Here is a 230686-nt window from a genome sequence, read left to right on the forward strand (position 1 = left end):
GCAAATGTCCAGTGTTCGTTTGGTTCGATTACAGTATTTAGGTCTTTGTCTACATAACCGAAATAACCTCCGAAATTAAATGGGATAATGATATCATCACGGAGTTTGAAGTTTTTCACAATAGGTGATTCTGAGACAAAAGTAGAGTCGTTCATTGTATCGGTATTAACAGAGTCTTGTTTAGATTGGCAGGATGCCTGCATGAAAATTAATATGCCGAATAAAAAAATAAATCTGACAGTCATAGTTGTTTTTGGTCAAAGCTCAAAAATATCAAAAGGAAGGTTGAATTCAAAAAGGAAAATGTTATGTTCTTTAATTGAATTTTATGTTAAGGGATTTTGATTATATAATATCAACAATTTATTAAGATAAAACCCTAAAGTGTGCTGTTCAGATATCAATTTTAGGTGTCATTTTTTATGGTCTATATATTAAATGACAAAAGAGTGTTTTTAAAATCTTTCAATCTAATTAGTTTTTTATATTATATTTTTCAATGTTTTTGAGTTGACGATTAATTAACTTATTTTAAAATCAATTTTTTCAACCAATACTCAAAATTACCTGGATAATATATCTTGTTAAGGAAGATTGTTGAGGGTAATTCTTGATTTTCAGATTTAGGATAATTATATGTTTATGCACCAGTTTGAGGAAAGTCTGGATACTCATTCTCAAAAGAGAAATAATGATACTAAAAGTAAACTTCCGGCTAATATAAGTCAAGCCTTAAAGAACAATGCTCCGGCACCTGGGACAACCATGATTCAACGATTTGTCAAGAAGGGTGATGAGGGTAAAGGAAAAGGTGAAAAATCGAACAATTCTCCGATACAGACCAAGTTGCCAGCTGAAATTAAGTCGAATATGGAGGCTAATTTTGGTGTTGATTTTTCAAATGTTAAGATTTTTATTAATGATAAATCAGCAATTGAAATAGGAGCATTAGCATATACTCAGGGAGATGAAATACATTTTGCCCCTGGTCATTATAACCCTTACAGTCCTGAAGGAAAGAAATTACTAAGTCACGAGCTGACACATGTTGTTCAGCAAAGACAGGGGAGAGTTCAACCTGGTAAAAAACAAAATAAAGGCGGCTACTCAATTAACTCAGATCAGTTGCTTGAAAGAGAAGCGGATTTGATGAGTGAAAAAGTAGCTACAGGAAAAGGGGCTCCTCCGGCTATGTTTAAAGGTGCATCAGCTAATAGTATTCAGGCAAAATCCATCAATGAAGAATTAAAGGAATTCAGGAGTAAAGTTTACTCCAAGACAAATTTTTCACCTGCTACAGGAAAAGGGCTTTTTGATGTTAGTTTGAATCCTTCAAATGGCAGGTTAGAGATAAAAATAATAGTGAACTTTAATTTCGTGAATGGTACTTCAGCTGATTTTGCAGGATTATCAGGTCAATCAAAAAACTGGACTGAAACGGAAAAGAAATCGTGGAAGAATAAATTTATAACATTGATTGAAGGAAGGTGGGGAGGGAAATATCATTTTATTAACCCGAAACTTCCGGGAGTTACAGTATATACTGATGTAGAGATTGAAGAATCTACATCAAACTGGCATTATCAATTGAATGTAACTAAGATTCCTAAAAATGGATTCAAAGGGAGTAGTATATCACATTATACTGATTCATCCGGCAATGCTTTAAAGCAAAAGAATAAACATTATGGTACTTTGGATTCAGAAGATTTAAGCTTTATTAATAAAGGAGCATCTCAAATGCAGTCAGGGGCAATACATGAATTTGGACACATGATAGGGCTGGGAGATGAATATAATGATGGGAAAAGCGGAATTACCCATGCTGCAATGGTTCAAACAGCTTTAGGTCAGACTTTGACAGAAGGAACGACAAATGATATTATGTCTTCCGGAAACACAATTGAGAAGCAGCATTATGTGACATTTTTAGATGCTCTGCAAAAGGTTACTTCAGATAGTTCCTGGAAATTCAAGCCGTAATTAAATGGTGATTAAACTCTGGTCAGATTTTATAAGCTAAAATGTAAAAAAGATAAGTATGAAAATATTCTTAATGTTATTAATCGTAATTGCCAGCTTATCTTGTGTTCAGAATTCTGAGAATTCAAATAGTAAGGATTTAACAATTAATGAAATGAAAGAAAATGTTAATTCATGCTTTCCGGATGAGTTAGAGAGCTACATTGGAGGTAATACCATTTTTTTGTTTTCTATTATAGCAAAAGATACCGTGGACTATTTGGGTAACAAGGTCTACAAGGTTGATTCTGATTTTAATTTTACAAGAATTGAAAATAAAGAAACTCCGTCAAATGGATTGATTTTTAGCTCGGAGCAGGAAGAAACAATCGTGAAATTAGACTCTGGAAAATATAAAGAGTTTGAAGCGTACTTATCTGAATTGACAAATAAGTTGAAAGATGGAGTTTATAAAACTCCAGGAAATCTTGACATCAGTGGAGGTATTAATAAATATGTTTATCTGAATGCAGAAGGCAAGCAGATTCATGCTTGTTTTGAGCCAGAGTCAGATTCACTAGTTCATGAAATTGAATTCCAATTTGATAAGTTGTTTTAAATTAATGTTACTGCTTAAGTAGCTATTTTTCCATTTTTCTGGTACTCTCGGATTATCGCTTGTTCAAGATCTTCGAGCCATATTTCATTCTTACCTCTCGAATAAGCTTTTAATGTACAGTAGCGTATAACATTAGTTATAGCCCCACCTGCAAGTTCATATTTTCTTGCTATATCCCTGAAATTGATTGCCTCTTCCATGATAAAGTCTTCCGGGAAAGCTTTTTTCCATAGTTGAAATCTCATTTCTGAATCAGGCATTGGGAATAAAATTGTACTTTGGAACCTTCTTGAAAAAGCAGGGTCCATGTTGTTTTTTAAGTTAGATGCCAGAATTACCAGTCCGGGGAAATCTTCTATTCTTTGCAGCAAGTATGATACTTCTTGATTGGCATATCTGTCATTTGCACTGGAAGTTTGAGTACGTTTTCCAAATAATGAATCAGCTTCATCAAAAAACAATGCCCAGTGTTTGTTTTCAGCCATGTCAAACAGTTGCTTCAGGTTTTTTTCTGTTTCACCAACCCATTTTGAAACAATTAAGCTCAAGTCTACACGGTATACAGGAATGTTAAATTCATTTCCAATTAATGAAGCTGTCAATGTTTTTCCAGTTCCCGGAGGGCCATAAAATAAAGTTCGGTATCCTGGTTTAATTCTTTTTTTAAGGTCAGAGTGTTGCAATAGTTTGGTTCCGTGTTTCATCCACATCCTGAGTTCCTCAAGCGCTTCAAACGTTTCATGAGGAAGAACCAGGTCATCCCATTGCATTTGAGTGGTTATTCTTTTAGCAGGAAAGGATGAGCTATATTCCGGCACATAAGTTTCGCCCTTAATAATAGCAATTAATTCATCACTAGGGTAAAATTGCCCGGCAAGTCTGGGAGTTCCATTTTCTCCTGGTAGTAATTGAATTAAACCATATCGAAATAATGGACTATCAGGAGATAGAAAAGAGTGAACGTATTCTCTACCCAATGGATCTCTTCCACCTAAAAGGTAAAGTATAGTTTCGCCAGTAGGATAACAGATCTTGTTATCTCCCTTATTTACACCTCCTAAAACAGAAAAAACATATTCATCATTATTTTGAAGTATTCTTATCCCTTTGTATGCATCAGGATAATAATATGGAAGGATAGTTAGCGCAATGATAAATTGTTCATAATTATTCAATCCAAATTGAGTTGTGAACTTAGAATTTGAATCAGTGATAATGTTTTTAATAGATTCTTCGGGGATTCCATTGAAATTCCAGAATACATCTAAATTAACGGTTTTTTCTTGCGGGGAATAAAAAGAACTAAATACGTTGCCTATTGTCTTATATACCTCAAAAATTTGATTTATATCCATTTTAATCAACTCTATTCAAAAAAGTGTTTCAAATTAAATAAAATGTCGTGGAATTTTTTGGATAAAAATGAAAACTCTATATTAAAATTCATTTTTTTTCATCCAAAACAGGGGCTGTTGAAGAGTTGAATTTTTATTATGTCATTTTTGAATCAATCTAATAATAATGTCAATCATGCAACAAAAAGGCAAAGATCAGGATTTCATCAAAGCCAGTATCATATCCAAATAATACCTTATATGAAGTTCACAATAGAAAAATTACATTTAATATTTAACCTGATAATTGTTTGTTCGATTTTTCTTTCATGCATTGACAAAAAGAAGGAAATAATTGAACAAGAATTTAAAGGAAGTAATATAGAGTTTAGAGAATTAACATTGCCGGAAGTATTTCAACTTTCTCAAATTGAAAACAAGCTTAATTCAGCAGCAGCTATTTGCAATTGTGAGCCTATCAAACTAATCGAAAATGCCCAAAGTTGTCAAAACTCAATTAATATCCGTCAAAGTATATATATTGACAGTCTAATATATTTTGGAAGTCTTGAAAACTCAAATGAAGAGGAAAGAATTAATAATGAAATTAATTTATTGAAAGAAAAGTATTCTTTAGTAGGGGAAGCTCAAAAGCTTCTGTGGGAAATCGGTTTGAATCATTATAGTCAAAATACCCATGGTTTATTTGTGGTTGATATTAAAGAAAAAAATGAGACTTATATATGTAATTTAAATTTAGAGCTAGAGGAAGTAGAATATAAGTTATTATTAGATGAATGATTAAAATATAAAGATAGGTTGTGTATAGTATACCTTTTTTGCTAAAGTTATGAAAGTGAAGTGTTTTGGATGATTTCAATATTGATATTCTAAAAATTAATTCGATTGAAATCCAGCTTTTTCATTGTTGCCAGTGCTTTATTGATTTGATAGATAGTAACCCTGGACGTTTCCTTCTATGCTATTAGATCAATAATGTGCATTAAATCCATTTTGGTAGCTTGTGGTTGAAAAAATGAATCCAAATTAAATAAATAGTTTTTTCTGTTGAAGGAAATCTTTAAAAGTGATTTTGTAGCGTATATTATCACTAATAGAGGGGTTTGTAGTTTTTGAGGTTACTTCTTTTTGATTTTTTGGTTTGTGTTAAGCATATTAATTTCATAAAAAAGGCTGCGTTTTTAAGGCAGCCTTTTTAATTAATATTTTAAGTAATCATCTAAATGATAAATGTTATAAGTCTTCTGGTTTTGATTTTATTAATTCAATCTCTTTGTTAAGTTGAACTGAAGCTATCATGAAATACCTTCTTAATCTTAAATATACTCCGTCACTATATAATCCTTGTTTTAGAGTAAACTGCCCTATTACTTCTATTGAATTATCATTTTTCTTGTAATTCACCCTTATGAAAGCTTCATCAGTTTCAAGATTAAAGTCATCAGGGATATTTCCTACTTCATGTCCTTCAGGGATATTAATAATCGTTGAATATTCATAAGAAATAGGGTAAATAAAATCAACAGGGTAGTTTCTGTCTTTAGCTTCAAAAGGATTTTTCTGGATAGGGAAATTTAAAAATGGCTTTAGTTTTATTATATCTTTTTCTTTGGTTAAATGACCCTCTGCGGTTGAAGTGATAATATATGACATTCCTCTTTTGTCATAATTTATAGTTTCAACATTTGATATATTAGTCAAGCCTTTAGTTGCTAAACTCTCCTTTATTTTATCATTGTTGTTTTCAAATTCATGTTTTACTTCAAGAGCTTTATATAATGTATACTCTTTTGTTATAGATGTATTAATATTATTGTTTTCAACTTCTGGAGTTAGTTCAAGTTTTGTTTTATCCGTAGAAAGACCATTATGTTTGACAGATATCCAAAGAGGAGTATCCTCAGAAATAACCATTCCGTCTTCATTTATAGATTCTGGTGAGATTAAGTCATAAGGAAGATTTTTATCTGTTGCATCACAAAGAATTTTTAATTCATTGACATATATGATGACGTTGTTGAAGTTTTTTTCAAAAGGAAAATCTTTATTAATCTTACCATGATCACGCGTAGATATAATTACCGGATAAGATATAATGTCAGCTTCTCGAAATAGAGCTAGTAATAGCAAGTTTATATCAGCAGAGTTTCCTGATTTAGAATCTATTGTTTCTTTTGGTTTTTTACTTGCATAAAGAGAATTGTATGTCGTAGTGTAATTATCCTTAACATAATTAACTATTTGCTGAACCTTCTTTTTTGTATTTGACCCCTGCTCGATATTCAGGTTTTCAATTATTTCTCCAGCCTCTTTTTCAGCTTTCTTAATGTATTTTCCGAAGAAATCATCTTTCAATAACTTTTCATTCAGGTTTGGCCAAGTTGTCATAACATCCCACCAACCACCTTGAGGATTTTGTCTTTTAGATAACTGGAATGTTATTTTTTTAATATAATCTCCTGGAGAAGATAAATACTTATCCGGATTAAATGCAGGGACATTTTTAAGGCCGAATGTGTGGATCATATCTTTGAATAATAGGCCTTCACCAACATCCATTCCATAGATTAAACCATCTACAGCAACACCATGTTGTCTTTCTGAATGTGTTTGTTCCTGATTGTGAATATCAAAACTATTAATGGCTTGTGCATAATATACATATGAATAAAAAGGGACCAGAGCTGCAGTATATTGGCTGTATCTTGTAGGGTATTTGCTTTGAAACTCCCAAGATGGAAGGTTTTCCGGAAATGGAATTTCCTTTGTGTACTTTATTTCGTAAACAGATCCATTTTTTATTGAAGGTATTTCAAAAGACGTCTCTGTCCAATTATTATTGAGTTCTGTAACATTTAAACCATCTTTAGTAATACTTACTTTTGAAATTTCATTACCATCTAGATTGTAAGTGTTGACTTCAATATCTCTAACAATTTCTTTATTGCCTAATCCATCTTTATAACATATTATTCTAACTATGTTATCTACATTATCGTCATTTGTATAAACTTTTACACGTTTTTGTCTGGTGAATTCAATTTGATATCCATCTACCAAATCCACAAAATTTGTCATTCCGATATCATATAGAATTACTCTTTTTGCTTCTTTGAATTCCGGATCTTCTTGTGATTTAAGAATTGCTTTGTCTTCAATTTCGCCAAATTCAAATTTTCTATCCTGCGCAGACACGGATAATGTGAAAATGGAAATTAAACAAAGTAATGAAAAGAATGCTCTCATAATAAGTTTAGGTTTTGGTAAAAAATATTGGGTTTATTATGTCAATAAACAATAATAATATTAGTTTAAAGCGCAATAATCACGCCAAACTCCCAATAAGGTCTAGAGTTAAATTCGAGTATTAAATTATGAGATAAATATGGTTAAAAGAAATTTAGGTTGACTAATTATATTTTTATTATTTAAAATATGAATTACATATTAGTATTGAACGAATATGATTATCTAAATTATTATTTATATACTACCTCAAATAGCCAAAAGTTTAATTCAAGGAAGATACGAGGCTGGTTGATTTGTATACTAACGACATTTGCTGTTTTGTATATTTATTATAGCAATGACGGCTCTGATGTTATACTATTTTTTGTAGGAGGAATGGTGGTTGTCACAATTAGTTACCCATTTTATTTGAAGTGGCGTTACAGGTCTCATTTTAAAAGTCAAATAAGGGAAAAGTTAAGTGAAAGGCTAGGAGTAGATACAATATTGACTCTAGATGATGGACATATCAAGGTTACCAGTGAGCTTAATGATGTTAAAATTAGAGTTGCTAACATTATGGGAATATGTGAAATCAAACAAAATTTATTCATTAAATTAAAGGGTGGGGATGCATTAATTATACCAAAAGAGGACGTTTTGTTTGATGTCAATCATTTTAAAGATGCTTTAAAAAAAGAAATGAATAATGAAAAAATTGATGTTGACTGGGTAGTTGATGAAAAATGGAAATGGTGATTTCTATTAAAAAAAAAGAATATTTTAACCTTATGTCAACCTGATAATGTTTTAATTTGCTTCAAAATAAATATAATATAAATGGCTAAAGTAATCATTGAAAGTTTTAAGGAGTTTGAAGAGTATGTAGGGAAGGAAATTGGTGTTTCGGAATATATTCAGGTAACACAGGAACAGATTAACCAGTTTGCAGACGCAACACTTGATCATCAATGGATTCACTTGGATCAAGAAAGGGCAAAAACGGAAAGCCCGTTTAAAACTACAGTTGCTCATGGCTTTTTAACATTGTCTTTGGTGCCTCACCTTTGGCATCAAATAGCCGAAATTAGAAATATCAAAATGCTTGTAAATTATGGGATTGAAAAATTCCGATTCGGTGCTCCGGTATTGTCAGGAGATGAAGTTCGTCTTAGAGTAAACCTTAAGAATATTTCTGATTTAAGAGGGATTTCTAAAACGGAGATGGATATAAAGATGGAAATAAAAGATAACCCTAAGGCTGCATTTACCGGGACTTTGGTTTTCTTATATCACTTCAAATAATCGTTTACTTCATGAATTGTAGATGAAGGTTATTATATTTAATGCTTATAAAACCAAAACATCTAATATTCATGAAGTATTTATCTTCTTTCATTGCTGTAATTCTATTATGGTCATGTGTAAATGATGGACCAAAAGACCCGGTTATACTTACCTTTAATACCTCAAATGAAATTCCTGTTTCAGGAAACGAAATCCTGATTGAAGGAACCAATTTTCAACTTATTGATAAGGCCGAGCTAAATGGTAACCAGTTATCAGTTGTTTCAAGGAATAATGAGCAAATAATATTTAAAATTGATAACGGAGTTGGCTCTGGTAACCTTGTAGTTTACTATACCCAGGAAGATCAACAGTTAGATAAAACATTTTTTATAAAAGTTTTAGACAATCAATTTTCTACAATTGACTTTAATATTTCAAATCCTAATATAGTAGAGTTTTATTCTGAGAATTTTGGGCTGGCCAATGCTAATGGAAAAATATATAAAACTACAGATGGTGGAGTAACCTGGGATATAATTCTTGATAGAATGGGTATAGATCCGGCAGTGCCTTTCAGGGCCGTTAATGAAAACTTTATTGTAGTAAGATTATATAATTCTCCAGATTTTATTGTGAGTAAAGATGGTGGTCAAACCTGGAATGAATTTGATTCGTTTTCAAGCGAATATCGAGTTGAAAACTATTTAGCTTTAGGTACTGATTCAGTTATTGCAATTACTTCAAATTCAGAGTTAGCAATAGGGAATGTATTCGTCTCTTCTAATTCTGGAAAGGATTTTACAAAGGTTAGCGAAATTGATATCGAATTGGCTAAAAGATTAAAGCCATTAGAAGTAATCGGTGATTTTGTATCTTTTTATAGGCCTGGATATTCAGTTATGCTTTATTCAGATGATTTTGGTCAGACGTGGAAAGAGGAAAACTTACTTGTGCCACTTGATTCATATAAGCCTGCTATTGATTTTTTTAATAGAGATTTATTTTATGCTTATAAGCTGCCATTAATTGGTGTTTCTGATCCAGGGTTTGTAAAAACAGAAGATGGAGGCAGTAACTGGTCTGTATTGTTCAATTTTGAAGACATGGAAGAATACGATGTTGTAGGGGTAAAGGCCTATGATAAGGATAATGTCGTTTTTGTAACCAAGGAAGGGGCTTATTATATAACCAATGATGGAGGGGTAACTTGGCGATTGTATTATTTGGATGCGTCCATTAGTACTCTTATATCCTTTAAAGGTCAATCGGCCTACTTCTGGCTTGGAGGGAAGATACTGAAAAAGACATTTGATATAAACTAATCTAAGAGCCGGATTTTATCCGGCTTTTTTGTTTTTATGTATTAATGTGTCGTTTTGAGCCAGAGTGTAATATAGATACATAAAACCTTATAAAGTAATGTGGTTTTTAGAGTTTTATTTTGCCCTAGTATTTTAAATTTAGTGTGATTATTGTTTTTAGTGGTTTTTATTATAATCAATAAAGCATGAATTTATGCATTTCATTATTTTTTAGGTTGTTTTTATACCGTGTAATCTTATTTTTTTAATTTTTGTATACCAATCTTTTATGTTTTATTCAAATATTTATATTTAATAATGTTAAATTAATATTTTAAGTGTTATTAAAATATGAAAACCTCTTATGGTTTGTTGATAAATATATAATTTCACCCCTTTTTTATTTAAATTCTATCATAATAGACTAATCAATTTTAGCTTATTTGAACTTTTTGTAAAAATTTATTGATAATTTTTTAATTCAGAATCATTCTCTACATTTGTTATAGATCAGAATTGATTATTTGGCTTAAGCTAAAAAATAGCAAATATTCTTTCATAAATCTGAAATCCGCGGTAGGGTTTGTGAAGGGTCTAACAAGAGATCAATTACCACTAATTAATTAAACAATGGAGAATTTAAGCTCAAATGATTCATTACTTCATAGTGATGTATTGCAAGATACTATTGGGGTAATGGCAGATAGTGTGATGGCTGCGTCCGGAGATGCGGCTACTACCGTGGAACCAGCAGTTGAAACTGTTATGGCATCAGCTCAGGAATTAGGTGATGTACTTTTAACTACCAACAACCTTTGGATGATTGTGGCTACAGCACTGGTGTTTTTAATGCACCTTGGTTTTGCTGGTGTTGAAGCAGGTTTTACACAGTCAAAAAACACTGTTAATATCTTATTTAAAAATACTTTGACTCCTGTTATAGGTATTTTAACGTTTGCACTGATGGGTTTTAACCTGATGTATCCGGGTTTTGAAACTCCGGGTTGGTTTGGCTTCTCAGGTTTCTGGATTGATAGTCCTGCGAATGGAATTACAGCTGAATATGCATCTGGTGGTTATACCTACTGGACAGACTTTTTGTTTCAGGCAATGTTTGCCGCTACTGCTGCAACAATAGTTTCGGGAGCTGTTGCTGAAAGAATTAAGCTTAGTGCTTATCTTATTTTTACAATTTTGTTTGTTGGCCTCGTGTACCCAATTATTGGTTCATGGAAATGGGGTGGAGGAGCTTTGGATGCTCTAGGTTTTTATGATTTTGCCGGTTCAACTTTAGTTCACTCTGTAGGTGGATGGGGCGCCTTAGCCGGTATTTTAGTGCTAGGCCCAAGAATAGGTAAATACATGAATGGAAAAGTAAATGATTTTCCTGGCTCAAGTGTTCCTTTGGCAACTATGGGTGTATTCTTGTTATGGTTCGGATGGTTCGGATTTAATGGTGGATCAGTACTTTCTGCAGACCCTGGGTTGGTGTCATATGTTTTAGTGACAACAAGTCTTGGTGCTTGTGCAGGTGCTATCGGCTCTTTTATCATGGCTCATATCGTATTTAAGCGAATGGATCTTGGAATGGTTTTAAATGGAGTACTTGCAGGTTTGGTGGCTGTTACAGCCGGAGCTGATGTGTTTAGTACTGCAGACGCAGTTATAGCTGGTTTTATTGGTGGCTTCCTTGTGGTGCTTTCAGCTGTTACTCTTGATAAGTTTAAGTTGGATGATGCTGTAGGTGCAGTATCTGTTCACTTAACAGTAGGTATCTGGGGTACTCTTGCTGTAGGAATCTTTGGTTCAAATGCTGACGGGGCAATGCCTTTCCTTCCTCAGCTTATTGGTGTAGGTGTTTGTGGAGCAGCAGCATTCAGTTGTGCTTCTATTATTTTCCTTGTGCTAAAATATACTATTGGTATCAGGGTTTCTGAAGAACATGAACGTGAGGGTCTTGACTCACATGAGCATGGAATCAGAGGCTATACGATTATCCTCGAATAATATCCTTTTAATTAATAAAAAGACCCAGCAGAGCTGCCACTCTGCCGGGCATTAAAACAAGTTGTTCTGCTGCAACAACAGAAAACTAATGTTCAATTCAAAGTACGTCTAAGTCGATGAAAAATGCAACTTTACTATTATTAACAATGTTCCTGGTTAATACTGCCATATTTGCCCAGGACACAGAGATTGTTGAAGAAATGAAATCTGCAGGATTGCAGATATCCGGTTCTGCCGATATTTATTATAAATATGACTTCTCAGGGGAATCAAATGTCCCAACAAGTTTCGCAGATGTTCAAAATTCAATAGCAATTGGTATGCTTGATATAGGGCTTTCTCATTCCACCGGAAAAGTCTCATTTGTAGGAGAATTTTCCTTTGGTCCAAGAAGCTTTAAGTCAATTCCTACTCTAGAAGATGGATCAGGAACAGACAGATATATAAATATTCAAAATCTGTATATGAGCTATGCACTTACAGATAAATTAACACTTACCGGTGGGTATATGGGTACTTTTGTAGGGTACGAGGTAATTTCACCAGCTGGCAATTTTAACTACAGCACATCATATTTATTTACTAACGGACCATTCCAGAATGCTGGTTTTAAAGCTGAATATGCTTTTTCAGATAAATTTAGTTTGATGGCGGGTATTTTTAATGACTGGAATGTTTATGAAGATAATAATGGTGTGACGGATTTTGGGGCTCAGCTTTATGTCTCTCCTGTTGAAGGGTGGGATGTTTATATTAACTATTTAAATGGCTCTCCATCGGGTTCGGTTCTTGATTTAACTACTGGTTTTCAGATTACCGATGCCTTTTATCTTGGAGCTAATGCTGCAACTTATTCAGCTGACGGAATTGATGCAGGTGGATATTCAGGTGTAGCACTTTATCCTCAATATTCATTTTCTGATAAGGTGTCTGTAGGGTACCGAGGTGAGTTTTTCTCTTTTAAAGAGTATGTCTCTGAAGGTGTTACAATCCCATCAGAAAGTGTATTCTCCAGCACCCTTACATTAAATTATTACAGTGGACCAATGACTTTCTTAACTGAAGTAAGGTTTGATAATGCTGAAAACGAGTGGTTTGTTGATGGTGATGTGGATCCATCCAAATCTGCCTCTCAATTATTATTTGCGGCCATTTATTCTTTTTAATACCAATTTTTGGATGTCGGAGATTTCTTTCTCCGACATCTTTATTTACTTATCTTAAACTTTCAAGCCATGTTGTCATTACTGTTAACTTCAATATTAATTCTTGGGTCCTGGACTAATGCCGACCGGTCTGGTGAAAATATGCTTTCTGATACTGTTTATATTCAGTCTGGCGATTCTATTTCTTTAGAAAGTAAATTCAAATCATTTCGAAAGAACAGGAATAAGGAATCTGACAACTTTAAAGTATTAGTTGCCGATTACGATTCTTCATATTTCAGTTTTATAGATGGTTATTTTCTTAAATCTCAAATCCTTGTAGGTAAAAGGGTTGTAGGGGCAATAAGATATCATGTGACCTTAACAAACAATAATGGAAAAGTGATTTTGTTGCTGGATAATCCGACTTTTCTACCTTATTCTAAAAACAGATTTGGTAAAATGGAGCCGGATTATGGTCGTGAAATGTCTTTGTCAATGCTAGAGTCTAGCAGAATGAATACTGATTTAATCGATGAAATAAAAGATTCTTACAATATAACCTCAGTCGAGTACCTTGAAAAAGTAAAGGCTATGATCTTAGGGGGTTAAGCCATATAATTATTCGTTTTCTAATTGGTTTTTATAATCATCCAGATTGCGTTTTATTTCCTCAGGTAGTTCAGGTTCTTGTATGTCTTTATATTCTTTGAGTTCATCATACATGATATCTGCAACAATTAGCCTGGCGGCATCTTTACTGTCAGAAGGAATTATATACCAGGGAGCGTGCTCTGTTGAAGTGTTGTTAATAGCCTCTTCAAAGCATTGCTGATAATTGTCCCAAAGCTTCCTTTCTTTTAAATCGTCAGGAGAGAATTTCCAGTTTTTCTCGCGTTTTTCAAGCCTTCGCAATAACCTGTCCTTTTGTTCTCGTTTTGACAGATGAAGGAAGAATTTGAAAATGATAGTGCCGTTTTGTGCAATATGCTTTTCGAAATTGTTAATCTGCTCAAATCTTTGATTCCAGAATTCATCGGTTATATCGTCAACTGAATTAATATGAGGGAGGTTTTCACCAAGAATATATTCAGGATGCACTCTTGTCACAATCACATTTTCGTAATGTGTTCTATTGAAAACAGAGAATTTTCCTCTTGCTGGTAATGCAATATAATGCCTCCATAGGTAATCGTGCTTTTTCTCCAGATCGGTAGGTGATTTAAAGCTATGAACAACCACGCCTCTGGAATTAAAGTCTTTAAACACTTCGCGGATAAGACTGTCTTTACCTGCTGTATCTATGCCTTGAAGACAAACTAATACTGAGTACTTTCCATGCGCATACAGGGTGTCTTGAAATTCCCCTAGTTTTTCTCTTGTGTCTTCAAGTTCTTTTTTCAGAGTCTCTTCATCTGTATCGAGAGTCTCTAGTGTTGCTATATCTTTTAAATTGATTTTTTCGCTTACTCTGAAGTCTTTACTTTTAATTTTTTTCATATTTAATGTCTTGATAGCTATTGAATATAAAAATAAATATCCGTATCCGTTATGCTTGTTGTAGAATAAAATAAAAAAATACCCTGACGAAACCGCCAGGGTAAAACCAAATTGAATCCTCTTATTTATTATACCGAATCAGTCTTTTTTCCAGTCAAGATTGATTTTAAGTTCAGCGTTGAATAGCCTGCCTATCATTGGCGAACCAACAAATTCTCTTTGTTCGGTGTTAAATAAATTAGTAACTGATGCTCCAAACTGAAATGTGTTGCTGATTTTATAACCTGCTGATACATCAACAGTAGTAAATCCGCCAAGTGGGCCATAGTTATATAGGAAACCAGGCTCTCTTGTGCCAGCACCATCAGCGGTAGCTTTTTGCTGACCAGAGATGAAGTCGTATTCTGGAACTATACGAATGTTTAGAGACGCAGAAAGTTTGTTGTTAAGTAAGTTAACTGCTGAGAAATTAAAGCTAGCTCTGTGGTTTGGAGCATTTAATGTTCTTAAAGATGCTCTTGTTTCAGGAGTCAGGCTTTCCAATGCAGGGTCATCTTCAAACTTTTCTTCATCAGTAATGTCAGAGTTAAAGTACATGTATTTAGCTGCTACGCTGAAGTTATTATTGATGAAATATGTTAATCCGATATCAGATCCATAAGATGAAACTTCACCATAGTTCAAGTAAGTGATATGCAGATTTCCGTATTCTGCAGGAATTTCAGTATCACCTTTTTTAATGATTTGCTCACCTGTAATATTTAAATCAGCAACGTTTACTGAGAATAACCTTACTGCCGGGCTTAGGAAGTCTCTACTTTTTGAGTACCAAGAAGTGAAATCAACTGCAAGTTTATCACCAAGTAGTCCTTTATATCCAAATTCAAAAGTATTTACTTTTTCAGGTTTTAATGGATCGATTGTTCTTTCTTCGCCATAAACAACTGATCCGTCAATTAGGCTTTGGGTAAATTCAACTGTAGTTAAACCTTCGCCGCTCCCGATGATTGCACCACCTGCAAAAGGGAATAAAAATTGCATGTACTGAATTGATGGAGCAGCGTATGCACGACTGTAGGTCAATCTGAAGTTTCCTCTTCCTGCTTTTGCAGTCATGGCTAGTCTAGGGCTAAATTGAAGGTCATAATATTCATGCTTGTCAACTCTGGCCGCTCCGACAAACTTGAAAATATCTCCTATAGGTTTTTCTAATTGAACAACCGCGCCATATTGACTGATTTTTATTGGACCATCGGTGTCATAAAGGTAAGTGCCTTCACTATCTGCAACATCTCTCTGGTAGTTTGCTCCTACTACGAAGTAAAAATCATCACCAAAAGTATTGTTGTACTGTACTTCAGCATTGAATCTCTGGCTTTTGTCAACGAAGCCCGGGAATCCTAACCCTCCTTCTTCAACAGGTAACAGTGATTTTCTTTTTGCTTCGGCTTCAGTTTCGCCACCTGCTAATAATGCATGGTAGTTATTAGTTCTTCCATTTATTTGGTAGGTGTAACCTGCATCATTCCAAGTGTTATATACAGTTGCATACCAGTGGTCTGATACAAGTCTTGCATTTAGGTATTTAAAGTTCCAACCATCGATTTGGTTTCTTCCAAGGTTGGTTACTCCAATATTTGAGCCTTCGCCATATCCATAGTCTAATATGATATCAGTTGAATTATTTAGCTCGTAATAAAGGGCAGCATTATATCTAAGGATTTCAAAGTCAAAGTCCGGATCCAGTTCAGGTTGAGCACCGGCAGTTGGAGTATAAACTGTGTCGATAAACTCGAAATCTTTTCCTTTTGTGTATTCAAAGTTTACTTTAAACGAAAGTGGACTTTCTCCAATTACCTGTGCGTGCCTTCCTCTTACTGAAAACTGGCTTTGATTACCGCCTCCTAGAACTAATGTAGTTCCTTCAGATGATCGAGGATCTTTAGTAATTGTATTTACAACACCAGCATGAGCATTAGGTCCGTAAAGTGCTGATGCCGGACCAACAATAACTTCCATTCGCTCGATATCTTCTTTTATTATTGTATTGTAAACACCTGCAGGAAGTCCAGTTCCTCCAGGTAGCATGCCGTTTCGGCCATCATTTAACTGTAGCATTCTAACGTTAAATGCAGAGTTGAATCCTCTGGCATTGATTCCAACGCCAAGTACACCTGATCGAACTACTTCAATTCCTTGAACTTTGTTAAGAAATTCACCAACATTGTATGTAGGCATTAAATCAAGATCATCTGAGTCAATTACTGAAATTGAAGCAGGTGCTTCAGTGATCTTTTCAGGTTTACGTGTTACAGAAACAACAACTTCATTCATTTGCTGAATAGATTGAGTCATGCTAATGGTTCCGATATTTGTGTCACTACCTCCATTTACATTTTTTGTAAAAGTTTCATAACCAATAAATGTGAACATTAACGAGACGTCGTTGTCGTCTGAGACTTTTATGGCAAATGTTCCATCCGGTTCTGTTACTACACCAGTTGTTGTGTTTTGGATGATAACATTTACGCCGACCATTCCCTGGCCATCTTCTTTATCGACAACCTTTCCGCTGACCGTATACTGGGCCAGAAGAGGCTGAAGGCCTGTTGCAATAAACAGGCATAATATGAGTAATTTGTTTTTCATGGTTTAATCGGGTTGAGTTTTCTGGATGTTATTTTAGTTTTTCAGTTTATAAAATTTATTATAAGGTTGTTAGTTAATTCTGGTTGTTCGAAATGCACAAAGTGTCCGGCCTGATCAATTAATTGAATGTTAACATCTTTGATTTGTTTCTGGGCATTAGATGCCAATGACTCAATAGTTTGATCTGGGTGCAGGTATTTGTTCGGGATTAGTTTGTCTTGTTTTCCATAGATTAAAAGAACAGGCTGACTCAATTCACTCAGTTTGTCAAAAACAGGTTCATTTACCATTCCTTTTATTCCCTGAGTAACTGTATGGCAGTAATTCATGAAATCAGGTGAATTTTTAATAGTCATCCGATCTTCATACATGAATTCTGCCTCTTCAGGCATTTCATAAAAATTTAGAGAAAGGTTTACTTTGTATTGCTCATCGCTTACTGCAGCTGTTTGCTCTGGAGTAATTGCTCTGAACATGTTTTTTTCAACCTCAGAAAATGTTTCAATACCAGCAGGTGCTGTGAGGATTAATGATTTAACTCTTTCTTTATTTTCTAGAGCCATATGCATTGCAATCTGGGCTCCCATGGAGTGTCCGGCGATGCTAAACTCATTAATGTTTAATGAGTCCATAAGAGCGAAAAGGTGCTCTTTATGAAACGTCATGTCAGCATTAAACTGTCCCTTAGAGGATTTTCCATATCCTGGAAGGTCAATGACAATGCAGCGGAAATGGTTTTGTAATTCTTTGATGTTTTTTTGCCAGGCTTTTGCATAACTGCCCATTCCATGAATAAATAATACTGGATGACCTTTGCCTAAGTCAGCATATGCTATTTCAATGCCGCTACCAACACTTTGTCTTTTCATCTCATAGGGGTATTCCAATTCCATAAAGGCATTTTGGGCATTAGTATTCATAATGCAAAAAATTAAAATTAATACTGTAGATATATTCTTTAGCTTTGTCAACTTCTTGGGTATTATTTTGCTGTGTATCGTTTTACTAATCTAATAGTGTGTTGTCGATACTAAATACCTATAAAAATTCTGTCGGGGTTGACTTTTGTGCTTTGCTTAATTAAAAAGTGCTAAATGTAAAAATTAAGCTAATTAATATATCTAAATTGTGGTGTTGACTATTGTAGTTTGGCTTCTGGTATTTTTTTTCTTAATTCTATTTTTAGTTCATCATAAAGGGATTGTTGTTTTTCAGGATAAAGACTTCTACTTAAAAAGCTACCAATAAAATTATTTAACTCATCAATTTCAATAATTTCGGTTTTATATTTTGATGCAGTAGAATACCATTGTATTACTGCCGAAGAATTAGTTTTTTTAAGATACTTTCTTTCCTTTTCAATCAAGTTGAGTTTTTGAGAGTACTGAAGGATTTTTTTATAGTCACCTTTTAGAAAAAGTGATCTGAAAAATACACTAAAGAACAAATGCCATCTATGTCTTAATATTTCATTTTTATGTGCCATCAAAAATATTTCAGCATGTTGTGCTGCTTCTTTATACTGACCATTTTTTAACAAGGCAGTAATGTATTGTGCTGTAAAACTAGTCTTGTGATGGAAGTTTGATGTTTTCTTTACATCAGGAAAAACATTCTGCATAAGAGTTAATGCTTCGTTAAGCTTCTCCATTTTTAATAGAACAGCAGTCAGATTATTTACATAATGTAAATGATCACTGTTTTTTTCACTGATGGACAGCCAGCCATATTTTTCAGCAAGATCTAACCTATTTGCTTTGGTATGGTATAGCAGTCGATTGCCATAATAATTGATTAATATTCTTCGACTGTAAAATTTCCCTGATGCAAGTACTGGATCGATCTCTTCAAATAATGCCTCCATTTTGTCTTGAAGGTTATAGTTGAAATAGAGAAAGATCAATCTTACCAATGCATAATAACGGTTCATGCCATCCATTAGTGGATCCCTGAAAATGGTTAGTAACCAGCTTTCCCACTGTTTAGACTCAATGTCATTGTATGTGTATTGTTGAATTATGTCATTTGTAGCTTTCTGAATCCTCATATAAACCATTCTACAATGATCATATTGAGATTTATATTTATTAATAAAATCTTCAATAATATGATATTCTTTATGCCTCATTCTAACCAGGAGGAAGTTCAAGAAATGTAGCCCGAGTTCGTACCGTTTCATGAAATAGTATTCATCCTGCTCTGTATTATTAATAATCTTGAGGAGCTGTTTTTCCTGATCGGGTGAAAGGTTGTCTTTCATCAGATTGTTTTCCAGATCAATTAAAAGGTTGAATTCGGCATCCACATCTGCCGAATTTAACCTTTCTTGCATCCATCGCATTATTCTGGAATACTTTCGTTTGTCGATATGAGTGCTGAATATATTGTTGTCAGCATTTTTGTTAACGTACTCATTGATTTGCCTGAGAATGGTCAGGTTTTCAAGGTCATCAAACTGCTGAACGTCCAATAGATACTGGATTTCATGAGGTAGCAGCCTGGATACGTATTCAATAAATTTTTTTAATTTCTGTTTTTTCATTTCGATCAACTTCCAAGATAATACAATCTCGATATTTTTCTGAAACGAAAAACCTGATTATTCCTGATAGGCTAATTGTTTTCTGTCAATTTTTCCTGTGTCATTTTTTGGGAGACAGTTTAGGAAGTTAAAATATCTGGGAACTTTGAATTTTGCCAGTCCTTCAAAACAAAAGGCCTTAATTTCCTCTTCAGTTAATATTTCATTGTCCTTTACCACGATATATGCCTTGCCAACTTCGCCCCATTTTGTATCTGAAACACCTATTACCGCTACTTCATTGACCTTTGGGTGTTCAAGAATTCTTTTTTCGACTTCTGCAGGATAGACATTTTCACCTCCGGAAATAAACATGTTTTTAATTCTGTCGACTACATATAAATATCCTTCCTCATCTTTTTTCAAGATATCTCCGGTTTTAAACCAGTTCTCAGAAAAAGCCTTTCTGGTAGCCTCCTTGTTTTTCCAATACCCTGGTGTGACTATCGGGCCGCTAATCCAGAGCTCTCCACTTTCAACTGGCCTTGCATCAGTTCCATCTTCTTTAACTAGCCTTGTGTTTACATAAAAGTTGGGGAATCCGATGCTTCCTCTTTTTCTAAGAGCATCTTCAGCTTCAAGTGAAGTAATATTTGGGCCGGCTTCGGTTAGGCCATATCCCTGTCGGATAGGAACTCCTCTGGATGCCCATTTTTCAATGGATTTGACAGGAAGGGCTTCACCTCCGACAATCATATATCTTAAATTGGAAAAATTTGTGGCTTGAAAGGAGTTTTCTTCCATCATCATTTTCACCATTGTCGGTACCGCCATGAATATTGATATCTTTTCTTCCTCCATTAATTCTAAAACTTTATTAGAATCAAATTTGGACATCAGAACGATTGTTCCTCCATAGTGCAGGATTGGTGTAGTTAAAACGTTCCACCCACCTGTGTGGAAAGGAGGCATGACCATTAAAGTAATGTCATCTGATGTGATTTTTAGTCTGATTGAAGTGTTGAGGCTATTCCAAAGCATCATTCCATGCGTATATATTGCTCCTTTTGGAAATCCTGTCGTTCCTGAGGTGTATAAAATGAAACAAGGATGTTCTAATTCAATAGGGATATTTTTGAATTCCCAGGCATCATTTAAACTGGAAGATACTAGTGATTTTAATTCATGCCATTTATAAAGGTGATTGGTATAACCTTCCGGGATTTGATCAAGAAGAGAAGAAAACTGCTCTTCAAAAATAATTAGTGCAGGGTCGCTATCTTTTATCAAAAATGAAATCTCTTTTGCTGAAAGGCGATAGTTTACAGGAACCAATATGATCCCGGTTTTTTGCGCTACACTAAAAAGAGGTATGTATTCGGAATAAAAACTTGAAAGAATTAAAATTCTATCTCCTTTTTGGATCCTTAGTTCTTCAACAAAATATCGAGCAAGAGCATTTGCCGCATTATTGATATCATTGTAGCTGTATGAGGTACCAGAGAAGGCTTCTTTTACAGCTACTTTATCAGGCTGATATCTGCTCCATTTTTGAAACCAATCTGTTATCATAAGTTTTTTTTCGATAGATGATAAAAAATAAACTTCCTGTTATCACTGACGAAACAATTGCTATTGCAGAAGGAATAGCCGGGTTTTTGACCGGAGCATCCATATACGGTGTCAGTTCAAGATAATAAATTGCAAAATGTACCAATATTGCTGTTACAGATGCTATTATCGGTGCAATCTTTGGAACATTCTTTAAGAACATACCGAAAATCACAGGAACGAACGCAGCAGAAAAATAAGCGTAAACTCCATTTTGAGCAAAAATTGCAACACTTAAATTTGGATTAATAAGTTGCTGATAGCTAAAAATGAAAGATATTATAGCTAATGCAATTATTACCCCTTTGTTTATAACCAGGTTTTGTTTGTCAGAAAATTGCTTGCCATTTCCGATTGTCGTCTTTATTCCTCCGATTAAATCAGCTGTGATTGTTGTAGAAAGAGCCTGAATTAGTCCTTCGAGGGTTGACATTCCTGCAGAGATTAATCCGAAGATTAATAATAAAACAATATAAGTAGGAAATTGACTGATAACATAGGTAGAAACCAGTGAGTCCGGAGCAATCGCTTCACCATTATATTCAAGGTCAGGAAATGTGATACGGGCATAAAGTCCAACGATAATTACCAGGAAGAAAATGGCTTGAACAATAGTGCCTGCAGTCAGGTATTTATTTACATCCTTGTCACTTTTTAATAACAGAGATTTTGTGAGAATGTGTGGTTGACAAATTACGGCTACACCCACAATGATCTGACAAAAAATTATTTCGAAGTAATCTCTGAATAGATAGCTTTCAGGGTTTAAAGGTTTGGCCAGAATTGGGTTTATAGCTTCCAGCCTCATGATAAATCCGCTGAACCCGTCATTAAAGAATTCATATCCTGAACCAATCAGTATCACAGCTACTATAAGCATAGAAAATGCCTGAAGGGTATTTGTGTATACCATTGCATTAGCACCACCAATCATCATATAGCTGAAAACTACAATTATAACCCCTAAAAGAACCCAGACTGGATCAGTATTTAGTGCTGCAGCGAGTACTTGAGTTATCCCCACACATATTAGTACAATAAAAGTTATTAAGAGTAGTGACAGAAATGCAAAAAACAGGTTGTATCCTTTGCTGTTGTACCTTTTTCCAATCCATTGAGCCAGGCTTATTGCTGAAACTTTAGATCCGAATTTTCTGAATTTTTTGGATAAGATGATTAATGAAATAATAGCGGCTATTGGAAGCACAAGCCCGTATGAAATGAACCCGCTGATTCCATATTTGCCAATTAATCCGGGATTAATGATAAACGTTGCCGCACTCGTTGTTGAAGCAGCAAGTGATAAACCAACAAATGCAGGTGAAAACTGAAAGTTTCCCAATGCATAATCGTTGATACTTTTTGTTTTACCAGATCCTTTGAAGATTAGAAAGCCGACAAATAGCCCGTAGCATAGAAGTAAGATTATAGTTAATACAGATAATTCCATAGGCCTATAATTTAAATGCTGCAGCAGCAAAAGCTAAACCACCACCAGATCCGATAAAAAATACAATGTCACCTTTTTTTACATTACCATTTCTTACAGCTTCATCCAAAGCCATAGGAATCGCCGCAGACCCAGTGTAGCCATACTTATCCATAATGTAATATGCTCTATCATGTGGAAGATTCAAATTGTCAAGCATTTGATGGATACTGCTAATGTTTATCTGGGTCATGAAAAACATCTTCACATCCTCTGGTGACAGATTGTTTTCATCCATTAACCGTTGAGCCATTTCCGTCCAGTTTGTAGGATTTAATTCTTTAGGGAATTTTTTTACAAACTGAAGCTGGTGTGTTTTTTGAGTAATTACATCTGATGTTACTGGTTGTCTGGCTCCTCCAGAATAGATTCCCATCCAGTCATGATACTCGCCACAGGTAAATTGATGAGCACTTAAAAACCCTTTGTTTTCTGTAGTTGACTGAAGAACAACTGCTCCGGCGCCATCTGCAAAAAGGGTTACTGTTTTTTTGTCCTCTTTATTAAGGTGCTTACTCATTGCATAGGCTCCAATGACGAGGATGTTGTTATATTGTTTATCAGCTTTAATGTATTTCGAAGCGGTGTCAAGAGCAGTAACAAAACCTGCGCAAGCAGTATTTAAGTCAAAAGTCCCAGCTCTGGTTGCCCCTATACGATGCTGCACAACTGATGCAGTTGAAGGGGAAATATACTCAGGAGTATCAGTAGACACAATAATCATGTCTAGTTCTGGTGCTGATATACCAGCAGCCGCTAGAGCCGCTAGAGCCGCGTTTTCACATAGGTCAGCTGTAGATTCATTTTCTTTACACCAATGTCTTTCTCTGATAGTCAGGTTTTCAACCAGCCAGGTATCTACATCTTCACCCAGCTTTTCATTAAAATATTGATTAGTTATAGTCAGCTCAGGTACATAAGACCCCGTGCCGACAATAAATGCGTTTCTCATGGTTGTTGGGTTTACAGGGTTAATGCGCCATCTACACTTATTGTAGTTCCGCTAATAAAAGAAGCTTCATCTGAAGAAAGAAAAGCATAAGTGCTGGCAATTTCTTCAGGTTTCCCAAATCGTCCCAGAGGAGTTTTTTCATTGATCATATCAATGACTTTTTGTGGGATTGTATCGATCATTTCAGTAGCAATAAAGCCCGGGGCCACGGCATTGACAGTTATACCTTTTCTACCAAGCTCTCTTGCCCATGTTTTGGTCATTCCAATAACACCTGATTTAGTAGCAACATAATTTGTTTGTCCGAAATTACCATAAAGACCTACAATTGATGAAGCATTTATAATTCTTCCAGATCTTTGTTCGATCATATATTTACTAACAGCCTTTGTGCAGTAGAATACCCCATTTAGGTTTACGTTAATGACATTATTCCACTGTTCTTCTGTGATTTTGGATAGGGTAGCATCTTGAGTAATTCCAGCATTATTAATTAGGATGTCTATTTTCCCAAAATCTTCAAAAACCTGCTGGGCGGCATTTTCAACGGCATTTAAATCAGTAATATTTACTTTGTAGAACTTTACTTTGGCTCCTGATTCTGACAATTCATTTACTGCTGAATTTCCTTTTTCTTCCTGGATATCCCATATAGCAATTTGAGCCCCTTCAGAAATAAATTTTTTTGCAGTAGCAAAGCCTATTCCAGCGGCTCCTCCTGTTATAATAGCAACTTTATTTTTGAGTTTCATGTTATAATTTTGGTTAGACCTCTAATATCAAGATTGAAATATCAGATGTCTAACCAGGAAACATAAAAATGGAGTTGACTTTTATGTTTTTATGATCTTAAAAATGCGTATTAAGTACTATATGAATGTTTTTGGTGGGTTGACTTTTATTTAGTAGGGTACCATTTTTTTACAAAATTCGCTGCATTATGATAACATATATTGTCAACTACCTTTATTGCCATTTCTCTGGAATTAAGTCCGTAGATTGACCCGCCGTTACTTATTCGTTCATTATCAATTGCATCGATCAAATCAGCCTTAAAATTTTTGTATTCAATGGCAGTTGGGTATTCATTTACAGGGTCAATAAATCCTTCATAATCAGACCCCAGGCTGATTCTGTCCCAAATCAATGATTTGTCTTTTGTAAAAGTTTTGCTCGAGTTAAATATAACGTCAACTACTGCCTTAATATTGAGCCAGAGACTCGTGATTGTGTTCCTTCCTCCAGTCTCTTTTTGTTTTTTAGGTACACCGACAATTCGCTGATCAAATGATAACCCAAACAAACCCTCAGTTTCAAAAATCATTTCGATATCCTCATCACATACATTGATATTCCATGCGTAATATTTATCATCTACAAAATAATCGTCAGTTTCTTTCTTTTGATTTTCAATCAGTTCTTTTAAAGTCTTTCGGCCACTATATCCACAGTGACTGGCTATTACCGGAATCTGGTCGTTTTTATTTAAACATTCCTTTACAATTTCGTAGTAATACTCCCTGCTTTTGGCAGCCATATGCTTTACATCAATCAAAATTCTGTATCCTTCTGAAGGGGCTGGATTACAGCTCTCATCGATTGATAATAACTTTCTTAACAGTACCTTTCCATCTTCGTTAAACTTCTCATTTAGATTTTTGGATTGGTCTATAAGTTTTTCAGAAATCTTAGGAAAGCTATGCGCATGTCCACAAAGCTTATTGTCAAAATGGTGTGCGAATGTTATGAAGAATATAGGGTGAATCCATTCTTTCTTGACATGATCAACATTTTTCTTCCACTGTTCGAGATCACCCTCATCAGTCCCTAAAGAATGCATTCCTTCAATAGTAAGGACCATTGTGATTTTATCTTCAGTAATAAACTGATTCAGCTCATTTTTATTTTTTGGGATAGCATATGTGGCTTCCGCATCGAGCAGCTCCGAATATTTATTTCTTCTTTTTCTTCTGCTTTCAAAAACAGATCGAATGATTCCGGGAAAATGGATGTGATTTCTGGTCTTTATGTTGTCCTTTGAAATTACAAACTTATATTCTTCATTAAGACTCTTCCAATATTTATAGTCGTTCGACTGAATATAATTAATTACCGGGAAGGGTAGCCTCATTACAAATGCCTGAAGAATATCTCTTAAAGGCAAGTGATGGTGAGAAGCAAATGAAATTAAAGCAGATTTGATGTCTGTATGTTTCTTATGAAAGAATGTAGATTTGAAAAAACCTTTCTCTATTGGATATAAACTATTAAAGGTTAGTCTAACATTTCCATTCCATAATTTGACTGGATCTGCCTGCCCATATGCTGAAGCCATCCGGGCCTTATTTCTGGCTTTCATATTTGAAGCAACAACAGTCCATGGGTTGTAATGACCTTTGCGTTTATGTTTTTCTTGCCAAAACCAAAGCCAGAGATAGGTTCTTGAGTGATTGTGATTATGTAGGTCTGAGAACATAATAATTAAAATTCATCGGCAAACGCAGATATGTTGCCATTTAAAACTTCTATTATATCAGCGACTACAGTATCACTTTTTACATAATACCAGTGATGAATTAATTTTTCATCAGTACCATTGAAAATATCAAGGAACCATTTTTTTTCATCTTCGATGTAGGTAACATTTGATTGATAAACATCATCAGGAATTTCTATAGTGTCTTTAATTCCCCAGATCCCTAATCTGTTAAATGCATTTTTGGTCGTTTCTGAAACCATTAGTGCTTTATCTTCACGATGATAATAAATATGTATTCTGGAACATAAATCTATCAGCTTATACATTGGTTTGGGCTTTGTAAATGAATCATAATCAATATCTGCTCCAGCGAGAATTCCCTCTTCAAACAGGTTAGTAAAGGCTTTGTTCTCTCTTTCCAGATGGTCGATCATTGATTCAAGTACTTTGTTGCCCATGCTATGAGCGAGGAGGTTGATTTTTGCTTTGCACAACTCTTTGCGTTCGTCTCTAATGATTATTTTGAAATAATCTCTAAGTTTCATGTATGATCTTGCCAATGCATAACCGGATAGTTGAGCATCCCGGGCATCATCTCTGTATGTCAGGAGGTTTCGGCGGGATGGCCAGGTAAACATTACAATATGTTTTATCGGGCTGTTTTCCGGTTTTACATATTTATTATGAAGTTCAGACATCGTTCCGAGTGCAGCTTCGAGGTCATTTTTATAGCCATGAATAAAGAATAGAATTTGATTTTTTTCGTCTTTTTCAGACCGTTGTTTAACTCTCAGGCTTTCGAAAAGCTTATAAGAGGACAACTTTTTGGCAGATTTTAAACTTTCCTCAAGAGTGTTTTCTCTTTGCTCATCGTATGGCAGATCAGGATAAATGTTGATCTTAAATTCTTTAAGCTTATTGTTTTTTTTGGTGTCATCAAATGATACCTCTCCAAATCTTAAATCATCTCCTGCTGTTTCTCTTCCGGTACAATTTATATACTCACCATTACCTACAGGAACAAATTCTTTACCCTCAATATTGGTGATTTGTCTATTGGTTATTATGAAATGTGTAGCTTGGGGCATAATGGAATGTTTTTTTTAGTGGTAATTATAAGTAATGTTTATTATAATATAATAATTATTCGAATGTTTTCCAACCACCGCCCAATGCTCTGTATAATCTGGAATAGGCCGAAAGAAGTTGCCTTAAAGTTCCGGCCAGGTTTTGTTGAGATTCAAAATACTGACGTTGAGACTCGAGGTATTCCAGATAACTTGTTTGCCCTTGATCATATCGGTTTTGTGATAGCATTTGCGCACTTTTAGCGGCTGTAACATGATCTTGTCTTGCTACTAGTTCTCTCTTAAGAGTAATTATTTCAATGTAAGCATCTTCAACATCTCTGAATGCATTAAGCATGGTCAGTTCATAATTGTAGACTGATTGTTCCCTTTTACTTTTTTCTGAGTCTGCAATTCTTTTTAGCCTGTTCCAGTTAAATAATGGGCCTAGAATTGAGCCTCCGATACTCCAAACCATTGTACCATTACTGAAACTGAGTGGGTCTGCCATTGCGTAACCTATAGCTCCGTTTAAGCTTAATGTTGGTAAGCGATTTCCTTGAGCATAGCCAACGAGTGCATTCTGGATGACGACCTCAAGTTCTGCTACCATTACATCAGGCCTTCTGGTAAGCAGGTCAATAGGAAGTACCTCCGGAAAATTCATTGTCGTATCCATGGAGTACAGGTCTGAATCAGTGCTTATTTTTCTGGGGTTGCTACCCGTTAATGTACTCAGGAAGTTTTCAGTTTTGATTATTTCTCGTTCTAAAAGAGGGATAGAGCTTGCTGCAATTGCACGTTGAATCTGTGCCTGGTTAAGATCAATAGCTGGAATTATTCCTTTATCAAACCTGGCCTGAATAATGTAAAGCATGCTATCTCTAAGAACCAATGTTTGATTGGATATTTCCAGTCTCTTTTTTAGCTCAAGCAATTGGAAATACGAGTCTGCAACAGTAGTCATTAAACTTAGCTGAACTGACCGGTATCCGTATTCAGTTGCAAGTATTTGTGCTTTGGCTGCTTCAGTTAATCTTCTGTATTTTCCCCAGAAATCAAGTTCCCAATTCATAAAGCCCGTACCGTAGGCAAAATTTTGTGTTGTACCGACATTACCATTAATAAAATTGCCTCTAGATATATTGGCTTCATATCCGAAGTAAGGCAATAAATTTGATCTTTGTATTACCAGGTTAAATTGTGCTTGAGTAATATTTTCTGCTGCTATTTTCAGGTTTTGATTGTTGTTTATCGCTTCCAATACCAGGGTGTCGAGTACTGGGTCTTTAAACATTGAAAACCAGTTCAAGTCAAGAAGTGAGTCTGCAATTAATGAATCAGTGTTTACTTCAAATTCATTTGAGCTTAGAGTAGGCGATTTAGCTCTGAAATCTTCAGGAACCTTTACATCAATACCCTTGTAGTTTTGTCCAACTTTACAAGAAGTTAGGATAAGGAAAAGGATCGCTATGAAAACTAAAACTTTTCTCATTGATTGATTGAGTTTTCAGCTTTAGAGTTCTTTTCCCGGTTCTTTTCATAACCAGCCATTTTTCCTACCAACACAAAAAGAAGAGGATAGAGGAAGACTCCCAGCAAAGTTGCAATAGTCATTCCACCGAGTAGTGCCATTCCCATTACCTTTCTCGCTTCAGAGCCTGATCCACTAGCCATAAGTAATGGGAAGATTCCTAGTATAAATGAGAATGCAGTCATTAAAATAGGTCTGAAACGTAGTTTTGCAGCTTCTACAGCAGAATCAAATAGGGTTAACCCTTCATCAAACTTGATTTTAGCAAATTCGACAATCAAGATAGCGTTCTTGGCCGCCATTGCAATTAGCATGACTAGTGAAATCTGGGCGAATATGTTGAGTAGAAAAGATTCACTAAATAGCCTGGCAATGAACAAAAAGAGCATCGCACCAAATACCGCAAAAGGTGTTCCCAGTAAGATTGCAAAAGGCATGGACCAGCTTTCATATTGAGCAGCAAGAATAAGAAATACGAAAAACAGCGAAAATGCGAATATTATACCCAGCTGCCCTGAAGATTTTTTTTCCTGATAGCTCATAGCATTAAATGAATAGGTCATGTTTTCAGGTAAAACTTCGTTCGCTACTTCTTCAAGTGCGTTTAAGGCATCCAAAGAGCTAAATCCGGGTGCTGGCGCTCCGGTTACTTCTACTGCCCTATATAAGTTGAAACGATTGGTGTAATCCGGTCCCGATGATTGTTTTATATTAATAAATGTAGAAATAGGGACATTTTCACCACGATGATTTTTTACATAAAACAAATCCAGTCCTTTTTCATTCTGACGATATTCAGGTTCTGCTTGAACATAAGCTTTATATAGTCTTCCAAATCGATTAAAGTCATTTACATAAGCACCTCCCAGAAATGCACCTACTGTACTATAAATATCATTAAGATTAACACCTGCTTTTAAGATTTTTGGAGTGTTCAGCTCCATTGACCTTTGAGGAACTCCTGCCTGAAATGTAGTAAATGCTGATCCTATCTCTGGCCTTTGCTGGGCAGCCTGAATAAATGCATACGTATTTTTTGCCAGGTAAACAGGGTCTTTACCTTCCTTATCTTGTATCATAATGCTAAATCCTGATCCATTACCTAGTCCGGGTATTGCCGGAGGACCAAATGCAAATACCTGAGCTTCAGGAATAGTGGTTGCAAAAACCATATTAAGTTTTCTGACCATGGTATTTGCAACAATTTCCCTGTCATCCCAATTTTTTAGTTTGACAAATAGAAAGCCTGTATTTGGGATGAAAGATCCCGCAAGCATACTGAAACCTGTTGCAGTAGTAACATATTCCACATTTTCATTTTGCATTAGAATGCCCTCGACTTTTTTTGCCACATCATCTGAGCGCTGGAGTGAAGCTGCATTAGGCAATTGTATATTTACGAAGAAATACCCCTGGTCTTCTTCAGGAAGAAACCCTGAAGGAACCCTTGCCCCAACTAACCATGCCGCAAGACCTGTAATAAGAACATAGATGATTCCTCTTCTGAATTTCCCTGTAATAACTTTTGTGACACCTGTATATGAATCTGTTCCTTTATCAAACCATTTGTTGAACTTGTCGAAGAATTTGCTTAGTAGTCCTTTGCTTTCAGTTTTTGGCTTTAACAGTAAAGAACATAGAGCTGGGCTTAGTGATAGCGCATTGATAGAAGAAAATACTACAGATACAGCGATTGTGATAGCAAACTGTTGATATAAGCTGCCCGTAATTCCGGCCATTGCTGCTACAGGAATAAATACGGCAACCATAACCAGAGTTGTTGCAATAACCGGAGCGGTTACTTCTCTCATGGCTGCACTTGTGGCTTCTTTTGGAGCCATGCCATTGTCCATATTTACCTGAACAGCTTCAACAACGACTATTGCATCGTCTACAACTATCCCAATTGCTAAAACCAATCCTAGGAGGGAAAGGGTGTTTATTGTAAAACCTAGTAAAGGAAAAAGCATGAATGCAGCTACCAGAGATACGGGTATGGCCAATGTAGGAATTAAAGTAGCTCGCCAGTCTTGAATAAATATGAACACTACCAAAATCACAAGTGCAAGTGCAATTATCAATGTTTCGATTATTTCATTTATTCCGGCAACAATTGGTTCGGTAGCATCAAGCGAAACCGCATATTCAATACCTTCAGGGAAGTTTTTAGAAAGTGCTTCCATTGTCTGGTTTACATTTTCGACTAATTCTACAGCATTAGAACCAGGTGCTTGGTAGAGGGAGATTATTGAACATTCCTTTCCATTTAATCTGGTAAAAGCATTATATGATTCAGTTCCCAGTTCTACTCTTGCAATATCTTTGATTTTCACCTGGCTACCGTCCGCATGAGATCTTACAACAACTTCCTCAAATTCTCTTTCTGTTATTAGCCGGTCGGGTAATCTAACCGTATAGGTGAATTCTGTTCCTTTTGGAGCAGGTTCGGCACCAAATTTACCGCCTGGAACAATAACATTTTGTTGTCTGATAGCATTGGTGATTTCGGGTATTGTAATTCCAAGTTTTGCCAGAATGTCTGGTTTGACCCAGATTCGCATCGAATAATCACTCGCACCCATTACCTGAACCCGACCAATACCTTTTATTCTGGCTAGTTGATCCTGGACATTGATAATGCCATAGTTTCCAAGAAAATCCTGGTCATATCTACCATCAGGAGAGAAAAGTGTGATCAGCATTAATATGTTGGGCATGGATTTTTCAGTTTTTACACCAAGGCGCTTTACTTCTTCAGGAAGTTTTGGTGTTGCCGCAGAAGTTCGGGTCTGAGTAAAAACTGTGTTCATATCGGGGTCAGTACCAAGGTCAAAAGTTATTTCGAGGCTCATAGTCCCATCATTGGCATTGGTTGACTTCATGTATAGCATGTTTTCAACGCCATTGACTTGCTGTTCAAGTGGTGCTGCTACTGATTGTTCTACGCTAATTGAGTTTGCCCCTGTGAATGCTGTACTTACTCGTACAACAGGCGGAGTGATGTTTGGGTACTGTTCAATGGGTAAACCTAAAAGTGAAACACCCCCGATTATAACCATGAAGATTGCAATAACAATTGCAACAATAGGTCTTCTGACAAAAAAGATATTGTTATCGAGGTTGTCCATAAATAGTTAATTTGATTTTACCTTAGACTCAAATGTCATTATCTTGGGGCTTATAGTCATTCCATCAGATACCTTTTGAATACCATCCAAAACAATCTTGTCACCTTTTTTTAAGCCTGACTTAACAACAAAATAATCTCTGTATGGTGCAAGGATTTCGATTTGCTGCTGTGTAACAGTGTTGTCGGGGTTCAATTTCCATACAGAAAAACGACCTTGAAGTTCTGAAACTGTACGCTGAGGTATTAATAAAGCATTACTTTGTGACGTAACTGTAGCTCTGATTTTTGCAAATTGACCGGGTCTTATAACTCGATTTGGATTGGGGAATGCAGCCTGAATTAATATTGCTCCGGTCGATGCATCAACCTCTCTGTTAATGAAATTAACTTCCCCTTTATAAGGGAAGATGGAACCATCAGCCAAAACCAATTGTAATGGAACTTTTGCTTTTGACCTTTTCTGGTTATTTTTTTCTAGTTCATAAATAATCTTAAGGTAGTCACTTTCGGTAAGGAAAAATTCAACGTGAATTGTATCAATTTTTGATACAGTATTCAAGTTTGTGGACCCAGGTGAATTACCAATAAATTCTCCCTCTTTAGCATTTGTTTTTCCAATGATACCGTCAATTGGTGATGTTATTTTTGTGTAGCCAAGGTTTATTTCTTCCATGTTTACCTTTGCTTTTACTGCATTAAGATTTGATTGTGCAGCATCTTTAGAAGCAATAGCAGCATCTAGTTCTTTCTTACTTACTGCATCCATATCAGCAAGTGGTTGAATACGTTCAAGGTCATTTTCTGCTTTTACGAGCATTGTACGAGCAGCAGCAAGTTCACTTTGAGCTCCAATAAGTGATTCTTTGAATGGTTGAGCGTCTATTGTATAAAGTAATTGTCCTTTTTTAACTGGAAAACCTTCCTTGAAATGTATGCCATCAAGGAATCCTGATACTCGCGATCGAATAGGGATATCTTTTTTACCATATACCTGACCAACAAATTCCTGTTCAAGATTAACTGAATCAGAAGAAACTTCTATCACAGGGATTTCCAAAATCATTTGTTGTGGAGGAGGTTTCTTAGTACAGGAAGTCAGAAATATTATCGCTATATAAAATAGATATTTCATTAATAATGCATTTAAGAGAATGAATTGGAAGAGGGGTTTTTATGGCTTTTCCTTTATTAAATTAGAGTATTCTTAGGTTAAAACAAAGCTATTTTGCTTATAATTATTAGATTTGAATACAATAATTTTCAAGGCTATGAATAAAAATATCTGCTTACTGAGAGGGGTAAATGTTAGTGGGAAAAACTTGATAAAGATGAAGGATTTCAAAGTCCTGTTGGAGTCATCGGGCTTTCACTCGGTTAAAACTTATATACAAAGCGGGAATATAGTTTTTGAAACACCGGAAAATGATAAGAATAAGGTTTCAAGTGATTTTTCAGAGATAATAAAAAGTAATTACGGGTATTCTGTTTCCTGTTTGGTACTTTCTCCAGGCGAGATTTTACAATCTTTAAATGATTTTCCGGAAGAGCTAAAAACGAATAGATCACCGAAGAAATCTTATGTTATGTTTCTGAATAATCCGGTAGCCGATGAATTCATCGGAGAAATACCATTGGAAAAATATGAACCTGAGCGTTTTGGAGTGAAAAAGAATGTGATATACTATTCAATACCAGATAATATTTCACCAGGCAAGCTAGGCACAAACCTGTTTGAATCGAAGTTTAAAGTAACCGGAACAAGCAGGAATATTAATACATTAGAAAAGATAATTGATCTTGCGAAGTAAGAATTATAGAATGTTAAATTACCTTCATTAATTTGTATTTATAGGATCGAATGAAACTTGTAATAACTATTTTTTTGATATAAAGGGTTTATTAGACTATTTTTAAATTTGCTTTTGAGAGAAATCTACTCAAAAATGCAAGATAATGTTACTGATATGGAAGAGATTAACTTAGATAGACATAAGAAGAGATATAACAAAACTCTGGAATTTATGAAAAAGCATATTCAAGATGGGGTACAAGTCCTTGATCTTGGGATAAAAAATCCTTTTTCAGAAATGATGGAATCTTCCGGATATCAAGTAATAAATACTCAAGGAGAAAATCTTGATGATGAATATATGAAGTATGCAGAGAAGGAAGTGGAGGTTGTTACTGCATTTGAAATTTTTGAACATCTTTTTGCTCCTTATAATTTTCTTAAGAACACAAAGGCAAAAAAACTATTTGCATCTGTTCCGCTTAAGCTCTGGTTTGCCGATGCTTATTGGAACGAAAAAGATGACTGGGATAAACATTATCATGAATTTGAACCTAAGCAATTTGATTTTCTGCTTCAAAAAACTGGTTGGAAGATAATAGATTCCGAAAAATGGGTTAGTTCAGATTCTCAAATAGGATTTCGACCTATACTAAGAAGGTTTACTCCAAGACATTATATCGTCTATTGCGAAAGAGTTTAGTTATAAATTCTGATCATAAATAAATTTAACATAATATAGACCGCCGATTTGTGAGCTTCCGAAGCTTGTTACATAATAGTCATTAAGTACATTTGATCCACCAATTTTGATTGCTGAACGAATCTTCGGTAGTCGATAGGTGATTTGAAGATCAAGACTGCCGTATGCTGGTACTTCACCGATTCCAAATGATGATTCCCATTGGAAAGCCTCTTGCCAGTGCCAGTTAACACCAAAGCCAAATTTCTTCCAAACTCGGTATTTATTTAGATAAACATTATATCGGTATTCCGGAGTGTTAAATCTGGTTTGGAATCCCTGTTGAAACTCTTGATTTTTTCCCAGGGTACTGTAAGATAAATTACCTCCGAAAATAAAGCTGTGAGGAAGCATCCAATCAACACCTACAGCCCATCCCCAGTTTACAACTTTTTGATCCTGGCTAATAACAGTTTGATACCTTTGTTCTTCAGATGTATATGGGTTTTGAACTACTAGTAAATTACCTTGGAATCCATCATATTCGTTTATAAATATTTCAGCATCAACCATTAGGCTTTTTTGAAGGAAAAGACCTTTGTATCCAATTTCATATGCTAGAACAGTTTCGGCTCTAAATGGAGGTTTACCATCATAGACAGTGGTAGTGTCAGGTTGTGAAGTAACCGGATCTGATCCATTTAAAGGATATGTAGGGTTTGTAAAAACCCCGTATTTGTCAAGAATTTCATCCTGGCCACCAATAGATAAAATAGGTCCTACCCTTATGTCTACCCATTGGTCAGAAATTGCAGGAAATCTGAATGCAGACTGCGCCGAAGCTCTGATATTATGATTTTTATCCTCTCCTAGTGATAATACTGCTGAAACCCTAGGTGTAAAACGACCTTTAAAGTTTTCGTCCTTATCATATCTTGAAGATATGTTTAAACGTAGTCGGTCATTGAAATAAGTGTCAATAAATTGAATAAAACCACCGTACTGATAAGATCTGATAGGATTTCCAGGCGTATCGTAAAAGACAGTACCATCACTATCGATATTAAATAGTCTATATTGAACGCCAACAAGTAACTCGAATTTTTTCACAAGTCTGCTGAAGTTATAAATTCCTTCAAATTGGCTCAAAGAACTAAAATCTAATACCCTGGATCCACCCTGACCTATTGGTATGTCTGTGATTTGATTTTTATATGTATTGAATTCTGGTGTTCCCGCCAAAGGTTTTGCCGGCTCCTCTGATCTAAGAATAGTTCCGTTAATATCTCTGTTGTCAGCTATTGAAAGGGCATACTGATTAGCCTGACTTCTATCATAACCAAAGCCTAGTTTACCAATTAAATATGCTTGTATATAATCCTGGTACCATATTTCACTAGGCTTCCATGCTTCATTTATAAATGCGGCAGTTGCTCCTGCATCATACGTATAACCTGCATCTTCTTTTACCCACCAGTATCTTACTTCATAATCTCTGTTTTTAATCTCTGCTTTGATATTATATAACCTGAAGTCGTTAATAGAAAACCTGTTTTGAGCAGAATATACAGCTTGACCTTCAGCAATACCTCCTTGGAGAATTGCACGAGTATTTTTGTTGAATTTGTAGTGCGCAGAAAGGCTTGCCTTAGCATTATATGCATCATAATTAACAAGGTCTTGTTCAGCCCACCCACTTCTCGTAACTTTTAAAGGACCATCTTCAGTAAATGCATTTAGAATTGTATTGTATATCTGGTCATATTCAGGAGTTCCTGGAGTTGTTCCTTGTTCTTGTGCGGCTCTGTCAGCAATGTCAGGTGCCAGTATGCCAATGTCAATAGCTGTTTCGTCACCATAAACGTTCACACCATCATAATTGGTAGTGTTGTATCTGTTTTTAGTCGGATCATTCAAATTATTTTTGTCACGGTAATCATTAGCTATCCAATCCTTTGCTTTGAGATAATTTCCAGCGAATTTAAAAGCTAATTTTTCACTCAATACTTTACTATATCTAATATTGACATCATAATACGGAGAAGGGTTAATACCATCCTCTTGTCCTAACCTCATTACTCCGGTTTGTACACTTCCTGAAAGACCCATATATTCAAAAGGATCCTTACTTGTCATTACTAATGTTCCATTAAGACCTCCCGGGCCATATACTACTGAAGATGCACCTGTTATTAATTCGACACTTTCAACGTCTATTGGTGAGAGCCCTAATAGGTTGCCTGCACTAAAGCTTAAACCAGGAGCCTGATTGTTCACTCCATCAATTACCTGATTAAATCTGAAATTAGTATTTCCATTAAAACCGCGTGTATTAATATTTCGCAGAGTTATACTCTGAACATTCATATCGACACCTTTTAGCTTATACAGTCCATCATAGAAATTGGCCTGTGGCATCAGCCTGAGATCTCTTATTTCAAGTTTTTCAATAGTTACCGGAGATAAAAGAATACTTTCCTCGACTCTTGAGGCAGATATTACTATCTCATTACCGAATTTATTGTCTTCAGCTAATATGATGTTTTTTGAATATGTTCCGGGCATATCAATGGTGTCAGAAACAGTTTGATAACCAATCATGCTAAAGATTATTACTTGAGGCGTAGGAAGATCAGCTTCAAGCTCAAAAGAACCATTTGAAATTGAGCTTGTTCCTTTAAATGTCCCTTGAAAGTAAATATTTACTCCCTGGAGAGGTTCTCCTGAAGGATCTGATACTTTTCCGGATATTTTTATTGACTGACCAGAGAGTGTATAAGAATAAAAAAACAATGACAGGAAGGTCAGAAAAAGTGCTGTGTTATTACAATATTTACTTTTAATTATCATTATCTATTTGTATTATCGTAGTCAATATAATTAAAACAATAACGACAATCATGAAAAAGAACCGAATTTTACTTGCATTGCCGCTTTTATTTCTAGCGCTATTTATTAATGTGTCATGTGATGATGACGATGAAACAACTGATCCGTTGGTGGGTCTTTATGTGTTATCAAATGCAACTACAAATGAAGCGATTATCTATCAGGATAATGAGATCGTAGCTGCAAATTCTAACATCACAGCACAAATTGGCGCGGCTTTGTTAAGCGATGTAACTTGTACAACTGCCTCTAATGCTAGAGTTGAATTAGCTGCCAACAAAGAAGTTAATTACACTTGTAAAGGCGAAGGCGTTTCTGAAAAACAAGGAACATGGTTTTACAGTAGCCAGAGTCAAAGCTTGAACCTTAGTCTTGATCTTTTTGGTCAGGTTACTCCTGTGATTCTTCAAAATTTTGAAGATGACGGAACTAAAATCGAAGGTGATGTTGAGCTTCCTACATTCCCAGCGAATGTTATTAATCCTGATTTAACAGGTTTTGTTTCTCTAGATATGCATATTGTATTTACAAGAGACTCAAACTAATAATATTGCGATTTAAATTGTATGACCGGCAGGATATTCCTGCCGGTTTTTTTAATTTATAGGGTTTTAAATAGGAGATGATGGAAGATCTTGAGAGGAATAAACAGAACGCTGTTGCCTTTTATGATATGATGTTTAATGAGTGTAAACCTCGTGAGGCTGTAAATAAATATGTAGGCAGTGAGTATATTCAGCATAACCCGGAAGTGGGGGATGGTAAAGAGGCGTTTATTGAATATTTTGAAAGAATGGCAAAGGCGTATCCTGGTAAAAAAGTTTTCTTTAAGAGAGCAATTGCAGAAGGAAATCTGGTTGTTTTACATTGTCATCAGATTTGGCCAGGAGATAAAGATTATGCGGGGATAGATATTTTTAGGTTTGATGAGAATGGTAAGGTAGTTGAACATTGGGATGTGCTTCAAGTAATTCCTGAAAAATCGAAAAATGATAACAAAATGTTTTAATTAAGAAATTATAATGATCACTCTAATAAAGCTTGAATATAAAACATTAATCAAAGGATTTTTTATTGTTTTTATAGTTGTATTTCCATTTACTTTTTTGCCTGTCCTTTTTAAAGATGGAGATTTAATTGGAAGATTGTTCTCAAGAATTCCTTTATCATTATTATATACAGCTGTTTTTTCAATTATGTTGGTTATGGCAGCAGTTGCTCATAATTGGTCTAATGTAAAAGATCGAATGAGGTATTTTAATAAGCCAGCCTTTATAAGTCTTAACTTTGAATATATTTTGGAGGGACAAGGTAGTCTTGTCGAAGATTTATCTCCAAAGCTGTATGGGTATTATAATGATGTTGCCTTTCAAATTGATGTTTATATCGATCTAGATAATAATAAAAGAAAGGAAATTGAAATTATCCCTTTAAATTATTTGGACCCAAAAAGTGTTAAAGCATTAGTACAGCGACTGAACAAAGAATTTAAAGTTCGGAGTGATAGATCTTCAGTGTTGATTTCCATTCCTCTGGAAGAAAATAAGTTGAATGACCCTTCCTATTTATTAAAAAACTTAACTTTAATAACTCACCATATTAATAAATATAGCTATTCCTGAGTGGTAGAATTAAATATTGAGTTTGATGGAGCCAGTAAAAATATATAAACACAAGGATGTAGAAGCGATTATTGAGCTTTATGGTGAGCTATTGTTTGATAGAGATTGCTTTGCTACCATTAAAGAGCATTTGGAGGAAATTAAAAATTTTCTTTGGAATTCATTGAAAAACAAAAGTGAAGCTGCTTTAAAAGAAGTTTCAAATTATCACCCATATTATATGGGTAAAACGATTGATGAATTAGTGCATCTTCCACTCAATCAACAGGATGCCGAACTAACCATATCAAATGAATATGGATTTAAAAATTGGGATAATTTAATTGAGAAATCAAAGGTTGCATATAATTATGATTTTGAAGATGCTGTAGATTTCGCAATTTCAGGTCAGGCTAATGAATTAAATATGATATTGCAGAGATCTCCAATAATTATTGATCAATGTTCTCAATTTGGTCATAAAGCTACAATTCTTCATTATTTAATAGCGAATGGAACAGAGATGTGGCGTCAAATAGTGCCTGACAATTTGATAGATATCGTAAAATTATTATTAGACTATGGATGTACCTCCAATAAAGCAATGATTGTATATGGGGGAGAATATTACCCTTATGAGTTAATAGATTCATCCGCACATCTTCATAGTTGTAATCTGGATGATCAACTTAAAATGTTATTGAAATAATTAAAAGGTATATTTGAGTTGCATTCCTGGTGCAAAGTTTACTGTTGGACCATTAACAGCTGAAATGATTTGCTGTTGTCCTTTAAAGTATATCTCAAGTTTTTGATTTGCCTTTTCTGCTGAATGGATTGCATCAAATATAATAAATGTCTTTACCGGAATTAGAATTAGCAATGCTGTTTTCAGGTCTTTATTTTCATTTACTTTACAATTTCCAGATATACATTCTTCTCTATTAGAATACCTAAGCATAAAGTAATATGCAGAACTTTCGAGTATAAGTATTGCTATTCCCTTTACAGGCTGTTTGTTATAAAACTGCCCTCCTCCAGGTATAACTGCTGATAAAGCTCCCGCTAAACCAGGATTATGTTTTTTTCTTATTTCTTTATAAACACTAAAATCATGTATTGGACGAGCGTTGTATTGGGCGGTAATATTTAAGGAAAAGAAGGTAAATAGTGCGGTAATGGCAAAGAGTTTCATGGCCTTTTATTTTGTATGACCATTTCGTTTCTTAATAGGTTTAGTAGTAATTAAGATAGAAACGCTCAGTAGTTAATAAATAGGTCTTCTCTCCATTTGTAATTACGTCAAACCGAAATTTAAGATGTAGTTTATCGATAAATGAATAAAATGTTATCTTGAAGCACAAAAATGAAGCTATAAATGGATGCGACTTTTAAAAAGATGAATCTAAAAGATCAGAAAAGTGTTCTGATTTTAAACTCACCTGAGAGCTTTGAAGAAAATATAAATAATTTATCTAGAGATATTAGAGTATTTAGGTCAATATCAGAATTAGATCATGTAGAATTCTTTATTTCATTTGTTACAAAGAAGCAACAGATTGAAGAGCAGACTAAGGTATTAATTGAGAAAATATATGGGGATGCTTTGGTTTGGTTTTGTTATCCAAAAGGAAGCTCAAAAAAATACAAGTGTGATTTTAATAGAGATACAGGTTGGGAATCATTAGGCAAAGCAGGCATGGAGCCAGTAAGGATGGTCGCAGTTGATGAAGACTGGAGCGCGCTGAGATTCAGGAAGGTAGAGTTTATCAAGAAGATGACAAGAAGAGAATCCATGGCCATTTCAAAGGATGGGAAGGGGAAAACCTCTGGAAATAATAGATAAAAAGGGTAAAAAAATATTTGAATTCACGTGTTAGATAAATTAAACGTTATATATTTGCAGCCCGTTAAAGATGCCAAATCGGTGTTTTTAATGTTTCGGGTTGTAGCGTAGCCCGGTCATCTGGCACTGACGCTTGCGGTCAGCAAGGTCGCAGGATAAGAGTAGCTTGCAAATACAATTGAGTATTGAAGAAAATAATAACGGGTTGTAGCGTAGCCCGGTCATTGTGTCCCGACTTTAGTGTCGGGAAGGTCGCAGGATAAGAGTAGCTTGCAAATACAATTGAGTATTGAAGAAAATAATAACGGGGTGTAGCGTAGCCCGGTCATCGCGCCTGCTTTGGGAGCAGGAGGTCGCAGGTTCGAATCCTGCCACCCCGACTAAAGGTCTTACATTAATTTGTGAGGCCTTTTTTTATTTGTGAGGATTTAGATTTGATCGAAAATTAATTTCATTAAATACTTAAAATTACTGATGTCGGTCATCGTGTACTGACAGCTTGGAAAGCTCGTTAGTATCCTGCCACCCCACTAGGATGTAATACAGATTTAATAAGAACGCTCATCTCAATAGTTTCTTCACATTTAGATAAGTTCTTAAATGTTTCTTTCTTGTGTTTATTATTAAGATCCAAACAACTGTTTGTTTAATTTTTAAGGTGTTTTTTAATCAAAAAGATAGTTTTTGTTAGTGTAAATTAAATTTTTGATAAAAAACCGAAAAAATATTTGACAACTTAAAATAAAATGTTTTACATTAGCAACATATGATTTCGAACACAGCTACATATTTTGGTTACTTCTTTTTCTTTTATTATAAAATAAAAGGGAGGCCTTAGTATGTTTTAATGTATAAATGTATTTATGAAGCCTCCCAATCGGGAGGCTTTTTTTATGTCTTAATTTTTAAAAAAGTATTCCAATGAAAACGAACGTAATTGAATTATTTAATCAAAAAAGACCTGTAATTGTATCAGGCCCTTGTAGCGCTGAAAGTGAGGAACAATTATTGACTACAGCCAGACTGCTTGCTGATACTGGTAAAGTGGATATTCTTCGCGCAGGTATCTGGAAACCACGTACCAGGCCAGGAAGTTTTGAAGGTGTTGGCGTTGAAGCTCTTGGTTGGATGAAAAAAGCAAAAGAAGAAACCGGGCTGCCTATTTCTGCAGAGGTAGCTAAATTCAGTCATGTGTTTGATTCTTTAAAGCATGATGTTGATGTGATGTGGATTGGTGCCCGTACAACAGTAAATCCTTTTTCTGTTCAAGAAATTGCAGATGCACTTCAAGGTACTGATGCTACAGTTTTTATTAAAAACCCGATTAACCCTGATATTCAACTTTGGGCAGGAGCCGTAGAAAGATTGAGCAGAGCTGGAATTACAAAAATAGGTTTAATTCATAGAGGTTTTTCACAACATCAAAAGGTGAAATACAGAAATGATCCAAAATGGCAGCTTGCTTTGGAAATGAAACGTCAATTCCCTGAGCTTCCGATGATCTGTGACCCAAGTCATATATGTGGTAATCGTGAATTACTTCAGTCGGTATCACAAAAAGCACTTGATTTGAATATGGATGGTCTAATGATCGAATCACATATTAATCCGGAAGTGGCTCTTAGTGATAAGGACCAGCAAATAACTCCTGAAGTATTAAATAAAATGTTATCTGAGCTTGTGGTAAGAAGTAAGTCGATCGAGGACGCAAATTTCAGAGAAAAGATAGACGTACTTCGTAGCCGAATCGACATTGTTGATGAAGATATCTTGAAGTTACTTGGAGATAGAATGCAGATTGCTGAAGAGATTGGTAGAGTTAAAAATGATGAGGGAATTACTATTCTTCAGCCAAACAGATGGGATGATATTATTGAAAAGTCTTTAGTAAAAGGAGGATTACATGGATTGTCTGAGAAATTTATGAGAGCTTACTTAAAAGTGATTCACCAGGAGTCTATTGATCATCAGAATAATGTCATGAATAAGGCAAATAAAGAATTAGCAGATTAGCATTATGGCTTTATTTAAATTTTAATATGTTATATCCGTTTTCATTGGAATTTCAAAATAAAGCCTATATTTGCACTGTTTAGAATAGTAATACGTTCATTTACATAACTTATCAAGAAAGGTGGAGGGAACGGCCCTGCGAAACCTTAGCAACCCTTGCGAAAGTAAGAAGGTGCTAAATCCATCCTGAAATATTCAGGAGAGATAAGTCAAAAGAAGATCTTGAAACCTCTTTTGACATTAGTTGAAAGAGGTTTTCTTTTTTTTAACTCCCCACATCTTGATACAAATTAATAAGCAGTAGGTAGGGTATTGTAATCCTATCCTTCTGGTTTTATTTTATTCTGAGTCATGTATTTGAATAACATTGTTTGGATGTTATAATAAGATAATTAATGAGCGATCTTAAAAAATTTGTTTTAGCCGACCCATTTGAATTTGAAAATGGTGAAAGTATTGAAGGATTAACAGTGGCTTACCAAACTTTTGGTAAGTTGAATGAGAATAAAACTAATGTAATCTGGGTTTGTCATGCCATTTCCGGGAGTTCAAATGTAATTGAATGGTGGCCGGGATTATTTGGTGATGGGACTTTTTATGATCCTGAAAATTATTTTATTATCTGTGCTAATTCCATCGGGTCTCCATATGGTTCAACTAAACCTGAAAGCCTTGATTTTCCTCAATTTAGTATTCGAGATGTAGTTAATGCTTATTTCTATTTAGCTGACCATCTTGGGATTTCGCATATACATACACTGATTGGAGGTTCTTTCGGTGGAAATCAGGCATTAGAATTTGCCTATGGATTTAATGGTAAGATTGATCATTTGGTTCTCATTGCTTCGTGTAGTAAGGAGTCAGCATGGGGAATTGCTGTTCATGAATCACAACGGATGGCAATGCTTTCAGATCCGACATTTGGAACCAAAGACGGTGGCAAAGCTGGTATGAAAGCTGCAAGGTCCATGGCTTTATTGACATATAGAACTTCTGATGCTTTTATTGAAAAACAAACCGACACTGATGAGAAGGTGGATAATTTTAAATCCTCCAGCTATCTTCAATATCAGGGAGATAAGTTTATTAACAGGTTTAATGCTCTGAGCTATTATTATTTAACAAAGTGTCTGGATAGCCATAATATTGGTAGAAATCGCGGAGGAGAGGTTAAGGCACTTTCAGAGATTGATATACCTACTTTGGTAATTGGTATCGATACTGACTCGTTGATTCCAACCCGTTTTCAGCAGTTTATTGCAGAACATATACCAAATGCTACCTATAGGGAGATTAAGTCAGACTATGGCCATGATGGTTTTTTAATAGAAATTGATCAAATAGTTGAAAGGATTGAGTCTTTTTATATCAGGAATCAGCCAGTAAGGAACGATCAGAGAAAGGTGTTGAAATTTGGAGGTAAATCATTGAAAGATTCCGCAATCCTGGAAAATGTACTTTCCATTATTCAAACAGAACTGGAAAATAACCCGATTGCAGTGGTTGTTTCAGCTCGTGGTGATAGTACTGACAGATTATTAGAACTATATGAATGTGCTGGTAGAGGTGAATCATATGAGGAAAAACTTGAAATGTTTTTTAATGATCAAATACTTGATGATGTAAAGGTGGATCTTGAAGATGAAAGAATGCACCTTAACCTGGTTTTGCAAGCAATTCAAACCTTAGGGTATAAAGCCAGGCAAGTTGAAGATAAAGTTGTCGCAATTGGCGAATTGATTAGTGCGAAGGTTATTTCCGCTTTTTTACAAAAGCATGGAGTCCAGGCTATTTCAGTTGATGCCAGGGATTTAATTGTTGCCGAGCACGATCAAGGAGATGTCGAAGTTGATTTTCATACATCAAGGGAAAAAGTCCAGCAATTTTTTAGTCAGCTTGACCTTGATCAAGTGCCTATTATAACTGGGTTTTTAGCAGGTACCAGCAATGGAGAAACGATTACTCTTGGAAGAAATGGGAGTAATTACACTGCAACATTAATTGCGAGTTTCATTAATGCCAGTGAGGTTCAAAACTGGACCGACATTGATGGTGTTTATAGTGCCAGTCCAAAATATGTTTCTCATGCTATGAGGTTAGATCACATCAGTTACCGGGAGGCTAATGAGCTGGCTAATTTTGGGGCCAATGTTCTTCATCCTAAAACTATCCAGCCTTTACTATTTAATAATATTCCTCTACGAATTAAAAGCACGTGGAAGCCTGAAGATGAGGGTACATTAATTGATAAAACCGGGTCTGAGAAAGGTGTAAAGGCAGTTAGCTCGATAGAAGGAGTTTCTTTGGTGAGTATTGATGGTAAAGGTATGCTTGGGAAGGTTGGTATTGATGCCAGAATTTTTAATGCTCTAAGTAAACAAGATATAAGTGTCAGATTGATATCTCAGGCTTCTTCAGAAAGAGGGATTGGTTTTGTTGTAGATAGTGAGCTGGCAAACGAAGCTGAGTTGGCTTTAACACGTGAATTTAATAGAGAGCTGGAATCTGGTGATATTTCTTCAATCAGGGTAAATAATGACATGGCAATTATTGCTATAGTTGGTCGACATAATTTTGCGCTGGAAAGGGCAATTCAGGGATTAAGGAAAAATAAGATTTGGATGTATCTTATTAGTAATAGTATCAGTGGAGAACATATCTCACTGGTGATCAGTAATAAGAACATCAGGAAGGCAATGAATGTTGTCCATAATCAGGTGTTTGGGGCGATAAAAACAATTAATCTGTTTGCTATTGGCAAAGGTGTGGTCGGAGGAGCATTGATTGACCAGATTGTAAATACAGCGCCAGAGTTGATCGAAGAGAGAGGTATGAAGGTAAATGTAATTGGAGTAGCTGATTCTCGAAAGTATGTGTTTAATGAAAATGGATTGAATAAAGAATGGAGATCTTCTTTGGCTGCTTCTGATAAGGTAAGCTATTTGCCGGCAATCTTAAAGGAGTTGTTTGAGTCTGGTCTGGAAAATGTTGTCATAGCTGATAATACCTCGTCTGCTGAAATTACGGAAGCCTACCCGACAATCGTTAAGCATGGTTTTGATATTGTAGCATCCAATAAGAAGGCGAATTCTTCAGACTATTTGTTTTACTCTGAGTTGAGGAAGTTATTGAAAAGGAGGTCAAAGAAATTTTATTATGAGGCAAATGTTGGTGCAGGACTTCCTCTTATTGATACATTAAGAAGTTTAAAACATTCTTCAGATCAAATAACAAAGATTAAAGGGATATTTAGTGGTTCACTCAGTTATTTGTTTAATAAGTTTTCTATTGAAGATGTGTCATTTTCTGATGTTTTGCTTGAGGCAAAAGAAGCAGGATTTACAGAGCCAGATCCAAGAGAGGATCTTGATGGAATGGATGTAGCAAGAAAGCTACTGATCCTTGCCAGGGAAATAGGGTTGTCAAAAGAACTTGAAGATGTGGAGGTACAGAGTTTGATACCGGAAGAGTTACGTGATTTACCCGATTTTGACTCCTTTATTTCGAAAAAGGAGGATTTAGATCTTTATTATGGTAAAATTAAAAATGATCTGCCTGAAAATGAAGTGCTGCGATATGTAGGTGAGTTGGATGTAGTTGAAGGAAAGTTGATAGTAAGTTTGGTTAATGTTGATAAAAATTCCCCGCTAGGTGCTTTGAAAAATGCCGATTCAATTTTTGAAGTATATACCTCAGGTTATGGAGATCATCCTTTTATTATCCAGGGAGCAGGAGCAGGAGCTGAAGTAACTGCCAGAGGAGTTTATTCTGATATTTTGAAAATTGGTATTCAACTATAAAAGTTAAAATGAGTGGAGCTGCATTTATATTGACTCCGCTCATTTAGTTTAGATATCATATGGAAGGTATCCTTCCCATTCCCAGGGTGTGTAAGTATCTTTGATCGTCAGTTCAAGCAAGTGTTTGAATATGCTTTCTCCGTTATCACTATTACTCATTAATAATACTCCAATGCCTGATTCAGGGAATATGATTGAGTAATGCTGAAATCCATCACCATGACCTTCTTTGAAAAAGCCTTTGCCATAAGGAGTTTCCAAATATCCCCAGCCTAATGCATATCCTAAATTGATGTTATCATATTTATTTGTTATAACCAGGCTACCGGGGCCGAATTGACTCTTTGTTTTGATTCGTATTTGTTGAGAAAATAATTCATCATACGATTCCTCAGATAGTATTTTTTTATTCAGTACGGCTTTAAGGAACTTGTTGTAGTCTTCAAAAGTTGTTTCAAGGGTGCTGCCGCTTCTGGGTTCATTGTCTTTGTCTTTTTGATATTTTTCTCCTGATGAATTATGTCCATAAGCAAAGTCTTCTTCATATCGAGGCTGCCATTTGTAACTGGAATTGGACATGTTTAGAGGTTTGAAAACATATTTTTGAGCCAATTCTTCAAGACTTTTATTGGTTATCCTTTCGATTACAACCTGGAGGTAAACAAATCCTTCACCGGAATACAGATATTTTTCCCCTGGGATAAAATGCACACGTAACTTATGGTCAGGTTCAAACCACCTCCAGTTAGCGAATCCTGTAGTATGACTTAGACACATTCTTGCAGTAATGGAAGAGTATAGGCTGTCTTCTTTCAATGCAGAGTAGTCATCATGCCATTTGGTTTTTGGGGTATATTCAAATACTTTTTTAGGAAGATAAGACTCAAGTGGAGTGTCCAGGTCTATGATGTCTTCTTCTACAAGTTTCATTACTAAAATGCTAAATACAGCCTTACTTAATGATGCGCCATAAATATTTGTTGTGTCACTCAAGGTTAACTTTGCCGGGAAGTCCTTATAGCCGAAAGTTTCTGAATAGACAGGTTTATTATTTTGAAATATGGATACCGCTAAACCATGAACATTGGCTTCGGTTATTAACTGCTGAACATTTCTGGAAATTGAATCACTAGTTATTTGAGAGCCGTCTAGTCTTGAAATTGAATTGACATTGGTATTTCTACATGATGAAATCGCACTAACTAGAAATATTGTTATTAGAATTCCTAGGGCTCCACTTTTTCTAATTCTTAAGAATGGTATGCTTAAGGGGTAATAACACTTATGTTTACTGACTGCATAAAATGTGTTGATTATTACAATTAATGAACAAATTGGGAGTATTGAAATAAAAAAGATAAAGCCCCATTTTTCAATTGTTACTAACGATATAAACGATGAGATGTAAAGTATGAGAGCTGTTATTTGAAAGTTGACTACTTTAATTCCATGTTCATTATAAAGTTTATTGTCTTCGCGTTTATGAATCCAAAGGAATAATGGGAATAATACGTTTGCAAAAGGTATAAATGTTCCGAGTATGGGTGATCCATGAATTAATAGTAGCCATTTAGATTTAATGGTCTCTTCTTTAGGATTATCTAATGGCATCAGATTATCTACTTCAATTTCTAATGCAGTTGCCAATAGCTTTAATGTTTTTAGGTGAGGAGTGACTTCTCCTTTTTCGATACGTTGAATTGTACGGACAGTCACCTGGGTCATATCAGCCAGACTTTCTTGTGTGAGTCCTTTTTTTTGTCTTTCGTATTTTAAGTTTTTGGCAATTGATTCGTGGTTCATAATATTGATTTCTTTTGCTGGCAATACTAAGGTTTATAGTATTCCTTTTTTACGACATCTATCTGTCATGTTAGTGTCATATTGGTTTTTGAGCATTTGAAGAGGTGTTTTTCTATTGAGTAAAAAGGAAATTACGTTAGATAGAATATATTAAAAGTAACTAATGTTGTCCTTTGAATAGTAAAAAAGGTTGAAAATGATAGCTAATGAAATTATTTAATTGGTTTTTAATTCTAATCAGGGTTCTGGTTTTTCAGTAAGTTAATCGCGGCAACTGTATTGTTTACACCCATTTTTTTTATGATGTTTTTTCTGTGTTTATCAACCGTCTCTTTACTTATGTGAAGGTTGTCAGCAACTTCTCTACTTGTTAAACCCTTATTGATGACTTCAAGAATTTGTAATTCTCTTTTAGTTAGATTGAAGTTGTTTTTGGCTTTAGGATTTGGTAGAATTTCAAAGAATTTTTCATACTCTCCTTCATTATTGAGCAACATCAATACACCTTTTGGTGAAGTTTCAATTTCATTTCCCAAAACAGTAACCTGGCTCAAAAATAAATAAGGTATTTCATCTTTGTTGAATGCGATTGGGATTTGACCTTCAAGAATGTTGATATAGTCTCCGTATCCATTTTTGATTCGATAGTTGAACTGAAAGTTGCATTTTTGTTTCTTATCCAGAGGGAGTTTAATGATTTCTTCAATAATAGCTCCTGTAACTTCATGCCAATCATCCAGGTCGTGCGGGTGAATTCTGCTAAATATAAAATCAAATCCGCCACTATATATCTCATCTCTTTTTATATGAGTACAGTACTCAACGTTTTTGGTTATGTATTCATATTTCTTATTTGATGAATTAGTGATAAATAGGAAGGTCATACCCATTGGAAGGTATTTTTCAGATTCTTTTAATTGTTTTATATGATTATTAATTAATGAATCATCTATTTCCGGAGTCGAGGCAATTAGCTCCAGATACTGTTCAAAAATGTCAGTTCCGGGATTCATGTGGTGCTGGTTTTGTGGTAATATTTGTTTAATCTGTCAATATACCCATTTATGGTAATTGACTCATAAGCATCTTGTATATAATTTTGCTTTAACATAAAGAATTGCTTAATTAAATCCTATTTCGAGTATATGAAATTCTATGAGTTTCAAGAGCTAAATTGGCGTGAGTAATCACGCCTTTTTACATTTCTGGGTTCTTTTTTGCTAATTTTGCAATCATTTGCTCCAATAACTCTACTCTTTCTTCCAATCTGCTAGGTGCTCTCAGTATATTACTAAAGATCGATTCGGGCTTCCATATTTCTATTATATCTGTTTTTTTAATTGAAATAGTATCATATGCTGGGTTGTAGGGTTTGAGCACCAGACTTGTTCTAGTTGAATTTTTTAATGTCCTGACAAAAATGTCTTCATTAGATACGATAGCATAAAGTTTATCTTGATCTAGTTTTTCTTCCTTATTTATAGGGGTACATAAAACTATGTCCTTGTGATTTATTCCACACCCTTCATATTCCATTTCGCTTCCTGAGACCTGAAAGGCTCGGGTCTTTTTTGCTTTATTGAAAGGAAATTGAATTTCAGGGAGTCCATTAATGAAATCAGAATGGTCATAGTTTACAATGTAATTCAAGTGATCTGAAATGGTTACCAGAGGTGTTGATTTTAGTATAGAGTCTTTGTGAGGTTCTTTGATATTTTTTACCTGCTCTTTGTTGAATTCCTTTTTAAACAGATCGAATTTATATAATTCATTAATTGTGAGTTCTTTAGTGAGAAGGGTGTCAATTGACAGTTTGAAGTATTTTGCTATCTGTATAATTGTTTCTATTTTGGGCTCCGATCTGCCCTCTTCGTAGGCACCTACACTTGGGCGGGCAATGTCAAAGATTTGAGCAAAGTCAGCTTGGCTCATTTTTTTGACAGTACGTATTTTTTTGATGTTTTTACCGATATAGGACATTTTATCTGTCTATTGTGTAATAATTTATATGTAAATGTAAAACTTTTTTTTAAAACCTTACGTATAATTTAATATAATTTGCTACTTTTATGAGCATGGCTAATTAAAGTAGATTTTATCAACAGGAATTTTAAAGTATATGTAGAAAAAAATCATGCAGCCTCCTTTAATTAAAGGATTAGGAATATCAACTATAACTCTATCAACTTTTAACAACTAAATGAATTTCTTTATGACCGAATACTATCAAAAAGTCCGAGACTATGTAATTGATCTAAATTATGATATCAGCCACGAGGATGAAGCTGATGGAGTACTTGTGGTCAATGATCCATCATCAGGTATTTCAAACCTGGTTTTGGGGTGTGCGGATCCGATTTTGATCATGGAGCAGTTTATTCTTGAATTGCCTGATGAATCGAATGGAACCCTTAAAAAATTATTGCAGAAGAACAGAGATATAATTCATGGTGCTTTTGTTCTGGATGAAACCGGAAGACGAGTAATATTCAGAAACACCCTGGAGTTAGAAAATCTTGATTTGAATGAGCTTGAAGCATCATTTAATTCTCTGGGATTACTGTTAAGTGAATACAGTACAGATTTAATTTCATTTTCAAAATAGAAACACTTAAAACCATGAACATATTTAAAAGATTATTCAAAATCGGTCAGTCAGAAGCTCATGCTGCTGTAGATAAATTGGAAGACCCAATCAAATTAACAGAACAAGGAATTCGCGATATGAAGGAAGACCTTGATAGAAGCTTAAAATCATTGGCAGAGGTAAAAGCGATGGCTATCAAGGCTAGAAGAGAATATGAGAATTATTCTTCAAAAGCTGATGAGTATGAGCAGAAGGCAATAAAGCTTTTAAAGGGAGCTCAGAGTGGCTCTGTTTCAAGTGAAGAGGCTGATCGTCTGGCTACCGAAGCTTTGACTCAAAAGGATGAAAACTTAAAGCATGCAGCAAGGTCTCAGGGGCAGAAAGCACAGTTTGAAACTTCTGTCGAGCAGCTTGAAGGTAATATCAAAAGGTTGAAATCTAAGATTGTTAAGTGGGAAAACGAATTGAAAACCCTAAAGGCAAGAGTTAAAGTTAGCAATGCTACAAAGAATATCAATAAGCAAATGGCTCAGATAGATTCATCGGATACAATTAGCATGTTAGAGCGCATGAGGGAGAAAGTTGATCAGGAAGAAGCGCTTGCTGAATCTTATGGTGAAATGGCTGAAGAGACAAGAAGTATTGACGAGGAGATCGACAAAACTTTGGCTCAGGCTGAGTCTAGTGATAAAGCAGAAGAGCTTGCTAAGCTAAAAGAGAAATTAGGTATTAATAACGATAAATAAGAACTAACATGAGTGAAGTGCTTGCGGCTTCAGTATCGCCGGCAAACATTATTATAACCGCACTGGCAATTTTTGTGGTGATCTACTGGATAACTGTGATTATTGGAGTGCTTGATATTGAACTCTTCGATTTTGATCTGGATACAGATGGAGATTTTGACGGAGCTTCGGTATTGTGGTTGAATAATGTCCTTGCATTTTTTAATTTGGGTCAGGTCCCGGTGATGATCTTTTTAACATTTTTGATAATTCCTTCATGGACCATGACCATGATCGTAAATGATCTGATAGGTAATTCATCATTTATTATTGGTATTCCAATAGTATTCGGGTCATTGTTTGTGGGATTATTCATAGCAAAGTTCATGACCACTCCCTTTGTGAAAATTTTTGGAAAATTGAATTCAAGTGGTGATTCTGGAGACGTATTGATTGGTAAAGTATGTACTATTACAATACCAGCCAGCAGTAATAAAACCGGGCAGGCAAAAGTATCAACAAAAGGAGCTCCTCACTTATTGAATGTCAGAACTACCACAGACATGCTACTAAAAACTGGAGAAACAGGCCTGGTACTGGAATTTATAAAAGAAACGAATACTTATTTAATAGAACCTTATAACTAAATCGAAACATGGCAGATAAAATTTTATTGATCTCTATAATCGCTATTGTGATTCTGATAATCGGGATCTTATCAATGTTTATAAAAATGTACCGGAAGGCAGTGCAAGGAGAAGCATTGATCAGAACCGGTCTTGGAGATGCAAAAGTGTCTTTTTCAGGAATGCTGGTTTGGCCGGTACTTCACAAGCTTGAGGTAATGGATATAACCCTGAAAACCTTAAATATATCTAGAATGGGTAAAGACGGATTGATCTGCAGAGATAATATGCGTGCAGATATCAAGGTTAGTTTCTTTATCAGGGTGAACAAAACGACTGAGGATGTAATTCACGTAGCACAGTCTATCGGATGTAATCGTGCCTCAGAAATTGCTGATCTTGAAATGCTTTTTGATGCCAAGTTTTCTGAGGCATTGAAAACTGTAGGTAAGCACTTTGACTTTGTTGAATTATATAATTCCAGAGCAAGCTTTAAAGAAAAAATCCTCCAGGAAATTGGTACAGACCTGAATGGTTATGTACTTGATGACTGTGCTATTGATTATGTTGAGCAGACTTCAATCCATGACCTTAATCAAGACAATATTCTAGATGCTCAGGGTATCAAAAAGATTATTGAGCTTACTGCTGAAGAAAAGATCAAAGCAAACCTGATCGAAAGAGAAAGAGAGAAGACGATCAAAAAGCAGGATGTTGAAGCCAGGGAGACAATCCTGCAGCTTGAAAGACAGCAGATCGAAAAAGAAGAGCAACAGCGTAGAGAGGTAGAATCAATCAGAGCAAGAGAATCTGCGGAGATTGAAAAAGTACGTGCTGAAAATGAGAAAAAAGCTCAGCAAGCGAGAATAGCTACTGAAGAGGAAATCGGAGTAGCTGAAGAGAATAAAATGCGTCAAATCATAGTTGCGCAGAAGAATAAAGAGAAGGCTGAAGCGATTGAAACTGAAAGAGTAGAGCAGGCAAGAGCTTTGGAAGCAACTGAAAGAGAAAGAGTAGTTGAGCTGGCTCAGATAGATAAAGAGAAATCTCTTGAAGTTGAGCGTAGAAATATCCAGGAGGTTATCCGTGAAAGAGTTACTGTTGAGAAAGCAACTGTAGAGGAGGAAGAGAAGATTAAAGATACTCGAGCGAATGCAGAGGCATTAAGAAATAAGCAGGTAGCAATAACCGTTGCTGAACAAAAAGCTCAGGAAGCATTAGTTCAGGAAATCAAAGCTGCTGAAGCTGCTAAGCAAGCTTCTGAATCTTTAGCTAAGAAGGCATTGATTGATGCAGAGGCTGAACAAGCGGCAGCTATTCATAGAGCAGAGGCAATGAAAACTCTTGCTGACGCAGAGGCAGCTCAGAAAGCAGCAATTGGTATGTCAGAGGCTCAAGTGATGACAGCTAAAGCACAAGCAATGGAGAAAGAAGGAGAGTCTGAAGCGTCTGTAATCGAAATGAAGGCTGATGCTGAAGCTAAAGGTATCAGACTTAAGGCAAATGCACAGGCTGAAGCTGATGAAAGATTAGGATTCGTTGCTGCGAAAGTTACCCGTGAGAAAGGTAAGGCTGATTCTGAGGTGACTGAAGTAATGGCTGTTGCTAAAGAAAAAGATGGTCTTGCTGAAGCAAGTGTGATTGCTGCGAAGGCTAAAGCAGATGCTGAAGGAATCAAAGAGAAGGCTGAAGCAATGAAGATTCTTGATGGTGCCGGAATGGAGCATGAAGAGTTCAAGATGAGACTTGATAAAGACAGGACTGTACAACTTGCTCAGCTTGATATGAACAGACAGATTGCTCAAGCTCAGGCGGAAGTTATGGCTGAAGCAATGAAAACTGCGAAAATTGATATCATTGGCGGAGAATCTACTTTCTTCAATCAGATTGTTGGTTCAATGGCAAAAGGTAAAGCAATTGACGGTTTTATGAAGAGTAGTGAGGTAATCACTGATGTGAAGGATGCGTTTTTGAAGTCTGATGGTGGTTCTTCATTCAGAACTAATATCGGAGAGATGATGAAGGCGCTAAATATATCTTCAGAAGATCTTAAAAACCTGTCAATCTCTGCTTTATTATTTAAAATGATGCAAAATGCCCAGGATGACGATATGAAAGATAACATTCGTCAGCTAATGGGGATTGCTAAATCAGCAGGGCTTGATAACGAGTCACCAAGAAAGCTTGGTTTAGCATAAATAATTTAAACAACTATGTAATTGCGGTCCGGTAAACGCCGGACTGCTTTCTTCTCAACTATAAACTTAACTGACTACCTGTATGTCTGAAGAAAAAGCAGCTTCAAATATTGATCAATCAGGAACATTAGATAACGGTACATATGAAGTTTTAAAGAATAGGCTTCAATCGAGTACCAAAGATTTGATTGGTGCATTAAAATCACTTGATGGTAAGAGGAAAAGTGTATTCGGTTCAATCGAAACTTCACTAATTGGAACTGATCGAATTACTACCGAGCATAATTGTATTCCATGGGATATGGTGCCAATTGGAAATAAGTTTATTTTCGGCTTTAATGTTCATCTGGGGTTAAAGAAGCATGTTGAATTATCAGACGTATTTAGTGTTCATCAATATATCGATCATACTTTTCCGGTAGCAGATCTTTCTATTCTTGACGATGAACAGTTCAAAGATGACTTTCATAAGTTATATAAGTATTATAAAGAAACACGCTTTATAAAATTTGCGGTTATCGGTCCTCATTTATTTATGGTTTTCAGGATCGGTAAGTTAGAATCTGACATTAAAACCTTTAAATGGTTGATTAATGGAGGAGCGTTACAATATATTGATAATAGAAGTGATCATGAGTTTGAATTTCCAGCTCAACATGATTTTGAATGGAAAAGAACCAGTCGTGATGACCATCGAAAGGGAGAATACCCTCATATTTCGATAGAAGAAAAAATATTTATTGAAACAACCGGAGGTGATCTTACCATAAAGGTTGAAGATAATACTGATACAGGTAAAGGGATTTATACTGAGGATGTGGATAATCCTGACCAAACTCTTGATGATGCAGAAGTGTCTTATGCTGTTCTTGGTAATTTGATTTTGCTGAAAGTCAGACCTTATCAGGAAAATAATTATCGATATATAGTTTTCAATAGTAAGCTTCAGGAAGCCAGACGCATTAATGCGATTTCCGAATCATGTATTATGCTGCCTGATGATCAGGGAATAATCTTTTCAAACGGTTATTACCTTCAGAATGGTGATTTTAAGCTGTTTGATAATAATCTGGAGCACATGGTTTTTGAGAAGGTAATCTCATCACCAAATGGAGAGGATTATTTGTATGTTTATTATAACCGTGAAAGTGGGTTATACTTATTGCTGCCATATAATATTATTAAGCAGAGGGTTGAAAATCCAATAGTTTGCCATGGATATGCTTTATTCGAAAATGGAGAGCTTTGTTACTTTAATTCTGACAACGAACCTAAAAAACATCATTCGACAAAAATCTGGCAAACTCCATTTACCGGTCCTGACTTTCAGGTAGAAACAGCCCAAAGCGATTCGTTTTTATTTAAAGTTGGAAATAAAGAGATCGTTAAGGCAATGGCCGAGTGTAATGAGATAATCACCCTGGTACAAAAGGGTGAAAACTATAAAAATCTCTACGATGATCTGAATAAAATGGCAACCGATGTCATTGATAGTTATCATTGGTTAGGTCATCAGGAAGCTGATAATACTTCTAAATTTCTTGTTGATATAAAGGAAATAGCTTCTTCGGCAATTGATGAGTTTGATAAGGTTGTTCAGATAAAAAGTAATACCAAAAAACAAGTTGAAGATGTTTTAGGACGAGTAGATGGACTTATAAAAAAGATCAGTCTGACAACGCACAAATCTCTGGATCAGTATGTGGAAAATCTGACTTCACTTAGAGAATTAAGAGGTGAAACAGAATCATTAAAAGCATTAAGATATGTAGACGAGGCTCAGGTTGAAAAATATGAGCAATTACTTAAAGATGAAAATCTAAGGTATTCTGATAGCTGTATCAGGTTTTTACTGAGAGAAGATGCCCTTGACGATTATAAGTCAAAAGTTGATTCATTAAGTAGTGATCTTGATAAGGTGGAAAAGGTCGTTGATATAGAAAAGCTGGATAAGGAAAGTGAAAAGATTGCAGGTGGGCTTGAAATGTTGATTGATATTGTTAGTAACCTGAAGATTTCTGATCCTACCAAAACAACCCAGATTATTGAAAATATTTCTGCTTTATTTTCCACCCTTAACAAAATCAGGTCTGATTTCAAGAATAAGAAAAGGGCCATGATGTTGGTAGAAGGTAAAGCTGAGTTTGTTGCTCAGATAAAGTTGGTTGAGCAGGGGGTGACTAACTATATTGACCTTGCCGATACAGCTAAAAAATGCGATGAGTACCTTGCCAAATTAATGGTTCAATTAGAAGAGCTTGAAGGAAAGTTTGTTGAGTTTAATGACTTCGTTGACAAGATTTCTGAAAAGCGCGAAGAAATTTACAATGCATTTGAATCAAGAAAAGTTCAGTTAGTTGAAGCTAAAAATAAACGTGCAACGTCCCTGATACAGTCAGCAGACAGGATATTAGGTGCAGCAAAAAGTCGTGCAGAAAGAATGGAGTCTGTATCTGAGATCAATGGATACTTTTCTTCAGACTTGATGATTGAAAAATTGCGCAATATTATTGCTGAACTTGCTGATATCGGCGATTCGGTAAAGTCTGACGATGTTCAAAGCAGGCTGAAGTCTCTAAAAGAAGATGCAATCAGGCAGCTTCGTGATAAAACCGAATTGTTTGAAGGTGGTAAAGACATCATCAAATTTGGTAACTATAAATTTTCTGTTAATACCCAGAAGCCTGAAATCACCATAATTCCTAAAGATGATAATTTGTATTTCCACCTTACGGGAACCAACTTATATGAGGAAATAGAAGATGCAACAATTGTTGAGAGTAAGCCTGTTTGGAATCAATCATTGATTTCAGAAAATAAGCATATCTACAGGGCGGAGTATCTGGCATATAAATTATTTAATGTCGCAAGAAAAGGGCAACTGATAATATCTGATGAGAAGGTTTCAATTGATGATCTTACTACTTCTACCGTTGATCAGTTGAAATCAGTGGTTAGTAAGTTTATGGCTACACGCTATGAAGAAGGATATGTTAAAGGTGTTCATGAGGTAGATGCAGCTTTGTTGTTGAATTCAATCTTGAAGTTTAATCATTCAGGTGGACTTCTTAGGTATTCTTCAAATGCAAGGTCTTTAGCTAGATTTTTCTGGAATTATTCTTTGGATCAAAATAAACGATTATCACTTGATAAACGAATTAAGGGTCTTGGAATAATCATTGATGTGTTTCCTGCTTTGAAGGAATATAATGAGATGATTGAAGAACTTAAGGCTTTGATGAATGATCATGGAGCACAATTAATTTCAGATACCTCAGTAGGCTCAGCTGCAGAGTACTTATTTTATGAAATTAAGGATCATGATGAGTTTATCAATTCTTACGATGCTGTAAAATTAAGTGATGATTTTATAGCATATCTTAAAAAGAGAAATGCTGAAGACAGATTTAGAAACTCAATTAAAGAAATTGAGAATGTATCTGATCGGTTTGCATTGATTGCCAAGTGGATCGGTGCTTTTGTAGATAATACTGGAGACCAAAATTTATCTGACTTTGTATATGAAGCATCATTGATTGTGTTATCAGGTAAAAAGCCAGAGAGAATGGTTAATGTTCCATTGATAGAAAATATCGAAGGGTTACAAGGGTCGCATGGTGTTATTAATGAAGGTGTTTATCAGTTGAATTTTAACCGATTCATGGAGAGGCTGACTAAATACGATAATGAGGTCGTGCCAATGTTTAGAAGGTACCATGAATTGAAACGAGAGCTAATTGAAAAGTTCAATGATGACCTTCGATTTGAAGAGTTCAAGCCAAAAGTAATGTCTTCATTTGTACGAAATAAGCTGATTAATGAAGTTTATCTTCCAATGATTGGAGCCAACCTTGCCAAGCAAATCGGAGAAACGGGTGCAGCGAAAAGAACAGACCTTATGGGTATGCTCCTTTTGATATCGCCTCCGGGTTATGGTAAAACAACCTTGATGGAATATATCGCGAATAGGCTGGGCGTGATTTTCATGAAAATAAACGGACCTGCGATTGGCCATTCGGTAACGTCTGTTGACCCGGCTGAAGCTCCTAACGCTGCTGCAAGAGAAGAATTGAAAAAACTCAATCTGGCATTTGAAATGGGAGACAATGTGATGATCTACATTGACGATATTCAGCATTGTAATCCGGAGTTTCTTCAAAAGTTTATATCGCTTTGCGATGCTCAAAGAAAGATAGAAGGTGTATATAAAGGTCGTAGTAAGACATATGATTTCAGGGGTAAAAAGGTGTCTGTGGTCATGGCTGGAAACCCATATACTGAAAGTGGAGAGAAGTTTCAAATTCCGGACATGCTATCAAACAGAGCTGATGTTTACAATTTAGGAGATATTATTGGTGACTCTGCAGATGTTTTCAAGTTAAGTTATATCGAAAACTGTATTACTTCAAATCCAGTGCTTAACAAGCTTGCTGGGAAAAGCCTTAATGATGTTTACACATTAGTGTCAGCTGCTGAAAGAGACTCGATTGAGGGTGCTACATTTGAAACAAATCACTCTCAGGCTGAGATAAAAGAGTATATTTCTGTTTTTCAGAAGCTCTTTGAGGTAAGAGATGTCATCTTGAAAGTAAATATGGAATATATCCGTTCGGCAGGACAGGCAGATGAGTATCGTACTGAACCTCCATTCAAACTTCAAGGTTCATATCGTGATATGAATAAAATAGCTGAAAAGGTGTTTTCGGTGATGAATGATTCAGAATTAAAGGTGTTGGTGGATAGTCACTATGAAAATGAAGCACAGACATTAACTACTGGAGCCGAAGCTAATTTGTTGAAGCTTAAAGAACTTAATAATGAACTTGAAGGAGTAAGCATTGAAAGATGGCAGACCATTAAAGAACTTTTTGTTAAGCAGCAACGAATTAAAGGTTATGGTTCAGGAAACCAAATGGGGCAGATGCTTGGGCAAATCGAAGAAGTTACTAAAGGAATTCTCGGAATTAGGGATGCCATAAGCACTAATGGTAAAAATGATTAAGTTCAGTTTTTTATAAATAATTAAAGGCAATCATTAATGGTTGCCTTTTTGTTTTTGAGGGATAGTAGATTCTTTAAACTGATTAAAGTCTTGAGGCTCATAATATAAAAACGTTTGAATTCGCTAAAGACTTAACGATTGATTTCATTATTTTTATGGGATTATTTTTTGAGCTAAATGAAGAGAAGTAAGCAATTTTATACGAGAAAACTCCACAGGTATCTGGGGATCTTTATTGGGATCCAGTTTATCGGATGGACTGTTAGTGGTTTATATTTCAGTTGGAATAACATTGATAATGTACATGGAGACCACCTGAGGAAGGAGATACCGGAGCTAACATTTCAACCAGGAATGATATCACCGGATAGTGCGTTTAATATTCTGAATATAAGTGAATCATCAGAAATGGTTCATTTGTTCAAACTAGTAAGAATTCTAGATAAACAATATTATCAGATTGGTTATAATACTCATGATCATACTGATCATTCTGACCATATGAAAATCGCATTAGTCAACTGTCATACAGGCGAAGTGAGAGAGCAATTGAATGAAGATGATGCCATTAGTGTTGCAAAAGAACAATTGGTAGATGGATCTACAATTTTAAATGCACAGTTAGTCAAAGAAGTTGGTGATCATCATGAATATCGTGGTCGTCGATTACCTGTATGGGCTATTGATTTTGAAAACCCTGATTGTACTGTTTATGTTAGTCCTGAACTAGGAACTTTTCAGAGTATTCGCCATGATCAATGGAGGATATTTGATTTCCTATGGATGTTTCATACTATGGATTATGCCGGAAGAGATGATTTTAATAATTGGCTGTTGAAAATCTTTTCTGTTTTTGGGTTGTTCACAGTTGCCAGTGGATTTTTGCTATATGTGCAATCCTCCAGAACAATTAAGAAGTTAAAATCTAAAAAATAAATTAAAGCCAACTCCTTTTACAGAGTTGGCTTTTTTAGTGTTAAATCTGGATTGAGTTTCCAGACGTTGTTGAAGTGTCTTCAGTAGCCAGCGTTCTGATAAATCTCCAGTCTGCAGAAGCTGAGCCAGCATCAAAAGTAATAAGCATGTAACCTCTTCTTGATGCATCTGCATAAATTAAGTCATCTATCAATATAGTATTGGCAAGTTCAAATCCGGCAATTACTTGAGGGTCGTTTCCAAATATTCCTTCAAATCCTGGCGAAGAAACTGAGGCGGTAGCCATTTCCTTGCCTACTTCATTTCCATTAAAGTCAGATAGTTTAGAGTACCAGGCATTATGAGTATCTCCGGCTATAGATATAAGATTTTTAGCTGATGCCGCAGCAAACACTTTTTCTCTTTCAACCGGGTAACCATCCCACGCATCCAGATTATATGGAAGTACAGTTTCAACCCTTGCTTTTTCTTCCGGAGTAACTGTTGGGTCGCCCATAGCCATCCTTGATTTTATAGTGACAAGTTCTGTAACAGTCTGTGTATATTTTTGCAGTATTTCCTGAGAGCCACTTCCACCGGCAATTTGGGCAGTGATAACTAGTAGTTCAGCCGGAATATAATATTTGCCCATCAAAACCTGACTACCAAGTACCTGCCATTTGGCTGTGCTTCCGGATAATTTAGTGGTTACCCAATTTAATTGTTCGTTGCCGAGTATGGTTCTATTTTGATCCTGCCAGTCCTGTCCAAATGAAACCTGGTCAAATCCAGTAGCGGAAAAGTAATCCGTATAATCAAGCTGTTTATCCCTTCCGGCAATTCTGGTGTCAAGCATGATCAGGTCAATAATTCCAGCGATATTGAAGTTTCGGTAAATCTTCGCATTATCAGATACTCTTGCTGGTAAATATTCATGCCAGACCTGAATAGCATTTAGTTTTCTGGTGTTATAGTCACCTTCATTAGGTTGGTGATTTTGCGCTCCGTCTTTATAAGCATCATTGGCGATTTCATGATCATCCCAGACACAAATAAATGGTTTTGTACGGTGTAATTCCTGTAATTGCTTATCCTGACGGTATTGTCGATATCTTTGTCTGTAGTCATCAACTGAAATGATCTCTCCTTGTGGAGAGTGGTATCTTCCCAATAAAGCGGTTAGTTCATTTGATCCATAACCACCCTTGCCATATTCATAAATATAATCACCAAGGTGTACAACAATATCTGCATCCGAATTAGAAACAGCACCGTAGGTATTGAATAACCCAGCCTGGTAATTTGCACAAGATACCACCGCAATTTTTACTTGATTTACTTCTCCAGGTTCAGGAAGAGTCTTTGTTATACCAGTTTTAGAAACAGCTTTTGTACTGACACTGGAGAATCGATAAAAATAAGTAGTATTAGAATCCAGGTTTGTTAAATCAACATATAATGTATTGTCACTGGCGGAATCTATCTGTACAGGTTGGGAAACAACAAGGTTATTAAAGTTTTCATTTTTTGATACTTCAAGTACGATCTGCGGGTTTGACTCATTTGAAGCGGGAGTATATCTTGACCACAATATAACTCTGTCAATCTCGGGGTCGAAACTAGCAACTCCTTCAAAGAAACCATATTCTCCATCCGGATCAAAAGGATCTTCTTCATCTTTACATCCAATCAAAACAGAAGGAGCAATAGCTAATCCAGCCGTAGCCATAACAGTGTTTCTCAGGAATTTTCTACGACTTAAGCTACTTAGAATATCTTTATTAGAATTTTTCATTTTGGTTGATGATTTTCTCGCGAAGGTAATTTTTTACTTTATTCTATTATTAAAGGAATTGTTATGAATTAGTTAATTGCAAAATGTAGATGTTTTTACTGACTTATTTAAAGAAAATTTTTAATTATTCCTTTTTTTTATATATTCATTAAAAATTAGAGCCTTGAAATACCGTCATTTAATTATTGCCACGCTAATCGGTTTTTTGCTATTGTCAGGATATGAGTTATACTTCAGAAGCCAGGGAGAATATCCGCATGTTGATGATACTGAAGATTTATGGGCAGAACAACGAGCAAAATTAGATGACCTCGATGAAAGGGATGTTGTTATTATTGGTTCATCAAGAGCACATCAGGATATTAATCTTCAGCTATGGGATTCACTCACAGGCAGGAAACCTTTACAACTTGCACTTCCTGGATCCTGTCCATATCCCATTTTGGAAGATATAGTTGATAATTCTGGTTTTAATGGATTATTAATAATTGGTGTAGCACCGGGATTATTTTTTTTACCTAAAGAACATCCGTGGGCTAAAGGAGTAATAGGGAAGTCAGTTGGATACTATGAAAAACAAACCTACGCCCAAAAGCTGAATCATATAATATACAAGCCATTTGATAAGAGTTTGGCCTATATCAATGTTGAAGATTATTCTTTCGAATCGTTAATTGACGGAGTTCAATTTGCTAACCGTGATTCAGTAGAAGGACCAATAGAGTGGCCAAGAATGATCGATATTGATGAGTTCCGAGATTCTAGAATGACTGATCAATTTGAGATTGATACCGTATTACAAAATCAGCAGAAAGCAATATGGAGTAAATTTGATAGAGAGGAACATTATAACTATGATTCTACCAGAGAACAGGTTATCAAACAATATGTAGATAAGATTGAGATATTTAAAAAAAGAGGAGGTAGAGTAGCATTTATCAGACCAACCGTATCCGGAGTTTATCTCGAAGAAATGAAAAGAATGCCAAGGGAAAAATATTGGAATGAACTATTGAAGGAAACAGGTTGTGTAGGTTATCATTTCGAAGATTATGAAGAAATAAAAGATTTTGAGCCTCCCGAATGGTCACATTTTAGCAAGAAACAACAAAGAATTTTCACTAATATGCTAGTGCGAGAATTAAAAAAGGATAGTTTAATTAAAGATTAACGTATGTTATTTAACACTCTCGGTTTTATATTTTTCTTTATCCTTGTTTTAATCCTTTATTACTCGCCAATATTTAATTGGAAGGGCAAAAAGGTCATGCTCCTGGTAGCCAGTTATATTTTCTATGGTTTATGGAATCCGCCTTTGATTCTTTTGTTGTGGATATCAACTTTAGTTGACTGGACTGCAGGGAATAAAATATTTAGGCTTACTGAAAAGAATAAAAGAAAACTTTGGCTTGTATTAAGTATATGTGTCAATCTGGGGTTTTTGGGCTTTTTCAAGTATGGGAATTTTATGATAGAAAATTTCCAGAGTTTTCTTGGTGTTTTTGGAATTGAATATACTCCTCCTGAAATGGATATTATTCTACCTATGGGGATATCATTTTATACGTTTCAGACTATGTCTTATACTATTGACATGTATAGAAACCGGATTCAACCAGCAAAGACATTCCTGGATTTTGCTTTATATGTAACTTTCTTCCCTCAACTTGTTGCCGGTCCGATTGTCAGGTCTGATGAATTGATACCTCAGTTTTATGAACCTAAAAAAGCAACTCAAAACCAGTTTGTCCTAGGCATGCTTTTATTAACAATTGGACTTTTTGAGAAAACTGTATTCGCTGATTCATTATTTTCTGATGTCTCAGATTCCGTCTTCGGATCAAAAGATATTTTACCGGCGATCGATGCCTGGACTGGTGTTTTGGCATTTTCAGGTCAAATCTTTTTTGATTTTGCGGGGTATTCTCTTTGTGCAATTGGTATTGCACTTACTCTGGGAATTGGTCTGCCTGATAATTTCAGGTATCCTTATGGAGCTATTGGTTTTTCTGATCTTTGGGGAAGATGGCATATTTCATTGAGTAGCTGGTTAAGAGATTATTTATACATTCCGTTAGGTGGAAACAGAGGAGGGGTCAGTAGAACCTATGTGAATTTGATGATGACAATGTTACTTGGAGGACTATGGCATGGGGCTGGCTGGACATTTATTTTCTGGGGTTTCCTTCATGGGTTTTATTTGATAATTGAAAGATTGTTGAAAAACAAAGTACATATAAAAACAGAAAATGTCTTTGTAAACTTGTTGCTGGCATTTTTAACTTTTCAATGTGTGAATATTACCTGGGTTTTCTTCAGGGCACAAGATTTTAAGACTGCAATGAATATTCTGGGTTCAATGTTTTTTATTCATACCGGAAAACCAAGTTTGTGGACATCAAGCATAGTTTTTGTTTTAGGGCTAATGGTATTGGTATTTATTGGGCATTTTATGATGAGAAAGCGATCACTTGTTGGAGTCATAGAGTCTAGTCCACGTTGGCTTGTTACATTTATCTGGGGGTTGATGATTTTTGGACTGTTAATCGTACAAACGACCGGACAGCAATTTATTTACTTCCAGTTCTAATATCCTGTTTTACTTATTTTTTGGCAGATATTTATCCGGTAAAGGATGTTTACTACTCTCACTTTGCCAATAAATATTAATTATCCACCAACGGGTACCATCATATAATAATTGAATACTGTTTATTCCTCTGGCAAATGGAGTATTATCTGTCTTGCTTTGATAAGATTCGTAAGTACTAAAGAGGTGTACAATATTGCCAAATCGTTCAGTAACACGATGAATTTCCTTTTCATAAAAACCATTTTCTTCAAGCTTCTGTCCAAACCTGTTTATATAGTCCTGAGGTGTTAGATAATTTACACCCAAGCCTTTATCGTTTTTAATAGTTGGGATCAACCTGGCTTCAGGGTGGAAAAGGTATTTGAATTTCTCCCAGTTTCTCTTCTCTCCTTTTTCTCCGGAAATCACTGAATATAAAGTTTCTATGATTGAATCGACACTTGATACATTTTGATTGAAATCTGTGTTTTGTCCTGTAGCCGATGAACAATATAAAATCAATAGTATTATAAAATAGGGCACTGTCTTCATGATTGATAAGATTATTTTATTCTTAAAATAGCTATTTTTTCTAGAAATACCTTTTGATAATAAGGTAAGTATTTGATGAACAGTGGCGTTTCAGAATTCAATCAGAATTGTATTGTATATTTTAAAGAGGAGCTTTAATTATGTTTGATCTTAAATAAGAGGAGATTAAACATATGAATCTAAATAAATGTTTGTTTTTGTATGAGGTGTAAGTTAAGAGGAATACTGATATTATTAATGTTGATTTGGCCAATGGTTGGTTTTAGCCAAATGGTTTCTATTTCAGGAAAGGTAATTGACGAAAATACAAATGAACCACAACCGTTTGCACAGATTGCAATTTACAAAAGCTTAAATGAAGCCCCAATAACAGGGAGCACATCTAATGACAAAGGGATATTTAGTGTCAAGGTAAATAAAGGGGAATATCAAGTATTGATTTCATTTGTTGGTTATGAAGACAAAGTCATTGAGAATGTTACTGTAACAACTAAAAATATTGATTTGGGGAAAATTGGTATCAGTCAAAAATCAGAGCTAATGGAGGCGGTGGTAGTTGAAGGATCGAAAATTAATCAACCTGTTAAATCTACAATTGAAGGATTAGAAATTAAGCCAGACCAGACATTAACTAATTTGGGAGGATCTTTATTAGATGTTTTAAGAAATACTCCATCGGTAAGAGTGTCGTCAGACGGTAGTGTTTCATTACGAGGTAGTAGTAGTACAAACATTCTGCTTGATGGAAGAAATTCTACTTTAACTTCAGATTTAGAACAAATACCAGCCAGTGCAATTGAGAGTATTCAAATTATTACAAACCCAAATGCCAAATATGATGCTTCAGCTGCAGGAGGAGTAATTAATATCAAATTGAAACAAGGTGAAGAGCTAGGAACCAAAGGGAAAATTGAGGGGACAATTGGGACTCGATTTCGTGCAAATGCTAATATCAATGTAAGTCATAAGACAAAAAAATCATCGATTTATGGTGGTTATAGTTATCGTAACTGGCCCAGGGTGGGTAGTTCAACAACTGAAAGGATAACCTATTCTGATAATCGTTATTTATTTCAGAATAACAGTGATGAAAGAAAGGATAAGGAACATACGATTACCTTAGGTGGAGATCATACATTTTCAGGCAAACATAAAATTGGTTATGAAGGAGCCTTTAATAAGGAGTATGAAAATGATAATGAGCGTCGTCGTACCAGACTCGAAACTATTGATGACGGAACTTTGATTAATGCTTATACACGTGATAATAATGAAATAGAAGATAATTATTCAATGGATAATGCCTTGTTGTATGACTATCTTTTTGAAGATACATTAAAATCTTTCAGAGCATTTATAAGTCATAGTTTCAGAGATCAGCTCGAAATACAGAATATTGATGTGTACAATGGGACAACAACTCCGGAAACTGATCCTAATAATTTTGAAAGGTCAAAAAGCGATGAATATAGAAAAACTTCAGTAATACAGGCAGATTATGCTCAGGGACTATTTAAAGGAAAATTAGAGATGGGGTATAAATCTACTTTCAGAAGCTTTGATAATGATTACCGCTATGAAATTTATGATTTGAATAGTGAAGATTGGATCAATCAAGAGCAGATTACTAATAGATTTTTATATGAAGATAAAGTTCATGCCGGATACTTTATTTATAGTAGAAAGTCTGGTGAATTTGACTATTCATTTGGTGTAAGGGGAGAGAAGACAATTGTAGATACTAAATTAGATAATACTGGTGAAGAAAATGATCAGCGTTATTTTGATTTGTTTCCAAGTGCAAGGGCTGCCTGGAATCCAACAGATAAAAGTACTTTTAAAGTAACATATAGCAGGAGAATTGACAGGCCGGGGGGATGGAGGCTAAATCCTTTTCCTGATGTTTCGGATTCGTTAAATGTAAGAGTTGGTGATCCTAACCTTCAACCTGAATATATCAGTTCATTTGAGTTAGGGTATATGTTTGATAATGGAAAAGTGAACGTTACTGCTAATGCATTTTATCGATACGTGGATGGTCAGGTAGATTGGATTGTTGAAGTGATTGATGGGATTTCTTACCGTGGCCCAAGAAATTTAGAGTCAAGCCAGACCTATGGTTTCGAAATTATTAATACTACAAATATTGTAGAGTGGTGGTCTATGAACTTTAGCTATTCATTATTCAGAACAGAAGTTGATGGGACAAATATTGATGAAGGGTTCACAAATAGCGGGCTTGCCTGGTATGCTAAATTCACAACCGATTTTAAGTTGCCATTAGATATTAATTTGCAATTAACAGGCAATTATGAGTCACCGGAGATAGAGGCTCAGGGAAGAGATTTGGCTCGTTACTATATGGATGCTACTATTCAGCGTGAATTTGGAGATTTTAATGTTAGTCTAACGATGCGTGATGTCTTTGATACTCGTCGATTTGCCGGTGAGAATTTTGGTAGTGACTTTGAACAGCGATTTGAACGCAAAAGAGAAACACAAATATTTCTGTTAACGGTGGGGTATAATTTCGACTTTAATTGAGTTGATTTACCATGAAGAAGTGTCATTTATCAGGATACTTTTTAGGCTGATGCCCATTATAAGGAGCAGGAATATGATGGAATTTCAACGGAAAAGGTTATATTAGATAAAAGCTACCTTGTCCTGAATGGCCACACCTAAAGTAAAATATTGCAGTATCAACAGGGAGGTTGAAGTTTCAAACCCTCATATGAGTATTCTTGATGTCTCAATTGAGAATAAAATACCTCATTTACATGAATGTGGAGGAAATGGAAGGTGTACAACCTGCCGAGTAAGAGTAATTAATGGTTCAGAAAACCTGTCAAAGACCACAGTCTTCGAACGTGACTTAATAAGAAAGCGAAATTGGGATCCTAGTATCCGGTTGGCATGTCAAGCAAAGGTATATGGCGATGTATCTATCCAACGTTTAGTCTGGACAAATGCAGAAATCAGTAAACTTCAATTAGAAATGCTTCCTGAGGATATTGGGCAGGAGAGAGCATTAGCAATATTGTTTTGTGATATGCGAAATTTTACAGTCCTCGCATCAAAGCATCCTAACTATGACCTTGCCCACATGTTGAATTTACTTTTTACTAGTTTGGGAGACCCTATTTTGATGAATAATGGAATTATTTATCAATATGTTGGTGATGAAATAATAGGACTGTTTGGAACTACGGGAATTGATGGTGAAAGAGCATGCATGGATGCCATAAGGGCAGCATTAGGAATGAAATATGCTTTGGATAGGTTAAATAGGCTGGAGTTTAAAGATTTTAATGAGCAAGTAGAAGTAGGGATTGGTATCCACTATGGGCGTGCCTTTGTAGGTAATTTAGGGCATCCTAAACACAAACAGTTTTCAGTATTAGGTGATCCTGTTAATGTTGCTAGTAGAATTCAGGATATGAATAAGGAGTTAAATACTAATCTACTTGTTTCTGAAGAGTTTTTAAAAAATTTACCAGATGATACACTTAAAACCGGTATCAATAAGGAAGTAAACCTTAAAGGTAAGAAGGAAACTTATAATCTTATCGAAATACTTGGGTTTAAGCAGTTTGATACAAACCTTGAATTACAAGCTTCAATGGAACTTTTGCTCAAGGATACAGATGATTTCGCAAAGCATTTTTACGATAAATTATTCGATCGGGCTCCCGCAGTAAGAGATTTGTTTAAAAAAAATATGCTTGATCAGGGTAGAATGCTTACTCATATGCTCGGGGGTATCATTTATGGGCTTAGTAGACCTGAACATCTTGAAATGGGATTATCTGCTCTAGGAAAACAGCACATGAGATATGGTGTAGAGAAAGAGCATTATCCGGTATTAAAGGAGGTTTTGCTAGAGACAATAGAGGAAAGGTTAGGAGAGTTTTATAAGCCAGAAATACTTAAAGCCTGGAATAACGCTATTGATCTGATAGCTGGAATTATGACCAGAAGCTATAGTAATGAAGAGGTGACAAAAAATTAAAAGTGCTTCCCAAAAGGTCTAGATTAGACTTTCAGGAAGCATAATTATTTTTTATTTGAAATACACTTCATGCATCCAGACATATCCGTCCGGAGCGAATGCTGCTTTTACAGCACTCTTATGATATTTTACCACTTTACCTGCTGTTGAAGTTTTATAGTATCCGGAACTGTAAGCTCTTTGATCCCATCTTCCATATGGATCATGAGCATAGTAATATTCACCATCATAACCAATAAAGACTATCAGGTGTCCGTATGAAGTAGTATAACCATGTGCCATAACCGGTTTGCCTTGAGCTAAAAACTGGTTCATACGGCTAAGAGAACCATAGGCATTACCATATATTCTTGCGCTAATACCTGCATAAGCTGCTTCATTGTTGAATACATATTGAAAACCAGGAACTGTTTGGGCTTGTTTTGTACCATAATATCTTGAAATCTGGTCAGGTGTAACATTAGCTCCATAGTAATTCAATACCATTGCAATTGCAGTGTTCTGACAAGAAGTGTATGGGTTTATCGCATTGTTTAACTGCCAGAAGTATGGAATTCCTTTTATATAATCTGATGCGGTAGGATCTTCAATGGTATCCGGGTAACTACCTCTTCTACTAACTAAAAGCTGTGTTTTGTTAGAGTTATAAACTTTTACAGTTGTATAAATCTGACCTGCCTGATTAAATTTCAGTGTGAATTGTCCGGTAGCAGAAGACCTTCCTGCAGGAATAGTCAAGTTGCCATAAGCTACAGTATAAGTTCCGGAGCTTCTTGAAACAGATACCTCAACATAATAGGTCCTGTTAATAGTAGTGTTTGTTGATTCACTTAAAGTGACTGATAAATTCTCATTTGTGTTAATTGTAATTGGAGAAGTAGAATAATAAAAGCTTCCAATATTTGGTTTTGGTGCACTCTGGCCGGTGTTTAAGAGAACACCTTTGCAGTAGATTTTTTCAATTGAATTATTGCGAATAGTAATTCTTCCACCAGGCAGATTTAAAATTAAATCTGATCCATTGGTAGTTGTCGATACCTGGTTTGATGCAATATCAGGTAGTTGTAAAACGTCAGTTCCACCTCCATCTTCAATGATATCGTAACCATCATACAAATAATAGTAATAGGTGTCATTACCACCACCACCATTAACCTTGTCATTTCCATTGTTTCCGAAAAGGAAGTCATTTCCACTTTGACCATAAAGCTCATCGTTTTCCTTACCACCATAGATATAATCGTTGTCAGCTCCACCATAGAGTTTGTCATAACCTTGATCACCTCTAATGATGTCATTTCCGGAGTTTCCTTGAATAAAATCATCTCCTTTTCCTCCGTAAATCAAATCATCACCGCCATTTGCATATACCTGGTCATGGTGTGCATAAGCTATGATCATATCATTACTCGAGTAGCCTTGTAGAAAATCCTGATTGGCAGTTCCATAAATCGTTCTGGAATAAGATCTGGCCCTAATCGAATCCGGCATGTCAGCAAACTCAATAATTTCAGGAGTTGATGATGGCGTTGAAGGATTGATGTTTTCCTCCTGGCAGGCATATAGTATCATGCCCACCATGCATAATAATGCTAGTGTTTTTTTCATGTTTGGGTTGCGTTTTGGTTTTAAAGGGCGCCAAAATCGAAATAAACATCAAAAAAGTCAAATAATTAATTGTAAAATTACAAAATAAATGTTTGGTGAGTTTTGATTGTCAGATGGTTAAAATAGATGGATTCTTATTGGTTTAATCGTAACTCAACTTTGATGAGTAAACAGGTTGTTTTTTTAAGTGCTTGTTATTGAGTAGGTTGTAGTGTTTTTTTTGGAGCGTATTTTGGTTATTTTTCAATAACGTCGATCAGGTTGCCATATAAATCTTCTATAATCATAACCTTGCCATGTGGCAATGAAGTTGGAGGTTGAGTGACTGAAATTCCCTTACTTTTGTAAATTTCATAGTCGGAATCTACATCGTTTGTGTTAAGGATAAACAATACTTTTCCGGCACTTTGATTACCCACCTGAGATAATTCTCTTTCATTATTGACCTTATTAAGAATCAACATAACACCTGATGACGTCGAAGGAGAAACCGTTACCCATCTTTTAGTATTACTAATGGGTGTATCTTCAATTAAAGTGAAATCTAATTTATTCGTGTAGAAGTCGATCGCTTCATCATAGTCTTTAACTAGTAGGCAAAAACCTGAAAATGTTTGTTTCATTTAATAAAGATACTAATTAATCGGTATATGCTTTAGTGTAAATCAACATAGGACCATCGCATGGAGCAGAGCCTCCTATTAATTCTTTTTCTTCGATTCTCAGGTATTCAGTCTGATCGCCAGTACAGTTGTCAATCAATTCAGAGTCATTATCATATTCAAGTTTAATGTACTTTCCATCTGAAAGATCTTCTAAACTATAATTTCCTGAAGCTGATTTACTAGAATTACTTTCCTTAACAGTTTTTGTAAAAGTTTTATCTCCCCGAAAGGTGTATGATTCATATCTACCTAGCTCACTTCCGGTAAACTCTGTTTGAGATCTCCCGGCAATCATCTTATGAAGAGTCCAATTTCCAGTGATGCTTTGGTCTTGAATGGTTTTGTTGTCAATGTTTGCACAAGAAACTAACGCAAAAATTAGCATTGGTATGTAGATAAATTTATTCATGGTTAGGGTTTTAATTTATAATACTACAAAAATCTTTCCAGTATTATTGAATCTATATTAACATTAGAAGATATCCTAAAATTGATGATCCTAAAACGATCCACATTGCACTTAATTTTTTTGGACCAAAGGTAAATACTAATCCTAATATAGCTAAAACTATACTTTGCCAATTAGTTAAAGTGTCTTGTGCCATAGAAATTAATACTGAACACATTACCGCAACTGCAGCGATGTTTACAGAGTCAAGAAACCCTCTCAAAAAAAGAGATTTACGCATTTTTGGAATTAATGGATTTAGTATCCATACAAATAAAAATGAAGGTAAGAAAATTCCGGCTGTGGCAGCCATTGCGCCTTTAACTCCTCCCATTTGATACCCAATAAAAGTGGCTGTAGATAATACCGGACCGGGAGTAAACTGACCAACTGCTACAGCATCTATAAGTTCTTGCCTTGAAAGGAGACCATTCATTACAAGTTCGGCATCCAGATATGCAAAAAGCACATAACCACTACCATAAAGTATCGAACCTACCTTAAGGAAAGACCAGAATATTTTTGATGTATTAATAAGTTTATCATCTGCCAGAGGATCACTTCCTAATATAAAGGTTAAGGGTAATAAAGAATTAGTAGTATTACCCTGACGGACATAAAAATAGATAGCTCCAATTAAACCTGCTCCAAGTAGTGCAAGAATCTCATTTACTCCGAGAACACTTGCTATTAAAACAAGAGCACCCAAGATTCCAAGCTCCGTATTTTTGAGTGCTTTTTTACCAAGTTTAAAAATAGCGCCTGCTATAATTGCTAAAACGGCAGGTTTAATACCGTAAATAAAGGGTTGTACTTCGGGTAATTGGCCATACTCTGTGTATGCCCAGGCTAAAACACCGGTTATAACTACTGCCGGAAATATAAAACTTATACCTGCTGCAAATAAACCGGGGATTCCGGCTCTTTCATGTCCGCAGTGCATAGTCATTTCTGTCGAGTTAGGGCCTGGGATAAGGTTTGTTGCTCCCATTAAATCAAGAAAATGTTGTCTTGACATCCACTTTCTTTTATTAACAACTTCTTCTTCCATCATGGCAACATGAGCTGCCGGACCCCCAAAGGCAATGCATCCAAGTTTAAAAAATAAAAATATTACTTCCTTTAAGTTATTCTTGTTGGTATCCATAACTAAAATTTCCTCAAAAATATCTTAGGCAGAGGAACTCTCAAAGTTTAATTTTTTAATTAATAGTTATAGAAAAGCTGAATTGCTTGTCAGGCGTTTCGGTATTTACAATAAAATTATATACGCCTTTACTTTTAGGTGAGAATTGATATGTTGCTTCAACAGGAATTAAAATCTGAGCGCAACCAATACAAGCATCATATTCTCCTTTTGCATCTATATAGGTTGTGTTTCCATCTTCTATAGATTTTAGCTCGGTAAAAGATTGACATGCTTGCGATAAAGTCATATTGAAAATAATATTTACCTGATCGCCAATACGTGCTGTAGCTGGGGCGCCTGCATTTTCAATGACGATAAATTGCTTTTCAATACAGCCGATTTCTTCGTCATCCTTTTTGCACGCTATTACACATAGAAGTACTACAAAAATTGAAAAATATCTCAAGGTATTAAAAGTTAGCTTTAGTGCTTATAACATTAAGATAAGGATAATGTTCTAAAAATCAATTTATTATAATGATAAAACTGGGTTTATTGCCTATCTGAAGAAATAAAAGTTCTTCATTTCAATTAATTCCATGTTCATAAATAATTGTTTAAGCTTTTCTTTTTGAGCCTTTTCTTCAATTGTGATGATGAATTTTGATTTTTTTCTTTCTAATTCCGGCTTGAAAGAAGGGGAGTTTTTTTTAGGCTTATCTTTTAACCAGGTATATGATAACTTCTTTTTTGTAAGAAGATCTGACAATATTTTACCTTTCTTACCAGCTCCAATAATGGTGATGTGTTCGCCTTGAAATTCTATAGAAAGCCAGTATTGAAGTTTGATCTTAAAAAAGGCTTTCTGGGAATAATTTTCACTTCTTCTGCTGGTTCGGTTTTGATGCTCTCTCCATAAGTGCAGGGTTTTATCTACACTTTTCACTTTTATGCCGGATGCGTACATTCTGAAAACCAGATCATAATCTTCAGGATATATTGTGGAATTAAATGCTCCAATTTTATCAAGATCTTCACGGTGTATGAGCCAGTTCGGAGAAGCTATTACGCATTCTTCATAAATATGATCCCAATGATTATTTTTTTGACACAAATTATTTAGCCAGGCGGCATATTTTTTATAACCGGGAGACACTTCTTTCTTCGAAAAGTAAACAACCGGAGAAGTTACAACAGTGCCTTTACCCTCTTCAACCAGCATTTGTTTAAGTAAGAGTAATTTATCCTGTGCCATAATGTCATCTGCATCCATTCGATGAATGTATTTACCTTGGGAATATGAATATGCCTGTTTTAATGCTGAGATTATTCCCGTTTCATTGTTTTGATAATATTGAATTCTTTGATCTTTTACTGAATACTGTTTTATAATTTCAATTGTATTGTCAGTAGAATGGTCATTAATAATTATAAGTTCCCATTGAGTCTCCGATTGACTAATGACACTGTTTAAACATTCCTTTAGGAAGGGCTCAGCATTTTTTGCCGGCATTAATATTGAGATTAATCCAGGAATCATAAGTTTGCTTAATGGGGACTGTTGCTATAAAGAGGTTCTGTCTGCAGACCTTGCATCATTAATTTGTTCTCCACTATGATATTGACCATTAATGGCTCTTTCCCTCCAATACTTAGTTGAATCATAGAAACTTTCAGAAGTATCAATTTCAGAAATCAGAATGCTGTCTATATTCTTTTCTAATTTTCCAGTTATAACTCCATCTGGTCGAACTAAAAAAGATGGCCAGCATGACTGAGGGGCAGAGGTATTACTTGCGCTAATATATACATAAGTATTTGCAGCGTATGAAATCATCGTAGCAGGCATAGTGATCTCCGGAAATGTTGATCCCGGGTTATATTTGAGATATTCTTTATCTATAGGTTTTTGTATCTCATCTAATTTTTCAGTTGATAAATTTCCTGCATAATATGAATGGAACATCACTTCCACTCCCTTCATTTTAAGTTCACGGTATAACTCAGGGTATCGATATTCATGGCAAATAAGGACACCACACTGAATTCCATTTATCTTAAAAGTTGTAAAATGATCGCCGGGAGTAAAGTGGGCCAGTTCTTCGTCCAATTTATCAGTTCCAGCACAAAACATTTTATCATACCTGTCCTGAATTTGGCCCTTGTTGTTGATGATATATAGAGAATTATGAGGCTTGTCTGTTTTTGAAAGTTCATGAGCAGAGCCTAAAATAACCCAAATATTGAGTTCTTCAGCCATATTCATGATTTCTAGTGTTGACTCTCTAAGTAGCTCCCAATCAAAGTTTTTAAAAGATTCAAAATCAATTCCCGGGTAACCTGACAGGGCATTTTCCGGGAAGTGGATGACATCACAAGCCTCTTTTGAAGCCTCTTTCATTTGAGAGATTATTATTTCTTTATTTTTAGAAATATCATCACTAATTGAAAACTGACTGGTTGCTATTTTTAGTTTCATGGTAAGGTTAAATTATTTCATGAAACTAAATAATCCTTGTGTTAATTAATACTATCGAATGGTAATTTTCCAGATTAACTTATAGCCAAAATCTGACACATAGATTTCCTGATTGGTTTTAGCAACAACACCACTAACCTGATCCATTTTAATGCTGGCGGGCGATCCAATACGGAGATAATAAAAACCAGTAGCAGGAGGAGTTCGTTCGCAGCCACACCATGTTGGGGTGTCAAAATGACCTACCCCGGCCAGGGTTATTGTCTCTCCTGAAAGAGTTACTCTTCTTAATGCGCCGTTTGAACCATCTACAACATATAAATAACCATCGTGATAATCCATGTCTGCCGGGTATGAAAAAGCAGCAGCAGACCCGGTTCCATCTAACATATCCTCAAAAGTTACATCTCCTGCCAAATCAATACTTGAGCCTGAATTTAGTTCAACTATACCTTGAAATAAACTTGAAAGTCCTCCGGTATAGTAAATGCTTCCATCATGATAGGTAAGGCCAGCAGGAATTCGGATTTCATCTGAGTCGATAGTTGGAATTACATGGCTACCAGGCACAGTTGTCACTTCGCCTGAAACAGATATTTTCCGAACATTGAATTCATCGAATGTTTCGGGGATTTTATTTCCTACATATATATTTCCTTCATCATCCAGGGTTAATCCCTGACCATTAATTCCTGAGGAAGTAAGTTGCGTAAGTGGCTCAGTTCCAAAATTAAATGATGCTGATGCTGCTGGGCCATCTATGATTCCTGCTGTTCCATCTCCGGCAATAATGTTTATTGTAGTTGGAGATGTTATGTCTATACTTTTAACTTGTTGAGCTGTTGCATCAGCTATATAAAGCAAGTTTTCTGATTCATTAATATCAATGCCAACGAGACGGCCAAATTCTCCACTCCCACCAGCAAATATGGATACACTACCTGATAGGTCTACTTTCTTAATTAAGTCATGTTCTGTTTGCTGGTCAATAACATAGAGATTTCCATCTGTATCAATGGTAAGTTTACCCGGTAAATCAAACTCATCTCCTTCTCCGGCATAAACGACTCCCCTAACTGTAGGTAAGTACCACAAACAAGGGTCACATAATCTCCATATTTCATTTCTGAAACGAAATAATATAGATAATTCCTCCGGATCAATTAAATCAAAGACAGTTAACTCAAAAAGTACATAATCCTGATCTGCTTCTTCTATATGTATTTCCTTATCATTAATTAAAATAAGGCCATCTTTTACCAGGTCTTCATTGGCATTAAGTTCGGCAAAATATTGAGACTTAAGTTTTATTTTAGTTCCACTGGCAGCTTCATCAATTTCTTCATCCAGGGTGTTATATACTTTTGCAGGTCGATCTTTGATTTCATTGTTGTCATTATCGTCTTCGCAAGAAAATAATAAAACAAGTATTATGCAGAGGTAGGGTATGGTCTTCATGATACTAGCTGGTTGGTTAATTGTAATTTAATTAAAATTCAGCTGTATCTGTCTGTATTTAAGGTTATTAATAGGTCCTGTGTTAAGCTGTTTGATTGTTGATCATTCCTTTGAACTCTTCCTTTTTATCAACATAAATAGCTAAAGATTTGAATTCTTTTCTTAGTCCATAAAAGCTTTTGAATGTACTAGCTTCTTTTAAGGTTATAATAACATTATGATAATCAAGAGCTCCTAAAGGAGATAGTTTTTGACATGATTTATCTTCAGGCAGGTCTTTTGAAGAGAGTTCAATTTTCTCAATATTTTCAATTGGAATTATAGCTTCTGAAATAATGCCAAATCTTAGGATGATTTTGTTTTCAAGAATAATATGAGGTCGGTAATAGATAGATTTTAACCAGCCAAAAATTTGGAGTCCGCTATAGATACTTAAACCAGATAATATCCAGGCAGCATAAATATTCCATTTTTCAAGGAGAATATGAAAAATAAATGTTTCAGCAATTACTAAAAGAATTATTATTGCGAGAGTGGCAATAGAACCACTGGTCTTATGATAGGTGAAGTTGTTCTTTTGTAATTGTTTTGATTTCCATTTGAAGAACCCAAAATAAATAATTCCAATCTCGGTAGCTAATAAGGAGGCTATAGGACCCGGTAATGATTCTTTGCATGTTATGAGCAAAGCTTCATAGAAATCCGATTGATTTTTTTGATTTTGATTAAGGTCTATAATCACTCTTCTGGTTTTGATAATTATAAAAGTGATTACTCCAAGTTCGATAAGGGGTATTCCGTAAGATCTAAATAGAGATAAGTAGTATTGATTTTGTTCCGGAATAATATTAACACCGACTGTCGTGCCGATAATTAGTAAAGGAACTATGGTGATTTTTGGAACTTTAGATTTTCGAATTACCAAAAACCAAATAAACGGGATAATTATAATCAGGTCAATAATAATAGCATTTGATAATATAATATCGCGTGATACCAGGTCGATATTTAAAGCAACTAACACTAAAGTGAATAGAAGAATAAAGGGGATGGCAAATCTGAAATTCCTAATTTGTGTATGTAAGGATGCTATCATGAGGTGTCTGGTTGAGGTTAAATTCTATTGGTAATTTAAGGGAATTGATTGAATAGTTATATCAAAAAATGACCTGCGGTAAAATTAATATTTGAAATGTGTAATATTGGATTTTTATTAAGCTACGAGTGATTTTAAATAATCAATTTGTAATTAATTTCACTCTTAATCGATAGATTATTAAATAAAAACATAAAGGAACTGACCAGCTTAAAATTGAAATAACTACATATCCGGACTTTCCCGGGATAATTTGAAGTTGATTGTTTATGAAAGATAATACCCTTAAGAATATTGCTGAATTAGCTAATATGAAACTGCAGATTGCCCAGAATTTATGATTTTGTTTATTGGTATTTTTGATCGAATTATAAGTTTTTAAGGTAGAAAAAGCCCATAAAATGGAAAGAGAAATGAAATTAATTGTTGATATCGATCCGCCAATTGCAAAGAATGCCATGAATAACCCAGAAGGAGCTGCCAGAAAAATTACAATGCTAACATATGAGGTACCTAACCATCGATGTATTTTGGTTACAGGACAAAGCACCTGAATATATCCTAAAATAATTGCAGTTGTAGCAAAAATAATATGGGTATAAAAAGCATACTTGTAATAGTGAAACACCTCAGCTTTATCACTTAAAAAACCACTTGTGAAATCAGGATTAATGTAATCAATACATTTGAGTAAAATTAGAAGCGTTATCAGGATGCCCGGAATATAGAGGAATCCCTTAACCAGCCGCATGATAGAAAACTTGCTCAGGCTTTGTGAATTCATCTTCTTTACCATTCATTTCATTTCTTTTTAAAAGTATTAACTCGATATTTTTTCTATCCAGATCAGTTAGCAAACTATCAACGTTATCATGAAGAGGAACATACCAGCTCTGCTCTTTGAAATATTCTTTCCAGAAAGAGGTTTTGAATTTATAACCATATTCTGCAAATATTTCATTTCTCATTAGGTCAAGGTCATTGATTGAAAGGTGCTTAGTCTTGATGTATGTAGAACCTCCATATTCATCTGGTTTACTAAACTGAGAAACTGAATAGAAGCAGCCGGTGAAATATGAATCGTTAATTTCTACAAATTTGGTAAAATCATATTTTCGACTGGATTCTAAAAGTGTTATTTCTCCAGTTTCATCGATACTATAAAATCTATAATTAGTATCATTAAAAATGGTGCTCCCTGCTCTAGTGTTTGATTTAACTTGGAGAAGAGTATCCGTCACTAGTTTAAAGTCATAATCATTACATTGAGCATTTAAACCATCCTCATTTGATAGAATAATTGAGTTGAAAATATTATTATCGGTATTTTGAATTAATAATTTAGATTGGTTTATTGAATATCCTCTAGCATCAATTCCTGATTCTTGAAATTTTACCACAAATGCTTTGATCTTTTCTCCTATCGAAAGAGGGTTTTCTTCAGTTGTTTCAATATTAAAATGTTCTATCCCGTAATCTCCATTGTGTTGGCCAGGGTTGGTGACATCTTCCATTACCTTTTGGCCATAGATATTCATTCTAACCAGAAATGAAGGTAGTACGAAATCGCCTTTTCCGATTTGTTTCTCTTTAAAAGTACCATAGTTATAAGTACTGTAAATAAGATTATCTAAAATCGAATTATTATTTATTTGAAAATTGCTTAAGTACCTGGATGGGTCATATTCTACTTCGTAATAAGAATTCAAATTATCAAATTCAATTTTATACCATCGCCCATTTTTAAATCCATATGCATGTTCCTTTGCACTATTTTCATCAGGAATAAAGAAATCAAAATCAGGGTCTAAAACTTCGAAAGTAGAATAATTAAATATCCCATATAAATTACCAGTATTTATTTCCATGCAATTTTTTAAAAGTTGATTTGGATTCCCTATTGTTTCATATTTGAGATTTAAAACCAGATCAAGAGAATCAGTTGCTAACCCATATTTTGGAGGGGTATTAGAAGAATATTTAGAAGGTTGGTCTGTAATATAAAATAATACAGATTTCTCTGTTAATACATAATAAGGTGCTCGACCATAAAGACTATTAAGATACTGTACTCTTTTGTGGAAGGTGATTGAATCCAGTTCAAAATCAGTACTTTTTTCTATAGTTGATTTCTCTTTTTCAACGGTTACTAACCTGTATTCGTTTTGATTACTTTGAGCAACTTTTTCAGTATTTGTTTTTTCGGATTTTGTTGAATCGCAAGATATAATCGACAATAAGACAATAAAGTAAAAAAATAATCTATTTGTATTCATTTAAAAATATTGATAAATCAATTGTGAATTTGTCTAAAATTTGATTAAAAGTATAATTTTAATTTTTGCGAATAAAGATATTTTCGATTAAAAAAGGAAAAGATTGTAGTCCAGACTTACTATTCTTACAATATTCCAGGGCGTTCACCAATCCACACATTGTGTAGAATAAAATCCACATACATTCTCCTTGTTATTTTAAAATCCTTTTAAATTCATTAAAAACAACGAAAGTTCGGTTTTTGCATATCCTATGTCGTCATAAAATATTAAATACATTTATAGAGGGAGATGGATTCTAAAAAAGAAAAATATGCGAGAATAGGAATTGCTACCAAAGGGTTTGTGTATTGTCTAATTGGTATACTAACAATTATGGCAGCTTTGGGACTTGGAGGTAAAACTACAGGGTCATCAGGAGCATTAGAGTCTATTGCTGGAGGACCTTTTGGTAAAATCTTGCTGGGTTTAACAATTCTTGGACTCACAGGGTTTATTTTTTGGAGGATGTATCAGGCGTTTATTGATCCGGAAGGTAAAGGTTCTGATGCCAAGGGGATAGCAAGAAGGTCAGGATACTTTTTTAGCGGGTTGTTTTATGGAGGTGTTGCATTTACTGCTGTAGAAATATTATTTGGTTCTGGTGGTTCTTCAGGAGGCAATCAGACTATTGTAGCTAAAATGCTAGGAAGTTCAATTGGACAGTACCTGGTCATAGGTATGGCTCTGATATTTTTTGGAAAGGCAATCTATCAATGGTATCGTGCATTTTCTGATAAATTTAAAAGTAAAGTGAAGGAATCCGGGCTTGATAAAAACGCGAGAACTATTTTAATGAATTCTGGAAAGGTGGGATATATTTCAAGGGGTGTTGTGGTAGCAATTATCGGTTACATGACGCTAAGAGCAGCTATAACCGCAAATTCATCAAATGCTGGTAGTACGAAAGAAGCTTTTCAATTTATACAAAATGAATTTGGATCATTTTTATTACTGATGGTTTCAGCGGGGCTGTTTGCTTATGGTGTTTTTATGTTTGTGAAGGCCAGGTATAGAAGTATGGCTACTAATTAATTATAAAGATTTAAATATGAAAATAAGTAAGAATGAGATCTTATATAGCTTAGGTGCCTTGGTAGTAAGCTATGGTTTGAAAGAAGGAATTAAATATGGTTATAAGAAAATATATGGTAGACCGTTACCAAATAATCCGGTCTATTCTGGGGTGGCTACTAGCCAGGCTTTATTCTGGACTTTAGGCCTCTCAGCAGCAGGAGGATTGGCAAAATTGTATTACCGTAAAAAAATGTCTGCATTAAAGGAAAGTTGATTTTTCATCTGTAAATTATTAGTTGTAACACTTTAATGATAAGTGTTGCCATGTTTTTCATTTTCATCATTTAATAATACAAACACGCTTTTATGCGGTTACCTTTTTCTGTTAGAAAAATTATTTACGTCAGGTTAGCTGAGTTCTTCGATACAGTCGGGCAGATTGTTCATTTCTCAGGGAGATTCTTTAAGCATTTATTTACGCCTCCATTCGAATGGCAGGAAATGCTTAATCAGACATTTACACTGGGATATAAATCATTTCCCTTAATTGGAGTGACAGCCTTTATAGTAGGTACTGTCTTTACCATGCAGTCTTACCCGACAATGTCCTCATTAGGAGCAACTGCCTGGATACCTACAATGATATCAATATCTATTGTCAGGGAAATCGGGCCACTGATCACTGCATTGATATTTGCGGGTAAAGTAGGGTCAGGAATCGGGGCTGAATTAGGGTCAATGAAAGTGACAGAACAGATTGATGCAATGCAGGTTTCGGGAACTAAACCAATAAACTATCTGGTAGTAACCAGAGTGGTTGCCACAAGTTTAGCCGTTCCTTTATTAGTGATATATACAGATTTTATTTCGTTTCTGGGGTCGTATTTTGCTCTAACAAGAGAAAAGGATATTACGATGAGTTTATATTTTAATCAGGTGTTGGGTTCAATTGAGTTTAAAGATATTATACCGTCGATATTTAAGTCATTCATTTTTGGTTTCAGCATTGGAATGGTGTCATGTTATCAGGGGTATTATGCGGAAAAAGGAACCAAGGGTGTTGGAAAAGCTGCTAATACTTCCGTAGTGATATCTTCATTTTTAATTTTTCTGATTGACCTGATAATGGTTCAGATAGTAAATATTCTTTTTAATTAGAGATGGGAGACAAGAAGGTAATAGTAGCCGAAAATATAAAGAAAGCCTTTGGATCTAAGTTGGTGATTGAAGATATCAGTTTTGTATTAAAGGAAATGGAAAACTTGGTTATCATGGGGCGATCAGGCACGGGGAAATCTGTGTTGATAAAAAGTATTGTTGGATTGGTAACTCCGGATTCAGGGAAATTAGAAGTGTTGGGAGAGAACATTTTGGGAATGGATGACGATCAAATAGATAATATAAGGCGATCTGTAGGGTATTTATTTCAAGGAGGGGCATTATATGATTCAATGACTGTTGAAAGGAATATGAAATTCCCATTACGGAGGCATCCTGATCGTCCTTCTGAAGGAGAAATTAATGATTTGGTTGATGAAACTCTTGAAAATGTTGGGCTGTTGGAAACAAAAGATAAATACCCATCTGAATTGTCAGGAGGAATGAAAAAACGTATAGCCTTAGCAAGAACTTTGATCATGAGGCCAAAAATAATGCTATATGACGAGCCAACCACTGGACTTGATATGATTACATCTTCAGAGATCAGTGAGTTGATTATTAAAATGAGAGAAAAATACAACATATCATCAATTATTATAACTCATGATGTTTCATGTGCGGAATTAACATCAGATAGAGTGATGATACTTGGTGAAGGTAAAATTCAGGCTGAGGGGGCATTTGAAGAGCTTAGTAATTCCGATGACAAGCATATTCGTTCATATTTTACCATGATACATAAAGACAACAGAACTATATGAAAGATAAGATCAAACTAGGTTTATTTGTGTTTTTGGCTGTTACCTTATTGATACTTGGAATGTATTTTGTCGGTGCGCGTAAAAATTTATTTAGTTCCAATATTGAAATACAGGCATGTTTTAAAAATGTAGCTGGTATCCAAAAAGGTAGCGCAGTTCAGTTTGTTGGAATAAATGTAGGCGCTGTTGAAAAAGTTAAAATAATTGACGACTCGACTGTATGTCTGGTTATGAGCTTAAACAATGAGCAAGCGCAATTTATTACCAAAGATGCTGTAGCTCAAATTGGGTCTGAAGGGCTGATGGGGAATAAAATGGTTTCTATAACTCCTGGTTCAACAGGTGCTTCGAGAATTGAAGATGGAGATGAGTTAAGTTCAAAAGAACCGGTAAATGTTGAAGACATCATGGCCAGTGTAATGCAGAATAGTAAAAACCTTGAGAAATTTACCGGAGACCTTGCTAAAATAAGCCAAAATCTAATAAAAGGTAGGGGCCTCGCAGGTCGATTGCTGACTGATACAATCTCCGAGGGTCGAATTGAATCGGTTATTTCTGAATTAGAATTAACGGTTGCAAATCTTCATAATGTTAGTGCTGATGCCAATGATATATCAACTCAAATTACTGAAGGAAAAGGAATGCTCGGTAAATTGGTTTATGATAAATCAATGGCCGAAGACGTTGAGCAACTAATGGACTCACTGAATAATGCTTCTGCTAAGTTAAATCTAACTCTACAACAACTGACTGAGTTTACTGAAAAAATGAATAATGGAAAAGGAACATTATCGCTATTGGTAAATGATTCAACCATGGCTTACAATCTGGATACGACAATAATCAATGCTAAACAGCGCGTTATCGAGCTTGAACACACTATTGATGTTGTAAACGAAAGTTGGTTACTTAACTTGTTTAATAAGAAAAATAAAGAAGATCAATTTGAATGATCAGCTTTGGCCTTCTGAAGAATTACCAGTTGCTGTTTTGCTAATAATAGATACAGGCATCTCTGATAACTTTTCTCCACCTTTAATTCCAAAATCCAGAGTTCTGATAGGAAATGGAATTGTAATGTCATTATCATCGAAGGCTCTTTTAATAGCTTTTATAGCTTTGTGTTTCATTCCCAAATACCCTGGTTGATCAGGATATTTTACCCAGAATCGTATATTGAAATTTATAGATGAGTCACCAAATTCATGGTAATCAAATATCAGGTTTTCTTTATCTATAACACCGTCAAGATTAGAAACTGTATTAATAACAAGTTCTTCAACTTTTTGTAAGTCATCACCATATGAAACGCCCACTGTTAGGTCAATTCTTCTCTTACCAAGGATGCTATAATTAAAGATATTAGACTGCAAGACGTCTTTGTTAGGGATATAAACTTCCTGACCCTGAAAAGTTTTTACTACAGTAACTCGTAAATTTGTTCTTTGGACACTTCCCATAACCCCTTTTATGTCTACTATTTCTCCAACATGAAATGGAGTTCTGAATGCCAGAATTACACCCGAAACAAAGTTTGCCGCAATATCCTGAAATGCAAAGCCAAGGGCCAAACCTACAATACCAACTCCTGCTAATGCTGAAGTTAGTGCTTTTTCAAGTCCTAAAACGCCTAAAATTATAAACAATCCGAAGCCAAGAATTGCATAATAAAGAATCGTAGAAAATAGGTTGTTTAAAACCTGATTGTCTGAGGTTTTATTAAATATTTTTTCAAACAAACGTGAGCCGATTTTTGCCAGAAAAATAAACAGGATTAATAAAATTACCGATAATATCATATTGGGAATCAGCTCGAGGAAAGTATCCAACCAGGAACTTAGTTTATCGGTAATAGTTGTTATGGCTTTTTCAGTTTCTAGCAGCATATCTTAAAAGTTAGGTGTAAAACAAAATGTTGTTTTTCCTCACAGTTTATGTGAAAAATTATCCACAGAATAATAGGATTTGATTTAGCTTAATCTTTTCAAATTATTAATTCTTATTAAAATAATTTGAAATAACCTCTTTATCAAGTTCAAAGGGTTATATCCTGATAATATTGGAGTTAAATATAATTAAATGCTATTGTGGCATGGTATTTCCACTATAAATAATGAAAACTTAACTATAAAATTAATAAAAAGTTATGAGTGCAATAGAAGATAAAATCAGAGGGAACTGGAATCAAATCAAAGGAAAGTTGAAAGAAGAATATGGAGAATTAACTGACGACGAATTGATTTATGAGGAAGGCAAGGAAAATCAATTACTTGGTAAGATTCAGGAAAAGACGGGTAAAACCAAGGAAGAATTAAAGAGTTTTATTGATAGTATATAAATCAAATATTAAAAAAGGGCAGTTAATTAACTGCTCTTTTTTAATATTCTACCACTTTGTCAATTACAAACTTTCTTAATGCCTCACCCTCTATAAGTTTGTATTGAATTTGCCTTGTTTTACCTGTAGGATTAGCGTTTGTATCACCAGTATTATACACTGGGAATCTTCTAACAAGGGTGTTTTCAACGATTGCAAATTCATCGTGGCCCATGTATCCCCGAGATAATGAATCTACATTTCTTAAATCTGGTAACTTGCCAGTCATACTTAGTGATTTACCATTGTTTATCGAATAGCCATGAATTGAGCCATAGCTGCCACTGCCATCTGAAACCTCATATATTATTAGTTCCGGAAAACCATCAACATTCAAGTCACCTGTTTCTGCATTTGTAATAGTTCCGAGAATACATGTTTTATATACTTGGTTGTCATTTTCCAATCCATTTGGCATCACAGTAAGCGTATCCTCTTTAACTGATACTAAAAAACCATACTTTTGATAATTCAGGTATTTACTAAACTGGGTGATGTCAATTTGATCCGGATCAGGAGACTCATTTATTTTCAGGTAGTTTCCTGCCAATGTTGCACCACCGCTACAATAAAAATATAGTCTGTTTTCGGAAGTTTGATTTTCAGGTTTGATAATTAATGAATCCTCTTTGATAGTAATTGAAACATTCATGCCATCATCATAAAGTTTTAAAGTATTTTTTTCTGTTAAAATTGCACTGCCGTCGAATGTACAGGAGGGTTTCTTTTGGTCAGCTCTTGACCTGATTGAAACTTTTACTTGCTTATTATTTAATGGAGTTAATGTTACAGAAATCCAATCAAAGCCTTGATCTTTTTTAGCATATCCATCGCTAACGTATGACCCAAATATCGACTGATCAGTTTGAGCTGATAATTTTTGTACAGTAGTATTGATTAACCTTCCTTCAGAGATTTTTTTATCATTATCGTAAAAGATGTAATGATTACCTTTTAACCAGAAAATATGTCCTTTTTCGTCATGATATTTAATTCCTTCAGCCGAAGATATCCTGGATAAAGTGTACTTAGAATCAAAATTCTTTTCATGGATAAGAATTTTTTCAGGCGTTGAGTTGTTGACCTTATATAAATCAAAGATGTACATCCCGTCATCCGAAAAATATGAGGATGTTAAAGAAACCTCTAGCGTATCAAATATGCTTTCGCCTTCATGATTTTTTCTTTTACATGAGGTTATTACTAGTAGGATAAATAGAGATATAAAGAATAGTTTATAGGACATCAGAAATAGCTGGTTTTTATTAATATAAATTACTAATAATGTGGCTACTATTCAATAAGGTAATGTATTGATGGGTAAAAATTTGGGGTTTCTTAATAAAATTATTTTAGTGAATTTATTATGTTATTTTAAGATTGTTTTTTTGCAAAATGACTTTGGAGTTATTTATAAATCGTTGATTTTAAGGTATTGGACGGTCTGATAAATGTGATTATTTCAATATTTCGTGTTTTTGATTGATTTTTAGTTTTGTTTGTGGTTTTTTGATTTTGAGTGGATGAGGATAATTTTTATTTGGCTTTTCTATATTTTATCAATATTATTGATGTGGTATTTTTTGAATTATTCAAATTTTTTAAACTGTATTTGTATGTATAAAAATCTTAGTCCGTCAGAGTGGGCGGAGAAAGTTAAGGAGGACTCAGATGTTGTTATTGTCGATGTGAGAACTGAAGCTGAATTTAAGGAAGGTCATATCGAGGGTGCATTAAATATTTCGAAAATTGATGACCATATAGATAGCCTTGACAAATCAAAATCCTATTATTTACATTGTAGAGTAGGGGGTAGAAGTGCTTTTGCAGCGCATACAATGTCAAAAAATGGCTTTAGCCGAGTTTATAATTGTAATGGTGAACTTACGTCGACAGGTATTAACCTGGTGAAATCATGATCTTTACTTTTAATTGAAAAATAGTAAGACGCTATTTTGACTAGTCCTAAAAAAGATTAACACTATTTTAGTTAAAATTTAATTAAGAACCATAGGATATTATTCTGTGGTTTTTTCATGTCTTTGATCGAGTGGTTAGGAAAGTGCCTATTTTGTGAAGAAAAATATAATGAGAGGTGAAAAAGTTGTATTACCAGGAAGATGATGTGTTAATCTATTGCTACCTATATCATCTGTATAGGTAGCAATAGCTTTGTTATTTTGCTTCGGCTAATGGAGAAATGATTCCGTCTTCACCTACTCCATTTTTAATGTTTACAAGTACTGCATGTAAAGTTTCTGCAGCTAAGCCATGTAATACCAGTCTATAGGCTGCGCTGTAGGTAGTGTCAGGTACCATTGGGTGTCGATTATTTATTAATCCGATATGTCCAGGAGTACCCAAAATTTTGGCGGTATAAATAGCCACAGTCTCATCAAGTTGTAATGAATTTGATGCTCTGATAAAGTCGTTATAAGTCAGAAATAGTTGATAGAAAGGCGTGAATAACTCAATTGAAGATCTTAAATCAAGAAAATTCGTCCATTTATCAGGGAAATCGATATGGTTAAACTGATCATCAGTAATCATATCAAGATTTAGATTTGAAGCCTTCTTGATTTCGATATTCTTTTGCTGAAGCTCGTAATTAAGTTTGATAATGAAGTTGTAAAGGTTAAGGTCATGATTTAGAAAAAGATCATCTTTTACATCTTCGAAATCATAAGGTTTTAATGGAGTATTTAGTACACTTGATCCCTCAATGTTTCTTGCTACAAATTCCAGGATTTCACTTCCTACATGAAAATGTCTAAATATGAGTAGGTTGGCGTCCTTGCTGACAAAGTTTTTTAACCCCCAAGCGAGTATTTTGTGTAATATTTTTGATGAGTTAAAAAGTTTAGGGAAAAACCACTTAAAAACATGAATAAAGAACATGGTTATTTTAGACCAAATCTTAATCACTGGTAAGAGATATTGTACAGAACGAGAGTCATTATCTCTTAGTAGTGCTTCTTTGGTTTTTTTATTAATAGGAATGCTGCTGTCTAAATACAGCGCCAACCAAGGGTTGGGATCTCTAGAGTCGTGGTATTTTATATCAAGTTCTTTCATTGAAGTTAATTTTAATAATTCCCTAATTCTTCTAGTTGAAGTTTATATAATCTGGCAGTTGTTTTAGCAGTTGAGGCAATCTTTTCTGCTATTTCCGGCGTCATTGAAGGGTGATTTAATGCTTCCTCAAGTCTGTGGAAATGATTTTCGTCAGCAACACCATGATAAGTAAAAAACGAAACCTGGTCTTCTTCCAGTCCTAATTGTAGCTTTATCATATTGCCCCAGTGACCAGCAAGTCTTTTGCCGATTCCTTCAATAATAAACATTGCTCCCAACAAGTCAACTGGGTTTGGCTGACTTGCCTGATTAAACATATACGCTGAAAGTGCCTTGCTTCCGATGTTTTTAATGCCAGTTTGTATTACCTCTAAATTTTCACCCAATGCCTTCCAGTTCTTTTCAAGGATTTGATAATCTTTATGTTCGGTAGCAGTGTGTTTAATGAAGGCAGATCTTAATTCAAAAATGTCAATTGATATGTTAGAAGCAGCTCTGGATATCCACTGAGAACCATCTATGACTTGTTGTCTTAAATCATGTAATAGGAGTTTGTAGTCTTCAAGTGTAAGCGTGCCCTGATGAATTTTTTCAACAATTGGAACATTAAGTAGATCTGATTCAAAAGAAACCCAGGTTTGGGTTAAGCTTCTAACCAACGCTTCAAGAGTAGGGTTTTTATTTACTACTAATTCCGGAGCTTCAATTTCACGAGCCTCAAACTTATTTATATTTTCATTATCCGGGCCAACAACTTTTAATTTCATAAAAGAAGTAACAAACCTGCCACTCTCAGGAACCATACAAATAATATTGTCACCTGGTTGAAGGTTGCCAGAATACATTAGTTCTTCAAGCATAATATAGATCGAAGCTGCTCCTGTATTTCCTTTAGATTGAAGGTTACTAAACCATTTCTTATCTTCAATAGGAGCACCACCTTTTTGCATTAGCTCCTTGATTGGCCCTTTGAAGTATTCTGAAGAATAATGACAACACAACCAATCAATGTTATCAGGATTGATCATGCCTTTATCTATTAACTCAAAATAGTGTGCTACTCCGGTTTCAACTACTTTAGGTAATAATTTAACGTCTTGTCTAAGATTTAACGCACCTGCTTTTGAAGCAGATTCATAGTCAGGGTAATCCAACCATGTTAATTCCTTCTCTTTTTTGTTTGTTGTAGTGCCAGTGTACATACAAAGAGGGTAGTCATTAGCATGAGATTTAAGGTCAATCCATTCAATTTTCAACGATAAAGAAGATTGCGATTTTTTGTTTCTCAATACAAATGCACCCGAACCATCAGATAACATCCATCGTAGAAATTCCTGATCAAAAGAAAGTCTGTTAATTCCCTGAGCTTCAAAGCGTGATGATTTAAAAAGGCGGCTGGAAAATTCACTCCCTGAGCAAACAGCATTTTGTTTCTCTCCACTCTTGATTTGTGAATAAGCACTTTTTAGCGCCATTATACCACTAGCACAAACACTTTGGAAACTCGAAATCTCACAATTTTTGATTTTTAGCTCGCCATGTACCATGCTTGCAAATCCTGGGACTGGAAGATCGCCCTGTGTGGTTCCCGCAGAAATAAGTTCGATATCTTTTTCATTCACCTCAGATTTTTTTATCGCATCAATTATTGCTAAAGCCGATATCTCTGCATTTGTATGCGTACTTTGCTGATTCTTATCAATAGCATAATACCTGGTCTTTATGCCATTTTGTTTAAGTATCTTTTCTTTAATTTTACTAGAGTTCCCATTGATTTTCCCCAGATACTCTTCCATTTCATCATTTGATATGGGTGAGTTAGGAAGGAACTTCCCGGCACTAGTTATATAAACTTCATTCATGTTTATGGCTTTTTCTAAAAATCTTTTGATTGAAATAGTCTATCCAGTATAATGCAAATCCATATTCTTTGGAGGCATTATTGTGATGTTTATTATGAGTGGTTCCAAAACGGAATATTCTTGGTGCACCTTTCCATTTAATTCGATAATTACAATGCCCTGCCAGATTTAATAATATGCTCACTAATGGGAAAATAGAAATTGATATCACTGAAAGAGGAATAGCCCAGATAATAGTTAGTTGAACAGTGCTTAATAACAAAGCCTCAAACCAATGAAAGCTATAAACAGAGAATACTGTAGGTGTAACAGATCGATGGTGAATTTTATGAGCCCATTTTAAGAAAAATGGAATATGCATAATTCTGTGAACTATGAAAAAGTGAATTTCATTCCAAGTTGTTAATACTAGAATACCTATGATTATATTTTGTAAAGTGTCAGTTTGGGTGGCGATTTGTCCTGATCTAATGAGAGAAATTATTGGAATTCCTGAAAAGGCAAAAATCAGGATTGAGATACACGAATTTTTTATCTCATATCTTATCTGACTTTTAGTTACCTTTCTATCACTGATTTTTTCAATCACAGATAATTTTTCAAGCCTTTTGCAAAGGGTTAGAAATAAAGGAGCCAGAACAAAGTATAATGCAATAAAATATACTATTGAATAAATTAAGACTATAAAAAGTGGTTTTGAGTAAACCAAATCGTTAATTATTTGCTCCACTATTTTGGTTATTGTTGATAATTAAAAAAATAAATCCTATTAGTTATAAAGCTGGTAATTTAACGATCAAATTGTGAATTTCGTTTAAATTTATTCTAGTTTTTGATTTAGAAGTCTCAAAAGTTATTTTTTCATTCCTAATAAGGAGAGGTGTTTTTTATAAATAAATCAAGCGATGTTACTGGTGATTTTTATGTAGGGAAACTTGATCAGGGTAATATTTTAATCTAATCGATAGTCTGGTATTCATCAGTATGTTTAAGAATATATTCCGGAGTATATTCGGCATATTCAGAAGGACGGATTTCATATCCATATTTGTAAGTGAACACCTGAGTGAATTCAGCTCCAAAAAACAATATAAGGCATGAATAGGATACCCAGAGAAGAATTAGAATTAAAGCTCCTGAGGCACCAAAGCTTGATTCCGGGTTTGTTTCTGATAGATAATATGCGATAAGCCATTTCCCTAAAGAAAATAGTAAAGCGGTAATAAGTGCACCAATCCAAACTGACTTCCAATGAATTATAACGTCGGGGAGTACTTTAAAAATTGCAGCAAAGAGAAGTGTGACAATAAAAAGTGACAGAAGAAACTCTCCTAATACTGTTATGATCATCATATTTGTAGAAAATGTTTCTGACAGCCAATTTGCCAAAACACTGATCATCGCAGAAAGTGATAACGATAATAACAGCAGGAAACCGACTACAATAATGATTCCCATTGAAGCAATCCGATCTAATAGCATTTGCTTAATGCCGCTATTCGGTTTTTTTTGCACTTCCCAGATGTTATTAAGGGATTTTTGAAGTTGAAAAAACACTCCTGTAGCACCAAATATCAATGAGATAACACTAATAGCTGCGGCACCGAATTTTTGTTCATCAATCTGGCTTTTCGATAGGATACTTTCAATATTATTTGCAGTCTTTTCACCCATCATTTCAGATACCTGTTCTGTAATTGCTCCGGTGGCAGATTCTTCCGAAATAAAAAAACCAGCAATAAAAATAACCATAATAAGGAATCCAGGCATCGCAAATACAGCATAATATGCTACAGCAGCAGCCTTTCCGAATGCGTCATCAGCCATCCACTCTTTATAGGTCCACTTTAAAAGAGAGGGAAGGTCTTTAAGTTTGAACTTATTGTCCATAATTAAATTTAACAAATAATCGGTAGGAATTTTATGATACTTATCTATAATAAATTGATGAAATATGAATTCAATTTTTTGATGATTTGTGTTTTGATATAATTTCTGAGTTAGGTAAATGAATTTTTAAGGTTTTAGAATACAAAGTTTTGGCAATAAAAATGCTTTCAATTTGAACTAATGTTGAACAGAGTTTTTAATAACTTCATATAAATAATTAATAATAAATTGAAAAGAAGTGAATATTGCCAAAACTCTTAATTAGGTAATTTATTTATCTGTGTCATAACTTATTAAAAATATGATTTTTTTATAATATTGGGGTACGATGAGGCTACTACTACTCACATGTATTTGTTTTTGTCTTTCACTAAATGTAATTCTTGGTCAGGGAAGGTCCCGAAGAATTATTGATAGTCTGCAGATGGTCCTATCAGATGATATTTCTGAAGAGGAAAGAGTAAATACATTGATTAGTCTAGGTGTTAGTTATCAGTCTACCAGTCTTGATTCATCTATCATTTATGGAACTATTGCTCTGGAGTTATCAGAAAATGTTAATGATTCTCTAAAAGCAAGAGTATATGATCTTTTAGGGACCGCTTATAATTATAAGGGATTATATGATCGATCTTTGAAGAACATGATTCAAGGGTTGAAGTATGCTGAAAAAATTCAAAATCCGACCTATGAAGCAACATTTTTAGTGAATATTGGTACGGTTTACGATAGGCAGTCAGCATTTGATAAAGCTGAGGAGTATTATTCCAAAGCTATTAAGCTTATAAATGAAGTGGATAAATCGCAACCAGGAGGTTTTCCTAGGAAGTTGATTTTTCTTTCAAATATTAACAACAATCTGGCAAATATTTATGGTAACCGTGGTGATACAACTTTAATGTTGGAGTACTATGATAAAGCTCTTACAAATGCCAGAGCGGTTAATCAGGAAGAGCTTATTTCATTGATTCTCAATAATATTGGTAATACTTATCTTTTCCAGGGAAACTATGAAATGGCATATGAGAATCTAAAATCTTCATTAATAATCCGTCAAAAGTTAAAAGGCTTTAAAAGTCTTGCCCAGTCGTATAGAAATTTAGGTTACTATTATTATAAAACTTCAAAGCCAGATTCCGCAATATATTATTTTGAAAAAAGTATTGATGCTGCAAAGACTGTAGGGAGTTTAAAGGAACATGTAGATTCAAAAGCGGGGCTTTCATTAGTATATGAAAAGCTAGGTGAATCTGATAGAGCTCTTTCAGAGTTTAAAGAGTTTAAAATGCTAAATGATAGTTTATACAATGAAAAAAGAGTCTCAGAATTAGCCCGGATCGAAAGTGAATATTTATATGAGAAGGAGCAGTTGAAGCTTGAATCAGAACGTAAGCGCAAAGAATTCAGAATGTATCTGATTGTAGGTGCTTTATTGTTTTTGATTTTGCTTTTGGTGTTACTGGCTATGTTTCAGAGACATAGGGTTAAATCTGCCAGATTAAAAGCCGAAACACTTGAGCTGAGACAAAAATCATGGGCACTAGAGAAGAAAAATCTAAACCTTGAATTGGAACATAAGAATAAGGAGATGTCAACAAAACTTCTTTATCTGTTTAAGAAAAACGAATTGATTGATGATGTGATTAAACAGTTGAAGGATCTTGTAGTAAACCTTAAGACTGAAAATAAACCTATAGTACGTAAAGTAATTAAAAATCTTGGCGTTGTTTTAAATGAGGATTCATGGCAGGAATTTGAATTGAGATTTAAAGAAGTTCACCAGGATTTTTATGATTCATTAGAAACAAATTATCCTGACCTCACACCAAATGAGAGAAGGCTTTGTGCATTTTTAAAACTTAATATGACTAGTAAAGAGATCTCCTCTCTTACCGGTCAATCTATCCGAAGTATTGATGTTGCAAGAACCAGGCTTAGAAAGAAATTCGGAATAACAAATTCGGAAGTGAATCTGGTAGATTTTTTATCATCTATTTAATCGAAATTTCCTCCTGTTTAAGTTTGTCAACACGAAAGTATCTATTGTATTTTTAATAGAGTGCAAGAGTCTTGCGGCGTGTTTCCTGTTAGTTTCTTAATAAAATCACTCTTTTTTATCGAAAAGCTGTAAAAGCTGTTAAAATGCCTGTTTAGGGTTGTTTTAAGGCTGATTGTGCAGTAGTTGTGCAGTACTAAAAATGGTGCTGTAGCATTGATGTGTAGTGTCATTTTAGAAAGATAGCCAGCCAAATTAAATAAGTTAGTGTATTGGATTAATTGAATATTTATATGGAGGAAGAGAAAGATGACAGAACAAATGAGCAGGAGAAGCAGGAGATTTCAGAAGTTGAATTGCTCAATAAAATTCAAGAACAAACTAAGACTCGACAGCAAGCGCTGATTAAGATTATGAAACAATTAAATAGTGGTAATAAATAAACCTAAACCAACCAATTTATGATTAAATATCTACAATTAAAGACAAGTCATTTGGTGGTGCTATTGCTTTTCTGCTTTAGCGCAGTAAATGGCTTTTCTCAGGTTACGCAGGGGAAGGTTCATATTAAATTTAAGCCGGGCATGGAAGCTACGGTTTCAAATATGAAAGTTTCCCGAACTGCAAATGGGATAGTCCAGATTGGATTGTCAGGTTTTGATGCTGTTGCCTCACAGTATAAGGCAGTAGAAATCAAGCCAATGTTCGTCCCTAAAAAAGGAAGAGAAGAAGCGCATAGAAGACATGGTCTTCATTTATGGTATGAAGTTACTATTGATGAAAACTCAGATGTTCTTAGTTCAGTAAATGCATTTGGCAATATTGCCGAGGTTATTGAATCTGAACCTATTTATGCTAAAACTTTTGTTGAGCCTTCTCAAGCTACAGAAGTAGCTTTGTCAAGCTTGGCTAATAATGCTCCGGTAAATGACCCGGGATTAGCTGATCAATGGCATTATGAGAATGACGGTTCAAATAACGGTATCCCTGAAGCGGATATTAATTTATTCCAGGCTTGGAATACGACAAAAGGAGCAAGCAACGTAATTGTGTCTGTACACGATCAGGGTGTAGATGCATCTCACGAAGACCTTGCTGCTAACATGTGGGTGAATGAAGCTGAGTTGAATGGAGAGCCCGGAGTAGATGATGACTTTAATGGTTATGTTGACGATATTCATGGTTATGATTTCGTCAACAACTCCGGAAATGTACCAGGTGAAGAACACGGAACTCACGTTGCAGGTACAATTGCAGCAGTTAACAACAATGGTATCGGTGTTGCTGGTGTTGCCGGTGGTTCTGGATCTGGTGACGGTACCAGAATTATGACTATGAAGGCTATCGGAGGTAATATGGCTGCCTCATTTGTTTATGCCGCAGACAATGGTGCTGTAATCTCCCAAAACTCATGGACATATACAATTGCTGGAGTTTATGAGCAAGCTACACTTGATGCAATAGACTATTTTATTGCGGAGGCTGGAAGTTATCCAGGCAGCCCGATGAAAGGTGGTATTGTAATCTTTGCTGCAGGTAACTACAATCAAAATCAGGTTTATTATCCTGAGGCTTATGAGAAGGTTATGGCTGTTGCTGCTTTAGGGCCAGCAAACAAAAAGGCATACTATTCTAACTATGCTTCATGGGTAGATATTGCAGCTCCGGGTGGAGATCAGTCGCAGATTTATGGAAACAAAGGTGGAATCTTAAGTACACTTCCTAACAATTCGTATGGTTTTTATCAGGGTACTTCAATGGCATGTCCTCATGTTTCAGGTATTGCTGCTTTAGTTGTTGCTGCTCGTGGAGGATCAAACTTCACAAATGCCGATCTATGGACACACTTAATTACTGGTACCAGAGATATTTATCAATACAATGATGAAGCATATGCTGGATTCTTAGGTGTTGGATATATCGATGCAGCTTTAGCAATTGAAGAAAATGAAGGAGTAGGTCCTGATATGATTACTGATTTATCTGCTTCTACAGTTTCTCAGGATTTTGTCGAGCTTAACTGGACGTCAGTTGGTGATCAGGATGATGCAACTGTATTTGGTTATGAAATTTATTATAGTACTGATAGTATGAAAGTTGCTCAAAAGAATGGGCACGAAACTATTATCATTAGTGATAAAAATAATCCGGGTATCGTATTATCTCAGGTAATTGAAGATTTAATTCCGGAAACAAAATACTATTTCGCGATTAGCGGATACGATAGGTGGGGTAATAAAGGTAACATATCAGAGGTAATTTCGGCAACCACCACGGATGCTCCTGAAATTGCCTTTGATGTTACCAACTTTAACATCACTTTAGACAATTCTAATGCACACACGTCTTCAGAAATATTCAATGTAATTAATAATGCTGAAGGTGCTTTAAAATGGAATGCGGTTATTCGTCAGACAAAACCTTACGCATTATCTACTACTAACCTTAATTACCCTATGGCATCTTCATCTGCACTTAAGGGTGTTGAAATGATGCAAGTTGCTAATACAACTGAAGGAGATGTAAATGCTGAGGTTTCTGATTATAATAATAATTGGGAAAACAAATTTTGGAGAGTAGGAAGAACTGTTAGTTCAATTTATATTATTGGTGAGGAAGATACATCTATTCCTAACTCTGCAGCAATGAAATATACTGTTGATGATCCTGAAGGGTTTAACCTGACAAGAATTTCTCAGTTCATGAACCTTGATAGAACTCAATTCCCTCAAGGGGTACTGGAAATTTACCAAGGAGAGTCAATCGAGAAGAAAAATCTGGTACTTGCTCAGTCTTTTGATGGTAATTACGGTGAAGGTGGTCGTGATAATACTGTGACCCTTGATTATCAATTGTTCTTTGAGCAGGGAGAAACTTTCTGGGTGGTTTTCCATATGCCTACCGGAATTAAGTATCCATTGGGTATCGGACAAGAAACTAACCCAACTGATTCTGATAACTGCTTCATGAGTTTTGATGTTGGTGAAACCTGGGTTCCACTTGCAGAAGCAATTGAAGATGATAGATGGGTTTGGAGACAAGAACTTCAGTCTACAGTTCAGCCAATCCATGAGTATTTAACATTATCTCAAGCTGATGGAGTAACTCCAGGTTTATCTCAAGAAGAAATAACTGTAAATGCTGATGGTACCAGCCTGATAAATGGTAAGTATTATGCATCTGCTGTTTTCTACAGTAATGATGATAACCAGAGAATTGCTGATATTGATTTTACAATTAATGTAAATGATCATAAGCCTGTTCTTTCTTCAAGTCAGCTTGTTGACTTTGGAAGTACTTTTGTTGGAGTTCCAACTACTTTGGAAATTCCACTTGTGAACTCAGGATTGGGAGTGTTCAGGTTTAATGACCCAAGCTGTGTTACTACAAATGCTGATTTTGATCTTGGCGGAACTTCTAAATCAGGTATTCCAGCTTCTGTAAAAGCATTGGATAGCGATGTGCTTACAGTGACATTTACTCCAACTTCTGCCGGTAATATTTCCGGACAGATCCAGTTGGTAGATTATAATGGAAATACACATACAATAAACGTATCAGGTGTAGGTACTCAGCCTTCAGAAATTGCATACAATCCTGCAAGCAGTGATTTTACAATGGCAATTGGAGAAGTACAATCTGGAAGTTTTGATATTGTAAACAATGGAAACTATCCATTACAATTCTACTTTCCAAGATTGGTTTCTCAAGAAGATGTAATTCAGGTACCTGTTCAGGGAAGTTCATTTGGATACTTCTGGGAAAACACTAAAGATGCCGGTGCAACTCATACATATCAGTGGGAAGACATTTCTCAAACTGGTAAAAATGTTACAGCATTCTGGAGAGATCAAAACGGTAGATTTTTAGAATTAGATCTTGGATTCCAGTTCCCATATTTTGAGCAGGTTTTAGATAAACTTTATCTTACTCAATATGGTGTGTTGGTTACTCGTACGGATATTGGTTGGGTTGGAAACTCAATTACTCCAGGGAATCCTACTTCAAATGTTCCGATTTCAGCACTTAACCGCTTATTGAGATTAGAATATGGTGGTGATATATACATTCAGCGTAAATCTGGTAAAATCATTATCCAATATGAAAATGTAAGAGTAGCTTCTGGAGCAACTTCTGCATTCACTTTCCAGACAATCATTTACAATAATGGAGATATTGTTCATAACTATAAGGCAGTGCCTTCAGCTTCTTTCTATCGTACAGCTGATATAGCAATAGAAGATCCTGATAAGAAGTTTGGGTCCTTGATTTATGATAAGTCTAGCTATACTGATACTCCGGATGCTGGTTTAACAAATGAATCTTCAATCAAGATTTATTCGCCTGGTGTTGATGCTATTGAAAACGTTTCGATGACATACGGTGTTGTTCCTGTAGGAGAATCTCAGACAATTAACTTTGATGTTAACTCTGCAAATCTTGTAGAAGGAAACTGGTATCAGAAATTGGTTGTAGCATCAAATGATCCAGTAAACCCACTTTCTGCGTACACTGCAAATATTAATGTTAATGCAGGTGGAGTTGTTGATGCTCAGCTCGCTGAAACATCTTATGATTTCGGAACTATATTCCAGGGAGATTCAGTCGGAAGAATTTTTGAACTCGAGAATGTTGGTACAAAAGGTACTCAAATCACAGGAATTAGCTCTTCAACAGGTAGCTTCATTCTTGAACACGATGCATTACCAGTTGATCTTCAGTCTAAAACAATTTTCTTCTTGTCTGCATCACATGACGGTGTAGCTCAGGGTACGTTTACTGATCAAATCACATTCACATTTGCAGATGGTTCTCAGGAAACCCTAGACCTTGCAATTAATGTTGGTCCTGCACCTGCAATAACTGTAACAACTGATCCGATAGATTACAATTTAAATGTTGGAGAAACAGCTGCTCATACAGTTACTATTCAAAACAATGGTGAAGCAGAGCTTGAGTTTACAACTTCAGGTACTGAGTGGGCATATTTTAATGATGAAACAGTTGCTACTTCTGCAGCTCAATTAAAAGAGCATTCTTATATCTTCAAGACAAACCTTGATGATGGTTCTGTAGGATACAACTGGGAAGAACTAGTTGGTGGAGATAGTGAGAAACTTGATGATGGAACAATTTCGGAATGGCATACTAGAGCACTTCCATTTGAGTTTAAATTCTATGGAAATGTTTATGACACGATTTATATTCATTCAAATGGTGTAATCACCTTTGATGACTATACTGATCTGGTAATGGAAGGTCCTGTTAGCGGTCCTGCTGTAATACCAGATCCAGGTTTAGTGAATAACGCAATAGCACCTTTCTGGGGTAATGGATATTATTCTGGTATTGATGCTGCGGACCGTGAAATTTCTGGTGTATTCTTTAAAGAATATGATGACTATGTAATTGTTGAGTTTGCAAGACTAGTAGACAGAGCCTATACTGGAATGCCTTTCAGTGTTCAGGCAATAATCTATAAAAACGGAAACATCAAATACCAATATAAATTTGGTACTAGATCAAGAGCTCATGAAGCTGTTGTAGGTATTGAGAACGCTGACGGTACAGATGGAGTTCAGGTAATGAGCTATGACTTCTTCCTTGAAGATAAAATGGCGATTGTATTCTCTCCTGCAAATAAGAGAAGACTTGCTGCCGGATCATCAGTTGAACTTCCGATGACTATTGATGCAACGCATACAAACGGCGGAACTTATAGCGCAAACCTACAAATTCAGTCAAATGTGCCTGGTAATTTGAATACGTTCATTCCGGCATCTTTAACTGTGACTGGATTAGGAGAAATTAATGTGATTGATAGTTTATACTTCGGTGATATTGTTGCTGAAACACTTCCTAATGGAAACACTATCACTCATGATATTGATTTTGTGTTAACCAACTCTGGTTCAGATCTATTAACTGTGAATACTGCTGAATTAACAGAAGGTACAGATTACTCTCTGTCAATGTTACAAGTGTTCTGTGGATTCAGAGGTTGTACAGAAACATTGACTCCTGTTGATGGTGCTATTACATTATCTCTGCAGCCGGGAGAAGAGCAATTGTTCAGATTAACTCTTAATACAAGACTGGAAACATACGAAGCGATTGATACTGTAGCGTTTGATCTTGGTCTAGCAACTGAAGTTAAGGTTCCTGTTTATGCAAATGTGTTCCTTCCTTCTGTATTGGAGCTTGATAATGATACATTCCACTATGAAGCTAGTGATAATACATTCACGGCATCTGATGTGATCAATTTGAATAATGCTGATGGCCAGAATGAGCTTATCTACGATATCACTTATAACTATATTCGTGGTGGTAGTACAATGGCTACTCAGATGACTTCTACCTCAGAGGAAGTAAACGGTGAGATTAGTGGTGTTGCCAGTTCAAGTATGGTTCCGGTAATGAGCGCTGCAAACTTCAACAGAGATTTAGCTTATGGTGAAGATGCGGTTAATACATTTATCGGATTTGGGCCGAGTTCTAAGTTTAATTCAGCGACTAAATTTAACGCTGGAGCTGAAGGCTTTAACTTGTCGCACATTTCAACTTATATTTCTGCAGAAAACAATACTTCTACAAGAATGGTAGTTGAAGTTTATGCAGGTAATGACATCTATGATGCAGTTAAAGTATCAGAAGTTGAATACAAACATGATGCTGAAACAAACTTCCAGGGAATGGTAACTATTCCATTAGAAGAAGTTGTTAAAATGTATCCTTATGAAACGTTCTGGGTAGTGGTTAATTACCCTTATGGAGTTAGCTATCCTCAGGGAACTAATACAACAGGTGGAATGGCAGGTACATTTATGTATCAATCAGGAGCTTTCTGGTATGACCTACAAGCTACACCTGGCTTTACAGAGCAAGGATGGTATGTTAAGGCTCATGAAGAAACATATTCTAAAATTGGTTGGTTAACCGTTTCTGGCTCTGGTTCTGTACCAGCAGGTGAAACTGGAACAATCGACATCAGTGTATCAGCTGAAACTGTGGAAAATGCTGATGTATTTGCTGATATTGTGATTTCTTCAAATGACCCTTATAATCCAACAGCGAACGTAAGAGTTTCAATGCACATGAATCAGGCTCCTGTATTCGATGCTGGAAAGCATTATTATGAAATCCATGAAACTGAATCTATTGAAATTAGTGTTACAGCTACTGATCTTGAAGGAGAGACTTTTGAGTTCGCTCTTGAGAATGCTCCAGTAGGTATGACAATGGAGACTTTTGATGGTATCGCTAACCTTTCATATACAACTGATTATTTGTCTGCAGGTGTTTATAATATGAGTGTTACTGCAACTGATGCTGGCGGAAGAGTTTCACAATTCCCAATTGAGCTAAATGTTGTAAATGTTAACAGAACACCGGTTGTAACTGATATCGCAGATTTCAATCTTTCTATAGGTGGACCAGAGTACTTCATTGACGGAACTACAGTTTTTGCTGATCCGGATACTGATGATGCACTTTACTACCATGTTGAGTTTGAGCAAAATGGACTGTTAGATGTTTCTATCACGGGCAATACTTTCGAATTTATTCCTAAGGCTCCTGGAACTACATTAGTAACGATCTATGCAACTGACGGAATGATTGATGAAGAAGTATCAACAACTTTCACAGTTACAGTTGACTATATCTTAGGTACTGATGACTTGCTTGACACTAAATTCAGAATGTATCCTAATCCGGTAATTGATGCTTTAAATGTTAAGGTTCCGGAAAATGGAGAATACACAATGAATATTTACGGTGTTGATGGTAAGGTTTACATGTCACGTGTTATTGAGATGTCAGTAAATGGAACATCTATTGACATGAGCACTTTAAGACATGGAATTTATGTTCTTGAGTTAATAGGAGAAGATTCTTCAATCACAAGAAAGATTATTAAAGAATAGAATTATAAATATTGCCGGAGGCTAATGTCTCCGGCATATAAATAAAAAATATTATGAATAAGATTTATTTAATTCTAATCGTGTTTTGTCTGGCTTTTGTAGGTTGTAAAGATGACAATCCCGGAAAAGAACAAGTTCAGACTAATAAGCTCACCAAAACATGGTATATAGGTTCAGAAGGTCATGTTTTGGTTAATGGTCAGGATATTACATATGATTATGAAAACTTCACAATCCGATTTGCTTCAAATGGGTCTGATAAAGTTTATTATGTAACTAATGGTTACCTGGCTTTTCCTGCTGCGATTGATACCTGGTCATTTGCTGATCAAAATTATGAATCAATTATCAGAGGTGTCGATGGTATTGAAATGCAAACAGAGTTTGTTGATAATACCTTGACTTTAAGATTTAGTATTCCTGAACCTAATAATGCTAAAATGCAAGGTGGATTTGGTGATTTCGAATTCTACCTGACAGAATATAAATGATGCTAAAATGGTGGTTAGTAGTTTGATTAACTAGAGAGTGAAAAGGCTGTCTCATCTGAGACAGCCTTAATTTTTTGATATTATGGTTAGTAAATTTCTTTCTTTCTTTTATTTTGTGAAATAGATTAAAAACGATTTAGAGATAACCTTTCTTTATGAGAGTATTCTTACTTATATTTTTTCTCATCCCGAACTTAATTTTTGCGCAAATTAGTTTTGATCATATTACTGTTGATCAGGGCTTAAGTCAGTCTGGCGTTAATGATTTTGATCAGGATAAGCAAGGGTATTTGTGGATTGCAACTCGTGATGGACTTAATAAATATGATGGTCAAAATTTTGAGATTTTCAGGAATAAGAGATCTGATTCAACAAGTATAGGTAATAATAATATCTGGTCATTGGAAATAGACGATCAAGATAATATTTGGTTAGGTACTATTGCCGGTTTAAGTTGTTTTGATGCCGAAAGGTCTAGGTTTTACAATTATACAAATCCTGAATATCAATATAAATTCCCGAACACTTCAGACATAACTTTCAATGGAGATAGTGTTATTATCGGGACTCATGAGGGGGTGTTCATCTTTTTGAGAAGTTCTAAAAGATGGATTAGTATTGATTCATTTCAAAATGTAAGGATAAACGCTATAGAGAAATTAAGCAATGGACAAATTTTAATAGCTTCTGAAATTGGTGCCTATATTTTTGAAAATGCGGGAGTAAAACAGGTTTTAGGTGACGTTATAAGTGATGTGCGAGATATTTTTGTTTATGAAGAAGGAGTCCTTCTTGGAGATGAAACAAGGATATTTAAGTTTAATCAGAATTTAACATTGACTGATGAAATAGAAATCTACAGTGATGATAAGTTTTCATTGATGGATATAATATGTGATGGTTCCGGGAATTTTTGGGTGGCATATAAAGGTGTCCGTATTATAGATAAAGATTTTTCAAATGTTAAGGTTTATAGCCATGATGAAATAGACCCGAAATCATTAAATAGCAATTTTACTTCTACGATATATAAAACCCGGGATGGTAGTATCTGGGTCGGAACTAATGGTGCAGGAATAAATAAATATGATCCTAATTCGCTGAAATTTAATACGGTAACTCATAATCCATTTGATAATCGATTTCTTTCTTCTGGCTATGTTTCTGGCTTTTATCATGATAAATATTTGTATGTTGGCTTAGTTGATGAAATTGATGTTTTTGATATTAGCACCTATCCGGCAAAAAAAATTAAAACTATTGATTTTAAAGATGTAAGACCCGAACGGATATATAAAATCATTCCATTTGATAATAAGTTCTTAATTGGAAGCGAGCATACTTTATTAGTGATGGATGGAGATCAGTATGAGCCTGTCACAGTTGGTTTTTCAATAAATGATATACAGCAAATTTCAGATCATCATTATCTAATTATCTCGAGTGATTCAGTAAACAGGATTAAAATCTATAATACAAAGCTTAATGAAATTAAGGATGTCGTACATGATGATATAAAAGAGCTACTCTATTCTGCGTTGGTTGAAACTGATCAGATTTGGGTTGGCGGAGGCAGAGGGTTGTATAAATTTTCTAAAGATTTAGAATCATATGAATACTATAGTGGTGAAAATGGAGAGTTTACATTTCAGGTGAAATGTATTACCAGAGATAAAGAAGGAAAACTTTGGATAGGGACATGGGGAGAGGGATTGTACATTTTTGATGAAACAAAGAATACATTGATTCCTTTCAAATTAAATAATGAACTTCCAAATAGTACGATTTATGGGATATTAGAGGATGATGCAGGTAACTTGTGGTTTAGTTCCAATAACGGATTAATGTGTTATTTTAAGGAGGATCAATCAATAAAACATTATACGTACGAAGATGGATTGCAAAGTAATGAGTTTAATACAGCTTCATATCTCAAATTAAATGACGGTACGCTGGTATTTGGGGGGATAAAAGGATTCAGCTATTTTCACCCTCAAAGTATAGCAAGTCAGAATCAAAATCAAATTCAATTTGTAGAAGAAATTCAAATTAATGAAATACCAATTGATTATCATGACACTCAAAATAAAGGTATTCAAATTTTAGAAAGTGATATTTTAAAGGTCCAGATTAACACCATTGATTTTAATTCAAATTCAAAAATAGAGTACCGTTATAAGCTTAATGAAAATGATGAGTTTATTGAGATTGGAAATGTAAAGGTTATAAAATTGTCTAACCTTAAGGCAGGTGATTACCAATTGAAAATAAACAGTACGAATTCATCCGGGACCTGGTCTGATGATTTTATTACACTGGAAATCATTGTTAGCGAAAAACTTATATACAGACCTTGGTTTATCTTTTTATGTATCTCTATACTTTTAATGGGTGCCATCCTGTTTAATAGAATTCGAAATATTAATCTTGAGAAGAGAGCCAATTTGCTTGAAGAGGCTATAAGGCAACGTACAGATGAGATTTCCAGACAAAATAAAGATATTCTTCAAAAGAATAAGGAATTATACAGGCAAAGAAAAGAGCTTATCGAATTGAAAGATTCTTTAGAAGACCGGGTTCAAAACAGAACTAAAGATTTAGAAAAAAAGAACAAGGATTTAAAATATAAAAATGAACAGCTAGAACAATTTAGTTACATATCAAGCCATAATTTAAAAGGGCCATTAGCTAGTATGAAAGGGCTAATGAATCTCTTAAAAGTTACTGATGATAATAATGAAGAAGAGATTCTTGATAAGCTAAATCTGAGTATAGAAAAGCTGGATTCAATTGTAACAGATCTATCCAAAATTATAGATCTAAGAGAAGATAATCGGCAGTTTGATCTGTTAAGTATTAAAGAGGTTTTAGGAACTGTAATCAGTGATCTTGATCAAGAAATAAGGGAGTCTGATTTTGAAATACAAATAGCTGATTTTAATGATTATAAAATCAAAGGGGTAAAAGCCTACCTTTACAGTGTTTTTTATAATATTATCCATAATAGTTTTAAGTATAGAAAATGTGATATAGATAAATCTTTCTTAAAAGTGGAGGTAAGTGAAGTTGATGGATTTGTGATTATAAATTTTGAAGATAATGGTATCGGAATTGATATGAACCATGCCAAAAAGAAACTTTTCAGGCTTTTTCAGCGCTTTAATGATAATTTAAAAGGTAAAGGAATTGGGCTTTATATGATTAAAACCCAGGTTGAAGCCATGAAAGGAGAAATATTATTAGATAGTGAACTGGATAAGGGTACAACCATCATAATTAAATTTCCTATCTCAAATCTAGGTTAATCTGCCAATATGTGTTTAACAATTGGTTTGATTCCACTAACCAAAAACTCAATGGAAATAACCATTACGATAAGCCCCATTAATCTCATCATTACATTTATTCCCGTTTGTCCCAATAACTTAATAATTCTTGAAGAACTATATAAAATTAAATAGGTAAGACCCATTACCAATGCTACTGCTAGTATTAAAATAACCTTTTTTTCCCATGTGTTAGCATCAGCCATCATAACAATAGAGTTGGTTAGAGACCCCGGACCAGAAATCATTGGTATTGCAAGTGGTGTAATCGATATGTCGTCAACATATGTCTTAATTTCAGATTCTTTGATTTTAACCTTACCAAGTCTCGCCTGAAGCATATCCATTCCCATCAAAAAGAATATTATACCTCCGGCTACTCTAAAACTATTTACAGAGATGCCAAAGAATTTGAATAGTAATTGGCCGGAAAACGCAAATAGAATAATTGTTATAAATGAGGTTAAACTAGCCTTTTTTGCTGTCCTGGTTCTGTCAGCCTGATCAAGATCACTAGTCATAGTCAGGAATATCGGCATTACACCCAATGGATTTATAAGGGTGAAAAAGGAAGTAAATACTAGTAATCCAAAAGAAACTAATTCGTTCATAGCGCAAAGGATGATATTAGTCATCCGGAAAAATTTGCGCAAAATTAATATTTGATCTGACTTTATTTATGTTTCTCCATAAAATTAATTTTGATCTTCAAGTTTGATGATCAAACCTGGATTTTCCGGATCTGTTGAGCTTTGCACTCTTGACTTTTGTTTATACTTTTTAGGGATACTATTCCAGTCCTGATAGTGGTTATTTTCAATGATATATTCACGATTATCGGCCGTGTGAGAAGAAGAAAAAATACTGTAGGCATTCATAGGTTCGGAAGTTCCTGCCTTGTCGCCATTTAATACTAATTCAGCCATTCCATCGCCATCTACATCAGCACTAATCCAGTTTAAATTTAGAATTCTATTATAGGTTCCATCTGCAATCATTGATTTTATTTCCTTGTTAAAAGATTCAATGATTTCATGAGAATAAGGTAGATTCTCATTAAGAGCTAGATATAATGGCTTTACAATTAATGGTTCTCTTGAAATTGCTAATTTATCCCTGACTTCATTAAGGTGTATTTGTAACATGTATTCAATCAATAATTTGTCCACAAGCATCACATCAATTTCACCATTGATTAATTTATTGAGGTTTTCCTGGTCGCTACCACTATATACTAAATGGATGTTATCTCGTGTAAATAATTCATTTCCGTAACCATAGCCTCTAACTACACCTACAGACATACCTGTTAGTTCATCTAATGAACCTTTATTTACATCCGTTCCAGTTAGTCCTACTAGGATTAATTGGTTTTCTAGATATGGTTCCGAATAGACTAAATATTCATCCCTCTCAGCAGTTTTCCATAAAGCAGCACTACCATCAAAAACCCCAGCTTCAATACCTGTTATCACTCGATCCCAAGGAAGAATTGAAGTATTGGAATTAATTTCAGCTCTTTTTAATGCTGTATTAACCAAATCCAGAGCAACAGAAGTGTTGTTTATTGTATTTGTAAATGGAGGGTATACATCAGATGCCAGATTTAATGATTGAATCTGGGCATTTAAGCTTATTGAAGCTATAAATAGGAGGATTATTATATATTTTAACATGGCCGGTTAGTTATTTATTTTGGGTAGAATCATTTATTATAAAATACGAAAAATGCAAAAAAATACCAAAATAAATCAATTATATATTAATTGTCTATTGCCATTTTTCATAATTAAAAACCCCGGAGACTTATTCCGGGGTTTTCCAAACTATAGAAAAAATAGACGACGATAACTTTTAATGGATGTACCTAAGTCCAAAGTTTATTGTGTAACCAGCTCCATCGCCTCTTGAGTTTATGAAATTTCCATATGATAGCTCTGCTCCGAGTTTTGACGTAAGCTGATACTTTCCTCCTATTCCAACTTGAGTAAACCAACTTGTAAACCCAAATTGCTCATCAAACTCGTTTGAAATGTTTTCGAATCTTGGAGAATATTGAATATTGGTGTATAAGCTTGCTTTGCTACTAGGGAAATAATTTATAAAAGCACTTACCGGAAATCTGACAAAATTTGTTTGATCAGAATATCTTTTAATACGATATAATACATCGCCTTCAAGGAATAATCTCCATTTATTGTTCAGGCGTTGGTCAAAAAATATCTGTGTAAACCATGTGTATCTGTCATGTGCTGTAAATAAAGGAGCTTCCTGATTTTTTGCAACCGGGAATAAAAATGTCGATTGGATACTGAGATTGTTAATTTCTTTAATTGGAACAAACCTTATTCTTGGTCCAATAGCGGACAAGACTGTTCTTTGATAGTCTCCATCTCCGGAATAAATTACTTTTAGCGGATTGCCGGATCGTGAGTCATAAAAAGACCTGTTAAACATAAAATCCATGCCTACATTTATTCTTGCATTATTACTAACTCCTAGCGTATACTGAAGTAATCCATTTAAATATGTTTGTCGGGAACTAAGCTCTATTTTATCTCCATTTTTGTCCCTGATACTATTTTGGGTGTATATATTAAAAAATGTATTTAATTCCCATTGACCTTTGCTGAACAAAATTGATGGGGTATATTTTTCAAGATTTGATTCTTGTGCAGAAATATTTATTGAAAAAAATACTGTAATAATAAAAATATTATAAGCTCTCATTTTTTTTATTTTAATATGTATGCGCCTTTTAGTCTAATTCCAAAATATGAACCTGACACAACCAATGTGTCTGACACAAGAGCTTCAACATTAGCAAAGTATTGGTTTGAATCTTCGGTGAAAACAATTGTGGATAGATCTTCGGTAATTCTCCAGGTTCCAGCTTTCATTCTTGAATCATCTTCAGCACCACAAAGTTGATTGCCGCCGTCATATGTAAAAGTTCCATCAGAATTAATATTTATCTGATCATCAAGTCGACAGTCTTGCATACCTTCAATAGATGCGATTGTAAATACTATCGGAATCCATTCTTTTTGATTGTTACCATGAAATAGCTCATTAAATTCAGTTGCGCTTGCTGGTTTATCGGTTGGTAAAGTGATTTCAGAGCCATTCATATCTTCGGGACCGGAATCTAATTCGGTCAATTCACATGATCCCATTGCCAGTATTGCTATCATAATACCCGACAAGAGAGATACAAGACGAAGAGTAATATGTTTTTCATTTTTCATGCTACTAATTAACTCTTTAAGTATCACGAATCTGTCACAAACAAATCATCTTTGTTTAAAGCTTTGAAATAAAAAAAGCAGCTGATTTAATACCAGCTGCTTTATTATACATCAATTCTATTTTCTTAATTGTTAGGTTTATCGATTAATTCTTTAACTCTTCCAACTATGCCATCTTCGAGCATAACTTTTATACCCCAAGGATGACTGTTTGACTTGGTTAAAATTTTTTTGACTATTCCCTCAGTAAGTTCTCCTGTTCGTTGATGGTGCTTTTGTACCACCCTGACATTCTGCCCAATAAAAATATTTCGTCGTGCTTTTCCTTCGTTCATATAATTACAAATGCTAATTGACTAAGTAATTTATAGCATCTTCAGGGTTTGAGCATATTTTTGCCGGCCTTCCTGTCATTTTTATAAGAGTATTGAGATAATATTTTTTAAAAGGGGAACTATCCGAGACTATTCCTGTTTTATCTACCCCTAGCTCCTTGGCTTTATGTGAAATGTTTTTCTCGAAATATTTCCTGGCTTCTGTTGGTACTACACCTTGTTTTCTAATATCTGAATAAACTCCTACAACCTTATTGGTTTTTGCAAAATCCAGAAGTCTTTCGAATACATTAATGTATTCATCTTTATTAAAAATACCGTCCCAGACAATGCCTACAAGCTTTAGTTCTTCAGAATAAAAAGTAGTAACGTATTTTTCCTTGAAAATGACGTTATCTTCATTCAAAAAAAATTCTATTATCATGGTTTTCAGGGTTAAATTTGTTCGTTAAAACAAGTATTATTAAGATTCTTAGTCTTCCAATAAATATGCAATGGCATCTTCAGGATTAGAACATAGTTTTGATGGTCTTCCAGTCATTGCAATGAGAGTATTAAGGTAATATCGCTTGAATGGTGAGCTATCTGTGACAACTCCGGTTTTTTTAAAACCTAATTTTTGAGCTGCAGGGGAGACATGTTTTTCAAAATATTTTCTCGCCTCTATCGATACTACTCCTTGTTTTCTAATGTCGGTATAAAAGCCGATGGCAGGATTTGTTTTGGCAAACTCAAGGATATCATCAAATGTTTGAATATAATCCTCAGTTTTAAAAATGCCATCCCAAACAATTCCAAAAAGTTTTAATTCGCTTGAATAGTATCCGGTGACAAATTTCTTTTCAAATACAATATTTTCTTTGGTTATTAAGTCATCGATTTTCATATAAAAAAATAGTTGTTGCTATTTCTAATATCGATGATATTGCTTTAAAATATAATATCAAGTAAGGTTATAGGCACTATTGCCTAAAAATAAATTAGTCAATTATATTTTTCTTGCATGTTTTTATAAGATTTTGATATCATGGTTTTCAAAACCTCAAGATCTATGTCATCAATTTTGTTTATATATAGACATGATGAACCCGTTTTAAATTTTCCAATGACATCTAATAATGTTTGATATTTCTTAAATCCATCCATTATATAGATGGTCAGATTTTGTTTTCGTGGTGAGAATCCTGTGATGAACCAATCTCCTTCTCTTCCGGATTGGTACTTGTAATGATATTGACCGAAACCAACAATTGAGTCACCCCACATCTTTGGTTCTGCATTGGTGATCTCTTTCATTATTTGCAGTAATATTAAACTATCTTGTTTTTTCTTTTCGTTTTCAACCTTATTCAAAAACTCTTCAACAGATTGAGAATTTGGCTTAGTCTTTAGGTCTGACATAATAATGATTTTTTTTAGGCAGTTTGAAATATGTTTTGAAGTTCAGTTAAGGAATTTATTGTGTGATTTGGCTGAAATTCCCAAGGATCAAATTGAGCGTTTTTAGATCTATCTATCCAAATGGTTTTTAATCCAACATTTGACGCTCCAATAATGTCAAAACTATTGCCTGAAATAAGATGTGTCTTATTAGGACTTCCGTTTATTTTATTGATCAGGTATTTATATACATCCGGGGCAGGCTTAAAGATTTTTATTTCTTCTACGCTGATTAAATCATCAAAATAGGCTTGAATATTGTTTTTTTGAAATAGGGAGGTAAGTGACTCTTTATTTCCATTTGAAAATGCATATAATTCACAATTCTGAGATTTTAGCTTTTTTAAGATTTGAACTACATCGTCAAATACAGAAAGTTCGAGATATGCATTCATTAGACGGTCAATGCCCGATTGATTTAAATTTGTATTTAATTGACTGTTTGTATAAATCAGAGCTTGTCGTGTAATCATAGAGAAAGGGATATATGATCTCATTGCAGATCTTCTAAATGAATACTCCAGCTGTTTATTTCTCCATAATATATTGAATTGTTCAGATATGGAACCTACTAACTCAGTTATAATGGGTTTAATCGAGGATGTGTCAATTAAGGTGCCGTAAATATCAAAAGCTAATTTTATCATGTTTGATTGATTTTATACTATTTAAAGAAAATTTTAGACATATTTGTTTTCTCGGCGTTGAAAACCAGTTAAATAGATTTGTTTTGTATTATGGCAATTAAGAAGATTTTTATAAAATCAGTGTTTTTAGTAGTGATACTAATATCTATTTTGGTATTAAGTGTTAAGCTACTTTTTGATTTTAGAGAGATAAAATCGTTTGAATATTCTATTGCCGAAGGAGCCGGGGTTGTTATAAGACTTGATGCCGACAGGATATTTAGAAAAGTGGCAGTTAATGCTATTACTCATCCAGGTTATTATTTGAAAGATGATAATGATAGTATTCAGGATGAATTAGATGAATATGGAATCAAAATACCTGGGAATGTTTTTATTTATTCACTGGAACAATACCCAGGGTCATATTATTTATGTCTCCCCGTTGAAAACGCCACTAAAGCAGGAGAATTTATTAAGCACTTTTTAAGGAGTGATAATTTGATTTCTGATAGAGGGGTTTTGAAATGTGTTTCCGGGGATAGCACACTTGAAGCTGCCGTAAAAAGAAACCGGATGATCTTAGCTTACCATGTAGAAAATCAATTACACGGTCCTTCAGCTAGTGAAATGTTGAAATCGAAATTTAGAAGTTTGAAATCAGATCCATTTCTTTGGGAGTTAAAAGATCATGAAGCCGATTTATTAATTATGGGCGCTAATGAATTTCATGAAATAAATTTTGAAAATGGTCTGATTTCATGGAAAGGGAGGGTGTCAGATAGAAGTCCTACTGAGTCAATTAATGCTTTAAAAGAATTTGGTGAAAGAAAACAGGGAAGTGTAAGGAAATTGCTGACACATATAACCGAAGTAGTTTTAGGTAATGATGATGCTGTTGCATTAAATAGTTTATTCGATCAGGATATTCAGGATTTGGATGTTTATATTAATGGAACAACATTTAAAACTATTGATTTCAACCAAACTGAAATTTCTAATCTTTCGGCTAATTCTCAGCAACCAGAACCTAAAATTAAAATGCCAGCAATTCAGTTTATGATGGTGACAGATTCTAGTCCGGATACAGGTCTTGTTAATAAAGATGATAAATATGACTTAATGCCCTTATTTGGTTTAAAGTCTATGAATTCAGCAAAAGACACCATTTTGGTGGGGAATATCCCTGAGTTTCAAATTGAAAAGTTCGATAATGATAATACTTTACTTGATATTGATATTGATTTTGATTCATGGTCAGATTCTGTTGATTTACCTATCAATGCACTATTGCTAAAATATATTAGCAGATTAGATTTTGAAGTTATCCGTGAAAGTAAAATGTATCAGGTGAGCGGTGTAATCCAAATGGATAACAAGGATATTAATAGTTTCGTGGTCTTGCAAGATGTTGTTGAATAGGAAGATATTTTCTTATTTCTCTTCATCTGAAAAGTTGAACATCCAGTTTACTCCATATTTATCTTTACAGCTACCAAAATACCCACCCCAAAACATGTCCTGAAGTTCCATGGTTACTTGTCCTCCCTCAGAAAGTTTATTAAAAAGGTAATTTGTTTCTTCCTTTGAGTCTGGCTGAAGGTTTATGTGAATATTATTACCCATAGTAAGATTAAAGCCCATAGATTCCGGAGCATCAGTTCCCATTAGAATATGCCCACCAGTAATGGGTAATTCGATATGCATAATCAGGTTTTCATCTTCTGTTGATAGATTTAATTCCTCGCAACCTGGAGCCTGGTTCATTCTTAATATTTCACCCTGGAATTCAGTTTTGAATATTGACTTATAATAATTGAAAACTTCTTCAGTATTTCGAGGGAAATTGATATATGTACTTACACTTGCCATGATATGTAACTATTTTGATTCGCTTAAACTTTTAATCTCTTTAAGAGCTTTTGGCCATTTTTTACTGAAAAACTCGATATAATCTGGTGTGGTATCCATTGCAACCCTCAAAAATGTACTACCTTTTCTATCTATCAGGGTATATATTTCTTTTGCTCCATTCCAAGAAGAGTCATCATTAGACATACCCTGATGTTCAAGTATTATCAGCCTGTCAGGTATTGATTTAATAACTTTACTATGCATTTGACTTTGTTTACCATCATTATCAGTACCTGTAAAGGTAATTAAAGACCCTGTCTCCCAGTTTCCTTCATAATCGGCTCCTGGTGAAAATACAGATGCCCATTTGCCGTAGGTTTCCTTATTTAATAAGGCTTTGTAGACAGTTTCAGGATTAGAATTTATTTCAATATCATAAAACTGTCTCTTTAAATTATTTTGACTTTCGGCATACCTTTTAAGATTGTTGAGTATAGCTTGCCAGCCTTGCTGTTGCAGCTCCAACGGATTGGTGCTTTCCGGTTCGAATACCTCTATGATTTCTGTAGTCTCTCCATCGGATAAAAAGCTTATTGACACTTTTCTACCATCTTCAATTTTATATTCGATTAACTTATTGACATCTATATTTTGATATGTTCCATTAAAATCAAATCCCATACTTCCATCAATGGCTTCCATTCGCCACGAAAATTCTTTATTTACTTCCAATGGGTTAGTTGCAATCGGGCAGAACCAATCCTCACTGGCAAAATTCCATTGAGTGATATGATTAGCATCTGTAAATACATTCCAAACGATATTAATAGGGGAGTTAATTTTAGTGGATACCTTGATTTTGGTTGTTTCCTTATCAGTTTTCATAGTAAGTAGATTGATTTTGGTTATATCCAAATTTAGTTTGATTTTACCTTTAATCTTAGGGGGAATACGACAATTAAAAGGAAAATTGCGTCAAATATTTTTCTTAAATTTATAGGATGGTAACTGTATCTATTATTGTTCCTCATAGAGTAGTTCTACAGTCTGTCGCTGATCCGAAATATTGTTTTGAAACAGTGAATTCCTTTTTAGCTTCCAATGGAAAACCAAAACAATTTGAAGTCATTCTGGTAGGGTTAAGTAATGAAATTAAGGCTGGTGAAGGTGCTTTTTCAATTCATCCGGATAAGAGTATTGACGAAGTATCTAAAACGGATCTGATAATTATTCCTGCAATTTTCGGAGATTTTGATTTGGCAATTGAAGAAAACAGGGAGTTTATTCCCTGGGTTGTCGAACAATATGAAAATGGAGCAGAAATAGCTACTTTATGCGTGGGGGCATTTTTGCTTGCGTCCAGTGGTTTATTAAAAGGTAGAAAATGTTCTACCCATTGGGGGTTTATTGATTTATTTAAGGATAGGTTTCCTGAAGTGATTGTTCAGAATGGTAATATTATTACGGAAGATTCAAGACTGTATTCAAGTGGTGGAGCTAACTTTTATTGGAACCTTCTAATTTATTTGGTGGAGAAATATGTTGATAGGGAAATGGCTATACTGATTGCAAAATATTTTGCAATTGATATTTCTCGTCATAATCAGATGTTGTTTTCAATTTTTAAGGGCCAAAAGCAACATAAAGATTTAGAAGTCAAAGAGACCCAACAATACATTGAAAATAATTTTGGAGAAAGGTTTACTGTTGATGATTTAGCTGAAAATGTAGCTCTTGGTAGAAGGAGCCTTGAAAGAAGATTTAAAAAATGCACGAATAATACAATCTTAGAATATATCCAAAGAGTTAAGGTCGAAGCAGCAAAAAGAGATTTTGAAAACTCTGAAAAGAATATAGCTGAAGTTATGTATGATGTCGGGTATACTGATCAGAAAGCATTTCGATCTACCTTTAAAAGATTTACAGGTCTAACTCCAAAAGAATATAAAAGTAGGTATAGACATTCAATAAATTGATATATTATTATTTTTCAAATATAGTATACCCAACTATTACCTCAGCTGTCATAATTTCAGTTTTCATAGTCCTATATTTTGAAAGAATATCCTTATTTGGAGCAAACTTACCTTCTATTTGAAATTTATTGATTTGGTATCCTGCACCACAGATGAAATAGGGATTTGTATTTACTCTTAGAGAGTTTTCAACACCAAACAACAAATCAGTACCGATGTGAATTTCAAAGCTTATTCCCGTATTAAAATAAACTTGAGAGTTTTTAGATATAGGATAATTATATTGAAAGCTAATTGGCAGCTCAAGTGCACTATAAGTAAATGACATTATTCTGTCTTGATTTACCGGGTTAGTAGTATAGTAATTGAATACCGGTTCTAAAAGCAAGCTAAATTTTTCATTTCTCCACGGAGCGGTTAGATTGAATTGTAAGCCAAGTCTAGTAGAATGAGAATCATGAAAATCTTCATCAAATCCATTAGTATTTAATACTGATGATTTGGTAAATCTATATCCAGGTCTAAGGGTTAATGAACTTTTCCATTTTTTTGATTTATGTATATAGGTATCTTGAGAATTGTCAATTGTTCTTAACGTATTATATTTAAGAAATACATTAATCAAATCTTTTTGTGTATAATCAATAGAGTTGAAGTCAAAGTTAAATTCAGGTTTATCGTTCATTAAATTTTGAAGCTGTTGCCTGAAATAATTATTTTCCTTAATCTCCATTTTAAAAGTGAATTTTTTATAAACTAATGGAGAAATGTCTAATGAGTCGTTTTTATAATAGAAACGAATAAGATTTGGTTCCCTGTATGAATAAAGGTTAACTTCTCCTTCTACCAAGACCTTAATAAACACTCTTTTTTCAATAAATTCAGGATTTCTTAAAGTTGAAAGGTTCCCTGTTTTAGTGGCGGATTGATCAATTTTCACCTCTCTGCTAAGGTATTTAACCGTTTTGTCGATTGCAAATTCTTGCAAGTCTAAAACGGAATAGGATTTTTCACTTTGATCAATCTTAACCTCTATTTTTTCCGGAGAATTTAGCCAATCCTCATCTTTGATTAAAAGGTTGATTTTTTCTCCATCATTTGTGATAATATATCCGCTCTTATATTGAGAAAAGGAGCTAAAACTTATAAATACAAAAAATATAAGTGCAAAAAATCGCGTAAACATAGGTTGATAAATCCTTAATAAAAAGTCTAAGATATCAACCAATATTATTACTTACCAAGTATTTTTTTAATTTCCTCTCTCAACAAACTTTCATCAAACTCAAAAATGGTTTGCAGCTTTGGTATTATATAAGTTTTACAAAAAGGAGCTGTAGGTTTAGTCTTGAAATAGTTTAGTTGCTCCGGTTTATTTGTTTTGAATTCCTTGAAGGGTAAGGTTTCTGTTATTATTGTTTTATTTAAGTCAGCTTTAATTTGGCTTAGAATGTATTCACATTGGCTTTTATCGTCTTTGCTAAAGTAGTATATGGCTGATCGATACCTATTTCTTAAAGAATGCTTTGAGCTACTAGAATGAGTGATTAAATGAATATAAATAACCTCTCTTAGAGTAATATTATTTTCATCAAAACGTAAATAGATCCCCTCTGAGTAGGCTTCATTTGGAGCGATTGATGCTATCCACCCTTGTTTTACTACTTCTACACCTTTTAAGGACTGAAAAATAGCTTCAGTACACCAATGACAACCACCGCCCAATCCTAATTCCATTTGATTATTTGAATTTTAAATCTCCAATTACAGGAATTCTTATACTTGAAGGATATTTTTTCGAGTGATGGATATTATTATGTGCGATGACTCCTTCAGATTCGTCGAAGTTATCTCCACCTGTATTAAGATTTCTTGCAAACCTTGGAAAATTGCTACTTGAAACTTCAATTCTGATCCGGTGTCCTTTTTTGAAATAGTTACTTGTTGCCATTGGAGAAAGATCTACTTTATAAACTGTACCTTCCTTCATAAAAACTTCCTCATTGTATCCTTCTCTATATCTGACTCTTTGGATAGTTTCATCAAGGTTATATGCACTGCCATCAGGGTAAACGTCGATAATTTTTATTGTGAGGTCTGTATCTTTTACATCTGACGACAAGTATAATGTTGATTCTATAAACCCTGTTATTTCTATTCCCTCGGTTAAGGGAGGCGTTGTGTAAACAAGGATATCATTTCGGGTTTCCATTTGTTGTTGGTTAAAAGATCCCCCTTTAACAGCATTGCCAGTACAACATACATTTCCTCCATATGATGGCACCGGATGCATTGGATCGTAAGAAAATGAATCCGGATTATCTTTCGAAGGGGCTTTTGTTAAAAGCTCCCCATCCCCATAAAGGCTATTTGCTCTTCCATTACTATTCAGGTATAGAGTTGTTAAAGATGAATTGGAAGGAGGCCATTCTTCTGCTGTATTCCATTCATTACTGCCCATTGTATAATACTGAATCCTTGGAAGTTGGTTTAAAAAGTCTTTGGATTCTCCTTCCTTTAGCCATACGTCAAACCAGCCATAAATCAGGCTTTCATGGTCAAGTCTGGCATCTCCAACACTCCGTTCTCCCACAATTGTGTTTTCTGTTGCTCTTGTGTATGCACAATGTAGGGTTGGTGCAATAACCAAATATTGATTTTCAGAAATATCAGGATCACTAATGTTATTTCTAACATGATTAAAAAGAGCAAGATTTGGGCTTATTGATACATCGTACCATGATGCGAACCAAAAGCTTGGTACTCCAAATCCCATGTCATCGTGATATAGTCCACCTTTAAACCATTCGGGGTCATTTGGCTTTCTTTGGACCATTTCCTCAAAGATACCTTTAGGACCATCGACATTTTTAATAATATCCTGTATTGGCAAATGACTTAGACCTTCTGACCAATCCACCGGTGGATATTCTGGTGCCATATCGTAAAACTTCTGTAATCTTATCAGGTCTTCCTGACTAATGTTATTTGGTAGTTTTGGTGCCATTTCATCATGCTGGGTGGAATATAACCAGGCAAAGAACAGCATTTGCTCTGCTCCGCCACGATACCAATTTCCTTGTTCCATAAATTGACCAACACGTCCTATTCCGGCTCCAAATCCTTGAGGAACCATTGCCGCATGGGCTGGGTGATCCATTGCTGCAACTGCCATTTGCCATTCCGCAGTACTCGAACAACCTAATGTCCCAATCTTGCCATTACTCCATTCCTGATCAGCCATCCATGTAAATGCATCATAACCGTCAGTCAGGGGAGTGCCAAGAATGTCCCATTCTCCTTCAGAAAAAAATCTACCTCTTTCATTTTGAACAACATAAGCATACCCATGTTTTACAGCTTCAAGTGCTCTTTGAGCAGTTCGGGTATTTAATTTACCATCCCGATATGGGTTGAAATTATATGGTGTTCGTGAAAAGATAATTGGAACCTTTTTATCTGTTTTAGGTCTATAGATATCAGTTGCCAATCTGATGCCATCTCGCATTGGCATCATAACTTTTTGTTCTATAATGGCTATTTCCTCAAGTTCATTGATTGTTTCGTTTTCTTGAGCGAAAATATTTACAGAAAATATAAACAGGATTATAGTGTATAAAGGATAGCAAAATAAGCTTTTCATAAATTATTAAAATTGGACTGATAAGATCAATATAATATAAAAATCAGTCCAATCATAAATCTTTAAGCTTATAATATTACTTTATTAATCTTATTTTCCAGGCTATATCAAAGCTAATCGAATGTTGATAGCTTGAATTAAATTCGTCAAGAGAGATAAAGGTTGGTCTGTAAATTAGACCTAGATGAAATGCTCTTCCAAGTTGTAAATGATATGATCCTACTAATCCAAGAGATTTATTATCTACGGATTTGATAAATGAACTTTCTTCAGAATCTTTCGGATATATTCGATCTATTGAATAGTTTATACCGTACCCTAGTTTATGTCTTCCAAGTTTATGGTTATGGCTTAAGGATATATATTTGGTTTGAATTTGATCAAACCATAAAGGAACATATATGGGGATAGGTAAAAAGTAATAGTTTGTTACCTGACCAACATTTAAACTAATGAATTGATTTTCATTGTAATAATAATCCAGTCCGGCAGAGATGCCTAAAAAACCAGAGTCAGTTATTCTATGATTTTCCTGAGTTACAGTAAAGTGGTTTGCATATGGGATTGACAGGTTAAAAAAAAGTTTTCCTGTATAATGGTCAATTCTCCACTGTCTTCTTTCTTTTCTAGTTAGATCACCAAAATCAGTAGTGTCATTTAATATTAATTCTTCAGATGATAATGAATTTGATTTAAAAAGTGGATTTGCATTTATAGAAAAACAAGTTATTAAAAGAATGTAAATAAACAATGGTGTTGATTTCATAATGACTAAGGTTGTTGATTTTATTTAGACTTATTAAAAATAATATATTTAATAATACTATTACAAGTCCCGGAGGTTATTTTTATGTTGTTATTATTGATTAATTATTGTGGTATTTAGAGAATATAAATTTAAATTATTGATTATTAGTTTGTTAATCCCAAATGTATTTCCACTTTCCATCAGGCATTTTTTTCCAGACGGTATGAAAAATTCCTTCTGATTTAGTTTCATTACCCAGACTGTCAACTGAAATCCACTCATACTTTCCCCAGGTCGAAGCGAGTGTACCGTCCTTGGAAATTTCGACTTTATCAGGTTTCCAATACGCTTTTGCTACTTCATACCTCGGGTCTGAATAGAATTTCATAATAGCTTCAGGGCCTTTTATTAAGTTATTCGGGCCTCTGAGTATTACTGCCTCAGGAGCAGCAAAATGATGAAATGCACTTGCCACACCGTTTTGAAGCAAGTATTCGTTAAATCTCTTTTCAGCATTGATGATTTCATTTTTTATATCAACTTCAGAAAGTTGATTTTCATCTTTTTGTAAACATCCTGCTATCAAAAGTATGACTATGATAAAATGAAGTGCTTTCATGATTTTAGTATTATAGTAATGCAATAATTCTCAATGGGCCTCCGCTTCCACCTTTAATCTTTATTGGCAATGCGATGATTGCAAAGCCTGCATCAGGTAATTCAGACATATTGGCTACATTTTCAAAAGCAGGTATATTCTCTTCAAGTAAAATGACATGACTCTTAAATTCATACGATTGTCCGAAATCTATACTTGGTGTATCAATACCAATGGCTTTGATTTTTCTTTTTTGAGTTAGCCAGGTGGCTGCTTCTGGTGATAGTCCGGGAAAATGAAGGTCTTTTATTGCTTCTGGGCCTCGCTCGACAGTACCAAGATACTTTTCTTTATCAGGATAAAAAGAAGAATGACCTGTATATAGCAGAACAATACTATTCTCAGGAATTTCGCCAAATTTAGACTCCCAATCTGTTATATCATCAATGCTTACTAAGTAATCTCTATTTCCTTTTGCTTTATCAGAAATATCGATTTTAATACCAGAACCTGTTAGTTTAGTTAATGGGATTTCATCAACACTTTGTTTTCCTTCTGCAAAATGGATTGGCGCATCAACATGTGTTCCTCCATGTTCAGCCATACAGAAGTTATTTGCAGCATAGAAAAAACCATTATCGGTCATGCCATATGCCACTTTCTCTAATTCAAACTCTTTAGCTGTAACCCAGAATACAGTTTCGTCAGAATAATCATAGGTTAAATCAACTATTTTGGAAGATTCTAGTAATGAAGAAAGAGTTTCAGTTTTGGTCAGGTTTGTATCAGTATTGTTTTGCTTTACAGAATTGTCGCAAGACATGATAAAGCTGATTAAAAGGAGGAAGGAAAATGTTTTCATAGGAATAATTTAATCGTCTTTATAAGATAATTTAATTATTCCTAAAATGTATTAATACAGTATTAAAATTGAGTTTTATTAATGATTTACTTGATAACCAAACCTCCGTTTTTGAGTAGTTCATCTTTTAAGTGAGGGTAATGCTTTTCTAGTTCTGAGAGCATTAACTCATAAGGTATGTCTTCAAATGTGCCATAATCATGTAAATACTCCATAAAGTCACCGCCACTTTTGTCATATTCCTGAAAAATAGATTCATTTTCTCCATCAAACTCTAGTGAATCTACATTGAGTTTATAGCACAATTCTTTATTAAATACCGGTGTGACTTTAATCCATTTATCATGAAGGAAGATTTCTGAATAGCCATGGAAAACTAATAAGTTGGTTTTTAATACTTTTTCTAGCTTCGATGTTCCTATATGGTTTTTGACATTAGCAAAGCCCATTCTTGCAGGAACACCAATTACACGTGCTGATGCTGTGAAAAGATTGCTTTTCTCTATGCAATAACCATAATCACGGGTTGTGATATGACTTGCTCTAATTGCTTCCTCAGAAAAATCCAGTCTGTAAGGATCATATCTGAATCCATCTCTTACAGCATAATATAGTGCAATAATTTTTTGCTTAGCGTCGCTTAACCCATCTGTATGCTTGTCAACAAATTCAATTACATTTGGGTGATCAGAATCTATATATTTCCCCGGTTTAAGGTATTTCTCCATGATAGTTATAATTTGTACCACCTTGCATTAGGCATATGTGCCTAGCTAATATACGAAAAAAAATATATCTTAGGCATTAATGCCTAAACATTACAATAATTTATCATGTCAACAACCAAAAACCGGATACTCAATAAAGCATTAGAACTTTTTAATGAAAAGGGTATCAGTAGCATATCGTCTAAAGCAATAGCCGAAGCGTTGGGGATTAGCTATGGTAATCTATGTTACCATTTTCCCCGTAAAGATGATATTGTTTTAGAGTTGTATTTGAATATGCAAGAAGAGGTTGACGGGGAATTTAAGTTAATGCATGAGGAGGTGATGAATTTTGATTTTGTACTTGATCGATTGAAAGTATTGTTTTCGGTAATGTATAAGTACAAGTTTATTTATTTGGGAATAACAAAGGTAATAAGGCATTTTGATCATATAAAGCAGCATGCTATTGAACAGGACAGGGAGCATAAACGGATACTTTCTGACTTGTCTGATTTTCTTATAAATAATGGTTATATGAATCCATTTCAAAGTGAAAAGCAAAAGGACATGTTGATTCGTTCTTTGTTATTGGTGAGTCATTCATGGATATCTGATGCCGAAGTATTTTACGATGGAGATGAAAATGATAAGATTGAGTATTATATGCGATTGTTTTTTAATCTGATCAGACCATCATTAACGGATAAAGGAAAAATGGGATTTAAGAAAGTGTATGTATGATTTGAACTGTTGAGAAAATATTTGATAAAATCACATTACGTAAAACCTGAGGCTATTCTTTTTGAAATTATTAGTATTTGGTATGATACCAATTAAATAAATTTTAATCAATCAATTTTCATAATCGTACAACCAGTTAAATAAGGATTGTCCGAGTAGAAATAATATCCTTCCTCTTTACCCGGTACAAGAAATAGTCTGACCGAAAGTGCTTTGCTTTCGTACTTCAAAGACAGGGCAGCAACATCTGAAAGAATACCTCGTATTTTAGCCATTGGTGTGTTTCCTGGAATTGGAAGTACATCAATACCTGTTCCGGAAACTGCTGAGTATAGTAATAACTTTTCTACCGATAGTTTTCCTTCCATAGCTCTTTGGGCCAATACTTTATCTTCAAGTACCGGAAGCATCAATCCTGAATAGCCACATTTTTTTACATTTACCGATTTTAGAATTGTCGTAATTGTTGCACATGCCCTAAGTGTCGCAGGGTCACCAAAGGGAGTCTCACTTAATTCTTCAATTGCCTTTCCGATACTTGCATCTAGACCTGGAGCAGGCGATGTATCCATTCCTTTATATTCAAAACCTTCAAATGTTTCTTCAATATCCAAAGCAATATCCTGAATCGGAATAAGTGTTTTTTCAAACTCTATTTTTATCGAATCCAATTGATTAATAGATGCTTTTCCAGCTTTGATTGCCTTTTTTAGTGCATTTGGAGATTCAAGTCCTATACTGAATGAATTTGAACCTTCATGATATGCGGCTGGAAAAAACGGTGTTCCTGGGGGTACATTTGCCGATGCTGTAAACCTAAAGTTGCCATTTCCTCTATCTGAATTTTGAGAGATAGCTAAGATAATTTCACTGGCAGCAAGAATTGAATTATCCATTACTCCGGTTTCGGATGATGAAATTGGAACGCTAAAATTTATTTTTTTGGTATTGTTAATGATTTTAATTGCCATTAAGGAAGCTTCCTGACTGTATTTGTTTGGTGGTAACAACTGTCCGATAGATACTTCAATATTATTTTTGTCTGCTATAGCATCAAGAGTTTGAAGTTTTCTAATATTATCATTTATGGATGATAACTCATAAAGATGAAAATTTTGAGTGGCTATTCTAATTGTTTGAACCTCATAGCCTGCAAGCGTGAATTTTTCTTTTGCTTTATTCAAAAATTCAATAGCTCTGTAAAAGGAAGCAGTATCATCAATATTTTCAAGGTTTATCCCAGCAGTAATGGTTCTGATTTTGACTCCAGATTCTGGATATTGAGCAAATAAATTTAAGTAAAGCAGTGAAAGAAGAATAAACAGTGTGTTTTTCATGCGTTAATTATGATGGGTATGGAAATAATAATCTAAAATATGAGTGAAACTTAATTGAATTCTTCTAAAAGTTAAATAAAATAATGGAATTTACATGTAAAATGATATATTAATGAAAGTTAAGGTCGTATCGATATAATGCAATGAAAGATATGTATTTTGAAATCACTGGTGGACTATACCTCATTTTGGATATTGATAATCATGAACAGAAATTATTTGATATGGTTAGTTCTGCAATGCTAGGAGGTGTTGATGTTCTCGGGTTAAATATTTCTGGTTTTAAGGGAGATTTATATAAGTTGATAAATAAACTGAATAGTGAAGCAAGTAAATTTGATGTCCCTCTAATAGTTATTGATGAATGGAAAGTGCTGAACGAGGCTCATTTTGATGGAGTTCATCTTTCACAAGGAAATTCAGAATACGAACAATTAATGGGACAGATAGAAGGAGAATTCATCTTGGGAATGAATTGTACAAGACTGAAAGATGTAGAGTTTGCTAGTGAGTTTTTGCTGGATTATATCTCTATAAATGTTAACTCATTAACAAGGAATAAACTAGATTCAATTAATGAAAATATAGACCGCATTTTGTTTCTGGAAGGCATAAATAATCCGGATGAAATTTGTGACTATCAAGGAATATCTTTTGATGGTATTATCATTGATTTGGATTGTTTAGATAAAGAGAATATTTTAAAATCCATTGAAAAATATAAAACAGCATTGAGTTCGGTTCTTGAACATTACTAATTTTGATTGTTTTAGTTGTTTTTCACCCTATCTGCGGGATTGATTTTATTATGTTTCATCACAATTTTGATGCATATTTAATATTGAGAATTCTCATAAAATGCGCACTGTACAATTATTGATGTCACGGTTATTTAATCGTGTAAGCACAATTGTGCTATTACTTGTTATTTTTTTGACAGGGCAGGAGATTCTTATTGCCCAAAAATTTGATATCAAACACATAGATTATTCCTACGGATTATCAAATAGTCAGGTAACTTCTCTAAAAAATGATCAGTTTGGTTTTATATGGATTGGTACACAAGGAGGTGGTGTTTATAGATGGGATGGTGATGAACTTAAACCTCTGTCTGATTCTTTAAAATACCACAATATTATTGATGTTCTTCCCGTAGGCGATCATGGTATATGGGTGGCAACCTATGATGCTCTCAATCTGGTAAATAAGTTTTCTGAATTTATGATAATGGACTCACTTGTCAATCTACACGATGATATGGTAGTTCATTTATATGAAACTGATTCAAGTGTAATAACTTTTTCTCAAAAAGGAAGTATCCATTCAATTTCTAAATCAAACCTGCGACCATTTGACAATCTTGTACTTGATAGCTTAGGAAAAAGGGAATATAAAGTATTTCAAACTAATAATGTATTTCATGTTTTTGCAGGGGAACAATATTTTCAGGTAAAGGATAACGGAGGAAGGTTAATTCTCAATGAATCAATGTCTATTTCTGAGAAGTTTAACCTTGATTATCCGGTATCATATTATTCAATACATAAAGTAAGATCTAAATGGTTGGTAAAGGATAAGGGCGTAGTTTATTTTTTTAATCGAGACTTTAAAAATCCTGTTAAAAGAAATATGCCATTGTCGAAATACGCTTTTTGTATTAATTATTTTAAAGGTTTTTGGTGGGTGAGCAATGCTGATGGGTTATTCAGGCTAAAACTAGATGAAAAAGGATTTGAAGTTGTTGAGAAGCACTTGTCAACACCATCAAAGCATAGTCTTGTGACAGATAAAAACCAATGGATTGGCGGGTTTAATGGTATTTATGAATTGACATTGCCAAAAATCCAACCTGTACAAGATCCTCCATATGGAGTGCCGGGTTACTTTGCCTACACTAAAGTAAATGATAAAATATGGGCTGGAGGTGTCAACACGGGGATTGTTATTTATAATCAAAAAGGAAATATTGTTGATAGTATCAGATATGAGACTCATAACAGAAATGTAATCAGAGCATTTTTAGATAGAGGAGATTACCTGTTAGTATGTGCGGGAAATGAAGTTTTAAAGGTTGATAAATACACTCATCAAACTGAGACTTATGAAGGGATTAAAGATTATATTCTAGCTATAGCAGAATCTGAGTCCAAAGAATTTACATATTATGGTTCTGCTAAGTCAGGTTTGCTTGTTCAACATAAGAATGAATTCACTTATTACAATGTTGAGGATGGAATGCCAGACAATAGAGTCTGGGCTTTACTTCCTTTTGATGAAGATGTGGTGATCGGAACCGAAAAAGGAGTTGCATTATTTCATAATGACACTATAACAAAATTAGACCTTGGGAAATCTTTTGAGGAGGTGCCTGTTACCTCTTTGGCAAGGGTAAATGAAAATGTAATTGCTATTGGCTTTGCTCAGTATGGATTGATATTATACGATCTTAAAACCAATGAAATCCAGTATTATTTGACTGATAAAAATGGTCTATCATCGAGTTATATTTATTTCTTGAAAATGATAGACGAAGAACTTTGGGTCGGAAGTAGCCTTGGTACTGATATAATTAATTTTAAGGAATCTGGTATAAATATCTTTCAATTAAGAGATATTGAAAAAGTAGGAGGGGCAGAAACATTTCTGAACGGTATAATCGAATTAGAATCTGATATTTGGGTAAGTACAATTGCAGGTACAATATCTGTTCCTAAAGATATTGAAAGGATAGTTAAAAGATCTAAGTCTAACCCTGTGGTGATAGAAAAGTTAGCATCAATCACAATTAATGACCCTATATATTATACTTCCTTCTTTGATTTATCGGAAAATCAAAAAGTATTTGAATTACCATATAGTCATAACAGTTTGAAAATACTTTTTAATACAGCCGAGTACGAAAAGACACAAACCAGGTTTATGTATCAACTGGAGGGTTATGATCCTGCTCCTACTGAGCCAACCAATTATAGATCTGCTGTTTATAAACAATTACCTCCTGGCCAATATACTTTTAAAGTATGGAGATATCCCGTGAGACCTGGTGAGGAAGTAGAAGCCGCTAGCGTAAAGGTTGTTATCGCCACTCCATTTTACATGACTGATGTTTTTAGAATATTTGCTTTACTAGCTCCAGTAGTCATAATTGTATATTTGATGTGGCTGAAATCTCAATCAAACATGCAAAAAGCTGTAAATGAGGAAAGGATTAGACAAGAAGCACAAGATGAATTAAGAAAAGAAATGGCTATTGATTTTCATGATGAGATGGGAAATCACCTGGCAAAAATTATAAATTTTTCAGGGGTACTCAAAATGAAAGGTCTATCATATGATCAGTTACCAATTGTAAATAAAATTGAACGGTCAGCTCAGGAGCTTTTCGTATCAACAAAAGATTTATTATGGTCATTAAAAAAAGGAAATAATAACCTTGAAGAAATATTCTTTCATATAAAAGATTTTTCAGACAGACTATACGATAGAACTAACACACAGGTTCGATTAAATAAAAATACGGACGCTAGTCACATTTTATTAAACCCTAAAGCCAGTCGTGACTTAAGTTTGATTATTAAAGAAGCATTAACAAATATCTATAAGCATGCAGATGCAGAAAATGTATCCCTTGACGTAAATATCAATGGTAAAGAATATGCCACGGTGTTAATTAAAGATGATGGAGGCGGGTTTGATTTTGGTGGTCTTAATGGACATAACGGGTTAAAAAATATGCAACAGCGGGCCGTAAGGTCAGGGTTTGAATTAAATATAAAGAGTGATCCTGGTATTGGGACCAATATCAATATTAAGATAAATAAAGAACAGGATGTTTAAGAAGAAGGTTATTATCATAGAAGATCAGGAAGATTTAAGGTATAGTTTTGAAGTTATAATTAATGGCTCAGATAAATTTTTTGTTCAGAGTACCTATCCTGATGCTGAAAAAGCGCTGAAAGATATAACCAGAGTTAAGCCGGATATCGCAATGGTAGATCTTGAACTACCAGGTATGAATGGTATAGAGGCAATTAAACATATCAAAGAGAAAAGTCCCAAAACAGAATGTGTGATAGTAACAGTATATGAAGATTCAGACCTTGTATTTGAAGGACTAAAAGCTGGAGCCGTTGGTTATATCATCAAAAATGCAAACTATCTTGAAATCATAGGTGCTTTAGAAGAGCTGGTAAGAGGAGGGTCTCCAATGAGTTCTCAAATAGCACGAATGGTTATTCAAAATTTTCATATTAACCCAAATTCTCCCTTGTCTTCACGAGAAACAGATGTATTGAAATTAATCGCTGAAGGAAAAAGCTATACACAAATTTCCGAAGAACTTTTCATTTCTAAAGAGACCGCCCGGTCACATATAAAAAATATCTATGTGAAGCTTAACGTCAATTCTAAGTCTGAGGCCATTTCCAAGGCTCGTAAAGATCACCTTATTTGAGTGAAATAATATACTGGTTTTCAATTCCCATCCCCCAATATAGGGTATAAAGCTTATAAAATTAGGGGGCAAAGTGGGTGAAAGAAATTAGCAATACAATGTTCATTTTTACTTACTAGGACCGAGTAGTCAATTTGACTGCCCAGTCCTTTTTGTAAGTACTAATTGTAACTAAAACCATTCTTGTATGAAGAAAATCTACGTATTGCTAATTGTCCTGTTAGCATCTCTTCCTGGTTTTGCCCAGGATAGAGTAATTACAGGACGTGTGATAGATGATGATACCGGAGAAGCAATTCCGGGTGTAAATATCATTATCAAGGGAACTGGTACCGGGACAACTACTGATCTTGATGGTCAATATAGTTTGAGGGTATTGAGTAATGAGTCGGTTCTGGTGTTTTCATTTATTGGTATGCAACCAAAAGAGGAGGTAGTTGGTGTCAGGTCAACTATTGATGTGTCGTTAGCTCCGGATGTACAAACACTTGATGAAGTGGTTGTTACCGGTGTTGGTATTGAAAGACAATCCAGAGCTTTGGGATATGCTACTCAGACATTAAAAAGTGATGAAATAACTCAGACAGCTAATCCAAATCTATTGTCTGGTCTACAAGGTAAAGTGGCTGGTGTCCAGATAAATCAGGCTACCGGATCTCTGGGGGGAGCCAGCAGAATTGTAGTTCGAGGTCCTACATCTTTAACTAACGGTAACCAGCCTTTATTTGTAATCGATGGTGTTCCTGTTGATAACACTCAACGACAAGGGCAAGGGTCAGATCTTCGTGATGGTGTCTCTTTTAGTAATACCGGTATAGATTTGAATCCGGATGACATCGAAAGTATGAATGTGTTGAAAGGTCCTTCAGCTGCTGCTTTGTATGGTTCAAGAGCTGCAAATGGGGTGATTCTTATTACGACTAAGTCCGGAAAAGGATCCAAAAACAAAATGTCAATAACTGTTAACTCCAGTGCAACATGGGAAACTGTTTTAAAGTATCCGAGTTTTCAGGAAAAGTATGCGGGTGGTAGCAGAGGTGTTTACAATCCGGAAGGGTTTTTTGGTTGGGGACCAGAATTTGATGGTCAACTAGTTAGAAACCCAAATAATGAATGGGAGGGTCAACCAGATTCAATTCCGTTAACTGTTAAAGATCAGTTTATTAAGCAGTTTTTACAGACCGGTAGAACGCTTAATAATAATGTTGCTATACAGGGAGGAGATCAGGATCTTAATTATAGACTTTCATTCACCAATGCAAATTCAGAAGGGATAGTACCAAATACTGATCTTAACAGAAATACTGTTTCATTAAGAGCGGGAGCTAAATTAGCTAATAATTTCAGGTCTGATTTCTCGGTTACGTATACTGCAACGTCCTCAGATAATTTGCCATTAGCAGGTTCATCACAACAATCATTTATGTGGCAGGCTCTTTATACTCCAATGGATTTGGATATCTCTCCATGGACAGAGTATGAGGCACCTGATGGTTCCCAGATTGAATATGGTTCCGGTTTTTGGAATAACCCATATTGGGTAGCTTATAAAAACACAACATCTCAACGAAGAGATAGAATAAATGGACGAATAATGTTGGCCTATGAGTTTATGGAAGGGCTGGAATTAGTGACCAGAATTGGTACTGATGTTTATACTGATAACAGAAAATCGAGAACAGCCATTAATACCGTAGGTGATACTGATGGAGGCTTCTATGAAGATCAATATAATTATGTTCAAACCAATACTGATGTATTTTTGAATATAAATCAGGATATAACTCAGGACTTTAATGTAACTGCTATTGTTGGTTTTAATGATAATAGAAGACGATTAAAAAATATCTTCTCACAGGCAAATGCAATTGTTGTACCTAACCTTTACAATTTTTCGAATATTGATGGACAACCAATTTCAGTAAACGATATTACGGAAAGAAGATTGTTTGGGGTTTACGGTGATGTTACAGTTGGATTCCGCAATTGGGCATTCCTAACACTGACAGCAAGAAATGACTGGTCTTCAACTTTACCTGAAGGAAATAACTCGTTCTTTTATCCAGCGGTTAATGGTTCGGTTGTTCTTACAGATGCAATTCCTGAATTACAAAGTAACTTAGTTTCCTATATTAAATTGAGAGGTAACTGGGGACAGGTAGGTAACGATGCTCAACCATATGTCCTTCAGTCAGTCTATGCACAAGCTCAGACTTTTGACGGATTATATGATGGTATAAACTTTCCTTTTAGAGGAGTAACCGGATTTAGAGCTGGAAATAGAATTGGGACTCCTGATTTACAACCTGAGATTACAACATCATGGGAGATAGGGGCAAACATAGGGTTGTTTGACGATAGACTTACTTTAGACTTTAGTTACTTTAATAGTGAATCAGAAAACCAGATTTTTAATGTAAATATCGCACCTTCTTCCGGGTATACTTCGGTAACAAGAAATGCCGGATTAATGTCTAATACGGGTATCGAATTATTATTGACAGGTACCCCGGTTAGTACAGCTTCAGGATTTAGATGGGATGTGTCATTTAATTACACTCAAATCGATAATGAAGTAAAAGAATTATTTGGTGACCTAGAACAATTGAATATTGGTCGTGCTGGTTTCGTAAGTGTATCCTCATTAGCCTATTTAGGTCAATCGTACCCTATTATTTATGGAAGTCCTTATGAGCGAAGTCCTGATGGGCAAATTGTAGTAAACCCTGCAACAGGTGTGCCGGTAGCAGACCAACCACAGCCTGTGGCATCTGTTTTACCTGATTGGAACATGGGAATAAGAAATAACTTTTCTTATAAGGGGATTGATTTAAGCCTTTTGTTTGAAATACGAAAAGGTGGTCAGATTTATTCTGCATCAGTTGCTCACTGGAGATTAAATGGATTTGCAGAAGAAACACTGAAAGGCAGAGAATCAGGACTTGTTTTTGAAGGAGTAAATAAGGTTGTTGGTGAAAATGGAGAGGTGTCATATGTTGAAAATACCACTGTCGTTGATAACCAGTCATTTTGGCAAGGCTTAGGATTGTTCAGAGATACCGAAGCAGGACTTATTGATGCATCTTTCTTAAAGTTAAGAGAAGTATCGCTTGGTTATAACCTTCCTAAATCACTATTGAGTAAGACTCCTTTTGGGCAAATATATGTCTCCGTTGTAGGAAGAAACTTGTGGATGGTAACTCCAAATCCCTACATAGATCCTGAAGTAAGTATGTTTGGTGCTGCAGATAATACAGGGTATGAATTTGCCACTATTCCAACTACAAAAAGCTGGGGATTTAATCTCAAGTTTGGATTTTAATATAAATAATTCGACATGAAAAATAATCTATCATATATAAATAAGGGTATTCTGATGGGATTCATGGTTTTGTTATTCTTTTCTTGTGATGATATCACAGATTTGAATGAAAACCCAAACAATCCCATAGACGTTCCCTCAGAGTTTTTATTGCCATCAGCAATTGTGCAAGGCACATATTATATGGGTGGAAGTTTTAATAGGGCAACATCATTTTGGGTACAACATTGGGCGACTACAGGAACTCAATATCAAAGACTTGACCGTTATGATGTTGATTTAAATACATTCAATACAGATTGGGCACAGCTATATGCCGGAGCATTAACTGATTTGTCTATAATAATTGAAAAATCACGTGAATTGCCAAATTACCGGGCTCAGGCTAGAATATTGTATGTGTATTATTATCAAATGATAACTGATGTTTGGGGTGATGTGCCTTATACAGAAGCACTCAAGGGTCAACAGGGAAATATTACCCCAGTATACGATAACCAATTAGTAGTATATGATTCTTTAATTAATCAGCTTGATAAAGCATTGAGTGAGATTGATCTAGATGACCAGGCAATTACTGATGAAGATGTACTTCTGGGAGGCGATATGGAGATGTGGCAAAAGTTTGGAAATTCATTAAAACTACGTCTTTATTTAAGGTTGAGTGAGGTAGATGAAAATAAAGCACAGCAAGGTTTTCAGGAAGTATTTAATGGTGGGGCTACTTTGTTAGGTTCCGGAGAAAATGTTGAATTGATATTTGGAGAACGAACAGCTACAAATGCTAACCCTCTTTTTCAGCAGGAATTTCAAAGACCAACAGATTATGGTGCTTCAAGTACTTTTGTAGCATTCATGGAACAGTATAATGATCCGAGAATAGCCGCATATCTCAGACAAAATCAAAATGATGCATACTCAGGTGTTGATAATGGAAATCCTGATGACTTACCAACAGATGGTGATGGTAATGTAATTGTATCAAGGATTGGAGATGTTTATGTTCAGGAAGATTCGCCAATTCCATTGATGACTTATTATGATGTTAAGTTCATGGAAGCAGAGGCAAATATCAGGGGATGGGTGAATACCGGAGATGCAAAGCAACTTTATGAAGAAGCAGTGAAAGCATCTTTTGATTACTATGGTGTAAATATTGGAACATATCTCGATGCCGGGCAACCTGCAGCATATGATAATGCTACCGCATTGGAAGACCTGATGCTTCAAAGGTACTTTTCGCTTTTTGCTAGAGGCACTGAAGCATGGAGTGAATGGAGAAGAACTAATATACCTTCGATTGACGTTCCTGCTGATGCAATCAAAACGGCAACTCCATTAAGATTCCCTTATGTGGATGCTGAAATAACTAATAATCCGGATAATGCGGAATTGGTTGAGGTTACTATTCCGGTAGCCTGGGATGTAAACTAAAAATTAAGAAGCAATGAAAAATATATATAAATTTTCTTTACTCGGCCTAATTGTATTGGTGAGCAGCTGTTTTCTTGAGGAAGAGACATTTAGCGATAATCTGTCGGAGGCTGCAGATATTAGAATTGATGGAAGTGACTCTTACATAAAAGGAGAAACACAAGATGTAACATTAGATTTTGAGTTTTTGGAATCTTCATCTGCAAAAATAAGTGAGATTAAAGGTACAATACAATTGTCGACATCTAATGGAAACTCTGATGTTGTTGATTTAGACCCTATTACTTCAGAAGGTGAGGTTGTATTTGGTCAACAAGAACTATTTAATGACCTTCCTGTAGATGGAGCTGTCCTAACAGAGGATGATTTGAATCCTGGTGATCAGTGGTTATTCAATTTTACAATTGTTATGGAAGATGGAAGAGTATTGAAATCAAGAATTTCAAATGCCTGGAATATTGACTTTGCAATTCCATAGAGCCACTTGATATTAATGAATAATATTGTTAGTTAGTTATATTATGATTCCAGAAGTGTCGGAGCCATTTAATGGCTTCGACCTTCATTTTATTTTGTAAATTCATTGTCATGAAATCATTACTATTACTTTGTGTGCTAACTGCAACTCCAATTTGTGCACAAGATTATTATTCAATATACAAAGAGGCGTTAAAAGCAAGGGAGGAAAAAGATTACCCGGCTTTCCTGGAATTAATTCAAGCATCAAATTCATTAAGGCCTAATAACCAAATGGTAATGTATTCATTAGCTGAAGCGCTGACATTGAATGAAGAATATGATAGTGCGATTTATTGTCTGAACAAGGTTGTTCAAATTGATGCGATAAATTATTCAATTGACAAGGATATTTTTGAGCCATTAAAAGCTGTAAAAGGATATCAACAGTTGAATTATAACAAAGGAATCATGAATGCTGTGGAAGTCACTTCGGATACAGCCTTGGTCATAAATGATCCTTTTTTGCATTTGGAGGATATCGAATATATACAAGGAAAGAATTTATTTATTGTAAGCAGTATTAATAAAAGACAATTATACAGTGTTACCAATGATGGTATTACTAAGCCAATAATGAAGAAACCATTTGATAGGTCTCCAACAGGAATTTGTTTAGATGATGAAGGTATGTTGTGGGTAGCAACTGCTGGATTTAAACAAGGAGGTGCTCAAAAGAAATTTCTTAATACCTCCGTAATCTATAAAATAGATCCTGAAAATGGGAAGGTATTAAAACAGTATAAGATTGCCGGGGAGTCACTGACAGGAGATTTATTTATTAATGATTCTGGTGAAATCATTATCACTGATAGTAAGAATAATTCAGTGCTTAAAATTGATGAAAAAGGTATTCAGGAGTTATTCTCTAGCAAAGAATTACTGTCTATTCAAGGTATAACTCAATACAATGACCTTTATATTTTTTCAGATTATGTTAAAGGTATTTTTAGTTGGAGCAATGAGCAAGGACTTCAGTTAATAGAGTCTCCTCAAAATGTTTCAATGAAAGGAATTGATGGTTTATATGCTGTTGGAAACAAACTCATTGCAATTCAAAATGGTGTGCAGCCTAATCGGGTAACTGAATTTACTCTTGATTCAAAAGGAACTAAAATCATTGGATATAAATTTTATGATAAAGCACTACCTTCAATGGGAGAGCCAACATTGGGAACCTTTGTTGATAATGAATTTTATTATTTGGCAAATAGCTTTTGGGGATTAAATAAGGAAGGAGTTATTCAGAATCCCAATGAGATTTTACCTGTTATACTTAAATTTTCTTTAGACCAACCCAGATATTCTATTGTTGTAGAGGAAAAAATAAAAGTATTAAATGGACACCTAGAAGAAGCAGAATATTTTTATGAAAATAATTGGGTGAAATTCAGGCAGGCTGCTCGATATAAGGGTATTGTAAATAGCTTTAGCGTTTCAAAGATAAGTAGAGGAGAAGATTTTTTAATTCTTAGAACTGTCTACCCTGATAGTGCCAATTATCAAAATGTAGAGGGATATTTTAATGAATGGATAGCAAAAAACACCGGGCCTGATTTATTAAACCATTTGAGACCAAATGATTTTAGAAAATCAGTTAATACAGATATTAGTATTGAATTCATATCTGATCGATTTAATGATGAAAAATTATCTGCAACATGTCGAACAGTAGATCATCGAGCGTTTGATTTTTGGTTGGGAAACTGGAATGTTTATGATTCTTTGGGTAATTATCTGGGGCATAATAATGTTGAATTAGTACAGAATGGTTGCGTAATTAAAGAAAATTGGTTTTCGGGGGCTTCAAAATACACTGGTTCAAGTTATAATTTTTATGATTCGAATTCAAAAAGTTGGCACCAGTCATGGATCGATAATGTTGGAGGGGTTTTACTGTTAAGCGGAGGGATCGTTGATGGTTCAATGGTGTTAATAAGTGATACAACCTCTATTGATCAAAATAGAATTACCTGGACACCTAAAAATGATGGATCGGTTACCCAATTATGGGAATCTTCAAATGATAAAGGGTCCAGCTGGGCCAAGTTATTTGAAGGAATATATATGCCCTCTAATTTTAAAAATGAAAAGATTGATGATGAAGAAGTTCAGGCTTCAAATTAATTTAATCATTAGCTGACTTTACTTTTCCAGAACGTAAGTGTGAACTACTATTTTATCTTCACTGACAGATTTCAGATGTTTAAAGCCTAATTTATTGATTATTTTCTCCGAAGCTTTATTCTCATTTTCATATACTGCATAAATTTTATCAAAACTTTCGTTTGAAAGGAAGAAATCTTTGACTGTTTGAGCGCATTCATAAGCCAGACCTTGGCCTCTGAATTTTTCACTTATCATCCATCCAATTTGGAGGTTTTTTGTATTAGGGATTGGGGTAAGGTTTATTGCTCCAATAAACTCATCGGTATCATTGCTTTTAACTATCCAATAAAAGCCTTCACCAGTCTGATTGTGGTTTAGTTTTGTATTGAGAAAATCAATTCTCTCTTCACGAGTTTTGTTTTTGTGTGGTGTTATGTATTGAAAGATGTTTTCTTCAGAGAAAAGATTTAAAATAGTATCAAAATCTATTTTTTCAAGTAGTTTGAAATAGGTTCTTTCGCTTTTCAGGTTGGTCTGGGCTAGATAGGCTTTATTATTCATTTCAGGTTGTTTATTGAAAAAGAAATTAGTTTATGGAGTAAAGACAATCTTATTAAGATAGAAAGTTAATTTATTTTCTTTTCAACTCGGTCATAAATGAATCAATCACTTCAAAATAGTCGTTTGGATTTTCTAACCATCCGTAATGGCCACTTCCTTTAATAATAGAGACCGTTGAATTTTTAAACACATCTTTAAGCTTATACGCTACATCGGGTTTTAAAACATCAAACTCCCCCTGCAGAATTAATACGGGTTTGTCAAAAGAACTTAATTCTTTAGACAGATCATAATTTGACTCTCTTAACTCACTCCATACTATAGAATTGATTTGCATATTTGCCTGTCCTAATCTTTCGGCGATAGCATGTTCATATTTATTTCCATGTAAGTATGCCTTTGCAAGATAAAACCTTGACATATAGTCCGATTCTTCAGAACCTGTTTCTTTTGATTGGGCTCTCCAATAATTTAAAGAATCTATTTCAGTTGGAGTTAGTGAACTTTCAATTCCGTTTTGCTGTAAAAAATCCAGGTTAATCCCTGCTGATGATGAATGTATTAGCCCGGAAACTTTTTCAGGATATTTCACTGCATAATAATTAGCTAAAATTCCTCCAAACGACTGCCCTAAAATTGTCCACGATTCGATATTTAATTTTTTTCTTATATCCTCAATGTCTTCTACCATCAAATCCATACTAATTGTTTCAGAAGAGATATTAGTCAATTTTGAATTTCCAGTTCCGCGTTGGTCAAATAATATTGTATAATATTTTTTGCCCAGTTCTTGAGCTAACCCTTCAAAACCTCTGCTGTTCATTCCCGGCCCTCCATTAATAATTAATAGTGGCTGACCCTTACCATATGACTGGTAGTAAATATCACTATTTTTATAATTAATATAACCTTCTGATTTCTGTGAAAAACCAATAAAGGGTACTAAAAATAAAAATAATTGTATTTGTAGAAAGAATCTGTTCATTCCTGTGTGAGTTTATTGTGTTTATCGAAAGTAGGATTAATCTGGGTTACAAGGTAGCTGTATTCAGGGATAAATAATAAACAATTTTTTAAAAGAATTCAGTTATGAAAACATTTTTTAATTTAATATTTGGTCTGGTTTTAGTTTTGGGATTTGTTGCTTGTAGTGATGAGGAAGTAACTCCATTAAAAGAAACAGTATGGGTAGAATCTAGATGGGTTGTTGAGAATTGTGATGATCCTAATGATGAATTTGTAGAAGAATCTGGTTGTACAAATGATTACTGCTATAAAGTGATTTTTGGTGAAACTACTGTTGAGTTTATTGAATCTGATATGGAAGGTACTTATTCAAGTTCAACAGAGTACACTGAAGCAAATGGTACTATAACTATTGAAGGTAATGCAATAAGATATGAAATCAGAGGGAATAGGATGTTATGGTTCTTTTCTGATGAGAATGATCCATGTGATGTTTATTTAGAATTCACTGCTCAGTAAGAGCAATTTTTTGATATGAATTGAAGTCCGGTTTTCGCCGGACTTTTTTTATTTTTTATTATTAGGTATAAGTTCAGATTTTAATTTAGATTGGTGAATTATCAATCAAATCTGATGAAGAAACCATTAAAAGCATCTGAAGGATATATTGATGCTGATGATCATAATCTTTATTATAAAGTATTAGGTGAAGGTCCTTGCCTGTTGGTATTACATGGAGGACCTGCACTGGATCATTCATACTTGTTGGAACCATTTTTAGATTTAGCTAAAACTTACAAACTGGTTTTTTTTGATCAAGTTGCATGTGGTAAATCGTCAATCCCTAAGAATACTGAAAACTATTCATTTGCCAATTTAGTAAATGATTTAAACCTTGTTGTTGATTATTTAAATATTGATTCTTTTGGAATTATAGCCCACTCATGGGGTAGTTTATTAGCACTAGAATATGCAAAATCAAACTCTGATCTGGTAAAATCTATTATATTTTCAAATCCTATGTCATTATGCTGGGATGACTGGCAAATGGAACAGCAAATTTTGGATAGCAAAATTTTGAAAGCTGATTTGATTAAAAGGAAGAAGATTCTACAATCAGATAAAATGAGGAAGAATCCATCTTTAATGGTGGGTAAACTCATGAGAATTTCTTTTAAACCGCATTTCTATAATGAGGATTACATAAATGATCTTAATCTGAACATTCCTGATGATTATTTGCTAAGAAGTGAATTTTATGAAAGAATTATTTCTGAAAACCAAGGTTTTGATCTATTTAAAAATACAGACTCATTATCAATTCCTTCCTTAATAATTTATGGGGAAATAGAAGCTGGTAAAGAGATTTCAGGAGACAAGTTTAGAGAGGTGTTAACAGATTCCACCTTGAAAGAGATAAAACATTCAGGTCATTTTCCATTTATTGAAAACCCAACAGCTTATTTCAAAGCCGTAGACAAGTTCCAAGCTAGATTATTGCTTTAATTTTTTTTAAGTTCTAAAACCTTTATAATAATATTTGCGTAAACAAAATATGTTTAAACAAATATTAAGTTAAGGCAATGAAAAATAAGATTCTTTTTGTAGTGAGTTTGTTGATTGGTCTTATGATGATCAATTCTGGGCTAAATAAATTTTTACAATATATGCCAATGCCGGAAATGAACGAATCGGCAGGCCAGCTTATGGCAGCGTTTGCTCAGGCAAGATGGCTGTTCCCATTAATTGCAATCGCTGAAATCGTCGGAGGTATACTACTGATAGTGCCTAAAACCAGAGCTTTGGGAGCAATAGTTTTATTCCCTGTGATTGTTGGTATATTTCTGTTTCATGCAGTGTTAGACCCTTCAACAGTGATGATAAGTATAATATTACTTTTATTGAACATATTGATTTTGTTCGATAACAGAAGTAAATACCTTCCAATGATAAGATAAGAAAACATATACCCGATGAGTTGTATACTCTTCGGGTATTATTTTGGGTTGTTTATTATGGTATTAGTAAATTTAGTATCCGACCAACCATAATAGACATGATCGATTCACATATTCCTGCCTGCTCAGGTCCCTGGCCTGAATTAATTTATGATAATTGGAAAGACACGCTTAAAACAGTTCATCAATGGACCCAAATTGTAGGTAAAATTAGGTTGAGAACAATGCCTTGGCAAAACCATTCATGGCATACATCTCTATATATTTCAACCAGAGGTTTATCTACGGGTAGCATACCTTATCATAATGGAGTCTTTGATATTACTTTTGATTTTGAAAATCACAAACTTCTAATCACATCTACTTTTTTCAAAGACAAAACACTTGATTTATACTCCAGATCTGTAGCTAGTTTTTATAATGAATTGTTCTCTTTATTAGAGGAAATAGGCATGGATATTGAAATTTATCCGAGACCAAATGAATTACCGGATAACACTCCTTTTTTCGATAATGAAAAAGATTGCACATACGATGAGCAGGCTATGGTGAATTATTGGCAGATCGCAGTTAATACTTATAATATATTTTCCATCTTCCGAAGCGATTTTATAGGAAAGTGCAGCCCTGTTCATTTCTTTTGGGGCGCATTTGATATTGCTGTCACCAGATTTTCAGGCCGATTGGCTCCTGAACATCCCGGGATAGCTCCAAATATGTCAAAAGAAGTTATGAAAGAAGCTTATAGCCAGGAAGTAAGTAGTGCAGGATTCTGGCCTGGTAGTGATGATTTTCCAAAACCTGTTTACTATTCTTATTGTTACCCAACTCCTAAAGATTTTGGTGCACAGAATGTATTTCCAAATGAGGCATTCTATAGTGATGATATGGGAGAATACTTTCTTCCTTATGAGAATGTAAGAGAATCAAAGGACCCATCAAAAATGTTACTGGACTTTCTTCAAACTACATATGATGCTGCAGCCAATACAGGAAACTGGAATAGGTCGCAGCTTGAGAAATAATTTTTATGAAATGAAAACATTTCTTGCTCTTCGAAAGTTATAGCAGTAATAGTATAACCTTAGGGGCATGAGGTTTGTATGAAAGTCCTGACTCTGGTCAGGACTATTTTTATGTGGTGGTTTTTAATTCCTTTTTAAGACTTTGTCTAGCCAAATAAATCAGAACAATAGATAAAGCAAATAATAATCCTGCAATCAGTGATAAAATATAAATTCCCTTATCGTAGTTGGCAATGGCAAAAAGTAACAAAGAAGTTAACGTTACGGCAAACATAAAATACATCGGAATTAATACAAATAGTGGTTTTATATTTTGCTTCATCAACCAAACCGATACTGCCAGAAGGGCAAGTGCTGCTAAGAGTTGATTTGCAGATCCGAATATTGGCCAAAGAGTCGTGAACTCACCTGAAAGTAATAATAAAACTGAAAGTACAACCACAATTGACGTTGCAAGGTGACGATTTTTTGAAGCTTTTTCTGCGGCTTTGTTGTCTACATCTTCGAAAAATTCCTGAAAAGTAAATCTGGCCAATCGGGTGCAAGTATCTAGAGTAGTTAATGCAAAGGCAGAAACAGTTAGTGCTACAAATGTTATAGCAAATTCCTCAGTAACACCAAGATTGGCAATTACAGCCCCCATACCATTTGAAAACATTGCTACCGGACCTTCGACTGCCAGTTTTGCAGCATAATCTCCTTTAGACATGATAATTACAGCGCCAACAGAAAGAATAGCAAGGAAAGATTCAATCAACATACCACCAAAACCAATTGTTTTGGCATCTTTTTCTTTATCAATCTGCTTTGAAGTTGTTCCTGAAGCAACAAGCGAGTGAAAACCACTGATCGCACCACAGGCAATAGTTACAAATAACACCGGAAACATGTAGCCTAAACTTTCTGATTTTAGAGTTATGGCCGTGTCCATTTTTATTTCAGGATTGCTAATCATTATTCCAATGACTGCAAAAAGGATCAACCCATAGAGCAGGAAGCTACTAAGGTAGTCTCTCGGTTGTAGTAAAAATGAAACTGGAGTCACTGATGCTATATAAGCATATGCCATCAAAATAATAACCCATACAGTATAACTTAAATTTATTGGAATCAGAATACTAGTGAAAGCAGCAGTATACATGATAATAACTCCAATAGCTGAAAGAATTATAAACTTTGTTTTCGATTTGATTTGTTTATTAATTATTCCAAACCCAATTGCAATAATTATAAAAAGGAGAGAAGCCGTAGCGACACTGGGATTAGCAACAAAAGTTTTTGCGATAATGTCAACAAATACTGCAATGATCAATATTAATGTTGCGAAGCTAAAAATCAAGAATAGTCTTTTGCCATTAGTGCCTATATGTTGATGTATGATTACACCGATAGACTTTCCCTGATGTCTGATTGAGGCCATCATGCTTGTAAGATCGTGAACAGCACCAAAAAATATTCCACCCACCAGTATCCATATAATTGCCGGAATCCAGCCAAAAGTAACTGCGATAATTGGTCCGACAATTGGTCCGGCACCAGCAATAGAGGCAAAATGATGTCCCAGTACTACGGGTACTTTCTCTGGGACATAATCAATTCCATCCTTGTGAGTATGGGCTGGAGTCTCATTATCATTATTTATTTTCAGTTTTTTTGCTACAAAACTACCGTAAGTCCTGTATGCAAAAATCAGGATTATGGCAGAGACAATTAAGATCGGTAACAGAGTCATGATATATTGGGTTTGCCTCCTAATTTAAAGAAAAATAATTGGTTTAAGTAAAATAAAGCAGGCATCAAATTCCAATCTTATAAATGTGGGCTTCTTCTCACTTTTCCTTATACTCATAAGGTATCTAAATTATAGTTCTAATATTATTCTTTAATTCAAACTTAGACTATGAGGATGCAGCTTTTATTTTTATTAGAAACTGGTAATTAATATTAAACTATTTGCTTGTTATTTAATTTTAATTAATAAGTACTTTCTCGTCTGGTTTGTATCCTTTAAAACCATAAAAACAAATATATAAATAGCAGATTAAAGGAATAATCAGGGATAATTGCCTGTCTCCGGTAGCATCAATAAAATAGCCCTGAATAGGAGGGATTATTGCACCTCCGACAATTGCCATAACGAGTAAGGACGAAGCTTGACCAGTGTATTTTCCTAGACCTTTGATTGCTAAAGTGAAAATTGTAGGGAACATAATCGAGTTAAATATTCCAATTGCGATAACACTCCAAAGTGCAATTGTCCCACTGGCAGTCATGCCAATCAAAAGCAAAGAGATAGTTGCTAATGCATACCAGCCTAAAGTCTTATTAGGAATGAATGAACCGATAAATAAAATTATAATATTAAATGCTATTATACCCAGTGTAATTAATGCTTCATTTAATCCATATATCGAATATACAGCAACGAATACAATTGATGCAATTCCGGCCAGCCAGAGGTATTTTTGAGAATTGTTTTCTGAATCTGACAGTGCAATTGCCCCGAAAAATCTACCTACCATTGCTCCTCCCCAGTAAAATGCGAGGAAATAACTTGCCTCTTTTTCAGAAAAGCCACCGATTTCGGGTAATAAAGCAAATTCTATAAAAGAGCTCCCGATAGTTACTTCTGCACCAACATAAGTGAAAATAGCGATTACACCTAAAACAAGGTGCTTGTATTTGAGTGAGCCTGTTCCTGCCACTATTTCTTCGTTGTCTGTAAATTTTGGAAGATGAATTACCCTGAAAAATACGGCTAGCAATATCAGGATTACTGCGAGACTAAAATATGGGATTTTAACAGAGTCAGCACCAACAGTATTTTCAGCAGCATTAAATATCAGAATACCACCAATAACAGGTGCTATAGTTGTACCAAATGAGTTGAATGCTTGTGCCATATTTAACCTTCCGGAAGCACCATCCGGATTTCCAAGTACTGCCACATAAGGGTTTGCCGCTATTTGTAAAATAGTGATGCCTGAAGCTAAAATAAATAAAGCGCCAAGGAAAAAGGTGAAACTTTCAAAGGAGGCAGCCGGAATAAAAAGTCCACAACCTATTGCCGAAACTACCAAGCCGATAATAATTCCATTTTTATATCCGATATTAGAAATTGGATCACCTTTTGATGCTGATATTAGAAAATATATTAATGAAATAACAAAATAGGCTCCAAAGAATGCTGTCTGGATTAACATAGCCTGCCATTCCAATAAATCAAATACCTGCTTAAGTTTAGGTATTAATATGTCATTCATGCAGGTAATAAAGCCCCACATAAAAAATAAAATGGTAATAATTACCAGTGGTCCACGAGTGTTTTGATGGTTATTCATTTCTTATAAAAATTTTCATTCCATAGGCATGCTGCTCCGATTAATGCTGAATTTTCCCCCAGTTTAGCAGGGTTTACTTTAATTTTTAATCCTGAATTTATCAGGTTGTCTTTTAGTCTTATTCCAAATAGATCGAAAGCTTTGCTAATGTTTCCACCGAGAATAACATTTTCATATTCATTATTTGTGCATATCAATGAAATAAATCGGGATAGATTATCAGCATATTTATTAAATAAAAGGGTGGTCAATTCATTATCTGAATTCTCAATTATTTCTTTGACTCCTCTAATATCTTGTCCTGTTATTCTGTTGTATTCCCTAGTAAACCATCGTGTTACAAGATAATTTTCAGCAATAGATTCATCAAAAGGGGTATCCCATTTGTTAAGATCTCTTACATTGCCGTTGTGGTACTCACAAGAGCCTAGACCTGTACCCAGAGTAAGCCCTAATGTTTTATGGTTTGGTGAATCCGAACCATATAGTACTTCTCCTAACAGGAAGCAGGCTGCATCATTTTCAAACCTTATTTGTGATGAGTTTATTTGGAGTTGAGAAGCAAGCTCTTTTTTGATATTGACATTGTAAAGATTTTCAAATTTGCTTTGGCCTTTAATGAGCGAAATACCATTTTCATAATCAAACGGGCCTGGCATGGATATTCCTATAGGTATTTGACTTTTAGCTTTTTGATAATCTTTTGATGTTAATTGGTAATTTAAAGCATTAGCTATTTCAGAAATTACTCTATCAGCAGGTTCGTTGGTGTCTACCGCTTTTCTGAAAATAGAATCATATGATAATCCGGTAGTTAAAGATACTATTCCTGTAGTAATATGAGAGCCACCTATATCAGCACAGATTACATTTTTAAATAACTCTTTGATAACTATTGATATTAAAAATTAATGAATTTGTTAAAATAGAAAATTTCCACCTAAGTAAATATTCTATAATGTGAAATAATATGCTATCGAATTTCTTTAGATTAATAATGGAAACCTATGCTTAAGGATGTTTGAATGCCTTTTCGATAGTGATCTTTTGCAAAAGAAAAGGAAATTGGTCCAATAGGCGACATATATCCTATCAGGCCTCCATACCCAATTCGATAAGATCTATCACCGGCAAGTGATGTTTTAATATCCGGAAAGATTGTTTTCATTGGGTATTTGGTATTGATATAATTAATTATTCCCTGAATAAATAGTTTTCGTAATACCTCAACCTGGACACCTGCCTGTGAATAGAAATAGTTGCTAAGTGCGAATTCTTTGATGCCTCCTCCCCAATACTGATATGAATTTTCTATTACCGGATTAAAACCTCCTACAAAATCATATTCACTCAGATTTAAAAAATCAGGATCCTGATTCGAGAATTTTATTCGGTTTTTTAAAAAAATGGTAGTTTTTAATCCAACTGGAATATATGGATCGAAATCCAGCACTAACGAATTAATTGTTGATGTTTGAATAATCTCTACATTTTCATTATCCTCATCAATTTCAAGTGAATCGCCTATGATGAATTTTCCACTGGCTCCAACCGTTGAAGTGAAATTCGCTTTTGCTTTTATTCCTGAGGAAGGGAAGTATCTAGTATTGAGACTATTATAACTGTGGAAAATTTTAAATCGAGTATTGGAATATGTCGCTTTTGTAAGAAATCTAATACCTTCATTTACTATATCTGGTCTTAATTGAGTATGTGTCCATTCGATTCCCAAGCCATAAGTGCTATTTTTAAAAGAAGTTGATTGAAAATGAATACCCCCAACTGTGTATCGATGAATAAATTGGTTAGTAACACTTCCTTCTTCATTATATATAGGTAATTCATTTTTAGAATGATGGGCACTGGCTCTAAACGCTATATTTTGTTTGTCTCCTAAATATTTAAAGTAATCAAATAAATATGAAGGTTGAGTAGCAAAGTTTGCTTCAAATATTAACCTGCTTTTATTGAGAACAACATTTCGAAATGTAGCATTGGCAACAATGCCACCACTGTTTTCTGTGTCATAATGGTAAGCAAATCGAAATTGTATCCTTGGGCGTTCAATTACATCGATAATCAGTGTTGTTCTGTTATCTTCTACAATGGTCTCATACCATATTTTTTCAAAATATTGAGTGCCATAGATAAGACTTAGCCGATCTTCAATTTCATCTATACTAACTTCTTCATTTTGCTCAATTCTCATTTTTCCAATAATGTATTCATCCGGAACAATAATGTTTCCTGAAACAACAATTGAATCAAAAATATACTTGTCCGGCAAATCTGGCTTTGAAATCACTCTAAAAGGACCATAAGCTTTCTGAATATCTGCAAGGCTATCAAACGAATTTTGATAATCATCACCGGCTTGAATACCTTTTTCCAGAATTCCTGCTGCAGAATTAAAGCTTCCGGTGCTGTAATCTTTCAAGTCAGGGGTAATTAGAATATTGCATTTTTCCATTTGCGCACGTGAATCAAATGCACTTTTGATGAAAGCTGATTGCGATAATATGGCAATTGCTGAATTGAGGTTTTCTTTTGGGTCCAGGTCGTTACTTACAAATACGCCAATTACAATATCAGCCCCCATATTTAATACTTCATCAACGGGCATGTTTCTAACAAGTCCACCATCGACAAGTAACTTTCCATTTCTTTTTACTGGAGTAAATATCGATGGTATTGCCATGCTTGCTCTCATGGCAGTAGCTAATGAGCCTGATCTCATCACGACTGGTTCACCAGTTTCTATATCAGTAGCTACACAAGCAAAAGGAATTGGGAAATCATTAAAATCATTAATTGTATGTACACCTCGGGTTAGGTATGAAAAATAGTCAAGTAGTGCTTCTCCTTCAATTATCCCTTTCGGGTATATTATTTTTTTATTTTCATAGAAAAATTCAAGCAAGTAACGGCCATAATAAAGTTTCTCCTCGAAAGTGACATTGTATAGTGGCGTTTGATTTGATAGAAGAATATCCCAATTGGCAGTTAAAGCAATTTCCTCTAGTTCATCAGCGGTATACCCTATTGAGTATAGAGCTCCAATAATGCTGCCCATTGAAGTTCCGGTAACATAATCTGGAGTTATGCCGGCATTTTCCAATGCTTTGATAACACCAATATGGGCGATACCTTTAGCTCCGCCACCACTTAGCACCAGACCAATTTTAGGCCGCTCCTGTTGAGCAAAAAGAGAAAAAGATAATATTCCTGATAAAAGAATCAGTAATAATGGTCTGACAGATGTAATGATCATCATAAAAATGATTGTAGGCTATGGAGCGAATAAATAAGCTATACTATTAAAATAGTTTATTCTTATTGCATATCATAGAAGAGTGTCAAAAAGGTAGAAGAAGAAATTAATGAGTGATCAATTGAGTTTTTTGTATGGTTTACAAATCCAACGAGAAGACCTCTAGGTGTTGTAAGCAGAAATCTTCTCATCGGATGATTAAAGCAATTATTGCCCCACTAATTAAGCCAATTAATGTCTGTTATAATATTTCACAACTATTTTTGACCAGGAACGAATATAATATTTAGTAAGAATGAATTGTTTTTCATCCTTTGTTTTAACCCATAATCGAATCCGTATTTTGCGTTAAGAAACAAATTGTCTTCAATTAGCCAATAACCTGCATTGAATAATAGTGAATTCTTTTTATCTAAGTATTTTTGGTCCCAGTATACATCATTCCCTGAATCTTCACTTATCTGCCAGTTATGTCCACCCATAATTCCTACTTCAAATCTATTACTTAGATATTGACTAACTCCCCATTCAAGAGATAGCCTGTTACCAGGATTAACATCAATGTCCTTAATTTTACCATTTAACTCATATGTTAATCCGGCTGATAATGCTGTTGATTTATCACTTACAGGATAATAGTACATATAACCCTGGAATTGATTAGTCCAAAAACCAAGACCTATATTATCAGAGGCTCCAGATTCGTATCGTCCGGTTGGTGCATAAAAACCATATAAAAATGTGATATCCATTTTGTTAAATTCCCAGGATAGACCTAAAGGAGCTACAAACAAGTCTGTCAATCCGGAAACACGGTCTTCTGAGGTTCTTGTATATGTAGTATCAATGATTATACCAGGTCTTTCAGTAATTATGGAAAATTTAGCATTTGTATTACCAAGAGAAACTCCTGCCATATATTTGGCTCCACCTAATATCTCAAAAGATGATGCCCAGAAGATTGTTGGAATCGTTGCATAAGCATTAATTTCCGGATCTACGGTTATGTTTTTCAGGTTTGGATTAATCTGATCTAACCTTATGCTTTCATATTTATGCCCATTTCTATCATAGTAAGAGTCTCCTGAAACAAATGCATTATACCATAATATGAAAATACCTGAAGGAGGAGTTGCCATATCTCTATTATTTTTTATCCCAATAGAATAATGGCCGCCTTGAATTGGTGAAACAACTTGCGCATCAATTCCAATAGGAAATTGAAATGCTAGTGATAATATTACCCCCTTTAAAACATTACTTAAGAGGTTAAGTAAATAAGCTGGAGATTTCATAGTTGCATTAATTATTCTTAAATACTGGTCTTTGTTTATCTTATATTCTTTAGAAAAATTGAGGCGAATAGTTTTTTCATCTAAAGAAAATTGCTTGGTAATTTTTTACCCTAATTTGATTTCATAACTGGCTTAACCCTATTAAAAATACTGTTATAATTATGTAATGCATCTGACAATTTAGATAATGAATTATGATTTTCATCAATGCTTATTGGGCTGGTGATGAGTGATTTGAGATAGGTGGTTCTGGTTTTTGTTTTGGGAATAAAATTGGTTGCAGATCCAGGGATACGACTTCGGAATATTAAATCCTGAAGAACAAGATTTGTTGGTTGAATTAATGTAGGGAGACAGGAAAGACACCACACCAGTGAAAATAAGTGATGGTAATGGGTGAGTTTGAGATTGAGATTAGAGACACTTTTTCAATGAACTACTTTGTAATCTCAAACCTCGTTCTTCGTACTCTTAACTGCCTAAAGTGGAGATCTATTGTATTCAAGTGATTCATCTAGGTATTCTACGCACTCGCTTTTTTCTCTTGAAACTGTACTAGAGTGAGTTTGAGATTGAGTGCGAAGATTCAATTTCTTTCAATGTAACATTCGTAGACCACTCCACACTCACTCTCCGAACTCTTAACTGCCTAAAGTGGCCCCGACAGGAATCGAACCTGTATCTAGAGTTTAGGAAACTCCTATTCTATCCATTGAACTACGGGGCCTGATATTTTGATATGCATTGCAAAATAATAAAACCATTGGCTTTTTGGCAAATGCATTAAAAAAAATGCAATTACATCGCTCTATGCTTTGATGTCCTCTTTTTTAAAACCTCAAAATTTTGCTTCGCCTTTTCATCAATTTTTAATGGGTCTTCAAAGTTCGTTTTAATGTCTTTAAGTCTCTGCTCACCACCAAAAACCACATTTAATTCCTTTTTAACTATTCCGTCAATGGAAACTTTTGCAACCATGTCAGGATCATCCATCTTACGATCCATTTCAGCATTTTTCATCATTGGGGTGTCTGTTGCTGTAGGGTAGACAGTCATGAAATGTAAAGGATATTCATGATATTCTCTTCTCAAAGCATCAGTAAACTGCCTGACTCCTGCCTTCGTAGCTGCATAAACACTGTAAAAAGGCATTGCAATATATCCTAGTCCGCTACTTATATTTACAACTGCTCCCTCATTACTTTTCTTCAATAAGGGCATCATCTTTTTAGTTAAAAGAATTAAACCGGTTAGGTTGATGTTGATTTGATTTATAATGTCTTCATCTGTGATTTCTTCAAGTGCTCCAGCGCTAACGACACCTGCATTATTGATCAGTAAGTCAGCGCCACCTAAATGATTTTTAACCATCAATACGATCCGTTCAATATCGCGTAAAGCAGAAACATCACCTTGAATTAACACAAAATTGACCTGTGGAAATTCCTTTGCTAATTTTTCTAACGGTTCTTCCCGCCGTCCAATAATTGCAAACTCTGTAGCTCCTCTTGCGATAAACTCTTTCAGAAATGACTTACCAATTCCGGCACTTCCCCCTGTAATCACGATTTTCTTGTTTGTTAATTCCATTTGTATTGATGATCGGTTAGGTGAATTGTTATTATAAACAAAACAGCCGGTATCGGATATTAAACCCCACATACCGGCTGCATTAATTATTTTAAAAACTTTTTATCAATCTTCTTCATACTTACCGTAGTAATAATCCGGTATAAGGAAATTAGGATATATCTCAAGATAACGATCTTTGACCAGTTCAAATAGCTTATCTCTCATTTCTTCAATATTCTCCTTTTTAGCCGCAGAAATAAATACCGCAGAAGTGTTTTCCTTGTTCATGTAACTGTTTTTCAGGTACTCAAGGCTAACTGGTCTTGTCTCACCATCACGATGATTATCATCTTCCCAGTGCTCAAGATGAGCTCGATACTGGTCGATTTTATTAAATACAATCAGCGTTTGTTTATCTTTTGCTTCTAGCTCTGCCAGTGTTTCATCAACTACCTTCATATGATCTTCAAATGACGGATGGCTTACATCAACCACATGCATAAGAATATCTGCTTCTTTAACTTCATCAAGGGTTGATTTAAATGATTCAATCAGGTTGTGAGGAAGTTTTCTTATAAAACCTACTGTGTCCGAAAGAAGAAAAGGGATATTATGAATTGCTATTTTTCGAACTGTTGAGTCTACTGTTGCAAAAAGTTTGTCCTCAGCCAGTACATCAGCTTTGGTCAATAATCTCATAATAGTAGACTTGCCGACGTTGGTATAACCTACAAGAGCAACCCTAACTTCATTTTCTCTTCTTTTACGTTGTGTTTCCCGTTGTTTTTCAATCTTCTCAAGTTTCTTTTTAAGAACATTGATCTGGTTACGGATCATACGGCGGTCAGTCTCAATCTCTTTCTCACCGGCACCACCACGAGTTCCGGTTCCACCACGCTGACGTTCAAGGTGAGTCCACATTCGGGTTAGTCGAGGAAGTAAATATTCATTTCTCGCTAATTCTACTTGAGTTTTTGCCTGTGCGGTTTGGGCTCTTTTCAGGAATATGTCCAGAATTAGTAAGCTTCGGTCATAGATCTTTACTTGAAGCTCTCTTTCAAGGTTTCTTAATTGAGATGGAGTTAAATCATCATCAAATATAACAATATCAATTTCTTCAGCTTTAACTGCCGTTTGAATCTCTTCCAGCTTACCCTTTCCAACAAAAGTTCTAATGTCTGGTTTTTCGAGTTTTTGGTAGAATTTATATTTGGTCTTGATATTTAGAGTTGAAGCAAGAAACTCTAACTCATCAAGATACTCAAAAGCATGTTCTTCATTATCTCGTTTATCTATAACTGCCACCAGTACGGCTGTTTGCTTTACTGGTTTTGTGGATAACATCTTCATATATCGAGTTCCTTAATATTTAAGCAAATATCCATAGAAATATTCTATATTTACACTTTTAACAGCGAGAATAGATATAATATATGGGGTCTCCAGATCTCAAAGCCAAGCGTATAGGGATTGTAGTTAATTCTGCATGGAATGTAATCAACTTTAGGAAGGGTATAATCCTTAACCTGCTCGACCGGGGATGCCAGGTATTTGCCTTTGTTCCTGAGGATAATTACGCAGATGATTTAAGAAAGTTGGGTGTTGAGGTTATTAATACTCCATTAAGTTCTACTGGCGTTAATCCGGTTAATGATCTCAGATACCTAAATACTCTTTATAAACAGTTTAAAGAGATTAAACCTGATGTCTTACTTCAATATACGATAAAGCCAAATATATATGGAGCAATAGCAGCTTCAAGGTTAGGAATTCCCGTAATAAATAATGTTTCGGGGCTAGGTACAATGTTCTTAGGACGGAAAGTATTTTCTTCAATAGCTTTTCAGCTTTATAAACAAGCTTTTAAGAATGTTCCTTTGGTATTTTTTCAAAATGAAAGCGATAGAAGGTTTTTTCTTATTAATAAAATGACCTCAAGAGAAAGATCAATGGTTATACCAGGGTCTGGGGTAGATGTTAATTACTTTAAACCTTTAAGTAAGCCTGTCAAATCAAAGAGTCTGGTATTTTTAATGATTGCCAGGTTAATTATTGAAAAAGGGATTTATGAATTTGCATATGCAGCAAGAAGGTTGAAGGAAGAATATCCTAATGTTGAATTTCAAATTTTAGGTGCTTTCGATCCTTCTCATCCACGATCTGTAAAGTCTGAAGATTTAGAATATTGGGTTAAAAACAGTATATTGAACTATTATGAGCCGGTAAATGATGTGCGGCCACATATAATGAATTGTGATGCAATTGTTTTACCATCTTACAGAGAGGGAACATCAAAAACGTTGCTTGAAGGAGCCTCAATGGGGAGGCCATTGATTGCTACTGATGTCCCGGGGTGCAGAGAAGTAGTAAGAAATAATACAAACGGACTTTTGTGTAAGGCTGGGGATTCTGAAAGTTTATATTTTACCTTAAAACAATTTATTGAACTTTCTTCAGCTGAAAGAGAGCAAATGGGGATAGAATCAAGGAAGTTTGTAGAAGGTCATTATAGTGAAGATCTGGTAATTAATACTTATTTGTCGGCAATTGATAGGCTTACTTCGTAATTATGTTAATAAAATTTCTTAATCGGAAAACACTTTTTATTTTTACGCATAATATTTTTTCAATGCATAGATTGTTATTTTTATTTCTAGTGGTGATTTCACTGAGCTCGTGTGGCTACAAGTCACATATTATGTTTAGTGACATAAGTGCGGATGAATCATCTCCATATTTGAAGCTACAGGCAAATAATACGATTAGTCAATATCGGCTTGAAGCCTTCGACAGAATAACAGTCGATGTATATACAAATGAGGGCGAAAGGATTATTGATCCAGATCTCGAACTTATTCCTGAAACTGCCGGACAAGGCATTCAATCAAAGCCAAGACCTGAATATGTGGTGCAATCCGACGGTTACGTTAGGTTACCAATGATAGGAAGAGTTTATGCGCTAGGGTTAACGTTGGAAGAATTAAATCAACTACTTGCAGACGAATATAGTGAGTTTTATTTTGAACCTTATGTGCTGTCATCATATGCAAACAAGAGAGTTGTGGTTTTAGGTGCACCAGGAGGACAAGTAGTTCCTCTTCTTAATGAAAACACGAATCTTCTTGAAATTTTAGCCTTGGCAGGAGGGATTTCTAGTGATATGAGAGCTGATAATATCAGGCTCATCCGGGGTGACCTTAATAATCCTGAAGTGTTTTTAATTGATCTTTCAACAATTGAAGGGATGACAAAAGCTCAAACACGGGTAGAATCGGGAGATATTATCTATATTGAACCAGTAGTCAGACCAGCAAACAGAGCATTTAGAGATGCAGCTCCATTCGTGGGGACAATTTCAGGTATTTTGACAATTATATTGATATTTACGACCAACCTTTGAGAGATAAAAATTACGATATCGGAGTGAGATCATCAGGATTGGGTGATGAAGAGAGAAGTACAGGTGTTGATTGGGAAAAATTTCTGACTATTTTCCGCAAGTCGATTCCTTTTGTGATACTAATTATTGCGTTGGCTGTATCTGCCGCTGTGTTTTATGTCAGATATATTCCTCCATTATTTGAATCTTCTTCAGAGCTTAAACTTGATGTTAAGGAAGAGACTGCTGTAATAGGTTTTGGAATTGATCCGCAAAAAAATAATATGAATGCTCTATCGGGTGAGATGGAGCTGCTAAGGTCAAAAGTGTTTTTTTCCAGACTTATCGATAGCTTAGATATTGATGTAACTATAAGAACCACTTTCGGTAATTTTAAAAACGAAGAAAGATATAAAAACAAGCCTTTTAAGGTAGCCTATAAAGCTTCGGGAAGCGAAATCTTTAACAGGCTATTTAATGTTCACATTTCCTCGATGACAAATTATGAATTGTCATATGATTTAGGTGGGGTCTCTCAAAAGTTTAATGGAGTTTTTGGTAAGCCTTTAGTTATAAATAGTGGTGTTATTACTCTTACTCTAACAGAGAATTATGCTAAAGGTGAAGGTTTTGATGATTATAGCTTTATTATTAATAGTCGTGAATCTCAGATTGGTTACATTCAGAATAGCTTAAAGGTTGAAGCTCAATCCTTAGCTGCAAATACAATTAAAATTACATTTACAGATAATGATAAGTATAAGGCTTACGATGTTGTAAATGCAATTGATTCGTTGTATTTGGAGTATTCCAGAGAGCAGAAAATGCAAGCAAATAAACAGAAGATTGCATTTTTAGAAGAACAGATGAGTAATACAGCTCAGAATCTGGAAAATTATGAGAATTACTTTGAGAACTTCACTATTGAAAATCAAACAGTTGATCTTCAGCAAGATATGTCAAAGGCTATCGGGTTTCTAAATGAACTGGATAGTCAGAAAAGAGCACTCAGAATCTATAAAATAAAAATAGATAAAGTTCAGTCTCAATTAGAAAATGATGACCAATTGGAGATAGGCTCCTTAACCCTTGAGAATTTCCCGAAAACTATTACTGAGCTTATTATCAATATCAATACCCTTGAGAACGAAAGACTACAGTTGCTGGAGAAATACAATGAAAATACCTACGCAGTAAGGAAGCTTAATAATGAACTTAATGTTTATAGAGGAGAGTTAAATGATCAGCTGGCCTACCTTGAAAAGAATGTCAATGAAGAATTAAGTCGAATTCAGTCTCAAAAATCTAATCTTGGAGGCGACTTTAAGTCAATGCCATCCAAGGGAACTCAGTATAACAAGGCTAAAAGATTTTATGAGTTACAAGAGGAAATTTATTTGACTCTGGCTCAAAATAAAATGGAGTTTGAAATTGCTCAGGCTGGTACTATTCCTGAATTCACAATATTATCGAGTGCTACATTACCAGTTAGTCCAATAAGACCTAACCCATTGCTTGCTTATGCGATAGCTGTTGTAAGCGCAATGTTTTTGTCTTTAGTGTTTATTGCTTCCAGATATATCCTTCATGATAAGATTACAAGTCAAAGCGAATTAGAGCGTTTGACAACTACACCGGTGTTAGGAGTTATTCCAAAATATAAGAAGGAAAAGCTTGAAAACACAAGATTGATAGTAAATGATAACCCCAGGTCAATGGTCAGTGAATCATTGAGGTCCATTCGGACAAATATGGACTTTTTACATCAAAGCTCGGGGCATAGGGTTATAACTGTTTCATCAACTGTTAGTGGTGAAGGAAAAACATTCGTATCGGTTAACCTAGGAGGAATAATTGCTATGTCTGGGTTCAAAGTAATTGTGCTTGATCTGGATATGAGGAAGCCAAAGGTTAATTTAGCTTTTGATGAGGAGTTTATGACTACTGGCATGAGTACCTTACTAATAGGTAAGCATGATTTGGATCAAACAATACGAAGTACTAAGCAGGAAAATTTATATTATATACCTTCTGGTCCTACACCTCCAAATCCATCAGAATTATTGATGGGTGAGTCATTTAAAGAGGTAATTAGAAAGCTTAGGTCTCAATTTGATGTTGTAATTCTCGATACACCTCCTGTCGGAATAGTTTCAGATGGGGTGATGGCAATGAAACTTTCAGATCTTTCAGTTTATGTAGTGAGAGCTGATTATAGTAAGAGGAAATTTATCAAAACTCTAAATCGCTTAAAACATATAAACAGATTTAAGAATATCTCAGTTATAATAAATGACTTAAGTTTGCATTCTATTAATAAAGGTTATGGTTATAACTACGGCTATGGATATTATGCAGAAGATGAAGAATCTGGTATCAAGCCGAAGAAGATATTGCGATTTTTAAAAAAGGAAGGATAATTGGTGTTTTCACTTTTCAGGTCGACAAAGAAGGTTAAACAGCTACCCTTCAAAGTAGATATGCACTCTCACATTCTGCCAGGGATTGATGATGGAGTGAAGACTGTAGAAGAAGGGGTAGAAGTTGTAAAGAAATTTCAAGCTCTGGGCTATGAGAAATTGATAGCTACTCCTCATATAATGAGTGATTTTTATAAAAATACTCCTGTTACTATCAGTAATGCCTATCATGAGTTAACTAAAGCACTAGATAAGGAAGGTGTTAATATAGAAATAGAATATGCCGCTGAGTATTATTTGGATGATTCTTTTTCAGAAAAAGTTGAAAATGATGAGCAATTATTAACATTTGGAGATAACTATTTGTTGTTTGAAACATCTTATATTAATCCTCCGGTTAACATTGAAGAAGTTATATTTCTACTATTTTCAAAAGGAATAAGACCTGTTTGGGCTCATCCGGAGAGATATCCCTATTTATTTGAGAGGAAATTATATGAGAGAATGAAGCAAAGAGGGGTTCTGTTTCAGCTTAATGCAAATAGTTTGGGTGGATACTATTCTCCACAGGCAAAAAAACATGCTGAGAGGTTGGTGAAAGAAAAAGCAATTGACTTTGTCGGTTCTGATTGCCATAAGCTAAAACACCTAAATTACCTTGAAGACCTAATGAATAAGAAGGTTTTTAAGGCATTATTAGAAAAAAAGTATTTGAATCAGTCATTATGATTTTGATAACAGGAAGTAGTGGATTGCTAGGTAGGTATATTACAGAGAAGTTTTCTGTTGAAGGACATGAGGTTGTTGCTACTTACAATAAAAACAGACCTGATAAGGACTATCTTTCAAATCCTGCAAATGTTACATATGAGCAATGTTGCTTGAGTGATTATGATAAGCTTTCGGAACTTATTAAAAAAGCTGATTATGTAATACATGCAGCTGCTCTGGTATCCTTTAATCCTGGTAAAAAGGACAAAATGTTTTATACCAATGTAAAAGGCACTGAAAACATTGTAAATATTTGTCTCAAGCAGGGTAATAAACCGCTAATGTATGTGTCTTCTGTTGCAGCTTTAGGAAGAAATAAAAATACTTCTGTTATTGATGAAAATAATAAGTGGGAAGATTCGAGTCTTAATAGCAATTATGCGGTTAGTAAATATTTAGCTGAACAGGAAGTCTGGAGAGGGTCAATGGAAGGATTGCCTGTCACAATAGTTAATCCGTCAACAGTTTTAGGTGTTTCTGAAACAGATACGAGTTCTATGCAGTTTGTAAAAATGTTAAAAGATGGTAGTGTCTTTTATCCCGGAGGTATGATGAACTGGGTTGATGTTAGAGATGTAGCAGAAAAAATCTATCAACTGTTTGAAAAGAAAATTACCGATCAGCGATTTATTTTGAATGCCGGGTCAGCAACTTATCAACATTTATTCAAGGAAGCATCTTTGATATCAGGGCAAAGTTCTCCAAAAATAAAGGTAGGCAAACCTGTTTTGTCAGTTGCCTCTTTTTTTGATATGATAAAATCAGCTATTACAGGCTCAGATAGGGTAGTGACTAGCGAAACTATCAGGATATCAGGGGCTAAGATCGAATACTCATCAGAGAAAATAAAACAAACCTTGAAGTCAGATTTCCGTTCATTGCAAGAGACGTTGAAATGGATTTTAACTGTTGATCAAAAGTAATTGAAAAGTCGTATTTAAATTTCGTCTTTTTTCTTATCTTAAAATCATTAACAATGATATCCTATGGGAGAATATTCACGATTGAACCGTGAAGAGAGGGAGTTACTCAAATGGTTTGAAGAAAGTCTGGTCAATGACCGGATGTTATTTATAGATGTTGAGCAATTTGAAGACATCATTGAGCTTTACATCGAAATGGAAAAGTACAGTAAAGCATTAAAAGCTTGTGATACTGCACTTGCTCAATATCCGTTTTCAGTCGATATCATGTTATTAAAGTCTAAAGTCTACACAAGGACTGACAGACTTGAAGAAGCATTAGAAATGCTTGATTCTGCCTCTAATTTTCAACCTGGGGATATTGAAATCGCCATGTTGAGAGGAAATATCTGTTCATTACAAGGTGAGTATGATAGAGCCATAGAAATTTACGAGGAAGCAATTGAGCGCGCTGAAGAAAAGGACGAGCTTTATTATAACTTAGGTCTAACATATCAGACTATCGGCAGGTTTGACCATGCCATAGATGTTTATAAGCAATGCATTGAACTTAATATGTATCATGAAAATGCATTGTATGAATTAGCCTATTGTCTGGATGTGACAGGCAAACTCGAATCTAGCGTTGATTATTATCAAAAATTCATTGATTCTGATCCATATTCGGCAGTTGCCTGGTATAACCTAGGTATAGTTTATAGTAAGCTTAAAAAGTTTGATAAAGCGATTGATGCTTATCAATATGCAGTATATATCGATGATGACTTTGCGTCAGCGTGGTATAATCTGGGGAATTCATATATGACAACCGATGAGTTTGAGAAAGCTCATGAAGCGTATGAAAAAACTCTTGATATAGAAGGGCCTAGTGCAGAGGTATATTGTAGTCTTGGAAATGCTTACGAAAAGCTTGAAGATTATAAGTCAGCTCTTAAATACTACCATAAAGCAATAAAAAAGGATAAATTATATCATGAGGCTTTATTTAGCCTTGCTTTATGCTTAAACAAACAAGATAAAAACTTTGAAGCATTACATTTTATAAATAAGGCTATTGAAATTGAACCTATGAATGCAGACTATCTGGTTGCATTAGGTCAGATTGAATATAAAGCCGGAAATTATAAAGAAAGTATAGAAGCTTTTGAAAATGCATGTAATCATGCTCCTTTAAATGCAGACATCTGGTTAGACTGGTCATTTATATATTATGACCTTCAAGAGTTTGACGAAGCAAGTAATGTAATATCAGAAGCAATAGAAGAGTTGCCTGAGGAGGCAGAGCTCTATTACAGGATGACAATTTACTTGTTTTGCGAAGGTAAATACCAGGAAGCATTTAATTATCTTGAAAATGCATTAGTTTTGGACTTCGAAAAACATACGGTGCTTTATGAGTTCTTTCCAAAAGTAGAAACTCAAAAGGCATTGTTTAAAATAATTGAGCAGTTTAGAAATAACGATACTGAATGAACTACGATTTGAATAACCTTCCTAAGAGAACTGAAAAGCCAAGACAATATGGTTTTACCATGGCTATGGACAAAGGTTTAAGTCTTAGAGAAGTAGAGGATTTTATTGAAACGTCAGGACCATATACAGATATTGTGAAGCTAGGATGGGCGACGTCATTTGTAACTCCAAATCTTAAAGAAAAGATAAAACTATACAAGGAAGCAGACATCCCTGTTTATTTCGGGGGGACTCTATTTGAAGCTTTTATTGTAAGAAACCAATTTGATGACTATAGAAAAACTATAGATAAGTATGGTCTTGAATATGCTGAAGTTTCAGACGGAAGTATAGAGCTTGATCATGATATCAAATGTGATTTTATCAATAAACTGTCAGATCAGGTGACGGTTCTTTCTGAGGTTGGGTCCAAAGATGATCAAAAGATTATTCCTCCATATAAATGGATTACTTTAATGCAGGCTGAGTTAGATGCCGGTTCTTGGAAAGTAATTGGTGAGGCTCGTGAATCGGGAAATGTCGGTTTATTCCGTTCATCCGGTGAAGTAAGAAGTGGTTTGGTTGAAGAAATCTTAACAAAAATTCCTTTTGAAAAGATTATTTGGGAAGCACCTCAAAAAGCACAGCAGGTTTGGTTTATAAAGCTTTTAGGAGCAAATGTTAATTTAGGAAATATAGCACCTAATGAAGTTATTTCTCTTGAAACAATCCGATTAGGATTAAGAGGGGATACTTTCACGCATTTTATAGGTGAAGATGCTGCCATAATAGGAAAATAATTAATTTTAATAGAATCAATTTCCCGAAGTAATACATAGATATTGCTTCGGGATTTTTATTTTAGCGATTTGATAATCAATCATTAATAAATTTATCAATGAAAAGCCTGAAGGAGTCATTTATTTTATTTTTAAAAGGTTTGGGAATGGGAAGTGCGGATGTTGTTCCTGGAGTTTCCGGAGGAACCATCGCTTTTATTACTGGTATTTACGATCAATTATTAGAAAGCATCAATTCTTTAAACGGTGATGCTTTCAGGCTAATATTGAAAGGTGATTTTAAAGGATTCTGGGATCACGTCAATGGCGGTTTTCTTCTACCTTTATTCATTGGTATTGGTGCGTCGATATTTACATTTGCTAATTTCATAGAGCATTGGCTGGAAGTTTATCCTATCTATGTTTGGTCCTTTTTCTTCGGCTTAATAATTGTATCTGCATATCTTGTATGGAAGAACCTTAAAAGCAAAAGTGCCGGTGTTTATATAGCTTTTGTCATAGGTGTGATTGTAGCTTATTTGATTACAACATTTACTCCTGCGACTACTCCTGAATCTTATTGGTTTGTATTTTTATCGGGATGTATAGCAATCTGTGCAATGATTTTACCTGGGATTTCAGGTAGTTTTATTTTGCTTATTTTAGGCAAATATATCTTTATAATGGACTCGATTAAGTCTTTAAAGCTTGACATAATTGCAGTGTTTGGGTTAGGTTGTATTATAGGAATAACTTCTTTTTCAAGGGTAGTTAGCTGGTGTCTGGATAAATATCATGATATTACTGTTGGTGTACTTGCCGGGTTTATGATTGGCTCTCTCAATAAAGTGTGGCCATGGAAGAGGGTTGAAGATTTTATGTTAAATGCCAAAGGAGAAGAGGTAGTTTTAAAGGAAACAAATCTTTCTCCAATGACTTACCAGCAAGAGATTGGTGATCCTCAATTAGGATATGCAATCCTTTTTATGATAATTGCCGTGCTGTTTGTTTTAGGACTTGAAAAACTTGCTGATCATTTAAATAAAAATGAACAATGAGAAAATTTGGCTTAATAGGATTTCCATTATCACATTCTTTTTCAAAAAAGTACTTCACTGAAAAGTTCACCAAGGGAGGTATTAAAAATGCTTCTTATGAACTTTACCCTATTGAAAAAGCTTCAGAGTTTTTAAAGTTATTCCAAAGTAACCCTGAATTAGAGGGGATAAATGTGACAATACCTCACAAAGAAACTGTGGTTCAGTATTTAGACGAACTGGACGACAGCGCTAAGAAGGTTGGTGCAGTTAATGTAATTAGAAAAGAAGGAGATAAACTAGTTGGTTATAATTCGGATTTTTATGGGTTTTCTCAAAGTCTTGAAGACTTTACCGACGGTAAAATCCCGGAAAGAGCCCTTGTTTTAGGTACAGGTGGAGCCTCAAAAGCGGTTGTTGCAGCCTTAAAAATGATGAATTGCAAGGTTACTTTAGTGAGCAGGGCTAAGTCAAAGGAAGTTTTAACTTATGAGGAGTTAAAGAAGAATCCTGATTTCGTTAAGGAAAATCTATTAATTGTCAATACTACTCCTTTAGGAATGAGTCCTAATGTGGAATCAAAACCAGATCTTGATTACAGTTTGATTTCCAGCGACCATATTTTATTTGATTTAGTTTATAACCCTTCTGAAAGTACATTTATGAAGGAAGGAAAAGCACAGGGAGCAAAGGTTAAGAATGGATATCAAATGTTGGTAATGCAAGCAGAAAGAGCCTGGGAAATCTGGAATAACTGAATGAAGTTATTAAACCGAAGAAGTCATATCTGCGATATTCTTTTTCTGTAAGAATATATTCTTCTTTAATTTTCGGTAGGTATCCTTGAAATTTTTGATGTGCACACGCATTTTGATGTGTTCATCATGTTCAATTTCTTCTGCTGAAATTTCATCTTCCATCATTTGATGAAAGAAAGTCTCATGAGAAACGATTTTGTCTTTCAAACTTTTGATCATGCGTTTATGATGGGCCAACTCATTAAGGAGTTTTGCAACATCTCCATTTCTTCCGGATCCTGAAATCATCTCACATAGTGATGTCAGAAATCGTAACTCTTCTTCCCAAAATGCAATGTCACCGAGCCACACCTGGTGTTCCTTATGCATGTGTTCTATTTCCGTCAGCACTGTCATGATCGTTCATTTAGTATATCAATTTACTAAAATCACGCCTCATATCAAATACTGAAATAAATCTTGTTTCTCATTTAGGTACTCATAAGTGATATTATATGAGTCCATTCTCTTTAAAAGTCCATTAAAATCACTTGCCTGCTTCAATTCCAGGCCTACTAATGCCGGACCTTGCTCTCTATTGTTTTTCTTAGAGTATTCAAAGTGAACGATGTCATCTCCTGGGCCAAGTACATTGGTCAGGAACTCGCGTAATGCTCCTGCACGTTGTGGAAATCGCACAATGAAATAATGCATCAAGCCTTCATATAATAAGGCTCTTTCCTTGATTTCTTCGGTTCTGGTAATATCATTATTGCTTCCCGAGATTACTGCAACTACTGTCTTGCCTTTGATTTCATCTTTTAATTGTTCTAGAGCAGCAACAGTTAAAGCACCAGCTGGTTCGACAATGATTGCGTCATCATTATAAAGATTTAAGATCGTAGAACATATTTGTCCTTCCGGTACGGTGATGACTCTGTCGATTTTATCTTTCAGGATTTCAAAATTCAGGCTGCCGATTTGTTTCACTGCAGCACCATCAACAAACTTATCGATTTTATCCAGAGTGACAACTTCACCTTCTTCGATCGATTTTGTTAGTGAAGGAGCGCCCAGCGGTTCAACTCCTATAACTTTTGTTTTTGGAGAAAGCGTTTTGAAAACTGTAGTGATTCCCGCTGCCAGTCCTCCGCCGCCAACAGGAACTAGTAAGTAGTCTATTTCCTCCGGACTATCCTGAAGTATCTCAAGTCCGATTGTTCCCTGGCCTTCGATGATTTCTTTGTGATCGAAAGGAGGGATAAACGTCATGTTGTTTTGGTCACAGTAATGACGGGCATGTTTATATGCGTCATCAAAAGTATCTCCGGTGAGAAATAGTTCGACATTATCTTTGCCAAACATTTTAACCTGGTTTACTTTTTGTCCTGGAGTTGGTTCAGGCATAAATATGGCTGCTTTAATGCCCAGTTGTGAACAAGACATTGCAACACCCTGTGCATGATTACCAGCACTGGCACAAACAACACCCGATTTTTGCTGTTCTTCATCAAGCTGCGAAATCATATTGTAAGCACCCCTGATTTTATACGATCTAACAGTTTGAAGATCTTCTCTCTTTAGCATGATTTTACAATCATATCTTTCATTTAGCCTGATACTATCAGTTAAAGGTGTTTCTTTAACTACAGCTTTCAATCTAAATGAGGCTGTTTTTATATTTGACAGGGATACTTGTGAATTTTTGACTTCCGCTTCCATGGCCATTCTGTTAAAAGAATAGAGTGCTACTGATATGGTCAATTGACCTTACAGCAGGCACCCTATATGAGGAAATTTGAAAATAATTAAGATTCTACTGGTTGTTGTGCGTTTTCAGGTCTCAGCTTTCTTACTTCTGCACCTGCCTGCCACATTTCAGAGTTATGAAGCTCTGATAATTCTTCTTCAAGCTTTTCACGATAATCAGGCTGACTGTTTGAGTCGATTGATCGTTGTGCTTCTTCACCTGAAGCTACGCTATCATATAATTGATTGAATACCGGTTTTACTGCATCTCTGAATTTGTCTTTCCAGTCAAGAGCTCCTCTCTGAGCAGTGGTGCTACAGTTAGCATACATCCAGTCCATACCATTTTCAGCAATTAGTGGCATCAATGATTGAGTGAACTCCTCTACTGTTTCATTAAATGCTTCAGAAGGAGAGTGTCCTCTTTCACGAAGTACTGTAAACTGTGCTTCAAATAGCCCCTGGATAGCACCCATCAACGAACCTCTTTCACCAGTAAGATCGCTATATACTTCTTTTTTGAATGTGGTTTCAAAAAGATATCCCGAACCAACCGCAATTCCTAGTGCGTGTGCTTTACTATAAGCATTGCCAGTTGCGTCCTGATGTACAGCGTAGCTTGAGTTCAACCCTTTTCCTTCTACGAAAAGTCTGCGAAGGCTGGTTCCCGAACCTTTAGGGGCTACAAGGATAACGTCAACATCTTTTGGAGGGATAATATTAGTTCTGTCACTATAAGTTACGGCAAATCCGTGAGAGAAATAAAGTGTTTTTCCAGGTGACAGATTTTCTTTTATTGTAGGCCATACTGCTATCTGGGCAGCATCTGACAACAAGTAACAGATAATTGTTCCTTTTTGAACTGCTTCTTCAATTGAGAAAAGGTCAACACCGGGAATGAACCCGTCTTCAACTGCCTTGTCCCAGCTTTTACTTGGTTGTCTTTGACCAACGATAACTTTGATGCCATTATCTTTCATGTTAAGTGCCTGGCCAGGCCCTTGTACACCATACCCGATAACTGCAACAGTCTCGTCTTTTAATACTTCCTGTGCTTTTTCCAAAGGAAATTCTTCCCTTGTTACAACCTGTTCTTCTACTCCGCCAAAATTGATTTTAGCCATGATATTTCCGATTTAATTTAATGATTCTATTTTATTATGATACCAGGCTTAACGCTTCAAGCTCTTCAAGGAATGAAACGGTTTGCCTTTTTGATTTTGATATTGCTATTCGGCCGGATTTGACAAATTCCTGTACGCCAAATGGTTTTAATTGATCAAACAGGTTTAGTATTTCATGACTGTGACCTGTTTTTTCGATGATTGTATATTCTTCTCCAACTGTCAATACCCGGGCGCCACTACTCCTTACAAGGTTTTCAATATGATTACTCGATGTGATCATCTTTGTAGGGAGTTTATACAAAGCGATTTCCTGATAATGGATTTCGCTGTCGTCATATAAAAATGCTCCGAGGACTTCAATTATTTTTTTAATTTGCTTGGTTACTTTTTCAAGCTTTTCACGGGTACTCTTCACAACGATTGTAAATCGGCTTACACCATGTACTTCAGTTTCAGATACATTGATAGCCTCAATATTGATCTTTCTTCGAGTGAATATGATGGTAATCCTGTTTAACAAACCTGATTTGTTTTCAGTAAGGATCGATAAGGTGAATTCTCTGGTTTCTTCCGTGTTCATAGCTTAACCAAGTAATATGTTTGAAACTGATTCTCCTGTAGGGATCATCGGGAAAACGTTTTCTTCTTTCTCTACTTCTATTTCAAGTAGATAGGGGCCATCATGATTTAACATGGTGCTTATAGCTGTTGACAAGTCTTCGCGTTCTGAAATTTTTTGACCTTGAATACTGTATCCCTCAGCAATTTTTATAAAATCCGGGTTGACCATTTCGGTACTGCTGTATCGTTTGTCAAAAAACAGCTGCTGCCATTGTCTAACCATGCCTAAAAAGTTATTATTCAGGATGATGATTTTTACTGGTATTTTGTACTGGAAAATGGTTCCAAGCTCTTGAATTGACATCTGAACTCCACCATCTCCAATAACCGCTACCACTTCACGATCATCTTCGCCCAGTCTGGCGCCTATTGCTGCCGGAAGAGCAAAACCCATTGTGCCAAGGCCTCCTGAGGTTATGTTACTTCTCTTGCTTCGGAACTTATAATATCTGGTTGTAACCATCTGATGCTGTCCTACATCAGTAACAACAACGGCATTGCCTTCAGTTTGCTGAGATAAGTTTTCGATTACCTCGGCCATTTTTATCTGTCCTGTGGAAGGGAACTTTTCTTTTTGAGCTATTTTCTCGTCTTCGATTTTTTCACATTCACGAAATTCCTGAAGCCATTCGGCATGCATTTTTGGCTTTACATGTTCCGTCAATGCTTGAAGCGCCTCTTTTGCATCAGCGTGAATAGCTATGTCTGTTTTTACATTTTTATCGATCTCTGCTTCGTCAATTTCTATATGGATTACTTTAGCCTGTTTGGCATACCTGTTCAGATCACCGGTTACACGGTCATCGAAGCGCATTCCAACAGCAATCAAAACGTCGCACTCGTTAGTTTTTATATTAGGACCATAGTTACCATGCATTCCAAGATATCCTACATAAAGCGGATGATCCGGAGGGAAAGCAGAAAGTCCTAATAAAGTGCTTGCTGCAGGTATTTGAGCCTTTTCTGCAAATGCCAAAAGTTCTTCCTGTGCATCAGAAATAATTACTCCATGACCGAAAACGATATAAGGTTTTTTTGCTTCATTGATTATAGCAGAAGCAGCCAGAATATCTTTTGGCTTGATTACCGGTTTAGGATGGTAACTTCTGATGTTTATGCATTTTTTATATTCATAAACAAATTTATTTACCTGAGCATCTTTGGTAATATCTATAAGTACTGGTCCCGGACGACCGCTTTTTGCTATATAAAATGCTTTTGCAATTATTTCAGGGATTTCTGATGCATCAGTAATCTGATAGTTCCATTTTGTAACAGGCATTGAAATTCCTACCACATCAGTTTCCTGAAAAGCATCAGTTCCTAATAGGGGTGAGAAAACCTGTCCTGTTATACATACAATTGGAGTTGAATCAATCTGGGCATCTGCTATACCTGTGATCAGGTTAGTAGCACCGGGACCAGATGTTGCCAGGCAAACTCCGGTTTTTCCGGATACTCTGGAATATCCCTGTGCAGCATGAACTGCTCCTTGTTCGTGTCTTACAAGGTAATGTTTAAATGTATCCTGAAAATCATAAAGTGCATCATAAACAGGCATAATGGCTCCACCCGGATACCCAAATACGGTATCCACACCTTCATTAATTAATGATAGGATTAAAGCCTGGGCACCTGATATTTCAGTGCCTTCTAAGTTTTTTGGTGTTTCCTGTTTGGCGGTTTCCGTAGCTGTTTCCATATTTTTAACTGTCGGTTACGCAGCCCTGATCTGCAGGTGCTACACTTTTAGCATATTTGTATAATATTCCTGATGTCTTTTTTAAAGGTGGAGCCTGCCACTTGGCTTTTCTCCTGTTTATTTCATCTTCAGATAGATGAGCAGTAATTTCTTTACTAATCCCATCAATGGTAATCTTGTCACCATCTTCAAGCAGGGCAATTAATCCGCCCTCCTGAGCTTCGGGTGTTATATGCCCGACGACAAAGCCATGAGTACCACCTGAGAAACGACCGTCGGTAATTAGTGCTACTTCATTACCAAGACCTGCACCCATAATCGCAGAGGTCGGTTTAAGCATTTCGGGCATTCCTGGTCCACCTTTTGGACCTTCATATCTGATGACTACTACATCGCCTGCTTTTACTTTTCCTTCACGAATGCCATCATTTGCAGCATATTCCCCATTAAATACTCTTGCAGTTCCGGTGAATTGTTCTCCTTCCTTACCCGTGATTTTTGCTACCGCTCCTTTTTCAGCCAGGTTGCCATATAAAATCGCCAGATGTCCTTCCTTTTTAACTGGATTGCTCAGTGGCTTTATTATCTCCTGTCCAGCTTGTAGTGAAGGGACAGATTCAAGGTTTTCTTTTATTGTTTTGCCTGTTACTGTTAAGCAATCTCCGATAAACAGGCCTTCTTCAATAAGCATTTTCATAACCGCAGGAGTTCCTCCCACATGATGCAAGTCTTCCATTACATATTTGCCACTTGGCTTTAAGTCGGCAATGAAAGGTGTTTTTGCATTTATTTCTTTTATATCATTCAGAGTAAAAGGTATCTCAAATGCTTTTGCCACAGCAATCATATGTAGCACTGCATTAGTAGAACCACCAAGAGCAATAATTAACCTGAAAGCATTTTCAAAAGATTCTCTGGAAACGATATCTCTCGGTTTTAAATCTTTTTCAAGTAAAAGTTTCAACGCTTTACCAGCATTAACACATTCAGCAATTTTAACATCTCCTTCAGCAGGGTTTGATGAAGAAAAGGGTAGAGTTAATCCCATTGCTTCCATAGCAGAAGCCATGGTGTTTGCTGTGTACATACCGCCACAAGCACCAGGGCCTGGGCATGCATTCATTACAACACCTTTGAAATCTTCTTCGTTGATAGTGCCGGCAAACTTTTGCCCCAGTGCCTCAAAAGCAGAAACGACGTCAAGCTTTTTACTTTTATAACATCCGGGTTTGATTGTTCCTCCATATACCAGAACAGCAGGTCTGTTTAATCTACCAGCCGCAATCATTGCACCAGGCATATTTTTATCACATCCGACTACAGCGGCAAATCCATCGTAATTCATTCCGGATACAACAGTCTCAATACTGTCAGCAATAATGTCTCTGCTCGGAAGTGAATATCTCATACCATCCGTGCCCATTGAGATCCCATCAGATACTCCAATAGTGTTGAAAATTAAGCCAACAAGGTCTTCACTTAAAGTTCCTTTCTTTACCTCTTTGGCCAGGTCGTTAAGATGCATGTTACAAGGGTTTCCTTCGTACCCTGTACTTACAATACCTACCTGTGGTTTTTGAAGGTCTTCCGGACTCAAGCCGATCGCATGAAGCATGGCTTGAGCTGCCGGTTGCGTTGGATCTTGCGTAACCGCTTTACTGTATTTATTTAAAGTCATGTGTGATTATACCAGATTAAATGCTGTAAGATGATCTTTCGTTACTTTTCGACGATACATTAAAAAGAGGCTGTATCCGATGCTTTCTTCCCAAGGGATATGCATCTTTTTGCCTTCGATAGATTTAATTCCTGTGACCTCTATCGCAGTCCCGGTAAAGAATGCACTATCCGCATCCAGGACCTCTTCTGGCTTGATGTCTTTTTCAACAATCTTAAAACCAGTTTCGTTGGCAAGATCAATAATAGTCTGTCGGGTGATACCCGGCATGATGTATCCTTTTTTAGGGGTATAAAGTACTTCGTCTTTTTCGTAGAAGAAATTAGCAGCTGGTCCTTGGGCAATAAACCCATTCATGTCTAGCATTAATGCTTCGTCAAACCCTCGGTCTCTGGCATCATTAGAAGCAAGAATAGAGTTTACATAATTGCCAACAACTTTTGATTCGATATGTGCTCCTGCAGGGTTAAGTTTTTCATACTTGCTAATATGAATGTCAAGCGGGTCTTCTCCAAGGTAGTTGTTCCATTCCCATGCAGCCATTAAAAAATGTGCGGCAGGGGCAGTTCTCAAGCCCATATAAGGTCCTGCATAAACTAGTGGACGGATATATGCATTTTGAAGATTATTTTTTTTAAGCAATTCATAAGCTAGCTCGGTAAGTTCGTTTTCAGAAAACGGTAAATTGAGTCTGTGCTTTTTAGCTGAATTAATTAATCTTTCGAAATGTCTGTTGGGTTTGAAAATTTTTGGGCCTTCATCAGTTTTGTATGCACGCATTCCTTCGAATACACCAAGGCCATAGTGCATAGTCTGATTGTAAAGACTTACTTCGGCATCTGCTGCTTTTCGCCACTCGCCGTCAAATAGAACGATGCTTTTTTTAGAGAAGTACATATATCGGTTGCTTATTTAGATTACAAATTTTATTAAAGAAAAAAGCCGTCTCTTATGGGAGAACGGCTTTTGATACGGCAATAACATCTCCCTGGTCAATGTCCGATGACAATGATCACGATATTAATCAGGATAATTACGATGTTACTTGCTTTCATCATTTCAATTTAACCTTTATGCTTATTACAATATTAGTTCTTGTGATTTTAGGTTACAAGCAAAATATTAATTTTTTATTTTTAAAATATGCAAAATAATCATTTACTAACGGTTGTTAGTGGAGAATATAATTTTACATTTATAATTAACTGTAGAATTTATTAAGAGATTGTTAATCAGCTGTGGGATATGATGATTAGAATTGTAATATATGTAAAAAAACGACTATTTAATAATCGTTTTGATACTTATGAGGCTAACGAGTGTTAAATATGTAAATTATGAGTGATTTTCTGTCAATTTAGCAACAGGAAATGTTTTCTTTTCTTCGTGACCGCAATATCTGCACTTATACGTTTTGATAAGTTTACCTTCTGTAGATAGGCTTGGAGGTTTGATAAGGTCTTCTTTTTCTACTTTGAATGTATTGTAGTTGCATTCCGGACATCTGGAGGCAATCATATGTCCCTGATACTTTTCAATAATGGTGTATCCAGTGGCTTCATCAATCCAGACGTCATAGTCTACTGAATAGACATTTTCTTCAGTCTGCATTCCTTCATCAAGGTAGACATCTTCTTCCTCTTCGCTTAGCAGTTTCATTTTTCTGCCGGTTTTTGGAGAAACTCTTGGCTTATATCTTAGCCTTTTAAGTCTTTTTTCCAGATGAAACGGGTAATAGTATTTCAGGTAGGATTTGATAACGATGCTTAGGATTAATCCGGCCATTACTGTCAGGAAGATTCTAACAAGCCACCATAATAATTTTGAATCGGGGAAAAGTGTATTGATAAAAAAAGCACCGGCAATAATTAAAGCATAAGAACCAAACTCAAGTGTACGGACCTCATATCTGCTTATATACTCATAAGCCTTTTTTGGAGACAGGAAAAAATTAACTTTTATAACATGATATCCAATGATAATTGCAGATACAGTTAAAAATATTAATCCACTAATCATTAAAAAATCGGTCCACTCTTCAAACATCATTACAATTTTTGATTTCCACAATTCGACCGAAAATAGTAAAAAAAACAATAGCGGGAAAGAATTTTCTTAAACCCGCTATTATTTTTTGAAATCTTATTGACCAGAAGTATAATCTTTTGTTTTGTTATCTTCTGCTTTTAAATTGTTATCCAGATATTTAGTGATCAGGGTAAAAAGATGAAGTCTTGTATTACCACCATAGATACCATGATTTTTATTTGGGTAATAAAATGAATCAAAATGCTTACCCTGGTTTATTAGTTCCGTTTGAAGATCAACAGCATTTTGAAAGTGAACATTGTCATCTGCAGTACCATGGATTAAAAGGAAGTTTCCTTCAAGTTTCGCAGCATGTGTAATCGGACTGTTTTCATCATATCCTTCCGGATTATCCTGTGGTCTCTGTAGATATCTTTCTGTATAAATGGTGTCATAATATCTCCATGTAGTAACAGGAGCAACAGCCACTGCTGTACTGAACACATCATTACCAATAAACAGACAGTTTGATGACATGTATCCACCATAACTCCATCCGAAGATACCAATCCTTGAAGCGTCAACATAATCTTTTGTCACAAGATATTTAGCTGCAGAAATTTGATCTTGAACTTCGTATTTACCCAGGTTTTTATATGTTACATGCTTGAATTCTTTGCCTCGTCCACCTGTGCCACGGTTGTCAACACTTACAACTATGTAGCCTTGCTGAGCAAGATAATGGAACCATTTTTCTCTTGATCCACCTGCTCTGTTCATTACAGTCTGGCTTCCAGGACCTCCGTAAACATACATTAATACAGGATATTTTTTGGAAGGGTCAAAATCAGCAGGAAGTATTTCATAACCATTAAGTTCAATTCCTTCAGGAGTTGTAAATGAGAAGAAGGAATGCTTTCCTTGATAATAGTTTTCAATAGTTTCTATTAGTTTGGCATTATCTTCTAAAACTGCCATTTCAGTTTTTTGTCCTGACTTATAAAGCCTGTAAAGCCCCGGGTGTTCTACAGAAGAATAATTTGCAATGTAGTATTTGAAGTCGGTGCTGAAATTTGCTCCATGCCAGCCACTTTCAGTGGTTAGCTGCTTTTTGCTTTTACCGTTAATTTTGATGCTATAAAGATGATTCTCTAATGGCGAAACTTCTCTTGATGAGAAATACAATGTTTTAGAATCTGCATCATATCCGTAAAGACTTGATACTTCCCAATCTCCATCTGTTATTTGCTTTACTAATGACCCATCAATGTTGTAAAGGTAAATATGCTTGAATCCTGAAATTTCACTTGTTTTTATGAATTTTTTTCCATTATCAATAAAAATCAACTCATCAGTAAACTCAACATCAACATAAGTATCACTTTTTTCTTCAAGGATAGATGTTGCTTTACCATTTTCATCTGCTATCATCAGATTCATATGGTTTTGAAGTCTGTTCAATTTTGTGAACACTAATTTCGAATCCGGAGTCCAGTAAAAACGAGGAACATAGATATCCTTTTCAGATCCAAGATCTACATTGGTTTTATTACCATTCGCAACATCGTATACTGTTAATGATATTTCGCTGTTTTTTTCTCCCGCTTTAGGGTATTTGAACTTGTAATCCTGAGGATATAATTCTCCCCATATTTGCATATTATACTCTTTAACGTCTTCTTCGTCGAAGCTTAAAAATGCTATGCTTTTACTGTCAGAAGACCATTTGAAAGCCTTGGCAAAACCAAATTCTTCCTCATAAACCCAATCTGCAGCTCCATGAATCAATTTATTGAATTCACCATCGTTGGTAATAGGAGTAGTTGATTTTGAGGCGATATCATAGATATACAGGTTATTTTCTTTTACATACGCCACTTTGTTTCCATCAGGCGAATATGTAGCATAACTTATCTTCTCACCTTCTTCAAGTGGAATAAGAGCCTTCGTTTCTCTGTCGTATAAGTAATATTCAGCCTTATAAGATCTTCTGTATATAGATTCTCTATTTGCCTGAAGAAGAAGCTTAGATTCATCAGCACTGAAAGAATAGCTTTCAAAGTTTAATGGATTTCCATCTGATAATTTTAAATCTTTGCTATCAACGATTGTTTCTATCTCTTTATCAGTAAGGATATCGGACTTAATTACTTTTTGACTTCCTTTATCAAAAGTCATTTTTGAATAGTAACGTCCATCATTCATCCAATTAATACCATAAACACCTTGAGCAGAAAATTTTCTACTGTTGTGGATGTCTTCAAGATTAAGAGGCTGGACTTGTGCACCTATGGTGTAAGTCAATAGAATGAAAAATAAGTACAGAGGGTTATGCTTCATAATAAATTTATATTGTGTCTAAAAATTGTATTATTTCTATATTTAACAACTCAGTAAAATACTTAAAAAGAGGTTTTTTATCAATATTTTTAGAGTGGTTTATTGACTGTGTTTAATTGTTTAGGCCAATGATTTTAAACTGCATTAACCCTGCTATTTGTTTAGCCCTTGAAATTGCCTCATTTGCTTTTGGTCCTTCAAAATGATTGCGTATAGTTTGTTCCCATAATTTAATCCAACGCTCAAAATGTGTTTCTTTTAAAGATTCTTTTTCATGTAAATTAAAGTGGGGTGTCATTGGATTGCCTGAATAGTTTCGTCCTCCTAATAAAACAGACTCCCAGAAATCATACATTATTGGCATATGATGATCAAAATCGAGTTTCACAACCTCAGTAAATAGATAACCAATGACATCATCGTTCAGAACTTCTTTATAAAATGAAGAAACCATTAATTCTATGTCTTTTCTTTCAGAGATATCTTTTTTTGCCATTAGCTCTTTTGTGATATGAGATCCATTATTAACTTTTCCATGCGCATAAAATGTGTTCCCTTCCAAAACACTTTATCGCACTCTTTACAAAGATAGAACTCATTGAAATGTTGTGCGATACCTTCGTCAATTTTGTTAATTATTAAATCTTTCTCGATTCTGATTAACTCTTCATTACAGGTCATACACCTGGTGAATGGATTGAAATATTTTCTTAAGTCTAATAGGTTTACGATCTCTATTAATTGGTTGTGCTTTTTGATAGAACGAACAAAGTAATAATTAGGGTCAGGAGTATTCTTTAATAATTTATCGCGGGTAAGAACAAAACGATTTTCATGTGAAGCTATATTTCTTATTTCTTCATCCTTAAAGTTATTTTTATATAAAGTATCAAACCCTAGCATTCTAAGGTATTTGGCAAGTTTGCCTAAATGTGAATCAAGAATGAAGTTAGGTGCCTTATCACCATTAACGTTAATAATATTTCTAAAGTGAGGGAAAACACTAATTCTATCACCTTCGGAAAGTTCTTCGTTTAAGAATGCGTCATTATTATTGAGTAAAATTTTGCCTATTTCATAAATGGGAATTCGAAAAGCCATTAAACATTCTCTGATTGTAGTTGGGGTTTTGAAAGCGAAATCAAAATCAGCCTGCTTTTGATTATCATGAAGGAAGTCGTTCAGTATTGAATAAAACCTGAAAGTAAAGACTTTTTTCATGATGGTAGTTATTATTGGTTCTGATTAAAAGAAGTTAACAGATATAAAAAAAAAAGCACGAGGAGAACCCGTGCTTTAGTATTATTCTGTTTCTTATAATTAAACATCTGCAACTAAATTGTCTGCAGCTGAGAATGATTCTGGTGATTTAGGATCCTGTCCATATTGATTTTCACCTCTTTCACCTTCTGTAGCTAGCCATACTAATAAAATGATTCCGCCTACTAAGGGAATAAGACCTATGAAATAATACCAGCCTGACTTTCCTATATCATGAAGTCTTCTGACTAATACTGCAATAGAAGGGATTATAGTAGCAAGAGTAAATAATCCATAAAGCGCAAATCCGCCAAAAAATTCAAATTTTAAAGCTAGTGTAATGCCAATACCGTATAGTACTAAAGCGAAAATAGTCTGGAAAAGAACGTACATCCAGTATTCCTGGCGTCTGGCTCTTCCGTTGAAATTTGCATAGTTTTTAGTTAAAACATGTAAATACCAATTCATAATAAAAAATGTATTAAAAATTATTCCTACTCGTTTGGCTTTTCAGATTCGCCCCGTTTTTGATGGTTTCCGGACTCCATTAATATTATGTTCCTAATTTGTTGAAACTAAATTGTCATAGGCTCCAAAGCTTTTTGGTGCTTTTGGGTCTTCTCCATATTTATTGCGGCCACGATCTCCTTCCAAAACCATTAATATAAGGAATATTATTCCGCCTATTGCAGGAATAAATTTAACAAAATATGCTGCGCCAGATTTTCCAGTATCGTGTAATCTTCTAACCGCTAGAGCAATAGTTGGAATTATAGTAGCAAAATAATAAATGCCTAGTATATAATAGGGGAATTGAATGTCGAATAATGATTCCATATATATCCCACCAAACAACAATGCTAAAATGATTGTTATTTGAAATAAGAGAAACAACCAATACTCTTGTCTTCTAGCTCTACCATTAAAATTTGCGTAGTTTTTCGTTATAACATCTAAATACCAATTCATAATAAATAAATTAAAAAGTAATCCCGTTAGTCTAGTTTTTATTTACAACCGTTTGTATAAACTACTTGGCTGTATAAAAAAAAATTAGGTTGAATATATTTCTAAGGATTATGAAAGTCAAATCATGACAGGTAAATAGTGATGATTGTTACGTACCAATTATTACAGAAATGATATTTTTGCAAATCTTTTAATTATAAAAAGTAACTCATTTAAAGTGGAAAAAAAGTTAGTGCATGGCTTAAAAGCTAATTTGCCTCAGTTTTTAACATTGGTTCTGGTAAATGCTTTCGTCGGGGGGATGATTGGTCTTGAACGTACCATTTTTCCTGAATATGCTGAAAAGCAATTTGGCATTGAATCAAGTACAGCTTTTTTGACCTTTATTATTGCCTTTGGAATCACAAAAGCAATAGCAAACTATTTTACCGGTAGGCTATCAAATAAGTTAGGTAGAAAGAAACTGTTAATTATTGGTTGGCTATTTGCTATCCCGGTTCCTTTAATGCTTATCTATGCTAACCATTGGTATTTTGTTGTGTTAGCAAATGTTTTTTTAGGGATAAATCAAGGGCTAGCATGGAGCAGTACTGTCATAATGAAGATTGATCTGGTTGGTCAAAAGGAAAGAGGGCTGGCAATGGGGTTTAATGAAGCTGCAGGATATCTTGCTGTTGGAGTTATTGCGTTTTTTACAGGTTATATAGCTTCGGAATATGGAGTTACACCTTATCCGTTTTATCTTGGAGTAGTTATTTCATTATCAGGGTTAATATTGTCTGTTTTTTTTGTTAGGGATACAACACAATATAGTGAGATAGAAAAAATAGATCAAGATACCTCTCACCAGGAAAATATTTTTCTTGAAACCTCATTTAAAGATAAAACTCTAAGTTCTGTAACTCAGGCCGGTCTGGTAAATAACCTCAATGATGGAATGATATGGGGACTAATACCAGCATTGCTTTTTTCATTAAAATACGAAAGTGCTCAAATAGGAATTGTTACAGCATTGTATCCGGCAATTTGGGGTATTGGTCAACTTGCCACTGGTCGAATGGCTGATATTTATTCAAGAAAAGCAATGCTTACCTATGGGATGGTGTTGCAAGGAGTAGTAATTATCCTTTTTTCGCTAGTTTCGTCTTTTTCATTATTTATCGTATTATCTATTCTTCTTGGTGTTGGAACCGCCTTAGTTTACCCTACGTTTTTAACTACTATTGCAAATAATACCAGGCCGCTTCAGCGTGCAGAGTCAGTTGGTGTTTTTCGTCTTTGGAGAGATATGGGCTATGCAGCTGGAGCCTTACTCTCAGGAATAATTTCAGATTTGCTTGGGATGCATTATGCAATTTTATCGATTGGGATCTTAACAGTAGTTTCCGGGCTTATAATTAAGTTCAGGATGCCTAACCAGTGATTCATCTAATACTTATTATTATTCGAGATTATGTTGGTTGAAATTGTTAAATTTTATATGTAAAAAATCATATAATATGAAGACACATATCAACATTGTTACTGTATTGATCTTTTTTGTATTGACGGCATGCTCTCCAAGTGATGCAGATATCAAAAAAGCTGTGGAATCAGCCCTTAAGTCAACTCCGGAATTAAATTCTGTAATGGTTGAAGTTGATAAGGGAGTTGTCAGATTAACTGGTGAAGTACCTTCTGAAGAAATGAAAAAGAATGCTCAGGATTTGATTTCAAATGTCAGCGGACTTAAAGAGGTTAATAATTCTATTGCAGTAGTACCTCCGGGTCCTACTCCTGAAGAATTGGCTCAAAAAGCAGACGATAACCTTAAGCAGAAGGTAATGGAAAATTTCCAAACCTATGAAGTGGAGGGAGTGAATGTTTCAGTTTCAAATGGTACAGTTGTTTTAACTGGTGAAGTAAAAAGAGATAATCTTGAACAAGTTATGCAGGCTGCAATGGAATCTGGAGCCGCGAAGGTAGATAATCAACTGACAATTGTAGATTAAATTTTGAAGCGATGGAATTAAAGCAAAAATATAAATCAGTAATAGATATAGCTGAAGGAACCGTTCAAGATCTTTCTATTGAAGAAAATGGTAATGTATTGAAAATTACTGGTAAAGCACAGGAAGAAGATAAACAAAGAATGTGGGATGCTTATAAGTCTATTGATCCTGATATGAGAGCAGGAGATTTTATTCTTAATGTTGAAGCTACGGATTTTGATGAAGTTTATGAGATTCAACCAGGTGATAGTTTGAGTAAAATTGGTAAAAAATATGGAGTGTCCTGGCAGGAGATATATGAAATGAATAAGGATACGATTAAAGATCCTGATGTGATTTTTCCAGGTCAGAAAATTAAAATACCTAAATGATATTAAAAGAGGCCTTGTTAGATAAACAAGGCCTCTTTCCTTTAATTATCTTTTAATGTCAATTATTTTATTATCTCTATATTTATCTTGAAGATCACTAAGAGCCATTTTGATTTCCATGGTAGTATAGTTATTTTCTTTATCTATAGAGTAAATTTTTGTTCTGCTTTCTATCAGGTAATCATTTAGTAGCAGGCTGATACTATCTCCTTCTATAGCTGATACTTTCATTGTTGAGTATTCTCCATCACCCATGTCGTAGTAATAAACATCATTTACTGCAGGAGATTGAATATACAAGGCTTCATTTTCCTTATCAGCAGCACTAGTGAAAATGCCCCACACAACTAAAGCAGCAATTAATACTAATCCGGAAAATTGCCAGATAGGTCCTTTAGATTCAGATTTAAGTCTGTGGTATTCACTTTTAACATTATCAGGCATTTCACTTGACTTTAATGTTGCCTTACAATGTTGACACTGAGAAACCCCTGTTTTTCCAAGTGGGAATAAAGGAATCCAGAAAATATGTGCATGACGTCTGAAAACGCTGATAACAGTAGATTCGCGAGTTCCACAAGAAGGACAGGTTACATTTTTTGATTGTGCTGATTTTAGGTGTGCAGCACGCATTCCGTAAATGATCATGATTGAAAAAATTAAACAGTTAAATAATAGTTTGGTAAAAGATTCTACAAACTATTAATAACTTCAAATAATTAAAAGTAACCTACGCAAAATTAAAACGAGGGCTGTGGGCCCTCGAGTATATTATTTTGCCGATGGAGGTGTTGTCGGTCTGACTTCAATTTTACTTGGGAGTGTTCTGTGATCCATTTTTAGAAGATCAGTTACCATTTGCCCCAGGTCTTCTGGTTGGATCTTCCAGTCATCATCCGAATTTGGAGTATGGTTATTAAAATGGCTAGTAACTGATCCAGGCATAATGGTAGTCACTTTTATTCCATGTTTTCTTAAATCTAGCATTACTGCTTGAGTAAACCCGACAAGGCCAAACTTACTTGCATTGTACGCAGATCCAGCAGCAAAGAAGTTTGTTCCAGCCAAGCTGGCAATTGTTATGAAATATCCTTTGCTTTCTTTTAATGCTTCAACAGATGACTTTATTGTATAAAATACTCCTGTTAGATTAATATCAATGGTGTCATTCCATTGCTCTGCGGTAAGATCTTCAATTGATGCAAAATGACCAACTCCGGCATTAGCTATCACTACATCAAGTTGCCCCCATTTCTCTAATATGGCCTGAACCACCTTTTGTTGCGATTCGAAATTTCTAACATCGGACTCTAAAGCCAGGATATTTTCTCCACCTAGAGATTCAGCCGCTTCATCTGCCGCTTCTTGTGATCGACTGGTAATCGCAACCTTTAGTCCACTTTGTAATAATGCTTGAGCTATACCATAGCCTATTCCTTTACTTCCTCCGGTAACCAGAGCAACTTTACCTGTTAAGTCTTCCATAAAATGTTGATCGTTTTTTGGTTATAATTCTTGTATTGAAAACGGATATTGATGATGATAGTTTAATATTAAATTGAAAAGAACCATAAAAAAAGCTGAGTGTTAATTACTCAGCTATAATAATTAAAAACAGAAAAATTATTCTTTTAATACCATGTCAATGCACATTACTGCAGCAAGGATTAATAACCTGATTTTATTGTCTTGAGGTACGCTCACGTTGATTTTTAGTACATAATTATCCGCTGAAGTAAAAAGTTCTTTTCCTAATCCAGCCCATTTCTTGGATACATGAGCAAATTCATAATTATCTTTTACAAATTTAAAATCCCAAGAAGTCCATTTACCTTTAAGGCTGCATAAATAATTATCATTTGGGTCAAGGACATCAAATTTACCCCCTATCGAAAAAAGCTTTTGTTTAAATTTCCCTATCATTTCATCATTTTCATCATATACTTCTACTGTCGAAAGTAATATTGAAATCCCCCTTTTGATAGATACAACTTTATTACCCTGTGGAGTTTTAATAGTAATGTTAAATGGAGTCATTCGTTTGTAATCCGTAAAACGGAAAAGTTTTGTGAAAAAACCAAGGTCTTCTTCTCGGCAATTCAGTGTTAGCTCATGACTCTCCGGGTTAAAAATGTCATAATTGTTGGCAGCTTTGAACATGCCTAAATGTTCTTTTACCAAAAAAGTGTTTTGACTAAGTGCTGTGTTCATTGAATATATTTTTAAAAAAAATAAATGCTTTTCAGAAAAAAAATATCGCTTTAAAATCCAGTGCTAACTATAGATAAATAATAAGATTATTAAGGATTCTTTGATTAACATGTTTATCCATAAGTTATACATATGTTTTTTATCAAAAACATTAATTTTCATATATGAATTAAACCCGGTTATTTTGCATAAAAACTAACAGGGTATGCAGAAAATTACAATAGCCAAAGGTGACGGGATTGGTCCTGAAATAATGGATGCTACATTAAAAATTCTTAAGGCGGCAAAGGCTAGACTTGAATATGATGAAATCCAGATTGGAGAAAAGGTTTATCTGTCAGGTAATACCAGTGGAATTAGTGATGAAGCGTGGAAAAGTATCCGTGAAAACAAGGTGTTCTTAAAAGCGCCTATTACAACACCTCAGGGAGGAGGATATAAGAGTTTAAATGTTACAATGAGAAAGACTTTAGGGCTTTATGCTAATATTCGACCCTGCCAGAGTTTTTATCCATATGTAAGAACAAAGCATCCGGAAATGGATGTAGTGATAATCAGAGAGAATGAAGAAGATTTATATGCCGGTATTGAGCATCAGCAAACTGATGAGGTAGTTCAGTGTTTAAAGTTGATAACCAGACCGGGATGTGAGAAAATTATCAGATATGCATTTGAATATGCGCGAAAGTATAATCGCAAAAAAGTTAGTTGCTTTACAAAGGATAATATAATGAAGCAGACTGATGGTCTTTTTCATAAGGTTTTTAATGAGATTTCGGCTGAATATTTGGACATTGAAACTGACCATTGGATAATCGATATCGGAGCTGCAAGATTAGCTGATACACCGGAGATATTCGATGTTATTGTAATGCCGAATTTATACGGTGATGTATTGTCTGATATAGCAGCGCAGATTTCTGGGTCGGTAGGACTTGCCGGGTCAGCAAATATCGGAAGCCGGTGCGCGATGTTTGAAGCAATTCATGGTTCAGCTCCTACAATTGCAGGGCAAAATGTTGCTAACCCTTCCGGCCTAATCAGAGCTTCAGTTATGATGCTCACTCACCTGGGGCAGTCTGATATTGCTGAAAAAATAAACAACGCCTGGTTAAGAACTCTCGAACAGGGAATACATACGGAAGAAATTTATAGAGAAGGTGAAAGCACCAAAAAGGTTAGCACCTCTGAATTTGCTGATGCTGTTATTGAAAATCTTGGTCAAAAACCGAAGAAACTAAAAGCAGTCGAATTTAATGGAAGGATTCAATTTGAAATACCTGAATATCAAAGGCCGGCAAGTAGAAAGAAAGAGTTAAATGGTGTAGATGTTTTCGTTGACTGGAAAGGTTCTGATCCGGAAAAGCTTGCAGAGAAACTGCAAAAATTGAATGGTGATGTGAATCTTTCGATGATCACTAACAGGGGAGTGAAGGTTTGGCCGAATGGTTTTGAAGAGACTTTTTGCACGGATCACTGGAGGTGTAGATATGAAAGAAATGGCCACCCCATTACAAACAAAGAAATAGCTGAATTGTTGGCAAAAGCTTATGTTGAAAATGTGGATGTGATTAAAACAGAGAATCTATATCAGTTTGATGGTGAAAGAGGGTATTCTTTGGGACAAGGTCAATAATTAATATGGATTTATTTAAGGGGAGAGTAGTTACTATTGCTACTAAACATAAAAAGGAGCGGGTCATTGGTCCGCTCCTTAATCGTTACTTAAAAACTGAATATGTAGTTCCTCATAATTTTGATACAGATATATTCGGGACTTTTTCAGGTAAAGTTGAACGTCAGCATTCTAGTCTTGATACTGCAAGGAATAAATGCTTAGAAGCGATAAGATTCACAGGATGTGAAATCGCTATTGCAAGTGAAGGATCATTTGGTATACATTCATCATTGCCATTTGTTACTAGTAATGAGGAATTGGTAATGTTTATGGATATCAAAAACGGGTTGGAAGTATATGAAAGTGAAATTTCTACCTCGACAAATCATGCTTTTAGTGTCATTAGAAATATTAGTAATCTTGAAGAATTTGCGAAAAGAGTAATGTTTCCTTCTCATGGGGTAATTATCAAAGCTGGTCAGGAAATTATAAAAGGAATTAATGACTGGACTAAGTTGAAATCTACTTTTCAACGGTTGAATTCAGAATATGAAATTGTAGAAGTATCAACCGATATGAGAGCCAATTATAATCCATCAAGAATGGAAGTTATTGGCAAGGCAGCTGATAAATTAATGTTGCGATTAACTAATCTATGCCCTGAATGTAGATCTCCTGGTTTTGGTATTATTGGAATTGAAAAAGGTTTGCCATGCTTACAGTGTAATATGCCTACCACTGGAATAAAAACACAAATATATGGTTGCGTCAATTGCGATTATAAACATGAAAAAGTCGATGAGCGATATAAATATGAAGATCCACAATATTGTTCATATTGTAATCCGTAATTAACTAAATCAAGATTGTTAATTTTTCTTTTAAAGAATTTGAGGGAGAAGGTAAATCAGGGTTGATTATTTTTCCATCAGGACCTATAAGAATATATCTTGGAATTGATGGGATAAAAAATTGGTCTCTAAAATTATCAATATCATCAGCGGGGATTTTTACATCAATAACGTTTTCAGGATTATCTTTTGTGGTAATGTATTTCTTCCATTTATTTTCATTTTTATCTACTGAAGCCAAAAGAAAAACAATGTTTTTACCCTTCATTTCTTCTGCCATCTTAATCAAATTAGGTCTTTGACTGATACATGGCCCACACCAGGAGGCCCAGGTATCTATAAAAACATATTTTCCTTTAAAATCTGAAAGCATTATCTGGTTATTGTTCTGGTCATATGCTTTAAAGTTATAAGCAGGCTTTCCTTTCTTAGTTAAGGAAATGGATTCATTAGTATTTTGTAATAGAGAGAAATAATAATTGCCTGATTCCCGGGCAATCATTTCGTCAAATCCGGGTTTGTCGAGGAGGGTCTGGTGTTTTTTCCAGTAAGAAGGTGATTCAACTATACCTTTTAAGTAAATGACACGATACAAGTCTCTTACCAGTGAAGAAACGGTTCTGTGGTCAATATAGTCCAGAAATCTGGATATGTCTTTTATTTCTCCGTGTTCACGCAAATATTCAATCTCGAATTTATAGATTGAGTTATTTGGACCAGAGATATTATAAATTGATTCATGGTCAATAGAATTTTGAAAACTATAAAACTCGGAATTGGGTTCAATATTTTTAAGATTTCTACCGTAATAATACAAAAATGAATATGCCCTGAATCTGTTTTGGTTTTTTAACAAGTTAATTCCATCCTTATCAATTTGGTGATTGTACTGTATAATGATACCATCTCTTGCCACGATCAGGCTATCAAATAAGGACTTGACTTGTTCGGGAGTGCTTGAATTAAAAATTAGTTCCCCGTGAGTTCCAAACATCTCATTTGTTGATTTCCATAGGTATTCTGATAGTGAATCAATTGGTGAATTTATTGATCTGAATTCTTGATTGTCCAGTTGATAAATTTTGTTTACACCATTTTTCAAGGCACTAACCAGTGTGTTTTCAGTGTGACTTGAGCTCACCGAGAATAATTGATAGTAATTATATGGAATATTAATATTAAGAACGGTGTCACAATAACAAGCTTTTGCCAATATCCGTTCAGTAATTAGCTCCTTTATGAAAATGGAATCATTTACAGCTTCTTCTTTTACTTTTATTTGAATTGTTGCTTTTTCAGGATTATTACAAGATGTTATAGAGGCAAAAAGAAAAAGAAATATTATGATTCGCATGATGGGAAAATTAGTTATCATGCTATATAACTAAAATAATAGTTAATTAAAAGTAGTCTCCCGATAAACTTTAAAATTGATGAATTATTCTGTTTTCAATGATTCTGCTCGTTGCAGGAAGCCTTTAATGAAGTGTTCAGTTTCAGCTTTTCGTTCATACATACCCATGTGACAAGTGTTGTCTAACAGTACGCAATTATCGGCATGTAGTTCTTCAATCTGATTTTCACTATGCATTCTAGGGACAGCACTATCTTCAGCACCAGCAATAAACAAAATAGGGTTTTTGAAATTTCTTAAAACATAACGACGATCAACACGATCGCGCATAGCTTCAGTATATTCAATTAATACATCTTCATCAACCTGTTTGCCAATTTCAATCATGGAAGATATGATATCTTTTAAATCAGATCGGTTAGAATAGTGAAAAAGAGGTGATACAAATGATGATATGAATTTTTGGACACCATTATTTCTTACAAAAGAGATAACGTTATCGCGTGTTCCTTTTTTTTCAATTGTGTCGGCGTAAGCAGTTGAGTGGAATAGGCCTAATGAAGCCAGCGCTTCAGGATATTTATCTGCAAGTGCCAATGCGACATAACCACCAAGAGAATGACCAATAAGATGAACATCGTTTAAGTGATGATGGTCCATCCAAGCCTTAATAACATCGGCTACCCTTTCGATAGAAACTTTGTCTTCAAGAGGGTTAGATTTACCAAATCCTGGAAGGTCAGGTGCCAATACACGATAATCGTGTGCTAAAGCATCAATTAACCCATTCCAGAGACTGTTGTCCTCACAAAAACCATGTAATAATACTACTGCCGGCCCCTGGCCAGCTTCCTGGTGATAAATCGTCATGCCAATATAACGTGATCGATTAAGCTTTTGGTACAGTAATTTCTAATTGCTCCAGACAAGTTTGGTAAATGCTTTCCGGATCATAGCCACATTCCGCATGCAATTCCTCTTGTTCGCCATGCTCTACCAGTCTGTCTGGCATACCAAGTCGTTTTACTTTAGCTGAATAACCATGATCAGCCATAAATTCCAGAATTGCAGAACCGAATCCTCCAGGTAAGCACCCATCCTCAACGGTTATGACTTTTTCATAATTTTTGAAAATATCATGTAATAGCTCTTCATCCAATGGCTTGACGAATCTCATGTCATAATGACCAACGTCAATACCTTCTTCAGACAATCTGTTTGTTACTTCAACAGCATAGTTACCTATATGTCCAATAGTTAGAATCGCTAAATCTCTTCCTTGTTTAATGCATCTGCCAGTGCCAACTTTCATTTCTTCCATTGGTGTTTGCCATTCAGGCATTACACCTTTTCCTCTAGGGTACCTTATTGTAAAGGCTCCTTCTCTTGGAAGTTGAGCTGTGTACATCATATTGCGAAGCTCTGCCTCATTCATTGGAGCAGCAACAACGTTATTAGGTATACATCTCATGAACGCAAGATCGTAAGCGCCATGGTGAGTTGCTCCGTCAGCTCCCGCAATTCCTGCTCTGTCTAGACAGAATACAACATGTAGATTTTGTATACACACATCATGAATAACCTGATCGTATGCGCGTTGCATGAAGCTTGAGTAAATATTACAGAAAGGCACCTTTCCTTGAGTTGCTAAACCAGCTGAAAAGGTTACCGCATGCTGTTCGGCAATATCAACATCAAACGCCCTGTCCGGAATTTCTTCCATCATGATTTTCATGCTGCTACCCGATGGCATAGCCGGTGTGATTCCTACAATATCTTTATTTTTTTCAGCCAGCTCTACCAGAGTATGTCCAAAAACATCCTGATATTTTGGAGGCTGAGGTTTTTCATTAACTTTTTTATGAATTTCTCCTGTAATCTTATCAAAAGTACCCGGAGCATGCCAGGTAGTTTGATTTCCATTTTCAGCAGGCTTATATCCTTTACCTTTTCTGGTAACTATATGAAGGATTTTTGGTCCCGGAATATCCTTTAGGTCATTAAAGATTTCAACCAGATGGTCAACATCATGGCCATCAACTGGCCCGAAATATCTTAAATTAAATGATTCGAAAAGGTTACTTTGCTTTAATAGGAAAGATTTTATGCTAGTTTCAAGCTTGGAAACAATCTCTCTTGCATTTGGTCCGAATTTACTAACCTTTCCAAGGAGATTCCAGACATCGTCTTTAACCTTATTGTAAGTATGTGAAGTAGTAATGTCAGTTAAATAATCCTTCAGTGCACCTACATTTGGGTCAATCGACATGCAGTTATCATTAAGAACAATTGTCAGGTTGGAATTTAATACTCCTGCCTGATTCATTCCTTCAAATGCAATACCTCCAGTCATGGCACCATCACCTATAACTGCAATATGCTGCCTTGATTTATCATCATTAAGCTTTGAAGCAACAGACATCCCTAATGCTGCAGAAATAGAAGTTGAACTATGCCCAACGCCAAAGGCATCATATTCACTTTCTTTGATTTTTGGGAACCCGGATAATCCGCCATACTTACGGTTTGTATGAAACTGATCTCTTCGCCCGGTAATAATTTTATGCCCATAAGCCTGATGACCTACATCCCAGACAAGTTGATCATATGGAGTATTATAAACATAATGTAGTGCAGTAGTAAGTTCAACAACTCCTAAGCTTGCTCCAAAATGTCCACCATATACTGATACGTTATCGATTATATACTGACGTAGCTCATCACAAAAGGCTTTCAGCTGTGACTTGTCTAGTTTTTTCAGATCGTCAGGGCTGTCTACCTGCGCCAGTAATTTGCCGGGTTTGATTAACATAGGGCTTTTAAAATATTTACAGCTACTTTAACAGCTGCTAATTTATAATGTTTATAATTTTAAAGATAAACTTTTTCTTATCTACTGCAAAATTATATATTTTTTGGATACCAATGGTATATTTGTAATGCAACTTGAATCGTAAATGGTACATTGTTACCAGTTAAAAATCTATAAATTTGAGCTTTGAGATTAAACTTCCCCTATTTGAAGGTCCTTTTGACCTGCTGCTCTTTTTCATTGAAAGAGATGAGTTGGATATTTATGATATTCCGATAAGTAAAATAACGCTTGATTTTTTAGATTATCTGAAGCATCTCGAACAGATGAATATAGAGGTTGCCAGTGAGTTTATCCTGGTTGCATCAACATTAATGCGTATCAAATCAAAAATGTTACTGCCTCGCCCGGAATTAGATGAACTAGGAAATGAGATTGACCCCCGTGAAGAATTAGTAAAACACCTTCTGGAATACAAGAAATATAAATCAGTTATTAAGGAATTGGCTGAGATGGAGGGTGAAAGGATAACTCGTGAGAAAAGAGGTAACATAACCAAAGAGTTGCGTAAATTATCCGAAAGTACAAATGTTGAAGCCGAACTTCAGGATATAGATTTATTTAAGCTGTTAAAAGTTTACAGAAAAGTACTTGAAAAATACGAGATTGAGCAATCCAGGCCTCGACATCAGGTCGTGCAATACCCATATACGATTGATGGTCAGAAACAGCGAATTCTTAATTGGTTATCAGATAAGCCAAGAGTGAGTTTTGAAGAAGTGATTTCAAAACAACCTGATAAAATAGCTGTAATATTTAATTTTTTGTCTATACTGGAACTTCTCCAGCTCAACTTAGTTACATTACATATCGGGGAAGGTTTTAATAATTTTTGGATCGAAAAAATCACAATGCAAGAAGCATAGTATTTCATGGAAATAAATGCCAAGAAAGCTTTTGAGACATTAAATCCCAGGAAAGTATGGATTCCTGTGGCTATAGGTTTGGCTATAGTTGTTTATTTATTTTGGTCTGATCCGGATATGACTGTTTCAGATATATCAAATATTCTAAATGCTAAGCTTCTACCTTTACTTCTAGCCGTTCTTGTTTTGGTGGCAAGAGATTTTGGATACATGTATCGAATCAGAGCTCTTACTAATCATGAAATTGAATGGGGCAGTGCATTTTATGTGATCATTTTATGGGAGTTTGCCTCAGCGGTTACACCTTCCGTTGTTGGAGGTACAGCAGTTGCTGTATTTATACTAATGATGGAAAGAATGTCATTTGGACGATCGCTTTCTTTCGTTATGTTGACTGCCATTTTTGATAATCTTTATTTCCTTACAGTAGCTCCTTTGGTAATATTTTTTACTGCTGGAAATATTTTTCCTGAATTGACTCAATCTTTTACTGTTTTTGGATTTGACTTTAATGTTGATAAAGGACTTGAGAATTTATTTTGGATAAGTTTTTCATTGATTTTGCTTTATACCTGCATAATGAGCTATGCCCTATTTTTCAGGCCAAGAGCATTTAAATGGATCTTGTTAAAAATCACTTCTATTAAGTTTTTAAGAAAGTTCAGGCATGCAGCTGGAAAGAATGGTGATGATATAATTCTTGCATCTAGACAATTAAAGGGGAAAGACTGGAAATACTGGATGAAAATATTAGTGTCTACATATTTCATCTGGACAGCCAGATACCTGATGTTAAATTGTATTATTGCATCTTTTACCTCTGTTTCGTTTGTTGAGCATCTTGATATATTAGGTAAGGAAGTAATTATGTGGGTGATTATGTTGATTTCACCGACACCGGGAAGTAGCGGTACAGCAGAGGTTTCTTTTGATCTTTTCTATAGTGGTTACTTGGGGACCAATACTTTAGGTACAGCCATACTATGGAGGTTGTTTACATATTATTTCTATCTATTATTAGGAGTGATCTTTTTACCTCGATGGATACGAAGAATTTATAAGAGAGGCGAGAAGTCTAAAGATATGGAAGCAATTAAAGAAGAAATTAACGCATAAAAAAAAGCTATCCTGATTCCGGATAGCTTTTTATATTTAAATCTGCTTTCAGATTAAAATTGTTCTGTTCTTGCGAAGAAGAATGCACCTTCGATTTGAGCATTTTCGTCAGAATCTGAACCGTGGATAGCATTAGCTTCGATTGATTCAGCAAATAAAGCTCTAATTGTTCCTTCAGCAGCTTCTTTTGGGTTTGTAGCACCAATTAAAGTTCTGAAATCTTCAACAGCATTATCTTTTTCCAGGATCATTGGAACAATTGCTCCAGATGACATGTAAGCACAAAGGTCATTGTAAAATGGACGCTCCTTGTGAACTTCATAAAACTGACCAGCACGCTCAGCACTCATCTTAGTCATTTTCATTGCCTTGATAGTGAAACCTGCTTCCTGGATCATTTTTATAATAGCTCCAACATTACCTGCACCTACCGCGTCAGGCTTGATCATGGTAAACGTTCTGTTTCCTGCCATGTTTAATTTAATTTGTTATTAATGATTGAGGCGCAAAATTAGCAACTCCCTTTCAATCAACCTAATGATATTCCTACATAAAGGTTATTTAATTGTTAAATGTATAACACAATCCAGATTTATATTATTTCGTTAAAAAATTATATAATAACAAGTGATTAATTACATGTGCATTGTCTAAATCGCATCATAGTTTGATATCTGTTTATTTATTTACACTTTTGCACGTTAACAAAGAGCCAGCTGTGTAAGTTGGATTTTTAAATATTAATGGAATATACCCAGGCTTTAAAAAAGAAATTGGAAAATCCCCAAAGAATCGTGATAACAACACATCACAAACCTGATGCTGATGCGTTAGGATCTTCTTTAGGGCTAGCCGGATACCTAAAAAAACGAGGGCATGAAGTTCAGGTGATTACGCCATCTGATTACCCTGGTTTTTTACATTGGATGAAGGGAAATGATGAAGTGTTGATTTATGATGAGAAAGACTCAGGTATAATGGGTAAGATCACTGAAAAAGTTTCAGATGCTGATTTGATCTTTTGTCTTGATTTCTCATGTTTAAGTAGAATTAACGGACTAGGTGAATTGGTAGAGAAAGCTGATGCTGAAAAAGTATTGATTGATCATCATCAAAATCCACAACACTTTGCAGATTATGAATTTTGGGACACTGGAGCTGCTGCAACAGCAGAGTTAGTGTATGATTTACTTGTTGACATGGATGAAGTAGACTTAATCGATGTTGATATTGCAGAAGCATTATACGCCGGAATCATGACAGATACGGGTTCATTCCGTCATAGTAACACAACCAAGCATGTGCATGAGGTTGTAGGTGAGCTAATCGGATATGGAGCTGATATTAATAGAGTTTCCAGGCTGGTGTATGATAACAACAGTCCTGAGAGGATGAAATTTCTTGGTTGGGCTCTTTATGAAAATTTAACTATTGTTCCTGATCTTGAAACTGCTTATTTTGCAATTTCGGCTGAAGATTTAACTCGCTTTAATTCGAAAACAGGAGATACTGAAGGTATAGTTAATTATGCTTTAGGTATTGAAGGAGTGAAGATTGCAGCAATGTTTACTGAAAGAGAGGAGGGGGTGAAAATTTCCTTCAGAAGTGTAACTGAGATTGCGGTAAACGAAATAGCTTCAGAACATTTTGATGGAGGTGGTCACAAAAATGCCGCAGGAGGGAAAAGTGATTTACCTTTAGAAGAAACTGTTGATAAATTCTTGAATTTGTTAAGAGAAAATAAAAAAGAAAAAATTAAACTACATACTAATTAAGAACCACTATGAGAAAATATTTTTTAATGGTCGCTTCACTAGCTGCATTTGCTGCTTGTGATTCTGGAGAAAAAATGACTGAATCTGGATTTAAATATCAAGCTTTAGGTGAAGAAACTAAAGCTGCAGCTGATTCTGGAAGTTTTTTTATTATGAACGTGAAATTATCTGCTGATGATTCTGTTATTTATAATTCTGATGAATCCGGAAGACCTGCTGATTATCCTGTAATGCCTACTTTAGGAGAAAGAGAAAAAGGTACTATTGTTGAGATATTTCAGTTGTTAGCTGTAAACGATAGTATTTATGCAGAAATCCCTGCTACTGACTTTTACAAAGGCGGACCTGGATTACCTCCATCTATTGATTCAACAACTACAATGAAAATTTCTTTAGGGTTGATTGATATCTTAAATCCTGAAGAAAGAATGAATTATATGACTGAGCTTAGTTCTAAATTAAAAGAAAAGCAAAAAGCAAAGGATCTGGAAGTGATCAAGGAATACATTGCTTCTGAAGGCTTAGAGAATGTTCAGTCTACAGAGTCAGGAATTCACTACATTGTAAATCAAGAAGGTGAGGGAGATTCTCCAACAGCTACTGATGCGGTAAAAGTTCATTATGAAGGAAGATTATTAGATGGCACTAAATTTGATAGTTCACTTGATAGAGGAGAGCCAATTACGTTCCCTTTAAACAGAGTTATTCCAGGGTGGACTGAAGGTGTTCAGTTGATGACAGTTGGATCAAAATACACATTTATTATTCCTTCAACTTTAGCTTATGGCGAAAGAGGAACTCCAGGTATCCCTGCTAATTCTGTACTGGTATTTGATGTTGAGTTGTTAGATATAAATCCTGAAAATGAATAAGGTAATTTTAAATTTATTTTTTGTATCACTGATTATGTTTTCTTGTGGGCTAAATGTTGATTCAGTTAGCTTTGAGGAAGCTCTTGAAATTAGAGCAGAGGAATATAAGCGCTTTGCAGATAACAATCGTGATTCAATAGACGCAGATGTTGTCGATATTGAAGCTTATTTGGAGCAAAAGGGTGTTACTGATTATGATACTACGTACAGTGGCGTTAGATATTATACGGATATAGATGGTACGGGTCCTGAAGTAGAGCCTGGTTCTAGGGTTGCAGTGTATTATGAGCTTTATAATCTTGAAACCGGACAACTTATTTCTCAGTCAAGAGATAACACAACAGGAGATGAGCGAGTGTTTGTTTATACTGCCTATGCTGCTAGTGTTATTCAGGGTTTTGATGAAGGGATAGAGAAGTTAAGACAAGGTGATGAAGCACATATTTTTATACCTTCTGATTTAGGCTATGGAGAAAATCCTGTAAAAGATATACCCGGTAATACAAACTTGTATTACTTTATTAAAGTAAGGCAAGTTCAATAAATGAAATTTAATTAAATACCCCGCTTATGCGGGGTTTTTTTATTATGATGAAGATTTGTTTTGCGACCAATAACCACAATAAGGTAAAAGAGGTTCAGGCTCTTTTAGGAGATAAGTATCACTTGATAACTTTAGATGAAGCTGGTGTTGATTTTGAATTGAGGGAGGATTATGACACACTTGAAGCTAATTCAAAACAAAAGGCTGAGCAAGTATATGAAATTGCTGGTGTTCCGGTATTTGCTGATGATACTGGTCTTGAAGTTGAAGCTTTAAATGGTGCACCTGGTGTGTATTCTGCACGATATGCCGGAGAACAAAAAAACGACAAGGATAATATTAAAAAGTTACTTAATGAATTAGGTGACAGTGCAAATAGGAGTGCTCGATTCAGGACAGTAATTACACTAATCTTAGAAGGAGAAGTCAAGCAATTTGAAGGTGTAGTAGAAGGGGTGATTACCCAACAAGAGAGTGGTGAGGAGGGGTTTGGATATGATCCGGTATTTGTTCCTGAAAACAAAGGTGTTACATTTGCTGAGATGACAGCAAGTGAAAAGAATGAAATTTCTCACAGAGGCAGAGCTGTAAATAAGTTAGTTGACTATTTGAAATCTATTTAGGTTATTTAATACTTTCCTATGCAAAACGGTTGTATTACTTTTGCGCCGGAGAATAAATAGTTCTAAATTAGATAGTAAGCAATAGCGTTTCTTATGCGAAAACCCTTTATCATAGGTATTACCGGAGGTAGTGGATCGGGCAAAACCAGATTTTTAAATAGTTTGCTGGAGAATTTTACTGAAGAGCAAGTTTGTTTGATTTCACAAGATAATTATTATCGACCTCGAAATGAACAACCTGTGGATGAATCAGGAGTAACAAATTTTGATCTTCCTGAATCAATCGATCATCATATGTTTGCTGAGGATATTGGTAAACTGCTTAAAGGAGAGCTAGTTGAAAAAGAAGAATATACTTTTAATAATGATGCAGTTACACCTGAAATATTAAAATTCAAACCAGCCCCAGTAATAGTAGTTGAGGGGATTTTTGTATTTCATTTTACTGAAGTTGCATCTAAAATGGACCTGAAACTTTTTATTGATACCAAAGAGCACCTGATGTTGAAAAGACGAATCATTAGAGATAATGAAGAAAGAGGATATGATTTGGATGATGTTCTTTATAGGTTTGAGAATCACGTAGGGCCAACCTATGAGAAATACATAGCTCCCTATAAATCTGACGCTGACCTGATCATACCTAATATTACTCATTTTGATAGTGCTCTTGAGGTTATCACATCTTTTATAAAGAATAAGATAAATGGCTAATAAATTTGCAGTTATCGGACTCGGTCAGTTCGGAACCAGTATTGCACGTACATTGGCGGGCAGAGGTGCTGAAGTAATGGCTATTGATATAGATCTGGATAAAGTAGAGAATATCAAGGATGAAGTTGCTTATGCAGTGTCTCTAGATTCAACGGATATTAAAGCCCTTAAAGCTCAGAATGTTCAGGAAATGGATGCCGTTGTGGTTGCTATTGGTGAGAATTTTGAAGGATTGTTATTGACTACAGTATTATTATTGGAGTTAAATGTTAATCGTCTTATTGCCAGGGCTGCAAACAAACAACAGCACATGATTCTTGAAAAAATGGGAGTAAATGAGATACTTTCTCCTGAAGAAACTGTTGGTCGAACAGTTGCTGAAACATTATTGCACCCTAACTGGCAAAGTTATCTTTCTCTTCCTGATGATTATGAGATAGTAGAATTAAAAGCTCCGGCAAGGATTGTTAACGAGTCTGTTGGTAATCTCGGACTACGTGAAAAATTCAATCTTAACCTTATTACAATCAAAAGAGTATACGAAGAAGAGCGTAATGGAGAGAAGGTTAAGGTAGAACATATCATTGGAGTACCAAAGAAAGAAACGGTTATTTACGAAACAGACATTATTATTCTGTTAGGAAAGGAAAAAGATGTGAATCGTTTCGAAGAAGTAAATAAATAAAAACTTTTCTTGAAGAATTAATTAATTAGGGTAATTTTGCGGGGCGTGAATGTGAGGAGTAACCATATTAAAAATTTGCCGATTATTCTTTTTTCGGTCTTTCTAAGTCTGACAGTATTGTCAGGGAAGATGGTTCAGTATGTTGTTCCGACAACAATTGAAGTAAGAAAAGAATTAATTTCAGAGCATCAGGATAATTCTGATGAAGGTGAGAATGATCAGGATACTCATCAAACATTCATATACGAATCTCAGGCCTTACCTGGCCATATTTCAGTTTCTCTTCCTCAAATTTTTATTAAACAGGATACATTTTCATTTGTATTCGAGAATATTGACTGGAAACCTGTAATCTCTATTACAGAGAATTACGGCGAATTATACTTTAAAATATTATTCAACAGAATAATTTCGCCTAACGCACCCTAAGAACACTTCGATCTTCAAGCGGATAAATTCATATCCGTTTCAATTCAATTAATTTTATTAAACTCAATTTTTAAATTTTATAAACTCATAAGATTATGCGTAATAAGGGATTTATAATCTTCTTAACGGTATTGATATCCCTGCTATGTGTTTACTATTTGTCTTTCACAGTAGTAAGTACTCAGGTTAAGAAACATGCTCAGGAATTTGCATCCAGAGCTGATGGGACAGTAGATTTTGCTAAGCAGGATCGTTACCTAGATTCAATAGCAGACGAAACAGTGTACAATTTAGGTGTTAAAAAATACACTTATAGAGAAGTACAGGATTATACACTAAACCTTGGACTTGACCTTCAGGGTGGTATGCACGTAACATTGGCAATAAGCCCGGTTGAAATTATCAAGTCAATGGCAGTTGACCCGGAAGAGCCTGCTGTTAACATTGCAATTGAAAAAGCTGGTAAAATACAAAAAGAGACTGGCGATAACTTCGTAAATGCATTCTATGAAGCCTTTAAAGAAGATAATCCAAATACTAAACTAGCGGATATCTTTGCTTCTGTTTCAAATAAAGATAGAAACATTGACTTTAACTCTACAGACGAACAGGTAATTGAAGCAATCGACAAAGAAGTTAGTGATGCAATCGTTAGAGCGGAAGAAATTCTTAAGAAACGTCTTGACAGATTTGGAACTACTCAACCAAACATTCAGAGAGTTGCTGGTACTGAGAGAATTCAAATAGAGCTTCCTGGTGTTCAAAACAAGGAAAGAGTAAGAAACATTGTTTCTGGTGTTGCCAAATTAGAGTTTTGGGAAGTATATGAATTCGGTGAAATTTCACAAGGATTCAATGTTGTTGATCAGGTTTTAAGAGCTGAGCAAAAAGATAAAGGAGAAGTTAAAGAAGAAACTGAAGATCTAGCTGCTTTAACTGAGTCTTCTGCTGATTCTACTGCTGTAGAAAATGCTACTGAAGACGATTCAACTGTTTCTTCATTAGAAGAGGAATTAGCGTCTGAAGATTCAACTGATTCACTTTCTCAGAGCGCAACTTCTCCACTTGCAGAATTGCTTACTATTGTTCCTGATTCAAGAAACAGAAACAGAGCATATATGTATGTTGAAATTGAAGACACTTCAAAAGTAAACGCAGTATTAAGAAAACCAGAAGTTAAAATTGCTTTCCCTGGTGATGTTCAATTCGCATGGAGTACAGAAATTGCTGAATTCGAAGATGGAAGCAAGCAGTTAGAGTTAATTGCACTACAATTAGGTAGAAGAAAAATGCCTAAACTTACAGGTGAGGCAATTGAAAATGCAACTCAAACTCTAAATGAGCGTCAGGCACCTGCAGTTAGTATGTCAATGAACCCTGAAGGAGCTAGAATCTGGAGAGAAATGACAGGAAACAATGTCAACAGAAGAATTGCTATTGTTCTTGATGGTTTTGTACTTTCTGCTCCAAATGTAACTCAGGAGATTTCTGGTGGTCAGTCTAGTATTTCTGGTAATTTCCAGATTGAAGAGGCTGCTGACCTTGCAAATATGCTTAAGGCTGGTGCACTTCCTGCTCCGGTAAAAATTGTTGAAGAAGCTATCATCGGACCAACTCTTGGTAAGAAAGCTCAGAACCAAGGATTGATCTCAATTTTCGTAGGTTTAGGTCTGGTACTTGTATTTGTTGTAATGTATTATGCTAAAGGTGGTCTTGTGGCTAACCTGGCATTGATATTTAACATATTCTTTGTAATTGGTATTCTGGCACAGCTTAATGCTGCGTTGACTCTTCCTGGTATTGCTGGTATCGTACTTACTATTGGTATGGCGATTGATGCAAACGTACTTATCTTTGAGCGTATTAGAGAAGAACTTAGAAATGGAGTTCCATTATTAAAAGCAATTGACAATGGATACAGTAAAGCATGGAGCTCAATTGTTGATGCTAACGTAACTACATTTATCATTGGTGTTGTTCTTTATGTAATTGGAACAGGTCCTGTAAAAGGATTTGCTATTACCCTAATCATTGGTATTATTTCATCATTCTTCTCAGCTGTATTTATTTCAAGAGTAATTATCGAGAAGATTGCTAACAAGCACAATGAGAAGAGTATGACTTTCAGTACTCCGTTCTCTAAGAATTTGTTTACAAACTTTAGCATTGATTTCTTAGGAAAGAGAAAGACTGCATATATCATTTCTGCAGTTGTAATTGTGATTGGACTTGGTGTTGTATTTACAAATGGATTAAACTACGGTGTTGATTTCACTGGTGGACGTTCTTATGTAGTCGCTTTTGAGCAACCGGCAACTCCATCAGAACTTAAGACTGAATTAATGGGTAAGTTTGAAGGTAACTCAACAGAAGTTAAGCTTTACGATGCTAACAATGTTGTTAAGGTTACTACTTCTTATATGATCGATGATGAGTCTCTTGAGGCAGATCAAAAAGTTGAAAAAACACTTATTGATGGAATCTCGGAAATCACCGGATTAACTTATAAAGAAAATGCACAGCAGGTAGATGGAGAGTCTTTCACTATCATGTCTTCAAGTAAAGTTGCGTCTTCAATAGCTGAGGATATTAAAAATACTTCGTGGGAATCTGCAATTCTATCTTTAGTATTAATCTTCCTTTATATTCTTGTAAGATTTAGAAGATGGCAATTCTCAGCTGGTGCTGTTGTAGCATTGTTCCACGATACATTGATGGTACTTTCTGCATTTGCAATTGCTGGGTTATTCGGATTTAAATTTGAAATTGATCAGGTATTCGTTGCTGCAATTTTGACGATTATCGGTTATTCAATAAACGATACTGTGGTTGTTTTTGACAGAATCCGTGAGTCATTAGGAATGAAATCATCAAAAGATTTAACTACTAATGTTAATTTGGCTATCAACGATACGTTAAGCCGTACTTTAATGACTTCAATGACTACTTTATTGGTAGTAATTGTGTTATTAGTATTTGGTGGTGAAGTATTAAGAGGATTTAGCTTTGCTTTATTTATTGGAATTCTGGTAGGTACTTACTCATCAGTTTTCGTTGCAACTCCAGTTGCGGTTGATCTTAGCAAAGAAGATAAATAATTGAAAATAGTAATTAAGCAAGCGAACACATAAATGTTCATAGAGACCGGCAACCGCCGGTCTTTTTTTTATTCCGGATAACTAATTTTCAACTCTCTCGTTTTAGAAAAATTCAGGTAATTATTTTTAGTCAAATGATTGTTTATAAATGATTGTTTGATACGGTTGTTGATTTTTTTTAATAAATTATAATATATCCGGTTTAGATGCTATCAAGTATAATAGTTGATGATGAATCACGGAGCAGAGAAAGTCTCCAGATTTTGCTTACAGATTTCTGTGAAGGAGTAGAAGTTGTCTCTCTATGTCAAAATGTTAAAGAAGGAATTGAAGCAATTGAACTACATGATCCGGATATTGTATTTCTGGATATTCAAATGCAGAGAGAAACTGGTTTTGATTTACTAGCCTCTTTTAAGGAAATTAATTTTGAAATCATTTTTACAACTGCCTATTCAGATTACGCAATAAAAGCATTTCAATTTTGTGCATTGGATTATCTGCTTAAACCAATAGATGTTCAAGATCTACAAAATGCCATAACTAAGGTAAAAGCTAAACAAAATAAGGATGTTGATAAACGTCTTGAAATATTGCTTCAAAACCTTAAGCACCATTCAACGAAACTTAATAAGATTGCCTTACCATGTAACGATGGACTGATTTTTATAGAAATTAGTGATATTTTATATTGTGAAGCATCAAGTAATTATACCAAAATCTATACAATTGAAGGTAAGAACTTTCTTGTGAGCAAAACCTTGAAAGAGTACGAAAACATGCTTGGGGATCACAACTTTTTTCGTATTCACCATACCCATTTAGTGAACCTTAATTTTATTCAAAAATATGTAAGGGGTGAAGGAGGTCATGTTGTAATGAATGATGGCACTATCCTAAATGTTTCTAAACGTAAAAAAGAGGGATTTATACGTAAGCTTGGGTATTTATGATAAAATCTCAATGTTAATAAATCGTTAAAGCTTTCCTTTTTTTCTATTAATATTCATTTCAATTTAAAAAGGTTTTCCCACCTACTCATTTTGTACTGCCACTTACTAACTGGAGTTATATATCAAGTTAATGAATTGTGAACTTCGGGTAAAGAAGCAAAAAGTGGTTCATTATGAATTTGAGGAAATTATTTTTTAGTCTATTATTGATTGGCGCGGCATGTCCGAAAATTTTTAGCCAGAAACTAAATAAAGATACTTATGGGAAAGGCCATAATATCGTTGCTAACGATTCATCATTTGCATTGAATTTCGAAGCAAGGTTTCAAAGTTTATACGTAGGTGTTCAAAATAGAGATCAAAACACATATTCTGATCAATTCTTAATCAGAAGAGCTCGATTAAAGTTTAAAGGGTTTGTATATAACCCAAGACTAACTTATAAGTTTGAGCTTGCTTTATCAAACAGAGATATTCGCTCAGGAGGTATACCTCAAAGTGGTAATACAGCAAATATTGTATTGGATGCTGTTGTGAAATATAAGCTCACTAAAAATCTTGAGATTTGGGCAGGTCAAACTAAACTTCCTGGAAATATCGAACGTGTAATTTCTTCCGGAGCATTACAATTAGTAGACCGTAGTAACTTGAACTCAAAGTTTAACATTGATCGTGATGCAGGTGTTCAACTACGATATCAAAATGATTATTTGCGTGTTAAAACAGCAATATCATCTGGTGAAGGGCGAAATATGACAGTGTCTAATGTTGGAGGATACGATTATACTACCCGTGTTGAATGGTTGCCATTCGGGAATTTTTCTGGTAAGGGAGATTATTTTGGAGCGGATTTGAAGCGTGAGGATAGTCCAAAACTAATGCTAGGTTTTACCTACGATTATAATGATGGAGCAACAAGAGAAAAGGGTCAGACCGGGGCCTTCCTTTCACAAAAAAGAGACTTAAAGACAGTTTTTCTAGATGCACATTTGAAGTATAAAGGATTCTCGTCAATGATAGAATATGCTAAAAAAGAAGCTGTGAACTCTCCAGTAGTTATGGAAGAAAATGGAGATGTAATGGAGGCTTTTTATGTTGGCAATGGCTTCAATGCTCAAATGGGATACCTGTTTAAAAATAACTTTGAAATAGCCGGACGCTACACTGAAGTTAATCCAAATGAAGAAACCCAAAAGAATAAAAATCAACAATATACGGTAGGTCTGTCAAAGTATATAGTGGGGCATAAGTTAAAAGTACAGACAGATTTTTCATACATAAAAGAAGAGAGTAAATCTGATTTGCTGCAGTATAGATTTCAGTTTGAGCTTACTCTTTAATACCTGACCATTTAATTTAAGAAGATGAATTTGAATGTAGTTCAATTTAAGAATATCAAAAGTAAGCTGTTAGTTGCTTTTGGTACAGTTCTCTTATTATCAAGTTTCCTTGCTGGATGGGGATATATCTCAATCAATAAGATTTTGGAAATAAGAGAGGTTAAGGAGCAGTTTATGACAATTAATGAGAATGTTCTAAAAATGCGTAAAGCAGAAAAAGACTTTCTTATGCGAGAAATTGTAAGCACTGATTTCATGAAAACTCATGAAAGTAAGTATATCACGACGATAGATAAGCTGACTTTAGTTCAGGATTCTATTATTAATGTTTTATTGAATAGTGATTGGTCTGAAGAGCTTGAAATAGAAGATCAATTAAAAGAGTTATCTGGTAATATTAATGGCTATCATGATACTTTCAATAAGATTAAAGATGCATATATCACCCGAGGGTTTAAAAATTACGGAAATGAAGGTGCTTTACGTGAAGCTATTCACTCGGTAGAAGAGTCTGAGGGAAATATTAATATGGTTCGATTACTTACTTTGAGACGTAAGGAAAAGGATTATATGCTACGAAAGGACTTGAAGTATGTCACAGAATTTGATGAGGAAATAGCAGCTTTCAAGAATGAGTTAGGTAATTCTGCTTTCAACAGAGGATTAAAAGGGAAGCTGGATATTTATGAGTCTAAGTTCCATGAACTTGTAAATATTGAGAAAGAGATCGGGCTTGATGAAAAGAGCGGGTTAATGGGGGTTATGCGTGGAAATATTCACCAAATAGAACCTGCTGTTGCATCTTTATTAGACAAGGTAGACGAGCAAACGGATGCTATTACATTTAATACAATAGTTACTTTTATTATCGTATTTATTGTACAGTTAGTGATTGGAATGTTGCTTGCAATGGTTTTTTCAAAGAGCCTTACTAATAATGTGTTACGCATCCGGGAAGCAGCTGTGAAGCTTGGTGAAGGTATTATTCCTGAAAAATTGGTGATAACAACAAAGGATGAATTAGCAGATACTCAACATTCGGTTAATGAAATGATCGATAGTCTGAAGGATAGTATTGATGTTGCTAACCTTGTGGCGAAGGGCAAACTTTATAGTGCAAAATCTGAGGCTGCTACTAAACTTAAAGATGGAGAGCTTGATAACGCATTAAAAAACATGATCAGTAAGCTTACTGAGATTGTAAATAATATTACCCAGGGTGCTGATGAAATTAGATTAGGTTCATCAGAAATTAGTAAGAGTTCATTAGTAGTTGCAGAAGGAGCAACTCAGCAAGCAAGTTCTCTTGAAGAGATTTCGACTTCAGTTGAGCAGATGGTAAGTAATATTAACCAGAATGCTGAAAATGCTTTTCAGGCAGAAAATATCACTAAGGAGGCTGCTGAGAAAATGGAAAGTGTTAAAGGAGCTACTGAATCTACATTTAACTCCATAAAAGAGATTACCGAGAAGATTAATGTTATCAATGAAATTGCTGATAAGACTAATTTGCTTGCAATTAACGCAGCTGTAGAAGCAGCCAGAGCCGGAGAGCATGGCAAAGGTTTTGCAGTTGTAGCAAGTGAGGTTAGAAAGCTAGCAGAAAGAAGTCAATTGTCGGCTGAAAGTATTATTGAACTTTCAAAAGCTTGTATAAAAGAGGCGAAGGTATCCAGTGAGTTACTCGAAAATTTATCTCCTGATGTATTAAAGTCCTTTGATTTAGTAAGAGAGATAAGTTCATCAAGTGCTGAGCAACGTTCTGGTGCTGAGCAGATAAACGTGGCATTGTCTCAGCTTAATCAGGTAACCCAGCAGAATGCATCAAGTTCAGAGGAACTATCATCTGCTTCAAATAATTTCAATACTCAGGCAGAGCAATTAATGAAGACAGTTTCATTTTTTAAGCTTAATAAGACTGAAGAAGTTAAGTCAAACAAGTCTCAAATCATCCATCAGATTGAGCTTTTAAGATCCATACTAGGAGAGCAGGAGGAACAGGTTAACTCATTTGATAATGGAGAAGGTGAGGAAGAAGATCAAATAGAAAAGTCAATAGTTAAAAAAGGGGTGTCGATAAATCTTGATCTGACAAGTGATGATGATCAAGACGGAATTCAGTTGGAGAATTTCGATATTGATGATGACTCAGATGATGACTCAATATTTGGTAATGCTGAGGATACAGGTAAAAACGGTAAGCCGACTAGCCATGGAAAGTAATATGCATTTGTTGTTGTTCGCAACCCAGAAAGAACTTTTTGGGTTGAATGTAGAGCATGTAAATAGAGTTGTTAACCTGGAACAAATGATTAAGATCCCAAAAGCACCAACCTTTGTTGTTGGTGCTATTAATCTGGAAGGTAGGGTGATACCAATAGTAGACCTTGCACAAAAGATAGAACTAGGGAGTACCGATATCAAGCCAGAGACAAAGGTTATCATCCTTGAAATAAGCAGAGATGACGAAATCATTGAGATTGGTGTTTTGATTGATGAAATCCTTGATGTTATTCCAATAGATGAAAAGGATCTTTCAGCACCCCCATTAGATAATATGGGGTTTGATACTGATACACTGGATGGAATGTATAAAACCGATGATAAGTTTTATATGATCATTGGTGTATCGAAACTTTTTAGAAATGAGATTGATTTCGCCGCTTAATTAGGGAGTTATGAAAAATATAGTTGTTGCCGAAGATTTTAATGTATCAAGAAAGATAATATGCAGTGTTCTTTCTAAAGAAGGTCATACAGTAATGGAAGCTGCTAATGGTAAAGAAGCCGCATCATTATTCGATGGTCGCAATATTGATATGCTGATTACTGATTTTAATATGCCAGAAATGACAGGGGGTGAATTGATTCAGCAGGTTAGAGCAAATAATAAGTATGCTTACATGCCTATTTTATTACTAACAACAGAGGTTAATGAAGATAAATTAAAGATTGCTCTTAACGAAAATATTACAGCTTGGATTAAAAAGCCTTTTCAAACTGATGAATTCTTGAAAATTGTTAAAAAAGCCTTGAGATAGAATGGATTTTAAACAGGAATATATCGAGGAAGTTAAAGAGATCTTAAAAAATCTCGAAAAATCCATTATGGAATTGGATAAAAATCCTGACAACCCTGAAGAAGTAGATAATGTATATCGCTATCTACATACAGTAAAGGGAAGTGCCGGGATGTTTGATTTTACTATGATGGAGAAGCTGACCCATGAGCTTGAATTTATTTATTCGGATGTCAGGGATGGCGTTCGGTTATTGGATGAAACCATATTAGATCTGACACTACATGCGATCGACATTTTATACGATCTTTTAAATGGAGATTCAGGAAATGGTGGTGCTGAACAATTAATCGAAACTGTTATTAATTATCGTGGTGGTTCAATTAATGACACTGAAAATAAACCTGCCTCAAATATAAAAGTTTCCAAAAAACAGCAGGCTTTCTCGGTATTTTTCCGACCAACTAATAATCTGTTAAAAAGGGGAATTAATATTAGCGGTATTCTGGAAGACCTTTATGAAATCGATGCTCATCATTTGATTATCCATAATGAAGTAATTCCACTTCAAAAACAGTTAGAAGAAAAAAATATTGTTTCATGGTTTGAGATTTTGGCTGTTTCAGGAAATGGAACTGAAGCTATCGATGATGCATTTTTATTGTTGAGTGCCAATGATTATAAGGTTCTTCCCTTAATTACTGAAGAGGATTTTCAAACCACAGAATACTCCTCTGAAATCGAATTAAGCCAAGATGAAATAAATCAAAGGATTTCTATTTTTAAGGAATTGGGTTTTGATTTTGCAGTTCAAGAAAAGGTTGAAATCACTCCGAATGTTAAAGATGTAGTTGCTGAGGTAAGCGCCAGTGCTGATACTGATGATGTCGCAATAAAAAGTAGTTCTAAAAATTCTAAAAAGAACTATCATGTAAACGTAGCAACAAATAAGCTAGACGGGTTAATCAATATAGTTAGTGAATTGGTGACATTTCGATCTGAGATGGCTCACTTACTTCAAGATCAGCAGGATAATAGAATTGTAGAAGCGGTAGAAAAGCTGGAGTATTTGACTTTGAGATTAAGAGACTCAGCATTTAATATAAGGCTGGTTCCGATTAATATTTTAAACGTTAAACTTCAACGACTAATTCGTTCAACCTCAAAAGAGCTTAACAAGGAGGTTGAATTTATTACTGAAGGATTAGTTACCGAGTTAGATCGAAGTATAATAAATGCATTAGAAGCTCCTTTGATGCATATTATTCGAAACTCATTGGATCACGGTATCGAATCTCCTGAAGAAAGAGAGATCAGGAATAAGCCAAAAAAGGGCTTGTTGAAACTATATTCATACAACAGTGGCGATCATGTTTTCATTCAAATCCAAGATGATGGAAATGGAATTGATTTTAACAAAATCAAGAAGAAAGGCATAGAAAAAGGATTGTTGAATCCATCACAAAAGTATTCAGAAAAGGATCTGATTAACATCATGATGTCACCGGGATTTTCCACAGCTGATGAAATCACTAAAGTGAGTGGAAGAGGTGTTGGAATGGATGTTGTCAGAAAAGAGATTAATGCTCTGCGGGGAGAGATTGATATCAGCACCGAAGATGGTTTAGGTACAATTATAACTCTGAGACTTCCCCTTACATTAACAATACTTGATACTCTGGTTGTAAAGGTGGCGAGTCAAAAATACCTAATTCCGATAAATGAAATCGAACATTGTTATGAAGTCTATCACAGTGATTTATTTAGCAAAAAGAGCAGGCAGCTTAATTATGAAGGGCAACTAATTCCATTTGTTTCTTTAAGAGAATTTTTTGGTCATAATGAATTCCCGGAAAAAGAAATTGTTGTTGTTGTAAATAAAAATGATAGCAAGATCGCCCTGATTGTTGATAAGATTGAGGGGCAATATCAAACCGTTTACAAACCTCTTAATGAGTTGCTACAATCAATTGATTGCTTCTCGGGAGCATCAATTTTGGGAGATGGCAGTACTGCGCTAATACTAAATGCATTAAAACTTAAAAACTAAAACACGATGCTGCATCAGATATTGTTGGTTGATGATATGCGCGCCATTTATACGGCAATTAGTAAAACATTGTCTGAACGCGGATGTGAAATTGATTATTGTGCAACAGGAAAGGAAGGAATTGAGGTAGCAAATAAAAAACAGTATGATTTGATTATTTTGGATGTGCATCTTCCTGATATCAGTGGTATTGATATTTGCGCATGTCTCAAAAGGTCTGAAAAGTATAAGTTAAGACCAATTCTTTTACTAACATCAGATGCAAGAAAGCTGGAAATAGGTTTAAAAGCAGGTGCTTCGGATTATATATTAAAGCCATTTAATGAAGTCGAGCTGATAGCTAGAATATTTACCCAATTAAATATTAGTAAAGAACATTTAAAGTCTGTTACAGCAAATAAGGAATTAACTAAAAGTCTTTCAAAGGAAAAGATTAGGTTTAAAGATGCTCAGACAGAGCTTCATAGATATTTTTATCAGACTGCACATCGATTAAGGTCTCCTTTAACAACAATGGAAGGGTTATTGAAACTGCTGGAAATGGAGTATCCTGATGTTGCAAGTAATGAATATGTCATTTTAATTAAAGAAAACCTTAGGAAGCTTTATTATGTGAATCAGCAGGTAGCTCATATTGGTGAATTAAAGTCTCATGAACTTTCCAAAGTAACCTTTAAGCTTGCAGTTTGCATGGATAATTTTATTTGTGAGTACTACAAAAGAAGTGACTTTGAAATAAACATTGAAGAGAATCTTGTCTTGAATACTGATCCTTTTATTTTTAAACAGGCTTTAAAGCCACTTATTGATAATGCTGTATTTTATTCCAAATCAGTAAATTATTCAGGCAGGGTATTAATAGGCGCTGAATTTGAGCAAGGGAATTGTTTTCTTATTATTTATGATAATGGTCCCGGAATTTCCAAGACTCATTTAAATAGAATATTTGATCTTTTCTTTGTAGGAAGCCCGGATTCACTTGGGAATGGTTTGGGGTTGTTTATAAGCAAGCTTGCACTCGAACGAATCGGAGCCGCTATTACATTGGAAAGTGAGGAAAAGAAGTATACCAAAGTAAAAATAAATATAACCAGTCTGGTTTCAAGTCAATTTGTTAACCTGAATGTTTCAAAATCTATTAATCAAAAAGAATGGAGGTAACTAATTCAAGAGATATTAGTCAAGAGCAGTTTGATAAGATTTCAGCTTATTTACAAAATAAGTATGGGTTGTATTTTAAGCAGGAAAAAAGGACAATGTTTCAATCCAGATTAATTAAAAGACTTAATAATTTAAAGATTGATTCATTTGGTGAGTATCTGGATTATATTTTCAATAAAGATAAGGATGAATACACTTTTTTTCTTGATTTGGTAACTACACATAAAACTTCCTTTTTTAGGGAAGAATATCAATTTGATTTTCTTAAAGAACAGTTGTCAGTTAATGATAAATTAAATAAGAAATTATTGAAAGTTTGGAGTGCAGGGTGCTCAACTGGTGAGGAAGTTTATACTCTGTCAATTTTGTTGAATGAGTATAAAAAAGATAACCCAAGGTTTGATTTTCAGATATTAGGGACAGATATTTCATTGTTGTCTTTAAAGAAAGCTTCACAAGGAATATATAAGCAAAACGAAATCACCGACCTGCCACCTTATTTTTTAGAGAGTTATTTTAAAGAAATTAATTCCGGGGATTCAACGGTTTATAAGTTTTCTAATCAGGAAATCAAAAACAAGATAAAACTGGGAGTATTAAACCTTAATCGTGCCTCTTATAATCTTAAAGGTACTTTTGATGTTATTTTTTGCAGGAACGTCATAATATATTTTAATGCAGAAACACAACGGAAGGTGTTGTCAAGACTTCTTGAAAAGCTAAACCCGGGGGGATTTTTATTTTTAGGACATTCAGAAACAGCTATTGGAGCATCTCTTCCTATTAAAAGTATTCGTCCGACTATTTACCAAAAATTGTAGCCATGATTAAGGTGTTAATTGTTGATGATTCGGCTTTGGTTAGGCAATCATTTAAGGCCATTCTTGAAAGTGATCCACAGATTGAAGTAGTAGCAACTGCTAGTGATCCGTATATCGCAGTTCAAAAGATTCAAAAGAATACTCCTGATGTTATTACTCTTGATCTGGTAATGCCAAAAATGGATGGGCTAACTTTCTTGAGAAAGCTGATGAAGCAAGCTCCAATGCCAGTAGTTGTGATATCCAACCAAACTAATAAGGGAGCAGAAATAGCACTTAAGGCTCTTGAATATGGCGCAACAACAATAATGGCAAAGCCTAAAATTTCAACTGCTGATCAATTAATAGAAGCAAAGGTTGAATTGGTAGACCGTGTCAAAGCAGCATATTTTGCAGGAAAAAAAGGACGTTTTGCTACAGGACTAAAAAATTATATTCCAGACACATCGCAAAGGGTATTAAATAAGGAGTATTCGAATCAAACTGTCATAGCAATTGGGGCATCAACCGGCGGTACAGAGGCTATAAAGCAGGTTCTTTTGAAAATGCCAGTAAACTGTCCTCCTATATTGATTGTTCAACATATGCCTGAAAAATTCACCGCTAGTTTTGCCAGTAGGTTAGATCAAAGCTGTTCCATTGTTGTTAAAGAAGCAAAGCATAACGAACAGGTTAAGTCTGGTGTGGCTTATATAGCAAAAGGAGGTCACCATATGTCTTTAGTTAAATCAAGTAATAAACTGTTAATTAATATCTCGACAGGCGAGCTGGTAAACAGACACAGGCCTTCCGTTAATGTGTTATTTGATTCAGTGGCAAATGTTATAGGCAAGCATGCAGTTGGAGTGATATTAACAGGAATGGGCGATGATGGGGCTACCGGGCTTTTGAATATGAAGCAAAAAGGTGCATATACAATTGCTCAAGATGAAAAAACATCTGTAGTTTTTGGAATGCCTTTAAGAGCAATTGAAAATGATGCCGTTGAAAAAATTTTACCTTTAGAAGAGATTAGTGATGGCATATACAATTATTTAAGTAAATAATTCCTTTTAATGGGTATAATATGTAGTTTAATTATATGCTGTTAAAATGGCTTAAGCGATTATCAGAAATCGGTATTGTCGATGGTCTGGAATATGTTGATAAAAGATCAATAGCCGTATCTAATAATGTATCTACTGCTCTTATTTTAATATCGATATTATTTTTGATATCAAATCCCCTAAATTATGGTATCACTGTTTCGTATAATACGATAATTACCATTGGGGTTCTGTGTGTTCCCTACGCTTTAAATTATCTTAGAAACTATACTCTCGCTAAATTTTTCATTTCCTGGACGCCACCTCTTCTTTTTCTACTTCAAATGGTGAGTTTTATGAAAACCCTTGAAGTAATTCCGGATTCATTATTTACTGGAAGTCGGTTTTTTATAGTAGCATTTGGTTGTATTCCATATTTTCTTTTCAGAATTAATCCTCCATATAAACTAATAATAAGTGTCATTCCCTATTTGTTAGTGTTAATGTTTATGGATGAGATATTTGAATTTTTTGATGTTTCAATGACTCATCCGGCTAGTGCAGATATAGCTTATCATTCGGTTTCTAAATTAGCCGTCTTTTCTTATTTATTTGTTAGTGGAATATGCATATCTCTAAAATATATTATTCAAAGTGGAGATAAATATAACCTTAAGCTGATAAGTGAATTGGAGGTTAAAAATAAAGTGATTGCTGATCAAGCGAAAAAAGATCTGGCTATTGTAAACCAAAAATTGCAAAAGTCACTTACAGAAGTTAAAAACAGGGAATATATGCTTAATGAATCTCAGCGAGTTGCAAATATCGGAAGCTGGGAATTGAACAAGGAAGGTGTATTTACCTTTTGGTCAGATGAAATGTATGATATTTTCGGGCTTAATCCAGACTTACCTGCCAATGAAATTAATCTGAAAGAATTAGTTGGAAATGAAAATAGCCTTAAACTTCAAAAAATTAATGAATTGCTGATTTCTAATCCATATGAAAAAAGTTATGAGACTACAGTATTGATTGAAACTTCATTCGGATATAAAAAGTGGGTAAGTTTTATTTCATCAGCTTTTTTAGAAGAGGATGGTGTTTATGGTTTTCGTGGAATTTGTCATGATGTAACTAAAGCAAAAGAGTCTGAGTTACTGTTGAAGTCAAGTAATCAAAAGTATAAAAACTTATTTGAGCAAGCATATTATTCAATTCTCCTTATTAATTCAGAAGGAATCATACTGGATGCAAATCAAAGTTTTTGTGACCTGATTGAATCAAAGAGAAGTTTAATTTTATTGAAAAAAACCAGTGAATTAATTGAGTTTATTGATCCATTCATTGTTGAGCTTAAAAAGCTTAATACAAACGAAATTTATGAGCTTCAGGGTATTGTGGAAACACAATCTGGTGAGGAAAAAATTGTTGAGGTAAATATTAAAGGTCATGGCGAAAATCTGCATATGGTTGTAATTAGGGATGTTACCAAACTTCGTCTTGCAGAAGAACAATTAAGACAAAGTGAATCTCTTTTTAGAACTTCATTTGAATCTTCTGCTCTGGGGATGGCCATGTTCGACCTTGAAGGAAATTATTTTGATGTAAATGTCAAGTTTAGTGAAATTACCGGGTACACAAAAGCTGAGGTCCTTCAGCTTAATTTCATTGATATAATATTTAAAGAAGATAGGGGATTTGACCTGGAAAATTTTGAATCTTCATTGGAAGGGAACAAGGATTATTATAAAGTCGAGAAAAGGCTGATTCATAAAACAGGAGCTATAGTTTGGGTAAATGTTACTGTTTCATTAATAAAAACTGAAGATGATAAACCTCTGCACTTTGTTTCTCAGGTTGAAGATATTACTGATAGGAAATATGCAGAATTAGAATTAATTGAGGCAGAGACCAAATTCCGGACTTTGGTAGAAAAGTCTATGGTTGGAGTCTATATAGTTAAGGATGGTAAATTTGTTTATGTTAATCAGGCCTTTGCTACTATACTTGGGTATTCCACTGAAGAACTAACTGAAATAAATTATATAGATAGTATTGTCCATCCTGATAGTAAAACCGAAGTTATTCAAAATATGGCCTCACGTCTAGAGGGAGAAGTAGACTCTATGAGATATGAAATCAAAGGAATTCATAAGAATGGAAGTATAGTTTGGGTTGAAGTTTTTGGAAGCAAAATAGTATATCAAGGCAGTGATTCTATAATTGGGACTTTAATTGATATTACCGATCGTAAATTACATGAATCTGAGCAGCAATTGTTTAAATCGGTGGTTGGGTCAATTGATGAGGCAATTATATCGATTTCATCTCGAGGTGTAATAAATAGTTGGAATAGGGGGGCTTATAGAATCTTTGGAATTAAAAGGAAGGATGCAAACAGTAATCATTTAAGTAAAATTTTTAATGAGTTTGATTTAGATATAGATCAATTAGTCAAAACAACTTTAAATGAAGATCAAGCAATAGAAAATATTGAAAAGCCAATACATGTTAATGGTGAAAATAAAATAATTACACTTTCGATTTATCCTTTAGAAGTTGGAGATGTAGATGAAAAGGGAGCTGTTGTTATTGCCAGAGATATTACATTTAGTGTACAGGCTCAAAGAGCTCTTATAGAAAGTGAATTAAAGTATCGAACGCTGGTAGAACAAGCACCCGAAGCCTTGGTGATGTATGATTTGGAAAAGAAGGTTTTTGTTGAAGTAAGCAAGAGTGCGGAGGAAATGTTTGTTTATTCAAGAGAAGAGCTTCTTACAATGAGTCCTGTTGATTTAAGTTCGAATTTTCAGGCTACAAGTGATGACTCAAATTCAAAACTTTTATCCTATTATGAAAATGCATACGAGATTGGAAGGCAATCATTTAATTGGGTCTTCGTGGATTCTAAGGGGAAAGAAATTCCTTGTGAAGTTATCCTGGTAAAATTACCTTCTCAGGATAGAAGATTGGTTAGGGGTAGTATAATAGATATTAGTGAACGTATTCGTCGTGAACAGCAATTAGCAGAAGCAAATAAGAAAATCGGTGAGTTAAAATTAACAGCATTGAGGTCTGTTATGAGTCCGCATTTTATATTTAATGTTTTGAATTCTATTCAATATTTTATAGGTAAGAATGATCGCTTAAATGCAATAAATTATTTATCTACTTTTTCTAAGTTGATCAGAAGTATTCTTACACATTCGGTAGATAATAAGATTAGTCTTTCGGATGAAATTCAAATGTTGAAGAACTATGTGAATCTTGAAATGCTTCGATTCGAAAATCAGTTTGATTTTGAATTTGTCATTGATTCCAAACTGGATACAGATTCAATTGAAATACCTTCCCTGCTAATCCAGCCTTATGTTGAAAATGCAATTTTACATGGTTTGTATAATAAAATTGATAAGGGAAAGCTGATAATTGCAGTCGAAGAGAAAGGTGATGTTTTATATTTTACTATTGAAGATAACGGAATAGGCCGAGAGGCAGCTAAAGCCCTAAAAAGCAAAAATTTCCCCAAGCACCAATCTATGGGTTTAAAATTAACTGAAGAGAGACTAAGACTTATTAATGAGAATAAAAATATTTCTTTTTACTTGGAAGATCTTAAGGATAATGATGGAAACGCTTTGGGCACCAGAGTTGTAATCGGAATATTGGTCTAAAAAAACACTATACTAAACCCCGGTAAATAAACCGGGGTTTTCATAGTTTGAATTTTAAATCCTTTCTGCTAAAGGAGCTTTCCAATCTTTCATTTTTTCCAGGTCAGGTGCGTAAATTCGTAGAATAATATCCATCTCCAGATTTTCTCTATTTATCGGTAGCCAATTTTCTTCTGGTACACCTTCAGGTTTTTCTGCAGATATATATATGTCAATTCCACCTTCCTCATTGAGTTTCATGCCTGAATTTTCGCCAACGCTGTATTTTTTATGGTCATTTGGAATGAAAAAGCCGTTTTCCTTATCATATAATGTAAATGACCAGAATGCTTTTGCAGGAGGTAATTCTTCTTTGGATAGACTGATCTTGTAATCATTCATTGCATTTAATGATGATCCGTCTTTTGTTAGTACAGGAGGATATAGTGCCTCTTTTGCCGGCTGACCTATTGGCCCGACAACAGAAGGCATTAGTATGGCATCCAAACCGGCAGATCCTTTTAATAGAAACATCTTCTTTGATATTTCTTTAGACTTCACCGGGTCATTGAATACTGCAAAAGCTTCATCTTTAACTTTTAAAGAAACTTCTTTGAACTTTTTGCCATCGATTTTAGCAGTTGTTGCCGGATCATAATCCTTACCTGGTTCAACACCCAGTTTTTTATATCGGTCAAGAACTGCTTTGTCTAATTCGAAATTAGGGTCAAAAGTGGTGTGATTGAATACAAATTGCATTACTTCCAGAAGGTTATTTTCAAAAATGTCAGCATCAGTTTTTCCATAAGAAGGGAATTTTGTTTCAGGTGTTTTTACTGGATTTTTACCTTGATATTCAGAAAGTGAGAGCCCTCTGATCTCATGGATTTGTTCAGATATTTTTTTGAATTTTTCAGGTTCATTTGCATGAGGCATGACGCGTAATACTAGTGAGATAAAGTCTCCAGTCATTAAAAATTTTTCATCAATACCATCGATATCAATGCCATCATAATTTTTGGTTCTTTCAGTATAAAACAGGATTTTTGTAGGCTTTTTAAAATCTCCATCTACAGTAGATAATGGAATATTAACATAATGATCATACCCTGTAGCCATTAGAGAAACATATTTAGAATCTATTGCCGGAAACTCTATTATAATGGCATCTTGCCTAAGATCCAACATTCCTAACTGGTATAAGACATCATTATTTGGCCGGGCAATGAACCTTGCAGTATGATCAAGCAGGTTTGTGTTCTTAAATCCTTTGTTATAACCACGTGTGGTCATGCCTTCTTCAGCCAATGCCATTTTTTGATTTACATTATACATGGCGACATACTGATAAGATCGTTTTACAATGTCTTCAACTTCTTCATCAGATAATACAATGAAACCATTTTCATCTGTTTCGTAATTGACTTTGTTATTTTGTGATGAATTGCAACTGATTATTAAAGTAAACATCAATAAAAGCAAGGGTTTGATTAGAGTTTTCATAGTGCTGGTTTTTAAAGTATATCAAGATGATATGGTGATTATAAATTAGAACCTCTGTTTCTTAATATCTTTAATGAATTTAGTCAATACACCTAATCTTTCGGGTGATTTTGGTTGCACCAGGTAGTGTTTTTTATCATATAGCATTGTTTTTATTTATGGGTGAGAGGCTCCATATTTCTTTACAATAGAATTGTTTTATGGATAATTTTTATAGATTTTATCTATGTCAGTATAGTTATTATTGATTTGATCTATAGCGTGTTTTGGATGTATCATTGCATAAGAATTAACAACATGTAAAATCAATAATAGATGAAAAGAAATAGTTTTATTATTCTCTTTATAGCTTTTGTGGTAGCTATTACATCCTGCCAAAATGGTGATCCTGCTCAGGATGAGAGTTATACTGATGCTAAATCGGGTGCTACAAAAAAAAGTTTATCTAATGCGAAGGCAACAGGTAACTCAGAGTGGTGGCCAAATCAGTTGAATTTGAGTATTCTTCGCCAGAATTCTCAACTTTCTAATCCAATGGATGAGGAATTCAATTATATCGAGGCATTTAATAGTCTAGATTATGATTCCTTAAAGAGTGATATCCGAGCTGCACTGACAGATTCCAAAGACTGGTGGCCTGCAGATTGGGGGCATTATGGTGGATTATTTATCAGAATGGCATGGCATAGTGCAGGAACCTACCGATCTGCCGATGGTAGAGGTGGTTCTAGAGCCGGTCAACAGAGATTTGCCCCGATCAATAGCTGGCCTGATAATGCAAATCTTGATAAGGCTCGTCGACTATTATGGCCTGTTAAGCAAAAATATGGCAAGAAGATTTCATGGGCAGACCTAATGGTTCTTGCTGGTAATGTATCTCTGGAGGATATGGGCTTTGAGACATTTGGTTTTGCAGGAGGTCGTGAAGATGTTTGGGAACCGGAAATGGACGTTTATTGGGGTTCGGAGAAGAAATGGCTTGCTGATGAGCGTCGTGATGAGAATGACGACCTGGAGAAACCACTTGCCGCAGTACAAATGGGTTTGATTTATGTTAACCCTGAAGGACCAAATGGTGTGCCTGATCCATTACTCGCTGCCGAAGATATTCGCAGAACTTTTGGTCGAATGGGAATGAATGATGAAGAAACTGTTGCACTTATTGCAGGAGGACATACCTTAGGTAAAGCTCACGGTGCCGGCGATGCTTCAAATGTAGGACCTGAGCCTGAAGCCGCAGCTATTGAAGAACAAGGGTTTGGATGGAAAAACTCATATAAATCAGGTAAAGGTGGTGATGCAATCACTTCAGGTTTGGAGGGAGCATGGACATCAACACCAACAAGATGGAGCCATCTATATTTTTATAATCTTTTTGAGCATGAATGGGTTCTGACTAAGAGTCCTGCCGGTGCACATCAATGGGAACCAAAAGAAACAAAAATGATGGTGCCTGATGCTCATGATCCTAATAAAAAGCATAAACCAATGATGTTTACCACAGACTTGTCTTTAATCAAAGATCCAGGGTTTGAGAAAATATCAAGAAGATTTTATGAAAATCCGGAGCAATTTAATGATGCATTTGCAAGAGCCTGGTTTAAACTGACCCACAGAGATATGGGGCCAAAGGCAACTTATCTTGGACCTGAAGCACCAGCAGAAGATTTAATCTGGCAAGATCCAATTCCGGCTGTAGATCACCCACTTGTGAATAGTGCTGATATTGTAAGTCTTAAGAAAAAATTATTGAATTCAGGGTTGTCTATAAGTGAAATGGTTACGACAGCTTGGGCTTCAGCTTCAACATATAGAGGTTCTGATCGAAGAGGAGGTGCTAATGGTGCCAGAATAAGATTGGCACCACAGAAAGATTGGGAAGTTAATAACCCTGGGCAGTTGGCAAAGGTGTTAAAGGTTTATGAAGGAATTCAGAAGGAGTTTAATGAGAATAAAGGTTCGAAAAAAATCTCAATGGCTGATTTAATTGTTCTTGCAGGTGATGCGGCAATTGAGAAAGCTGCAGCTAATGCTGGCTACCCTGTAACTGTTCCATTTATACCGGGCCGTATGGATGCAACTCAGGAAATGACAGATGTAGAATCATTTAACTTGCTGGAACCAATGGCTGACGGTTTCAGAAACTATCTTAAAACAAAATATACTATTTCAACTGAAGAACTACTGATTGATAAAGCTCAACTTTTAACACTAACTGCACCTGAAATGACAGTGCTTGTTGGAGGTATGAGGGCTCTAAATGCTAATTATGATGGTTCTGAGCATGGGATATTTACAGAGTCTAATGATAAGTTGACAAATGAGTTTTTTGTCAACTTGCTTGATATGAGTACTGAGTGGAAGCCTAAAACTGAAGATAAAGAGCTGTTTGAAGGGTTTGACAGAAAAACTCAGCAATTGAAGTATACTGCTACAAGGGCAGACTTAATATTCGGGTCAAACTCTGAGCTTCGAGCGCTGGCAGAGGTTTACGCTAGTGATGATGCAAAGAAGAAATTTGTAGAAGACTTTGTAGCTGCCTGGGATAAAGTAATGAAGCTTGACAGATTTGACTTGATCTATCCTCAAAACTAATATTTGGTTTCTGGAATGTTTAAAAAAAAACCGGTCTTGAACAAGACCGGTTTTTTTATAGAGAATGACAACGAATATATAGCAGTGTATTTCGGTAATAATGCTATTTTTTTAGAATCCGGATTTTTGCTTTTTTATTATCTGCATCAATTCCGATTAAATAAACTCCGGAATTGCCCTGTATATTTAATCCTATGGTTTGTTGCTTTCTGAATTTTTCTCTGGTAATAAGTTTTCCTTCAATATTAAAAACAGTTATTTCAACTTCTTTGTAATAAGAACCCATGTCAATTGAGAAGTTTCCTTCTGTAGGGTTTGGATATACTATCAGGTCGGTGCCAAAATCATTTTCCAGAATGCCTAGCGGATTAACTTCAACACATGAAGTGGTGTCTTTACACCCATTTTCGGTTAGTTCGGCAGCATACATTCCTGAACTTTCAGGAGTGAAAGATTTATTTGTTTCATCAGGAATTATGGAATAATTATTACCGCAATCCAACCACTGGACAGTCGCATTATCATTATTTACAGTAATGGTTGAGCCATCCGTGGAAGTAGTTAAGTCAGTGACTTTATTTATGGTTAGGTTGAGAGTAACTAAAGAATCACATCCATTTGCAGCACCTCCTTCAATATTAAAAGTAGCGGTATTGTTACTTTCAGTATATGTATTACCATCTATCCATGTAAAAGAGTCACAAGCAGATTGAGTGTCAGTGCCCATCACCGGAGTATCCGTAACAGTTACCTCAATGGTAGAGCTGTTTGACGCCGGCGCAATGGCGTTGCCTTGTTGTGATGAAACTGTATAAGTTAGCGTATGGGTGCCGACCCCAGCTACGCTTGGATCAAAAGTGTTATTTGTGACACCAGGTCCGGAAAATGTACCACCGGTAGTACCTGTAGTAGTAAGTGTTACAGCATCAGCACAAATACTAAATGAAGTTTCTGGTATGGTAAAAGATGCGTTAGGTAAAATAACTATTTTCAATGGTAAGCTTATTTGATTATCATTTTGAGCGGCCGTAGGAATGTCGCAGGTTGAATTGTTAAGCGTTACATCAGCTTGTAATCCAACGATTATTGCAAACTGCCCGGCTTCTGTTGGTGTTCCCGAAATGCTGATGCAACCATTACCAGGCGAAGTATAAAAATCCTGGTCAGTTGTTGCTGACAAACCTGCCGGAAGTCCATCAAACATGAAATTATCAATGCGATCTACTATAATATTATACCCTGAAAGGCCCGGATCAAGTTCACCGGCATCAAAACAGGCAGTTGTGATATGAAATGATTCAAAATCTGAATATGCCTGATTTAGATTGCCATCTACAAATGATGAGTCACAAACGCCGCCATAAGGAGGTAATGTCGATAAACAATCTGTAGGGGTACATTGTGAATATCCTGATATAGAAAGTGAAAAGAATAAAAAGGCAGACAGGATAATTCCTTTACTAATTTTAGTGGTAGGTTTATTTTTCATCATGCCAATTGGTTTTAGTTAAAAGATTTTTAAACGGTTATTTTCCACTTTACCAACAGCATTTCATATTCAGATAACCTTATATAAAGATAACAGACTTCTCAAAATTTCAAAGTGTTTTTGAATATAAGTTTAAGATAATGAGTGGTTTAATTGAGGGTGTTGTAGTTATGATAGTGATGAACTTGTAGGCTGAACTTTTAATTATAATTTTTCAAAGTAAACATTAATAGTTCTGGGAGTATGGACCATCAAACCTGAGACCTCATTTTTATCATTTCTTATAAACTGAACATATATTCCCCCTGATTTAAATATATCTTGGGTTACTGGAGATAGGCGCACTTCTTCTAACCATCGATGAGTTACGGTTAATTGATCATCCTTAATTTCAAGTGAATAGCTGGATTCAATTTCATCACTCCAAAATTTGCCTTCAAATTCTGGTAAGTCTTGAAGTTTCGGACTCCATGGATCTACTTTTTGGTATGTAGTTACTCCCATATTATTTATTTCTAGGCTTGTTTTATTGTCTGTTGTTTGAAAATTAAATTTGCCTGACCATCCTTTAAGAGTATATGAGTTATCATCGATAGGTATTAATGGATCATTATTATATGTCGAAAGCTTACCTTCGCTTTCTTTAAATTCTATTGTTCTGTTTTTAGATGATGAAAGGTAGAGGCCAGCAAACTTTTCATTATTCTTTCCATTTTTCACAGTGGAAGTTTCATTTACGTCTTTTAAATGATCGGATAGAATGATATCTGCAATTTCCCAAACATCTACCATGCCTTGTCCACCGAAATTCGAAATAGTTATTATACCTAAATCATAATCAGGAAAATAACTGGCTTGTGTAGAAAATGCTTCATGTCCTCCGGTGTGATAGATTTGTTTAATACCCCGATATGTACTATTTCTAATTCCCAAGGCATATTCAGAATCATTGCCATCATTTAGAATAAATGATTTAAAAAAAAGTTCTTTTACCTGAGGACCTCCAATTTCAGCGGTTTTGTAGTTATTTATCCACTTAGTCAGATCTTCGAGGTTAGTGTAGATATCAGCAGCACCAAATATTGCCCTGTTGCTATGGTGGTTAAGGTAGCCTTTATTATAAATGTAAGAATAAGACTCTGCGGAATTATTTATTAATTCTCCAACATAACTTTCAATTTGGGTGTCATTCATGTTTAAAGGTTTCAGGATGTTTTCTTCTACCCAGACATCAGCAGGTGTGTTAGTGACATTTTCAAGAACCTTGGCAAGAATTACATACCCAGTACTGTTGTAGGTATGTCTTGACCCGGGAGTGAATTCAAGGGCAGGTTGCCTGCGGACTACATTCAGGCATTCCTCTTGGGATAATCGATCTATTCCTATTTCCCTTCCTGCCAGATTTGAGATGGTGTAGGCTTCGCGATATCCGCTGGTATGTGTCAGTACATGTTTTAATGTGACTTTCTCGTCAAATTCAGGCCAATCATTAAGGTATTTACTGACTGGGTCATCCAGATTAAGTTCACCATTAACATGAAGCATAGCAAAAGCATAACCAATAAACTGTTTGCTTACAGAACCGATGTTGTATACCATTTTAGGATCATTCGGAATTTTATAAGCAAGGTTTGCCATTCCATATCCTTTACTAAATATCAACTTTCCATTATGTGAAATTCCTACTACTAATCCAGGAGTTGTATCATTTACTTGTTTTGGTACCAGAGCATCAATTTTCGATACAAGGCTATCTAGATGTAGTGTTTGACCTGAAAGAAATTGACCTGAAAATACTATTAAAAGGGCAGTAATGAGGAGTTGCTTTTTCATTTTTTGGAATTCAAATCTAAAAAGAAATAGTTCCAGAGCAAGTATAATATAAGCTCTGAAACTACTTAAGTTAGTGGTTTGAATTTTAAAAACAAAGTTAAACAACCATGATATTCAATAGTGAATTATAATAATTTTTTTGTTTAGTTTTTGACTTTTAAAGCCTTACCATTTCCTGTAACTTCCTTGTTTTCATTTAGGAATTCCCAATTGATTGTGTCACCTGAGGGTTCTTTCATTCTGGTTGTGAATGTTGAACCTACCCGATCAGGAAGATTAGAATATTCAATTGTGAATTCCGTTTCCTTTCCATTTTGATTCATTTTGCCATATTCAGAGAGTTTAACTCCAGTCTCTATATTTGAAGTTGTCCAGATGAAATTTTTTCCATTGACAACACAATAGCCTTCCAAAGGAGGTAGATACTGATATGTTCCATTTAGTGAGTGCTCACTTAATTTTTGAAAAATATCTGAAGCTCCCCATTCTTCAGTCACCTTGCCTTCATCATTAAGTTTTGCGATGATTACTGATTCCCATTCAAGTTTATCACCTGAAGGCATAAATCCTCGAAATGGTTTAGAATGTGTTCCTGTGTGATGCCTTACCCAGGCAACAGTATTAGCGTCAATTACTTTATTTTCAACCGATACCTTTAGGTCGGGAAAAGCATTTCGCATATCATTGGCATACTCTTTAATTATTGTGGGGCCTTTATCACGATAATTATCTGCAAAAATCTGGTCTGCATAATTGAGGTTACCATTGTTAAGGATCTCATCATTTGCTTTGATTGGGTCAACTGCATCAATAGCTTTTTTTTCTTCCGGTTGGCTGCAACTAATCAGGAAGAAAACCAATGTGGTAAGGAGTGAAATTGTGGTTTTCATGATTATCAATTGTTGTTTGAATACGTGGTAAGGAAGTGTATAGTAATTTAACAATAATTCATCCCTTCAGCAATTTATTTAAACACCATGATATTTATTTAGATGTTGAATTTGGACATCAGGTTGGTCATCTATATTTTGTATAAGACTAAGAATAACCTGTATTCATGAAAATAAAAGTTTGGCTGTTAATCATAATTGTTTTCTCATTAGTTGGGTATTTACTTCTTCCTCTTGAAAGTGAAAGATTTAAACTTGTTGTAAATGATAGTTTACTAGCAGGAAAAGCGAACTACTTGAGTCAGGTTAATATTCAATTGAAAGACAGTCTTTCTCCAAACATTATTTGGATTACCGTTGATGACCTGAGCATAGCAGATACTGATCTTTACGGTGAAGGGCCGGTTTCAGTACCAAACCTTAAAAGACTAGCAAATGAAGGGGTTTTATTTAGCAATGCCTATGTTACTGCCCCTGTTTGTAGCCCGTCAAGAGCAGCAATAGCAACAGGGAGGTACAATCAAAGATTTGGATATGAACATCAATTGCATGACAGATATTTGAAGAACAGGTTAGAATTCCTTGGTTTCAAGTATTTAATAAATAGTGATCCCTGGGAACCACAATATCAGACTGAAGTACCTACAAAAGAATTTATTGATAATATAGGACTTCCTTCATCAGAGTTGACTTTTGCAGAAGTGGCAAAAGCACACGGATATAATACCGGATATATTGGTAAATGGCATTTAGGTAAAAAGGAAAATAACTCTCCAAATGCTTTTGGATTTGACCATTTTTATGGGTTTTACTCTTCGCATAGTTTATATATTCATGAAAATACCCCAGGGTATATTGAGCAAAAAATCCCTGAGGATTTTACTGACGAGTATATTTGGGAAGGACAAAGGGAAGGACAACAGGCAATACGTATAAACGATCAAGTTATTGAAGAAGACAGGTATCTGACTGGTGCCATCACTGAAGAATCCATAGATTTTGTTAACTCAAACAAACACAATCCATTTTATTTGTGGGTGTCCTATAGTGCTCCTCATACACCATTGCAGGCTCCGGAAAAGTATGTTAGAATGTTTGATTCTGAACAAGATATGGTAAAACGTGTTCATTTTGCTTTGATAAAAAGCCTTGATGATGAAATTGGTAAATTGCTAAATCATTTGAAAGATATAGGCGAGGATAAAAACACCTTGGTGTTGCTTATCAGTGATAATGGAGGGGCTGAATTTAATTTGACGACATCAAACGGGCCATATCAAGGAGGGAAGATTACAAATTTTGAAGGAGGAGTTAAAGTTCCAATGATTATGAAATGGCCAGGAAAGATTCAAAGTGGCCAGATTTTTAAGCCGGTAGTTCACTCAACTGACCTTTTTATTACTTCTGCTAAGGCATTAGGTGTTTCATTACCAGATGACCGAATTTACGATGGTGCAGATCTTGTAAGGCATATAAATCAGAATACATTTCCGCATAATTACATATTTTTCGATATGGGGAATAACAGAGCGGTCAGAGATCAAAGGTGGAAATTAGCATGGAATGAATCAAATGGAGATTCTGTTCTTTTTGATCTGGTATCCGATCCATATGAGAGGAGTGATGTTTATGAAAAAAATATAGAGGTGATTAACCAACTTTCTAAAGAATTTAACCAGTGGGCAGCTAATAATATGGATCCAATGTGGCCACCCATGATATATTATTTCTACACTACTAAAAATGGTAAAGAGTATTTTTTTGATGAGTAGTTAATAAGTTTTTTAACTATTAAATAGTAGTTCTATTAGTTGAATATACGCTTTTTGAGGTATTGACATAAGTAGGTCCTTCTACTTAATTTGTTGCTTAGATACAGGTTAAGATTTTTTAAGTCAATTAATTCCCGCATTGGGATTTTTTATAAAGTATACCATTTCACTATAGATTAGATAACCATGGAAAAATCTATTTCATTTCATTACAAAAGGTTTCCATTAATCGGCATTGTCTTTATGCTTTGTTTTTTTAATGGTTATGCTCAGGATTATAAGGAATTATATGATAACAAGAATTATGATCTGATAAAAAAGAATGCTAATAAAGGAGATGCAGAAGCGCAGTTTTATCTGGCTAAAATGTATTTGCATGGTCGAGGAGTTGAGTCTGATTTTAGTAAAACTTTACACTATTATGAGCTTGCAGCTGAGCAAGGGCATTTAAAGTCTATTAATAATTTGGGGTATCAATATTTTTCTGGAGAAAATATTAATCCTGATTACGAGAAAGCATATAAGTGGTGGAGTATATCTTCAGAAAAGGGCCATGGAATGAGTACTTATAATCTTGGGATTATGTATGAAAAGGGGAAGGGCTTTGAACAGGATTATGAAAAGGCTATGCAATATTTTAGAAAGGCTGTAGATCAGGGTTATGAGAAAGCATATAATAGTATTGCCATAGCCTATTTAAATGGAAATGGTGTAGAACAAAACTATGAATCTGCAAAATATTGCTTTGAAAAAGCCGGATTAGCTGGAAATCATTGGGGATACAAGAATCTGGCAGATATGTATCGATATGGCCAGGGAATGAACAAAAATTTGAGCATTGCCCAAATATTGTATAAAAAGGCGATAGAAGAAGGGAATAAATTGGCACAGGAGAAATATGAGGAGATTGAAAAGTATGGAGTCAAAATGCTTTATGACAAAATTCCTCATGATAAACTTGATGGTGAATTTGGGAAGGATTTTGTAAGCATCCCTGTTTATTATTGGGGAAGCCCTACAGAGTCAGATTTTGAACAAATGAATGGTGAGAAGACATTTAATTATTATGATAAATATGAATTTAATAAGAGCCACAGGCAAGAAGTAGCCCAAGTACTTAGTAAAGACTCAAAAAATGAGGGAGTAAGGATAATACCAAATGAAGGGTACTTTACTCTTTCACATCAACCGGCAAGCGGTTATAGTAAATGGGTTTTTCCTGATTTTGGATACAGAGGTCAGGCTACAGATGACAAGAAGTTTCATTCACGAAAAACATTTTCTATTGATGTATCAATTCCTGAAGGAAAGGATCTGGCTACAATGGAATTACCAATTCAATTGAGAACATCTTTGAGTCCGGGATCAGCAATGTATGTTAACCTGAGGAATGACGGATCAGTTACAGTTAGAGGTGTCTCTTCAGAAAATAAGAAGGGTGAATATGTATTCATCTCAAATGAAAAATTTAAGAATACAGACCGAATTAGAATTGTCTTTACTGCTTATACTTCCGGATACTGGACACTTACTACAAATAAATTTTCAATTGAAGGATATGGTGCATTAGAATCTAATTATACTTCAGGCTTAAGTAACCATTGCTTTTTTGAAGGAGATCTCAATGTTCATGAGATTTTGATTTATGAAGATTTTGCTGTAGATGATGTAGACCATGCGTTGGGATTGCCATTTAATTTGTTTCAAAATATTCAAACTCAGATTGGAAAGAAAGTAGGAGAGTATGCCAATCGACTTTTTAAATGTTCTGATAAATATAATTTTGACAATTGGCAATATATGGATCACATTACTCACTATGTTTTGAGAGAAAATGTAACTATCAAAGGTGATTTGGATACAGTTATAGAGGAGGATAAAAACTGGACAGCCTACAAAGGAGGTATGCTTGTAAAAGGAAAAAACGATCAAGGAGATGTGATTACCGTACCGGTTGATTATACAATAGCTGTTGACGAAAATACTAAGAATTTAATCGCTGTTCAGATAGAAAGTGAAATCGACAAATATAAGAACGTAATCATAATGAATGATCTTGAAAGATTTATGCCTCAAACACCATTATCATTGCAATAAATGCCATAAATAGTGAATAAGAGTGATAAAGCACCCATTAATTTTGGGTGTTTTTTTCTTATAATTAAAAGGTTATCTTACCTTAGGTTTTAATATTTAAACACTTTTTTACCAACCTTATATTATGTATTTTTTTAGTAGGATTTTTTATTGGGTGACAATAGCATTATTTTTTACTTTGGAATTATCTGCACAGAGGGTTGAGGCTCCTCATGTTATATCTAAATCAATAATTGATGAAATAAACCTTTTAACTGAGGAAATAGGTCAAATAGTAGTTTCAGATAGCTATGATGAAAGCGATTTTACGTTTTCTGAAGACTCCATTCGGTTTACATATCATGAAAATATAGACTCAGCGACTGTTAGTATATATAGTAGCATAGTTGAATTGGATCAGGAAAATGAGCTATTGGATGTTATAAATGTGGTGGCAATGGAGTCAATGCTTCTTTGGTTAAATGAAGTCAATATTGTGGAAGAAAGGTTGGTATTAACATTTCTCGAACCAGAGGCATACTATTCAGATGGCCGTCCATTTCATATTCATCTCATCATGTATCCTGAGGAGGTAAGACTAAAATTGTCTAATCGGCTAAATGAAATCCTGGCAAGGATGAAATTATATTTGAAAGCTAAAAAGGATAATGAATCATGTAATCCTCAAAAATAGCAAGTTTTAAAAGTTTGTGATTGCATTCCGAACATTAGTATAATAATGTCATCTTAACCAATTACATGAACGGTTATCATGAAATTAATTGCTTGAAGTATATTAAGCTTCAATGGCTATATACTGACAACTATGTTTAAAAAGATCATTTACAGTTTTATAATCCTTTTGATTTGTTTTACTACTTTTTCGTTTTACATGTCTCCTCGTTTAGGTGGTTTGCTAGAATATGGTGAGGATGAAATAGAAAAATCTGTTCATATATTAAAGTTTGATAAGGGAGAGGAAAATACTTTTGGACTCAAGTATGCTGACATATCTTCAAGGAAAGATCTGGTTGAACTAAAGGAAAAATTTGAGTTATATAAAATTGTTGATTCTCTATCAAATGATTTCCAAAAAGTACTAGCAATTCAAAGTTGGGTTCAGAACCAGTGGGAGCATGATGGGGATAATGTTCCGAGCCAGAAAGATGCCATATTCATATTAGAAGAAGCAAATAAAGGAGAAAGATTCAGGTATGTCGAATATAGTTTTGTTGCAAGAGAATGTCTGGCTGCCTTAGGGTTTAAAGTACGTACCTTAGGACTGATGGCAAAAGATATAAATGATGTAAAATGGGGTGGTGGACATGTAGCCAATGAAGTGTATTTGGAGGATATCGATAAATGGATGTTTATTGACCCGCAGTTTGATGTTATCTTGACTCAAGATGGACAGCCGCTTAACGCAGTAGAATTACAGAATGCCATAGCAACCGGTGGGGATATTGAAATGATTAATCCTAATCAGACAATTTCAAAAGATGATTATGTTAAATGGATTGGTCCTTATTTATATTATTTTTATGTATCTATTAATGGCCAGTCTGTGAGTGTCTGGGATAGAATCATAGGCAATAAAAAGCAATTGACTTTGCTTTCACAAGATGCTGTGGAACCAGAGTATTTTCAGGGTATTTTCAGAATTAATAATTCATATTATACTCACTCATTGAGTGATTTTTACCCAAAGGTAAGGTGAAAATGACAGGTTATTAAGATTGCTGAGAGAGCTAAGTTTTCTATATATTATATAAAGAAATGATAGGGTTTATTTCAATTGTTTGTTTGATAGCTGGGGCACAAGGAATATTTCTTTCTCTTCATTTTATATTAAAGAAATCTGGAGAGAAGATAATAAACCTACTTGTAGCCATCTTATTGTTGATTTATTCAGTCAATTTAATAAATACTTACTGTTATTTGTCCGGGTTTGGAAATATTCATCATTGGTTGCAGCCTGTTGCTAATTACCTTGGATGGTGGGCAGGACCAAGCATATGGTTGTATATAACTTACCAACATCATAATATGAACTGGAAGAAGATCTTTCTAGTTCATTATGCTCCAATTATAGTTATAGCATTTCTTGGGCAAACTTTTCCTTCTTTGTTATTTTGGCTCAAATGGGCTTTCTACATTCAGTTTAGCTGTTATGTCGGATTGAGCATTTACTACTATTATAAGAATACTGTTGATAGAAAATTTTTTGATTGGATAGCGCTTTTTGTTTATTCTATTGCCCTGATAAAAATTGTGAATATTATTATTGGTTTAGCTGAATCGACAGGAATTGATGAGCCTTCAGATGTATTCAGGATCTCAATAATAGTAATTGCTGCTATTCCTATTTTTATTATGGCATATCGGGAGATGAATATGAATAAAACTTTTGAACCGCATTATGAAAAATACGGGAATTCCAGAGTTGATAATGAGGAATTGGAATCGTATTCATCTAAAATCAAGGACCTAATCGAAGAAGATAAATTATATTTGAATCCTTCATTTAAAATATCTGACTTATCAGACTTAACTGGTTTGAATCCCAGAAAAATATCCCAGGTGATTAATGAAACTCAAGAAAAGAATTTTTCGGCGTTTATAAATGATTATAGGCTTGAAGAAATTAAAAGAAGGTTAATTAATGAGAAGTACTCCAACTTGTCGATTCTTGGAATTGCTCAGGAATGTGGATTCAGATCTAGTGGGCGGTTTAACACATTGTTTAAAGAAAAGTTTGGTGAAACTCCTTCTCAATATCGAAAAAGTGGTTTAAAATTTGAATAATGCACTCTATATCATGATATGGAGTGTCTTCTGCTTCCTTTTGAGTTCATTTACTTTTTTAATTACGTATCCTCACAGTAGAATTAAATTAAACCTTTTTAGAGATGAACAAAACATATTTCACATGTCTGATTTTGATTATTGCCGGGCTTAGTTTAAATGCTCGTGAGACGGTTTATACTGTAAGTTTTGCAGATTATAAGGAAAAGAGAGTTTATGTTGAGGCAGAATTATTTTTGCAGGACAGTATTTTAAGGATGTCTGGAAACGGTCCTGTTCCCGAGCGGTGGGATGATTATATTGATAATCTAACAGCTAGATTAGAAAGTGGCGATCAGGTTAAAGTGGTTAAAAGAGGGGATAGATGGATACTTCACACAACGCCAGGTCAAAAGGTGAAAATAAATTACGAAGTTTCAGTAACACACGATGATATCCTTTGGCCTGGAGGAATTGATGGAGTGGCTTTTGTTAAAGAATGGGGCTACTTTCTTACCGGAAGATCGCTTTTCGTGTTTAATCTAAATGATGGGGATAAATACAGGGTGATTGTAAAGAATGAAGGGGAAAATAATGTATATGTTCCATGGACCCCTTCACTTGATGGTTTCTTAATTAATAACCACTCAGATCTAACAGAGTCTTTAATATTATATGGTAATTATAAATTTCAAGAGTTAAAACGCAATAATCTTAGTATCCGGTTTGTACTTGGAGGAAGCGAGATTCAGGCAAACTCTGATAAATATGGTGAGATTGCGGAGCAGGTAATGGATTACTATTTTGATTTAATGGGAGGGGGACCAACTCCGGGAGGGAGCAATTCAGCCAATATTATGGTGGTAATTAATTCTTCAAAGCAAACTGACGGGGAAGTTATCGGGTCTCACATAAGTATGCTGGTTAACCCTGAAAGTGATGCTCAGGAACAAATGGTTGCCTGGTTTATGTTTGCTCATGAATTTTTTCACTTATGGAATGGTAAAACCCTTCAAGTTAATAGTACAAGAGATGATTGGTTTAAAGAAGGGGTTACCAACTATTACACCCTTAAATCATTATTTCAGGTTGAGTTTATTAATATGCAGGCCTTAGCTGGAATTTTCAATGGTTTGTTTTATCAGCGTTACCAAAATGATTCCGGGTTAGGTGAGCTATCTATGAGAGATGCTGCTGAAGGATTTAGCAAAGACAATCATTGGGGGCTAATCTATAGTGGAGGACTTTTCGCGGGAATTGGTATAGATATGATAATCAGGGAGGAAACCAATAATCAGAAAAGTCTGGATGATCTAATGAGAGCACTTTATGCAAAATATAAAAATAGAGATGAGGTTTATACTACTGATGAAGTTATTGCTTTGGCAAATGAAATTGCTGGAAAAGATTTGACACCTTTTTTTGATAAATATGTAAATGGTTTTACAGAAATACCCGTTCAGGATTATCTGAAAAAGGCAGGGTTCAAGGTAAGCATTGAAGATGGTAATCTAAAAATGAATTTAAGAGATGATATAAATGAACAAGAAAGGGCAATTCAAAATGGGTTTTTAGGTGAATTAAATTAATCAAATATGATTGTTGGCTTTTTTAAGTGGAAGCTAACAAGCTGATTCTACTGAGAATCTAATGGTCTTAAAAAATTAGTTTATCACTTCGTATTCATGTATGAAGTGATAATTCTGACCATTGACATAATTACCATAAACCGCATTAAAACTACCAACAGAATATCCGCTTTCAGAAATTAGTCTATTATTTTGGTCATAAGCTTTATTATGAAACTCGAGGAGTTTTCCGGATGAAGATTTTAATTCTTCTTTTAAAAGATTGCCAATCTTATCATATTCCCTGGTAATGACACCATGTTCATAGTTCACATAGTCATCATATTTTTCAACCTTTAATTTACCATTGTCATAATCTGATTCAATAAAAAGCATTAGATTTTCATTTTGATTTCTTTCTTCCAGAGAAATTTGATTTCCATCAATATCATATTGAATCGTTTTGGTAAAAAGGAGATTTCCTTCACTGTCAGTTATTGTTGTGGTTTCGGTTTGTTTATTGTTCGAAAATTTACCAGAATGTTTCTCAACCAATTCACCATTTTCAAATATTAGTTTAGAATAGGAGTCCTCTTCTGAAATTTCTTCAATTTTGCGAACTTCCTCTCCATATTGAAGGTGGGTTTCTATAGATTTATTCCCGGAATAATTTTTTATTATTTCCTCGAATAATTCACCAGCAACAAATATTTTTTGATTGATTATTCTTTGATGTTCATCATAATAAATTTCGGTTCTTGAATTTTCTAAATCTTCTTCAAGATCGTACGATTTAGATAATAAACCGGCTTCATTGTATTCGTAGAACTCCTCATATTTAAATGGTGCCTGGTGATCCTTGTAAGACAATATTTGACCATTTTTATTCTGTATTTCTTCGTAGACAAGCTTATTATCTTCTTCTGGAATTACTTGATAGGTTCTTCGATGAAGCATAAATATTTAATTAATATAGGATATACCAGTAATCAATAGTTTTGATGTCTTATATATTGTCTGTTTTCTCCTTCCCATGCAGACTGAATTTTATTTAGTTTCATTAGATAGGGAATCAAAAACATTATTTCAATTCTAATTTTCATATGAAACCCAGGCTGTAAAAATGGGATAAGGAACATTGAAGCCAGACAAGCTAAAAGTCCGGTTATTGCATTGATCTTTGCGACTTTGATAGCAATATCATTTCCAGTCCAAAGCAAATATGCGGTTATACCATTGAAAAGCCCTAAAGAAATAACTATTAATCCGAATAAAGAGAAAGGTTCATTTGTTTCAAACCCATAAAACGATAAGTCAGGCTTGATACCTGTAAACCCAAGGAAAAGACTTATAATAGATAGACCTCCGAAAATCATGAATAACCAGCAGAACATCTTGATCCACCAAGGCAATAACTTTCTTCTTTTTAATTTGTCTAGTTTTAAATTTTGTAATGAAGAGTCAATTAGCAATTCGTTTTCCATAGTCAATAAAAAATAACAACTGAAAAGTTGTGAGGGTTAAAAAAATATTGGTTCAAAAATAATATTGACTTTTCTAATATGTCAAGGCTAATAATAAAAAATATTAAAGGAGTTTCTCAAAACAAACACTCTCTAGCACTTTTTCATATTGACCATAATTAGGGATTTTTTTATAACCATTTTTAGAATATAACTTAATTGCATCAGTCATATGGTTTCCCGTTTCTAAAATGCATCTGCTAAAACCCAAACTGGCAGCCCATTCTTCTAGGTGATCTAATACCGCAGTCGCTATACCATTTCCTCTTTTCTCCGGAAGTACATACATTCTTTTTATTTCCACAGAATCATCATCATAAGCTTTGAAAGCTCCACACCCGATAGCTGTATTACCTTCAAAAGCAATAACTACATTTTTAATTAAATCGACTTTATTAAATTGAGCGAAGAATTCATTCTTATCCCCATTGCCATCAGCCAGATATTGATCAAGTTTTAAAATCAAGGATTTAAAATCATCATTTTCAGATGTGCTTTGCTTGAATGTTAGGTTGTCCATCTTTAAAGTCTATAAAATTTCACTTTAAATAGCTCAAGAAAATTGTTATAATCAACTCAATTGGTGGTTTTTCTAACGATATCATTAATGAGGTTGATTTATATCATCATAAGGTTTAAAAAGAACGGATACTTTAGAACAAAAAATAGAGCAAAATTATGAAAAAGAACATGGGTACTACCGATAGAGTCATCAGAACAATAATAGCAATTGTCATTGCTGTACTCTATTTCACAAATGTTATATCAGGAACTATTGGGATAGTTTTGATTGCGTTAGCCGGTATTTTTTTACTTACCAGCTTGATCAGTTTTTGTCCCTTATATGCACCATTTGGGGTTTCGACTTGTTCAATTAAGAGGTGATTTAAATAAAAAGGATGCTAGGTGATTACCTAGCATCTCTTTTATCTGTTATGATTTCATCAAATCATAACAGATAAAATATAAGTGCTGTTACGAAAATTATTCCGGTAACTAGCACAGGGAAACACCCTTTGTTGTCCTTTTTTTTATTAAAATTTTGCAGGTCAATACCTCGCTCTTTTGATATTGTCATTAAAGCGGCAACTTCTACAAGGCATTGTACATTTGTTCGTGCATTAGGAATAGATAGAATGCGAATAAATTCAGCTTGTAATTGTTCATTTGTAAATTGCCTGTACTTCGTTTCAATCTCTGCTTGATGTTCTTTACTGCCAACATTTGGTTTTTCTGACTCTTGATTTTCTTGTTTATTGATTGGTTTGCCTAGGGAAACTTTATATTTTTTAGCTTTCGCTCCTAAGTCTATCGAATGGAAAGAGATGTCTAAAGTATCATCTAGTTTTTTCCAAATTACTTCAGAAGTATCACCACATGTAGCCTCAAAATCAAATGG

192 protein-coding genes, 2 tRNA genes and 1 riboswitch (1 of these 195 cut by a window edge) are annotated in these 230686 nt (G+C 34.8%); of the genes, 97 read left to right on the forward strand and 97 right to left on the reverse strand.

The genetic code is table 11. The annotated features are described in order from the left end of the window. On the reverse strand, nucleotides 1-245 hold a 245-nt coding region (locus tag HH304_RS02550; protein ID WP_169677895.1), incomplete at its 3' end, for a hypothetical protein. A gap of 397 nt (nucleotides 246-642) precedes the next feature. Between HH304_RS02550 and HH304_RS02555 the strand changes: the two genes are divergently transcribed. Both HH304_RS02555 and HH304_RS02560 read left to right on the forward strand, forming a co-directional pair. After that, nucleotides 643-1983 (forward strand): eCIS core domain-containing protein, encoded by a 1341-nt coding sequence (locus HH304_RS02555; RefSeq protein WP_169677896.1) that lies wholly within the window; start codon nucleotides 643-645, stop codon nucleotides 1981-1983. Between the two features lie 58 nt (nucleotides 1984-2041). Further along, the gene (locus tag HH304_RS02560; protein WP_169677897.1) at nucleotides 2042-2581 is read left to right on the forward strand and encodes a hypothetical protein; all 540 of its coding nucleotides are present in this window, start codon (nucleotides 2042-2044) and stop codon (nucleotides 2579-2581) included. Between the two features lie 14 nt (nucleotides 2582-2595). On the opposite strand, the gene HH304_RS02565 is transcribed toward HH304_RS02560, so the two are convergent. After that, a complete protein-coding gene (locus HH304_RS02565; protein ID WP_169677898.1) occupies nucleotides 2596-3936 on the reverse strand; it encodes an ATP-binding protein in 1341 nt (446 codons plus the stop codon). 138 nt (nucleotides 3937-4074) lie between these two features. Between HH304_RS02565 and HH304_RS02570 the strand changes: the two genes are divergently transcribed. Beyond that, entirely contained in the window at nucleotides 4075-4716 is a 642-nt protein-coding gene (locus HH304_RS02570) for a hypothetical protein (RefSeq protein ID WP_169677899.1), read from the forward strand. A 453-nt stretch (nucleotides 4717-5169) separates the two neighbouring features. Here HH304_RS02570 and HH304_RS02575 read toward each other — a convergent pair whose 3' ends face one another. Further along, nucleotides 5170-7182, reverse strand: a complete 2013-nt coding sequence (locus HH304_RS02575; RefSeq protein WP_169677900.1) for a transglutaminase domain-containing protein — start codon at nucleotides 7180-7182, stop codon at nucleotides 5170-5172. Between the two features lie 189 nt (nucleotides 7183-7371). Here HH304_RS02575 and HH304_RS02580 point away from each other — a divergent pair, with 189 nt between their 5' ends. From HH304_RS02580 to HH304_RS02605, 6 genes are all read left to right on the forward strand, one after another. Beyond that, entirely contained in the window at nucleotides 7372-7923 is a 552-nt protein-coding gene (locus tag HH304_RS02580) for a YcxB family protein (protein ID WP_169677901.1), read from the forward strand. Between the two features lie 81 nt (nucleotides 7924-8004). Continuing rightward, the gene (locus HH304_RS02585; RefSeq protein ID WP_169677902.1) at nucleotides 8005-8469 is read left to right on the forward strand and encodes a MaoC family dehydratase; all 465 of its coding nucleotides are present in this window, start codon (nucleotides 8005-8007) and stop codon (nucleotides 8467-8469) included. 71 nt (nucleotides 8470-8540) lie between these two features. Further along, nucleotides 8541-9776 carry a WD40/YVTN/BNR-like repeat-containing protein gene (locus tag HH304_RS02590; RefSeq protein WP_169677903.1) on the forward strand — a complete coding sequence of 412 codons (1236 nt, stop codon included), beginning with the start codon at nucleotides 8541-8543 and terminating at the stop codon, nucleotides 9774-9776. A gap of 744 nt (nucleotides 9777-10520) precedes the next feature. Next, on the forward strand, nucleotides 10521-11762 hold the full coding sequence (locus tag HH304_RS02595) for an ammonium transporter (RefSeq protein WP_271711494.1): 1242 nt from the start codon (nucleotides 10521-10523) through the stop codon (nucleotides 11760-11762). Between the two features lie 116 nt (nucleotides 11763-11878). Continuing rightward, nucleotides 11879-12928: an outer membrane beta-barrel protein gene (locus HH304_RS02600; protein ID WP_169677904.1), complete on the forward strand. Its 1050-nt coding sequence runs from the start codon at nucleotides 11879-11881 to the stop codon at nucleotides 12926-12928. Nucleotides 12929-12997: 69 nt separating this feature from the next. After that, on the forward strand, nucleotides 12998-13519 hold the full coding sequence (locus tag HH304_RS02605) for a hypothetical protein (RefSeq protein WP_169677905.1): 522 nt from the start codon (nucleotides 12998-13000) through the stop codon (nucleotides 13517-13519). 9 nt (nucleotides 13520-13528) lie between these two features. Here the strand turns inward: HH304_RS02605 and HH304_RS02610 are convergent, their stop codons facing one another. From HH304_RS02610 to HH304_RS02670, 13 genes are all read right to left on the reverse strand, one after another. Beyond that, nucleotides 13529-14407, reverse strand: coding sequence for a PPK2 family polyphosphate kinase (locus HH304_RS02610; protein ID WP_169677906.1), 879 nt, complete (start codon nucleotides 14405-14407; stop codon nucleotides 13529-13531). 138 nt (nucleotides 14408-14545) lie between these two features. Next, nucleotides 14546-17056, reverse strand: a complete 2511-nt coding sequence (locus HH304_RS02615; RefSeq protein WP_169677907.1) for a TonB-dependent receptor — start codon at nucleotides 17054-17056, stop codon at nucleotides 14546-14548. A gap of 41 nt (nucleotides 17057-17097) precedes the next feature. Beyond that, entirely contained in the window at nucleotides 17098-17976 is an 879-nt protein-coding gene (locus tag HH304_RS02620; protein WP_169677908.1) for an alpha/beta fold hydrolase, read from the reverse strand. A 218-nt stretch (nucleotides 17977-18194) separates the two neighbouring features. Next, complete coding sequence (locus HH304_RS02625) at nucleotides 18195-19598, reverse strand: hypothetical protein (RefSeq protein WP_169677909.1); 1404 nt, start codon at nucleotides 19596-19598, stop codon at nucleotides 18195-18197. 57 nt (nucleotides 19599-19655) lie between these two features. Further along, nucleotides 19656-21149, reverse strand: a complete 1494-nt coding sequence (locus tag HH304_RS02630; protein ID WP_169677910.1) for an acyl-CoA synthetase — start codon at nucleotides 21147-21149, stop codon at nucleotides 19656-19658. After that, nucleotides 21106-22638 (reverse strand): sodium:solute symporter family transporter, encoded by a 1533-nt coding sequence (locus HH304_RS02635; RefSeq protein ID WP_169677911.1) that lies wholly within the window; start codon nucleotides 22636-22638, stop codon nucleotides 21106-21108. The genes HH304_RS02630 and HH304_RS02635 overlap by 44 nt, the downstream gene beginning before the upstream one ends. A 4-nt stretch (nucleotides 22639-22642) precedes the next feature. Beyond that, nucleotides 22643-23629 carry a 3-oxoacyl-ACP synthase III family protein gene (locus tag HH304_RS02640; RefSeq protein WP_169677912.1) on the reverse strand — a complete coding sequence of 329 codons (987 nt, stop codon included), beginning with the start codon at nucleotides 23627-23629 and terminating at the stop codon, nucleotides 22643-22645. Nucleotides 23630-23640: 11 nt separating this feature from the next. Next, nucleotides 23641-24381, reverse strand: coding sequence for a 3-oxoacyl-[acyl-carrier-protein] reductase (fabG, locus tag HH304_RS02645; RefSeq protein ID WP_169677913.1), 741 nt, complete (start codon nucleotides 24379-24381; stop codon nucleotides 23641-23643). Between the two features lie 146 nt (nucleotides 24382-24527). Further along, the gene (locus HH304_RS02650; RefSeq protein ID WP_169677914.1) at nucleotides 24528-26105 is read right to left on the reverse strand and encodes an amidohydrolase family protein; all 1578 of its coding nucleotides are present in this window, start codon (nucleotides 26103-26105) and stop codon (nucleotides 24528-24530) included. Nucleotides 26106-26110: 5 nt separating this feature from the next. Next, nucleotides 26111-27196 (reverse strand): alpha/beta hydrolase, encoded by a 1086-nt coding sequence (locus HH304_RS02655; protein WP_169677915.1) that lies wholly within the window; start codon nucleotides 27194-27196, stop codon nucleotides 26111-26113. Between the two features lie 55 nt (nucleotides 27197-27251). Then, a complete protein-coding gene (locus tag HH304_RS02660; protein WP_169677916.1) occupies nucleotides 27252-28670 on the reverse strand; it encodes an efflux transporter outer membrane subunit in 1419 nt (472 codons plus the stop codon). Beyond that, the gene (locus HH304_RS02665; protein WP_169677917.1) at nucleotides 28667-31837 is read right to left on the reverse strand and encodes an efflux RND transporter permease subunit; all 3171 of its coding nucleotides are present in this window, start codon (nucleotides 31835-31837) and stop codon (nucleotides 28667-28669) included. The genes HH304_RS02660 and HH304_RS02665 overlap by 4 nt, the downstream gene beginning before the upstream one ends. A gap of 6 nt (nucleotides 31838-31843) precedes the next feature. Next, nucleotides 31844-32971 carry an efflux RND transporter periplasmic adaptor subunit gene (locus HH304_RS02670; protein ID WP_169677918.1) on the reverse strand — a complete coding sequence of 376 codons (1128 nt, stop codon included), beginning with the start codon at nucleotides 32969-32971 and terminating at the stop codon, nucleotides 31844-31846. 136 nt (nucleotides 32972-33107) lie between these two features. On the opposite strand from HH304_RS02670, the gene HH304_RS02675 reads away from it, so the two are divergent. After that, nucleotides 33108-33647 (forward strand): DUF1697 domain-containing protein, encoded by a 540-nt coding sequence (locus tag HH304_RS02675; protein WP_169677919.1) that lies wholly within the window; start codon nucleotides 33108-33110, stop codon nucleotides 33645-33647. A gap of 135 nt (nucleotides 33648-33782) precedes the next feature. Next, nucleotides 33783-34331: a methyltransferase gene (locus HH304_RS02680; protein WP_271711475.1), complete on the forward strand. Its 549-nt coding sequence runs from the start codon at nucleotides 33783-33785 to the stop codon at nucleotides 34329-34331. Here the strand turns inward: HH304_RS02680 and HH304_RS02685 are convergent, their stop codons facing one another. Then, nucleotides 34332-37160: a TonB-dependent receptor gene (locus tag HH304_RS02685; RefSeq protein ID WP_169677920.1), complete on the reverse strand. Its 2829-nt coding sequence runs from the start codon at nucleotides 37158-37160 to the stop codon at nucleotides 34332-34334. 50 nt (nucleotides 37161-37210) lie between these two features. Between HH304_RS02685 and HH304_RS02690 the strand changes: the two genes are divergently transcribed. The 4 genes from HH304_RS02690 (at nucleotide 37211) to HH304_RS02705 (ending at nucleotide 39509) form a co-directional block, all read left to right on the forward strand. Then, nucleotides 37211-37744, forward strand: a complete 534-nt coding sequence (locus tag HH304_RS02690) for a hypothetical protein (RefSeq protein ID WP_169677921.1) — start codon at nucleotides 37211-37213, stop codon at nucleotides 37742-37744. A 77-nt stretch (nucleotides 37745-37821) separates the two neighbouring features. Next, on the forward strand, nucleotides 37822-38208 hold the full coding sequence (locus HH304_RS02695; protein ID WP_169677922.1) for a nuclear transport factor 2 family protein: 387 nt from the start codon (nucleotides 37822-37824) through the stop codon (nucleotides 38206-38208). Nucleotides 38209-38221: 13 nt separating this feature from the next. Beyond that, a complete protein-coding gene (locus tag HH304_RS02700; RefSeq protein ID WP_169677923.1) occupies nucleotides 38222-38821 on the forward strand; it encodes a hypothetical protein in 600 nt (199 codons plus the stop codon). Between the two features lie 25 nt (nucleotides 38822-38846). Next, on the forward strand, nucleotides 38847-39509 hold the full coding sequence (locus tag HH304_RS02705; RefSeq protein ID WP_169677924.1) for a hypothetical protein: 663 nt from the start codon (nucleotides 38847-38849) through the stop codon (nucleotides 39507-39509). On the opposite strand, the gene HH304_RS02710 is transcribed toward HH304_RS02705, so the two are convergent. Then, the gene (locus tag HH304_RS02710; protein WP_169677925.1) at nucleotides 39510-39995 is read right to left on the reverse strand and encodes a DUF5683 domain-containing protein; all 486 of its coding nucleotides are present in this window, start codon (nucleotides 39993-39995) and stop codon (nucleotides 39510-39512) included. Between the two features lie 183 nt (nucleotides 39996-40178). Between HH304_RS02710 and HH304_RS02715 the strand changes: the two genes are divergently transcribed. The 4 genes from HH304_RS02715 (at nucleotide 40179) to thrA (ending at nucleotide 46459) form a co-directional block, all read left to right on the forward strand. Next, the gene (locus HH304_RS02715; protein ID WP_169677926.1) at nucleotides 40179-40646 is read left to right on the forward strand and encodes a hypothetical protein; all 468 of its coding nucleotides are present in this window, start codon (nucleotides 40179-40181) and stop codon (nucleotides 40644-40646) included. A gap of 305 nt (nucleotides 40647-40951) precedes the next feature. After that, nucleotides 40952-41026: transfer RNA gene (locus HH304_RS02720), tRNA-Pro, on the forward strand. Nucleotides 41027-41567: 541 nt separating this feature from the next. Next, complete coding sequence (locus HH304_RS02725) at nucleotides 41568-42659, forward strand: chorismate mutase (protein WP_169677927.1); 1092 nt, start codon at nucleotides 41568-41570, stop codon at nucleotides 42657-42659. A 106-nt stretch (nucleotides 42660-42765) separates the two neighbouring features. Next, nucleotides 42766-42870: riboswitch (SAM riboswitch) on the forward strand. A 184-nt stretch (nucleotides 42871-43054) separates the two neighbouring features. Beyond that, nucleotides 43055-46459, forward strand: coding sequence for a bifunctional aspartate kinase/homoserine dehydrogenase I (gene thrA / locus HH304_RS02730; protein ID WP_169677928.1), 3405 nt, complete (start codon nucleotides 43055-43057; stop codon nucleotides 46457-46459). Nucleotides 46460-46507: 48 nt separating this feature from the next. On the opposite strand, the gene HH304_RS02735 is transcribed toward thrA, so the two are convergent. The 3 genes from HH304_RS02735 to HH304_RS02745 all read right to left on the reverse strand — a co-directional run bounded on the left by HH304_RS02735 (nucleotide 46508) and on the right by HH304_RS02745 (nucleotide 50242). Then, nucleotides 46508-48262 (reverse strand): serine hydrolase, encoded by a 1755-nt coding sequence (locus HH304_RS02735; RefSeq protein ID WP_169677929.1) that lies wholly within the window; start codon nucleotides 48260-48262, stop codon nucleotides 46508-46510. A 233-nt stretch (nucleotides 48263-48495) separates the two neighbouring features. Continuing rightward, nucleotides 48496-49275, reverse strand: coding sequence for a helix-turn-helix domain-containing protein (locus HH304_RS02740; RefSeq protein WP_169677930.1), 780 nt, complete (start codon nucleotides 49273-49275; stop codon nucleotides 48496-48498). Between the two features lie 184 nt (nucleotides 49276-49459). Continuing rightward, nucleotides 49460-50242, reverse strand: coding sequence for an XRE family transcriptional regulator (locus HH304_RS02745; protein WP_271711476.1), 783 nt, complete (start codon nucleotides 50240-50242; stop codon nucleotides 49460-49462). A gap of 232 nt (nucleotides 50243-50474) precedes the next feature. On the opposite strand from HH304_RS02745, the gene HH304_RS02750 reads away from it, so the two are divergent. The 6 genes from HH304_RS02750 to HH304_RS02775 all read left to right on the forward strand — a co-directional run bounded on the left by HH304_RS02750 (nucleotide 50475) and on the right by HH304_RS02775 (nucleotide 60336). Beyond that, nucleotides 50475-50867: a YbjN domain-containing protein gene (locus HH304_RS02750; RefSeq protein WP_169677932.1), complete on the forward strand. Its 393-nt coding sequence runs from the start codon at nucleotides 50475-50477 to the stop codon at nucleotides 50865-50867. Nucleotides 50868-50881: 14 nt separating this feature from the next. Beyond that, nucleotides 50882-51595 (forward strand): PspA/IM30 family protein, encoded by a 714-nt coding sequence (locus tag HH304_RS02755; protein WP_169677933.1) that lies wholly within the window; start codon nucleotides 50882-50884, stop codon nucleotides 51593-51595. Between the two features lie 8 nt (nucleotides 51596-51603). Further along, nucleotides 51604-52221, forward strand: coding sequence for an OB-fold-containig protein (locus HH304_RS02760; protein WP_169677934.1), 618 nt, complete (start codon nucleotides 51604-51606; stop codon nucleotides 52219-52221). 8 nt (nucleotides 52222-52229) lie between these two features. After that, the gene (locus HH304_RS02765) at nucleotides 52230-54398 is read left to right on the forward strand and encodes a flotillin family protein (RefSeq protein WP_169677935.1); all 2169 of its coding nucleotides are present in this window, start codon (nucleotides 52230-52232) and stop codon (nucleotides 54396-54398) included. An 82-nt stretch (nucleotides 54399-54480) separates the two neighbouring features. Then, nucleotides 54481-59400: a DNA repair ATPase gene (locus HH304_RS02770; protein ID WP_271711477.1), complete on the forward strand. Its 4920-nt coding sequence runs from the start codon at nucleotides 54481-54483 to the stop codon at nucleotides 59398-59400. Between the two features lie 177 nt (nucleotides 59401-59577). Continuing rightward, nucleotides 59578-60336, forward strand: a complete 759-nt coding sequence (locus HH304_RS02775) for a PepSY domain-containing protein (protein WP_169677936.1) — start codon at nucleotides 59578-59580, stop codon at nucleotides 60334-60336. A gap of 40 nt (nucleotides 60337-60376) precedes the next feature. Here HH304_RS02775 and HH304_RS02780 read toward each other — a convergent pair whose 3' ends face one another. After that, a complete protein-coding gene (locus HH304_RS02780) occupies nucleotides 60377-62110 on the reverse strand; it encodes an alkaline phosphatase D family protein (RefSeq protein ID WP_169677937.1) in 1734 nt (577 codons plus the stop codon). A gap of 163 nt (nucleotides 62111-62273) precedes the next feature. On the opposite strand from HH304_RS02780, the gene HH304_RS02785 reads away from it, so the two are divergent. Both HH304_RS02785 and HH304_RS02790 read left to right on the forward strand, forming a co-directional pair. Further along, nucleotides 62274-63281 carry a hypothetical protein gene (locus HH304_RS02785; RefSeq protein ID WP_169677938.1) on the forward strand — a complete coding sequence of 336 codons (1008 nt, stop codon included), beginning with the start codon at nucleotides 62274-62276 and terminating at the stop codon, nucleotides 63279-63281. Between the two features lie 3 nt (nucleotides 63282-63284). Next, complete coding sequence (locus tag HH304_RS02790; RefSeq protein WP_169677939.1) at nucleotides 63285-64700, forward strand: MBOAT family O-acyltransferase; 1416 nt, start codon at nucleotides 63285-63287, stop codon at nucleotides 64698-64700. Nucleotides 64701-64709: 9 nt separating this feature from the next. Here the strand turns inward: HH304_RS02790 and HH304_RS02795 are convergent, their stop codons facing one another. Continuing rightward, a complete protein-coding gene (locus HH304_RS02795; protein ID WP_169677940.1) occupies nucleotides 64710-65234 on the reverse strand; it encodes a hypothetical protein in 525 nt (174 codons plus the stop codon). A 201-nt stretch (nucleotides 65235-65435) separates the two neighbouring features. Between HH304_RS02795 and HH304_RS02800 the strand changes: the two genes are divergently transcribed. Together HH304_RS02800 and HH304_RS02805 are read left to right on the forward strand one after the other, a co-directional pair. Further along, the gene (locus HH304_RS02800; RefSeq protein ID WP_169677941.1) at nucleotides 65436-67778 is read left to right on the forward strand and encodes an outer membrane beta-barrel family protein; all 2343 of its coding nucleotides are present in this window, start codon (nucleotides 65436-65438) and stop codon (nucleotides 67776-67778) included. A 127-nt stretch (nucleotides 67779-67905) separates the two neighbouring features. Then, nucleotides 67906-69246, forward strand: a complete 1341-nt coding sequence (locus HH304_RS02805; protein WP_169677942.1) for an adenylate/guanylate cyclase domain-containing protein — start codon at nucleotides 67906-67908, stop codon at nucleotides 69244-69246. A gap of 51 nt (nucleotides 69247-69297) precedes the next feature. Here the strand turns inward: HH304_RS02805 and HH304_RS02810 are convergent, their stop codons facing one another. The 11 genes from HH304_RS02810 to HH304_RS02860 all read right to left on the reverse strand — a co-directional run bounded on the left by HH304_RS02810 (nucleotide 69298) and on the right by HH304_RS02860 (nucleotide 80405). Continuing rightward, nucleotides 69298-70854 carry a C39 family peptidase gene (locus HH304_RS02810; RefSeq protein ID WP_169677943.1) on the reverse strand — a complete coding sequence of 519 codons (1557 nt, stop codon included), beginning with the start codon at nucleotides 70852-70854 and terminating at the stop codon, nucleotides 69298-69300. Nucleotides 70855-71090: 236 nt separating this feature from the next. Then, nucleotides 71091-71477, reverse strand: a complete 387-nt coding sequence (locus HH304_RS02815) for a VOC family protein (protein ID WP_169677944.1) — start codon at nucleotides 71475-71477, stop codon at nucleotides 71091-71093. A 16-nt stretch (nucleotides 71478-71493) separates the two neighbouring features. Continuing rightward, a complete protein-coding gene (locus tag HH304_RS02820) occupies nucleotides 71494-71928 on the reverse strand; it encodes a lipocalin family protein (protein WP_169677945.1) in 435 nt (144 codons plus the stop codon). Between the two features lie 52 nt (nucleotides 71929-71980). Next, on the reverse strand, nucleotides 71981-73114 hold the full coding sequence (gene chrA / locus HH304_RS02825) for a chromate efflux transporter (RefSeq protein ID WP_169677946.1): 1134 nt from the start codon (nucleotides 73112-73114) through the stop codon (nucleotides 71981-71983). Between the two features lie 55 nt (nucleotides 73115-73169). Next, nucleotides 73170-73562 carry a hypothetical protein gene (locus tag HH304_RS02830; RefSeq protein ID WP_169677947.1) on the reverse strand — a complete coding sequence of 131 codons (393 nt, stop codon included), beginning with the start codon at nucleotides 73560-73562 and terminating at the stop codon, nucleotides 73170-73172. Between the two features lie 93 nt (nucleotides 73563-73655). Then, nucleotides 73656-74636, reverse strand: a complete 981-nt coding sequence (locus HH304_RS02835) for a glycosyltransferase family 2 protein (protein WP_169677948.1) — start codon at nucleotides 74634-74636, stop codon at nucleotides 73656-73658. A 24-nt stretch (nucleotides 74637-74660) separates the two neighbouring features. Then, the gene (locus tag HH304_RS02840) at nucleotides 74661-75575 is read right to left on the reverse strand and encodes a carbon-nitrogen hydrolase family protein (RefSeq protein ID WP_169677949.1); all 915 of its coding nucleotides are present in this window, start codon (nucleotides 75573-75575) and stop codon (nucleotides 74661-74663) included. Nucleotides 75576-75626: 51 nt separating this feature from the next. Next, nucleotides 75627-77033, reverse strand: coding sequence for an NHL repeat-containing protein (locus tag HH304_RS02845; protein ID WP_169677950.1), 1407 nt, complete (start codon nucleotides 77031-77033; stop codon nucleotides 75627-75629). Between the two features lie 82 nt (nucleotides 77034-77115). Continuing rightward, on the reverse strand, nucleotides 77116-78129 hold the full coding sequence (locus HH304_RS02850) for a hypothetical protein (protein WP_169677951.1): 1014 nt from the start codon (nucleotides 78127-78129) through the stop codon (nucleotides 77116-77118). Between the two features lie 142 nt (nucleotides 78130-78271). Then, nucleotides 78272-78880, reverse strand: coding sequence for a DUF2306 domain-containing protein (locus tag HH304_RS02855; RefSeq protein WP_169677952.1), 609 nt, complete (start codon nucleotides 78878-78880; stop codon nucleotides 78272-78274). Next, nucleotides 78867-80405, reverse strand: a complete 1539-nt coding sequence (locus HH304_RS02860) for a YARHG domain-containing protein (protein WP_169677953.1) — start codon at nucleotides 80403-80405, stop codon at nucleotides 78867-78869. The genes HH304_RS02855 and HH304_RS02860 overlap by 14 nt, the downstream gene beginning before the upstream one ends. A gap of 291 nt (nucleotides 80406-80696) precedes the next feature. Here HH304_RS02860 and HH304_RS02865 point away from each other — a divergent pair, with 291 nt between their 5' ends. The 5 genes from HH304_RS02865 (at nucleotide 80697) to HH304_RS02885 (ending at nucleotide 84336) form a co-directional block, all read left to right on the forward strand. Then, complete coding sequence (locus HH304_RS02865; RefSeq protein ID WP_169677954.1) at nucleotides 80697-81479, forward strand: DUF1206 domain-containing protein; 783 nt, start codon at nucleotides 80697-80699, stop codon at nucleotides 81477-81479. Between the two features lie 16 nt (nucleotides 81480-81495). After that, nucleotides 81496-81735 carry a hypothetical protein gene (locus HH304_RS02870; RefSeq protein WP_169677955.1) on the forward strand — a complete coding sequence of 80 codons (240 nt, stop codon included), beginning with the start codon at nucleotides 81496-81498 and terminating at the stop codon, nucleotides 81733-81735. A 92-nt stretch (nucleotides 81736-81827) separates the two neighbouring features. Beyond that, the gene (locus tag HH304_RS02875; RefSeq protein ID WP_169677956.1) at nucleotides 81828-82619 is read left to right on the forward strand and encodes an MlaE family ABC transporter permease; all 792 of its coding nucleotides are present in this window, start codon (nucleotides 81828-81830) and stop codon (nucleotides 82617-82619) included. A gap of 2 nt (nucleotides 82620-82621) precedes the next feature. Then, the gene (locus HH304_RS02880; protein WP_169677957.1) at nucleotides 82622-83383 is read left to right on the forward strand and encodes an ABC transporter ATP-binding protein; all 762 of its coding nucleotides are present in this window, start codon (nucleotides 82622-82624) and stop codon (nucleotides 83381-83383) included. Next, a complete protein-coding gene (locus HH304_RS02885) occupies nucleotides 83380-84336 on the forward strand; it encodes an MlaD family protein (RefSeq protein WP_169677958.1) in 957 nt (318 codons plus the stop codon). Before HH304_RS02880 ends, HH304_RS02885 begins: the two co-directional genes overlap by 4 nt. Here HH304_RS02885 and HH304_RS02890 read toward each other — a convergent pair whose 3' ends face one another. After that, entirely contained in the window at nucleotides 84337-85269 is a 933-nt protein-coding gene (locus HH304_RS02890; protein WP_169677959.1) for a mechanosensitive ion channel family protein, read from the reverse strand. A gap of 260 nt (nucleotides 85270-85529) precedes the next feature. On the opposite strand from HH304_RS02890, the gene HH304_RS02895 reads away from it, so the two are divergent. Further along, nucleotides 85530-85721 carry a CsbD family protein gene (locus HH304_RS02895; RefSeq protein ID WP_169677960.1) on the forward strand — a complete coding sequence of 64 codons (192 nt, stop codon included), beginning with the start codon at nucleotides 85530-85532 and terminating at the stop codon, nucleotides 85719-85721. Nucleotides 85722-85761: 40 nt separating this feature from the next. On the opposite strand, the gene HH304_RS02900 is transcribed toward HH304_RS02895, so the two are convergent. After that, the gene (locus tag HH304_RS02900; RefSeq protein ID WP_169677961.1) at nucleotides 85762-87006 is read right to left on the reverse strand and encodes a hypothetical protein; all 1245 of its coding nucleotides are present in this window, start codon (nucleotides 87004-87006) and stop codon (nucleotides 85762-85764) included. Nucleotides 87007-87376: 370 nt separating this feature from the next. Between HH304_RS02900 and HH304_RS02905 the strand changes: the two genes are divergently transcribed. After that, nucleotides 87377-87679, forward strand: a complete 303-nt coding sequence (locus tag HH304_RS02905) for a rhodanese-like domain-containing protein (protein ID WP_169677962.1) — start codon at nucleotides 87377-87379, stop codon at nucleotides 87677-87679. A gap of 256 nt (nucleotides 87680-87935) precedes the next feature. Here HH304_RS02905 and HH304_RS02910 read toward each other — a convergent pair whose 3' ends face one another. The 4 genes from HH304_RS02910 to HH304_RS02925 form a co-directional block, all read right to left on the reverse strand. Further along, a complete protein-coding gene (locus tag HH304_RS02910) occupies nucleotides 87936-88835 on the reverse strand; it encodes a DUF6999 family protein (protein WP_169677963.1) in 900 nt (299 codons plus the stop codon). Between the two features lie 11 nt (nucleotides 88836-88846). After that, entirely contained in the window at nucleotides 88847-90697 is a 1851-nt protein-coding gene (locus HH304_RS02915; protein ID WP_169677964.1) for a 3-oxoacyl-[acyl-carrier-protein] synthase III C-terminal domain-containing protein, read from the reverse strand. Continuing rightward, a complete protein-coding gene (locus tag HH304_RS02920) occupies nucleotides 90690-91427 on the reverse strand; it encodes a sterol desaturase family protein (protein WP_333908731.1) in 738 nt (245 codons plus the stop codon). The genes HH304_RS02915 and HH304_RS02920 overlap by 8 nt, the downstream gene beginning before the upstream one ends. A 227-nt stretch (nucleotides 91428-91654) precedes the next feature. After that, nucleotides 91655-92587, reverse strand: coding sequence for a YihY/virulence factor BrkB family protein (locus tag HH304_RS02925; RefSeq protein ID WP_169677965.1), 933 nt, complete (start codon nucleotides 92585-92587; stop codon nucleotides 91655-91657). 328 nt (nucleotides 92588-92915) lie between these two features. Between HH304_RS02925 and HH304_RS02930 the strand changes: the two genes are divergently transcribed. The 5 genes from HH304_RS02930 to HH304_RS02950 all read left to right on the forward strand — a co-directional run bounded on the left by HH304_RS02930 (nucleotide 92916) and on the right by HH304_RS02950 (nucleotide 106307). Next, nucleotides 92916-94586 carry a tetratricopeptide repeat protein gene (locus HH304_RS02930; RefSeq protein ID WP_169677966.1) on the forward strand — a complete coding sequence of 557 codons (1671 nt, stop codon included), beginning with the start codon at nucleotides 92916-92918 and terminating at the stop codon, nucleotides 94584-94586. A 290-nt stretch (nucleotides 94587-94876) separates the two neighbouring features. Further along, nucleotides 94877-95026 (forward strand): hypothetical protein, encoded by a 150-nt coding sequence (locus HH304_RS02935; protein ID WP_169677967.1) that lies wholly within the window; start codon nucleotides 94877-94879, stop codon nucleotides 95024-95026. 18 nt (nucleotides 95027-95044) lie between these two features. After that, entirely contained in the window at nucleotides 95045-102511 is a 7467-nt protein-coding gene (locus HH304_RS02940) for a S8 family serine peptidase (protein WP_169677968.1), read from the forward strand. 53 nt (nucleotides 102512-102564) lie between these two features. Continuing rightward, entirely contained in the window at nucleotides 102565-103002 is a 438-nt protein-coding gene (locus HH304_RS02945; protein WP_169677969.1) for a hypothetical protein, read from the forward strand. Nucleotides 103003-103157: 155 nt separating this feature from the next. Then, the gene (locus HH304_RS02950) at nucleotides 103158-106307 is read left to right on the forward strand and encodes a ligand-binding sensor domain-containing protein (RefSeq protein WP_169677970.1); all 3150 of its coding nucleotides are present in this window, start codon (nucleotides 103158-103160) and stop codon (nucleotides 106305-106307) included. Here the strand turns inward: HH304_RS02950 and HH304_RS02955 are convergent. The 9 genes from HH304_RS02955 to HH304_RS02995 all read right to left on the reverse strand — a co-directional run bounded on the left by HH304_RS02955 (nucleotide 106304) and on the right by HH304_RS02995 (nucleotide 111998). Next, complete coding sequence (locus HH304_RS02955; RefSeq protein ID WP_271711478.1) at nucleotides 106304-106963, reverse strand: MarC family protein; 660 nt, start codon at nucleotides 106961-106963, stop codon at nucleotides 106304-106306. The genes HH304_RS02950 and HH304_RS02955 overlap by 4 nt on opposite strands. A gap of 60 nt (nucleotides 106964-107023) precedes the next feature. Then, nucleotides 107024-108004: a substrate-binding periplasmic protein gene (locus HH304_RS02960; protein WP_169677971.1), complete on the reverse strand. Its 981-nt coding sequence runs from the start codon at nucleotides 108002-108004 to the stop codon at nucleotides 107024-107026. A 178-nt stretch (nucleotides 108005-108182) separates the two neighbouring features. Then, entirely contained in the window at nucleotides 108183-109058 is an 876-nt protein-coding gene (locus tag HH304_RS02965; RefSeq protein WP_169677972.1) for a hypothetical protein, read from the reverse strand. A 5-nt stretch (nucleotides 109059-109063) separates the two neighbouring features. Next, nucleotides 109064-109576, reverse strand: a complete 513-nt coding sequence (locus tag HH304_RS02970) for a lipocalin family protein (protein WP_169677973.1) — start codon at nucleotides 109574-109576, stop codon at nucleotides 109064-109066. 125 nt (nucleotides 109577-109701) lie between these two features. Next, on the reverse strand, nucleotides 109702-109911 hold the full coding sequence (locus HH304_RS02975) for a YwbE family protein (RefSeq protein ID WP_169677974.1): 210 nt from the start codon (nucleotides 109909-109911) through the stop codon (nucleotides 109702-109704). Between the two features lie 13 nt (nucleotides 109912-109924). Continuing rightward, nucleotides 109925-110335 (reverse strand): hypothetical protein, encoded by a 411-nt coding sequence (locus HH304_RS02980; protein WP_169677975.1) that lies wholly within the window; start codon nucleotides 110333-110335, stop codon nucleotides 109925-109927. Nucleotides 110336-110383: 48 nt separating this feature from the next. Next, the gene (locus HH304_RS02985) at nucleotides 110384-110797 is read right to left on the reverse strand and encodes a hypothetical protein (RefSeq protein WP_169677976.1); all 414 of its coding nucleotides are present in this window, start codon (nucleotides 110795-110797) and stop codon (nucleotides 110384-110386) included. Nucleotides 110798-110895: 98 nt separating this feature from the next. Next, nucleotides 110896-111312 carry a DUF1801 domain-containing protein gene (locus HH304_RS02990; RefSeq protein ID WP_169677977.1) on the reverse strand — a complete coding sequence of 139 codons (417 nt, stop codon included), beginning with the start codon at nucleotides 111310-111312 and terminating at the stop codon, nucleotides 110896-110898. Nucleotides 111313-111326: 14 nt separating this feature from the next. Next, complete coding sequence (locus tag HH304_RS02995) at nucleotides 111327-111998, reverse strand: haloacid dehalogenase type II (protein ID WP_169677978.1); 672 nt, start codon at nucleotides 111996-111998, stop codon at nucleotides 111327-111329. Nucleotides 111999-112088: 90 nt separating this feature from the next. Between HH304_RS02995 and HH304_RS03000 the strand changes: the two genes are divergently transcribed. After that, nucleotides 112089-113399 (forward strand): hypothetical protein, encoded by a 1311-nt coding sequence (locus HH304_RS03000; protein ID WP_169677979.1) that lies wholly within the window; start codon nucleotides 112089-112091, stop codon nucleotides 113397-113399. Nucleotides 113400-113411: 12 nt separating this feature from the next. Here the strand turns inward: HH304_RS03000 and HH304_RS03005 are convergent, their stop codons facing one another. Together HH304_RS03005 and HH304_RS03010 are read right to left on the reverse strand one after the other, a co-directional pair. Then, nucleotides 113412-113849 (reverse strand): VOC family protein, encoded by a 438-nt coding sequence (locus HH304_RS03005; protein ID WP_169677980.1) that lies wholly within the window; start codon nucleotides 113847-113849, stop codon nucleotides 113412-113414. A 9-nt stretch (nucleotides 113850-113858) separates the two neighbouring features. Continuing rightward, entirely contained in the window at nucleotides 113859-114716 is an 858-nt protein-coding gene (locus HH304_RS03010; RefSeq protein WP_169677981.1) for an SRPBCC family protein, read from the reverse strand. Between the two features lie 116 nt (nucleotides 114717-114832). Here HH304_RS03010 and HH304_RS03015 point away from each other — a divergent pair, with 116 nt between their 5' ends. Then, the gene (locus HH304_RS03015) at nucleotides 114833-115807 is read left to right on the forward strand and encodes a GlxA family transcriptional regulator (protein WP_169677982.1); all 975 of its coding nucleotides are present in this window, start codon (nucleotides 114833-114835) and stop codon (nucleotides 115805-115807) included. 7 nt (nucleotides 115808-115814) lie between these two features. Here the strand turns inward: HH304_RS03015 and HH304_RS03020 are convergent, their stop codons facing one another. The 7 genes from HH304_RS03020 to HH304_RS03050 form a co-directional block, all read right to left on the reverse strand. After that, on the reverse strand, nucleotides 115815-116993 hold the full coding sequence (locus tag HH304_RS03020; RefSeq protein ID WP_169677983.1) for a hypothetical protein: 1179 nt from the start codon (nucleotides 116991-116993) through the stop codon (nucleotides 115815-115817). Between the two features lie 47 nt (nucleotides 116994-117040). After that, nucleotides 117041-117544, reverse strand: coding sequence for a peptide-methionine (S)-S-oxide reductase (locus HH304_RS03025; RefSeq protein WP_169677984.1), 504 nt, complete (start codon nucleotides 117542-117544; stop codon nucleotides 117041-117043). 4 nt (nucleotides 117545-117548) lie between these two features. Beyond that, nucleotides 117549-119450, reverse strand: a complete 1902-nt coding sequence (locus HH304_RS03030) for a CocE/NonD family hydrolase (RefSeq protein WP_169677985.1) — start codon at nucleotides 119448-119450, stop codon at nucleotides 117549-117551. 76 nt (nucleotides 119451-119526) lie between these two features. After that, nucleotides 119527-120216: a hypothetical protein gene (locus HH304_RS03035; protein WP_169677986.1), complete on the reverse strand. Its 690-nt coding sequence runs from the start codon at nucleotides 120214-120216 to the stop codon at nucleotides 119527-119529. 154 nt (nucleotides 120217-120370) lie between these two features. Then, nucleotides 120371-120817: a YybH family protein gene (locus tag HH304_RS03040; RefSeq protein WP_169677987.1), complete on the reverse strand. Its 447-nt coding sequence runs from the start codon at nucleotides 120815-120817 to the stop codon at nucleotides 120371-120373. Nucleotides 120818-120827: 10 nt separating this feature from the next. Further along, the gene (locus tag HH304_RS03045) at nucleotides 120828-121619 is read right to left on the reverse strand and encodes a cyclase family protein (protein WP_271711479.1); all 792 of its coding nucleotides are present in this window, start codon (nucleotides 121617-121619) and stop codon (nucleotides 120828-120830) included. Nucleotides 121620-121744: 125 nt separating this feature from the next. Continuing rightward, entirely contained in the window at nucleotides 121745-122386 is a 642-nt protein-coding gene (locus HH304_RS03050) for a transglutaminase-like domain-containing protein (RefSeq protein ID WP_169677989.1), read from the reverse strand. A gap of 105 nt (nucleotides 122387-122491) precedes the next feature. On the opposite strand from HH304_RS03050, the gene HH304_RS03055 reads away from it, so the two are divergent. After that, nucleotides 122492-123109 (forward strand): TetR/AcrR family transcriptional regulator, encoded by a 618-nt coding sequence (locus HH304_RS03055; protein ID WP_169677990.1) that lies wholly within the window; start codon nucleotides 122492-122494, stop codon nucleotides 123107-123109. Between the two features lie 107 nt (nucleotides 123110-123216). Here HH304_RS03055 and HH304_RS03060 read toward each other — a convergent pair whose 3' ends face one another. Beyond that, nucleotides 123217-124446 (reverse strand): DUF711 family protein, encoded by a 1230-nt coding sequence (locus tag HH304_RS03060; RefSeq protein WP_169677991.1) that lies wholly within the window; start codon nucleotides 124444-124446, stop codon nucleotides 123217-123219. Between the two features lie 152 nt (nucleotides 124447-124598). Between HH304_RS03060 and HH304_RS03065 the strand changes: the two genes are divergently transcribed. From HH304_RS03065 to HH304_RS03095, 7 genes are all read left to right on the forward strand, one after another. Further along, nucleotides 124599-125204, forward strand: coding sequence for a thiamine phosphate synthase (locus HH304_RS03065; RefSeq protein ID WP_271711480.1), 606 nt, complete (start codon nucleotides 124599-124601; stop codon nucleotides 125202-125204). A gap of 100 nt (nucleotides 125205-125304) precedes the next feature. Then, nucleotides 125305-128283 carry a ligand-binding sensor domain-containing protein gene (locus tag HH304_RS03070; protein ID WP_169677993.1) on the forward strand — a complete coding sequence of 993 codons (2979 nt, stop codon included), beginning with the start codon at nucleotides 125305-125307 and terminating at the stop codon, nucleotides 128281-128283. After that, nucleotides 128276-128899: a response regulator transcription factor gene (locus HH304_RS03075; protein ID WP_169677994.1), complete on the forward strand. Its 624-nt coding sequence runs from the start codon at nucleotides 128276-128278 to the stop codon at nucleotides 128897-128899. The genes HH304_RS03070 and HH304_RS03075 overlap by 8 nt, the downstream gene beginning before the upstream one ends. A 187-nt stretch (nucleotides 128900-129086) precedes the next feature. Next, entirely contained in the window at nucleotides 129087-132221 is a 3135-nt protein-coding gene (locus tag HH304_RS03080) for a SusC/RagA family TonB-linked outer membrane protein (RefSeq protein WP_169677995.1), read from the forward strand. A gap of 15 nt (nucleotides 132222-132236) precedes the next feature. Next, nucleotides 132237-133655: a SusD/RagB family nutrient-binding outer membrane lipoprotein gene (locus tag HH304_RS03085; protein WP_169677996.1), complete on the forward strand. Its 1419-nt coding sequence runs from the start codon at nucleotides 132237-132239 to the stop codon at nucleotides 133653-133655. Nucleotides 133656-133668: 13 nt separating this feature from the next. Then, entirely contained in the window at nucleotides 133669-134133 is a 465-nt protein-coding gene (locus HH304_RS03090) for a hypothetical protein (protein ID WP_169677997.1), read from the forward strand. 110 nt (nucleotides 134134-134243) lie between these two features. Beyond that, nucleotides 134244-136298: an NHL repeat-containing protein gene (locus HH304_RS03095; protein ID WP_169677998.1), complete on the forward strand. Its 2055-nt coding sequence runs from the start codon at nucleotides 134244-134246 to the stop codon at nucleotides 136296-136298. 18 nt (nucleotides 136299-136316) lie between these two features. Here HH304_RS03095 and HH304_RS03100 read toward each other — a convergent pair whose 3' ends face one another. Together HH304_RS03100 and HH304_RS03105 are read right to left on the reverse strand one after the other, a co-directional pair. Next, entirely contained in the window at nucleotides 136317-136841 is a 525-nt protein-coding gene (locus HH304_RS03100; protein ID WP_169677999.1) for a GNAT family N-acetyltransferase, read from the reverse strand. A gap of 70 nt (nucleotides 136842-136911) precedes the next feature. Next, nucleotides 136912-137826, reverse strand: coding sequence for an alpha/beta fold hydrolase (locus HH304_RS03105; RefSeq protein ID WP_169678000.1), 915 nt, complete (start codon nucleotides 137824-137826; stop codon nucleotides 136912-136914). Nucleotides 137827-137930: 104 nt separating this feature from the next. Between HH304_RS03105 and HH304_RS03110 the strand changes: the two genes are divergently transcribed. From HH304_RS03110 to HH304_RS03125, 4 genes are all read left to right on the forward strand, one after another. Further along, nucleotides 137931-138326 carry a hypothetical protein gene (locus tag HH304_RS03110; protein ID WP_169678001.1) on the forward strand — a complete coding sequence of 132 codons (396 nt, stop codon included), beginning with the start codon at nucleotides 137931-137933 and terminating at the stop codon, nucleotides 138324-138326. Nucleotides 138327-138440: 114 nt separating this feature from the next. Next, nucleotides 138441-139313 (forward strand): alpha/beta fold hydrolase, encoded by an 873-nt coding sequence (locus HH304_RS03115; RefSeq protein ID WP_169678002.1) that lies wholly within the window; start codon nucleotides 138441-138443, stop codon nucleotides 139311-139313. A gap of 77 nt (nucleotides 139314-139390) precedes the next feature. Beyond that, the gene (locus HH304_RS03120) at nucleotides 139391-139765 is read left to right on the forward strand and encodes a DoxX family protein (protein WP_169678003.1); all 375 of its coding nucleotides are present in this window, start codon (nucleotides 139391-139393) and stop codon (nucleotides 139763-139765) included. A 98-nt stretch (nucleotides 139766-139863) separates the two neighbouring features. Then, on the forward strand, nucleotides 139864-140790 hold the full coding sequence (locus HH304_RS03125; protein ID WP_169678004.1) for a DUF5996 family protein: 927 nt from the start codon (nucleotides 139864-139866) through the stop codon (nucleotides 140788-140790). Between the two features lie 109 nt (nucleotides 140791-140899). Here the strand turns inward: HH304_RS03125 and HH304_RS03130 are convergent, their stop codons facing one another. From HH304_RS03130 to hflX, 8 genes are all read right to left on the reverse strand, one after another. Continuing rightward, nucleotides 140900-142522, reverse strand: coding sequence for a carbon starvation CstA family protein (locus HH304_RS03130; protein ID WP_169678005.1), 1623 nt, complete (start codon nucleotides 142520-142522; stop codon nucleotides 140900-140902). Nucleotides 142523-142760: 238 nt separating this feature from the next. Next, the gene (locus HH304_RS03135) at nucleotides 142761-144131 is read right to left on the reverse strand and encodes a sugar MFS transporter (protein ID WP_169678006.1); all 1371 of its coding nucleotides are present in this window, start codon (nucleotides 144129-144131) and stop codon (nucleotides 142761-142763) included. Continuing rightward, entirely contained in the window at nucleotides 144128-145033 is a 906-nt protein-coding gene (locus HH304_RS03140) for an ROK family protein (protein WP_333908739.1), read from the reverse strand. The genes HH304_RS03135 and HH304_RS03140 overlap by 4 nt, the downstream gene beginning before the upstream one ends. Nucleotides 145034-145122: 89 nt before the next feature. Further along, complete coding sequence (locus HH304_RS03145; RefSeq protein ID WP_169678008.1) at nucleotides 145123-147405, reverse strand: patatin-like phospholipase family protein; 2283 nt, start codon at nucleotides 147403-147405, stop codon at nucleotides 145123-145125. 254 nt (nucleotides 147406-147659) lie between these two features. Then, nucleotides 147660-148697, reverse strand: a complete 1038-nt coding sequence (locus HH304_RS03150) for a SphA family protein (RefSeq protein WP_169678009.1) — start codon at nucleotides 148695-148697, stop codon at nucleotides 147660-147662. A gap of 655 nt (nucleotides 148698-149352) precedes the next feature. Continuing rightward, nucleotides 149353-149424 (reverse strand) — tRNA-Arg (locus HH304_RS03155). Between the two features lie 71 nt (nucleotides 149425-149495). After that, nucleotides 149496-150287, reverse strand: a complete 792-nt coding sequence (locus HH304_RS03160; RefSeq protein ID WP_169678010.1) for an SDR family NAD(P)-dependent oxidoreductase — start codon at nucleotides 150285-150287, stop codon at nucleotides 149496-149498. A 105-nt stretch (nucleotides 150288-150392) separates the two neighbouring features. Then, nucleotides 150393-151613 (reverse strand): GTPase HflX, encoded by a 1221-nt coding sequence (hflX, locus tag HH304_RS03165; RefSeq protein ID WP_408631349.1) that lies wholly within the window; start codon nucleotides 151611-151613, stop codon nucleotides 150393-150395. A gap of 89 nt (nucleotides 151614-151702) precedes the next feature. Here hflX and HH304_RS03170 point away from each other — a divergent pair, with 89 nt between their 5' ends. From HH304_RS03170 to HH304_RS03210, 9 genes are all read left to right on the forward strand, one after another. After that, a complete protein-coding gene (locus HH304_RS03170) occupies nucleotides 151703-152836 on the forward strand; it encodes a glycosyltransferase family 4 protein (RefSeq protein ID WP_169678012.1) in 1134 nt (377 codons plus the stop codon). Between the two features lie 131 nt (nucleotides 152837-152967). After that, nucleotides 152968-153669 carry a polysaccharide biosynthesis/export family protein gene (locus tag HH304_RS03175; RefSeq protein ID WP_169678013.1) on the forward strand — a complete coding sequence of 234 codons (702 nt, stop codon included), beginning with the start codon at nucleotides 152968-152970 and terminating at the stop codon, nucleotides 153667-153669. Then, nucleotides 153666-156068, forward strand: a complete 2403-nt coding sequence (locus HH304_RS03180; RefSeq protein ID WP_169678014.1) for a GumC family protein — start codon at nucleotides 153666-153668, stop codon at nucleotides 156066-156068. The genes HH304_RS03175 and HH304_RS03180 overlap by 4 nt, the downstream gene beginning before the upstream one ends. Before the next feature lie 3 nt (nucleotides 156069-156071). After that, nucleotides 156072-156797 carry a tyrosine-protein phosphatase gene (locus HH304_RS03185; RefSeq protein WP_333908740.1) on the forward strand — a complete coding sequence of 242 codons (726 nt, stop codon included), beginning with the start codon at nucleotides 156072-156074 and terminating at the stop codon, nucleotides 156795-156797. Continuing rightward, on the forward strand, nucleotides 156794-157762 hold the full coding sequence (locus HH304_RS03190; protein ID WP_169678016.1) for an NAD-dependent epimerase/dehydratase family protein: 969 nt from the start codon (nucleotides 156794-156796) through the stop codon (nucleotides 157760-157762). The genes HH304_RS03185 and HH304_RS03190 overlap by 4 nt, the downstream gene beginning before the upstream one ends. 63 nt (nucleotides 157763-157825) lie before the next feature. Next, nucleotides 157826-159235 (forward strand): tetratricopeptide repeat protein, encoded by a 1410-nt coding sequence (locus HH304_RS03195; protein ID WP_169678017.1) that lies wholly within the window; start codon nucleotides 157826-157828, stop codon nucleotides 159233-159235. Beyond that, complete coding sequence (locus tag HH304_RS03200) at nucleotides 159232-160014, forward strand: phosphosulfolactate synthase (protein ID WP_169678018.1); 783 nt, start codon at nucleotides 159232-159234, stop codon at nucleotides 160012-160014. The genes HH304_RS03195 and HH304_RS03200 overlap by 4 nt, the downstream gene beginning before the upstream one ends. A gap of 98 nt (nucleotides 160015-160112) precedes the next feature. Further along, complete coding sequence (locus HH304_RS03205) at nucleotides 160113-161051, forward strand: DUF368 domain-containing protein (RefSeq protein WP_169678019.1); 939 nt, start codon at nucleotides 160113-160115, stop codon at nucleotides 161049-161051. Continuing rightward, a complete protein-coding gene (locus HH304_RS03210; RefSeq protein WP_169678020.1) occupies nucleotides 161048-161788 on the forward strand; it encodes a shikimate dehydrogenase family protein in 741 nt (246 codons plus the stop codon). The genes HH304_RS03205 and HH304_RS03210 overlap by 4 nt, the downstream gene beginning before the upstream one ends. A 9-nt stretch (nucleotides 161789-161797) precedes the next feature. Here the strand turns inward: HH304_RS03210 and HH304_RS03215 are convergent, their stop codons facing one another. The 13 genes from HH304_RS03215 to HH304_RS03275 form a co-directional block, all read right to left on the reverse strand. Continuing rightward, nucleotides 161798-162184, reverse strand: coding sequence for a hypothetical protein (locus HH304_RS03215; RefSeq protein WP_169678021.1), 387 nt, complete (start codon nucleotides 162182-162184; stop codon nucleotides 161798-161800). A 39-nt stretch (nucleotides 162185-162223) separates the two neighbouring features. After that, nucleotides 162224-163489, reverse strand: a complete 1266-nt coding sequence (gene ilvA / locus HH304_RS03220) for a threonine ammonia-lyase (RefSeq protein WP_408631350.1) — start codon at nucleotides 163487-163489, stop codon at nucleotides 162224-162226. Between the two features lie 86 nt (nucleotides 163490-163575). Next, a complete protein-coding gene (ilvC, locus tag HH304_RS03225) occupies nucleotides 163576-164640 on the reverse strand; it encodes a ketol-acid reductoisomerase (protein WP_169678022.1) in 1065 nt (354 codons plus the stop codon). A 34-nt stretch (nucleotides 164641-164674) separates the two neighbouring features. Next, nucleotides 164675-165223 carry an acetolactate synthase small subunit gene (gene ilvN, locus HH304_RS03230; RefSeq protein WP_169678023.1) on the reverse strand — a complete coding sequence of 183 codons (549 nt, stop codon included), beginning with the start codon at nucleotides 165221-165223 and terminating at the stop codon, nucleotides 164675-164677. Between the two features lie 3 nt (nucleotides 165224-165226). Next, nucleotides 165227-166966 (reverse strand): biosynthetic-type acetolactate synthase large subunit, encoded by a 1740-nt coding sequence (gene ilvB, locus HH304_RS03235; RefSeq protein WP_169678024.1) that lies wholly within the window; start codon nucleotides 166964-166966, stop codon nucleotides 165227-165229. Between the two features lie 4 nt (nucleotides 166967-166970). Next, nucleotides 166971-168644, reverse strand: a complete 1674-nt coding sequence (gene ilvD, locus HH304_RS03240; RefSeq protein WP_169678025.1) for a dihydroxy-acid dehydratase — start codon at nucleotides 168642-168644, stop codon at nucleotides 166971-166973. A 6-nt stretch (nucleotides 168645-168650) separates the two neighbouring features. Next, nucleotides 168651-169541 (reverse strand): branched-chain amino acid transaminase, encoded by an 891-nt coding sequence (locus HH304_RS03245; protein ID WP_169678026.1) that lies wholly within the window; start codon nucleotides 169539-169541, stop codon nucleotides 168651-168653. Between the two features lie 438 nt (nucleotides 169542-169979). Further along, the gene (locus HH304_RS03250; RefSeq protein ID WP_169678027.1) at nucleotides 169980-170693 is read right to left on the reverse strand and encodes a hypothetical protein; all 714 of its coding nucleotides are present in this window, start codon (nucleotides 170691-170693) and stop codon (nucleotides 169980-169982) included. A 93-nt stretch (nucleotides 170694-170786) separates the two neighbouring features. Continuing rightward, nucleotides 170787-173012 (reverse strand): S9 family peptidase, encoded by a 2226-nt coding sequence (locus HH304_RS03255; protein ID WP_169678028.1) that lies wholly within the window; start codon nucleotides 173010-173012, stop codon nucleotides 170787-170789. 112 nt (nucleotides 173013-173124) lie between these two features. Beyond that, nucleotides 173125-173508: a group III truncated hemoglobin gene (locus tag HH304_RS03260; protein WP_169678029.1), complete on the reverse strand. Its 384-nt coding sequence runs from the start codon at nucleotides 173506-173508 to the stop codon at nucleotides 173125-173127. Beyond that, nucleotides 173508-174233 carry a Mut7-C RNAse domain-containing protein gene (locus HH304_RS03265; protein WP_169678030.1) on the reverse strand — a complete coding sequence of 242 codons (726 nt, stop codon included), beginning with the start codon at nucleotides 174231-174233 and terminating at the stop codon, nucleotides 173508-173510. Before HH304_RS03265 ends, HH304_RS03260 begins: the two co-directional genes overlap by 1 nt. A gap of 99 nt (nucleotides 174234-174332) precedes the next feature. Beyond that, nucleotides 174333-174740: a DUF805 domain-containing protein gene (locus HH304_RS03270; RefSeq protein ID WP_169678031.1), complete on the reverse strand. Its 408-nt coding sequence runs from the start codon at nucleotides 174738-174740 to the stop codon at nucleotides 174333-174335. Nucleotides 174741-174833: 93 nt separating this feature from the next. Beyond that, the gene (locus HH304_RS03275; protein ID WP_169678032.1) at nucleotides 174834-175241 is read right to left on the reverse strand and encodes a DUF805 domain-containing protein; all 408 of its coding nucleotides are present in this window, start codon (nucleotides 175239-175241) and stop codon (nucleotides 174834-174836) included. 217 nt (nucleotides 175242-175458) lie between these two features. Here HH304_RS03275 and HH304_RS03280 point away from each other — a divergent pair, with 217 nt between their 5' ends. From HH304_RS03280 to HH304_RS03290, 3 genes are all read left to right on the forward strand, one after another. Further along, entirely contained in the window at nucleotides 175459-176664 is a 1206-nt protein-coding gene (locus HH304_RS03280) for an MFS transporter (protein WP_333908732.1), read from the forward strand. A 76-nt stretch (nucleotides 176665-176740) separates the two neighbouring features. After that, the gene (locus tag HH304_RS03285; RefSeq protein ID WP_169678033.1) at nucleotides 176741-177232 is read left to right on the forward strand and encodes a BON domain-containing protein; all 492 of its coding nucleotides are present in this window, start codon (nucleotides 176741-176743) and stop codon (nucleotides 177230-177232) included. Nucleotides 177233-177243: 11 nt separating this feature from the next. Continuing rightward, nucleotides 177244-177603, forward strand: a complete 360-nt coding sequence (locus HH304_RS03290) for a LysM peptidoglycan-binding domain-containing protein (RefSeq protein ID WP_169678034.1) — start codon at nucleotides 177244-177246, stop codon at nucleotides 177601-177603. A gap of 45 nt (nucleotides 177604-177648) precedes the next feature. Here HH304_RS03290 and HH304_RS03295 read toward each other — a convergent pair whose 3' ends face one another. From HH304_RS03295 to HH304_RS03305, 3 genes are all read right to left on the reverse strand, one after another. Then, on the reverse strand, nucleotides 177649-178251 hold the full coding sequence (locus HH304_RS03295; protein WP_169678035.1) for a zinc ribbon domain-containing protein: 603 nt from the start codon (nucleotides 178249-178251) through the stop codon (nucleotides 177649-177651). Between the two features lie 123 nt (nucleotides 178252-178374). Then, the gene (locus HH304_RS03300) at nucleotides 178375-179088 is read right to left on the reverse strand and encodes an SDR family oxidoreductase (protein WP_169678036.1); all 714 of its coding nucleotides are present in this window, start codon (nucleotides 179086-179088) and stop codon (nucleotides 178375-178377) included. A gap of 138 nt (nucleotides 179089-179226) precedes the next feature. Then, the gene (locus HH304_RS03305; protein WP_169678037.1) at nucleotides 179227-179814 is read right to left on the reverse strand and encodes a phospholipid scramblase-related protein; all 588 of its coding nucleotides are present in this window, start codon (nucleotides 179812-179814) and stop codon (nucleotides 179227-179229) included. Nucleotides 179815-180019: 205 nt separating this feature from the next. Here HH304_RS03305 and HH304_RS03310 point away from each other — a divergent pair, with 205 nt between their 5' ends. Further along, nucleotides 180020-181450 (forward strand): NADP-dependent isocitrate dehydrogenase, encoded by a 1431-nt coding sequence (locus HH304_RS03310; protein WP_169678038.1) that lies wholly within the window; start codon nucleotides 180020-180022, stop codon nucleotides 181448-181450. A 5-nt stretch (nucleotides 181451-181455) separates the two neighbouring features. Beyond that, the gene (locus tag HH304_RS03315) at nucleotides 181456-182283 is read left to right on the forward strand and encodes a DUF6671 family protein (protein WP_169678039.1); all 828 of its coding nucleotides are present in this window, start codon (nucleotides 181456-181458) and stop codon (nucleotides 182281-182283) included. A 4-nt stretch (nucleotides 182284-182287) separates the two neighbouring features. Here the strand turns inward: HH304_RS03315 and HH304_RS03320 are convergent, their stop codons facing one another. The 3 genes from HH304_RS03320 to dxs form a co-directional block, all read right to left on the reverse strand. Then, nucleotides 182288-183637, reverse strand: coding sequence for a TlpA family protein disulfide reductase (locus HH304_RS03320; protein WP_169678040.1), 1350 nt, complete (start codon nucleotides 183635-183637; stop codon nucleotides 182288-182290). A gap of 84 nt (nucleotides 183638-183721) precedes the next feature. Next, complete coding sequence (locus tag HH304_RS03325; protein WP_169678041.1) at nucleotides 183722-184507, reverse strand: alpha/beta fold hydrolase; 786 nt, start codon at nucleotides 184505-184507, stop codon at nucleotides 183722-183724. A gap of 19 nt (nucleotides 184508-184526) precedes the next feature. Then, on the reverse strand, nucleotides 184527-186449 hold the full coding sequence (gene dxs / locus HH304_RS03330; RefSeq protein WP_169678042.1) for a 1-deoxy-D-xylulose-5-phosphate synthase: 1923 nt from the start codon (nucleotides 186447-186449) through the stop codon (nucleotides 184527-184529). A 179-nt stretch (nucleotides 186450-186628) separates the two neighbouring features. On the opposite strand from dxs, the gene HH304_RS03335 reads away from it, so the two are divergent. Both HH304_RS03335 and HH304_RS03340 read left to right on the forward strand, forming a co-directional pair. Then, entirely contained in the window at nucleotides 186629-187375 is a 747-nt protein-coding gene (locus tag HH304_RS03335) for a segregation and condensation protein A (protein WP_169678043.1), read from the forward strand. A 6-nt stretch (nucleotides 187376-187381) separates the two neighbouring features. Further along, entirely contained in the window at nucleotides 187382-188491 is a 1110-nt protein-coding gene (locus tag HH304_RS03340; RefSeq protein ID WP_169678044.1) for a lysylphosphatidylglycerol synthase transmembrane domain-containing protein, read from the forward strand. Between the two features lie 53 nt (nucleotides 188492-188544). On the opposite strand, the gene HH304_RS03345 is transcribed toward HH304_RS03340, so the two are convergent. Beyond that, a complete protein-coding gene (locus HH304_RS03345) occupies nucleotides 188545-188964 on the reverse strand; it encodes a nucleoside-diphosphate kinase (RefSeq protein WP_169678045.1) in 420 nt (139 codons plus the stop codon). A 321-nt stretch (nucleotides 188965-189285) separates the two neighbouring features. On the opposite strand from HH304_RS03345, the gene HH304_RS03350 reads away from it, so the two are divergent. From HH304_RS03350 to HH304_RS03435, 18 genes are all read left to right on the forward strand, one after another. After that, nucleotides 189286-190266, forward strand: a complete 981-nt coding sequence (locus tag HH304_RS03350; RefSeq protein WP_333908733.1) for a DHH family phosphoesterase — start codon at nucleotides 189286-189288, stop codon at nucleotides 190264-190266. An 8-nt stretch (nucleotides 190267-190274) separates the two neighbouring features. Further along, a complete protein-coding gene (locus HH304_RS03355; protein ID WP_271711481.1) occupies nucleotides 190275-191138 on the forward strand; it encodes an FKBP-type peptidyl-prolyl cis-trans isomerase in 864 nt (287 codons plus the stop codon). Beyond that, complete coding sequence (locus HH304_RS03360; protein WP_169678047.1) at nucleotides 191131-191682, forward strand: FKBP-type peptidyl-prolyl cis-trans isomerase; 552 nt, start codon at nucleotides 191131-191133, stop codon at nucleotides 191680-191682. Before HH304_RS03355 ends, HH304_RS03360 begins: the two co-directional genes overlap by 8 nt. A gap of 44 nt (nucleotides 191683-191726) precedes the next feature. Next, nucleotides 191727-192305, forward strand: coding sequence for an RdgB/HAM1 family non-canonical purine NTP pyrophosphatase (gene rdgB, locus HH304_RS03365; protein ID WP_333908734.1), 579 nt, complete (start codon nucleotides 191727-191729; stop codon nucleotides 192303-192305). A gap of 93 nt (nucleotides 192306-192398) precedes the next feature. Beyond that, a complete protein-coding gene (gene udk / locus HH304_RS03370) occupies nucleotides 192399-193019 on the forward strand; it encodes a uridine kinase (RefSeq protein WP_169678048.1) in 621 nt (206 codons plus the stop codon). Then, nucleotides 193012-193704 (forward strand): potassium channel family protein, encoded by a 693-nt coding sequence (locus tag HH304_RS03375; protein ID WP_169678049.1) that lies wholly within the window; start codon nucleotides 193012-193014, stop codon nucleotides 193702-193704. Before udk ends, HH304_RS03375 begins: the two co-directional genes overlap by 8 nt. Nucleotides 193705-193779: 75 nt before the next feature. Beyond that, entirely contained in the window at nucleotides 193780-194133 is a 354-nt protein-coding gene (locus tag HH304_RS03380; RefSeq protein WP_169678050.1) for a hypothetical protein, read from the forward strand. 95 nt (nucleotides 194134-194228) lie between these two features. Beyond that, on the forward strand, nucleotides 194229-197231 hold the full coding sequence (gene secDF, locus HH304_RS03385) for a protein translocase subunit SecDF (protein WP_169678051.1): 3003 nt from the start codon (nucleotides 194229-194231) through the stop codon (nucleotides 197229-197231). Nucleotides 197232-197437: 206 nt separating this feature from the next. Then, entirely contained in the window at nucleotides 197438-198184 is a 747-nt protein-coding gene (locus HH304_RS03390) for a LytR/AlgR family response regulator transcription factor (RefSeq protein WP_169678052.1), read from the forward strand. Between the two features lie 173 nt (nucleotides 198185-198357). Next, the gene (locus HH304_RS03395; protein ID WP_169678053.1) at nucleotides 198358-199524 is read left to right on the forward strand and encodes a porin; all 1167 of its coding nucleotides are present in this window, start codon (nucleotides 198358-198360) and stop codon (nucleotides 199522-199524) included. A gap of 24 nt (nucleotides 199525-199548) precedes the next feature. Next, the gene (locus HH304_RS03400) at nucleotides 199549-201747 is read left to right on the forward strand and encodes a methyl-accepting chemotaxis protein (RefSeq protein ID WP_169678054.1); all 2199 of its coding nucleotides are present in this window, start codon (nucleotides 199549-199551) and stop codon (nucleotides 201745-201747) included. Beyond that, nucleotides 201737-202192, forward strand: a complete 456-nt coding sequence (locus tag HH304_RS03405; RefSeq protein WP_169678055.1) for a chemotaxis protein CheW — start codon at nucleotides 201737-201739, stop codon at nucleotides 202190-202192. The genes HH304_RS03400 and HH304_RS03405 overlap by 11 nt, the downstream gene beginning before the upstream one ends. 10 nt (nucleotides 202193-202202) lie before the next feature. Further along, on the forward strand, nucleotides 202203-202565 hold the full coding sequence (locus HH304_RS03410) for a response regulator (protein ID WP_169678056.1): 363 nt from the start codon (nucleotides 202203-202205) through the stop codon (nucleotides 202563-202565). Nucleotide 202566: 1 nt separating this feature from the next. Continuing rightward, entirely contained in the window at nucleotides 202567-204594 is a 2028-nt protein-coding gene (locus HH304_RS03415; protein ID WP_169678057.1) for a chemotaxis protein CheA, read from the forward strand. A 6-nt stretch (nucleotides 204595-204600) separates the two neighbouring features. Next, nucleotides 204601-205755, forward strand: a complete 1155-nt coding sequence (locus tag HH304_RS03420) for an ATP-binding response regulator (protein ID WP_169678058.1) — start codon at nucleotides 204601-204603, stop codon at nucleotides 205753-205755. Then, nucleotides 205746-206576, forward strand: a complete 831-nt coding sequence (locus tag HH304_RS03425) for a CheR family methyltransferase (RefSeq protein WP_169678059.1) — start codon at nucleotides 205746-205748, stop codon at nucleotides 206574-206576. Before HH304_RS03420 ends, HH304_RS03425 begins: the two co-directional genes overlap by 10 nt. 2 nt (nucleotides 206577-206578) lie before the next feature. Then, complete coding sequence (locus HH304_RS03430; protein WP_271711482.1) at nucleotides 206579-207622, forward strand: protein-glutamate methylesterase/protein-glutamine glutaminase; 1044 nt, start codon at nucleotides 206579-206581, stop codon at nucleotides 207620-207622. A gap of 35 nt (nucleotides 207623-207657) precedes the next feature. After that, nucleotides 207658-211275 carry a PAS domain S-box protein gene (locus HH304_RS03435; protein WP_169678060.1) on the forward strand — a complete coding sequence of 1206 codons (3618 nt, stop codon included), beginning with the start codon at nucleotides 207658-207660 and terminating at the stop codon, nucleotides 211273-211275. Between the two features lie 54 nt (nucleotides 211276-211329). On the opposite strand, the gene HH304_RS03440 is transcribed toward HH304_RS03435, so the two are convergent. Beyond that, nucleotides 211330-212757 carry a DUF1214 domain-containing protein gene (locus tag HH304_RS03440; protein ID WP_169678061.1) on the reverse strand — a complete coding sequence of 476 codons (1428 nt, stop codon included), beginning with the start codon at nucleotides 212755-212757 and terminating at the stop codon, nucleotides 211330-211332. Nucleotides 212758-213072: 315 nt separating this feature from the next. Between HH304_RS03440 and katG the strand changes: the two genes are divergently transcribed. Beyond that, on the forward strand, nucleotides 213073-215352 hold the full coding sequence (katG, locus tag HH304_RS03445) for a catalase/peroxidase HPI (protein ID WP_169678062.1): 2280 nt from the start codon (nucleotides 213073-213075) through the stop codon (nucleotides 215350-215352). Nucleotides 215353-215455: 103 nt separating this feature from the next. On the opposite strand, the gene HH304_RS03450 is transcribed toward katG, so the two are convergent. The 3 genes from HH304_RS03450 to HH304_RS03460 all read right to left on the reverse strand — a co-directional run bounded on the left by HH304_RS03450 (nucleotide 215456) and on the right by HH304_RS03460 (nucleotide 219564). Then, nucleotides 215456-216844, reverse strand: a complete 1389-nt coding sequence (locus HH304_RS03450; RefSeq protein WP_169678063.1) for a T9SS type A sorting domain-containing protein — start codon at nucleotides 216842-216844, stop codon at nucleotides 215456-215458. A 201-nt stretch (nucleotides 216845-217045) separates the two neighbouring features. Continuing rightward, nucleotides 217046-218674, reverse strand: coding sequence for a serine hydrolase domain-containing protein (locus HH304_RS03455; RefSeq protein WP_169678064.1), 1629 nt, complete (start codon nucleotides 218672-218674; stop codon nucleotides 217046-217048). Between the two features lie 143 nt (nucleotides 218675-218817). After that, nucleotides 218818-219564 (reverse strand): ester cyclase, encoded by a 747-nt coding sequence (locus tag HH304_RS03460; protein WP_169678065.1) that lies wholly within the window; start codon nucleotides 219562-219564, stop codon nucleotides 218818-218820. 167 nt (nucleotides 219565-219731) lie between these two features. Here HH304_RS03460 and HH304_RS03465 point away from each other — a divergent pair, with 167 nt between their 5' ends. The 6 genes from HH304_RS03465 to HH304_RS03490 all read left to right on the forward strand — a co-directional run bounded on the left by HH304_RS03465 (nucleotide 219732) and on the right by HH304_RS03490 (nucleotide 227785). Beyond that, the gene (locus tag HH304_RS03465; protein ID WP_169678066.1) at nucleotides 219732-221336 is read left to right on the forward strand and encodes a sulfatase family protein; all 1605 of its coding nucleotides are present in this window, start codon (nucleotides 219732-219734) and stop codon (nucleotides 221334-221336) included. A 186-nt stretch (nucleotides 221337-221522) separates the two neighbouring features. Then, nucleotides 221523-223433 (forward strand): tetratricopeptide repeat protein, encoded by a 1911-nt coding sequence (locus HH304_RS03470; protein ID WP_169678067.1) that lies wholly within the window; start codon nucleotides 221523-221525, stop codon nucleotides 223431-223433. A gap of 124 nt (nucleotides 223434-223557) precedes the next feature. Further along, the gene (locus tag HH304_RS03475; protein WP_169678068.1) at nucleotides 223558-224106 is read left to right on the forward strand and encodes a hypothetical protein; all 549 of its coding nucleotides are present in this window, start codon (nucleotides 223558-223560) and stop codon (nucleotides 224104-224106) included. Between the two features lie 132 nt (nucleotides 224107-224238). Next, a complete protein-coding gene (locus HH304_RS03480) occupies nucleotides 224239-225129 on the forward strand; it encodes a transglutaminase-like domain-containing protein (protein ID WP_169678069.1) in 891 nt (296 codons plus the stop codon). Between the two features lie 59 nt (nucleotides 225130-225188). Then, on the forward strand, nucleotides 225189-226217 hold the full coding sequence (locus tag HH304_RS03485) for a helix-turn-helix domain-containing protein (RefSeq protein ID WP_169678070.1): 1029 nt from the start codon (nucleotides 225189-225191) through the stop codon (nucleotides 226215-226217). A 104-nt stretch (nucleotides 226218-226321) separates the two neighbouring features. Next, the gene (locus tag HH304_RS03490) at nucleotides 226322-227785 is read left to right on the forward strand and encodes a M61 family metallopeptidase (protein WP_169678071.1); all 1464 of its coding nucleotides are present in this window, start codon (nucleotides 226322-226324) and stop codon (nucleotides 227783-227785) included. Between the two features lie 75 nt (nucleotides 227786-227860). Here HH304_RS03490 and HH304_RS03495 read toward each other — a convergent pair whose 3' ends face one another. The 3 genes from HH304_RS03495 to HH304_RS03505 form a co-directional block, all read right to left on the reverse strand. Beyond that, nucleotides 227861-228721: a hypothetical protein gene (locus HH304_RS03495; RefSeq protein WP_169678072.1), complete on the reverse strand. Its 861-nt coding sequence runs from the start codon at nucleotides 228719-228721 to the stop codon at nucleotides 227861-227863. 32 nt (nucleotides 228722-228753) lie between these two features. Beyond that, complete coding sequence (locus HH304_RS03500) at nucleotides 228754-229248, reverse strand: hypothetical protein (RefSeq protein WP_169678073.1); 495 nt, start codon at nucleotides 229246-229248, stop codon at nucleotides 228754-228756. 103 nt (nucleotides 229249-229351) lie between these two features. Beyond that, on the reverse strand, nucleotides 229352-229807 hold the full coding sequence (locus HH304_RS03505; RefSeq protein WP_169678074.1) for a GNAT family N-acetyltransferase: 456 nt from the start codon (nucleotides 229805-229807) through the stop codon (nucleotides 229352-229354). 170 nt (nucleotides 229808-229977) lie between these two features. On the opposite strand from HH304_RS03505, the gene HH304_RS03510 reads away from it, so the two are divergent. Further along, nucleotides 229978-230172 carry a YgaP family membrane protein gene (locus HH304_RS03510; protein WP_333908741.1) on the forward strand — a complete coding sequence of 65 codons (195 nt, stop codon included), beginning with the start codon at nucleotides 229978-229980 and terminating at the stop codon, nucleotides 230170-230172. Between the two features lie 64 nt (nucleotides 230173-230236). Here HH304_RS03510 and HH304_RS03515 read toward each other — a convergent pair whose 3' ends face one another. Beyond that, on the reverse strand, nucleotides 230237-230686 hold the 3' portion of the coding sequence (locus HH304_RS03515) for a hypothetical protein (protein ID WP_169678076.1). The gene runs 354 nt beyond the window's last position; the window shows 450 of its 804 coding nt (coding positions 355-804); its start codon lies off the right edge, out of view; the stop codon is at nucleotides 230237-230239.

Source organism: Marinigracilibium pacificum, from assembly GCF_012926615.1.
GTDB classification, from domain to species: domain Bacteria; phylum Bacteroidota; class Bacteroidia; order Cytophagales; family Cyclobacteriaceae; genus Mangrovivirga; species Mangrovivirga pacifica.

Coding starts and splice junctions, on each gene's coding strand:
- HH304_RS02555 (WP_169677896.1), top strand. CDS start 643: ATGCACCAGTTTGAGGAAAGTCTGGATACTCATTCTCAAAAGAGAAAT.
- HH304_RS02560 (WP_169677897.1), top strand. CDS start 2,042: ATGAAAATATTCTTAATGTTATTAATCGTAATTGCCAGCTTATCTTGT.
- HH304_RS02565 (WP_169677898.1), bottom strand. CDS start 3,936: ATGGATATAAATCAAATTTTTGAGGTATATAAGACAATAGGCAACGTA.
- HH304_RS02570 (WP_169677899.1), top strand. CDS start 4,075: ATGTCATTTTTGAATCAATCTAATAATAATGTCAATCATGCAACAAAA.
- HH304_RS02575 (WP_169677900.1), bottom strand. CDS start 7,182: ATGAGAGCATTCTTTTCATTACTTTGTTTAATTTCCATTTTCACATTA.
- HH304_RS02580 (WP_169677901.1), top strand. CDS start 7,372: ATGAATTACATATTAGTATTGAACGAATATGATTATCTAAATTATTAT.
- HH304_RS02585 (WP_169677902.1), top strand. CDS start 8,005: ATGGCTAAAGTAATCATTGAAAGTTTTAAGGAGTTTGAAGAGTATGTA.
- HH304_RS02590 (WP_169677903.1), top strand. CDS start 8,541: ATGAAGTATTTATCTTCTTTCATTGCTGTAATTCTATTATGGTCATGT.
- HH304_RS02595 (WP_271711494.1), top strand. CDS start 10,521: ATGGCATCAGCTCAGGAATTAGGTGATGTACTTTTAACTACCAACAAC.
- HH304_RS02600 (WP_169677904.1), top strand. CDS start 11,879: ATGAAAAATGCAACTTTACTATTATTAACAATGTTCCTGGTTAATACT.
- HH304_RS02605 (WP_169677905.1), top strand. CDS start 12,998: ATGTTGTCATTACTGTTAACTTCAATATTAATTCTTGGGTCCTGGACT.
- HH304_RS02610 (WP_169677906.1), bottom strand. CDS start 14,407: ATGAAAAAAATTAAAAGTAAAGACTTCAGAGTAAGCGAAAAAATCAAT.
- HH304_RS02615 (WP_169677907.1), bottom strand. CDS start 17,056: ATGAAAAACAAATTACTCATATTATGCCTGTTTATTGCAACAGGCCTT.
- HH304_RS02620 (WP_169677908.1), bottom strand. CDS start 17,976: ATGAATACTAATGCCCAAAATGCCTTTATGGAATTGGAATACCCCTAT.
- HH304_RS02625 (WP_169677909.1), bottom strand. CDS start 19,598: ATGAAAAAACAGAAATTAAAAAAATTTATTGAATACGTATCCAGGCTG.
- HH304_RS02630 (WP_169677910.1), bottom strand. CDS start 21,149: ATGATAACAGATTGGTTTCAAAAATGGAGCAGATATCAGCCTGATAAA.
- HH304_RS02635 (WP_169677911.1), bottom strand. CDS start 22,638: ATGGAATTATCTGTATTAACTATAATCTTACTTCTATGCTACGGGCTA.
- HH304_RS02640 (WP_169677912.1), bottom strand. CDS start 23,629: ATGAGAAACGCATTTATTGTCGGCACGGGGTCTTATGTACCTGAGCTG.
- fabG (WP_169677913.1), bottom strand. CDS start 24,381: ATGAAACTCAAAAATAAAGTTGCTATTATAACAGGAGGAGCCGCTGGA.
- HH304_RS02650 (WP_169677914.1), bottom strand. CDS start 26,105: ATGTTCTCAGACCTACATAATCACAATCACTCAAGAACCTATCTCTGG.
- HH304_RS02655 (WP_169677915.1), bottom strand. CDS start 27,196: ATGCCCCAAGCTACACATTTCATAATAACCAATAGACAAATCACCAAT.
- HH304_RS02660 (WP_169677916.1), bottom strand. CDS start 28,670: ATGAGAAAAGTTTTAGTTTTCATAGCGATCCTTTTCCTTATCCTAACT.
- HH304_RS02665 (WP_169677917.1), bottom strand. CDS start 31,837: ATGGACAACCTCGATAACAATATCTTTTTTGTCAGAAGACCTATTGTT.
- HH304_RS02670 (WP_169677918.1), bottom strand. CDS start 32,971: ATGAAATATCTATTTTATATAGCGATAATATTTCTGACTTCCTGTACT.
- HH304_RS02675 (WP_169677919.1), top strand. CDS start 33,108: ATGAATAAAAATATCTGCTTACTGAGAGGGGTAAATGTTAGTGGGAAA.
- HH304_RS02680 (WP_271711475.1), top strand. CDS start 33,783: ATGCAAGATAATGTTACTGATATGGAAGAGATTAACTTAGATAGACAT.
- HH304_RS02685 (WP_169677920.1), bottom strand. CDS start 37,160: ATGATAATTAAAAGTAAATATTGTAATAACACAGCACTTTTTCTGACC.
- HH304_RS02690 (WP_169677921.1), top strand. CDS start 37,211: ATGAAAAAGAACCGAATTTTACTTGCATTGCCGCTTTTATTTCTAGCG.
- HH304_RS02695 (WP_169677922.1), top strand. CDS start 37,822: ATGATGGAAGATCTTGAGAGGAATAAACAGAACGCTGTTGCCTTTTAT.
- HH304_RS02700 (WP_169677923.1), top strand. CDS start 38,222: ATGATCACTCTAATAAAGCTTGAATATAAAACATTAATCAAAGGATTT.
- HH304_RS02705 (WP_169677924.1), top strand. CDS start 38,847: ATGGAGCCAGTAAAAATATATAAACACAAGGATGTAGAAGCGATTATT.
- HH304_RS02710 (WP_169677925.1), bottom strand. CDS start 39,995: ATGAAACTCTTTGCCATTACCGCACTATTTACCTTCTTTTCCTTAAAT.
- HH304_RS02715 (WP_169677926.1), top strand. CDS start 40,179: ATGGATGCGACTTTTAAAAAGATGAATCTAAAAGATCAGAAAAGTGTT.
- HH304_RS02725 (WP_169677927.1), top strand. CDS start 41,568: ATGAAAACGAACGTAATTGAATTATTTAATCAAAAAAGACCTGTAATT.
- thrA (WP_169677928.1), top strand. CDS start 43,055: ATGAGCGATCTTAAAAAATTTGTTTTAGCCGACCCATTTGAATTTGAA.
- HH304_RS02735 (WP_169677929.1), bottom strand. CDS start 48,262: ATGAACCACGAATCAATTGCCAAAAACTTAAAATACGAAAGACAAAAA.
- HH304_RS02740 (WP_169677930.1), bottom strand. CDS start 49,275: ATGAATCCCGGAACTGACATTTTTGAACAGTATCTGGAGCTAATTGCC.
- HH304_RS02745 (WP_271711476.1), bottom strand. CDS start 50,242: ATGTCCTATATCGGTAAAAACATCAAAAAAATACGTACTGTCAAAAAA.
- HH304_RS02750 (WP_169677932.1), top strand. CDS start 50,475: ATGACCGAATACTATCAAAAAGTCCGAGACTATGTAATTGATCTAAAT.
- HH304_RS02755 (WP_169677933.1), top strand. CDS start 50,882: ATGAACATATTTAAAAGATTATTCAAAATCGGTCAGTCAGAAGCTCAT.
- HH304_RS02760 (WP_169677934.1), top strand. CDS start 51,604: ATGAGTGAAGTGCTTGCGGCTTCAGTATCGCCGGCAAACATTATTATA.
- HH304_RS02765 (WP_169677935.1), top strand. CDS start 52,230: ATGGCAGATAAAATTTTATTGATCTCTATAATCGCTATTGTGATTCTG.
- HH304_RS02770 (WP_271711477.1), top strand. CDS start 54,481: ATGTCTGAAGAAAAAGCAGCTTCAAATATTGATCAATCAGGAACATTA.
- HH304_RS02775 (WP_169677936.1), top strand. CDS start 59,578: ATGAAGAGAAGTAAGCAATTTTATACGAGAAAACTCCACAGGTATCTG.
- HH304_RS02780 (WP_169677937.1), bottom strand. CDS start 62,110: ATGAAAAATTCTAATAAAGATATTCTAAGTAGCTTAAGTCGTAGAAAA.
- HH304_RS02790 (WP_169677939.1), top strand. CDS start 63,285: ATGTTATTTAACACTCTCGGTTTTATATTTTTCTTTATCCTTGTTTTA.
- HH304_RS02795 (WP_169677940.1), bottom strand. CDS start 65,234: ATGAAGACAGTGCCCTATTTTATAATACTATTGATTTTATATTGTTCA.
- HH304_RS02800 (WP_169677941.1), top strand. CDS start 65,436: ATGAGGTGTAAGTTAAGAGGAATACTGATATTATTAATGTTGATTTGG.
- HH304_RS02805 (WP_169677942.1), top strand. CDS start 67,906: ATGGCCACACCTAAAGTAAAATATTGCAGTATCAACAGGGAGGTTGAA.
- HH304_RS02810 (WP_169677943.1), bottom strand. CDS start 70,854: ATGAAAAAAACACTAGCATTATTATGCATGGTGGGCATGATACTATAT.
- HH304_RS02815 (WP_169677944.1), bottom strand. CDS start 71,477: ATGAAACAAACATTTTCAGGTTTTTGCCTACTAGTTAAAGACTATGAT.
- HH304_RS02820 (WP_169677945.1), bottom strand. CDS start 71,928: ATGAATAAATTTATCTACATACCAATGCTAATTTTTGCGTTAGTTTCT.
- chrA (WP_169677946.1), bottom strand. CDS start 73,114: ATGGATACCAACAAGAATAACTTAAAGGAAGTAATATTTTTATTTTTT.
- HH304_RS02835 (WP_169677948.1), bottom strand. CDS start 74,636: ATGATTCCTGGATTAATCTCAATATTAATGCCGGCAAAAAATGCTGAG.
- HH304_RS02840 (WP_169677949.1), bottom strand. CDS start 75,575: ATGAAACTAAAAATAGCAACCAGTCAGTTTTCAATTAGTGATGATATT.
- HH304_RS02845 (WP_169677950.1), bottom strand. CDS start 77,033: ATGAAGACCATACCCTACCTCTGCATAATACTTGTTTTATTATTTTCT.
- HH304_RS02850 (WP_169677951.1), bottom strand. CDS start 78,129: ATGATAGCATCCTTACATACACAAATTAGGAATTTCAGATTTGCCATC.
- HH304_RS02855 (WP_169677952.1), bottom strand. CDS start 78,880: ATGCGGCTGGTTAAGGGATTCCTCTATATTCCGGGCATCCTGATAACG.
- HH304_RS02860 (WP_169677953.1), bottom strand. CDS start 80,405: ATGAATACAAATAGATTATTTTTTTACTTTATTGTCTTATTGTCGATT.
- HH304_RS02865 (WP_169677954.1), top strand. CDS start 80,697: ATGGATTCTAAAAAAGAAAAATATGCGAGAATAGGAATTGCTACCAAA.
- HH304_RS02870 (WP_169677955.1), top strand. CDS start 81,496: ATGAAAATAAGTAAGAATGAGATCTTATATAGCTTAGGTGCCTTGGTA.
- HH304_RS02875 (WP_169677956.1), top strand. CDS start 81,828: ATGCGGTTACCTTTTTCTGTTAGAAAAATTATTTACGTCAGGTTAGCT.
- HH304_RS02880 (WP_169677957.1), top strand. CDS start 82,622: ATGGGAGACAAGAAGGTAATAGTAGCCGAAAATATAAAGAAAGCCTTT.
- HH304_RS02885 (WP_169677958.1), top strand. CDS start 83,380: ATGAAAGATAAGATCAAACTAGGTTTATTTGTGTTTTTGGCTGTTACC.
- HH304_RS02890 (WP_169677959.1), bottom strand. CDS start 85,269: ATGCTGCTAGAAACTGAAAAAGCCATAACAACTATTACCGATAAACTA.
- HH304_RS02895 (WP_169677960.1), top strand. CDS start 85,530: ATGAGTGCAATAGAAGATAAAATCAGAGGGAACTGGAATCAAATCAAA.
- HH304_RS02900 (WP_169677961.1), bottom strand. CDS start 87,006: ATGTCCTATAAACTATTCTTTATATCTCTATTTATCCTACTAGTAATA.
- HH304_RS02905 (WP_169677962.1), top strand. CDS start 87,377: ATGTATAAAAATCTTAGTCCGTCAGAGTGGGCGGAGAAAGTTAAGGAG.
- HH304_RS02910 (WP_169677963.1), bottom strand. CDS start 88,835: ATGAAAGAACTTGATATAAAATACCACGACTCTAGAGATCCCAACCCT.
- HH304_RS02915 (WP_169677964.1), bottom strand. CDS start 90,697: ATGAATGAAGTTTATATAACTAGTGCCGGGAAGTTCCTTCCTAACTCA.
- HH304_RS02925 (WP_169677965.1), bottom strand. CDS start 92,587: ATGGACAATAAGTTCAAACTTAAAGACCTTCCCTCTCTTTTAAAGTGG.
- HH304_RS02930 (WP_169677966.1), top strand. CDS start 92,916: ATGAGGCTACTACTACTCACATGTATTTGTTTTTGTCTTTCACTAAAT.
- HH304_RS02935 (WP_169677967.1), top strand. CDS start 94,877: ATGGAGGAAGAGAAAGATGACAGAACAAATGAGCAGGAGAAGCAGGAG.
- HH304_RS02940 (WP_169677968.1), top strand. CDS start 95,045: ATGATTAAATATCTACAATTAAAGACAAGTCATTTGGTGGTGCTATTG.
- HH304_RS02945 (WP_169677969.1), top strand. CDS start 102,565: ATGAATAAGATTTATTTAATTCTAATCGTGTTTTGTCTGGCTTTTGTA.
- HH304_RS02950 (WP_169677970.1), top strand. CDS start 103,158: ATGAGAGTATTCTTACTTATATTTTTTCTCATCCCGAACTTAATTTTT.
- HH304_RS02955 (WP_271711478.1), bottom strand. CDS start 106,963: ATGACTAATATCATCCTTTGCGCTATGAACGAATTAGTTTCTTTTGGA.
- HH304_RS02960 (WP_169677971.1), bottom strand. CDS start 108,004: ATGTTAAAATATATAATAATCCTCCTATTTATAGCTTCAATAAGCTTA.
- HH304_RS02965 (WP_169677972.1), bottom strand. CDS start 109,058: ATGAGAGCTTATAATATTTTTATTATTACAGTATTTTTTTCAATAAAT.
- HH304_RS02970 (WP_169677973.1), bottom strand. CDS start 109,576: ATGAAAAATGAAAAACATATTACTCTTCGTCTTGTATCTCTCTTGTCG.
- HH304_RS02975 (WP_169677974.1), bottom strand. CDS start 109,911: ATGAACGAAGGAAAAGCACGACGAAATATTTTTATTGGGCAGAATGTC.
- HH304_RS02980 (WP_169677975.1), bottom strand. CDS start 110,335: ATGATAATAGAATTTTTTTTGAATGAAGATAACGTCATTTTCAAGGAA.
- HH304_RS02985 (WP_169677976.1), bottom strand. CDS start 110,797: ATGAAAATCGATGACTTAATAACCAAAGAAAATATTGTATTTGAAAAG.
- HH304_RS02990 (WP_169677977.1), bottom strand. CDS start 111,312: ATGTCAGACCTAAAGACTAAGCCAAATTCTCAATCTGTTGAAGAGTTT.
- HH304_RS02995 (WP_169677978.1), bottom strand. CDS start 111,998: ATGATAAAATTAGCTTTTGATATTTACGGCACCTTAATTGACACATCC.
- HH304_RS03000 (WP_169677979.1), top strand. CDS start 112,089: ATGGCAATTAAGAAGATTTTTATAAAATCAGTGTTTTTAGTAGTGATA.
- HH304_RS03005 (WP_169677980.1), bottom strand. CDS start 113,849: ATGGCAAGTGTAAGTACATATATCAATTTCCCTCGAAATACTGAAGAA.
- HH304_RS03010 (WP_169677981.1), bottom strand. CDS start 114,716: ATGAAAACTGATAAGGAAACAACCAAAATCAAGGTATCCACTAAAATT.
- HH304_RS03015 (WP_169677982.1), top strand. CDS start 114,833: ATGGTAACTGTATCTATTATTGTTCCTCATAGAGTAGTTCTACAGTCT.
- HH304_RS03020 (WP_169677983.1), bottom strand. CDS start 116,993: ATGTTTACGCGATTTTTTGCACTTATATTTTTTGTATTTATAAGTTTT.
- HH304_RS03025 (WP_169677984.1), bottom strand. CDS start 117,544: ATGGAATTAGGATTGGGCGGTGGTTGTCATTGGTGTACTGAAGCTATT.
- HH304_RS03030 (WP_169677985.1), bottom strand. CDS start 119,450: ATGAAAAGCTTATTTTGCTATCCTTTATACACTATAATCCTGTTTATA.
- HH304_RS03035 (WP_169677986.1), bottom strand. CDS start 120,216: ATGAAATCAACACCATTGTTTATTTACATTCTTTTAATAACTTGTTTT.
- HH304_RS03040 (WP_169677987.1), bottom strand. CDS start 120,817: ATGAAAGCACTTCATTTTATCATAGTCATACTTTTGATAGCAGGATGT.
- HH304_RS03045 (WP_271711479.1), bottom strand. CDS start 121,619: ATGTCTTGCGACAATTCTGTAAAGCAAAACAATACTGATACAAACCTG.
- HH304_RS03050 (WP_169677989.1), bottom strand. CDS start 122,386: ATGGAGAAATACCTTAAACCGGGGAAATATATAGATTCTGATCACCCA.
- HH304_RS03055 (WP_169677990.1), top strand. CDS start 122,492: ATGTCAACAACCAAAAACCGGATACTCAATAAAGCATTAGAACTTTTT.
- HH304_RS03060 (WP_169677991.1), bottom strand. CDS start 124,446: ATGAAAAACACACTGTTTATTCTTCTTTCACTGCTTTACTTAAATTTA.
- HH304_RS03065 (WP_271711480.1), top strand. CDS start 124,599: ATGTATTTTGAAATCACTGGTGGACTATACCTCATTTTGGATATTGAT.
- HH304_RS03070 (WP_169677993.1), top strand. CDS start 125,305: ATGCGCACTGTACAATTATTGATGTCACGGTTATTTAATCGTGTAAGC.
- HH304_RS03075 (WP_169677994.1), top strand. CDS start 128,276: ATGTTTAAGAAGAAGGTTATTATCATAGAAGATCAGGAAGATTTAAGG.
- HH304_RS03080 (WP_169677995.1), top strand. CDS start 129,087: ATGAAGAAAATCTACGTATTGCTAATTGTCCTGTTAGCATCTCTTCCT.
- HH304_RS03085 (WP_169677996.1), top strand. CDS start 132,237: ATGAAAAATAATCTATCATATATAAATAAGGGTATTCTGATGGGATTC.
- HH304_RS03090 (WP_169677997.1), top strand. CDS start 133,669: ATGAAAAATATATATAAATTTTCTTTACTCGGCCTAATTGTATTGGTG.
- HH304_RS03095 (WP_169677998.1), top strand. CDS start 134,244: ATGAAATCATTACTATTACTTTGTGTGCTAACTGCAACTCCAATTTGT.
- HH304_RS03100 (WP_169677999.1), bottom strand. CDS start 136,841: ATGAATAATAAAGCCTATCTAGCCCAGACCAACCTGAAAAGCGAAAGA.
- HH304_RS03105 (WP_169678000.1), bottom strand. CDS start 137,826: ATGAACAGATTCTTTCTACAAATACAATTATTTTTATTTTTAGTACCC.
- HH304_RS03110 (WP_169678001.1), top strand. CDS start 137,931: ATGAAAACATTTTTTAATTTAATATTTGGTCTGGTTTTAGTTTTGGGA.
- HH304_RS03115 (WP_169678002.1), top strand. CDS start 138,441: ATGAAGAAACCATTAAAAGCATCTGAAGGATATATTGATGCTGATGAT.
- HH304_RS03120 (WP_169678003.1), top strand. CDS start 139,391: ATGAAAAATAAGATTCTTTTTGTAGTGAGTTTGTTGATTGGTCTTATG.
- HH304_RS03125 (WP_169678004.1), top strand. CDS start 139,864: ATGATCGATTCACATATTCCTGCCTGCTCAGGTCCCTGGCCTGAATTA.
- HH304_RS03130 (WP_169678005.1), bottom strand. CDS start 142,522: ATGACTCTGTTACCGATCTTAATTGTCTCTGCCATAATCCTGATTTTT.
- HH304_RS03135 (WP_169678006.1), bottom strand. CDS start 144,131: ATGAATAACCATCAAAACACTCGTGGACCACTGGTAATTATTACCATT.
- HH304_RS03145 (WP_169678008.1), bottom strand. CDS start 147,405: ATGATGATCATTACATCTGTCAGACCATTATTACTGATTCTTTTATCA.
- HH304_RS03150 (WP_169678009.1), bottom strand. CDS start 148,697: ATGAAATCTCCAGCTTATTTACTTAACCTCTTAAGTAATGTTTTAAAG.
- HH304_RS03160 (WP_169678010.1), bottom strand. CDS start 150,287: ATGGAATTAACAAACAAGAAAATCGTGATTACAGGGGGAAGTGCCGGA.
- hflX (WP_408631349.1), bottom strand. CDS start 151,613: ATGTTATCCACAAAACCAGTAAAGCAAACAGCCGTACTGGTGGCAGTT.
- HH304_RS03170 (WP_169678012.1), top strand. CDS start 151,703: ATGGGGTCTCCAGATCTCAAAGCCAAGCGTATAGGGATTGTAGTTAAT.
- HH304_RS03175 (WP_169678013.1), top strand. CDS start 152,968: ATGTTTAGTGACATAAGTGCGGATGAATCATCTCCATATTTGAAGCTA.
- HH304_RS03190 (WP_169678016.1), top strand. CDS start 156,794: ATGATTTTGATAACAGGAAGTAGTGGATTGCTAGGTAGGTATATTACA.
- HH304_RS03195 (WP_169678017.1), top strand. CDS start 157,826: ATGGGAGAATATTCACGATTGAACCGTGAAGAGAGGGAGTTACTCAAA.
- HH304_RS03200 (WP_169678018.1), top strand. CDS start 159,232: ATGAACTACGATTTGAATAACCTTCCTAAGAGAACTGAAAAGCCAAGA.
- HH304_RS03205 (WP_169678019.1), top strand. CDS start 160,113: ATGAAAAGCCTGAAGGAGTCATTTATTTTATTTTTAAAAGGTTTGGGA.
- HH304_RS03210 (WP_169678020.1), top strand. CDS start 161,048: ATGAGAAAATTTGGCTTAATAGGATTTCCATTATCACATTCTTTTTCA.
- HH304_RS03215 (WP_169678021.1), bottom strand. CDS start 162,184: ATGACAGTGCTGACGGAAATAGAACACATGCATAAGGAACACCAGGTG.
- ilvA (WP_408631350.1), bottom strand. CDS start 163,489: ATGGAAGCGGAAGTCAAAAATTCACAAGTATCCCTGTCAAATATAAAA.
- ilvC (WP_169678022.1), bottom strand. CDS start 164,640: ATGGCTAAAATCAATTTTGGCGGAGTAGAAGAACAGGTTGTAACAAGG.
- ilvN (WP_169678023.1), bottom strand. CDS start 165,223: ATGAACACGGAAGAAACCAGAGAATTCACCTTATCGATCCTTACTGAA.
- ilvB (WP_169678024.1), bottom strand. CDS start 166,966: ATGGAAACAGCTACGGAAACCGCCAAACAGGAAACACCAAAAAACTTA.
- ilvD (WP_169678025.1), bottom strand. CDS start 168,644: ATGACTTTAAATAAATACAGTAAAGCGGTTACGCAAGATCCAACGCAA.
- HH304_RS03245 (WP_169678026.1), bottom strand. CDS start 169,541: ATGTACTTCTCTAAAAAAAGCATCGTTCTATTTGACGGCGAGTGGCGA.
- HH304_RS03250 (WP_169678027.1), bottom strand. CDS start 170,693: ATGATGTTTGAAGAGTGGACCGATTTTTTAATGATTAGTGGATTAATA.
- HH304_RS03255 (WP_169678028.1), bottom strand. CDS start 173,012: ATGAAGCATAACCCTCTGTACTTATTTTTCATTCTATTGACTTACACC.
- HH304_RS03260 (WP_169678029.1), bottom strand. CDS start 173,508: ATGGCAAAAAAAGATATCTCTGAAAGAAAAGACATAGAATTAATGGTT.
- HH304_RS03265 (WP_169678030.1), bottom strand. CDS start 174,233: ATGAAAAAAGTCTTTACTTTCAGGTTTTATTCAATACTGAACGACTTC.
- HH304_RS03270 (WP_169678031.1), bottom strand. CDS start 174,740: ATGAATTGGTATTTACATGTTTTAACTAAAAACTATGCAAATTTCAAC.
- HH304_RS03275 (WP_169678032.1), bottom strand. CDS start 175,241: ATGAATTGGTATTTAGATGTTATAACGAAAAACTACGCAAATTTTAAT.
- HH304_RS03285 (WP_169678033.1), top strand. CDS start 176,741: ATGAAGACACATATCAACATTGTTACTGTATTGATCTTTTTTGTATTG.
- HH304_RS03290 (WP_169678034.1), top strand. CDS start 177,244: ATGGAATTAAAGCAAAAATATAAATCAGTAATAGATATAGCTGAAGGA.
- HH304_RS03295 (WP_169678035.1), bottom strand. CDS start 178,251: ATGATCATTTACGGAATGCGTGCTGCACACCTAAAATCAGCACAATCA.
- HH304_RS03300 (WP_169678036.1), bottom strand. CDS start 179,088: ATGGAAGACTTAACAGGTAAAGTTGCTCTGGTTACCGGAGGAAGTAAA.
- HH304_RS03305 (WP_169678037.1), bottom strand. CDS start 179,814: ATGAACACAGCACTTAGTCAAAACACTTTTTTGGTAAAAGAACATTTA.
- HH304_RS03310 (WP_169678038.1), top strand. CDS start 180,020: ATGCAGAAAATTACAATAGCCAAAGGTGACGGGATTGGTCCTGAAATA.
- HH304_RS03315 (WP_169678039.1), top strand. CDS start 181,456: ATGGATTTATTTAAGGGGAGAGTAGTTACTATTGCTACTAAACATAAA.
- HH304_RS03320 (WP_169678040.1), bottom strand. CDS start 183,637: ATGCGAATCATAATATTTCTTTTTCTTTTTGCCTCTATAACATCTTGT.
- HH304_RS03325 (WP_169678041.1), bottom strand. CDS start 184,507: ATGACGATTTATCACCAGGAAGCTGGCCAGGGGCCGGCAGTAGTATTA.
- dxs (WP_169678042.1), bottom strand. CDS start 186,449: ATGTTAATCAAACCCGGCAAATTACTGGCGCAGGTAGACAGCCCTGAC.
- HH304_RS03340 (WP_169678044.1), top strand. CDS start 187,382: ATGGAAATAAATGCCAAGAAAGCTTTTGAGACATTAAATCCCAGGAAA.
- HH304_RS03345 (WP_169678045.1), bottom strand. CDS start 188,964: ATGGCAGGAAACAGAACGTTTACCATGATCAAGCCTGACGCGGTAGGT.
- HH304_RS03355 (WP_271711481.1), top strand. CDS start 190,275: ATGAGAAAATATTTTTTAATGGTCGCTTCACTAGCTGCATTTGCTGCT.
- HH304_RS03360 (WP_169678047.1), top strand. CDS start 191,131: ATGAATAAGGTAATTTTAAATTTATTTTTTGTATCACTGATTATGTTT.
- rdgB (WP_333908734.1), top strand. CDS start 191,727: ATGATGAAGATTTGTTTTGCGACCAATAACCACAATAAGGTAAAAGAG.
- udk (WP_169678048.1), top strand. CDS start 192,399: ATGCGAAAACCCTTTATCATAGGTATTACCGGAGGTAGTGGATCGGGC.
- HH304_RS03375 (WP_169678049.1), top strand. CDS start 193,012: ATGGCTAATAAATTTGCAGTTATCGGACTCGGTCAGTTCGGAACCAGT.
- secDF (WP_169678051.1), top strand. CDS start 194,229: ATGCGTAATAAGGGATTTATAATCTTCTTAACGGTATTGATATCCCTG.
- HH304_RS03390 (WP_169678052.1), top strand. CDS start 197,438: ATGCTATCAAGTATAATAGTTGATGATGAATCACGGAGCAGAGAAAGT.
- HH304_RS03395 (WP_169678053.1), top strand. CDS start 198,358: ATGAATTTGAGGAAATTATTTTTTAGTCTATTATTGATTGGCGCGGCA.
- HH304_RS03400 (WP_169678054.1), top strand. CDS start 199,549: ATGAATTTGAATGTAGTTCAATTTAAGAATATCAAAAGTAAGCTGTTA.
- HH304_RS03405 (WP_169678055.1), top strand. CDS start 201,737: ATGGAAAGTAATATGCATTTGTTGTTGTTCGCAACCCAGAAAGAACTT.
- HH304_RS03410 (WP_169678056.1), top strand. CDS start 202,203: ATGAAAAATATAGTTGTTGCCGAAGATTTTAATGTATCAAGAAAGATA.
- HH304_RS03415 (WP_169678057.1), top strand. CDS start 202,567: ATGGATTTTAAACAGGAATATATCGAGGAAGTTAAAGAGATCTTAAAA.
- HH304_RS03420 (WP_169678058.1), top strand. CDS start 204,601: ATGCTGCATCAGATATTGTTGGTTGATGATATGCGCGCCATTTATACG.
- HH304_RS03425 (WP_169678059.1), top strand. CDS start 205,746: ATGGAGGTAACTAATTCAAGAGATATTAGTCAAGAGCAGTTTGATAAG.
- HH304_RS03430 (WP_271711482.1), top strand. CDS start 206,579: ATGATTAAGGTGTTAATTGTTGATGATTCGGCTTTGGTTAGGCAATCA.
- HH304_RS03435 (WP_169678060.1), top strand. CDS start 207,658: ATGCTGTTAAAATGGCTTAAGCGATTATCAGAAATCGGTATTGTCGAT.
- HH304_RS03440 (WP_169678061.1), bottom strand. CDS start 212,757: ATGAAAACTCTAATCAAACCCTTGCTTTTATTGATGTTTACTTTAATA.
- katG (WP_169678062.1), top strand. CDS start 213,073: ATGAAAAGAAATAGTTTTATTATTCTCTTTATAGCTTTTGTGGTAGCT.
- HH304_RS03450 (WP_169678063.1), bottom strand. CDS start 216,844: ATGATGAAAAATAAACCTACCACTAAAATTAGTAAAGGAATTATCCTG.
- HH304_RS03455 (WP_169678064.1), bottom strand. CDS start 218,674: ATGAAAAAGCAACTCCTCATTACTGCCCTTTTAATAGTATTTTCAGGT.
- HH304_RS03460 (WP_169678065.1), bottom strand. CDS start 219,564: ATGAAAACCACAATTTCACTCCTTACCACATTGGTTTTCTTCCTGATT.
- HH304_RS03465 (WP_169678066.1), top strand. CDS start 219,732: ATGAAAATAAAAGTTTGGCTGTTAATCATAATTGTTTTCTCATTAGTT.
- HH304_RS03470 (WP_169678067.1), top strand. CDS start 221,523: ATGGAAAAATCTATTTCATTTCATTACAAAAGGTTTCCATTAATCGGC.
- HH304_RS03475 (WP_169678068.1), top strand. CDS start 223,558: ATGTATTTTTTTAGTAGGATTTTTTATTGGGTGACAATAGCATTATTT.
- HH304_RS03480 (WP_169678069.1), top strand. CDS start 224,239: ATGTTTAAAAAGATCATTTACAGTTTTATAATCCTTTTGATTTGTTTT.
- HH304_RS03485 (WP_169678070.1), top strand. CDS start 225,189: ATGATAGGGTTTATTTCAATTGTTTGTTTGATAGCTGGGGCACAAGGA.
- HH304_RS03490 (WP_169678071.1), top strand. CDS start 226,322: ATGAACAAAACATATTTCACATGTCTGATTTTGATTATTGCCGGGCTT.
- HH304_RS03495 (WP_169678072.1), bottom strand. CDS start 228,721: ATGCTTCATCGAAGAACCTATCAAGTAATTCCAGAAGAAGATAATAAG.
- HH304_RS03500 (WP_169678073.1), bottom strand. CDS start 229,248: ATGGAAAACGAATTGCTAATTGACTCTTCATTACAAAATTTAAAACTA.
- HH304_RS03505 (WP_169678074.1), bottom strand. CDS start 229,807: ATGGACAACCTAACATTCAAGCAAAGCACATCTGAAAATGATGATTTT.
- HH304_RS03510 (WP_333908741.1), top strand. CDS start 229,978: ATGGGTACTACCGATAGAGTCATCAGAACAATAATAGCAATTGTCATT.